Below are 185,426 nucleotides of genomic sequence, written 5' to 3'. Positions count from 1 at the left end.
CCATGGGGGGTGGGGGAGGGGGGGGGGGGGGGGGTGGGTCAGCCGGCCTTGCGGTCGAGGGGGGAGGTCAGGCCGGCGACGGCGGCCACCACTTCCGAGGCGTTGGAGAGGTCGGGCAGCACCACGTCGGCCCCCGCCTCGCGTAGCTCGCCCGCCATCGAGCGGCCCGACGCGACCCCGATCATCGCGGCCCCGCCGATCTTGGCCGCCTGCACGTCCCGCGTGGAGTCCCCGATCACCACGGTGTTGGCCGCCGTGAACGGCGTGCCGAGCCGCTGCTTGGCCCGCGACTGCGCCACCTGCAGCAGCGTCGCCTTCGGGTAGACCTCCTCGCCGTAACCCCCGAGGTCGAAGTCGATGTGCTTGTCGAGCCCGAACGCCTTCAGCTTGTGCACGGCGTTGCTCTTGATCGTCCCGGTCAGCACCGTCTGGACCACGCCGTCGAGCCGGGACACCGACTTCAGCGCGTCCTTGGCCCCGGGCATCATCCGCCCCTCCTTCGCCAGCCGCCCGCGCCGGTCGGCGAAGGCCGTGGCGAGCGCGGCCAGGAACCGGGGCAGGTGGCCGTCCTCGGCCACGATGCCGTTGACGGCGAGCGTCTCGAAGACGATCTCTGAGTCGGGGCGGCCGAGCGGGGGCACGAGTTTGACCAGCGGGCGCCCGGTCACCAGGCGGAACGCCTCGGCGTAGGCGTCTCTGGTCACGATGGCGACGTCGACCAGTGTCAGGTCGACGTTCCACAGCACAAGGCGATTGATGGCGGCCTCCTGAGGGATCCCTGCAAGGGTACGGCCGTCGCCGCGCTCAGGGCTCCTGCCTGACCGATTTAAGCATGATCAGGCATAGTCGAACGCTTCGGCCAGCGTGTCCACCACCGGCAGCCCGGTGCCCTCCAGCTCCGCCCTGGTGGTCATCCCGCCGGTGTAGAGCACCGCCCTGGCGCCCACGTGCTTGGCGGCGAGCCCGTCGTCGATGCTGTCGCCGATCACCAGGATCTCGTCGGCGTCGACCCCGATGGCCTCGATGTGCGCGGTCATGTGCGCGGCCTTCTCGCCACCGGTGGCCCCCGTGAGGCCGTCGATCCGGGTGAAGTGCGGGGTGATGCCGAACGACTCGACCTTGGGCACGAGGTGGGCGTGCGGCGCCATCGAGCAGAGCGACTGGGTGCCCGTCCAGTTGGACAGCAGCAGCTCGGCGTCCGGGGCCAGCCCGCACACGTCGCTCAGCCGGTAGTAGTGCTCGTGGAACCCGTCATCGAGCAGCTCCCACTCGCCCTCGCCGAGCGGGCGGCCGAGCAGGCGCTCGTAGGCGACCCAGATGGGCCGGGTGTAGACCGCGCGGAAGCCGTCGGCGGTCAGCTCGGGCAGCGCGTACGGCCTGAAGATTTCGTTGGTGGCCCCGACCACGGCGTCCACGTCGTGGAAGAGCGTGCCGTTCCAATCCCAGATTATGTGCTTCGTCATGTTGCATCCAGCCTAGATGGCCGGTGTGACATTCCGGTGAACCAGGGGCCGCGCCCGCGCGGCCACGACCCCCTCGATCGCGCTAGCGGCAGGCCTTGCCCGTGGTGCCGGAGCCGTTCTGGCCGCCGTTGCCGCCGCCCCACTGCACCGAGGCGCTGCCCCAGGCGCACATGTTGTTGGCCCAGAGCATGTCGCCCCAGTGCCGGCCGCCGTTGCCGGCCTTGAAGCGGAAGGTGTCGTGGCGGCCGTCGGCGGTGTACACGCTGATGCTGCCGCGCATGGACGTGCCGGTCCTGATCTCGATCCAGTTGGTCTTGCACCTGCCGGACCACATGAGCTTGATCGTCCCCACCTGGCCGTGGGCCCGGCTCTTGATCGTGGCGGACTTCACCGCGCGGGCGGAGTTGCCGCAGCCCGACCTGTAGGGGTCCTGATGGTCGTACGGCTTGAGCGCAGCCTGGGCGTGCGCGGGAGAGCCCGCCAGGAGGGTCATCGCACCTATGGCGATCGCCGCGACTCGACGCTTCACGTGGTACCGACTCCTTCGATCAGACGAATGTGCTGCGTCGGGACCTTAGCGAGGCGCTGCTCCCTTCGGCCGAGGAAGCGCACCCCATGTGATCTCACCGTTATGAACCGAGGAGGTCGGGAATCTCCTGGGTCGCGTACCACATGAGCTCGTGCGCCTCCGCCCCGTCCACGGTGAACCGCGCGTCGTCGTCGCCCTGGTCGGAGGCGGGCAGCGCGGCGATGGCGGCCTCGACGTCGGGGACCGCGAACTCGTCGTCGATGTGCACCGAAGCCACCTTGGCCACCGGGATCGGCTCGGCGAGGCGTACTCTGGCGCGCTCCTCCAGATCGACCCCGGCGGCCACCGAGCGGTCCGGCACCTCGGCAGCGATCACCACGCGCCGGGGCGGCGCCTCGACGCCGTCGGCGCGGTCGGCGGCCAGCATGCGCAGCGAGGCGCGGGCCGCCTCGGTGAGCGCGACGTATTCGAGCTCCTCGGTGTCCCCCGAGGCGTACCACTCGGTCAGCGCGGGGGTCACCGCATAACCGGTCAGCGGGGCCGGGCCCAGCTCTCCGGCCTCGACCGCCGAGGCCAGGGCCGGAAGAGTGCACGGCAGATAGACGCGCATGACGAACCTTTCCAAGCTTGCGAGGGCACTGCTATGGGGAAACCAGCGTCACCAGACCGCCACCCTACTCATAGTGCCTGGTCAAGACCGAAGTGATGGCCTACTTCAGCCTGAGGCGCAGGAGGGTCTCCAGCTCCGCGATCGTGGTGTCCGCGTCGCGGTGGTGGATCCCCGCGATGCCGAGTGCCTGCGCGGCGACGATGTTGGCCTCGATGTCGTCGACGAACACGCACTCCTCGCCGGCCAGGCCGATCTGGCCGAGGGCGTGGTGGAAGATGCGCGGTTCGGGCTTGCGCATGCCGACCTCGCCGGAGATCACGACCGCGTCGAAGAGCTCCTCCCAGTCGTCCCGGGGGTAGGTGTTGGACCAGGAGTTGGACAGCAGGCAGGTCTTGAGACCGCTCTGTCGTACGTCGCGCAGCATGTCGTACATCGCGTCGACCCGCTCGAAGCCCGCGAACATGCGCTCCAGCAGCCCTTCGGCCACCGGCGGCACCCCGTCCAGGGTGAGCAGCCGGGAGGCCAGGTCGCGCTCGAAGGAGGACCCGTCGATCTCGCCCCGTTCGAGGGCGTGGATGAGGCTCTCGCCGTCGCCCCCGCTGTAGGCGTGGTCGATGAGTTCGCGCATCACGGTGTAGTAGCGGTCCCTGTCGATCCGGTCCGCCACGATCCAGCGCGCGATGGAGTCGGAGAGGCTGGTCGTCAGCACCCCGCCCCAGTCGATGAGCACACCCGTAACCATCGTTCTAGGGTAGAGCGTCCCGCAAATGACTTTAACGCGACTCGGCCATTTATCTATGGATTAAACCCATCTAAAAGGATGTCCGTAATATCCAGTTAAGGTGTTCCCCCAGCGTTAGATCGCTACCCAGAAGGGACCGCCGTGCGGACGACGATCCTGATCATCTCCCCGGAAGAGTGGACCGCTCCGGGACTCGAACTCTTCCAATTCGCCCCTATCATCCCAGGTGGACCTGAATGGTTCACCAAACCGGTCCTGATTGTCCTGCTGAGCTCGGTCATCGCCATCGCCCTGTGCTGGGCCGCGTTCGCCAAGCCGAAGATCGTGCCACGGGGCTGGCAGAGCATCGGCGAGTACACCTACGACTTCGTACGCGACCACATCGCCAGACCCAGCCTGGGCAAGGACTCCGACCGCTGGATGGGCCTGCTCCTGACGATCTTCCTCACCGTGCTCATCTGGAACCTGATGGGCGTCGTCCCGTTCATCCAGTACCCTGTCGCCGCCAGCGTCAACTTCCCGGCGGTGCTGGCGCTCAGCGTGTACGGCGTCAAGATCTACCTCGGCGTCAAGCACCACGGCGTACGCGGCTACCTGCGCGGCATCGTGCACCTGCCCGGCCTGCCCGGCTGGGCGTACGGGCTCTACGCCCCGCTGATCCTCGCCGAGGTGTTCATCACCTCGCTGTTCACCCACTTCATCCGGCTGTTCGCGAACATGTTCGCCGGCCACGTCATCGTGGCCTTCTTCAGCTCGGTGGGCTTCTGGTTCCTGTTCGAGCAGCTCACCCCGCTGGGCGCGGGCCTCGGCGTCCTCGGCGTGCTGATGACGATCCTGATGACCGCGTTCGAGATGTTCATCCAGTACGTGCAGGCGTTCCTGTTCGCCATGCTGGCCGCGATGTTCATCGCCAGCGGGCTGCGCGGCGCGCACTAATTCCCGGCTCGGGCGGCCAGCCTGCGGTGCTCGGCCGAGCGCAGCACGCCGGCCGCCTCCTCCGCCGAGGCCACGGGCGCCTCGGTCAGCAGTCCCTTGTTCTGCTTGAGCGTCAGCAACCTGGTGACCGACTGGTCGAGGCGCTGCTCGGAGATCCGGCCCGACTTCACCGCCGCCAGCACCGCCTCGTAGGCCCTGGGCAGGTCGTTGGGCATGAGCAGCAGGTCGGCCCCGGCCAGCACGGCCCGCACCGCGATCTCCCCGTCGTTGTACTTCTTGCGCACCCCGGCCATGTTGAGCGCGTCGGTGGAGATCACGCCCTTGAATCCGAGCTGCTCCCGGAGCAGGCCGGTCAGGATGGGCTTGGACAGCGTCGCCGGGTCGCCGGACGAGTCGAGCTTGGGGAAGACGATGTGGGCGCTCATCACGGCGTCGACGCCCGCGCCGATGGCGGCCTTGAACGGCGGCGCGTCGATCCGCTCCCACTCCGACTTCGTGTGCTTGATCACCGGCAGCCCGGTGTGGCTGTCCACGGAGGTGTCGCCGTGCCCCGGGAAGTGCTTGGCGGTGGCGGCGATCTTCGCCTCGCCGAAGCCCTTGACCGCCGCGGCGACCATCTTGGCCACCCGCTGCGGATCGTCGCCGAAGGCCCGCCTGCCGATGACCGGGTTGCGCGGGTTGACGTTCACGTCGGCGACGGGGGCGAAGTCGAGGTTGACGCCGAGCGCGCGCAGCTCGTCGCCGGTCGCCTTGGCCACCTCTCTCGACAGGCCGGTGTCCCGGGACGCGCCGATCTGGGAGGCGCCGGGGAAGTCCGTCATGAGGGCGGACATCCGGGACACCAGGCCGTTCTCCTGGTCGGTGCCGATCAGCAGCGGCACCTCGTCCGAGGCGCGCTGCAGGCCGTTGGTGAGGCCGACGACCTGGCCGATGCTCTTGACGTTCTGCGGGAAGAGGATCACGCCGCCCAGGTGGTATTTCGCGATCACCTTGGCCGGGGTCCGGGCGGCGTATCGGGCCTGGTTCTCGCCCGAGACCGTGTCGGCGGCGGTGCCGTACAGGACGGGCATGAAGAGCTGGCCGACCTTCTCCTCCACGCTCATTTTCGCCAGGACCCGCTGGACCGGGCTCTGCTGCGGCGCCGCCGTCGTCTGAGCGGGCGTCTGAGTGGGCGTCTGCGCGGGCGGGGCGGCCTTGCCCCCGGTCGGCGCCGAACCAGCCGTGCCGGCCGTGCCGGCCGTGCCCGGGGAGGCCCCGCCACCGCCGCACGCAGTGAGCGCGATCACCAGGAGCCCTGTCGTGCCGATCCGTCGAAGCATGCCTTCAAAGGTATCCATGTGACGACCCGGCCGGGCCCGGCGCTTACCGAAACCGGCCGGAACTACAACCCCAGCCTGCCGAGCCCGGGCAGGTGAACGCGGGCCGCCGCACGCGCGTCGGCCGCCGAAGGTTGCGCCCGCGCCGCCCCGGCCGCCGTCCGGCACTGCTCCAGCGTGTGCGCGGCCAGCCCGGCGCGTACGGCCGCCAGCGCGGACGGCGCCATCGACAGCGAGGTCACCCCGAGGCCGGCCAGCACGCAGGCCAGGGCCGGATCCGCGGCCGCCTCCCCGCAGACCCCGCACGGCTTGCCCGCCCGCCCCGCGGCCTGCGCGGCCATGGCCACCAGGTCGAGCAGCGCCGGCTGCCACGGATCGTGCAACGTGCTCACGGCGCCGAGCTGGCGGTCGGCGCCGAAGGCGTACTGGCTCAGGTCGTTCGTGCCGATCGAGACGAAGTTCACCCTGGCGAGCAGGTCGCGGGCCCGGAGCGCGGCCGCCGGGACCTCGATCATCACGCCGACGTCCGCCAGGCCCTTCTCCCGGCACTCCCGGGCGAACCACGCGGCCTCCTCGGCCGTGGCCACCATCGGCGCCATCACCTGCAGCCCCGCGCCGGCGACCTCCGCCAGCGCGCCCAGCTGCGCGTCCATCACCTCGGGGAACTTCCGGAACGTGCGCAGGCCGCGCTCCCCCAGCGCCGGGTTCGGCTCGGTGGGCGACGGCAGGAACGCCAGCGGCTTGTCCGCGCCGGCGTCCAGCGTCCGCACCACCACCTTGCCGCCCGGGAACGCCGCCAGCGCCGCCCCGTACGCCTGCCGCTGCTCCTCGGCGGAGGGCGGCTCGGCGCGGTCGAGGAAGAGGAACTCGGTCCGGTAGAGCCCGACGCCCTCCGCGCCCGCGGCCACGGCGGCGTCGAGGTCGGCCGGGCCGCCGACGTTGGCCAGCAGCGGCACCCGGTGCCCGTCGGCGGTCGCGCCGGGACCGGTCCACGACGCGAGCGCGGCCTGCCGGGCCGTGGCGGCGCCGACCGCGTCGGCCACGTCGGCCTCGGCGGGCTGCACGCGTACGTCGCCGGAGGTCCCGTCCACCATCACCTGGACGCCCGGCGGGATGCCGGTCGCGCCCGGGCAGGCCACGACGGCGGGCACGCCCATCGCCCTGGCCATGATCGCGGTATGGCTGGTCGGGCCGCCCTCCTCGGTGACGAACGCGACCACGTGCTCCCTGGACAGCAGCGCGGTGTCGGCGGGGGCGAGATCCCTGGCGACCAGCACGTACGGCTCCGCGGGCCGCGACGGCAGCGCCGGAATGGCCTGCCCGTAGAGCAAGGCGATCACGCGATCCCTGATGTCGCCCAGATCGGCGGCCCGCTCGCCCAGATATCCGCCGGACCCGGCCAGCACGTCCCGATATTTCGTGAAAGCTTCGAAGACGGCCCTGGGAGCGGCCAGGCCGCGGTCGATCAGCGACCTCACCTTCACGACCAGCCCCGGGTCCTCGGCCATCAGCGCCTGGGCCTTGAGGATCTCCTCGGCCTCGCCGCCCGCCTGGTTGCCGCGGGCCTCCAGCTCGCCCGCGACCCGCGTGAGCGCGGTCATCGCGCGCTCTTTCTCCTGCTCCGCCTCACCGGTGTAGGTGGCGCCCTCGGGGGGTTCGGGCACGGAGACGGTCAGAACGTAAGAGGGCCCGTGCCCGATCCCCGGGCTGACCCCCACCCCCCGCAGGTTCATGGCGTACTGGCTATCGTGGCCAGCTCGTCGAGCACTTCCTCGGCGCCCTCGCCCTCCGCGGAGATCACCACGGTCTCGCCCTGGCGGACGTCGAGGGCCATGATCGCGAGGATGCTCTTGCCGTTGACCGGGCCACCGCCGTGGGACTTCGCCACCGTGATGTCCATCGGGGCCAGCTTGGCCCGCGAGACGAACGTCGCCGCGGGACGGGCGTGCAGCCCTACCTCCGCCGCCACGGTGACCTTGCGCTCACCCATCGTGCCGCTCCTCCTTCTGTGCCGGTCCAGACCACCCGGACCTGTGGACGTCAGCGCCGGCCGCTCGGGGCAAATCTGGCGCTTCTCTATTGTGCCGGGCCTATTGTGACGGGTCCGGCCCAATACGGAGGCAGCGACCGGCGTCACATCCAAGCCGGCCGGAGCGGCCACTATTCCCATCTGAAGAGCTCGTCTCCCGCGTGCACCGCGCCCTCCCGGACCCCGCTCAGGGCCTCGGAAAACGCGTCCAGCGCGACGACGGGGCAGACCGGCGAGCGGCCGCCCGCCTCGATGACCGCCGGGTCCCACGCGACGACCGGCTGCCCGGCGCTCACCCTGTCGCCCTCGGCCGCCAGCAACTGGAACCCCTTCCCCTTGAGCTGGACAGTGTCGATGCCCAGGTGCACCAGCACGCCCTTGCCGTCGTCCCCCACGATGACGTACGCGTGCGGGTGCAGTTTCATTATTTTTCCCGCTATGGGGGCCAGGGCATTCCCGGGCCCCCGCAGCGGATCGATCGCCGTTCCCGGCCCGACCAGGCCCGCCGCGAACACCGGATCGGGCACGGCGGCCAACCCCACAGCTGCCCCCTCAACCGGGGCGAGAACAGTCGTCATGGTCTCGCCCTTAGCCGATGATGTCCTCGATGTCGCTGGCGATCGTGTCCGCCTCCGGTCCGACGACGACCTGGACCACGTTCCCCGCGGCCATCACGCCATGCGCGCCGGCCGCCTTGAGCGCCGTCTGATCCACCTTGGCCGCGTCGCGCACCTCGGTGCGCAAGCGGGTGATGCAGGGCTCGATGTCGATGATGTTGTCGGCGCCGCCCAGCCCGGCGATGATCGCATTCACATCCGCCGCCATCCGGTCCTCCCTAGGACTAGCACTCTGACCAGGCTAGATCAGTCGGTCTGGGTGACCTTGTTCAGGCCGCGCGGCGCGTCGGGGTCGATGCCGAGCCGGCGGGCCAGCGCCTCGGTGAGCAGCTGCCCCGGCACGATGAGGCCCATGGGGGCCAGCCATTCGGGCAGGTCGGGGCCGTTCAGCGCGGCCGTGCCGGCCCGGGCGAGCGCGGTGCCGCCCCCGATCGTGTACGCCGCCGCCCCCGCCGCCACGACCCGCTCGGCCAGCGCGACCGTCCCCTGCAGCGTCGGGCTGTTCTCGGAGGCCACCAGCAGCGCCGGCGTGTCGGCGTCCACCACGGCGATGGGGCCGTGCAGCAGGTCGGCGTACGACAGGCCCATGGCGTGCAGGTAGCAGGCCTCCTTCAGCTTCAGCGCGGTCTCCAGCGCCGTCGAGAACGCCAGCCCCCGCCCGGACACGACCACGCCCGGCTTGTCGAGCAGCCCCTCGACCACGGCGTCCAGGTCCCCCGGCTCCGCGACCAGCTTCTCCACCGCCTCGGGCACCCGCTGCAGCTCGTCCGCGTCGACGTCCGCGCCCAGCCCGATGGCGAGCACCGCCAGCGCCGCGAGCTGCGTCGTGTACGTCTTCGTGGCCGGGACGGCCTTCTCCTCGCCCGCCACCGTGCACAGGGCGACGTCGGCCGCCTGCGCCAGCGGGCTGTCCGGGCCCCCATTCGTGATGCCGACGGCCTTGGCCCCGCAGTCCTTGGCCCAGGTCAGCGTCTCGACGATCTCCTCGGTCCGCCCCGACTGCGAGATGGCGACCGCCAGCACGCCGTCCAGGTCGAGGCGGCGCTTGTACGTGGTCGCGATCGACGGCGCCGCCAGCGCGGACAGCCGCCCGGCGTGCGATTCGACCAGGTAGCGCCCGTACACTGCTGCGTTGTCGGAGGTGCCACGTGCGATGAACAGCAACTGGCGAGTCTGCTCGCCCATGGCCTTGATCTCATCGACTTTGGGGAGCAGGGAGTCCAGCGTGGCCCGCAGCGCGGTCGGCTGCTCGGCGATCTCGCTGCGCATCTTGGTGGTCATCTCGGGCTCATCCCTCAACTCATTGCGGTTCAGACTTGACCGTCTTTCGCGACATGTGGTCTAGTCCGGACTAGACCAGTACGAACCATAGCCCATTGCCCAGGTAGTGACGAGGGGAGGATCCGTGGCGCACATCGATCCGGACAGCCCGGTGCCCAAGTATTTCCAGCTTCGCGAGATCCTGCTGGACCTCATCGACAGCGACGAGCTCAGCATCGGGGCGGCCATCCCGTCCGAGCGCGAGCTCTGCCAGCGCTTCGGCCTGTCCAGGATGACCGTACGGCAGGCCGTCGACCACCTCGTGTCCGAGGGCCGCCTGCACCGCGTGCCCGGCAAGGGGACGTTCGTCGCCCGGCCGAAGATCGAGCTGGCCCTGCAGCTCACGTCGTTCACCGACGACATGCGGGCGCGGGGCATGATCCCGGGCTCGCGCGACCTCGACCGCCGGATCGTGCGCGCCAGCGCCCATCTGGCCAAGGAGCTGGGCATCCAGCCGGGCGAGGAGGTGCATTTCATCGAGCGCCTGCGTACGGCCGACGGCGAGCCGCTGTCGATCGAACGGGCCCACATCCCGGTCAAGCTCGCCCCGGACCTGGCCGACTACGACTTGTCGGATAAATCACTGTATGAGCTGCTGGAGAGCCGCTACGGGCTCGTCATGGACGCCGGGGAGCTCACCATCGACGGCGGCATCGCCGACCCGAGCGACGCCGACCTGCTGAAACTGCCGCGCGGCGGGGCCGTACTGCTGCTGCAGCGCCGGTCGTTCTCGGGCGGCGCCTGCGCGGAGCTGGGCGTGTCCACGTACCGCGCGGACCGCTACCAGCTGCGCACCCTCCTCGAGATGCCCTCCAGGCGGAGCTGACACCCGGCCGGTCCTTCACCGCCGACACCCCTACCCCCTCGGAGAGTCCCGGAGAAACCCGTTCCCCGCGATACCCGGCTCCCGGAGGATCGAACCCAGAGTCCAGTCCTGGCCCCCACAGGCCCCGGAGGAACGACCGGTGAACGAGACCACCGCCGCCCGGCCTTCGCCGTTCGCTCGCGTGATGACCGTGCTCCAGCGGCTGGGCCGCTCCCTGATGCTGCCCATCGCCGCCCTGCCGGCGGCCGCCCTGCTGCTGCGCTTCGGCCAGCCCGACATGCTCGGCTCCAACGGCGCCGAGCCGGGCGGGCTGGCCGACGTGGCGGGCCTGGCCTGGATGAACCAGGTGGCCGACGTGCTGGCGGCAGCCGGGGCCGCGCTGTTCGAGAACCTGCCGCTGCTGTTCGCCGTGGGCGTGGCCATCGGCTTCGCCCGCAAGTCCGACGGCTCCACGGCCCTCGCCGCCGTGGTCGGCTACCTGGTCTTCGACCGGGTGACGAAGGTGATGTTCTTCGGCTCGGACATCCGGGACACCGTAAGCATCACGGAGGTGCAGGACCAGGGCATCAAGGAGATCATCAACTACGGCATGCAGAACCCCACCAAGGTCCTCGGCGGCATCGTCATGGGCCTGGTCGCGGCGTTGCTCTGGCAGCGCTTCCACCGCATCAAGCTGCCGTCGTGGCTGGCGTTCTTCGGGGGGCGGCGCTTCGTACCGATCATCACCTCGATCGTGGCCCTGCTCATCGGCGTGGTCTTCGGCTGGCTCTGGCCGGTGATCGGCGAGTGGATCCGGCACGGCGGCGAGGCCCTGACCGCCATCGGCCCGATCGGCACCGGCATCTACGGCCTGATCAACCGCCTGCTGATCCCCCTGGGCCTGCACCACTTCGTCAACTCGGTGGTCTGGTACGTGGTGCCGCAGTGCGACGTCGGCGGCCGGGTGCTGGGCGGCGACTGGAACTGCTACTTCGGCGGCGCCCCGCACTCGGGCCAGTTCATGGCCGGCTTCTTCCCCGTCATGATGTTCGCCCTGCCGGCCGCCGCCCTGGCGATGTGGCGCGCGGCGCCCAAGCACCGGCGGGCCACGGTGGGCGGGATCATGTTGTCGGCGGGGCTGGCGTCGTTCGTCACGGGGATCACGGAGCCGATCGAGTTCGCCTTCATCTTCGTGGCCCCCCTGCTGCTGGTGGTCCACGCGGTCCTGACGGGCGTGGCGATGGCCCTGACCACGCTGATCGGCGGCCAGCTCGGCTTCGGCTTCTCCGCCGGGCTGCTGGACATGCTGCTGAACGCCAGCAAGTCGAACACCGAGAACCTGCCCGGCATCCTGCTCCTGGGCGTGATCTACGGCGTGCTCTACTACGTCGTGTTCACGTTCCTGATCCGCAGGCTCAACATCCTGACCCCCGGCCGCGAACCCGAGCCCGACCTCGACTCCGGCGAGACCTAGCGGCGTTTCCCGCGGAACCGCCAGGGGGTAGTAACCCTCCAACCCCCGCGTCACGAACGGACACACCTGCCGCGGGGGGTGACCAGGACCATGCGCGCAGCCTGGTGGTCATCGACCTTCGCCGTGCTGCAACGCATTGGCCGCTCGCTCATGATGCCCATCGCGGTGCTCCCGGCCGCGGGCCTGCTCTACCGCTTCGGCCAGGACGACATGCTCGGCAAGGACGGCCTGGGCGGCACCCTGCCCTGGCTCCTCCCGGTGGCCAGGGTCATGGCCGCGGCCGGCGGGGCCCTCTTCGACAACCTCCCGCTGCTGTTCGCCGTGGGGGTGGCGATCGGCTTCGCCCGCAGGTCCGACGGCTCGACGGCGCTGGCGGCCCTGGTCGGCTACCTGGTCTTCGACCACGTGACCAAGACCCTGTTCTTCGAGGCGGGGCACGGCGCGGTCTACACCAAGGTCGCCGTGACCCTCCAGAACGGCGCCCCCACCCTCAACGTGGGCGCCCCGAACCCCACGGGCGTGCTGGGCGGCATCCTCATCGGCATCACGGCCGCCCTCCTCTGGCAGCGCTTCCACCGCCTGAAGCCGCCCGCCTGGCTGGCCTTCTTCGGCGGCCGCCGCGCCGTGCCCATCATCACCGCCGTCGCCGCCCTGGTCCTCGGCGTCGCCTTCGGCCTCCTCTGGCGCCCGGTGGGCGACTGGCTGGCGGAGGTCGGCGACTGGCTCTCGGCCCACGGCACGGCCGGGACCGGCATCTACGGCGTGGCCAACCGCCTGCTCATCCCCATCGGCCTGCACCACTTCCTCAACACCATCGTGTGGTTCACGCTGCCGGAGTGCCACGCGGGCGTGGACGGCGCGACTCGGAACGCGGCGGGCGACCTGAACTGCTATTTCGCCGGCGAGCAGGGGGCGGGCATCTTCATGACCGGCTTCTTCCCGGTCATGATGTTCGGTCTCCTGGGCGCCGCCCTCGCGATGTGGCGCGCCGCCCCACCGGCCCGCCGCCCCGCTGTGGGGGGCATCCTGCTCTCGGCCGCCCTGACGGCCTTCGTCACGGGCATCACCGAGCCCCTGGAGTTCGCCTTCATCTTCGTCGCCCCCGCGCTCTTCGTCCTCCACGCCCTCCTGACGGGCCTGTCCATGGCCCTGATGGCCGAACTCGGCGCCCGCCTGGGCTTCACGTTCTCGGGAGGCGCCATCGACCTGCTGCTGAACGCCGGCAAGTCCAACACGCACGGCCTGGGGCTGATCATCCTGTTCGGCCTGGCGTACCTGCTTCTCTACTACGCCCTCTTCACCCTCCTGATCCGCGCCCTCGACCTGCCCACCCCCGGCCGCGAGCCCCCTCAGGAAAGGGACGTTACCCAAACCCGGGAACCGACCGACCCAAACGGTTTGGGATAGCCCCAGACCCCACTGATCAGGCCCGCAACACCCTGGCACCTCCCGAAGAGGGAATCCAACTTCCCACAACCTTCCCCCACAAAAACGCGCGAAGTCGGTCACCGACCGCGGAAGTTGGCGTGATTTGTATTCCTGAGCCGGGCCGAAAACTCCTTATATCGATTCTTTCTCCACCCAAGGAATTGGAGGATCGCGTGTCCCCGGCATCCCGCATCGGCCTCACCCCCGCCCCCGAGCCGTCCCGCGACGAGGAACGACCACCGCGGACCCCGGCCACCCAGGGCGCGCTGGCCCTGGACACCCGCCCCCTGGTATGGGGCCCGCCGGGCGCCATGCCCGACGAGCGCAAGCTCCGCCACCTCGGCCAGGCCCTGGCCGAGGTGCTCGCCGGTCGCCGCCCGCCCGAGACCATGGCCGACCGGCTCACCGACCGCGCCTACCGGGAGCTGGTGAGAGCGGGCCGGATGATCCACGCCAGCCGGCCCCCGTTCGCCAGGAGCGTGCACATGAAAGAGCCCCGCGACGGCGCCATAGAAATGTGCGTTCTCGTGCACTGCGGCGACCGCGACCACGTCCTCGCCGTACGCCTGGAAAGACAGGGGCTGCAATGGCTGTGCACCGACTTCGAAACGGCGTAGCGGACGTGCGACCCCAATAAAAAGACCCCCACCTGGAAAGTGGGGGTCTTCGAAGGAATTAGGATCAGGCCGCGTGCTTCGGGTCTCCGTGGCAGCGCTTGTACTTCTTGCCCGACCCACACGGGCAAGGCGCGTTGCGCTCCACGTTCCCGTACGCCGCCCGCTCCTCCTGCGTGGTGCGGACCTTCACGTGCTCGACCTCACCCTGCTCGCCGGGCGCGGAGTATTCGAGCTCGGCGGGCCGCTCCGGCCCCCGCAGCCCGCGCGCGATGATCGAGCGGGTCTCCGCCAGCACCGCGTCCTCTTCCTCGACGATCGGGTTTTCCTGCACCTCCACCTCGAGGTTGAACAGGAAGCCGACGGAGTCCTCCTTGATGCCCTCGAGCATCGCGGCGAACATCTCGTAACCCTCGCGGGCATATTCGATCTTCGGGTCCTTCTGCGCGTAGGCCCGCATGCCGATGCCCTCGCGCAGGTAGTCCATCTCGTAGAGGTGCTCGCGCCACTTGCGGTCGAGGACCGAGAGGATCACGCGGCGCTCGAGGTCACGCATGGTCTCGGCGCCGAACTCCTCCTCGCGCCGGTCGTAGGCGGCCAGCGCGTCGGCCTTGACCTTCTCGCTGATGAGCTCGGCGGTCAGCTCCTCGCGGCCGCCGGCCTCCTCGATGAGGTCCTCGGCCCGGACGGAGACCGGGTAGAGCTCCCCGAACGCCTTCCACAGCTTGTCGAGGTCCCACTCCTCGGCGAAGCCCTCGGCCGTGGCGCCCTGGACGTAGCCCTGGATCACCTCGCCGACGAAGCCGCGCACCTGCTCGTGCAGGTCGGCGCCCTCCAGCACGCGGTGGCGCTCGGCGTAGATGACCTTGCGCTGGCGGTCCATCACCTCGTCGTACTTCAGAACGTCCTTGCGGATCTCGAAGTTCTGCTGCTCGACCTGGTGCTGGGCGGAGGCGATGGCCTTGGAGACGATGCCGGACTCGATCGGCTGGTCGTCGGGGATCTGCAGTCTGGTCATGATCATCTCGACGCGGGCCGAGTTGAACAGGCGCATCAGGTCGTCGCCGAGCGACAGGTAGAAGCGCGACTCGCCGGGGTCGCCCTGACGGCCGGAGCGGCCGCGGAGCTGGTTGTCGATGCGGCGCGACTCGTGCCGCTCGGTGCCCAGGACGTAGAGGCCGCCGAGCGCGGTGACCTCGTCGTGCTCGGCCTGGACCGCCGCCCGCGCCTTCTCCAGCGCCTCGGGGTAGGCCTTCTCGTATTCCTCCGGCGTCTCGACCGGGTCGAGGCCGCGCTGGCGCAGCTCGAGGTCGGCGCGGAACTCGGAGTTGCCGCCGAGCATGATGTCGGTGCCTCGACCGGCCATGTTGGTGGCGACGGTGACGGCGCCCTTGCGGCCCGCCTCGGCGATGATCGACGCCTCACGCGCGTGGTTCTTCGCGTTGAGCACCTCGTGCGGCACGCCGCGCCGCTTGAGCGCCTTCGACAGCCGCTCCGACTTCGCCACCGAGGTCGTGCCGACGAGCACCGGCTGGCCGGCCTCGTAGCGCTCCTTGATGTCCTCGACCACCGCGTCGAACTTGGCGTCCTCCGTCTTGTACACCACGTCGGCCTGGTCCTTGCGGATCATCGGCCGGTTGGTGGGGATGGGGACGACGCCCAGCTTGTACGTCTGGTGGAACTCGTTGGCCTCCGTGGCCGCCGTGCCGGTCATCCCGGCCAGCTTGTCGTAGAGGCGGAAGTAGTTCTGCAGGGTGACCGTGGCGAGAGTCTGGTTCTCGTCCTTGATCTTCACGCTCTCTTTGGCCTCGATGGCCTGGTGCATGCCCTCGTTGTAGCGGCGGCCGTGCAGGATGCGGCCGGTGAACTCGTCGACGATCAGGACCTCGCCGTCGGAGACGATGTAGTCCTTGTCCTTCTTGAACAGCTCTTTGGCCTTGAGCGCGTTGTTCAGGAAGCCGACGAGGTGGGTGTGCTCCGGCTTGTAGAGGTTGTCGATGCCGAGCCAGTCCTCGACCTTCTCGACACCGGCCTCCAGGATGCCGACCGTGCGCTTCTTCTCGTCGACGATGTAGTCGCCGGTGCTCTCCTCGCCCGGGTTCTTCGCCTCGACACCCCTGCGCAGGCGGGGGACGATCTTGGCGAACTCCTGGTACCACTTGCCCGACTGCTCGCCGGGGCCGGAGATGATCAGCGGCGTGCGGGCCTCGTCGATCAGGATCGAGTCGACCTCGTCGACGATCGCGTAGTTGTGGCCCCGCTGCACGCACTCCTCGAGCGACCACGCCATGTTGTCGCGCAGGTAGTCGAAGCCGAACTCGTTGTTGGTGCCGTAGGTGATGTCGGCTTGGTATTGCTTGCGCCGCTCCTCGGGCTGCTGGCCGGAGATGATGCATCCGACCTCGAGGCCGAGGAAGCGGTGAATGCGACCCATGGTCTCCGCGTCACGCTTGGCCAGGTAGTCGTTGACCGTGATGACGTGCACGCCCTTGCCGGAGATGGCGTTGAGATAGGACGGGAGCGTACAGGTCAGGGTCTTGCCCTCACCGGTCTTCATCTCCGAGATGTTGCCCAGATGAAGGTTGGCGCCACCCATGATCTGCACGTCGTACGGTCGCTGGCCGAGCACGCGGCGGGACGCCTCGCGCACGGTCGCGAACGCCTCGGGAAGCAGATCGTCGAGGGTTTCGCCGTCCGCATAGCGCTGCTTGAATTCGTCCGTCAGCGCACGCAACTCCGCGTCGGACAGGCTCGTGAAGTCGTCCTCGATGGAGTTGACCTGGTCTGCGATCCGCTTGAGCTTGCGCAGGATCTTGCCTTCGCCGGCACGTAGGATCTTGTCGAGAATGGCTGCCACTTTATGTAAAGCTCCTCGCAGGTCTACCCCGGCGGCGCCGCCAGGAGGAGAGGCCGAGACAAACTTCCCCGTTGCCATCGTAGGCGGTTCCGCAACCAGACACAGCCACCGTGACGACGAGGGCGCAGAACCTGTCTGGGAGAATGGGTCAAGGCAGAGGGTATGCCGGTTGAGCGCCGGCTCGCACCAATAAGCGGGATATCCGGCAAAGGAAGGATTAGTCATGGTTGAGGGGAAGAAGTCGGAGCAAACGGAGAATCTCGGCAGCCACGGGGGGCGCGCGTCTTCGTGGCTCGCGGTGACCGTGATGCTGGTGGGAACCGTCGTGGCCGGCTTCGGGCTGACTGCCGCCAACTGGACGCTCGTCTGGATCGGCGCCGGCGTGTTCGTCGTCGGCGGTGTCCTCGCCCTCGTCTTCGACATCTTCACCGATGTCGTGATCGACGCGCCCCGCGTGGGCATGCGCGCTGAAGATCACCGCTGAGCAGGCTCCACCGGCGGGCGCCCGATCCAGGGCCGCCCGCCGTTTCCATGCCCGGCCCCGGATCGACACGTGCGGCCCCACCCCCGGCCCCGGATCGACACGTGCGGCCCCACCTCGGCCCCGTCGGCACCTGCCCCGGCGCTGTAGGCGCCGTCCCGCTCCCGTCAGCGCCCGCCCCGCTACTGGAGGCGCGGGTCCGTTCCTGACGGCGCCAGCTGGGCCCTGGCGGCGTTCGTCCCGGTCCTGACGGCACCCGTCGCCGTCCTGGCGGACTCCGGGCGCAGTCCTGACGGCGCCCGTCGCCGTTCTGGCGGATTCCGGGCGCCGCCCTGGTGGCTTTTGGGCGCCGCCCTGGTGGCACCAGCCCGATTTTCTGTCGGTGCCCGCCGCTAGATTGCTCGCATGCATCGCCGTACGTACACGCAGACATGACCGGTGCGATCGACCTGACCCCCGAGGAGGCGCGCCGGGTCGTCCTGCGCTCGCAGGGCTTCGTCGGCGCCGGGGCGCGCAAGGGCGGGGTGCGGGCCATGCTGCGCAGGCTGGGCGCCGTGCAACTCGACACGATCTCGGTCCTGGCCCGCTCCCACGAGCTGGTCGCGTACGCCCGCCTGGGCGCGGTGGGCCGCTCCGACGTCGAGCGCGCCTACTGGCACAATCCCGCCCAGAGCTTCGAATACTGGTGTCACGCCGCCTGCATCCTGCCGATCGAGCACTGGCCGCTCTATTCGTTCCGCCGCCGGGCGTTTCGCGAGCGGCGTTATCGCTGGCACGAGGTCCCCGACGGGGTGGAGAAGCTCCTCGACCAGGTCCGCGAGTCGGGCCCGCTGACCACCTCCGACGTGGGCGGCGCCAAGAACGGCGGCCCGTGGTGGGACTGGTCCGAGTCGAAGATCGGCCTGGAGTGGCTGCTCGACATCGGTGAGCTGGTCTGCACCCGCCGCGTGGGCTGGCGCCGCGTCTACGACCTGGCCGAGCGTGTCGTCCCCGCCGAGCTCCTGGCCGAAGACCTGTCCGACGAGGAGTGCGTCGTACGCCTGGCCGGCATCGCGGGCCGATCGCTGGGCGTGGCCAACCGCACCGACCTCATCGACTTCCTGCGCCTCAAGGGCCGCCACGCGGCGATCCTCGACGAGGTCCTGCTCAGCGGCGCGGCGGGCCTGGTGCCCGTGACGGTGAGCGGCTGGCCGGGCAGGAAGGGCCTGGCCAACGCGTGGGCGGATCCGGTGGCCCTGGAGTCGGAGCCGCGTGGCCGGCACCGCACGACGCTGGTGTCGCCGTTCGACTCGCTCATCTGGCACCGGGGGCGCACCGAGCGAGTGTTCGGCTTCACGTACACGCTGGAGCTCTACGTCCCCAAGCACAAGCGGGTGCACGGCTATTTCACGATGCCGGTGCTGTCCGGGGGCCGCCTGATCGGGCGTGTCGACCCCGCGCGCGAGGGCTCCACGCTGGTGGCCAGGCAACTCAGCCTGGAGCCGGGCCTCTCGGCCGCCAAGTGGGCCGACGCCTTACGGGAGGCCCTGTGGTCGGCGGCCGAGTGGGTGGGCTGCGACGCCGTACGCGTCGAACGCGCCGACCCTCCTGAGCTGCTCCCGATCCTGAACGCCCCTCGCCCGACCTGAGCCGCCCCCGCCCCCGCCGCCCAGCCGATCCCCATCCGGACCACGGTTCATCGGAGCTGGGCCGGGGCTGCCGAGCTGAGCCTCCGGGCGTGGCGGGCCGAATCTTTGGGCGTGGCGGGCCGAATCTTGGGGTTGGCGGTAAGTCTCCGGGCGTGGCGGACCGAGAGCGACCGAGTGCTGAGCCGACCGGGCACCGAGCGAACCGCGGGCGCCGAGCAAGCCGGGCGCTGAGCCGAACCGGCGCTGAGCCGACCGGGCGCTGAGCGAACCGGCGGGGGCCGAGCAAGCCGGGCGCTGAGCCGGACCGGGCAGCCGAGTGGACGCGGACCGCCCGCCCTGCGCGGCCGATCAGGCCCCAACCGTCCCGCCCGAGCCGAGCCGAGGCGGGGGTCAGGTGATCTCGAGCATCCGCTCCCGTACCGCGTAGACCACGGCCTCCATGCGCGAGTGAAGCTGAAGTTTGTCGAGGATGTTGCGCACGTGGTTCTTCACGGTGTTCTCGGAGATGAACAGCTGCTTGGCGATCTCGCGGTTGTTCATGCCCTTGGCCACCAGCCGGAGGACCTCCATCTCCCGGTCGGTCAGCCGGGGGACGGGGAGCTGGGGAGGCCGCTCGGCCTCCTTGCGGCTCATGTTGGCGAACTCGCTGATCAGCTTGGCCGCCATCGCCGGGTTGATTAACGACTGGCCTTCGTGCACGCCGCGCACCGCGGCGGGGACGTCGTTGATCTGGACGTCCTTGAGCAGGTAGCCGGTGGCTCCCGCCTTGATGGCCTCGAAGAGGTCTTCTTCTTCGTCGCTGACCGTCAGCATGATGATGCGGGTGCTCGGGACAGAGGCCTTGATGCCCTTCGTCGCCTCGATCCCGTCCTGCCGGGGCATGCGTACGTCCATGAGAGCGACGTCGGGCATGAGGCGATCGGCCAGTTCGACCGCCTCCTGCCCGTCGCTCGCCTCACCGACCACCTCGATATCGGGCTCAGCGGCCAGCGCCAGCGCCAGGCTCCGCCTGATCAGCTCGTGATCGTCAACGATCATCACGCGGATCGGCTCGCTCGCCGGCGCGCGGACCTCGCCAGACTCGGTCACGAGGCCTCCTCGATCCGCCTCGCGACGGTCCACCTCGCGACGGTCCGCCTCGCGCCTGCCTTTCCCTCGCTTCGCTCGCTCATCTGTACCTGACTGAGCTCGCTCACGTCTCCTCCTCGTCGGGGGGCCAGAGCCGTTGAACCGCCATGATGGCATGTACCGGCGGTTCTCGGGTGGTCGAGAAGATCTTTTAGCGCGCGATCAGGGCTCTACGAGCCGCAACACGCCGTAGTTGTAGCCGCGTCTGTTGTAGACGACGCACGGCTGGCCGCTCTCCTTGTCACGGAACAGGTAGAAATCGTGTCCGACCAGCTCCATCTCCAGCAGGGCCTGGTCGATGGTCATGGGTTCCGCTCGGTGGAACTTCTCCCGCACGATGAGCGGCCCGTCGCCGTCCATCTCGATCGGGACGATGTCGTCGTAGAGCTGGTCACTCTTCTGCTGCAGCTCGTCCTCGTCGGGCTCGACCTGCTTGGGGACGGTGGGCTGCGTGGTGGGCGCGAGGTCGGCGACGTCAGGGAGCGTCGCGGTGATCTGCGCCACCGAGGGCGGGCAATGGTTGCCGTGATGGACCTTGCGCCGGTCGGCCAGCCGCCGGAGGCGGCCTTCCAGCTTGTCGAGGGCCATGTCGAGGGCTGCGAATCGGTCGTCGGCCGAGGCCTCGGCACGAATGGCCGGTCCTCGCGAGTGAATGGTCAGCTCGACGCGCTCCCGCTGACCGGCGAGGCGCGGATTGCGTTCCTTCGACACCTCCACATCGACTCGGATGAGTTTGTTGTCCAGACGTTCGATCCTGGCCAGCTTGGTCGTCACTTGGTCTCGGAACCGATCACTGACTCCTGTGTGCCGGCCCTTGACGATGATGTCCATGCAACAGCCCCCCTTCGTCTAACGACTGAGCAAGAGCGCCCGACGATGTGCGTGTCGGACGGGGTCTTCTGTCTGCCTTTCTGTCACCGTTACCCTCTTCCGACTCGGCGTCACCGGGAACTCGGGCGGCACCCGCCCGGCCGACCTGGTCTTCGACCCCACATCCGCCTGCTGAGGGTTTCGCAGCTCTGATGCCACTACTGCCCTTCTCTTCTGACGGGGGACATCTGGACCCCCGGGAAGGCAGGACTTACCCCTAAGCCGCACCGTGATCGGTCGACAAAGAGTCGCCTTACGTGGACCGTTTTGCCTGCGGCTGGCATCGGCTAGCAGAGCCGGGAACCCCGACCCTGCGCAACCACGGACCCGAACGGGTGCCATGTCAGAACGCTATCCGCATCCAGCACGAATGTCAGCCGGAGCATCGGCCAAAGGATCACTTTCCGTGATTTTCGCGGGGTCGGTAAGCGCCTTCCGATGCCCTATTTAACCGATCGGCATCCCTTATGAGTGCGGGTCTCCCGTCCGCTGAGCAGCCCCACCGCCGCCCCAAGGGAAGACACATGTGACCTCCGGGCTAGTATCACGATTTGGATCTTTCTTTACACACCGTCACCGTAATGAGTTTCAAGATCTTCGGCGTGTCGCGCCCGCCGTCACCGCCAGCGGCACCACGACCCCGTGTGCCCGCAGGGCCCTGGCGGCCTCGGCGAGGGTCGCGCCGGTCGTGACGATGTCGTCCACGAGCAGCGCACGAGCCGCTGGAGGGCCTTTCGCGGCCGGTCGCACCTGAAGTGACCCGGCGAGGTTGGAGCCTCTCTCGGCGGAGCTCAGGCCCGCCTGGTCCGCCACCCGCCTGGTCTGCCCCAGCCCCGCCCACACCACGGCCCCCAGCCCGAGCCCCCGCAGCCGTGCGGCGACCAGCGTCGCGAGCCTGCCCACGGGATCGTGCCCCCGGCCCCGGACGCTCCGCCGCGTGCTGGGCACCGGCACCACGGCGAACCGCCCGCCCGTCCACTCGGCGGCGTGCCCCATGGCCGCCACCACCGTCCGGGTCACCGCCTCCGCCAGCACCCCCGCCAGGGACACGACGCCCCGCTCCTTGTAGGCCACGATCGTCCTGCGCACGACCCCCTCGTAGGGGGCCGCCGCCCAGCAGTCGGGCAGCCCGGGCGGCGCGGGACTCGGGAGCCGCCTGGCCGGGGCGCCGGTCAGGGCGGTGAAGCAGCGCGCGCAGCACGACGCCCCCTTGGCGCCGCACCCCGCGCAGGAGGGCGGAAGGACCAGATCGAGTACGGCGTTCAGCACGCGGCCCAGCATGCCCCCCGCCACCGACGGTTTCCGCCGGCACCTCGACGGATCAGCCCAGGGGGAACAGCGGGGCGCCGGCGCCGGAGTCGATCTTGGGCGTCCAGGTCTGCCGGTCCTGGCCCAGTTCGATGAGCTTGGTGCTGTTGTCCGCCTTCGCCTCCGCCAGCACCCGGTCGCCCAGGGCGGCCAGGGACACGAGCCGGTCCTTCAGCGGCACCCCGGTGGTCTCCCCGTCGCCGACGTTGATCTCGCTGAGGATCTGCCCGGCCTTGCTCTCCACCAGCACCAGCACATGCTCGTCATCCCCCCAGACGACGTCGAGGATCTCGTCGCCCTCCTCGGTCGTGGTCAGCGACTGGAGGTTCCCCAGCGTCACCCCCGTGCCCTCACCGATCAGCGCGCCGATCTGGACGGTGTTCTTCCCGATGGTCACCACCACCCGGACGCCGTCCCTGGCGATCCTCAGCCGGGTGACGTCCAGCCCGTCCAACTGCTCGGGCACGCCGACCTGCCCGGTCCGCCCGCTGCCGGGGTCGTAGCGCAGCAGGGCGGCGTTCTTGCGGTCGTACGTCCACAGGGACCCGTCGCGGTGCCAGGTGGGCGGCGTGAGGTCCGTACCCTGGATGACCTCCTGCCAGCGTCCCTCCTGCGTCAGGGCCGCCACGGAGATGCCGGTCGAGGTCCTGGCGGCGACCAGGCCGTTGCGCTCCTTGGAGAGGGCGAAGCCGGAATAGCCCTCGCGCGGCTCGCCCGCCGCGCCCGCCACTGCGCCCCCCGGACCGTCCTTGCCCAGGTACTGGATCGCGCCCTTGCCGACGAAGTAGGCGGTGTCGCTGCTGTCGTCGAGCCAGCTCTCCTCGGAGTTGGGCCGGTCGATGAAGTACTGCTCGCCGTCCACCTGGACCTCGATGATGCGGCCCTTGGCGATCTCGTTCATGTTGAGGCTGTACCGGATCTGGGCCCTCAGCGCGGCCTCGGCGCTCAGGTCGCTCAGGTCGAGCGGGCCGGACAGGCTGATCACCACGCGCTCCTCGCCCGACCTGATCGACTCGATCTCGGTCCCGGACGGGAAGCTGCTGGTCACCGCGCCCTGCAGGGCCCCGGTCGGCGGCTTGAGCAGGCGTTCGAGCACGGTCTGCGCGAAGGTCTCGGTGGTCTTCAGCCGCAGGCGTACGCGATCGGCGACCAGCCGGTCCTGCAGGCCCCGGTTGAGGTAGTAGAGGTTCGTCGGCCGGTACGCCCGCGCCACGTCGGCGGCGGTGAGCAGGAGCCCGGGGGGCAGGTCGTTGACGCGGTAGCCGCCCTTCGGGTCCTTGACCAGCTCGTACGGCTTCACCCACGGGCCGGCCGTCGGCGCGTACGAGTCGTCCTGGTTGATGATGGCCGCATAGCGACCCTTGAGCGTGACCTTCTGCGTCGTCTCCGTGCCGTCGCGCGGAGGGGGCGGCACGACCTCGTAACCGTCCTCGATCACCGTCACGGGGCCCGAGGCCGAGTCCTTCCACTTGGACAGGGCCGTGGGGGTCAGGTACTGCTCCAGGATCGACGGGTCGTCCGGATAGGCGGCCATCGCGGCCTGCAGACCCCTGATGGTCTCCTCGGTGCCCCAGTCGCGCTGGGGCGGGATGGCGATCATGCGCTGGAACGACTTGCTGAGGGGGTCGCCGCCCCCGGCGTCGTTCACGGTGTACGGGCCGCTCACGGGGATCACGGTGCAGCCCGAGCCCGCGCAGACCACGGCGGCCACGATCGCCACCGCCATGCCGAGCCGCCTAGTCCTCGTCATGCCCGGCCCCGTCTCCCGTCGCCGGCAGCAGCACGGGCGTCATGGCGGTGCGCCACGTACGGCGCATCTCGATCTCGGGCGGCACCAGCGACAGGGGCGAGCCCTTCAGGTCGATCCCGGCCGACCTGGGCAGCGTCAGCCGGAACTGCGAGCCCTCGCCGGGCTGCCCCCACGCCTGCAGCCAGCCGCCGTGCAGCGTGGCGTCCTCGCGGGAGATTGCCAGCCCGAGGCCGGTGCCGCCGATGGTCCTGGCCCGCGACGGGTCGGCCCGCCAGAACCGGTCGAACACCATCGTGTCCTCCCCGCCCTTCAGTCCGATCCCGTGGTCGCGTACGGCGACGGCCACCGCGTCCCTGTCGGCGCCCACGGTGACCACGATGTCCCGGCCCTCGCCGTGCTCGATGGCGTTGAACAGCAGGTTGCGCAGGATCCGCTCGACCCGCCGGTTGTCGACCTCGGCCATGCACGGCTCGTTGGGCAGCCTGAGCTCGAAGCGGGTGGCGTGCCGCTCGGCCAGCGCCTCGGAGTCGCCGATCGCGCGCAGCACCACGTCGCGGATGTCCACGGAGTCGAGGTCGAGCGTGGCCGCGCCCGCGTCGTAGCGGCTGATCTCCAGCAGGTCGGCCAGCATCGACTCGAACCGCTCCAGCTGCGCCTGCATGAGCTCCGCCGAGCGGGCGGCCATCGGGTCGAAGTCCTCGCGGGCGTCGTACAGCAGGTCGGCGGCCATGCGCACGGTCGTCAGCGGCGTGCGCAGCTCGTGGGAGACGTCGGAGACGAACTGCCGCTGGACCTGGGAGAGCTCCTCCAGCTGATGGATCTTCAGCGCCAGGTTGGCGGCCATCTCGTTGAACGAGTTCGCCAGGCGGGCCAGGTCGTCCTCGCCGCGCACCTTGAGCCGCTCGTCCAGCTTGCCGGAGGCCAGCCGCTCGGCGGCCTGGCGCGCCAGGCGTACGGGGGTGACGACCTGCCGGGCGACCAGGTACGCGATGGCGGCCAGCAGCAGCACGAGCCCGAGGCCCACCACGACGATGGCGAGCCTGACGTTGGACAGCAGCTCCTCTTCCTCGTCGAACGGGAAGAAGTGGTAGACCTCGTAGTCCTCGCCGCTGATGGGCAGGTGCACGACGCCGCCGACCACGTACGTCAGCCTGGGCTGGCTCTCACCGGCGAACTTGATCGACTCGGTGTACCCGACGGCCTTGTCGTACTTGTACTCGCGGATGTTGCGCTGCAGGTTCAGCCGGAGCCCCCACGGCACGTTGGCCGGCGCCACGCTGCCCGACGCCCGGGACTCGCCCGGGGTCGTCAGGTTGAGGATCAGCACTTCGTAGCGCTTCTCCGAGCCGCCCTCGCCCGAGCCGGTGATGGTGTCCATGACCTCGTCGAGCGGGATGCCCGAGCCCTGCTTGCCGCTGTCGGCGGCCTTGGCCGGGTCGTCGGCCTCGGGGGCCAGCGCGTCGGCGATCTGCAGCCGGTCGGCGAACGCCTCGCTGCTGGAGGAGCGCTGGCTGCTGTCCACGACCGACTTGTTGATCTGGCCGAACAGGAACGTCCCCAGCACCACCACCACGATGACCGAGATCACCAGCGTGCTGGTGACCACCTGGAGCTGCAGCGAGCGCCGCCACGCGCGGCGCGTCCTGCCTGCCGCGCGACGTACCCGCCGGCGAACTCCCCCGAGGATCTGGCGGAGCGTGCGTCGGCGGGATCTCTTCTTCTTCGTCGGGGGCATGGCAGGGGAGGGCGAGGGTTAGGCGGGGCCGGCTTTGTAGCCGACGCCGCGAACCGTCACGACGATCTCGGGGTGCTCGGGGTCCTTCTCGATCTTGGCCCGGAGCCGCTGCACGTGGACGTTGACCAGCCGCGTGTCGGCGGCGTGCCGGTAGCCCCACACCTGCTCGAGCAGGACCTCGCGGGTGAAGACCTGGCGCGGCTTGCGGGCCAGCGCCACCAGCAGGTCGAACTCCAGCGGCGTGAGGTTGATCGTCTCCTCGCCGCGCTTGACCGAGTGGCCGGCCACGTCGATGGTGATGTCGCCGATCTGGAGGATCTCAGGGGTCGGCTCGTCGGTACGGCGCAGCCGCGCCCGCACCCTGGCCACCAGCTCCTTCGGCTTGAACGGCTTGACGATGTAGTCGTCGGCGCCCGACTCGAGCCCGAGCACGACGTCGATCGTGTCGCTCTTGGCCGTGAGCATGACGATGGGCACCCCCGACTCAGCCCTGATCCTGCGCGCGACGTCGATGCCGTCGGCCCCCGGCAGCATCAGGTCGAGCAGAACCAGATCCGGGCGTGTATCCCGGAACGCGTCGAGGGCCTTGTCGCCGTCGGAGACAAATGACGGCTCGAAGCCTTCCCCCCGCAACACGATCCCCAGCATCTCGGCGAGAGCGGCGTCGTCATCGACGACCAGCACGCGACCTTTCATGGCCCCTCATTCGTTCTACGCATTGTGGGACATACCCGCACGATCGCTGAAGGTTACCCTTGGTCGGCCCATGAGTGTGACCTGAGCCCTACATAAGGCGAATTTTAGGTCCGCCCCCGCGACCGCAATCTCAGTCTGCGGTAACAGAGCGACTTTCGGCCATCCCTGGACGCGAACCTTGCCCGGATTCGCCCGCGAATGTGGGCAAGATGATGCGGCGAATCCTCTCTGTGACACCAAGGCCCCGTCCAGCGTGCCAGGATTGGGATATGTCAGACGGTCACGGTCCCACGCCCGAGACGCCATCAGGCTGGTCGGCCGAACAGCCCCCGCCCTACAGCGCCCCGCCGGCCTCCCCGTGGACCGCGCCCGGCTCGCCGCAGCAGCAGGCGCCCGCCGCGCCGCCGTACGTTCAGCCTCCGCAGCAGCAGGCTCCCTACGGGCCCGGGCCGCAGACACCTTATCCGCCCTACCCGCCCCACGTCCCCGGGCCGCAACCCGGATACGGCTACATGCCGCACGCGCCGGCGCTCCGGCCCGGCATCATCCCGCTGCGCCCGCTCGGCCTCGGCGACATCCTCGACGGCACGATCAAGCTGATCCGGTCCAACCCCAAGGCCGTGCTCGGGCTGTCGGCCGTGGCCGCGCTGCTCGCCGCCGTGCCGCTGGCGGTGGGGCAGGCGTTCCTGCTCAACGCCATGGGCCCCGCGCTCACCGACCCTTCCAGCGCGGCCACCGCCGAGGCCGAGCTCGGCTCCCTCTACGGCGTCCTCGGCCAATACGGCGGCACGCTGGTCTCCTACGCGATCCAGTTCGTCGTGGTCACGCTGCTGACCGGGGTGCTGACCCGCATACTCGGCCGGGCCGTCTTCGGCGGCAACATCAGCGCCGGTGAGGCCTGGCAGCTGGTCAGGAGCCGGGTCCCGGCGCTGTTCGGCGTGGTGGGGCTGATGGCCGTCATCATGCTCGTGCCGGTGCTCGTGTTCGTGCTGGTCATGGTGGCGATCACGCTGAACGCCTCAGCGGACGACCTCGGCTGGATCGTCGGGCTGTCGATCGTGTTCGCCATCGCGTACATCGCCTACTACCTGTTCTTCAGGACCCGCTTCGCGTTCGCCTCGCCGGCCGTGGTGCTGGAGGGCCGGGGCCCGATCGACGCCATGCGGCGCTCGTGGCACCTGGTGAGCGGCGACTTCTGGCGCGTGTTCGGCATCCTGCTGCTCACGTCCCTGCTCGTCGGCCTCGTCGCTGGCATCCTGACGGTGCCGTTCACGTTCGCGGGCACGTTGCTCGGCATGTTCGGCTCCAGCTCGGTGGCCGCGACCGTCATCTCCGCCGTGCTGATCGCGATCGGCGCCACGCTCGGGGCGATGTTCACCTACCCGTTCGAGGCCGGCGTCGCCGGCCTGCTGTACGCCGACCGTCGCATGCGCAGCGAGGCGTTCGACCTCGTGCTCCAGACGGCGGCCATCGAGCAGCAGCGCCAGGGCTGGGTGCACTCCTCGGCCGACGAGCTCTGGCACCCGTCCAACTCCGCCAGGTCGTGAGCCCGATCGACCGGGGGGAGGCCGCGCGCAAGGCCGCGGAGGAGCTCCTCAAGCCCGGCTACGAGCAGGAATCCCTGCTCGACGAGATCTACCGGCGGGTCATGCAGTTCCTCGGCGACCTGGCGGACGCGGCCATCGGCGGCGGCTCGACGGGCGGGATCATCGCGGCCGTGCTGATCACGCTGATCATCCTCGGGGTGATCGCGCTGGTCGCCTGGCAGCTGCGCAGGACCGCCCGCAGGAGGGCGCAGGCGGTGGGCGGGCTGTTCGGGGAGCGGGCGATGACCGCGGCCGAGCACCGGCAGGCGGCCGAGCGGCTGGCCACGGAGGGGCGCTGGACGGAGGCCGTCCAGGAGCGGCTCCGGGCCATCGCCCGCGACCTGGAGGAACGAGCGCTCGTGGACGGCATGCCGGGGCGGACGGCCGACGAGCTGGCGGCCGAGGCGGCGGTCTCGCTGCCCGGGTTCGCCGCTGAGCTGGGGGCGGCCGCGCGGTCGTTCGACGACGTCACCTACGGCGGGGTGCCGGGGACGCGGGAGGCGTACGACGCGATGGCGTCCCTCGACGAGCGCCTGCGCCAGGCCCGCCCGGTCCCGCTCGCCACCGCCCCTGTCGGAGCCGGCGGCCCGGTGCAGTGGACCGGCGGGCGGGGAGCCGGGGCATGAGCGTCGTGACGCGCCCGGCCGCGCCCGGGGAGTCGTACTCCACCTCCCCCACCGCCCGGTCCACCTGGCGCTCCAGCCGCATGATCGTCCTGCTGGGCGCCATCGTGGTGCTCGTCGCCGTCCTGGGCGTCCTGCTCGGCCCCGAGCGCGGTCCGGCCCGCCACCTCGACCCCGACGACACCTCCCTGGTGGGCTCCAAGGCCCTGGCCGAGCTGCTGCGCGACCGGGGTGTCACCGTCGACCGGGTCGACTCCGCCGAGGCCGCCGCCCAGAAGGCCGCCGCAGGCGACCGGGTGCTGCTGATCACCGACACCACCTACCACGACGAATACAGCCTGGCCCGGATCCCGGGCGACCGGCTGATCGTCGGCAACGTCTCCGGCCTGGACGTCCTCGCCCCGGGGGTACGCACCGAGCCGGGCCAGGCCCGCGCCCGCTCCCGCGAGCCGGAGTGCGGGCTTCCCGCCGCGACCGCCGCCGGCAGCGCGTACATGGGCGGTGCCACGCTCCGCGGCCCGTCGGGCGCGACCGGCTGCTACCCGGCGGGCGACGGTCACACGCTGGTCAGCTTCCCGTACGGGGGCGGCGTCACCACGGTGGTCGGCGACGGCGGGTTCATGAGCAACCAGCGCCTGGCCGAGGACGGCAACGCGGCCCTCGCGCTCAACCTGATCGGCACCGGCAGGCCCGTCACCTGGCTCGTCCGCCCCGACAACCCGCCCGTCCTGGACCTCCCCGGCGAGCGCGGCAAGTCGATGTACGAGCTGATGCCCGACAACGTCCGCTGGACCGTCTACATGGCGCTCATCGCCCTGGCCGTCACCGCGCTCTGGCGGGGCCGGCGCCTGGGGCCGGTGGTGACGGAGAAGCTGCCCGTCATCGTCCGGGCCGCCGAGACGGTCGAGGGGCGCGGCCGGCTCTACCGGGCCAGGCGGGCCAGGGAACGCGCGGCCGACTCGCTGCGCGCGGGCACGATCGACCGGCTCACGCCGAGGCTGGGGCTCGGCTCGGGCGCCGGGCAGCACGAGGTCGTGGCGGCGATCGCCGCCCGTACGGGACAGGATCCGCAGCAGGTCGGCGCCGCACTGTACGGCCCGCCGCCCGCGGACGACGCCGGTCTCGTCGGGTTGGCCGGATACTTGGACTCCGTCGAAAGGCAGTTGAGTGAACTCTGACGAGACTTTCCGCGTGACGAACTCGGGCGACTCGGCCCGTGAGGCGCTGGCCGCGCTGCGCGCCGAGGTGTCCAAGGCCGTGGTCGGCCAGGACGCGGTGGTGACGGGGCTGGTCATCGCGCTGCTGTGCAAGGGGCACGTGCTGCTCGAAGGCGTGCCGGGCGTGGCCAAGACGCTGATGGTCCGTACGCTGTCCGCCGCGCTTTCCCTGGACTTCAAGCGGGTGCAGTTCACGCCGGACCTGATGCCGGGCGACGTGACCGGCTCGCTGATCTATGACGCGAAGACGGCGGAGTTCGAGTTCCGCGAAGGGCCGGTGTTCACGAACCTGCTGCTCGCCGACGAGATCAACCGTACGCCGCCGAAGACGCAGGCGGCGCTGCTGGAGGCGATGGAGGAGCGGCAGGTCAGCGTGGAGGGCTCGGCCCGGCAGCTGCCCGACCCGTTCGTGGTGTGCGCGACGCAGAACCCCGTCGAGTACGAGGGCACCTACCAGCTGCCCGAGGCCCAGCTCGACCGGTTCCTGCTCAAGCTGACCGTGCCGCTGCCGCCGCGCGAGCAGGAGATCTCGGTGCTCGACCGGCACGCCCGCGGCTTCGACCCGCGCGACCTGTCGGAGATCAAGCCCGTGGCCTCGGCCGAGGATCTGGCGGCGGGGCGCGAGGAGGCCGCGAAGGTGCACGTGGCGCCCGAGGTGCTCGGCTACATCGTGGACGTGGCCCGCGCCACCAGGAGCTCGCCGTCGCTGCAGCTGGGCGTCTCCCCGCGTGGCGCCACGGCGCTGCTGGCCGCCGCGCGGGCCTGGGCCTGGTTGTCCGGCCGGCCCTACGTCACCCCCGACGACGTCAAGGCGCTGGCCAGGCCCGCGCTGCGGCACCGGGTGCAGCTCAGGCCGGAGGCCGAACTGGAGGGCGCGACCGCAGACGGCCTGCTCGACGGCATTCTCGCCTCGGTCCCGGTCCCGCGCTGATGGCGCTGACGGGACGGGCCGGACTCGTCGCGGCGGTCGGGATCGTGGTGGTGATGTTCGCGCCGCGGCCCGGGGCCGCGCTGGCCGGGGTCTGCCTGCTGCTGGCCGCCGGGATCTGCGTGGACCTGGCCTTCGCCGGGGCGGTGCGGCCCCTGCGGTTCCACCGCTCGGGCGACACCCTGATCCGGCTCGGCCAGAGCGCCACGGTGGAGCTGGTGGTGGAGAACCCGGGCGGCAGGCGCGTACGCGGCCTGCTGAGGGACGCCTGGCCGCCCTCCGCGGGCGCCGCCCCGCGGGTGGCCCGGCTCGACGTGCCCGCCGGCGAGCGCCGCAAGGTGGTCGTGACGCTCACGCCGTCCAGGCGCGGCGACCGGTCCTCCGTGGCGGTCACCGTGCGCTCGCTCGGGCCGCTGGGCCTGGCCGGGCGCCAGGGCAGCCACCAGGCCCCGTGGACGGTACGCGTGCTGCCGCCGTTCCTGTCCCGCAAGCACCTGCCCTCCAGGCTGGCCCGGCTCCGCGAGCTCGACGGCCAGCATCCGGCGCTCGTCCGCGGGCAGGGCACCGAGTTCGACTCGCTGCGCGAGTACGTGGTGGGCGACGACGTGCGCTCCATCGACTGGCGGGCCACCGCGCGCCGCCACGACGTCGTCGTACGCACCTGGCGGCCGGAGCGCGACCGCCGCGTGCTGATCGTGCTCGACACCGGCCGCACGTCGGCAGGACGGGTGGGCGCCGCGCCGATCCCCATGGCGGGGGCCACGTCGGGCGGCGGCGGGCTGCTCGTCCAGCCGGATCCCCGGCCCGCGCCGGGCTGGCCGCGGCTGGACTGGTCGATGGACGCGGCGCTGCTGCTGGCCGCGCTGGCCGCCAGGGCCGGTGACCAGGTGGACTTCCTGGCCTACGACCGGGCCGTGCGCGCCTGGGTGAGCGGAGCCTCGCGGACCGAGCTGCTGTCGTCGCTGGTCAACGTGATGGCGCCGATCGAGGCGGAGCTGGTCGAGGCCGACTCGCAGGGCATGGTGGCCGCCATCCTGTCCCGAGCCAAGCGGCGCTGCCTGGTCGTGCTGCTCACCGACCTGAACTCGGCGGCCCTGGACGAGGGGCTCATGCCGGTGCTGCCGCAGCTGTCCGCGCGGCACCTGGTGCTGGTGGCCGGGGTGTCCGACCCGAGCGTGGCGGGCATGGCGGGCCGCCGGGGGTCGGTCGAGGAGGTGTACGACGCGGCGGCGGCCGAGCAGGCGCAGCTCGGCCGCAGGCGCATCACGGCTCGCCTGCGGCGGCACGGGGTCGAGGTCGTGGACGCGCCCCCGGAGGACATCGCGCCGGCGCTGGCGGACGCGTACCTCGCGCTGAAGGCCGCCGGCCGGCTCTAGCTCTGGCTCAGCGGGGCCTCAGGCGGTCGGGGCGACGTCGGGGGCGCGTTCGATGTCGCCGGTCTCGTTCCGGCGCAGCGCGCGGCGGCCGAAGACGATCACGTACGCCAGGAAGGCCACCTCGGCGAGCACCCCGATGCTCACGCGCGCCCACGTGGGCAGCCCCGACGGGGTCACGAACGCCTCGATCAGCCCCGACACGAACAGCACCACGACCAGCCCCAGCGCCACGCTCATGACCGCGCGCCCCTGCTCGGCCAGCGCCTCCACCCGCCGCCGCGGCCCCGGGTCGATGACCGTCCAGCCCAGGCGCATGCCCACGGCCGCCGCCAGGAAGACGGCGGTCAGCTCCAGCAGCCCGTGCGGCAGGATCAGGCCGAAGAAGATGTCCAGCTTGTCCCGGGAGGCCATCAGGCCGCCGGAGACGGCGACGTTCTCGGCGTTGGCGTAGAGCGCGTACGGGATCGGCAGCCCCAGCAGCACCGCGTACATGATCATCTGTGCCGAGACCCACGCGTTGTTGATCCACACCTGGCTGGCGAAGGAGGCGGCCGGGTGTTCGGAGTAGTAGTCGGCGAATTCCTCGTTGACGAGCCGGCTGATCACCTCGGGGCTGGCGATCGACGCCTGCACCTCGGGATTGGCCGCCACCCACGCGCCCATGATCCACGCGACCACCAGGAACGCCACCGAGCTGGCCAGCCACCACCACCGCGCCCGGTAGGCCACCACGGGGAACGACACGGTGAAGAAGCGCACCAGCTCCCGCCAGGCCGGGGTGTGCGCCCCCGTCACCGCCGACCTGGCCCGGGCCACGATCGCCGACAGCCGCCCGACCAGCATCGGGTCCTTGGAGGAGGAGCGGACGATGGACAGATGCGTGGCCACCCGCTGGTAGAGCTCCACCAGCTCGTCCACCTCGGTGCCCGTCAGCGACGAGCGGTTCTTGACCAGGTGGTCGAGCCGGTCCCACACGGGGCGGTGTGCTGTGACGAACGCATCGATGTCCACCCGAACATTCTGGCCGCTCAATCACTGGGACATAGCCGTTAGGCTCCACATATGTCAGAGGTTGTGACCGGGGACGCCGTCGTCGTCGAGGTGCGGGTGGCGCAGATGCCCTCCCGGGCCTTGGCGATCATCATCGACATGGTCGTGCAGCTCACCGTCCTGATCGCGGCCTACACGATCTTAGGCGCGTTCGCGGCGGTCACGGACTCGGCCATGTTCGGGGCCGTCATGATCGTGATGGTCGTGCTGGCGCTCGTCGGCTACCCGGTGATCTTCGAAACCCTCTCCAGGGGACGCACCCTCGGCAAGCTGGCGCTCGGGCTCCGGGTGGTCGGCGACGACGGGAGCCCGGAGCGCTTCAGGCAGGCACTGTTCCGGGGGCTGGCCGGGGTGGTGGAGTTCTGGATGTTCTCGGGGGCTCCGGCGCTGATCTCGTCGCTGGTCTCGCAGCGCGGCAAGCGGCTCGGCGACATATTCGCGGGCACCATCGTCATCTCCGAGCGGGCGCCGCGCGACTCGGCCCAGGTCATCATGATGCCGCCGCAGCTCGCGAGCTGGGCGGCCACGCTGGAGCTGTCCCAGCTTCCCGACGAGGTGGCGCAGGCGGCCCGGCAGTACCTGTCGCGGTGGCACGACCTGTCGCCGCAGGTCCAGCACGAGATGGGGGTCCGCATCGCGACCCAGACGGCGGCCTTCGTCTCACCCGCGGCTCCGGCTGGGGTGCCGCCGCACGCGTACCTGAGCGCCGTCCTGGCCGAGCGTCGCCGCCGCGAGGAGGTGCGGTTCGCCCAGCGGCTGGGGCAGAGCCTGCCGCAGCAGGTCCCGTCGTACCCGCCGTCGTCGCCGTACGCACCGCAGGCGCCTCAAGCGCCGTACGGACCTGCCGCGTCTCAGCCTCAGCAGTCCTCGTACGCGCCTCCCGCCCCCCGGCCGTATCCGCAGGGTCCCGGTGCACCCGCGCCGGAGCCGCCGAAGGCGACTCCGGGCGGGTTCGCACCGCCTCAGTGAGCGTGGTCAGAGGGCAGGCGAGCCGTCACCTCAGTGGTGACCCCAGCTTCGGTACGACTCCTGCGTCTGCACGTTCAACCGGTCGGTACGAACGCGCGAGGCGCCGTTGGTCAGCGGGTCGTTGATCTTGATGACGTCGAGGCCCTCGTGGAAGTCGGCCGCGTAGATGTAGCCGTTGTAGTAGTAGGCGGACCAGATGCCGCCGCCACCGCCGGCCGAGCGGGGACCGCGCTCGAAGTAGCCGATCTCCCTCGGGTTCGCGGCGTCGGTGAAGTCCCAGATCGACAGCCCGCCCATGTACCAGGCCTGGACCATGATGTCGCGGCCCTTGACCGGGATCAGCGAGCCGTTGTGCGCGACGCAGTTCTCACTGTCGGCCTGGTGCCGCGAGATCTTGAAGTAGCTCTTGAACACGAGCTGCCCGTTGACGATCTCGTAGATCGCGTCCGCACCGCGGTTCGGCCCGGTGGCCTCGTTGCAGGTGGCCGCCCCGCCGCCGCCGAGCTCGTCGGTGAAGACGACCTTCCTGGCGTCGTTCGTGAACGTGGCCGAGTGCCAGAACGCGAAGTTCGGGTCCGTGGTCCTCGCGGTGACCTTCGGGTTCAGCCGGTCCGAGATGTCGAACAGCACGCCGTCACCCATGCACGCGCCGGCCGCGATGTCCTTCTCGGCGAAGGTGGTGATGTCGTGGCAGCCGCTGGTCGGCACGAGGAGCCCGGGCTGGGTCTCGTTCCCGCCGTCGGGGAAGACGACCGGGGTGGAGGCGACCGCGGCGGCGGTCGGGTTCCGCAGCGGAACCTTGATGATCGAGATCTTGTCGTGCGGCGGCTGGCAGTCGGGGAAGTTCGCGGCCGGCAGATACGACGACACGTAGACGTAGACGTTCTTGTACCGGTCGCGGCCCTTGCCCGGCACCAGGGTCAGGGTGTGGGAGCCGCAGTTCGTCTCGACCGACTTGATGTACTTCGGGTTGGCCTTGTCGGAGACGTCGAAGATGCGGACGCCTTCCCATGCCTCCTTGTGGTCCGCGGTCAGACCCGTGCTGTTGCAGGAGTCGTCGCTGCGGGAGGAGTCCACGGCGGCGAACAGCAGGTCGCCGTAGACGCTGACGTCCATCTGGGCGCCGGGGCAGACGACCGAGCTGACCGGCTTGGCCCTCTTGGGATTCCTGATGTCGTAGATCGAGAAGCCGCCGTAGTTGCCGACGTAGGCGTAGTCGCCCTGGAAGGCGATGTCGGTGTTGATGGTGGCGGCGATCGGGGCCGGCTTGGGGATGTTCAGGACGTGGGTCACGTTGGGGCTGGTGACCACGGTGTCGGGCGGCGGGATGTCGGCGGCCAGCGCGGGCATTCCGGCCAGGGCCAGAACGGTGGCCGCCGCAGCCACGACGAGGGAGCGGCGCGAGAGGGACACTCGAGAGCCTCCTTGATCACGTTTGTCCTGTGGGAACACACGGGAAGCAGGACGGCGGGGCCCGAACGGCCCCGCCACCTGCTGGATCAGTGGCCGGGCCCGTGTTCGGGATACGACGCCTGCGTCTGCGCGTTGAGCGAGCGCATCTTGACGCCGTTGGCCTTGTTCGTACGCCAGTCGTTGATCTTCAGCACATCGAGGCCCAGGTTGAAGTCGGAGCCGTAGATGTAGCCGTTGTAGTAGTAGGCGGACCAGAAACCGCCGCTGAGCGCCGGAGCGGTGTTGTCGGGGCCGCGCTCGAAGAACGCGATCTCCTGCGGGTTCGCGGAGTCGGTGAAGTCGACCACCGAGATCCCGCCCTGGTACCACGCCTGCACCATGATGTCGCGGCCCTTGACCGGGATCAGCGAGCCGTTGTGGGCCACGCAGTTCTCCGTGTCGGCCTGGTGCCGCGAGATCTTGAAGTAGCTCTTGAACGCGAGCTGCCCGTTGACGATGTCGTAGTACGCGTTGGCGCCCTTGTCCGGCCCGATGGCCTCGTTGCAGGTCGCCCTGGTGCCGCCACCGAGCTCGTCGGTGAAGATGACCTTCGTGCCTTCGTTGTTGAACGTGGCCGAGTGCCAGAAGGCGAAGTTCACCTCGTCGCGCACGGTCGCGGTGACCTTGGGCTGCTCGGGGTTGCGGATGTCGAGCAGGATGCCCTCACCCATGCAGGCGCCCGCGGCGATGCCCTTCTCCGGGTAGGCAGTGATGTCGTGGCAGCCGGTCGTGGCCGACTTGCCGTTCGGGTACGACCCCGGCACGCCCGGGAACCCGCCATCGGGGAACAGGTTGGGCGTGGCGATGACCGTGGCCGCGCCCGGGTCCCGCAGCGGCACCTTGATGATCGAGATCAGGTCGTGCGGGGTCTTGCAGTCCGGGAACGTGTCACTCGGGCTGTAGGAGGAGACGTAGATGTAGACGTTCTCCCGCCTGCGGTCCGGGACGAGCGTGTGCGTGTGAGAGCCGCAGTTCGTCTCGACCGACTTGATGTAGGTCGGGTTGGCCTTGTTCGAGACATCGAAGATGCGGACGCCCTCCCACGACTCCTTGATCGTGGCGCTCTGACCGGTGCTGCTGCACGAGTCGTTGTTGCGGGAGGAGTCGACGGACCCGAACAGCAGGTTGCCGTAGACCGACACATCCATCTGGCCGCCGGGGCAGACCACGGAGCTGACCAGCGACGTGCGCTTCGGGTTCTTGATGTCGTAGATGGAGAAGCCGTAGTAGTTGCCGACGTACGCGTAGTCACCCTGGAAGGCCATGTCCGTGTGGATGTCGGCCAGGGCCTCGGGCTTGGGCACGTTGGTGACGTGCTTGATGTTGGGGCTCATGACGATCTCGCCGGGAGCCGGGATGTCCGCAGCCTGGGCCGGCACGGTAGTACCGGCTAATGCGACCAGGGCCGCGACCAGGACTAGAGCTCTGCGGGGGGTGAACACTCGGGAACCTCCGATAAAGGGGGCATAAATCTACGTAATCCTCGCCTTTCACCAACCCCGCAGGCCAGCGTCCAACATGTCAATTTTTGTTCCGGTTCGGCCTCTTTCATTCAGGGCCCACATGACCTAGAGTGCGCATTCTGTACCGAGTCAGTCAGGAGGCTGAGTGCGCGCTGCGCTCATCGTCATCGTGGGCCTTGTCGTCGCCCTCGCCGGCTGCAGCTCCAGCACGACGCCACAGGCCCCGCGGGCCGACTCGACGGCGCCCGTGATCGCACCCGGGCGGCCGGGTGAGCAGGCCAAGACGCTGTCACCGTCCGAGGCCGCCACCGCCGTGCCCGCGGACGCCGCCAACGCGGCCGACATCAAATACGTCCAGGACATGGTCGTGCACCACCGGCAGGCCATGGACATGGCGCTGCTCGCCCCGAACCGGGCCGACTCGGCCAAGCTCAAGAGCCTGGCTGACCGGATCCAGGCCGCTCAGGGCCCCGAGATCCAGTACATGTCGACGTGGCTGCGGGAGCAGGAGCAGAAGGTGCCCGACCACCATGCCGCGCACGAGGGCATGCCGGGGATGGCCACGCCGGAGCAGATGGAGGCGCTGAAGGCGGCCAAGGGCAAGGACTTCGACCGGATGTTCCTGCAGCTCATGATCAATCACCACCTGGGCGCACTCAAGATGTCCGAGCAGGTGCTGGCCGGCGGCTCACACATCAAGATCGAGGAGCTGGCCACCGACGTCAACGTGACGCAGTCGGCCGAGATCCGGCGCATGCAGGAAATGCAGGCAGCACTCTAGGAGCCGAGCGCCTTCGGCCGGCTCAGGCCCCCAGCGAGCCGGCCGCCATCGTCCTGTTCAGGACCCCACTCGCCAGGAGTGCAGGTAGTCCTCCTGCTCGGCACTGAGCACGTCGATGCCGATGCCGGTCGCCGCCAGCTTGAGCCTGGCCACCTCGTGGTCGATCTCCTCCGGCACGTCGTAGACGCCAGGCGCGAGGTTCGCGCGCTCCCCGGCGAGCCAGGCCACGGCGAGGGCCTGGGCGGAGAACGACATGTCCATGACGGCCGCGGGGTGCCCCTCGGCGGCCGTGAGGTTGACCAGGCGGCCCTCGGCGAGCAGCAGGAGCCGCCGGCCGTCGGGCATGACGTACTCGTCGGTGTTGGGCCGCACGCCCCGGTGCACCTCGTGGGACAGCTCGTCCAGCGCCCGCACGTCGATCTCCACGTCGAAGTGCCCCGCGTTGGCCAGGATCGCGCCGTCCCGCATCACCGCCAGGTGCTCGGCCCTGATCACGTCGCGGTTGCCGGTCACGGTGATGAACAGGTCGCCGAGCAGCGCGGCCTGCGCCATCGGCCGCACCTCGTAGCCCTGCAGGGTCGCGTCCAGCGCCTTCACCGCGTCGATCTCGGTCACGATCACCCGGGCGCCGAACCCCTTGGCCCGCTCGGCCACGCCGCGCCCGCAGAACCCGAACCCGGCCACGACCACGGTCCGCCCGGCCAGCATGGTGTTGGTGGCCCGCATGATGCCGTCCAGGGTGGACTGGCCGGTGCCGTACCGGTTGTCGAACATGCGCTTGGTCCGGGTGTCGTTCACGGCCACGACCGGGAACCGCAGCGCGTCCTCGGCCGCCATCTGCCGCAGCCTGATGATGCCGGTCGTGGTCTCCTCGCACCCGCCGCTCACCCGCTCCAGCAGGTCGGTCCGCTCGGTGTGCAGGATGTTCACGAGATCGCAGCCGTCGTCGAGCACGAGGTCGGGCCCGAGGTCGAGCGCCTGGTGGATGTGCCGGTAGTAGGCGGCCCGGTCGACGCCGGCCCGGGCGTGCACCCCGATCCCGTACGCCCGCAGCGCCTCGGCCACGTCGTCCTGCGTGGACAGCGGGTTGGAGGCGGCCAGCGCGATCTCGGCGCCCCCGGCCTTCAAGGCGCCCATGAGCACGGCCGTCTCGGCGGTGACGTGCAGGCAGGCCGCGATCTTCAACCCGTCCAGCGGCCGTTCGAGCGCGAACCGCTCACCGATCGCGGTCAGGACCGGCATCGAACGAGCGGCCCAGGAGATCTGCCGCTCACCGCTTTCACTGAGATCCATGGTCGCCTTCAACCGAAGAACGCGGCCAAGAACCCCGCTTCGTCACGGCGCCCCGCCCGTGAGCCTTCACGACCGGCCATGACGGACGGGAGGGGCTACGGCGCGTGCGGGCAACTTGGCCTGCCGTAAAGGATGGTTGTGCGCTCTGGAAGAGCGCACCGATAACAGAAAGCTCTGAGAGGCGGTTGCAACCACCTCTCAGAGCTGCTTCTGATCTAGTAGCGGTAGTGGTCGGACTTGTAGGGGCCCTCGACGTGCACGCCGATGTAGGAGGCCTGCTCCTTCGTCAGCTCGGTGAGCTTGACGCCCAGGGCGTCGAGGTGCAGGCGGGCGACCTTCTCGTCCAGGTGCTTGGGCAGCGTGTAGACCCCGATCTGGTATTCGGAGGTCTTGGTGAACAGCTCGATCTGGGCGATCACCTGGTTGGTGAACGAGTTGGACATGACGAAGCTGGGGTGGCCGGTCGCGCAGCCCAGGTTCATCAGGCGGCCCTCGGCCAGGACGATGATCGAGTGCCCGTCGGCGAACACCCACTCGTCGACCTGCGGCTTGATGTTGTTCCTGACGATGCCCTCGGTGCGGGCCAGCCCGGCCATGTCGATCTCGTTGTCGAAGTGGCCGATGTTGGAGACGATCGCCTGGTGCTTCATCCGCGCCATGTGGTCGGCGGTGATGATGTTGAAGTTGCCGGTGCAGGTGACGAAGATGTCGGCGATGCCGACGACCTCGTCCAGCGTGGTGACCTGGAAGCCGTCCATGGCCGCCTGCAGCGCGCAGATCGGGTCGATCTCGGTGACGATCACGCGGGCGCCCTGGCCGCGCAGCGCGTCGGCGCAGCCCTTGCCGACGTCGCCGTAGCCGCAGACCACGGCCACCTTGCCGCCGATCAGCACGTCGGTGGCGCGGTTGAGGCCGTCGATGACGGAGTGGCGGCAGCCGTACTTGTTGTCGAACTTCGACTTGGTGACCGAGTCGTTGACGTTGATCGCCGGGAAGAGGAGCTGGCCGTTCTTGTGCATCTCGTAGAGACGGTGCACGCCGGTCGTGGTCTCCTCGGTGACGCCCTTGATGCTCTCGGCGATCCGGGTCCACCTCTTGTCGGCGCCGACCGTGCGGGTGAGCAGGTCGATGATGACGTGCCACTCCTCCGGGTCCTCGGCGGTGGCCGCGGGCACCGCGCCGGCCTTCTCGTACTCGGCGCCCTTGTGCACGAGGAGCGTGGCGTCGCCGCCGTCGTCGAGGATCATGTTGGGGGCGTCACCGCCGGGCCAGGTGAGGGCCTGCTCGGTGCACCACCAGTATTCCTCCAGCGTCTCGCCCTTCCAGGCGAACACCGGCACGCCCTGCGGGTCGTCCACGGTGCCGTTCGGGCCGACGACCACGGCGGCGGCGGCGTGGTCCTGCGTGGAGAAGATGTTGCAGCTGACCCAGCGGACCTCGGCACCGAGCGCCACCAGCGTCTCGATGAGGACGGCCGTCTGGATCGTCATGTGCAGGGAGCCCATGATCTTCGCGCCGCGGAGGGGCTGGGAGGCCGCGTATTCCTTGCGGACCGCCATGAGGCCGGGCATCTCGTGCTCGGCGAGCCGGATCTCCTTGCGGCCGAAGTCGGCAAGTGAAAGGTCTGCGACCTTGAAGTCCATCGGGTTTCCCCTCGCGTCACTGATGGTTGTCGCCGACGAGTTTAGGCGCCGTCCGTACGCGGGCGCACGCCGGGAGCGGTGAAACTGACGTAAGAATGTAAGAATGCGCATCACGGAAGCCGCCAAGCGGCTCGGCATGTCCCCGCGAATGCTCCGGTACCGGGAGGCGCTCGGCCTGCTCCCGCCGGTGCGCGAGCAGGGGGCGCACCGGCGGTTCGGGCCCGAGGAGCTGGCCGCCGTGGCTCAGGGGGTGGAGCTGGAGAAGCGGTTCGACGTGTCGCCGGCGGAGCTGGCGTTCGCGCTGCGGGTGCTGAGCGAGCCGTCGGTGGCGGCGGCCGTACGCGACCTGGGGGTACGGATCGGGCGCATCCAGGTGCCCCGCCGGGCCCTCGACTTCGAGAAGGAGAAGGCCCTGCGCCTCCTCCGCCCCCGGTGACCCCAGAGGCGGTGCGCCCCCTCAGACCCGGAGACCGTTCCGGGCCTTCTGCTGCCACCCCGTCACCCGCCGGACCGGCGGGTGCGGGTCAGCCGGAGGCGGGGGCGGAGGTGGAGGCGCTGCGGAGGCGGTCGAGGTCGGGCTCCAGGTAGATCACCCGGGCGATCGGCACCGCCGCCCGGATGCGCCGCTCCGCCTCGTCGATCCCGCGGGCGACCTCGGCCGCCGTCTCGTTGTGCTCCACCGCGATCTTCGCGGCCACCAGCAGCTCCTCCGGCCCCAGGTGCAGCGTGCGCATGTGGATGACGCGGGTCACCTCCGGCGCCTGCTCAAGGGCGGCCCGGATCTGCACCTCCATCTCCGGCGAGGCGCCCTCGCCGACGAGCAGCGACTTGGTCTCGATGGCCAGCACGATCGCGATCACGGCCAGCAGCACACCGATCATCAGGGTGCCGATGCCGTCCCAGACCCCGTCGCCGGTGACGACCGCCATCGTCACGCCGAACAGCGCGAAGATCAGGCCGAGCAGCGCGCCCAGGTCCTCCAGGACGATGACGGGCAGCTCGGGCGACTTGGACCGGCGGATGAAGGAGACCCAGGACTGCTTGCCGCGTACGGCGTTCGATTCCTTGATCGCCGTGCGGAACGAGAACGACTCGGCGATGATCGCGAAGATCAGCACGCCGAACGCCCAGATCGGCGCCTCCACCCCGTGCGGGTCGGAGATCTTGTGCACGCCCTCGTAAATCGAGAACGCCGCGCCGATCGTGAACAGCACCACGGCCACGACGAAGGCGTAGAAGTAGCGCTCACGGCCGTAGCCGAACGGATGCTCCTTCGTGCTGGCCCTGGCCGCCCTCTTACCGCCGACCAGCAGCAACACCTGGTTGCCCGAGTCGGCGACCGAGTGAATTCCCTCTGCCAGCATCGAGGACGACCCGGTGAAAACGGCGGCCACGAACTTGGCTACAGCGATCGCCAGGTTCGCGGTCAATGCCGCGATGATTGCTTTCGTTCCGCCGCTCGCGCTCACCGGTCTTCTCCACTCATAAAGATCACGTACTAAGGCCTGAAAGGGGATCCTATTGCGAAATTCTGGCCTTTACCTCAGTGATCGCTGACACTGGGGTCGGATCGATGGCATACCCCAGGGCAAGGTAGGTGCTGGCGTAGTCGCCGAGCCCGATGAGGGCGGCCATCCGCTCCAGCGGATGCACTCCCTCGGCCGTCAGCTCGGTGACCGGCACGTCGCGCTCGCGCGCCGCCCGCAGCGACGCCTCGCGCCGCCGCGTCACCTGGGGGTGCTCCTCGACGTCGCGCAGGACGACGAGCCGGATCGTCCGCCCGGCGGTGTCGGCGAAGATGTCGCGCTCAGCCATCGGCCCGTCGAAGAGGGCCACCTGATGGTGGCCCACCTCGGGCAGCTCACCGTGGATGGCGGGATATTTCGCGTTCGCGCCGAGCTGGCAGGCCAGCCGGTACGCCGCCACGGCCGCGGCCGGCGACGAGCCCCAGATGATCGGCACGCCCTCGGCCAGGTGCATCGCGAGCGACTTGCCCGGATTGACGAACGACTCGCTGGACGGCCGGCACCGGTGCGCCATGTCCTCCAGCGACCTGGCCACCCGCTCGAACAGATCCGCGTCCGCCTGCACCAGCCGCAGCGCGGCGGCCGCCACGACGAGGGGGACGGCCAGCAGCCACAGGTTCGCCCTGGACTGGCCGCTGACGGGCACCGGCACGTAGACGGCCGACGCCTGGGTGGCGATGGCCTCCAGCGGGGAGTCGGGGGCGCCGACGGCGAGCAGCGTGCAGCCGCGCCGCACGGCTTGGGTGGCGACGGCCAACGTCTCCTCGGTGTCGCCCGAGCCGGAGACGGCGATGACCAGGTCGGTGGCCCCCACCCAGCCGGGGAGCTGGTAGGAGCGCAGGGTCACGATCGGCAGCGGCGCGCCGTTGCCCACGACGGCCGCCAGGATGTCGCCGGCGATGCCCGAGCCGCCCATGCCCGCGACCACGATGGCGCGCGGGCGCCCCTGGCCGGCCAGGCGATCGACGCGGGCCTCGACGGCGTTGCGGTAGCCGGTGCGTACGTGGGCCGCGGAGGCGGCGACCGCCGGGAGCATGCCTCCGGGGTCGCCCTCGCTGAGGTGACGCTGGTCGTCGAGCCGCTCCGGCTCCCAGGTCACGGCTTCCTGGCCTCGTCGACGAGCAGGACGGGAATGTCATCCCTGACCGGGTAGATCAGGCCGCATCCGGTGCAGACCAGCTCTTCTGCCTCGTCCTCCGCCCGCAGGGGGGCCTTGCACGCCGGGCAGGCCAGGATCTCCAGCAGCCAGTCGTCGATCTTCACTCTGACACCTTTCCCACAATGGCGAGGACCTCGTCCCTGATCGCCGTCATCTTGCTCTCGTCGGCCGCCTCGGCGTTCAGCCTGAGCAGCGGCTCGGTGTTGGAGGCCCGCAGGTTGAACCACCAGTCGGGCCCGCTCACGGTCAGCCCGTCGAGCTCGTCGAACTCCCCGCGCCCCGCGAACGCCTCCCGCACCCGCCGCAGTGCCTCCGCCTGGTCGGACACGGCGCTGTTGACCTCTCCGGAGGCGTGGTAGCGCGAGTAGACGGCCACCACCTCCGACAGCGCCCGCTCCTGCTCACCCAGCGCGGCCAGCACGTGCATCGCCGCCAGCATCCCGGAGTCGGCGAACCAGAAGTCCCTGAAGTAGTAGTGGGCCGAGTGCTCGCCGCCGAAGACGGCGCCCGTCCTGGCCATTTCGGCCTTGATGAACGAGTGCCCGACCCGTGTCCGCACCGGCTCGCCGCCGTGCTCCCGCACGATCTCCGGCACGCCGAGCGACGTGATCAGATTGTGAATGATCGTCGCGCCAGGGTATTTGGCCAGCTCGCGCACCGCGACCAGCGCCGTGACCACCGACGGCGAGACCGACTCGCCCCGCTCGTCGATCACCCAGCACCGGTCGGCGTCCCCGTCGAACGCCAGCCCCAGGTCAGCGCCGCTCTCGACGACCGCGCGCTGCAGATCCACCAGGTTCTGCGGCTCCAGCGGGTTGGCGTCGTGGTTGGGGAAATTCCCGTCCAGCTCGAAGTAGAGGGGCACCAGATCGATCGGCAGGCCCTCGAACACCGCCGGGACCGTGTAGCCGCCCATCCCGTTGCCCGCGTCGACGACCACCTTCAGCGGCCTGATCTCCCGCAGGTCGACCAGCGTGCGCAGGTAGTGCGCGTAACCACTCAGCAGGTCCTTCTCGATCAGCGACCCGCTGGGGGTGGCGGTCACCCCGACCAGCTCGACCGCCCGGTCACGGATCTCCGTCAGCCCCGTGTCGCCGCCGATCGGCACCGCGCCGGACCGGCACATCTTCATGCCGTTGTATCGGGCGGGGTTGTGGCTGGCGGTGAACATCACACCGGGCAGCCCCAGGCTGCCGCTGGCGTAGTAGAGCAGGTCGGTCGAGCCCAGCCCGGCGTGCACGACGTCGGCGCGACGCGAACGCGCCCCGCGGATGAACGCCTCGGCCAGCGGCGGCGACGACTCGCGCATGTCATGCGCGACCACCACCGACTGGGCCCCGGTCACCTCGACGAACGCCGCACCCACGGCCTCGGCGGTCGGCTCGTCAAGCTCGTCGGGCACAACCCCGCGAACGTCATACGCTTTGAAGATCTTGGCGAGGTCGCCCACTCTCCAGCTCCGCCCCTAGGTCGTCTCCTCCGTCAGAACGAGCCTACCGGTCGCGCTGTTGCTGGGCCGATCTCAGAACGCGCAGATGCCCGCGACGGCCGACCTCGACACCCTGCCCGACCGGCTCACCGCCACCGGACGACGTGGGGCGCGCGGCCTCCCGGACCGCGTTGGCCAGCGCTTCGAGATCGTCGGAGCTGGGGGAGCCGCCGTCCGTCGGCAGGCGCACCACCTCCCAGCCGCGGGGAGCGGTCAGCCGCTCGGCATGTTCGGCGCACAGGTCATAACAGTGTGGCTCCGCGTACGTCGCCAGGGGGCCGAGAACAGCGGTCGAGTCGGCGTATACGTACGTGAGCGTGAAGACGGCAGGCTGGCTGCAGGCGGTGCGGGAACAGCGGCGGACGGGGCTCACGGAGGGACCGTATCTGGTAAGAGTGCGAGGCGCCACTACCTGAGCGCTCTTAACGAGCGTGTCGCCACAATTCGGACACCTGTCGCAGCCTTTCCACCCACATGCCCCAAAGCCTCCACCCCTCCTCTCACACTTCCCTCCCCGGCTTCCCCACCTCCCCACCTGCCCAATCATCCTCCCGCCTCCCTTTCCCACACACGACCTCCTCTCCCCGGCCACCACCCTTGGGCCGCCTCGTTACGGCCCCACCCTTTCCCGAAACCTCCCCTCACTTCCCGACACCGCCCCTTCACCCCCCGACACCACCCCCCGGCCTCCCGGCACCACCCCTGCCTCCCGGCACCACGGGGCCGCCGCTCCACACGTCGAGCCACCGCCGCTCCAGAAGATCGAAGGGACGGGCCCGTACACTTGCTCACGTGACTCACAAGCGCGGTCCCAGACGGCGCGATCGCCACGGTCGCGGCCTCCGCGGCCCGCTCGCCCCCTCCCACGTCCCCATGGCCAAATCCCGCAGCGAACGCTTCGACGACCTCGTGCTCGACGCGGTCGACCGGCTCAGGCCGCGCTGGGAGAGACAGCTGTCGGCGGTGGAGTTCGCGGTGGAGGAGGTACCCCCGCTGAGCGAGCTGGGGGACGGCCCGGGCCTCGACTCGGACCCGATCCCGTTCGGCCGCGCGGACGCCGCAACCGGAAAGTCACCGGCGGCCGTGGTGGTCTACCGGCGACCGCTGGAGGCCAGAGCCCGGGACAGGGACACGCTGGGCGCGATGGTCCACGACACGGTGGTGGAACAGGTCGCCACCCTGCTGGGCCTGACCCCGGAAACAGTCGACCCGGGCTACGACGACCGCCGCTGACTCGCGAGGATCCAGGCAGGCGCACCGGGGTTCCCGGGCCACCTGCATGGTCCTCCCACCGAGGCGCGCTACGCGCGATGGGGACTCGGGCCGCGCCCAGTGGGGGCAAGCCCCCACACCCCCAGCGAGAGGCCTGCCGGCCCCTCGCGCTCCCCGGCCGCAGCACTGGCTAGCGCATGGACCGTCCGCCCGTCTACTTTGTTACGGAAAGTAACATATCAAACACAACCAGCGTTCGAACACTCTAGCCTGTGGGCGTCGATCATCCCCCACAGGAAGGTCCATATGTGGATCTCGCTGGCCGCTGCCTCCGCGATGGTTGTCAGCCTGGCCGCCGCTCCCGCTGGATGTGCCGCCCCGGGCGGTAGCTCCACCCACCCTGAAGGCGAGCGCGGATGCCGCAACTCCTGGGGTCCGCTCGTGGCCGTGCGATTCGGCTCCGCGGAACCGAGGGTTCGCGCCAGTCTCCGCGTCCGCTGCGATCAGGTGGTCATCACTACCTTCGTGGCGAGAATCGCCATCGACCACAAGGACGGTCTCTTCTCCGACTGGTATGAGATCGACTACGACTACTACGAGAACCTGCCAGGCCTCAAGCAGTCATACACGCTGCTGAGCCGCCCCTGCCGACCAGGTCGCTACCGCGCGAGGGCGTCCATCACCGGCACCTTCGTCAACGGAGAGGCCTTCAAGGTGACAGAGGAGACGCGCAGCGCGTCCTTGGACTGCAACCAGCCGGAGCCGGTCACATGAACGGGGCCATCGGATCCCCGCCATGTGAGCACTTGATGTGGTTCCGCGGATGTGGTGGCACGACTCCGAGCGCCCAGCCCCCAGCGGCGTCCGAGTTCGCTCGGGTGATGTTCCTGGTGGCGTAGGAGGGTGGCGTCGTGGTCGGGTCGGCGTCCCCCGGCCACACACCCCACCCGTCCCCCCACCACGCGACCCGCCACAACTGCTCCTCGACCTCCGAAGACGGGTCGTCTTCAAGGCCCTCGAAGGGTTCGGGCTTCTGCCACCACCATCTACGACCGCTCGGCTTGTAGTAGAAGCTCGGCTCCCCGTTCTTCTGACGCCTACGCCCGTGACGCAACATGCCTTCAGGATCGCAGACGGTAGCCCTTCCGGCTCGTGCTTCTCCCTACCACTCGCCCGGGGCGGAACTGCCACCGTAGTGATCCGTATCCAGGCGCCGGGGGGCCGGACGTCTTCTTCCCGGTGATCGGGGTTGTTCTGCGCGGTAATCAGGGTCGCGTCCGAGGGGTGCGGGGACCGGCAGGTCCCCGCCTGGGGGTGTGGGGGCTTGCCCCCACAGGACGCGGCCCGAGTCCCCGTCGCGCGAAGCGCGCCTCGGTGGGAGGACCATGGTTGGCCAGGGGAACCCCGGGCTTCAGGGCAGGACTACGTGGGAGGTGTCCGTCAACGGTGGGAGCAGGGTCCACATCCGGGCCGGGGCCAGCGGCTGGGCCGTGAGGAGTACGCCCGTCCTCAGCCGTTCCTCCACCACCCGGCCCCCGTACACCTCCCCAGACACCGGCGTGACCACCACCGCGAAGTCGCCCTTCGCCTTCAGCTTCACGTTCCTCGTCCGCCCCGCCGCCACCTCCACGTCGAACGGCTGCTCCGGTGTCCCCTTGCCCGGCACCACCTGCACCCGGACCTTGCCCGGCTGACCTCCGAGGGCTGTGAGCAGGAGTTGGGAGCCCGTGCCGTTGCGGGCCACCGCGCTGCCCAGGGCCAGTGAGGGGGTTCCGGCGGTGAAGGCGACGTCCGAGCGGCCGCCGGTGCCGGTGATCACCACGCCGGCCACGATGGGGGCGGAGGAGGTGAGCACCAGGGCGGCGGGGGAGCCGGCCAGGCCGGTGGTGACGTCCAGGGCGACCACGCTGCCCGCGGGTACGTCCAGGGACTCCCGGCCCTTCATCGCGTACTCGGCGTCCTGGCTCACCGCCTTGACCTGCACCGTGGCGTCCGTCTCGCCCGGGGCCGCCACCAGGAGCCGGCGCAGGCCGCCGCCTCCGGGGATGCCCGGTACGACCACGCGCGTGGCCGGTGGCGCGGCCGACGGGAGCCAGTCCACCCCGCCGGTCTCCAGCGTGGTCCTGGCGGCGACGGCCACGCGGCCGAAGATCGTGGTGACGCTCACGGCCATCACGTCGGCCGACGGCGCCAGGGTCTTGAGGTCGATCTCCTTGTGCTCCCCCGGCGCGATCTCCAGGCCGACGCCCGCGTCGCCCGAGACGGGGCCCTCCGCCGCGTACACCTGTACGTCCGCCAGCGCCGGCGCCTTGTCGGCGTTCATGAGGTGCAGGCGTACGTCGGCGTTCGCCGGGCCCGGGCCCACCAGCCAGGTCGCGGGAGCGGGCTCCGTGCAGCGGACCCCGGCCAGGCCGCGACCGGCGCCCCCGGTGGTGCGGGTGAGGTAGCCGGCCTCCAGCCCGCCGGGGCCGTTGGTCACGTACGGCTTGGTGTCCTCCATGGTCTCGCCGTTCAGCGTGCCGGGCAGGTACACGTTGACCCGCTCGCCCTTCGCCCCCGGGCAGACGGCGGTGACCGACTCCACGGGCACCTTCCTGGGGCCGGCGGGCGGGGGTGGGACGGGGGCGGGTCTGGTGACGTACGCGATGCCGTACATGGCGGCCAGCGACACGATGACCAGCGCCAGCAGCCCGAACCTGTTCTCCACGAACGCCCTCATCACGCACCCGCCAGAGCCACGGCGGGCGCCTCCGCGCCTTCCGGCGCCTGTCTGCTGCCCGGGGCCGCCAGGAGGGCCACCAGCAGCACCAACGCGCCCTGCGTCCACAGCCACGGGGTGTGCAGGACGCTCACCGGCTGGGCGGGTACGCGGACGACCGGTTCGGCCAGCCGCCACAGGCCGCCCGCCTCCGACAGGCTCAGGCGCTGGAGCGACGGCTGCGAGTCCAGCGTCCTGGCCAGCTGGGGCGGGACCGGCGGCGCCACGGCCACCATCGCGATGCCCTGCTGCGCCAGCGTGGCCGCGTCCCCGCCGCGACCGCCGACGAGGCCCTGCACCGCCCCGCTCACCCGGGTACGGGCCTCGGAGGCGACGGGCAGCTCCGCCTCGCCGATCAGCGGCGTACGCCCGTGCAGCACCGTGAACTCGGAACCCTTGATCACCACGGTCCGCTCCCCCTGCGTGGTCCGGGCCGCCGCGAGCGCCGGCAGCACGTCGGGGGCGTCGCCGACGAGCGGCCCGCGTACCCCGCCGGCCATCCAGTGACCGGCGGCCAGCAGCGGCGTGCTGAACGCCACCGCCACCACCGCCGTCGCCCCCAGCCGCCGCAGCCCGCCCCCGGCGCGCAGCTCGGTCAGCCGGTGCGCGGTCAGGCCCACCAGGACCACCAGCCCGGCACCCGCGAACGCCAGCGGGACACCCGGCCAGACGCGTGCCCCCTCGACGGTGATGCGGCTGACCAGGATGCCCGCCAGCACCCCGTAGAGCGCCACGCCCCAGCCGATGGCGACGGTCATCCGCTGGCGACGCATGAGCAGGGCCGCCAGCGCCGCCGCCACCAGGCCCGCACTCACCCAGAACGGCGGCAGGCCGGGCCCTCCCGGGCTGAGCGCCAGCAGCGATTCCGGGGCGAGGGCCGGGTCCACCAGGGCGGGGTCGTGCAGCCCGGCCTCCAGGAGGAGCCTGCCGGGGTCGGTCACCAGCTCGGCCAGCCAGGGGGCCAGGAGCACGAGTGGTACGGCGAGCGCGATGGCCATGGACAGGATCACGCCCTCCTGACCCCCGCGACCCCCGCCAGCCGCGCCGCGCAGGCCACCCCGAGCCCCATCGCCGCGCCGAGCGCCGCGTCCGCCCGGCGTCCCGTCTCCTCCCCGAACCCCGTCGCCGCGCCGGCCACCGCCCCGGCCCGGCCCGCCCCCAGCCGACGCATGCCCCCCAAGCGCGCGCCCACCCGCACGAGCACCGCCACCCCTGTGCCGGGAGCCGCCCCTGCCCGCCCCTAAACCCCCGCCAGAGCCGAGATCCGCACCGCTGCCGGATCCTGCCGCGCTACCGGGGTCTGCGCCAAGGCCTGCGTCGCCGGCGCCGAAATACGCGCCAGGGCCGGGACCAGCGCCGACACCGGAGCTCTCGCCGCTGGAAGCGGGGCTGCCACTGGAGCCGAGGCCGAAACGCGCGCCGGGGCGGCGGCCGAAGATCACGCCGAGGCCGGCGCGGCGGGCGCCGAAGGCGACGGCGCCCAGCACGCCCAGCACCGCGAAGAGCGGATACACCAGGGGGACGAACGCCGTCCCCACGGCCAGCAGCAGCCCCAGCCCCCAGGCCGCACGGCGGGCGCGGCGGGGTTCGGCGGACAGCAGGGTGGTGACGAGCGAGGCGTACACGGGGACCAGCACGAACACCACGGCGGTGCCCAGCCGCCCCGCCGCGATGGCGCCGGTCGCGACGGGCAGCAGCGCGTACGTCCCCGCCGCCCACGCCCGGACCGGCACCGCCGGGACGATGTGCCGCGTGGCCAGGTACGCCGTGGCGCCGGCCAGCGGCACCGAGCCCAGCAGCAGCACCGAGACGGCCACCCACGTCTTGCCGAGCGCGAGCGTGGACAGGGCGGCGAGCACGGCCACGTACGGCGGCGCCCAGGCGGTCGAGCCGAGCCCGACGTCGTGGAACCCCTCGGTGTAGAAGGCCCACAGGTCGCTCGCGCCGCCCGTCACCGGGACGAGCGCGCCGCCGCCGAGCCGTTCGCCGCCCAGGAGGGACCGCTCGGCCACCAGCGAGACCACCGTCAGCGCGAACATGAGGATGACCCCGGGACGGCCGATGAAGCGCTGGAACGCGCCGGTGTCCGGCGGCGGGACGGCGGCCTCCTGGTCCTCCTCCGCCGTGGCGTGGTGGTGCCGCCCGGCCGAGTCGACGGGGGCCTCGCCGGCCAGGAAGCTCTGCACCATGTCGGTGACGCGCCGGTAGGCGGCGCCGCGAGGGGTCATCAACCGCTTTATGCGGATATATCCCTTCTTGCGGCCATGGCGGCGGTCACGCCGCGCCCGCAGCAGCCGGAACGGGTGCGCCAGGATCGAGCCCATGGCCACCAGTTCGTCCAGCGCGTTCGCCGGCTGCTTGCTCACGATGAACAGCACCGTGCGGAAGAGGGAGCCCACCACGTTCCGCAGCAGGGCCCACACCATCGCGCCGAACGGCAGGTTCGCCATGACCACGAAGATCGCGTTGCGCCGGTCGAGGCGGCGCGGATGGTCGCCGCTGACCGTGATGCGCCGCCGCCTGCGGGCCGCCGCCTCGGCGTGCCAGGCCACGGCGGAGGTCACGTTCAGCACCTTGTGGCCGGCGTTGCGCACCCGCCAGCACAGGTCCAGGTCGTCACGGAACAGCGGGAAGAACGGATCGAGGCCGCCGACCTGCTCCCACACGTCGCGCCGGACCAGCATCCCGGCCGTGGACACCGACAGCACGTCCCGTACCCCGTCGTGCTGCCCCTGGTCGAACTCGCGCGGCTCCAGCCCCGTGTCCCTGCGCCCGGTACGGCCCACGGTCACGCCGATCTCCAGCAGCCTCCTGCGGTCGATCCAGTCGCGCAGCTTGGGACCGAGCACGGCCGCCTTGGGATCCTGCTCGGCCGCCGTGAGCAGGTGCTCCAGCGCGCGCCGGTCAGGGGCGCAGTCGTCGTGGAGCAGCCAGATCCACTCGTCGCCCCCGGCGGGCGGCAGCTTGGCGAGCGCCTCGGCGACCGACTCGCCGAAGCCGGTGGAGCGCGGCAGGGAGATCAGGTTGCCGGGGCCGAGCGCCTGGGCGAGCAGGTCGGCCGAGCCGTCCCTGCTGCCGTTGTCGACGCCGGCCACCCGGTCCGGCCTGCGGCTCTGGTTGATCAGCGCGCGCAGCGTCTCCCCCAGCCAGCGCGCGCCGTCATGGGAGACGACGATCGCGGTGACGTAGGGACGTGGCATGGGTGGGTGACTCCTGGGGGGATGATCAGGCGGGCCCACCATACAGCTGGAAGCCGATCAGGAGATGCGAAAAGGGTCACACGGCTGTCCGCGTGACCCCTTCCCCCCATATACCTCTAAACGGCCTGGCGCTTGATCCGTCTGCGCTCCCGTTCGGACAACCCGCCCCAGATGCCGAAGCGCTCATCGTGCTCGAGTGCATATTCCAGACACTCGGCACGGACCTCGCACGATCGGCAGACCTTCTTGGCCTCCCTGGTGGAGCCGCCCTTCTCCGGGAAGAACGCCTCCGGATCCGTCTGCGCGCACAACGCGCGCTCCTGCCAGCCGAGTTCTTCAGCGTCAAGCTGATCCTGTGCGATGACCGGATCGGTCACTGCACACCTCCCTGCCGCCCGCCCGCAATGGAGCCCCCCATGGACGCCTTCCTTATTACCCACCCACTGGAAGGCGTAACAACATGGTTGTAATTACACGCGCGTGCCGTACGTGGCGTCAAGCGGCATGCGGGTATCCGGGGAAAGACCAGATCTCGCCCCGGTGTGCTTGGCATGTGATGTTCGCACCAGCCGGACGCCCCACGAGACATGGCGTCGGCCTGGCTTGTTCAACCCTGTCAGCGGTCGGAACCGTACCAGGGCGGGATAGACGCCCGCCCGTGGCCCACCTTCTCTCTAGCCGTTCATTGCCGGTCCGTTACCTGCGTGGCTCGTTGGGGGTGTATATGGCTGTTGGGTCGATCGGGTCGTCTCCGGGACGGCGCTGGTCGCCGCCGAGAGCGTCTCCTCCACCGAACGATCCTCCGACCGATGCGGGATCGATCCGCATGGTCGACTCGCCCTGGCCCTCCGCCCACCCCGGCTGCGGCGCCGGGATCGACGGGGCCGAGTGGGTGGGCCGGTACTGGCCCTGCTGGGGCTCGTACCCGCCGCCGGGCTGCTGGGGGTGCTGGGGGTGGCCGAACGGGTCGTCGTACGACCGGCCCGCCTGGCTGGAGTAGTCGGGCACCCGGAGCTCCGGCTGCGTCCCGACGTTCGACTGGTACGTCTCCGCCTGCTGGTAGGCGTCCAGGAGCTGCTGCGAGCGCGGGTCCACGGGCGGGTCCGGCTCCTGGTACGCGTTCGGGGTGGCGTACTCGTGACCCGAGTAGCCGGTGAACGGCTGGCCGCCCTGCTGCTGGTCGAACGCGCTCTGCCCGAAGTACGGCTGCTGCTCGGCCGGCGGGTACGGCACGCTCGGGGCGGTGTCGCCCGCCGGGTACGGCTGCTGCTCCACCGGGGGCGCGTACGGGCTGCCGCTCTGGGGCTCGGCGGGCGGTGCGTACGGGTTGGGCTGGTCGTTCGCGGCCGGGGGCGCGTACGGGTTGGCGCTGGGCTGGCCGTAGACGTTCGGCTGGCTGTCCGCGGGGACGTACGGGGCCGGGGTGTACTCGCCGACGAGCGGCGTGTACTCGCCGGCCGGCGGGGTGGTGTACTCCTGGACCGGCGGGACCGAGGGGGCCGTCTCCGCGGGGGTGTAGGGCTGGCCGAAGCTCTGGGGGGTGTAGGGCTCCGGCTGCTCCGGCGGGCGCTGGTCCGAGGGGGCGGCCGGCAGCGCGCCCCTGATCTGCGGGTACGCGTCCGGCTGCGGCGGCGGGGCGTAGGCCGCCTGCGGGTCCGGCTGGCCGTAGGCGGCCTGGGGCTCGGGCTGCTCGGGGTGGCCGCCGAAGCTCGGCGGCTGCTGCCCGTAACCGGGCTGCTGGCCCGAGGGGGACTGCTGGCCGGACGGGGGCTGCTGGCCGTAGCCCGGCTGCTGGCCCGTGGGCGGCTGCTGCCCGTAACCAGGCTGTTGACCCGACGGCGGCTGCTGCCCGTAGCCGGACTGCTGACCGGACAGGGACTGCTGGCCCGGCTGGGGCTGCTGGCCCGACGGCGGCTGCTGGCCGTAACCAGGCTGGCCGGACATGGGCTGCTGCCCGTAACCGGGCTGCTGCCCCGACGGGGGCTGCTGGCCGTAGGCGGCCGGCTGCTGCTGGTCCTGCTGGCCGAAGTATCCGGGCTGGGGCTGGTCCTGGCCATAGCCGGGCTGGGGCTGGTCCTGCTGGCCGAACGGGGCGGGCTGCTGCTGGTCCTGCGGGCCGCCGAAGCCGGGCTGCTGGCCCGAGGGGGGCTGCTGGCCGTACGCGGCGGGCTGCTGGCCGAATCCGGGCTGGCCGTAGCCGGGCTGGGACTGGTCGTAGCCGGGTCCGCCCTGGGGCTGCTGGCCGAAGTACCCGGGCTGGGCGCCGAACTGGCCGTGGTAGACCTGCGCGGCCGGCCGCTCGGGCAGCACCTGCGGGAGCAGGTAGACCAGCGCGATGGCGGTCAGCGCGAGCGTGGGCACGCCGAGGAGCACGTACTCGATCGTGGCTCGGGCCCCGGCGCCGGCGAACAGGCCCGCCAGCAGCGCCAGCATGCCGAACACCGCGGCGAGGAGCAGTCCGGCCGCCGCACCGTACGTGACCGGCTTGGCCTTGGGCGACGGCTCGCCGATCTTGGTGACCAGCAGCACGGCGCCGAGCAGCAGCGCCGTCACGACCGGGCTCGTCACGTTCGAGAGGTTCGACGCCGCTCGTTCCGTGAAGGACGAGCCGGACGAGCCGATCAGGATGTGGCCGATCGCCAGCACCACGTTCATCAATCCGGCGACGAGCATGATCCATGCGCCCGGCTCCTTAAGCCGGGCGACGTCAAGTTTGCTCACAAGTACCCCCATCGGACCCTTTAGCCCGAAGGGAGTTTGCCACATCACCGACTCACCCCGCGGGAGTCCCAGGAACCTCTTCCATATCAAAACGCCCAATACCTGGACGTACACCACCGACAAATAGGGGAAAACCAGTCCCGAGACGGGCTTGTCAGAGCCCGGTGAAAGACTGGGCCGCATGCACATCGTGTCACTCGCCGGCGGCATCGGCGGCGCCCGTTTCCTCCGCGGCCTGCGCGCCACCGCGCCGGACGCCTCGATCACCGTCATCGGCAACACGGGTGACGACATCACCCTCTTCGGCCTGCGGGTCTGCCCCGACCTCGACACCGTGATGTACACCCTGGGCAACGGCATCGACGAGGAGCAGGGCTGGGGCCGGGCCAAGGAGTCCCACGTCGTCAAGGAGGAGCTGGCGGCCTACGGCGTGGAGCCGCAGTGGTTCGGGCTCGGCGACCGCGACTTCGCCACCCACATCGTCCGCTCGCAGATGCTGGAGGCCGGCTACCCGCTCTCCCAGATCACGCAGGCGCTCTGCACGCGCTGGCAGCCGGGCGTGCGGCTGCTGCCGATGACCGACGACCGCTGCGAGACCCACGTCGTGATCGAGGACGAGCGCGGCAAGCGCGCGATCCACTTCCAGGAGTGGTGGGTGCGCCTGCGCGCCTCCGTCCCCGCCCAGTCGTTCGCGCTGGTGGGGGTCGACACCGCCAAGCCGGCCCCGGGCGTGCTGGAGGCCATCGAGCAGGCCGACGTGGTGATCCTGCCGCCGTCCAACCCGGTGGTGAGCATCGGCACGATCCTTCAGGTCCCCGGCATCCGCGACGCCCTGCTGCCCAAGACCGTGGTGGGCGTCTCGCCGATCATCGGTGGCGCGCCGGTCAGGGGCATGGCCGACGCCTGCCTGACCGCGATCGGGGTGGAGACGACCGCGCAGGCCGTGCTGGAGCTCTACGGCTCGGAGCTGATCGACGGCTGGCTGGTGGCCGAGGAGGACGCCGGGGCCGCGCTCGACGGCGTCCGGGTGGTCGCCCGTCCGATCCTCATGCACGACGCCGACGCCGCGGCCGGCATCGCCCGCACCGCCCTCGACCTGGCCCAGGAGCTCGCACGATGACCGTCACCCCCGAGCGGATCGAAGTGATCGCCGTGACCGGCCTCGGCGAGGTGCGGCCCGGCGACGACCTGGCGGCGCTGCTGGCCGGCGCCGACCTGCGCGACGGCGACATCGTGGTGGTCACGTCCAAGATCGTGAGCAAGGCCGAGGGCCGGGTGCGACAGGCGCCCGACCGCACGAAGGCGATCAAGGAGGAGACCGAGCGCGTGGTCGCCAGGCGCGGCGACACCGTCATCTCCCAAACCCGGCACGGCTTCGTGATGGCCGCCGCCGGGGTCGACGCCTCCAACACCGAGCCCGGCACCGTGCTGCTCCTCCCCGAAGACTCCGACGCCTCCGCCAGGCGCATCAGGGCGGGCCTGGGCCGCCGGGTCGGGGTGATCGTGTCCGACACGTTCGGCCGCCCGTGGCGGCACGGCCTCACCGACGTGGCCATCGGCGCGGCCGGCGTGCGGCCCCTCGACGACTTCCGCGGCACCTCCGACTCCTACGGCAACCAGCTCAACGCCACCGTGACGGCGCTGGCCGACGAGATCGCGAGCGCGGCCGAGCTGGTCAAGGGCAAGCTCGACGGGGTTCCGGTGGCGGTCGTGCGCGGGCTGCCCCATCTGGTGACCGACGACGACGGGCCGGGCGTCAGGCCGCTGGTGCGGCCGGCCGACGAGGACCTGTTCCGCTACGGGTCCCGCGACGTGGTGTTCGCCCGCCGTACGATCAGGGAGTTCTCGGAGCGGCCCGTCGATCCCGAGGCCGTGCGCAGGGCGGTGGCGGCGGGCATCGCCGCGCCCGCGCCGCACCACACGACGCCGTGGCGGTTCGTGCTGCTGGAGTCGCCGGAGACCCGCACCAAGCTGCTCGACGCCATGCGCGAGGCGTGGATCGAGGACCTGCGCGGCGACGGGTTCACCGAGCAGTCGATCGCCAAGCGGGTCAGGCGCGGCGACGTGCTGCGCAACGCCCCCTACCTGGTGGTGCCGTGCCTGGTGATGGAGGGCTCGCACACCTACCGGGACGACCGGCGCAACGCCTCCGAGCGGGAGATGTTCGTCGTGGCGACCGGCGCCGGGGTGGAGAACTTCCTGATCCAGCTCGCCGTGGAGGGGCTCGGCTCGGCATGGGTGTCTTCCACGATGTTCTGCCGGCCGGTCGTCCGTGAGGTGCTGGACCTGCCCGATTCGTGGGATCCGATGGGCTGCGTGGCCGTCGGGCACGCCGCCGCGCCACCGCGCGACCGGGCGCCGCGCGATCCGGGGGATTTCATCGTCACGCGCTGACCGGGATTCCGACAGCAGTAAGCCGACCGTTTACCGTTAGGAAAGTTTCCTTTACATTTGGAGCATCCCCCCATGTAAAGGAGCCACTTCATGAGAAGGACTCTCACGTTGGTCGCCGTGGTGGTGATAGCGGTCGCCACCACGGTGTTCAACACCACGCCGGCGTTCGCCCACGGCTACGTGCTCACGCCACCCAGCCGCCAGGCCAACTGCGCCCAGGGCAGGGTCTCCGGCTGCGGCAACATCGTCTACGAGCCGCAGAGCGTGGAAGGGCCCAAGGGGCTGCGCAGCTGCCACGCCAACCTCGGGCAGTTCGCCCAGCTCAGTGACGAGAGCAAGCCCTGGCCGGTCGCGTCGGTGGGCAGCTCGGTGACCTTCACCTGGACGTTCACCGCCCGCCACGCCACCCAGAACTACGAGTACTACATCGGTAACACGCGGGTGGCCGTGTTCAACGGCAACGGCCAGCAGCCGCCGGCGACGATCTCGCACACGGTCAACTTCTCCGGCTTCTCCGGCCGGCAGAAGGTCCTGGCCATCTGGAACATCTCCGACACGACCAACGCCTTCTACTCCTGCATCGACCTGAACATCGGCGGCGGTGGCGGCAACCCGACCCCGACGCCCACCCCGACCGTCACGCCGACGCCGACCCCGACGCCGACCGTGACCCCGACGACGCCCTCGGGCACGTGGCGGGCCGGCACCGCGTACGCCGTCGGCAGCACCGTGACCTACAACGGCGCCTCCTACCGCTGCCTCCAGGCGCACACCGCCCTCGCCGGGTGGGAGCCGCCGAACGTACCGGCGCTCTGGCAGCGCGTGTAACGACCTTCCCGGTGTGAGGGGGCGCCCGGCGGGCGTCCCCTCACGTCGTCGGCTTGCAGGTGGGGTGGCACAGCCTGCGGGCCAGGGCGGCGAGGAAGACGTCGATGATCTCGCCCGGCTCCTGGGCCTCGTGCAGGGAGCCGTTCGTGGCGGCCGTGATCTGCGACAGGCCCTCCCGGTCCACCCCCTTGCCGAACGCGATGATGATGATCTGAACGGGCTTGTCCGGGTTCCACTCGCTGCGCAGCCGGTCGAGGAGCTGCGCGTGGTTCGTGCCCTTGCCGTCGTCCCGGCCTGCCGTGATCACCAGGAGCGTGTTGTTCATCTCCTCGCGGTAATCGCCGGAGACCTTGCGGAAGCCGCTGAGGATCGCGTCGTACAGCGAGCTGTCCAGCTTGGGATGGGCGGTGATCGTGCCGGTCAGCTCGTCCAGCCGGCTCCTGCGGAGCACCTGGCCGGTCTCCGGCTCGTTGATCGGCCCCAGGGCGACCCGCTCCTGGTAACCCTTGATGCGCCCCAGCGTGTTCGCGAACTCCCACATGCCCATGTGCGTGGAGTCGGGGAAGAGCTGCAGGCCGATCTTGGCGGCCTCCAGCGCCACGCTGACCCTGGTACGGCCGTTCAGCGGCTCTGCCATGTGCTTGGAGGTGTCGGCCAGCACCAGGATGTTCGTCGGCGGGGCCAGCCTGCTCCAGGCGCGCAGGGCCTCGTCGATGTCCTGCGGGGAGACCGACGCCCTGGTCCTCGGCGTCTCGGAGGGGATCTGCGGGAGCGGCGAGACCGGGCCCTGGGCGCCGTCGCCCGACCTGAACCCCGCCCGCCGCACGATCTCCTGGACCTGCGGGCCCTCCAGCCACTCGGCGAAGGCGGTGGACGCCTCGGCGACGGCCGGGTCGGCGGCGGTGACGACGTACGGGTAGTCGAGGTTGATCGTGCCCTCGCGCGGGTGCAGGGCCACGACCGGGTCGGAGGAGGGCCGCAGATTGTGCTCCCACACCGACTGCTCGGGGACGATGACGACCGGGCGCTGCCAGAACGAGCGGTCGTCCACGGCGTCCATCATGCTGCGGTAGTCGGGCGTCGAGCCGGCCTGCGCCCACCGTACGAACGCGGTCAGCGCCTTGTCCGCCTCCGGCCCCGTGCCCACGACGTCCCGGGCGGCGGCCACGGTCGCGATGCCCGCTCCGGCCAGCGACGGGTCGGGCACGCGTACGACGTCGGGCTCGTCGGCGTTGGGCGTCAGCCGCCCGCGCACGGTCGAGGGGAAGACCATCCGCCAGTTCATCTCGGTCTTGCCCACGGAGAAGCGCCGGGCCAGCGACGACCGGGTGGCGAACACCAGCGGCGAGGTGGCCACCACGGTCTCCCCCGCCGGCAGCGCGGTCGCGCCCTGCTGGCGGGCCAGCCTGATCCAGGCCGAGGAGTCCGCGACCCACCCGTCGGGCCGCTCGCGCAGCACCCCGGCCAGGTCGCCGATCAGCGTGCGCAGGACCGTGGCGGGCGGCTGCTCGGTCACCTGGACCAGCACGCACCGCCCGCCCACGGACGCCTTCGTCTCGTTGAACCGGCCCGCCGCCTCCATGACCGCCGGAGCCACGTCGACCGCGGCGGCCACATTGACCAGAACAGGCTCTCGTGTGGTGCACAGCACGCCACCGCCGCCGAAGATCGCGACGAGCCCGGCCACGACGATGGCCACGGCGGTCAACCCCGCCAGCATGCCGCGCTGGAATGCCTTCCTGCGCCGCTGCTCGGGGGACATCGCGGCGCGGTGTCGACCAAACCGCACGGTGAACCTCTCTCCAGGGGAGTGATGATTCTCCCAGCGCCACCCATGGCGGGTGCAAGCCTTGTTAGAACATGTTACAACTACGCCATCGGCAGCACCCGTCGCACGCTCTGGCAGACACCGTCGCTGGCCGCCGAGGCGGCCAGCCGCTCGTCGTCGGGGACGCCGTACTCGGTGGTGCGCTGCCGGACCGGCCGGCCGCTGACCTCGACCATCTCGCGCAGCTCGCTGATGGTCTTGTACGAGCCGTTCTCGGACCCGGCCATCCGGCTGATCGTCTCCTCCATCAGCGTGCCGCCGAGGTCGTTCACCCCGCCCTGGAGCACCTGGCGGCACAGGTCGTCCTGGAGCTTGACCCAGGAACACTGGATGTTCCTGATCGCGCCGTGCAGCAGGATCCTGGACAGCGCGTGCACGGCCCGGTTCTCCTGCGCGGTGGGGCCGGGCCGGGCCACGCCGGCCAGGTAGATGGGGGCGCTGGTGTGCACGAACGGCAGCAGCACGAACTCCGAGAAGCCGCCGGTCTCCTCCTGCAGGCGCCGGATGAGCTTGATGTGCCTGACCCAGTGCAGGTGGTTGTCGACGTGCCCGTACATCATGGTGGAGGTGGTGGGGATGCCGACCTTGTGGGCCGTGGTGATGACCTCGATCCACTCTTTGGCCGGCAGCTTGCCCTTGGTCAGCACCCAGCGCACGTCGTCGTCGAGGATCTCGGCCGCCGTCCCCGGCAGCGAGTCCACGCCGGCCTCCTTGGCCGCCTCCAGCCAGTCGCGGATGGACAGGTTCGTCCGGCTGGCGCCGTTGATGACCTCCATCGGGGAGAACGCGTGCACGTGCATGCCGGGGGTCCTGGCCTTCACGGCCTGCGCGATCTCGAAGTACGCGGTGCCGGGCAGGTCGGGGTGGATGCCGCCCTGCATGCACACCTCGGTCGCGCCGGCCGCCCACGCCTCCTCGGCCCGGTCGGCGACCTGGTCGAGGCTGAGGGTGTAGGCGTCGGCGTCGGTCCTGCGCTGGGCGAAGGCGCAGAAGCGGCAGCCGGTGTAGCAGACGTTGGTGAAGTTGATGTTCCGGTTGACGACGTAGGTGACCTCGTCGCCCACCGCCTCCTTCCGCAGCGCGTCGGCGATGGCGGCCAGCTCGTCCAGCGCCTCACCCTCGGCCCCGAGCAGCGCCACGGCCTCGGCGTCGGTCAGCCCGGCCGGGTCGGCCTCGGCGCGCCGCAGCGCCTGCCGCACGTCGCTCGGGGTGGCGGCGGCCACCGTGCCGAGGCGCTCGCGCAGGGCTTCCCAGTCGCCGTAGACGTGGTCGAAGTCGTCCCTGCGGTCGTTCGTGCGGCCCGTGGTGTCCACCTCGACGTGCAGGTCCACCCGTCCCGAGGCGGCGAACCCGCCGTCGGGCTCCTGCCAGGGACGGCCTTCGAGCACCGCGTCCGTACGGGCCAGGCCCGTGGCGGGGTCCGCCAGGGCGGCGACGTGGCCGGCCAGGCGGGGGTCCAGCCAGGGCTCGCCGGCCAGCACATATTCCGGATATATCGTCAAACGTTCCTGGAGCCGGAACCCGGCCTCCTCCGTACGGGCCGCGAGGTCGTCGATCTGCGGCCATGGCCGCTCGGGGTTGACGTGGTCGGGCGTGAGGGGCGACACGCCGCCCCAGTCGTCGATCCCGGCGCGGATCATCAGCTCGTACTCGGCGTCGACCAGGTTGGGCGGGGCCTGGAGGCGTACGCGGGGGCCGAGCACGAGGCGGGCCACCGCGATCGTGGCGGCCAGCTCCTGCAGGTCGGCGTCGGGCAGGCCGCGCATGGCGGTGTCCGGCTTGGCGCGGAAGTTCTGGACGATGACCTCCTGGATGCCGCCGTACTCCCTGGCCACCCGGCGGATCGCGAAGATCGACTCGGCCCGGTCCTCGACGGTCTCGCCGATGCCGATCAGGATCCCCGTGGTGAACGGCACGTTCGTGCGCCCGGCGTCCTCCAGCACGCGCAGCCGCACGGCCGGGTCCTTGTCCGGCGAGCCGTAGTGGGGCTGCCCCTTCTCCTCGAACAACCGCCGCGACGTCGTCTCCAGCATCATTCCCATCGACGGCGCGACCGGCTTGAGCCGCTGGAGGTCCCGCCAGCTCAGCACCCCCGGGTTGAGGTGCGGCAGCAACCCGGTCTCCTCCAGCACCCTGATCGCCATGGCCCGGACGTAGGACAAGGTGTCGTCGTAACCGTGCGCGTCGAGCCACTCCCTGGCCTGGTGCCAGCGGTCCTCCGGCCGGTCCCCCAGCGTGAACAGCGCCTCCTTGCACCCCATCGCCGCCCCCTGCCGGGCGATCTCCAGCACCTCGTCCGGGCTCAGGAACGGCGCGGGCAGCTTGTGCGGCGCGGTGGCAAAAGTGCAATAACCACAACGGTCCCGGCACAGCCGGGTCAACGGGATGAACACCTTCCTGCTGTAGGTGATGATTCCCTCGCGGCCGGCGGCCCGCAGCCCGGCGTCACGCACGCGGGCGGCGTGTCCGAGAAGCGTGTCGAGGTGCTCGTCGCGGGCGTGCAGGAGGACGGTCGCCTCGGTCACGTCCAGGGTCTTGCCGTCCCGGGCTCGGGCGAGGGCGCGGCGGAGCGCGGAGTCAGAACTCATAGAGGCACAGTACGTCGGGCTGAGTTCGTCGCACGCACCCAGGGCCGGGTCAGAACGACCGGTAGTCGCGCGCCGCCATCCGGGGCCCCCGCGCGGGCGGGCGCAGGCCGGTGAGCCAGACCAGGACCGTGGCGCGGTGCCGATGCCCCGCGTACGGCTCCAGCAGCCGCATCATCCCCGGATCGTCGGTCTTCTCCCCGGTCAGGGCATAGCCGACGAGCTTGGCCAGGTGGAAGTCGCCCACGCTGACGGCGTCGGGATCGCCGAAGGCGCGCTGGCGCACCTCGGCCGACGTCCACACCCCGATCCCGGGCAGCGCGCGCAGCAGCCGGTCGAGCTCCTCCGTGGTGGCGGCCGCCTCCAGCTTGTCGGCGTGCCAGGCGGCGTTGGCGATCGTTCTGGCGCGTACCGCCTCGGCGCCGGCCCGGTGCCAGTGCCAGCTCGGGATCTGCCGCCACACCGCGGGCTCGGGCACGACCCGCATCCCCTCGGGGGCCGGCCCCGGGGCGGGCTCGCCGTAGCGGGTGAGCAGCCACCGCCAGACCCGCCACGCCTCCCGCCCGACGACCTTCTGCTCCAGCACGGCAGGTACGAGGGCCTCCATGACGCGCCCCGTCCGCCCGAGCCGCAGGCCCGGATATTTCCTGACGACCTCCGCCAGCACCTCATGCTTGACGCTAAATCCGGAGATATCGTCTTCCGCCCCCACGAGCGCCGGCAGCGCCTCCAGCACCCACCCCGCCCCGGGCCCCCACGCCTGCCCGTGCACGCACCCGGCCCTGACGCTCACCCTGAGCGTGCAGGGCCCGTCGGGAGTCCTGGAGGTGCGCCACACGGAGCCGTCACCGCTCTGGCGCCAGGTGGGATCGCCGCTGCCGCGCTTGTGGGGCTGCAGCGCCAGCCCCACGTCCAGCGGCCCCTCGGGCACCCACCTGCGCTCCATCACCCGTCCAGTCTGCCGCGCTCCCTCCGCTGCTCGCACCGGCCGGCACCCGTCACCGAGGCGTGCCGTCCCTCGGGGCCACCTGCCAGGAAGCCCCGGGAGCACCTGAGCCTCAGCGCCCGGGAAGCCGCCGGCGGCGGGAGGTCGCCGGAGAGCCGAGTGCTGTCGCTCGCGGGTGTGCTGCCGGTCGGCGGAGCCAGGCCGGGGGTCAGACGTCGCTGGAGTAGCGCATCGCCCGTTCGGGCAGCTCGATGCCCGGCCAGATGCGTACGCCGTTCTGCAGCTCGTTGCCCGCCCCCACGACGGCGGCGTCGCCGATGACCGCGTCGCGCACGACGGTGCCCGCGCAGATCCGCGCTCCCCGCCCCACCACGGAGTCGGTCACGGAGGCCCCGGCCTCGACCACGCAGTCGTCGCTCAGCACGGACCCGGCCACCGAGGCCCCGGCCTCGACCACGGCCCGCGCGCCGACCACCGTGCCGCCCAGCACCTTCGCCTCGGGCGAGATGCGGGCCCCCTCGAGCATCAGGTATTCGCCCGTCGGCCCGGGCAACGCGGGCGAGGCCAGCCGGCCCAGCACCAGGTCGCGCGAGCCCTGCACGTATGCGCTGGGCGTGCCGACGTCGAGCCAGTAGGTGCGGTCGGCGTACCCCAGCACGAGCCGGCCCGACTCGATCAGCCCCGGGAACGTCTCGCGCTCGACCGACACGACCTCGTCGCGCGGGATCGAGTCGATCACCGACCGGGTGAAGACGTAGCAGCCGGCGTTGATCCGGTTGGTCACGGGATTGGGCGTCTTCTCCAGGAAGGCCGTCACGCGCCCCGCCTCGTCGGTCGGCACGCAACCGAACCGGGTGGGATCGTCCACCTCTGTCAGATGGAGCGTTACGGCGGCCTGGCGCGCACGATGGAGGCGCACCTGCTCGCCGATGTCGTGCCCGGACAGGATGTCCCCGTTCAGGATGAGCACGGGGTCGTCGGGGCCGGCCGCGAGCGCCTCGGCGGCGTTGCGGATCGCGCCGCCGGTGCCCAGCGGCGTCTCTTCCGTCATGTATTCGAGCGAGAGCCCGAGCGCCGCCCCGTCACCGAAGGCCGGCTCGAACATCGACGCCTTGTACGAGGTCGCGAACACGATGCGGCGCACGCCGAAGGATCGGGCGCGGGCCAGCTGATGTGCCAGGAACGGCACCCCGGCGGTCGGCAGCAGCGGCTTGGGCGTGCCCAGTGTCAGCGGACGCAGGCGCGTGCCCTGCCCCCCGACCAGGAGGATCGCCTCGAGGTCTGGCAAAGAGCTCTCCATCACTCCGTGAGGTTACCGAACTATTCGATTGCGCGTTGATAGGAGCTGAGATGCGCCTCCGCGGAGGCTTCCCACGTGAATTCGCGAGCTCGGGCCAGCCCGGCCTCCTGCAGCTGCTTCCTCCGCTCGGAGGAGGCCAGCAGCTGGCCGAGCGCCGTGGCGATGCTGTCGGCGTCCGGCTCGGTGTAGGCCACGGCATCGCCGCCGACCTCGGGCAACGAGGTGCGATGCGTCGTCAGGACCGGGGCGCCGCAGGCCATGGCCTCCAGCACCGGCAGCCCGAACCCCTCGCCGCGCGAGGGGAAGGCCACCACGAGCGCCCCGCCCAGGAACCCGGGCAGGTCGGGGGCGCGGAGATAGCCGGGCCTGATCACTCTGACCGTGGCCTCGACCTCCCGGCAGGCGGCGTCCACGTCGTCCTCGTGCACGCCACCGCCGATCACCAGCGCCGGCGGCCGCTCCAGCCGCTTCACGGCGGTGGCGAAGCCGCGGATGAGGTTGGGGACGTTCTTGCGCGGATCGAGCGCGCCCAGGAACGCCACATAAGGCTGTCCGTGCAGCCCGCATCTCATGGCGGACCGGCGGATCTCCTCCTCGCTCGGCGGGTAGAACTGGGCCAGGTCGACGCCGTGGTAGGCGACGTCGATGCGGGTGGGGTCGGCGGACAGCACGCGTACGAGCTCGTCCCTGGTCGCCTTGGACGGCACGATCACCCGGCGGGCGTGGCGTACGGCGGTGCGGGTGGCCGAGCGGATGAACGAGGCGCGCGGGCCGAGCTGGTCGGGCTCGGTGAACCAGGTCGCGTCGTGCACCGTCACGACGATCGGCAGGCCCGAGCTGAGCGGGATGGAGTAATAGGGCGCGTGGATCAGGTCCGCTCCCGCCTGGCGCGCGAGCAGGGGCAGTCCGGTCTGCTCCCAGGCCAGCCTGGTGGCTCTGTTGGTGATCGCGACGGGCCCGGCGATGACCTGGGCCGAGGGCGCGAGGCTCCGGTATCGTTCAGCTTCGGCTCGCTGGCAGACCACGGCCAGGTCCGCACCCGCCCGATCGAGCGCGGCCACGAGCCCGTCCACATACCTGATCAACGCGCCGCGGTCCGCGGGGACCGCCGCCGCATCGACGAGCACTCGAGGCATACGCAGATCTTCTCCCCTCAAGATCAACGTGGGACTGGGCGTCCCCCTCTAAAGTTCAGCTTATGACCAGCCTCCCCTAAATCGTGGGCCAAATCACACCGAGTCGCGACGCGCCGCAATTCCCGCCAAGCCTGCGCAGATCAGATCGCCCACGATGATGACAATGCGGGACGAAAGCGCCACCGCAATTGCGGAGCCCCGATCCAGATGAGGCGCCAGCACGGCAACCATGGCAATCTCCCGCACGCCCGCGCCCGCCGGGACGACGAACGTCAGGATCCCCAGGCACCACGACAGCGCGAAGGCTCCCACGGCGAACAGCGGGCCGCCCTGGGGGGCGATGAAGTAGAGGTGGACGCCGTAGGCGATCCAGCCGGTCAGCGCCCAGCCGAGGGCGGTCAGCATGCCGCGCCTGGTGAGGGGGCGTTCGAGGGGCTCGCGCTTGAGCCGGCGCAGGGCGTAGCCGATGACGCCGTTGACGACCTTGGGCTCCAGCAGGACGAGGAGCAGCGGGATGAGCAGCAGCAGCCAGCCGTAGCGGTCCCAGCCCAGCGTGACGAGCGTGACCAGCAGGCCGGTGGCGAGCTGGATGGGCATCATCAGGAAGAACGCCGCCGCGCTGCGCGTCCGCGGCACGCCGAGGTCGCGGCCCATCTCCATCTGGGCGAGCACGGGCCAGACCGTGCCGGGGATGTATTTCCCGAGCTGGCCGACGAAGAACACCTTGGCCGCGGGCCGCGCGGGCAGCGGCGAGCCGAGGTCGGCCAGCAGCGTACGCCAGGTGAGCATGGCGCCGAGCAGCGCGGCGACCACGGCCACCAGCGACCCGGCCAGCGCGGGCCAGGACAGCCTGGCGAACCCGGCCACCACGGCGTCCCACTCCCGGGCCACCGCGTACCCGCCGAAGCCGAGCGCGACGGCCAGGAACGCGTATCTGACCAACCGGCGCTTCGCGGGACGCCGCGGCACGGCCTCCACGGGTGCCTCCGCCGGGGCCTCCACGGGGGACTCATCGGCGCTCACAGCGGGCGGACCCGCTCCGGCGGCTGCGGCAGCGCCGCGCCGACCGGCCGCCGCGGCGTCTTGGTGGCCACCCACAGGTACGTCGGCACCACCGGCAGCAGCAGCCTGAGCACCTCGCGCGGCGCCCGCGACAGCACGGTCCTGACCACCTTCCCCAGCACGCCGGGGAACAGCTCGCCCCCGGCGAACCGGGTCGGCGTGGCGAGCACGGGGAAGGTGTAGTCCCACACGTGGAAGGCGCTGAGCATCCTGCGCAGCCCGCGCCGCGTCCTGAACCGCTCGTAGTAGTGGTCGGCCCGCCCGAACGCCCGCACGTAGCGGTCGGCCAGCGCGGGCGGCAGGTAGGACAGGAACGGCAGCTTGTAGTGCGGCTCGATGACGCCGAGCCGGTTGCCGAGCCCGAGATAGAGCACCCCGTCGTCGGACAGCACCCGCCGCATCTCCGCCACCACCGCGTCGGGGTCGACGACGTGCTCGTAGATGTGGTTGAACACCAGCACGTCGATCGAGCCGTCGGGGAACGGCAGCGCGGTGCCGTCGCCGCAGACGAAGGCCACCCGCTCGCCGAACCGGTCGGCGGCCTTGCGCAGCCCCGGCACGTCGATGTCGATGCCCAGCGTGTGCTTGGCCCCGGCGTGCGCCAGCTCGTCGGCGATGAACCCGGCCGAGCAGCCCACGTCGCCCACGGTCTTCCCGCCGAGCGGCCCGTGGAAGTGCTCGAGCACCGCGATGATCTTCGCCGCCTTCCGCCTGCGCTTCTCCTCGTCGAGCATGGCGGACTGGAACTCTGAGTATTCGAGCTGCGCGACCCGTTGCTTCACCACGGTTCCCCACCGTACCGACCTCTGTGCCCATCCGACGTCAAACCCCTTCGGTACGGCGGCCGACCCGGTGTCGTCTGGCTATACCAGGTGAACCGCGCGTAACCTGAGCCAATGCTCCGCCGCCTGCTGCGCATCTTCCTCGCCCTGGTCGCGCTCGGTTTCCTGGGCTACGGCCTGGCCGCGAACTGGCACGAGACCACGACCGCCGTGGCCGCGATGTCGCCGTGGGCGGTGCTCGGGGCGTTCGCCGCGGTGCTGCTCGGCCAGTTCTTCATGCTGCTGGCCTGGCGGGAGATCCTGGCCGGGCTCGGCACTCGGGTGCCCGTGCGGATCGCCGGGCGGATCATGTTCGTGGGGCAGCTCGGGAAATACATCCCGGGCGCGGTGTGGGCGTACGCGGCGATGATGGATCTCGGCCGCGACCACGGGAGCCCGCCGCGGCGCACGTTCGCGACGATCTCGCTGGGGCTGGTGATCAACATCGGGGTGGCGATCTCGATCGCCGCGGTCACGCTGAGCGGGCTGGAGGCCGTGCGGGAGGCGTGGTACCTCGTGCTGCTGGTGCCGGTGATCATCGTGTGCCTGCATCCGAAGGTGCTCACCTGGGGGCTCAACCTGGCGCTGCGCATCGCGCGCAAGGAGCCGCTGGAGAGCGTGCTGCCGGGCCGTACGGTGGTCGTCGCGGTGGCGTGGACGGCGCTCGGCTGGTTCGTGTACGGCCTGCACATTTGGCTGGTCGCCGGCCGCGCCGACCTCTACGTCATCGCGACCGGGGCCTACGCGTTCGCCTGGGCGACCGGGATCCTCACCGTGGTGGTCCCGGCCGGGGTCGGGGTCAGGGAGGGCGCGCTGGTGCTGGTGCTCGGGCCGATCATCGGCACGCCCGCCGCGCTCGCGGTGGCGATCGTGTCGCGGCTGGCGTTCACGCTGGCCGACGCGGCGGCCGCGGGCATCTCGTTCCTGCTGGGCCGTCAGGCGCCGAGCAGCGCCCCCGCGTACGCCGACCAGAACGGCTCCGGATCGACCGCCTTGACGCCCGACCGCAACCTCTCGGGCTCGCCGGAGGCGTAGAACCGCTCGATCGCCCGGCGCAGCGCGCCGGCGTCGCCCGGCTCGACCAGCAGCCCGTCCACGCCGTCGGTGATGTGCTCGGCCAGCGCGCCCACCCGGGTCGCGATCACCGGCACTCCGTGCTCGTGCCCGAGCCAGACGTTCTGGCTGGCCGTCGCGTTGCGGTAGGGCAGCACGAGCGCGTCGGCCGCGGCGAACAGCTTCGGCACGTCCGCGGCGGCGACGTATCCCGGCCGCAGCTCCACCCGGTCACCGAGGCCCAGCTCGGCGATCAGCGCCTTCGTCTCGTCGAGCCCGCCCCAGAACTCGCCCGCGACCGTCAGCCCGATCCCCTCGGGCAACGCCCGCAGCAACAGGTCGAGCCCCTTGTACGGGCGCACGATGCCGAAGAACAGCAACCGGCGGTGCACCTCGGCCGACCGCTCGCCGGTGGTCGAGGGCAAATGGGGCGGCAGCCCGGCCACGCTGACCGGTTTGCCGGTGAGCCCCCTGGCCAGGTCAGCCTGCTGCTCGGAGTGGGCCAGCACGCCGTCGACCCGCTTGAGCAGCGCCTTCATCAGCGGCTCGTCGTAGGGCTTCCGCTCGTGCGGCAGCACGTTGTGGCAGAGGGCGATCGTCCTGACTTTACGCCCGATCCCGTACAGGATTCCGAGATAGGCGGGCACCTGCACCGGGCTCAGCACCGCCAGCACCACCAGGTCGGCCGACCGCAACCGCCGCCCGGCCGCCATCCACCCGTCGGGCCGCCGCCAGTCGAGCCGGCGCACGGTCTTGGGATAGGGCGTGCCCTCGGGCGCGGAGATCGTCTGCTGCCCCGGATAGAGGAACGACGGGTATTGCGCCCGCCACGACTCGATCACCACGTCGTGGCCGAGGGCCGCCAGGCGGTGCGCCAGCTCGGTGGTGTGCTGCGCCCCGCCCCCTTTGTACGGATAGGTCGGGCCGACGATCGCGATCCGCAACGTCACTCTCCCCGCGAGCGCACGATCAGGTCGGCGAGCAGCGCCACCGATCCGATCAGCATCCCGGACAGGAAGATCATGACGGTGTTGGCCGGGAAGTAGAACGGGTGCTGGATCATGTCCCAGACGCCCTTCACGAACCCGATGGCCACCAGCCAGAGCGCGGGCGGCATGAGCACCTTGAGCGGGTTGAAGTACATGATCATCCGCAGCACCTGGAGGATGTAGCGGTAGGCGTCGGAGACGAAGCTGAACTTCGACTTGCCGGCCCGCTTGGCGTAATCGGTCGGCAGGTAGTAGATGTCGTGCTGGTTCATGAGGAACGACAGCGTGATCGTCGTGACGCACGAGAACCCGGGGGGCAGCAGCCGCAGGTAGGGCCGGGCCACCGACTTGCGGAAGGCCCGCAGGCCCGAGTTGAGGTCGGGGATCTTCTGCCCGGCCAGCATCTCGGCCACCTTGCGGATCACCCACTTGGCGGGCACGCGCAGCAGCTTGTGCGAGCCCTCCTCGCTGGTGCGCGCCCCGACCACCTGGTCGATGGTGGCGTCCTTCTCCAGGATCTGCACCAGCTCGGGGATGCGCTCGTTGGCGTAGGACATGTCGGCGTCGGTCCAGACGACGATCTCGCCCTTGGCCTCCTGCGAGCCGATCCGCCGCACGGTGCCGGAGCCGCCGTTGCGGTGGAAGGCGCGGATGCGCAGGTGGGGATAGTGGGGCGCGGCCTCCTGCAGCTTGGCCAGGGTCGCGTCGGTCGAGCAGTCGTCGACGGCGACGAGCTCGTAGGTGTAGCCGCTCGAGTCCATCGCCTTGGTGATGCGCTCCACCTCGTCGATGACATGATCCTGCTCGTTGTAGCAGGGCAGGACGATCGTGACGTACGGCGCTTCTTCCACGGCAGTTCCACTCTTGGGGGTCTCAAGCGTGCTCACGGGGGTCGAGGTTACTCTGCCCAGCCGGAGGCCGGGTCCACATCCCACCAGTGGGAGCTCCCGATTCGAGCACTCCCACCCACCAGTCTGACCCATCCGGTCACGCTGATCGGCCGAACCGGTCAGGCGACCGCCATCCACACCTCCATCTCCAGGGTCCACGTGCCGTTGGGGGCGTCGAGGAGGGAACGCTCGTCCTGCCGGGTGACCAGTGCCAGGATCCGCGACGGCGGCCCGTAGAGCGCGACCTGCGCCTCCTCGGCGCCCAGCACGACGGGTACGCGGCCGGCCGCGCGCACGCGCTCGATCTGGCGGCGGATCTCGGCGTCGGGCGCCAGGTCCGAGTCCGTACGGGCCACCCGGGCCGCCGGCCGGCCGCACATGCCGCGTACGACCTGGGTGAACCGCTCGCCGATGACCCGCTCCACGAGCAGCACCGAGGCGTCGGCCGGGATCCTGGCGCACATCGCCTCGACCGCAGCCGCCTCGCCCCGCTCGACCGGCGTGAACGCCGTCCCGATCGAGGTCACGGCCGGCGGCACGAGCACCAGCACGACGGCCAGGGCCGTCCCCCACCGGTGCACGCGCGGCCCGTGCCGCTCGAAGAGGTTCCGCAGCCGGGACAGGGCGTACGCGGCGAGCAGGATCATCCCGGGGATCACGATGGGGACCAGGCGGCGGGCGGCCCACGGGTGGTCGGGGGTGATCTCGGGGCGCAGCAGCGTCGTGACGGTCGTCCAGCCCACGACCGCGAGGGGCAGCAGCCACACGAAGGGCGTGCCGTCGCGCAGCAGCCTGCGGACGAGCAGGGCGGCGGCGAGCGTGGCCAGCACGACGGTGGGGGCGCCGACGTACCAGACCACCCAGTGCAGGGAGTCCTCGAAGTAGAGCCGGTGGCCGTCGACGGGCATGCCGTTGGCGCGCTGGATCTGCACGATCATCTCGTATGTGCGCCGGTCGTCCGGGTTGGCGGGCACGCGGGTGACGGTCTGCAGCCACGGGCGGGCGTACAGGGCCGCCATCAGCAGCACGACCAGGCCCGCCCCCGCCGCCGGGGCCCATCCCGGCAGCCGGAACCGGGCCAGGGCGGGGGCGGCGGCCGTACCGGCGAGGATGAGCACGAGGACGGCGGCGCAGATGAGCAGCAGCGGCCGGACCGACCCGGACAGATAGGTCAGGTACGGCCGGGCCAGCAGGTACGCGGCCAGCATCCCGATCCCGCCCCCGGCCACCAGCCCGGCCAGCATCGGCAGCCCCAGCACCCCCTGCGGCCTGCCGAACCGCCGCATCGCGAGCAGCAGCCCCGCGAACGCCAGCACCGGCAGCACGTCACGCAGCCCGTCCACCCTGACCAGCACCGCCAGCCCGGCGACCAGCCCCGCCAGCAGCCCCCGCCCCCACGCCGGCCGGGCGAGCGCGTCGCATGCCAGCGCCAGCCCGCCGAACAGCAGGATCAGCGACGGGATCTCGCTGAACGTGGTGCGCGAGGTGTAGAGGACGGGCAGGCTCACGGCGAAGGCCACCGCCGCCACCACCGCCCACCGCGTCCCGGCCAGCCGTGCCACCACCCCGGCCAGCGTGAGCACGGCCAGCGCCCCCAGCACGGCGGGCATCACGAACGGCGCGCCCAGCCAGTTGCCGATCGCGAACAACATCGGCGGCCCCGGCATGAACTGCGGCACCACGGCCCCGTCCACGGCGTAGAACCCGACGCTCTCGAACATCAGCTTCGGATCGGCCCCGCCGAACGCCTCGGCCTGGGCGGGGATGGGCAGGGAGCCGTGGCCCGCGATCCAGGCGGCGTACTGGGCGTAGGTCGCCGGGTCGCGCCGGACGGCGACCTGCTCGCTGTGCATGACCGCGTTGAACACCCCAGACGCCACGGCCACCACCACGACCCCGGCCACCGGCCACGCCCAGGCCAGCACCCCCCAGAAGCTCCGCAGCTCGCCCCGGCCCATCACGGGGCTGACCACGGTCTCCGTGGCGTTCTCCACGCCCTTCTGCGTGGTGCCCCCGGCCGTCGCGGCGCCCAACCCTCTCGTCCCGGCCCAGCACAGCAGGGCGGCGGCGGGCACCCCCAGCAGCGCGGCGAGCACCGGCTCGAACCGGCCGAGCAGCAGCAGCGGCAGGCCCGCGAGCAACCAGCCCGCCACGGCCAGGGCGGGCAACACGGACAGCGCGGCGAGCACCCGGCCGGGTCGATCGAGTTCCATCGGTCAGCGAGCGTATCCAACGTCGCGCCCGCCCCGTCCCGGCCGGGGCCGGGCACGCGTGTCCCCAGCCGCGGGAAGCCGGGCGGCTCCGGCGGTGGAGGCACGGGGTGCGGGCGATCGCGGGTAGCGTACGCGAGGTGCCGGAGAAGCGGGAGGACGTGCGGGTGATGTCGGAGGCTCGCGCCGGGGAGTCCGGCAGGCCCGGCCGTGGCCGGCGCCGCCTGCCGCGCGACCCGAAGCGGTGGGCCCGGCGGATGGCGGGCGAGCTCAGGAGCCGCACCCTGCGAGCGGCGCAAGGGTCGAAGCCGTGGGCGCGGCGGCACAGGTGGTTCCTCGCCGTCCTGGCCCTGGGCACGGTCCTGCGGGCCCTGGCCATGCTGGGCTACCGGCCCGCCCTCTGGTTCCCCGACTCCTACACCTACATCGTCACCGTCTTCAGGCCCCGCCCCGACCTCGTGCGGCCGGCCGGCTACTCGATGTTCCTCAAGCTGCTGGAGCCCCTGCACGCGTTCGGCGCGGTCACGGCGGCGCAGCACCTGCTGGGGCTGGCCACCGGCGTGCTGGTCTACCGGGCCGCGCGGAGGGCTCCCCGGTGGGTGGCGACGCTGGCCACGGTGCCGGTGCTGCTGGACGCCTACCAGGTCGAGCTGGAGCACCTGCTCGTCTCCGACACGCTGTTCATGTTCCTGGTCGTGGCGGCCGTGGTGCTGTGCCAGGCGCGGCGGCCCGCCACGGTCGTGGCCATCGGACTGCTGCTGGCGGCGGCCACGCTCACCAGGACCGTCGGCCAGCCGCTGATCGTCGTGCTGGCGGGCTGGTTCGTGCTGCGCGGGCGGATCAGGCCGGCCGGCGTGCTGCTGGCCGCCGCGCTGGTGCCGATCGTCGCGTACGGCGCCTGGTTCTACGCCACCTACCAGCGCGTCGGCATCGTCGGCGCGAACGGCGTCTTCCTGTACGCGCGCACGATGTCCTTCGCCGACTGCGCCGAGATGGACCCACCGCCCGACCTGAAGATCCTGTGCGACCCGCGCCCGCCCGAGCGGCGCCCGCCCTCGCAGGAGTACATCTGGGCCAAGGACTCCCCCCTGGTGCTGCGGCCGGGCATCACGTTCTCGAAGGAGAACGACGACCTGGCGGCCCGGTTCGCGACGCTGGCGATCACCAGCCAGCCGCTCGACTACGCCGCCTCGGTGCTGACGGAGCTGGGGCGCACGTTCACCTGGGGCCGTCCCGTCTATCCCGATCCCGAGGTCTACGCCTACTACCAGTTCCCGGTGACGGAGCCCGGACCACCTGGGCGCTATCCCGCGCAGGTCGGCGCCGAATATGCCAAGCTCTACGAGCAGGGTGCGATCGGCACGGAGATCGTCGAGCCTCAGGCCGGATGGCTGCGGGCCTACCAGGGCATGGCGCGGCTGCCCGGCCCGGTGCTCCTGGGGATCTTGCTCGTGCCACCGGTGGCGGCGTTCGCCCGCCGGCGCGGCGGAAGGCGCCTCGCGGCGGGTCCGGAGTGGCTGGTGCCCTGGTCAGCGGCCGTTGTGCTGCTGATCACACCGGCCGCGGCGGCCGAGTTCGACTACCGGTACGTGTTGCCGGCCGTACCCCTGGCCTGTTTGGCGGCGGCCCTGAGCATCAGGCCTGACGTGCGGGAACAGTCCGGAGGCAGGAAAGAGTTTGGCGATGATATTCCACCCAATGTCCGGCTCTGAGTATGCTGTGCCGCGGAAACATCACGCCCAAGTCACGGCCGTTCCCCACGATCGTGGCTCGAGGCACGCCGTACGTGACCTAGTCTCGTGGCGCGGAGCGACCAAGCCGGCGGCGCAAGGAGTGAGGCTAGGGGGCGTATGAGTGACTACAGGAGCGTGCCGGTAGTCGATTCTTTGCAGGACCGCCGAGCGGCCCCCACGCAGCCGGGCAGCAGGATGGCGCGCAGAGCGGCCGCCGCGGCCGCGCCGCCACCGCCGCCCGACGACCGGCCCCCGCGCGGTCACCGCTCGGGCGGCCAGGGCGGCGGCCAGGCCAAGATGCGCGTGCTGGCCTGGGTCAGCATCGGCGTCACCACGGTGATGGTGGCGGGCGCGCTGACCGGTTACACGATCTACCGCGACACCTTCGGCAACATCAACGAGAAGAGTGTCAAGGAAGACATCATCAACCCGCGTCCCCCGGACACGGGCGCGCTCAACGTGCTGCTCGTCGGCTCCGACACGCGTGCCGGCCAGGGCAACGCCAGATACGGCCAGCAGCTCGCCCGGCAGGCCGACGCGGGCGGCAAGCGCACCGACACCATCATCCTCATGCACATCTCCCCCAACCGGGACAAGGCCCGCCTGATCAGCTTCCCGCGGGACTCCATGGTGCAGATCCCCAGGTGCAAGAACGAGGCCACCAAGCAGGAGATGGCCCCGCGCCGGGACATGATCAACTCGGCGTACAACTCCGGCGGCATCGCCTGCACGATCTCCACGATCGAGACCCTCACCGGCATCCGCGTCAACCACTTCGTCGAGGTGGACTTCAGCGGCTTCAAGAACATCGTGGACGCGCTCGGCGGCATCGAGATCTGCCTGAAGTCGGGCGTCAACGACAAGGCCTCCAAGCTGGTGCTGCCGCCCGGCAAGAGCCTGCTCAACGGCGAGAAGGCGCTGGGCTACGTACGCCTGCGCAAATACGGCGACGGCAGCGACATCCAGCGCATCAAGCGCCAGCAGATCTTCCTGAGCAAGGTCGTCTCCAAGGCCACCAGCAGCGAGCTGCTCACCGACGTGGGCCGGCTCAGAGACTTCATCGCGGCCGCGGCCAGCTCGGTCACCATGGACCCCGAGCTGGCCAACGACACCGAGCAGCTCATCCAGATCGCCACGAGCGCCAAGGAGATGACCGCCAACGGCGTCAAGTTCACCACGGTGCCGTGGGGCCCCGATCCGGCCGACCCCAACCGGGTGGTCTGGAAGGAGCCCGACGCCACCGAGTTGTTCACCTCGATCAAGACCGACACCGAGGTCACGACGCCGGAGCCGAGCGCCAGCGCCAAGCCCAAGGTCACCATCAAGCCGGAGCAGGTACGGGTCCAGGTGCTCAACGGCACCAAGACCATCGGCAAGGCCCGCGAGGTGGCCGACGAGCTGGCCAAGCAGGGCTTCAACATCGTGGGGCTGGGCAACTACGAGGCGCCCGGCGGCGCGAGCCTGGCGAAGAGCGAGATCCACTACGCCAAGACGATCGAGGCGGCCGCGGACCACGCCATCACGCTGGGGGGTTCGGTCCTGCCCAAGCCGCAGGCGGCGTCGGGCAAGGTGCCGGCGACGAACGCGCAGCCGTACACGACGACCGCCACCACGGCGGGAGCCGCGCCGAAGGGCACGCCGATCATCCAGCTCGTGGTCGGCGAGGACTTCGACTCGGTCAAGGTCACCAAGCTGCCCGACAGCGTCAACAACAGCACGATCACCGCGTCCGAGCAGAAGAACGTCTGCACCTAGAGGCTCCAAGTTCCCTGTGTAACCGGGCATTCTGGGCCTCTCCGAGAGACAGGACCGCGAGGGCGGGATAGTCTGTTGCGGGTCGGCGACGCGGCGCGACACGGAGCCGAAAGGTTTCGGATCGTGCTGTCGTCCGTGTTCCCGGGCCCCGAGCGAAGCTGAGCGACTTCCCCCTGTGTCTGACACCAGATCCTCCCGACCGGCCACGACCCCGCGAAGCCCGGACGAGGACGGGCCCGCCAATACGGGAGCCCGATGGCCGCTGCCGGAGGAGACCTTCTGGAGTGAGGCCACCGATCCGCACGGGGCGGCCCCCGGCGAGGAGGCCCGGCCCCAGACGGCGGTGGCCCAGGCCCCGGCGTCCGGAGAGCGGCGCGAGGAGCGGCCCGAGCCGCAGCGGCAGCCGGAGCAGCCCAGGCGCAAGCGCGACCCGTACCTCGACAACGTCAAGTTCGTCCTGATCGCGCTCGTGGTGGTCGGCCACTCGCTGGTGCCCACGCTGTCGGCCGACTCCTCCAGGGCCCTCTACATCTTCGTCTACACCTTCCACATGCCGCTGTTCGTGCTGATCAGCGGCTACCTGTCCAGGAATTTCTGGAACTCCAACGCCAAGACCAACAAGCTGGTCGACACGTTCCTGGTGCCCTACGTCATCGTCGAGGTCGGCTACGCCGCGCTCCGCTTCGGGCTGGGCCAGAAGTGGAGCCTGACGATCATCGATCCGGCGTGGCTCAACTGGTACCTGCTGGCACTGCTGTTCTGGCGGTTGTCCACACCGGTGTGGAAGCGGATGAAATATCCGGTCCCGGTGGCCATCGCGATCTACCTGTTCGCCGGGTTCTCCCAGATCGAGGGCGACTTCAGCATGGACCGCTTCTTCGGTCTCATGCCGTTCTTCGTGATCGGCCTGGTGATGCAGCCCGAGCACTTCGAGATGCTCAACCGGCGCTGGATCAAGATCGTCTCGGTGATCACGGTCCTCGGCGCGGCGGCCGTGGCCATCTACATCGCGCCCAGGGCGCCGCTGGGCCCGTTCTACTACAAGAACAGCTTCCAGGACCTCGACATGTCCTGGTGGATGGGGCTGGGGGTGCGCGCCGGGCTGCTGGTGTGCGCGCTGGCGATGTGCTTCGCCGTGCTGGCCCTGATCCCCAGGGGCGAGACCTGGTATTCGGATCTGGGCACCCGCACGCTCTACTGCTACCTGCTGCACGGCATCCCGGTCCTGATCGCCAAGGACCAGGGCTGGCTGGAGCTCCCGTGGCTGCACGGGCCGCTCGGCGTGCTGGCGATCAGTTCGAGCTGCTTCGCGCTGGCCATCGTGCTGTGCCTGCCCGAAACCCGGACGGTCTTCAAGTGGGTGCTCGAGCCTCGCCTGGTCTGGCTCTATCGCCGGCCCTCCCGAAGTTAAGCAGCCGTTCCACCCGCATTAACGCCTTTGACCTGGTAAGCGCGGAGCATCGACACATGCGCGCATGTGTCGCCACCACCGTCCATCATCCCGAGGACGCCCGGATCATGCACAGGCAGATCCGGGCGCTGCTCGACGCGGGCCACGAGGTGACCTACGTCGCGCCGTTCACCTATTTCAACGTGACCCCCGCCATGGGGCTCGCCGCCGTGGACGTGGCCCGCAACGCCACCCACGGCAGGGCCCGCGCGGCGCTCAGACGCGGTCTGCGGGGCGCCGACCTGTTGATCGTGCACGACCACAGATTGCTGCGCGCGCTGCCCTACCGGCGCCCTCCGGTCGTCTGGGACGTACGCGAAGAGGTCACCCCCAGGCAGCTCGCCCGGGCCGAGCGGCGTCACCAGCTGGTCACGCCCGCCGTGGTCCCGGAAGCGACCCTGGTGTCGTCCAGCCCGCCTCCTCCCGGCGACACCAGGGTCGTGCACATCGGCCGCCTGTCCGCCGAGCGCGGCGTGACGGAGCTGATCGGGCTGGCCGAGCGCCTGGTCCCGCACGGCATCAGGCTGGACCTGATCGGCGCCGCGGCCCGCGACGTGCGCCCGCTGCTGCGGGACGCGCAGCGGGTGGGCCTGCTCGACTGGTTCGGCTACGTGCCCAACCGGCACGCCCTGCGCATGGCCGAGGGCGCGCTGGCCGGCCTGTCGCTGGCCGATGACACGGTGCGGACGGTGCCCACGAAGATCATGGACTACATGGGCCGCGGGCTGCCGGTGATCACGACTCCCCAGGGCGCCTCGCTGGTCGAGGGGGCGGGGTGCGGGCTCGTGGTGCCCCTCGACGTGGACGCGGTGCTGAACGCCGTACTGGACCTGAAGGAGGACCCGGTGCGGCGGCTGAAGCTGGGCGGGCTCGGGCACGCGGAGGCGCGTCTGCGCCACCACTGGCCGGACCACGCCGCGGCCTTCGTGCGCCGCGCCGAGTCGTGGGCGGGCCTGGCCACGCACGCGCTGGCCGTCTAGGGACGGTCGAGGTCGAAGGTGGCGTCGGCCAGCCGGATCGTGCGCACGCGCGGGTCCTCGATGAGCTCGCGCAGTTCCTCGACCGAGGCGAGCTGGTCCACGTAGGCGTAGGCGAGGCCGTCGCCGGCCGCCTTGCGCAGCCGGGCCAGGGTCAGATCGAAGCGGCGCAAATTCGCGTCGTCGTGCTCGCGCAGCAGGCCGGCCCAGGAGCGGAAGTTGTCCAGGCCGACCCCGCACCCCTGCTTCCCCTCGGCGGACTCGCCGCGATCCCAGGTGATCTCACCCCAGGTGATGGGCAGCGAGCCCGTCCTGCGCTCGTAGACGACCCGGTCGGCGCACGACTTGTTCCGGTCGAGGAACGCCTTCAGCTCGTTCTCCTTGAGCGGCGCCGCGAACTCCACCACCGCCAGCGCGTTGAGCCCGTCCGGCAGCCTGGCCAGCACCTTGCGGACCTCCTCCTTGGCGGCCAGGTCGCCGCCGACGTCGTACAGGGCGAAGGAGAGCCTGGTGTTGGCGGTGCTGCCCAGCGGCAGGTGGCCCACGCGGCCGAAGAAGTCCTGGCTGATCGTGTACGTGTCGCCCCCGGCGGGCCAGAATCCACCCACGGCCCGCAGCGGGGACGCGGTCACCTCGAACGACATCGACACCGGCGTGGTCTCGCAGCAGGCGCCCACGGTCACCTCGTACGCCGGGTTGTAGAGCTTGAAGGCGGTGCCGAGCACGTCCGTCATGCGCCGCTCCCGGTCGCCGCGCTCCTGGACGAGGGTCGAGCCGACCGTGGCCACCAGCGCGAGCGCCAGCAGGACCGCCAGGACGTTGGTGGTCGTCCTGAGCAGGCCCCGGCGGACCGCCCGCCTGGTCAGCTTGGGATCAAAGTCCGGCATTTCCGGAAAGTCATCAGGCATGGGGAGCTCCGTAGATGTCGGCGAAGGCGTTCCTGGCCCGCCAGAGGGCGGTCTTGATCGAGGCGTGCTTCCTGCCGGTCATCGCGGCCACCTCCACCAGCGAGAAACCCTCGAAGTAGACCAGCCTGAGCAGCCTGCGGTGCTGCTCGGGGAGCCGGTCGAGGGCATCGCGCACGTCGAGTGCGGCCACGTGGAGCGGCGGCACGCCCAGCTCGCCGGCGTCGGGCAGGGGCAGCTCGCGGCGCATCCGGCGGACGTGGTCGACGAGGACGTTGCGCGCGATCGTGAGCAGCCACGCGGCCGGGTTCTCGCCACGCCAGCCGAGCAGGGCCCTGGTCGCCTTGACGAACGTCTCCTGGGCCAGGTCCTCCGCGAGATGGGGGTCACGGGTCCTGCGCAGGAGGAACCCGCACACGAGCGGCCAGTGCTCGCGATACAGCTCCTCGATGATGACGCCCCCCGAGTTCTTCCGAAAGTCACATCACACCTAGACGCAACCGGGGCGGGAATGGTCACACGGCTTGCCGGTTGATGTACTTGTCCCATGGCATCGCATCAGATCCAGGGCCGGACGGTGGGCATGCCCGTGCGGGTGCGGGACGCCGAGGTGTGCAGCGCCCTCTACCCCGTGCGCGCCGACGCCGCGCGGGCGGTGATCGCCTACTCCGGTCTCGACGTGGCCGAAATCCTGCCCGGCAAGGCCGTCTGCGTGCTGCTGTTCGTGGACTACCGCGACGGCGACCTCGACACCTACCACGAGTTCGGCATGGCCTTCCTGGTGCGCCCTCCGGGCTCGTCCGGCTCCACGCGGGCGGCGGACCTCCGGCAGGCCGGGGTGTTCGTGCACTGGCTGCCGGTCGACCAGCGGTTCACGCTGGAGGCGGGGCGGACGTTGTGGGGGTTCCCCAAGGAGCTGGCCGACATCGAGCTGCGGCTGGCGTCACCGTACAAGAGGTGTGTCCTGCGCAAGGACGGCCGGCTCGTGCTCGACATGCTGATCAAGCCGGGCGTGCCGGTGCCGGGCGCCACCGCGGTGGCGCCCCTCGACGCCTACACGCACCGCGACGGGGTCACCCGGCGGGTCCCCTGGTCCGTACGCGCGCGCGGCGCCAGGATCCGCCCCAGCGGCGCGCTGATCCGCCTGGGCAACCACCCCATCGCCAAGGAGCTGAGCGAGCTGGGGCTGCCCAAGCGGGCCATGTTCAGCACGACGATCGCGCACGCGGCGATGACCTTCGGCGAGGCGGCCCGGCTCTGACCCAGGGGCGGCGGTCTCAGACGATCGGCGGGCGCGGCGGTCTCAGACGATCGGCGGGCGGCCGAGCTTGACCATCCGCCAGGCCGTGCGCCACGCCATGGGGCGACGCTCGCCCGCCGGGCTGCGCAGGCCCTCGAGGAAGCCGGAGAACCACGCCTTGAGCGCGCCCGACGAGCCGCGCTCGCGCAGCAGGGTGAGCACGACCCAGTTGGTGAGGTAGAGGGCCGCCAGCGGCCACGGCAGGTTGCGCCGGGCCAGCCAGACCCGGTTGCGGGCGTTGAGCCGGTAGAACTCGGCGTGGCGGGTCGGCGGCACCTGCGGGTGGTACATCACCGTCTCGGCGTCGTATTCGATCCGGTAGCCCTCGCCCAGCAGCCGCCAGGCCAGGTCGGTCTCCTCGTGGGCGTAGAAGAACTTCTCCGGAAGCCCGCCCACCTGGAGGAACGCCGAGCGCCTGATCGCCGAGGCGCCGCCCAGGAACGTGGTGACCGGGGAGGAGCGCTGCGGGTCGCCGGCGCGCAGGCGGGGCACGTGGCGCCGCTGGCCGATGCCCCCGTCGGGGTCCATGACCCGGAAGGAGATCACCGCGAGGTCGGGCTCGGTGGCGAAGCGGTCGCGTACGTGCGCGACGACCTTCTGGCTGGCATACCAGCCGTCGTCGTCGAGAAAGAGCACGACGTCTCCCGAGCACTCCTCGACGCCGCGATTGCGGCCGGCGGGGATGCCCGTGTTCTGGTCGAGCCGGATCGCTTTCACGACCGCGGCCGACCCTTCGGGTGGCGTCGCCGACACCTCGGGCACGTCGGCGCCGTTGCCTACGATCACCACCTCGACGTCGCCGTCGACCTGGTTGAGCGCTGACTCGACCGCCCGGTTCAGCTCCGCGACCCGGTTGCCCATGGTGAGGATGACGCACGAGATCTTCAACGAATCATCGTCCTGACGCGTTGAGAACACGGGCGGAGCATTCTTTCATGATCACCGAGTCTGCTGGTCTGCATGGTCTGGATGGTGAAGCTAAGCGTATCGGAACCGACAGTGAACCCCCACCGAACGGCGGACGTCCGATCAATACGACGGACGACGCCCACCTTCGGTTCCGACCTGAGGTCAAGCAAGTCGCCTCGATGCCATGATGCTGATCAGGTGCAGCACGGTCTGCACGGCGGCGGCGAGCAAACAGGCCACGACGAGCACCCTGGTGGCCGTCATGTTCCCGGCCACCGCGTCGATCACCGCGGTGCCCAGCGCGAGCAGCGAGAGCTCGATCGGCTGCACGATCCGGTGGAACTTCGTCGCCGCCAGCACCCGCCGGCCCAGGCCCAGCAGCCCGGACCTGAACTGCACGGCCGACGCCTCGGTCGCGGCCCCCAGACCGCCCTTCGCCCGGGCCACCTCGACCAGGTCGCTCTCCGCCTTGATGAGGATGGCGCCGAGCGCGGCGGCGAACCCGAACACGGTGTACCAGTCGGGCAGCACCTCCGAGGCGCGCCAGCCCAGCCCGGCCAGCACGGCGGCCTCGGCGAAGTAGGCGCCCACCCGGTCGAGGTAGACGCCGGCCAGCGACGTCTTGCCGGTCCAGCGGGCCAGCTCGCCGTCGGAGCAGTCGAGCAGCAGGTAGACCTGGATGAGCAGGGCGGCCAGCACCGCCGCCCAGAGCCCCGGCAGGGCCAGCACGAACCCGGCCGCGACGCCCACCACCGTCATCACCCAGGTGAGCTGGTTGGGCGTGACGGGCGTCTTGGTCATCAACCAGGTGACGTAGATGGACAGGCGGCGCATGTAGAGCACGCCCGCCCAGTGCTCGCCGTTCCTGCGCTCCAGGTGGCCCGGCGGCTGGGCCACCTGCCGCAGCTCAGCTACCGAAGGCGCGGACATAGTCCCCCACCCGATCGCGGATCTCGGAATCCTGCATGCGCAGGTGCTCCAGGATCGTGTAACGGCCGGGACGGGTGGCCGGGGCCAGCGCGACGACCTCGGCGAACTGCTCGGGGCTCAGCCCGATGTCGGCGGGGACGACGGGCAGCTCGTGCCTGCGCAGGCAGTTGACGACCTGTTTGACGCGGGCGTCGTCCTCCCTGAGGAAGAAGCAGAAGGCGGCGCCGATGCCGGCAAGCTCGCCGTGGTTGGAGGTGCCGGGGAAGAGCTGATCCACGGCATGAAGGATCTCATGGTCTCCACCGCTGGCGGGCCGGGACGAGCCGGCGACGACCATCGACATGCCGGACAGGATCAGCGACTCGGCCAGCACGGTCAGGAACGCGTCGGACTCGATGGAGTCGGTGCGCCCGATGAGCGCCTCGGCGGCGGTGCGGGACATCGAGCAGGCCAGCCCGTCGATGGGCTCGCCGCGCTCGACGTTGCCGAGCTGCCAGTCCTCGATGGCCGACAGGTTGCTGACCACGTCGCCCACGCCCGCCCGGACCAGCGACTCCGGCGCGTTGTGCACGAAGTCGAGGTCGACCAGGATGGCCAGCGGCATCGGCACCCCGAACGAGCCCTTGCCGCCCTCGTAGACCAGGGAGGCCGTGGGCGAGCAGATGCCGTCGTGGGAGAGGTTGGTGGCCACCGCGACCATCGGGATGCCGGCCAGCGAGGCGGCGTATTTGGTCACGTCGATCGTCTTGCCGCCGCCGACGCCCACGACCACCTCATAGGCCGCCTTGCGCAGGTCGGCGCCGAGGGAGACGGCCGCGTCGACCGTCCCGTCGGCCACCCTGAACACCTCGGCCTCGCCCAGCGTGGGCGCGATGAGGCTCTCGATGTGGTCGCCCTGGCCGGGGCCGACGGCCACCGCGACCCTGCCGGAGGTCGCCACGCGGCTGTCGGCCAGCAGGGCGCCGAGCTGGGCCACCGCGCCACGCCTGACGTCCATGGTCAGCGGCGCCGGCAACATCCTCGCTAGAAGCGGCATCCGCGCCCCCTCAGTAGTGAACGGCTATGGCGCGGGCCTTGGCCAGGTCGTCGTGGTTGTCCACCTCGACCCAGTCGACCTCTCCGATGGGCGCGGCGTGGATCAGCTCGCCGCGGTCGACCATCTCCTGGTAACCGTCCTCGTAGTAGAGCTGCGGGTCGCGTTCGAACGTCGTCCGCAGCGCGTCGGCCAGCCCCTCGGCCGCGCCCGGCCGGATGAGGGTGGCCCCGATGTACTCGCCGTACGCCTCCGCCGGGTCCATGAGCTTGGTGATGCGGCGCAGCGACCCCTCGGGCGAGAGCGTGACCTTCATCTCCTCGTCGGCCAGCTGCTTCACGTTGTCGACGGCCAGCAGGATGTCGCTCGTCTCCGGGGCGGCCAGCAACGTCTTCTCGACCGAGACCGGGTGCACGGTGTCGCCGTTGACCAGCAGCACGCCCTGGGAGAAGTAGTCGCGGGCGCACCACAGGGAGTAGGCGTTGTTCCACTCCTCGGCCTTGTCGTTGTGCACGAGGGTGAGCTTGACGCCGTGACGCCTCTCGAGGTCGTCCTTGCGATCGTGTACGGCCTGCGCCGCGTAACCGACGACGACCACGACCTCCCGCAGGTCCACCTCGGCGAGGTTACGCAGCGAGATGTCCATGATCGTGGTTTCGCCGTCGACCGGCACGAGCGCCTTGGGCAGCGTGTCGGTATACGGCCGCAGGCGTCGTCCGGCCCCAGCGGCCAGAACCATTCCCAGCAACGTGCACTCCTCAGTCGAGCATGACTCCGTTGGCCCAAAGAGTATTCGTCTTTGGACCCCGTGCGGGTAATCCGGCGTTAGTCTTGCGTTCCCATATCGGTCGCTTCCACCCCGGATCGGGGCGCGGCCAGCCAGCAGGTCAGACTCTCCCAGCCGAACAGCCCCCACAGGTAGGCGGCGAGCACGACGTAGCCGCCGGTCAGCCATCCCGACAGTGCGGCCAGCGAGACCACCATCATCCGGCCGTCCCAGCCGAGCCCCGCCGTGGCCAGCCACGGCGGCGGGTAGACGCGCTGGCGCAACCGGTAGACCAGATCGTAATGGTGGAAGCCTAGCGCGCCGAGGAGCAAGAAGATCAACACGGGGTGCACCTGATGGGCGAACCCCACCGCCGCGATGAAGGTGTACTCGATGAGCCGCAGGATCGGCGGCACGAGCCAGTCGAACCGGCCGTCGTGCGGATGGGTGCTGCCCGGCCCGGCCAGCAGCAGCGTCACGGCGGGCGCGAACACGGCCAGGCCGTCGGACCCGGCCACCCCGATCATCAGCAGCACGCCCGTCACGAACGTGCCGGCGATCACCGGGGGCAGCGGCGGGAGCTGCCCGGCCACGAGCAGGCCCATGGCCCGCGAGAGCGGCCCGTCGTCGCGGTAGGCCACGACCGTGCTGTTGGGGACGGGTGTCATGTGGACCGAAATCACCTTGCCGACCTCGCGATCCGTCCGGCGAGCTGGTAGAGGGCCGCCACGCCGCCCCAGCAGAGCAGGGCGAGGAACGTGACCCGGGCGTTCCAGCCGGCGGCGGTGACCGCGATCAGGGCCGTGCGCTCGCCGATGGGCAGCACGACGATCTTCTTCAGCCAGCGCGCGATCGTGTCGCGTTCGAGCCGCTGGGCGAACCGGAGCACGCCGCCATGGTCGCGGCGGGCGTCCCTGGACTCCAGCAGGGAGCGCGCGGGCCGGCCCCACATGGCCCCGACGCGGGCGGCGTCGGCCTGGGCCCCCGCGTACGTGTAGTCGATGGCGTGCCTGACGACCTGGAGGATCATCGCGGCCACGGCGAGGTACCAGATGTCGGTGCCGCCGAAGCCGAAGGCCAGGCCGATGTAGACGGCGTATTCCTTGAGCCGGTCGGACATGCCGTCGGCCCAGGCGCCCAGCGGCGAGAACGCGCGCGTGTAGCGGGCCAGCTGCCCGTCGAGGCAGTCGAGCGCGAACGACAGGTAGAGCAGCACGGCCCCGGCCAGCCGCCCGCCCTGGGTGCCGGCCGAGAACCAGACCGCCGCCAGCAGCGCCAGCCCGGCCGAGACGCCGGTGACGGTGTTGGGCGCGATCTTGAGCCGCACGGCGGGCTTGATCAGGTGGCGGGTCCAGGTGGAGACGAAGAAGGTGGTGAAGAAGCCGTCGTCCGCCTTGACCGAGGTGTCGAGCCGGACCCTGGCCTCGTCGACCTCGGCCAGCCGGGTGACGGCGGCGTCGGCGGCGTTCTGGCCGGTCACCCGGTCGGCGTGCAGCGGCCCGATCGCGGCCGCCCGCACGGTCACGCCCGACCTGACGAGCCCGACCAGCAGCAGGTCCACCGCCTCGACCGGCGTGACGGGGCCGAGCTTGCCCGTGTCGGCCAGCTCGGCCAGCTCCTCCGCGATGTCGGCCAGCGAGGCCAGGTCGGCCTCCCCCGTCTGCAGCACGCCCCTGAACGTGGCGTTCGCCTCGGGGACGAGGTGGAAGGAGCTGCCCGCCGCGACGATCCGGCCGCCCTCGACGCGTACGGGCGGACGCATGGGCGTGGCGGCGGCGTCGTGGGCGATCAGCGCGGCGGTGTCGCGCGCGGGATGCTCCAGCAGCAGCGCGAGCGCCTCCGTGTGGGCCACCAGGTCGGCGGGCAGCACGGCCACGGCGCCCGTCGTCGTACGCGCGATCTTGGCGACGCCGCGCAGGTCGGCCCCGAGGCCGCCGCCGGCGTTCAGCACCAGCACCTCACGGACGGGCAGCGAGGTGATCTGGTCGTGGAGCCGGTCGAGCAGCGTGCCGTCGCCGCTGTGGAGCCGGCAGGCCGGTGTGGTGGCGAGCAGCACGACCGACGTGGTCGTGCTTTCGCGGGTCAGTGAGTCGGGCAAAGCGCCGGTCTCCTCCCGGTCGGGGTGGAGCACGTGGACTTGGGGGGTACGTAGACACAGCGTAGCGACAGGTCAACGCGATATCACGGAGCAGCACCGTTACGCTGCCGGCAAGTCTGCCCGGTGTGCCCGGACCGCCCCGATCGCCGGACTCCGCGCAGGGCCCGGGCTCCGTGAGCCCGGGAGCATCCGGTTGAGCAGGGGCTTTCCATTACGCTGCCGGTATGGACGCACGGCTGCGGTCGGTTGGGGTGCTCCTCGCGGGTGGCGTGGGGCAGCGGGTCGGGCTTGGCACGCCCAAGCAGCTCATCGAGGTGGCGGGGCGGACGATCATCGAGCATTCGCTGGCCGTGTTCGAGGGCGCGCCGGAGATCGACGAGATCGTGGTGCTGATGACGCCCGGATACGCCGACCGGGTGCGCGAGATCGTGGCCAGGGGCGGATATCGCAAGGTCAGCCAGGTCGTGGACGGCGGCGCGAGCCGTACGGAGAGCACGTGGCGGGCGCTGGGCGCGCTCGGGCCCGAGGAGTGCAACGTGCTGTTGCACGATGCCGTACGCCCCCTCCTGGAGCCCCGGATCATCACGGAGTGTGTCAGGGCCCTGGAGATCCACGAGGCCGTCAACGTGGCGATCCCGAGCTCCGACACGGTCCTGGTGGCGGCCCCGGAAGCGGGCGGCGAGGTGATCGGCGAGGTGCTGGACCGGTCGCGGCTGCGGCGCAGCCAGACCCCGCAGTGCTTCCGTCTCTCGGTGATCCGCCAGGCGTACGAGCGGGCCATGGCCGACCCCGGCTTCGCCGGACTCCCGGCCACCGACGACTGCGGGGTGGTGCTGCGCTACCTGCCCGAGGTGCCGATCCACCTGGTCCAGGGCAGCGAGCACAACATCAAGGTCACCCATCCGGGCGACCTGCACATCGCGGAGCTGCTCCTCCGGCTCCCCGTCCCCGTGCCGCCCGGCGACGCGAGCACGCTGGCCGGGCAGGTCGTCGTGGTGCTCGGCGACTCGGAGATCGCCGGGGTCGCGGCCGGTCACGGCGCCAGGGTGCACGTCCTGACCAGGGCCGACGGCGTGCGGGTGGAGGACTTCGACTCGGTGGCCAAGGCGCTGGACGACGTGGGCGGGGCCGACCACGTGGTGGTCGCGGCGGGCGCGGGCCACACGGCCGGCCTGGCGGAGGCGAGCGGCGAGACGGTCGCCGACGTGGTCGGCGCCGGCCACCTCGGCGCGCTCAACGTGGCCCGCGCCGCCCGCCCGCACCTGCGCGGGAGCCTGCTGCTGCAGGTCCCGCCCGGCTCGGGCGCCCTGCACGCCTCCGGCGCGGCGGCGGTGGCCGCGCTGGCCCGGGCGCTGGCCGTCGAATGGGCCGCCGACGGCATCCGGGTCAACTGCATCAATACCGGCGCGTCTCCGCTCCGGGTCGCGCAGACCTCGCTGGACATCCTCATCTCCGACCTATCAGGGCAAGTCATAGACGTGCGCGTTGACGGCGCTTGACCTGGGGGTTGTTACCGTGCGATCGCATGAGGAGACTCATCGTGATCGCGGCACTGCTCGGCTGCTACCCGTTGCTGCTGGTGGCGGCGCTCTGGCCGGCGCCGTTGCTGTTCGGGGTGGCCGCCGTGGCCTCGTACGCCATCGAGTGCGTGGCCCCGCACGCCGCCCGGCCGCTCCCCGAGCTGCTCGGCAAGGTGCATCTGGGCACCACGCTGCGCTTCGCGGCCCGGGAGACCATGGCGCTGCTGCTGGTGGCGCGCACGGCGGGGGCCGACTCGCCGTGGTTCGTGGCGCTGGCGGCCGGGGTGCTCGCGATCCACGCGGTGCGGGCCCTGCACACCGGGCTGGCCATGCGGCTGCGGCAGATGCTCAGCATGATGCCGGTGACGACCCGCAACCTCGACGTCTCCGCGCTGCGCATCCCCAAGATGCCGCCCCCGCCGCTGCGTGACGCCCGCAGCCTGCCCTTCCTCTTCGTGGACGTGCTGCCGGTGCTCGGCGCGGTCCTCGGCCCCGTCGCGGCCACGCTCGGCGCGGGCCTGGCGCTCGTGGCGGGCCTGGCGGGGGCGCTCGCGCTCATCCCGTACGTACGGCGCGCCGCCCCGCTCACTCACCGACACGGCCAGGGTCCTGGAGGTCGTGGGCGAGCAGGTCGAGAGGTACAAGCCCGAGGTCATCCTGTACTTCTCCGGCGCCACCGCGGCCGCCTACCAGGCCAGGATGTGGCTGCCCACGCTGGAGCGCATCAACCGCCGCGCGATCGTCGTCCTGCGCGAGCGCGGCATGGCCAGGCACCTGGAGTCCACCAGGCTGCCGATGTTGTGCATCCCGTCGTCGGCCGACCTGATGAGCTTCCGCGCGCTGGCCAACGCCCGGCTCTGCCTGTACGTCTCCAACGTCGGCAGGAACGTCCACATGCTGCGCATCCCGACCCTGCGCAGCGCGTTCCTCAACCACGGCGACAGCGACAAGGAGGCGTCGTTCAACCCGTTCTCCCGGGTCTACGACGAGGTGTGGGTGGCCGGGCCGGCGGGGCGCGACCGGTACCGCCGGGCCAAGGTGGGGGTGCGGGACGAGAACATCCACGAGGTCGGGCGGCCGCAACTGGAGGGCATCTCGACGGAGGGGCCGGGGCTGCCGTACCGGACCGTGCTGTACGCCCCCACCTGGGAGGGCTGGAACGACGACCTGTTCCACACCTCGCTGATCACCATGGGCCCGCGCCTCGTGCGGGCGCTGCTGGACCACCGGCCGCCGCTGCGGGTGATCTACAAGCCGCACCCGCTCACCGGCCACCGCGCCAAGAGCGCCCTCCGGGCGCACCGGAAGATCGTGGCCATGATCGAGGCGGCGGAGCTGGCCAAGTCGAAGGCCCGCCACCCGTCGCGCGCGGAGGGGACGGAGCCGCGGATCAGGCACCTGATCGTGACCGGGCCGGAGCCGCACCTCTACGACTGCTTCAACGAGTGCGACCTGCTGATCAGCGACATCTCCAGCGTGGTGGCCGACTTCCTGGCCAGCGAGAAGCCGTACGCGGTGACGAACGTCTCGGGCCTGCCCGAGCGGGCCTTCTACGAGCGTTACCCGAGCACCGAGGCGGGGGTGTTGCTCGGCGAGGACCTGTCGGGCCTCGCCGAGTTCTTGGACGGGGAGGACACCCTGGCCAGGGCCAGGGTCAAGCTGCGGAGCTATCTGTTCGGGCCGGAGTATCCGGACGCGCTGACCCGCTTCGACGCCGCCGTCGAGCGGGTCTTCTCGGGCTCCTAACCGGGTGGCCTGGCCAGCTTCTTCGGGCTGGTGAGGAAGCCCCAGCCCCAGGAGCAGTGCATCGTCGCGTACACGAGCGGCAGCCGCAGCTTCGCGCTCATGGGCAGCCCGCCGCCGGTCAGCGCCGAGCCCGCCACGATGGCCAGCGCGTAGCCGCCGGGCACGATCAGGCCGAGCGGGAAGAACGGCGAGACGACCAGCCCGAGCAGCATCGCCAGCACGGCGGCGGGCGGCGCGAGGTAGCGCAGGTTGATCGTGCCCTCGTGGGTGCGCGAGACCACGCGGCGCCAGCGGCCGTAGTGGAAGTACTGCTTGGCCAGCGCCTTCACGTTGGGCCGGGGCCGGTAGGAGACCCGCATGCGCGGCTGGAACCACACCAGGCCGCCGCTCTGGCGGATGCGGTGGTTCATCTCCCAGTCCTGGGCCCGCTGGAAGTGCTCGTCGTAGCCGCCGACCCGGTCGAGCGCCGAGCGGCGGAAGACGCCGAGGTAGACGGTGTCGGCGGGACCGGCGGTGCCGCCCACGTGGAAGGCGGCGGCGCCCACACCGATCTTGGACGTCATGGCGCAGGCGACCGCCTGCTCGAAGGGCGTGATCCCTTCGGCCGCCATGATGCCGCCCACGTTGTCGGCACCGGTCTCCGCCAGCGTCTCGACCGCGACGCGCAGGTAGTCGGAGGGCAGCATGGCGTGCCCGTCCACCCTGGCGATGATGCCGTTGCGCGAGGCGGCGATCGCCGCGTTGAGGGCGTTGGGGGTGCGGCCTGTCGGGTTGGGCACGACCGTCACCCGGCGGTCGGCCGCCGCGATGGCGTCGGCGACCTCCTGGGTGCGGTCCTGGGACGGACCCACGGCGAGAACGACCTCGATCTCACCGGGGTAGCTCTGGGCGAGGACCTGGTCGACGGCCTCGCGGAGGTGCCGCTCCTCGTTGAGGACCGGCATGACGACGGAGATGGGGGGCCAGCCGCGCGTCTCCGCGGGCGCGTGCGGCGAGTCGGGGAACTGCTTCATGGCGGGGCTCACGCTACTGTACGACCAGGGGAGGAGGGCAATCGAAAGCTTGATCCTCCGGGGTGACAAAAGGGGGACGGGATGCGCGACCCGGCCGAGGAGGACGGCGGTGTGCTCGTGGGCGGCGACGCCTACGGTGGCGTCAAGCTCGCACCCGCCCGCACCCGCAAGCCGCGCAGGAGCGCCAGGGCCCGCCGCCGCAACGTGCTGGTGGCCGGCTTCCTGTCCACCGGGGTGCTGGTCACGACGGGCGTGGTGTGGGCGACCCCGCGCCAGATCGGCACCGTCGACGCCGGCGTGACCGCCTCGTCCAAGGGCGCCGAGAACATCCTGCTGGTCGGCGTCGACAAGCGCGACGACCTCACCCGCCAGCAGCAGAACCGGCTCAAGCTGGGCCGCGAGTCCGGCCAGCGCACCGACACGATGATGGTCATCCACCTGTCGGAGGACCACAAGAAGGTCACCGTGGTGAGCCTGCCGCGCGACACCTGGACGACGATCCCGGGCAAGGGCGACCACAAGATCAACTCCGCGTATCAGTTCGGCGGGCCCAAGCTCGCCAAGCAGACCGTGGAGGCGGCCACCGGGCTGCAGATCAACCGCTACATCGAGGTCAACATCCTGGGCTTCATCGACGTCGTCGACTCCCTCGGCGGGGTCACCGTCTGCACGCCCGTGCCGATCAACGACACCAAGATCGCGCTCAACCTGCCCGCCGGCACCCACCAGCTCGACGGCGTGCGCGCGCTCGGCTACGCCCGCACGCGCGCCACCGGCCGCGCCGACCTCGACCGCATCGACCGGCAGCAGCAGGTGATCTCGGCCCTGCTCAACCGGGCGCTCAGCGCCGACACGCTGGCCAACCCGGGCAAGCTGGCCTCGTTCGTCAACTCGACGCTCAGCACGGTCAAGGTCGACCCCGACGACGGGCTGATCGGGCTGGCCACACAGTTGCGGGACGTCTCGCTCGGCGACGTGAAGTTCGCCGAGGTGCCGCTGTCCGACGTGGACTTCAAGACGCCCACCGGCGAGTCGGCGGTCCTGTGGGACAAGCAGGCGGCGCGCGACCTGTTCGCGAAGATCAACGCGGACCAGGACCCGGCCAAGCCCACCCCGACCGCCTCCGCCACGCCGTCGAACAAGCCGTCCCCGATCGCGCCCGGCCAGATCTCGCTCAAGGTGAAGAACGGCACCCTGATCACCGGCCTGGCCGCGCGGGCCAAGACGGCGCTGGTCGAATCAGGGTTCAAGGTGCCCGGCGAGCCGGGGAACACCAGCAAGAAGGACTACAGGAAGACCATCATCCGCTACGGCGACGGCCTGGAGGCTTCGGCGAAGGTCGTCGCCACCGCCATTCCCGGGGCGGAGCTTCGAAAGGTGGACATCAAGGGCATCGAGGTGATCCTCGGCAGCGACCAGCCGAAAATCGGGAAACAATCGGCGACAACCACCCCATCCGCCAAGCCCAGCGTTACACCAACGACCAAAACGGCAATGCAGAACATATGTAAGAAATAGGTATAACTATCTGGGTATCGGGCAGGTGAGGCCCATGGTGGTCAGGTGTTGGCGGGAGGACCCCTGTACAGTGCTGCACGTCGTGGGCGATCTCGACGTTGCCGGCGCTCCGAGACTGCGGGCGGAGTTGGAACAGGCTCTGGCCGCCGCCGACCCGCTCAACGTGGTGGTGGACCTGACCGAGGTGCCGTTCTGCGATTCCGTCGGGCTCGGGGTGCTCGTGGCCACGCTGAACCACGTCCAGCACATGAACGGCCGCATGATCCTGGTGCTCGCGCCCGGCATGATCCGCCATCTGCTGACGATCACGAACCTCGACCGGCATTTCGAGACGAGCGGTTCCCTGAACGAGGCGCGCGCGGCCCTCGGCGACGCCGCCGCCTGAGTCGGGAAGGGCCCGCCCGAATCCCGGCTGAATGCCGTCCGAGTACGGCCTGAGTGCCGTCCGAGTGCCGTCATGGTGGCTGCCGGAATGCCGCTTGAGTACCGTCTGAATGCCGTCTGAATCGAGCGGCGCAAAAGGCCGGAGGTGTGCGAGAACATGGTCATGTCATCGCGGGCACACCTCCCCACGACCCTCTGAAAGTCGCGGGAGAGCCCCCTCACGTGTGGAGGCTTTCACGTTGTTCGAGCAGTTCCCCGAGCCCGCGCGCTCTCAGCTCAGGTCCGCCTTCGACGAGGGCAGGAGCCGGCCTGAGTGGTGTTTCGCGGAAGGGCCGGCCCGGCTCGCGTACTGGGCGCCCTTCGCCGGCTCGGAGCCAGTGATCGTCTGGCAGTTCGACCCGGGCCCCGACCCCGTCGCCGCCGCCGGACTGCTGCGCCGCAGCCTGGACGAGATGGGGCTGACCAAGATAATCCACGACATCTCGCTCCCGCCCGGGCTCGCCCCTGTCGTCGACCGCGCCGTCGAGCACGAGGCCCTCATCGGGGCCGGGTTCACGATGGAGGTGGAGCGGCTGCTGCTCGAATGGGTGGCCGGCAGCGACATCCCCGACGATCCGGGCAGGCTGACCTACCGGCCCGCACGCCGCATGGACCCCTCCGAGGTGATCGACATCCTCGTACGCATCTCCGAGGGCTCCCTCGACCACGACACCCGGGTCGAGGTGGCGACGACGGGCGCCGAGAAGGAGGCCCGGTGGATGTACGACGACCTGATGAACCGCAAGGCCAAGCCCGACTGGTTCGTCATCGGCCATCTCGATGACTCCCCCGTGGGCCTGGTGGCCCCCGACGACCACTCCATCGCCTACATCGGCGTCATGCCCGAGCACCGCGGCCGCGGCTACGTCAACGACCTCCTGGCCCGGGGCACCCGCACGCTCGCCGAGGCCGGCGTGCAGCGCATCGTGGCCGCCACCGACCTCGCCAACGTCCCGACCGCCGACGCGTTCCGGCGTGCTGGATACTCGGAGACCGGCCGGCTGTTCCGCTATTACTGGAGGGCATCGTGAGACTGGGAGTCATGTTCGACCGGGGGCTGCCGCCCGAGCAGCTCGTCCCGTTCGCGAAGGCGCTCGACGAGACGACCGTCGGGGACCTGTGGGTCGTGGAGGATCTGGGCTGGACCGGTGGCATCTCGGCGGCGGCCCTGGCGCTGGCCGCCACCTCGCGGCTGCGCGTCGGCATCGGCATCACGCCGGCGCCCCTGCGCAACCCGATGTTGCTGGCGATGGAGCTGGCGAACCTGGAGCGCGTGCATCCCGGGCGGCTGGCGGCCGGGATCGGGCACGGCGTGCAGGAGTGGATGCGCCAGGTGGGCGCCGCCGTGCCGTCGCCGCTCGCCCTCCTGGAGGAGACGATCACGTCCGTACGCGCCCTGCTGCGCGGCGAGACGGTCACCCTGCACGGCCGGGCGGTCCACCTGGACGGCGTGTCGCTGGTGCACCCGCCGGCGGTGGCGCCGCCGGTGCTGGCCGGGGTGAAGAGCCCGCGGTCGCTGGCGCTGTCGGGCCGCGTGGCCCAGGGCACGATCGTGCCCGAGGGCGTCGGGCCCGCCGACCTGCCCGGGATCATCGAGCGGATCGGCGGGGGCGAGGACCACGAGCTGGTGGTCTTCACCTACCTGCACACCGGGCCGGACACCGGCGAGGTCACCCGGTCGATGGTGGAGGGGCAGGCGGGCTTCCTGGGGGTCGCGCCGGAGGACGTGGTCATGGCGACCGGGACTCCGGAGGAGGCGGCGGCGCAGGTCAAGAGCCTGTGGGCGGCGGGGGCCGACACCGTGGCGGTGCGGCCGCTCGGCACCGACCCGCTCCGGCACGTGGAGGCGCTGCTCTCGGCCCTGTGACCCGGGGCGCCGGGGAATCCCGGGAGGATCCGGCCGAACGGCCGATGGCGGGTCGGCCGGATGACCGATGGCCGCCGGGCCGCGCTCGGCCACGATCGTGGACATGAGGCAATTCGCGGCATCAGCGGCATGCGCGGCGCTCCTGGCAGTGGCGACCGGCGGTTGCGGCGTGGACCTGACGGCCGAAGAGGTCCACGCCGCCCAGTCGTTCCCCTTCACCGGGACAGCCCTGACGATCAGCTCCTCGCTCGGCGGCGTACGCGTCGTGCCCGGCACCGGCGGCACCGTACAGGTGGAACGCTGGCTGAAGGGCAAGGCCGTCACCGACGATCCGGCCTGGTCGCTGCGCGACGGCACCCTGAGGCTCAGCGCGGACTGCAACATGGTCCTCGGTGACTGCGGCGCCCGCTACCACGTCAAGGTCCCGCCAGGAGTGCGGCTGTCGGTCGACGCGGCGGACGGCGTCATCCTGAACGGCCTGACCCAGGACGTGGACGTCTCCAGCCGGGACCGCATCCAGGTGACGGGCGCGTCGGGCCGGCTGCGACTGCGCAGCGAAGGCCCGATCACGGGCGAGGGCCTGAAGTCCGCCTACGTCAGGTGCCGCACCTCGGACGGCGCGATCGACGTGTCGTTCGCCGGCCGGCCCACCACTCTCGACCTGCAGTCCCGCGACGGGAGGGTGACAGCGCGGGTGCCCTCCGGCACGTACGCGGTGACGGCGAGCAGCAAGGAGGGCAGCGAGCGCACCGAGGTCCGGCACGACGCCGGAAGCGCCGGCACGATCACCGCCCGCAGCACGTCGGGCGACGTGCGGATCCTGCGGAGATGACGGAGATGACGGAGATGACGGAGGGTGCGGGGCCGGTCAGCGGCCCGCCGCACCCACCCGCCCGCCCTACTGCCAGATCGCGGTGTACTTACCGTTCTCCGCGTTGACCTGCACCGGCCGGAGCCCCTTGGCCTTGAGGTCGTCGAACCTCTTCTGGTAGCCGGAGGAGCTCATGTCCACGTAGTGGGCCCAGGACTTGAGCCCGTCCTTGCGCCACACCGCCGTGTACGTGCCGTCGGGTGCCACGGCCACCCTGACCGGCCGGTAGCCCTTGTCCTTGCGGGCGTAGAACTCCGCCTCGTGCTGCTGCCTGCTCTTGCCGTAGGTGTAGTACCAGGCGCCGCCGGTGTTGGCGCTCCACACGCCGACGTACCGGATGTCGCCCGGGGTGCCGTACGCGTCCACGGAGGTCAGCGCGAGCCCCTTGGCGGTGGCCTCCTTGTTGACGGCGGCGAAGCGGTCGGGCGTGAGGCCCGACCTGGCGAGGAAGGCGCCGCTCCTCTTCTCGAAGACGGCGGTGAACACCGGCGAGTCGGCCGGGCCGGTGGCGGAGACCGAGATCGGCTGGGCCCCTTCCTTCACCCCGGCGTCGAACCGCTTCTGGAAGCCGCCGGCCGACATGCCCTGCCAGATGCCCCACTCGGTGGACGAGCCGTCCTTGACCCACACGGCCGCGTACCGCTCGCCGTCGGAAACGTTTACCGTGATCGGCCGGAAACCCTGGTCCTTCAGCCGGCGCACCCGCTCGACGCTCTGCTCGGCGCTCACCCCGTGGTAGGCGACCCAAGCCGGCGCCGCCTGCGCACCGGCCGCCGGCGCCACCCCCGCCACCGGGGCGGCTACCCCGGCTAGCACGGACGTGATGATCGCGATCTTCCTTGAGGTCCGCATGACCCTCCGATGCAGGCTTCTTTACTCGTTCCAGGTAAGGGACGACCCTAACAGCCATTACTGGCCAGCCGCTGGCGGCCGGATTCAGCCGACGCGCTCGAAGGGGGTCGGCGACTGGCCGGTCCAGCGGTAGAGCTGCGCGTGCCCGGTGTGCTTGGAGACGCCGTCCTCGGTGACCTTGCCGGCCTTGGCCACGTAGTAGCGGCCCTCGCCCAGCGAGATCAGGCCGTACTCGCCCGTGAACTGCCACCCCCGCACGCCCGTGGCGTCGTCCTGGAGGCCGCCCGGCGCCAGCGTGAGGAGCTTGCCGCGCTCGGCCTGGGGCTGGCCGGCGATCTCGCCCGTCCTGGGCCGCGCGCCGCCGTCCACCATGAAGAAGGTGTAGTTGGGGAACTGCGGCTTGGCGCCCTTGTACACGGCCATCATCCAGTTGCCGGTGTGCTCGTCGTACTCGAGGTTCTGCACGCCGTACGTGGTGTTGCCGGTGTAGGCGAAGTACTTGCCGTCCACCCGCTCGGGGCCGCTCTTGTGCGGGGCGCTCTCGGTGAGCGGCTGCTCGTACTTCTTCCACTGCTGGATGTCGTACTGGAGGAGGACCTGGTGGTCGTTGTCCTGGCGGCCCACGTTCGAGTAGACGCCGTAGGCCACCGTGAGCCTCTGCCTGCCGTGCTTGCTGCCGAACTCGGGGCCGAAGGAGACGCCGTCGATGCCGCTGCAGCCGTAGCGGTGGTCGGGGGTGTCGGCGACGTTGCCGTCGAACTTGCCGTCCCCGTTCATGTCCGCGGCGTAGTCGGCCACGACCTCCTTGAGGTAGACCGTCCTCATCACGTCGGCAGGGTTCATGTCCGGGGCGGTGATGCGGTCCACGTCGAAGATCGCGATGTAGAACGACTCCTGCTCCTTGTACTCCAGCGACCCGTACACGCGGCCGTCCTGGGGGTTGAGGTCCAGGTCGCCGAGGTGACCCGTGAAACCGGCCACCGAGCCGACGAGCCTGCCCCGCAGGTCGGTCTTGACGAGGAGGTTGGTGAAGGAGAAGTACATGAACCCCTTGCGCCGGTCGATGGCCATGCCCTGGACGTGGCCGGCCGTCCAGGCGCCGCCGTAGATCTCCGCCGGGAGCCCTCCTGGACGGTCGGCGGCCGTGGCCGGGGCGGTCAGGAGGGCGAGGGTGGAGGTGGCGGCCAGGGTGAGCGTCAGGACCTTGCGCATGTAACCGTCCTTCGATAGTCAGTGATCACACCGAAACGAGACGGTATCCCGGCTTTGCGGAGATGTCTGACAATTTCCTGAACTGTCGGTTAAGCGGCGCCGAACTACTCCTCCGCCGTCCTGACCCGCAGGGCCTGGTGTGCGGCCTCGGGGAAGCCGCTCGCGCGGACGCCCCGCAGCAGCTCCCGCCACGGCGCCGCCCACCCCGACCGGGGCCCGCAGGTCGCCGCCAGTGCCGTGGCGAGCAGCGCTCCCACCTGCCCCTCGGCGGCCAGCCACGCGGCGTGCGGCAGCACCAGCTCGGCCGGTACGTGCTCGGCCGACTCCCCGAGCGCCTCGCCGGTCTCGACGGCCGCCAGCACTCCCGGGACCGTCCGCACCAGCCGCTCCAGCACGTCGCGGGGAGCGTCGTCCCAGTCGACGGTCGCGGCCAGGAGCTCGGCCACCAGGTCCGGCGGGAGCTCGCCCGCCACCTCCCGCACGACCGCCCCCATCGGCTCACGCTCCACCCGGCGCCACAGGCGCAGGTACGCCACGACGGCCGCGAGCCGCTGGTAGGCCGGGCGGTCGCGGTCGGGACCGGCGTCGGGCTCGCCGGGCGCGGCGGCGAGCGTGCGCACGGCCTCCCGCAGCTCCCCCAGCCCGACCCCGGAACACGCCCCGCTCACCAGCCCGCTCGTCGCCTGCCGCCAGTCCGCGGTCTCGCCGAGGTCGCAGACGATCTCGGCCAGCCGCTCCACGGCGCCCGGCGCGTAGGCGATCCAGCGGGGCAGCGTCTGGACCGCGGGCAGCCGGGTACGCAGGTCGGGCGAGCGGGAGGCGGTGACGACCAGCTCCCCGTACGCTTCCCGCCACCGCTCCGGCACCGCCAGGGGCTGCGTGCCGAGCACGGGACCCACCAGCTCCGCCGCCTCCGTCCCCCGGTCGGCCGCCACCGCGGCGCGGAGCACCTCCCAGGCCCCCGGTTCGGCGAGCAGGCCCAGCACCGCCGACACGATCGCCACCCGGACGTCCTTGTGCTCCCCGTCGGCGTCCCAGAGCTCCCGCAGCACCCGCATCGCGTCGGGCGCGCGGTGCCGGGCGAGCAGCCGGACCGCCTCCTTGCGGGCGGTGACCTTGCCGCCGGCCAGCACCGGTGCCAGGGCCGCGGCCAGCTCGGCGGGCCGCACGAAACGCGCCGCCCGCGTCGCCGCGTACACCGCCACGTGCGCGTCGCCCCCGCCCGCGTGCGCGAGCAGGTCGGCCAGCACCTCCTGCGGGCGCGCCGTCCACGGCAGCGCGGTCAGCGCCGCCCGCCGCAGCGGTGCCTCCCCCGAGTCCAGGTACGGCCGCAGCCGCGCGGCCTCGATCGCGGGCACCTCGCCCAACCGCCGCACGGCCTGCTCACGCTCGTGCATGGGCACCCGGCCGTCGTTCGCCACCCGCTCCATCAGCCGCCGGTACGCCTCGCGCTGCCGCGCCGTCCACCGCTGGACGGCCTGGCGCGGGGCGGACCGCACCTGCCGCACACCGCTGCCGGCGAACCGCCCCACCGGGTTCCGCCGCCCCAGCGCGGCCTCCAGCAGGTCGGTACGCTGCCACACCAGCACGTCGAACACCGGCCCGAGCACCACCACGGACGGATCCGCGGCCAGCAGCGCCGCCACCCGCTCGCCCCTGGTGCGCGGCGGCTCCAGCCACAGGCCGATCGCCCGGGCCGCGACCGTCTGGCTGGTGGCGTGCACCGCGCGTTCGAGCGCCCGCTGCAGCTCCGGCAGGTCATGCCCGCGCCGGCCGAGCGCCGCGGCGAGCAGGAAGGCCAGCTCGTGCCGGTCGCGGTCGGCCCCCGCCGCCAGGAACGGAGCCAGCCTGCGCACCAGCACGGCCTCCTGGCCGCGCCTGAGCACCCGCGTCAGCTCTCCGAGCGAGACCGTTCCCACGTGACCGGCCAGCCGCTCGGAGACGCGCAGGGCGTAGTCCAGCAGGGCCGCGTCGTCCTGCCGCGCGCCCTGCTCGAAGACCTGGGCGGCCAGGCGGGCCAGGGCCAGCCGCGTCGGGTGGGAGCAGTCGCGGGCGGCGAGCGCGTCCTCGACCAGCCGGTCCAGGAACGGCACGTGGGCGGCCAGGAAGAGCTGGGACGGGAGCCGCCCCAGCGCCTGGGCGGCGGCGAGGCGGACCGGGTCCTGCTCGTTGCGCAGCCGGCCCAGCGCGTCGGCCAGGCGGGTGACGATCTCGGGGTCGCGGCCGCGCCCGGCGCAGGCGACCAGGTGGACGTAGCCGTTGGCCCGGTCGAACCCCTCGGATCGGCGGGTCGCCGCCCGCAGGACGGGCTCCGCCTCGTCGTACGGGAGGAAGGCGGTGAGCTCCAGGCTGCGGTACGGATCCTCGGCGATGACCCGCAGCCCCAGCATGCGGCGGGCCTCCGCGACCCGGCGGCGCAGCGGCAGGACGTTCAGCAGGTCCTCGGAGAGCAGCGCCTGGGAGAGGTCGACGCCTTCCATCGTCGCGGTGAACACGGTGTCCCGGCGGCTGGGCGGCACCGACCGCAGGAGGTCGATCAGCGCGTCCTCGTCGTCGCGCACCGCCCGGCCCAGCTCGGCCAGCCGGGCGTCCGGGAGCGCGGCCAGCCGGTCGCGTACCGGCCGCCGCCTGAGCAGCCCGGCGAGCTCCGGCCGCCGCCCCGGGGCCAGGTAGAGAGCCAGCGTACGCACCGGATCCGCGTCCAGCAGCCGCCCGGCGCACCGCCAGCTCCGGCCGGCCCAGTGGTGCTCCAGCAGCTCGATCACCCGCTCGGGCGCGTGCTCGGCGGCGGCCTCGATCCCCGGGCCGAGCGCGAACCACCACGCCCGCCGCAGCTGGCGCGGCAGCTCGGGCAGCACCGACGCGGCGTGGTCGAGCACGGTGAGCGGATGCCGCTTGGCCAGGGCGCGCCAGTTCGGCACCGCGTGCGCGAGGCCGGCCAGCCGGGCCGCGACCACCTCCGCCGGGCACATCACCAGCAGGCCGGCGGCCTCGCGGTCGCCCCACCGCCCGCGTACCTCGTCGATCAGCAGCTCGGCCAGGTCGCTGCGGCCGTTGCGCCTGATGGCCTGGTAGACGGCCACGCGGTGGGTGGCGGGGGCGGTGCGGGCGATCTCCAGGACGGCGTCGTCGGGGGCGCCGAGCCTGACGGCGTGGCTGATCGCGTACCGGGATATGTCCATGTCCGGGTCGGTCATCGCACGAGTGACGTGCGCGACCTCCCGCGCCATCGCGGCCAGCCGCACGCCGAGGAAGCGCTCGTACGGGCCGTGCCCGGCCAGCCCGTCCAGGAGCGCGCGCAGGGCTTCCGGCCGGCCGGAAAGATCCCGCGCGTACTCGGCCAGGCGGCGGCACCGCTGCCCGTGGGACAGCGGCTCCACCTCGTTGAGCAGTTCATCTGCGGAAATGTCAGGCATGGCCGCCTCGCCTCCGTTCGTCATCGTGCGCCATCGTGCGTCATCGTGCGTCGCTCATCGTCGGGTGCCGGCGAGGAAGGCGCGCATGTCCCCGCGCAGCTCCTCGTCCGGCTCCACCTCGTACGCCGCGCGCACCCACGCGACGGCCTCCCCCGGCACGTCCGGCCACGCCGCCAGCACCCGCACCGCGCTCCGCCGGAGCCTGACCACCCTGTTGCGCAGCGCCACCCGGAGCAGGGACAGCCCCGTGCCCGGACTCGACCCCAGCTTCTCGACCACCGGCTCCAGCGCGCGCTCGTGACCGTCCCCGAAGATCCGGTCCCCGGGCCCGTTGGCCAGGCTGTCCATCGGCAGCAGCTCCTCGGCCAGCTCGACCAGCACGGTCGGCTCGGCCAGGCGGGTCGCCTCGTACCAGGCGAAACTGTCGCGGGGGTCGACCCGCAGCCGGGCCATGACCTGCGGGAGCACCGGCAGTCCGAGCCTGGTCGCGCAGTGCAGCGCGGAGCCGAAGTCCTCCGCCGCCGGGTCCGCCACACCGGCCAGCGCCAGCTCGGACCAGCGCCGCTGCCCGACGGCCTCCTCGTAACGCCGGCGCAGCGCGGCCAGGTCGCCGTCGCGCCAGCCGTACCCGTCCGAGGGCGGCCGGCGCAGGCCTTCCAGGATGGTCAGCAGGCCGCCGAGACGGCGCAGCGTGGCGGCCCGGGTCTCGGCGAGGCCGGCGTAGCGGTCCAGGGCGGGCACGGCGTCGTCGTAGGCGCTGATCCCGGAGACGGGGCCGCCCTCGCCCGTGACGAGCGCGGCCAGGATGCCGCCCGCGCCGTCCACCAGCGCCTCGTCCGGCTCGGGGTCGAGGAGCGCGGAGTAGAGGTCGCCGGTGGTGGCGGCGAGCGGGGCCAGGTAGGCGTTCATGATGTCGTTGCGGAAGCCCTCCCGCAGCAGCCAGGCCCTGACCTCCGGGTCGTCGCAGCCTTCGAGCCGCTCGACGGCGTGGATGCGGCCCCAGCCCGTCACGCGCCTGGCCAGCTCGTACACGGCTCGCTGCCGGTCCGGCTGGGTGCGCAGGAGGGCGACGGCGGCGTACAGGGTGAACTCCTCCAGCGTTCCGAGCAGGAGCAGCAGCTCCCGGTCCGGCTCGCCGCCGCAGGCGCCGACGAGCACGATGCCGATCTTGGTGGCCTCGCGGTGGGTGCCGTGCTCGGCCAGCCACCGGCCTGCCTCGTAGGCCCTGCTCACGGGCACCTTCCGGCTTGCCAGCTCGCGTATGAGGTCGTCGCAGATCGCCAGCGCCGAGCCCTGCGACAGCCGCTCGTGCAACGCGGCGAACGGCGCACCGGACTGCAGCAGGCCGGCGACCTCGGTGACGGCGCCCGCCGGCTCCGACTGGGCGGAGAGGTGGTGGGTCCTGATGCCGTCCATGACGGTGGTGGAGATGTACGGCCTGCCGTCGTCCGGGCGAGGGGGCTCGTCCGGCAACTCCTGGGCATGCTGCGGCCAGGGGCCGGGGCCGTACAGGGAGGACATGGAGATCGCGTGTGCCAGGAAGGTGAGCCGGTCGTCGTCGCTCAGCTTCCTCGTGCCGGGGTTCACCGGCTGGGGCGGTGGCCGCCCTTCCCATAGATCATGGGCGCCATGATGCCGCAGTCGTCCGGGTTCGCGCCAGCGGTTTCCGGGGCGGCCCAGGTCATCGCGCCGCAACCAGTTCCACCTCGAACCCGTCCGCGTCCTCCAGGTAGGCGGCATAGTGCCGCTCCCCGCCCGCGTAGGGGTGCCGTTCGGGGAACATCAACGTCCACCCGTACGCCGCCGCGCGCTCGGCGAGGGCGTCGACCCGCTCCCGGCTCTCCACGTGAAAGGCCAGGTGGTTCAGCCCCGGCCGGAGGCGATCGTGCCGGTCGGCGCTGAGCGCGGGCGACTGCTCGAACACCAGGTACGTTGCCCCCAACCGCCAGCTACGGCCACCCTCCCAGTCCTGGTGAAGGGTGTAACCGAGCGCTTCGAGCAACCACTGCCACCCGACCAGGGCCCGCCGCAGGTCGGGGACCCAGATCTCGACATGGTGCAACGAACCGGAGGCGGGCTCATCCGTCATGGTGGGACTCTACGGCCGGCCGCTGACGTGCGGTCGCTCAGCCCACCAGGACGATCTTCCCGCGGGCGTGGCGGGTTTGGCTCAGCTCGTGCGCGGCCGCGGCCTCGGCGAGCGGGAACGCCGCCGCGACCGGCACCCGCAGCCGCCCCTCGCCGGCCAGCCTGACCGCGATCTCCAGGCCGTGGAAGGCCAGCGGATCGGCGTGGGCGCCCACGGCCGCGCCCGTCTCGTCGGCCGGCGCGCCGTGCGACATGTGCACGCCGTGGGCCGCCGCGGTGAAGTCGGGCGCGATCGTCACCACGCGCGCCGGGTCCCCGGCGATGGCCACCAGATCGGCCACCGCCCCTCCGGCGCAGTCGAACACGGCGTCCACCCCGCCCGGCGCGAGTGCTCGGACCCGTTCGACGAGCCCGGCCCCGTACGTCGTCGGCTCGGCGCCGAGGGAGCGCAGGAAGTCGTGGTTGTGCGCGCTCGCCGTACCGATGACGGTGGCACCACGGGCGACGGCCATCTGGACGGCGACGGCACCCACCCCACCGGCCGCCCCCTGGACGAGCACGGTGTGCCCGGGGCCGACCTCGAGCCGGTCGAGGACCCGGGTGGCCGTCTCGACGCTGCCCGCGGCGCCGCCCGCCTCCTCCCAGCTCCACACCTCCGGCTTGGGCGCCCAGGCGGCCAGGACCGCGAAGTCGGCGTTGGCGCCGCGCGCGGCCATGGTGGTCATGCCGAACACCTCGTCGCCGATGCCCACGCCCGTGACGCCGTCGCCGACCTCGTCCACCACACCCGCGGCGTCGAACCCGGTCCGGTACGGGAACGTCGTGGGCACCACGTCACGCAGCGCCCCGGACCGGATCGCCACCTCCCCGGGCGAGAGCCCGGAGGCCCGTACGGCGATGCGGATCTCACCCGGTCCGGCGTGCGGCTCCGCCACCTCGGCGACGTGCACGACGCCGGGCGGGCCGTACTCGGTGATCTGAACTGCTCTCATGCGGCCGACCGTAACGGGACACCCCGTCCGTTTGGCTAAAGTGAGAGCGGTGACGGCCGAAGTGATAACGGGTCTCCGCTCGGACGCCCGCGACAACCGCGCGCGCATCCTCGCGGTCGCTCGCGCGGCCTTCGCCGCCGAGGGCCTCGACGTGCCGATCCGGGAGATCGCCCGGCGCGCCGACGTCGGCGTCGCGACCGTCTACAGGCACTTCCAGACCAAGGAGGCCCTGCTGACCGAGGCCTTCTCCGAGCAGCTGGCCTTCTGCTCGGAGGTCGTGGCGGAGGGCCTGGCGGCGGACGACCCGTGGCGCGGGTTCTGCCTGGTGATCGAGAAGCTCATGGAGATGCACGCCCTCGACCGGGGCTTCGCCCGCGCGTTCACCTCCCGCCTCCCCAAGGCGGTCGACTTCACCGCCGAACGCGACCGCGCGCTGCGCCTGCTGCTCGAACTGGTGCGGCGCGCGAAGGAGGCGGGCTCCTTGCGGCAGGATTTCGTGCTGGAGGACGTCAGCCTGGCGCTGATGGCGAACGAAGGCATCCGCGCCGAGTCACCCCGGATGAGGGTGGCGGCGTCGCGCCGCTTCGCGGCCCTGATGATCCAGTCGTTCCGGGCCGACCCCGTCCCGGCGCCGCTCCCGCCGCCCGTCCGGCTGCCTCTTCAGTTGGACCAGGTGTAACCGTTGGTGGAAACCTGGCCTCCGGTGGGCGGCTCGTCCACGGCGTGAGCCGGGCTCGCGAGCGCGACACCCGCGGCGACGACTGCCGCGGTGATGAGTATTTTCGCGGCCCAGTTCCTTGACACCACGGTTTACCTCCGATTTTGAAATCCCAGATACGGAAGTGATCGTACATATGCCATTGAACCCCGACAAGGGCGCAATTTAGGCATATCCCATTACGCGAATTACGGCTTTAGTGAATGCCGGTGGACGGCGGGTGGGGCAGACTCGCTTCGGGCTCGGGGAGCCAGGCGTCGCGGGGGGCGGCGAGCCAGTCGTGGGCGGCGGACAGCTCGTCCACGGCCGCGTGCAGGGCGCGCAGGCCCGGGTGGTCGCCGTCGGCGCGCCAGACCATCATCCAGGGGAAAACCGCGACCGGGTCCACGAGCGGCCGCAGGACCGCGCCGGCGATGGCGGGTTGCGTGGTCATGGCGAGAATGGGCGCGTCGCGGTCGCGGATGTGCTGCGCGAGCTCGTCACCGCCGCGCACGTGCGGGTGGGCCATGGCGGGGTCGACACCGAAAGGGGCCAGCAACTGCAGCACCGCGTGCTCCCACCCGGGCGTCGCATGGTCGCCGGCACGGATGCACGGGCTCGTGCCGCGCAGCGACTCCAGGGGCACGGCCCGCAGCCGGGCGAGCGGGTGACGCTCGGGCACCAGCACGGCGATGCGCTCATGGCGTACGGCCCGCTGCCGTACGCCGTCGAGGACGCCCGGGCTGCGGCCGAAGGTGACGTCCAGCCGCCCGTCCAGGAGCAGGGGCGACGCCGCCTCGGTGCCGCTGTGGAAGCGGGCGAAGAACTCCACTCCCGGTGCGCGCTCGCGGGCCGCGGCCAGCACCAGCGCAGGGGTGAGGCCGGAGCCGACGACGTCGACGGTCAGCGACCGGGGCTCACCGCGTAACTCCAGCATGGTCGCGTCGTACAGCCCGAGGATCTCCCGCGCCCGCGCCAGCAGCAGCTGTCCCTCCGGCGTGAGCGTGACCCTGCGGGTCGTGCGCTCCAGCAACCGGCGGCCCACCCGGTCCTCCAGCCTCCGGACGTCGCGGCTGAGCGCCTGCTGCGCCACGAACAGGCGCTGGGCGGCCCGGCTGAAGTGCAACTCCTCGGCGACGGCGACGTAGTGGCGCAGCAGGCGGATCTCCACGTCGTCAGGCATCCCTCCTTCCTACCCGATTAACGCATCTGGCGAGTGAATCGCCTTCGAACAGGTGTTGGACCCGGGAAGGTCGCCACCGCCACGATCGAGGCATGGCCGGACGAGGAGCGATCACGCTGTGCTACGGGCTGACGGGCGTCATGAACGCGCTGTGGGGCGCCACGCTCCCGGCCACCGACGCGCGCCTGGAGCTCGGGCCCGGCCGGCTCGGCGGGCTGCTGATGGCACTGGCCGCCGGCGCCCTCGTGGCCATGCCGGTGGCCGGACGGCTGGCCGACCGGTGGACCGGACGGCGCCTGCTGCGGGCCTGCGCCCCGGCGGCGGCGCTCGCGCTGACCGGCCCGGCCCTGGCGACCCGCGTCGAGACGCTGATGATCTCAGCTGTCGTGCTCGGGATGCTGTTCGGGCTGCTCAACGTGGCCCTGAGCGTGCAGGCGGTGGCCGTCGAGCGTACGCTCGGCCGCCCGATCATGGCCACGGTGCACGGCACGTGGACGCTCGGCGCGGTCGCGGGCGGCGCGATCATCACCACGGCCCTGCGCGCCGACGCCGACGTGCGGGCGCTGATGGCCGCGGGCGCGATCACCCTGGCCACCGCCCTGGCCACCGCCCTGGCCACCGTCAAGGGCCCTCCGGACGCACCCGCCCGCCCTGCCGGGGGCGCTCGGGACGCACCCGCCCGCTCCGACCGGGGGGCTCCGGACGCACGCGCCCGCTCCGACCGGGCCGCGCGGCGGGCGGCTCCGCTCCGACCGGGACTCTTGGCCCTGCTGGGCGTGATCGGCGCGGCCGCCTTCGTCACCGAGGGCGCCGCCACCGACTGGGCCGGCGTGCACGCGACCCGTGTCCTGGGCGCGGACCCCGCCACCGGGTCGCTCGTGTACACCGTCTTCTTCGTCGCGATGACGCTCGTCCGCTTCGTCGGCGACGCCCTGCGCACGCGGCTCGGCGTCGTCCGCACGACCCGGCTGGCCGGCGCGACCGCCACGGCCGGCTACGGCCTGGTCCTGCTCGCGGGCGTCCTGCCCGCGAGCGCGCGAGTGGGCTGCGCCATGGCCGGCTGGGCGCTGGCCGGCGCCGGCATGGCCGTGGTCTGGCCGATCGTGGCCAGCCTGCTCGGCAGCGCCGACGGTGCCGCCCGCCGGCTGTCCGCGGTCACCACCATCAGCTACGGCGGGGGCCTGATCGGCCCCGCCCTCATCGGGTACGTCGCGACGACGGCGACGCTGCCCCTCGCCCTGGTGATCCCGGCGGCCCTGGCGCTGCTCGTGGCCACCGCCGCACCACCGCTGCTGCACACGGTCGTCAGGACCGTGGCCGCAGCCGACCACCCCATCGCAGCATCCAGGAGAACCCCATGAACAAGACCGTCTCCACGCTCGCCGTCCCGGGCGCCCGCCTGTACTTCGAGGTACGCGGCCAGGGCCCGCTCGTCGCGCTCGTCGGCGCCCCGATGGACGCCGATTCCTTCGCCGCGCTGGCCGGCCTGCTCGCCACCGACCACACGGTGCTCACCACCGACCCGCGCGGCGTCGGGCGCAGCCCGCTCGACGATCCCGCCCAGGACTCCACGCCGGAGCTGCGCGCCGACGACCTGTCCCGCCTGCTGACCCACGTGGACGCCGGACCCGCCACGGTGTTCGGCTCCAGCGGCGGCGCCGTCACCGCCCTCGCCCACGCCCAGAGCCACCCCGAGCAACTGCGCGCCGTCATCGCCCACGAACCCCCGCTGCTCGATCTCCTGGAGGACCGCGACAAGCAGCACGCCAAGACCGACGACCTCATCGCCACCTACCTCGGCGGCGACGCCATCGGCGCCTGGGCGAAGTTCATGGCCCAGGCCGGCATCGCGCTGCCCGAGGGGGCGCTGGAGATGATGTTCGGCGGTGAACGCGACCCGCGGCACGTCGCCGACGAGCGCCACTGGTTCGCCCACGAGCTGCAGGGCACCACCCGCTGGCGGCCCGACCTGGACCGGCTGCGCTCGGCGCCCGGCCTCGTGATCGGCATCGGCGAGGAGTCGGCCGGGCAGCTGTGTGACCGCACCTCCCGAGCGCTGGGGCTCGCCCTCGGCCTCGACCCCGTCCCGTTCCCCGGCGACCACACGGGCTTCGCCGACGACCCTGACAGGTTCGCCCCCGGCCTGCGCGCCCTCCTGACCCGGACCTGACCCGACCGGGCATCTCGCATCCCGGGCCCGGAGGGCGGCGGCATCGCGGACCTCCCTCGACGCACTCAGATCCGGAGTCGCGAAGGATAGTCGGCATCCGCGGGTTATCCGATCGAAACACGATCGCCACCTCGCGGCTGCGTCAATGCGCCTTCGTACACCGGCGAATCGGCGATAAGATCGCGGCGGGTCGCAAGGGTGACATTGGTCGAACGTGAATGCCCTCTATTCATTCAGAAATAGCCGATGAACGGATTTTCGTGCCGTGGTGCTCGAATCTCCTTAGGGGTTGGTGGGCGTGAGTGCGGATTTCGAAGAGGCCACGCCGCGCCTCGAATGGCCCATGGATCTGGACATCAACGCCCTGCTGGAGGGCGGCTGGCGCCCCACACCCTTCCAGCAGTTCGTCCTCAAGATTCACAGCAGATGCAATCTCGCCTGCACCTACTGCTACATGTACGAGATGGCCGACCAGGGCTGGCGCCGCCAGCCCCGGCGGATGTCGCAGTCGACGATCGACTCCGTCGCGGCACGCATCGCCGAGCACGCGCGGCTGAACCGCCTGTCCGAAGTGGACGTGATCCTCCACGGCGGCGAGCCCCTGCTCGCCGGCGCCGACCACATCCGCTACGCGGTGAACGCCGTACGCACCGCGGTCGACCCCGGCGTGACGGTGAACGTCCAGGTGCAGACCAACGGGGTGCTCCTCGACCCCGTCTTCCTCGACCTGTTCGACGAACTCGGCGTCCTGGTCGCGGTCAGCCTCGACGGCGACCGCGAGGCCAACGACCGCCACCGCCGCGGACCGGCGGGGCAGGGCAGCTACGACCGGGTCCACGCCGGGCTGACCAACCTCACCTCCCCCGCCTTCCGGCACCTGTTCAACGGGGTGCTGTGCACGATCGACCTGCGGAACGACCCCGTCGGCACGTACGAGGCGCTCCTGGCGTACGGTCCGCCGACGATGGACTTCCTGCTGCCGCACGGCACCTGGGAAACCCCTCCACCGGGCCTCCGGCCGGACGGTACGGACGCCCCATACGGCGACTGGCTCATCGCCGTCTTCGACCGCTGGTACCACGCGCCGGAGCGCGAGACCCGGCTCCGCCTGTTCGACGAGATCATTCGTCTCGTGCTCGGACGCCCCTCGCGCAGCGAGGCCGTCGGGCTCTCCGCGGTCGCCGTCGTCGTCGTCGAGACCGACGGCGGCATCGAACAGGTGGACAGCCTCAAATCGGCCTACGACGGAGCAACCCGTACGCCGCTGCACGTCGGCGCCCACGCTTTCGACGAGGCCCTCATGCTGCCCTCGATCGCCGCCCGGCAGATCGGCGAGCGCGCGCTGTCACCGGAATGCCAGGCGTGCGAAATACGGCGTGTCTGCGGCGCGGGGCTCTATCCCCATCGCTATCGCCCGGGCACCGGATTCGCCAATCCCAGCGTTTACTGCCGCGACCTCTTCCGGCTCATCAAACACGTCCAGCACGCGGTGAACGACGACATCGCCGCCGTGCGCGACCGCAGCCGGCGTCGTCGCGCTTCCGCACAGACCACCGATCCGCAGAGAGGCAACCTCACGCCCATGCCGTTGACACCGCATTCCCTGCCGAAAGAGGTGTTCCTCGAACTCGCCGCGGGCGGCGGCGGCCGCGACGCCGTCGAGCGCCTGTGGACGGCGCAGGACAGCAAACGCCTGCTGCTCCTGCGCGGCGTCCGCGACCTCGCCGAGGACGATGCCCCGCGGGTCCGGCACGCCTACGAGCTGCTCGCCGACATCCAGGAGGCCGCACCCGAGGTGACCAGGGCGGTGCTCCGCTATCCGACCGTCGGCTCCTGGGGGCTGCGGACGCTCCACGCGCTCAGCGGCGGGACACCGCCGGCTCCTTGGGAGACTCCGAGCGCCATGGCGTCGCTGGCGGCGGTCGCGGCGATCCGGTCCGGGCGCAGCGAGACGATCGAGGTGCCCGTGATGGACGGCGCGGTCGTGCTCCCGTCGCTGGGCCGGGCGATCGTCCCCGGCGCAGGCCGGTTCGCCGTCGTGCGTACCGGGGACGGCGAGGCGGAGATCAGCGCCGGCGCGGTCACCGTACGCGTCGGGGCGGATCCCTCATGGGAAGGCCTGCGGCGCATCCGTGCCTCGCATCGCGGCGTGGCGGTCGAGTTCGTCGTCGACGACCTCGACCCGAACCGGATGCCGGGCGCGCGGCGGACCGAGGGCCGGCTGAGCGAGGCGGAGCTGCACGGGTGGGAGTCGACGCTCCAGCCGGCCTGGGAGACCCTCATCGACCGGCACCGCCAGGTCGCCGAGGAGACCACTGCCGTGGTCACGGTGCTGACGCCGCTGATCGGGCCGGAGAACGGCACCTCCAGCGCCACCTCCAAACTGGCCTTCGGCAACATCGGGCTCTCCACGCCGCCCGATCCGCACTCGTTCGCGGTGACCCTGGCGCACGAGTCCCAGCACGCGAAGCTGAGCGGCCTGCTGGATCTCATCCCCCTGACGCAGCCGGACGACGGCAGCCGCTACTACGCGCCGTGGCGTGACGACCCGCGCCCGCTGGGCGGCCTGCTCCAGGGCGCGTACGCGCACATGGGCATCGCGGCGTTCTGGAGGGTGGAACGCCAGGAGCCGCATCCGGCGGACCTGCTGCTCCGCGCGCACACGGAGTTCGCCCAGTGGCGCGACGGCACCGAGGCGGCGATCCGGGCGCTGCGGACAAGTGGCCGGCTCACCGCCGAAGGCGATCTGTTCACCGCCGAGATGGCCGGCACGATGGCCGAGATGTGTGCCGAGGACGTACCGGCCGAGGCCACCCGCCGCGCCCGCGTCTCGATCGGCCGGCACCTGGCCGGCTGGCGCCAACGCAACGGCGAACCACCGGCCGGCCAGTTGCCCTCACTCGCCTGAGGCACGGAGACCTCGGTCGTCAGATCGGCGGCGGGTCGAAGTCGAGGTCCAGGTGCCGTTCCTCCATGAAGGCGATGGCGTCGGGATGCTCCAGGTTGAGCCTCTGCGCGTACCGGTCGCGGGTGGCCTCGCGGAGAGCCGCCGCCTCCTCGACGGCCTCGGGCGTGCCGAGGCGCTTGAGGTCGGCCGAAAGGTTGGCGGCGCAGGCGAGGCTCATCGGATGGTTCTGGCTGACGAGCTCCGTCAGCCGGCCATAGGTGTCGCGGCCGCGCTCCACGGCCAGGTCGTACAACCCCAGCGCCGCCAGGTCGCTCGCCAGGTTGGTCGCCACGGTCAGGTAGTAGTGGTGGTTGCGCCCGAGACGCCGCTCGAGCTTCTCCAGCGTCTCCTCGTTCAGCGCGCGGGCCTTCTCCGGGTCCTGGCAGGTGCGGTGCAGCAGCGCCAGGTTGCCCGTGCAGGCCAGACAGTACGGATGGTCGGCGCCGTAGACGTGCGGATAGCGCTTCACGGTGTCGGCCGCCAGTTCCAGTCCTTCCTGCTCCTGACCGTTGTTGCGCTGCACGTTGGCCAGGGACATGGCCGCGGCCAGCGTGTCGGGGTGGTCGAGGCCGTACCTTCGGACATAGCGGCCGTGCACGTCGGTGCACATCTCCAGTGCCCTGTCGAGCTCGCCGAGCCTCCGCCAGGCGATGGAGAGGTCCTTGGCGGTCCAGAGGTAGGTGGGGTGATCGCCGCCCAGATACTCCAGACCGTAGGCGAGAGCCTCTTCGCCCAGGTCGCTGGCCTCGGCGTAGTCACCGGACAGGCGGACCGCACGTGCGAGCGCGTTCCAGTGGACCAGCACGGTCGCCGCGCCCGCCTGCGCGTCCTGCAGCCCGATGTAGGCGATCTCGTGCAGTTCCCGAGCCCGATGGAAACGACTGGTGAGGCTGTAGTCCAGGGCCAGGTTGTTCTTCGCGCGCAGGGTTCGCTGATCCTCGGGGCCGAAGGCCGCCTCGTGCCGGCGTACCGAGTCCTCGTCATGGCTCAGGGCCGCGGCGAAGTCGCCTCGCGCCCGCAGGTCGGCGCCGATGCCGCTGACCAGGAGCAGCAGCTCGTCATCGGGCGTGCCCACCCGGCGCATCTTGCCGAGCGTCCGCTGGTTGAGCTCGTAGACCTCGTTGTACTTGCCCAGCTGGCGCAGGATGTTGCCCTGCTCGCGATAGGCCTTGAGCACGTGGGGATCGTCGGGGCCGGAGTCCTTCTCCCACTGGTCGATGAAGAGGTTGACGAACTCCTGCGCGAACCCGTCGCCGGACATGTACAGATAACGCGCCAGGTTCAGCGCGAAGTCGCGCACTTTCAGGTCTCGGCTTTCCTGGACCCGGGCGGGCACGACATGCCCCAGGATGCCGCCGTAACGGCCCCAGTTGACTGACTCTTCGGGATTGCCCAGTTGCAGGCCGGTCAGCAGACGGTGGACGTCCGCGAGATGCCCGGCCTTCTCCTCGGGGTCGAGCTCGTCGCGTACGAGTGCCTGGATCAGCCGGTGCACCTGGATGGTCCGGCTGCTCGGGTCGATGCGCGCCAGGGCGAAGCGGCCCAGCTCGCCCACCGACCGGCTCAGCTTGATCGGATTGGCGAGCAGCTCGTTCAGCTGAGGGCTCAGGCCGGTGACGCGCTGGCTGAACACATCGCGCGGGATCGGCTCCGGGCCGAAGAAGGCACAGCAGCGCAGCAGGTCGATGGCCTCCGGGCGCCGCTCGCTCAGCCGGCTGACCGAGAGGTTCCAGGCCGCCGTCATCGAGATCGGGTATTCGGTCGGCTTGCCCTCGTCGAGGAGCTGGCTGGCGTGCTCGTTCAGCAGCTCGATGTACTCGTCGACGGGCATGCCCGTCTCGGCCTGGAGCGCACCGGCCTGCTCCAGCGCCAGGGGAAGGTCTCCCAGCTGGTCGGCGAGCCGGTCGGCGTCCTCGGGAGCGATCGCCCTGCGGACCCGCTTGCTCAGGAACGCGATGCTCTCCGCCCGGGTGAAGACGTCGACCGGGACGGCCTCGACGACGTCCTCCCACCGGTGGTTGCGTGAAGTGATCAGGACATGGCCCGGCCCGTCGGGGATCACGTCCCGGATCTCCTCCGGCTCGTCCGCGTTGTCGAAGATGAGCAGCCAGCGGTTGTACGGCTTGCCGCGCCGCAGCGCGTCCAGCGCGGCGTTGGCCGCGTCCTCGACGCCGATCGCCGCCGCCGACGGGAGGTCCAGATAAGGAGCCAGCGACGCCAGCGACGAGCGGATGAGCACCCGCTGGTCGGCGGAGATCCACCAGACGAGGTCGTACTCGTTGCCGTACCTGTAGGCGTACTCGACCGCCATCTGCGTCTTCCCGACACCGCCCAGACCGTGCAGGGCATGCGGAAGAACCCGCGGGAGGACCACCGTGACCTGACCGCTGGTCCCGGCGGTCATCCCCGAGCGCAGTTTCTCGAGGAGCACTTCTCTACCGGTGAAGTTCTTGTTCCTGGGCGGAATCTTGCCCCAAACCTCGGGCGCCGCTGACCGTCTTACTTCGCTCGGCTGTGTACCGGTCACAGGGCCACCTCCGAATCGTAGACTCCAGTCTCAACGTTGAACAACGCTTCGATACGGTCAATGGCACGCCGGAAACCGGCCATGTCACACCCAAGCGCCAACGCAAGAATAAAGAACTCGAGCAAGGCACCTCAGAGTAAACGGATTGATCGGCCAATCATGTATCGTGTCGATAACCTTTCCAAGTATCTTCGCGGCGCCGTCCCCGTACCAGAGGTGTCACCCAGCTTGTATGCTGTCCCGGACACTGGACCGTGATGCATCAGGCTGGGAGTTGGTCATGGAGCAACAGGAGAACGAACTGGCAGGTCAGCTGCCTAACTGTTCCGATCTGTCCCTCCGCGACCTCGACGAACTCGACGGCTCGGCCTTCGCCTACGCGATGAGGAGCCTGATGGCGCCCGATCGGCGCGACACCGAAGCCATCGCCGGGTTCAGTAACTCCGTTGGCCATTTCGACCGCGATTAAGACACAACGCCACAATCGGGCAGAAGTCAGCCCCTTTAGCGTTTCCCGTACGTTACTGCCTTCGCATGATTTTCTCGGCCTGCGTTCGATGATGGCGTGACAGGCGTGGATTCGTCGCCCGGAGGGCCTCGGTGGCGAGTTCCGCGGCAAGGTCCCGATATCCATGCCTGCGCATCGACCGGGCGAGGTACAGCAGGACCAGGCCATGTGTCCGCCCCTCCTCGCGAAGCTCCTCCACCTCCCTCCGCGAGACGGGAGCATTACGGCTCGCCGCCAGGATGTACGCCGCGCGGGCCGACAGCGGGGCCGCGATGGCGACACTGCCCAGGTCGTCCAGGGCTTCCTGCCACTTGTCCCAGTCCGCGTAGATCTCTCCGCGAATGCGGCGGGCCTCGGCATGCTCTGGATCCCGCTCCAGCACGGCGTTCAACTCCTTGACCGCCGTCTGGTAACGGCTCGTGTGCCAGAGAGCCTGCCCGAGCTCCAGCAAGGTGATCGTCTCACCCGCCGTGATGAGCCGAGCGGCCCGCGCGCTGCCGAGCGCGTTCTCCGTATCCCCCTGGAGGAGGTGGACGCGCGCTATCGCGGCGAACAGGTACGCGACGGCGGGGGACCTGGAGTCCGTCATCGCCTCGATCGCCAGCGCCTGGTCGTAGGCGTGCCGTGCGGCGTCGTGGTCCGCCCGCGCGAAGGCGATGTCGCCCAGGATGATCCAGGCGGAGATATGGATCTGGCCGTGCTCCCTTTCGGTCTTGGCCAGCACCGCTCGCGCGTACTTCTCGGCGAGCTTCGGATTGCCCACGGACATCGCCTGCTCCGCCTCACGAAGGAGGTCGCCCGCGGTGGGCTCCGGCCACGTCGCCGGTGCCTCTCGGAGCCGCTGGAGCGCGCTCGCCAGTCGCGGATGCTGGAGCTGGAAGCCGTCCCCGCCGGCCAGCCGGCAGAACTTGAGCAGATGCCGGTCCTCCACGGCGCGGACAACGGTGTCCGTGATCTCTTTCGGACGGTCGCCCTGGGGCGCGGGTGCCGCCTCGTGAGGCGAGGTCCCCTCAGATGACCTGGTGAAGGTCCGGCGCATCCAGCCGCCGATCTCGCAGGTGGGCAGGCCGTGGTCGCTGGTCAGCGTGAACAGCGTGCGGGAGCAGAAGTCGGCCAGCGTTCCGTCCACGTCGTTGAGCACCTTCTCGACGACGACGGACAACGTCCCGCCGCCGCGCACGCCTTCCAAGAGTTCGGCGCACAGCATCTGCAGCAGGACCGGCTCCACGAGCGCGGCACCCGACGTGCCGTGCTCGACCGTCAGCGTGTCCACGAGTCGCGCCGGCATGCCGTGGTCGAACTGCAGCTGGGTGCCCCGCAGCGGCCCCGTCAACGCTTCGATCGCGGACTGCCGGTCCAGCGGCGGCAGCTCGTACTCCGCCGGGGTCTCGCCCAGCGCCCCGCAGAGGCTGCGCGCCTCCTCGACGCAGTCCGGCCGGATCGACAGCAGCAGGTGGACGTCCGGAAAGGCCCGCAGGGCGGCTTCCAGCTCCTCGCGGAAGAGGCGGTGTTCCGGCTTCGCCGCGACAGAACTGCGGATCACCCTCTCGGCGCCGTCGATCGCCACCAGAATCGACGTGCCAGGTGGTGCCTGCCGCCGGAGGAACGCCGAGATCGTCAGGCCGACGCAGCGGGCGGGGTCCTCCGTGGGCTGCCACGACGACAGGAGCGCGAAGAGGGTGCGACCTCGGGCCGTGATCACCGGAGCCGGCAGGGTCCTGCGGTAGCTCGGGTCACCGACGGGCACCACGTGCGCTCCGCTGTTGGCCAGGTACGGAGCCACCCCGGCGTGGAGCAGGGACGTCTTTCCGACACCCGAGTCCCCGATCAGCAGGGTCAGCCGGTTTCGCTGCCAGAGCTCGGCCACCTCGCGGGTCTCGATGTTGCGGCCGAAGAACCTGGCCTCGTCATCCCTGCCGAACGGCCGGAGGCCGACCCACGGGTCGGCATCGTACGCGGTCACGAAGAGGCTCCTGCCGACACCGCAACCTGTCGCATCATGATCTCCCGTACCCATTGCCGCGGACAAGAACGGATGCCTGGTCGCGCACACATTCTGCCTGCCGCATACGCATGACCGTCCATGCCGGGGCTCCCAAATGATGGCGACCTGGCTTGATATCCGGCGTAAGTAATGCCGCAATCATCCAAGAAAGTCTTCTATCATGCTATGTCTAGCGTCAAAAGCCCCTCCCGGATAAAATTCCTGGACGCAAGAAACTGCTTTTTCCTCCTGACCCACAGCTGCATTTTTGGTGACCTAAATCGGTGTCACAGATCGCGCCGGCGGGGGTGGTGATGCGCGGCATGGCCGATCGCCTGCGCCCTGCGGAGTTGGCGCAGATCGCACGCGAGCTGCTGGAGAACGAGCCCGAACTGAAGTGCGAAGCCGAGCTTCACGCGGAAATAGTCGACGACATCCGGCAGCGGGCCGATGAGCTCTCCAATCTGCTGGGTGAGGACATCGCGGCGGTCGGCAAGGCTCGCCGTGCATGGCGCCGGCCCTGGGCCATCGCCACCCTGGCACTTCTCGTGGCGTCCCTCCTCGTCCTCGGGGCCACGCTCTTGAGCACCGGGATCCCCTTCCGTTCAAGAGCGGCCAACGCCGCGTTCTCGATCGGCCTGGTGGCGCTGGGGATGCTCGCCGTGGTGAAGCTGTGGAAAACGATCCGGCAGCAGAGTGTGCTCGCTTCCCGAGAGCTCCGGAAAGCCCTGTTGCCGCCGCTGCGCGCTCTGATCCGCCTCGCCATCAGCGAGTTGCAGGGCGAGGAGGTGCGCTGGTCCGGCACGCTGCGCACCTCCCAGGCTCCCGCGCTGGTGGAGCTCAACCTTCAGGACACCATTCCGTCCCGCACGTACGAGCGGCTCCGAGCCTTCATCGGCGAGCACGAGTCCTCGGCGACCGGGCTGGCCGGCGCCCGCGGCTCGGGCAAGACCACCCTGATGCGGCGACTTCGGCAGGACGAGGCCTTCGACTGCCATGTCGCCCTGGTCAGCGCGCCGGTGCAGTACTCCGCCGTGGAGTTCACCCGCCTCATCCACGGCGAGCTGGCACAGGTCTGCCTCAATCCCGGCGAGGCGAACCTCATCCGCGACCGCATGGCGGCGCCGGCCCTGCGAGTGGTGCTGCGGACGCTCCTGGCGGCGGTGGCGGTGTCCCTCCTGATCACCTTGTGGATCTACGACAAGAACCGTCCCGTGCCGAATCCGGTCAACCTCGGGTGGACGGGCATCACGGCCGTCGTGCTGGGCGGCCTGGTCATCGGGTTCGTGGTCAACCGGTGGTGGGCCCTCTTCCAGGGCCAGACGAAACTGATGGTCTCGCCGCAGACGACACGTGAGCTCTGCCTGCAACAGCTGGAGTTCCTGCGCTGGTCCACGACGGTCGAGCGGAGCGCGACCACCGCGGCGAAGGTCGGCGGATCCGGCTTCGAAGGCGGCAGCAAGCTGTCCCGCACCGAGCGCGAGGTCACCCACGCCGAGTCGGTCCAGGCGCTCCGGCAGTTCATCGACCAGCTGCTCGCGCTCAGCAACAAACCCGTCGTCATCTGCGTGGACGAGCTGGACAAGCTGGCGGATCCGGCCGAGGCCGTCGACGCGATCAACGGCCTCAAGGACCTGTTCCACGTCGCCAAGGCACACTTCGTCCTCTCCGTGTCCACCGACGCCATGCACAGCTTCGCCGCGCGGGGAGTGCCGGTGCGGGACGTGTTCGACTCGGCGTTCGACACCATCATCCCGGTCGGTCCGCTGTCGTTGGAGGAGTCACAGACGCTCATCTCGCGGCGGGCGCGCGACTTCTCCAAGGTGTTCGTGCTGTTCTGCTACGCGTGGTCCGGCGGCCACGCGCGCGACCTCATCCGTACCGCACGGTCGTGCGTGGACCTCAAGCACGAGCTCAAGGACGGCGAGGAGGCCACCATCGCCCTGCTGTCCCGGCGCGTGCTGCGGAACGACCTGCGCGAGGTCGTGGACGCGGCCGTCGAGAAGCTGCGCGGCGAGAGCGACGACCTCGCGCAGGCGATGCTGGACCGGGTCCTGGCGTTCCAGGAGTCGCTCGAGGACGAGCCCGCGAACCTGTACGACCTGGTCGAGGCGACCGAGTTCCCCCCGGTCACGGGGACGGTGGCCGCGGAGGCCCAGCTGGCGGCCACCCTGGCCCCGTACGCCCGGCTCGCCGCACTCTGCGAGCGCCTGTTCTCGGGCACGCCCCAGCCGGCGCCATGGCGGACCGAGGCGATGAGCAAGGCGGTCACCGCGCTGGCGGAGGCCCGCTCCTGCCTCGGACGGCACCCGCGAGAGATCGAGCGGAGGCTGAAACGCGCCGTCGACGCCTGCGCGGCGGTGGCGGTGCGAACCGGCCCCTGACCGGTGCGCTGATCAGGAGGTACGCCTACGGCGTGGGTCGGATCCGACCGAGCGTGGGAACGGAAGCCGTACCGAGCGCGAGCCGTGTGCCTGCGGCGGGGTCCCGATCGCCGTGCACGGACCGGACATACCACCGCTATACCGCCGTCTCCTAGCTTTTGTGCGTTGGAGCACAGGACCCAGGAAGGGCGAGGCACCCAAGTCATGCGGAGACGGCTCAGCAAGGCACACCGGCGCGCCCTCGTGGTGGGAATGAGCGCCGTGCTGGTGGCGGCGATCGCGAACGTCCACGCACCCATGGTGGCGACCGCGAACGCCCAGGGATCCGCGGCGGCCCAGCCGGGAGGGCTGAGCGCGTACGACAAGCTGGTGCTGTCGCACCGGCCGGCCTCCTACTGGCGGCTGTCACACCCGTCCTACGGTACGGAGACCGACCGGACCGGCAATGGGTACAAGGGCACCTTCCACAATGTCACCAGCTCGGTCCAGCTTCCCAACCGGGACGGCGCCTCGGTCTTCAACGGATCATCCGGATACTTCGAGGTGCCCAACGCCGACAGGTTCCACATCTCCACGACCGGCAAGTTCACCGTGGAGGCCTGGATCAGGCCGCACACCCTGCAGTTCCCCGACGAGGAGCAGAGCGGCTACGTCTACTTCCTGGGGAAGGGCACGAAGTCGGGCAGCGGCGGCGACCAGGAGTGGGCGGGCCGGATGTACTCGAAGGTGAACGACGAGGACCGCCCCAACCGGATCTCCGGATACGCCTGGAACCTCGACGGCGGCTTCGGCGCCGGGGCGGGCATCCAGCAGACCGTGCGGGTCAACGAGTGGATCCACATCGCGTTCACCTTCGACACCTCGGAAGGTGAGTACGGCAAGGTGCGGAGCTACCGCAACGGCGTGCTCGTGAGCTCGTCGAACCTGGTCTTCCGCCCCGGCCAGCCGGACGAGGTCATCGTGCGGCCCAAGCCCGGACCGGCCCCCGTCCGGGTCGGGACCCGCAGCAAGGCGTCCTGGTTCAAGGGTGCCATCGGGAAGTTCGCGATCTACAACCACGCGCTCACGAACAAGGAGCTCGCGACGCACTATGCCGCCATGACCGCGGCGAACACGCCGGACTTCAACGCTGACGGCGTGGGCGACCTCTTCTCGGCCAAGACCGGATCGCTGAACCTCTGGACCGGCAGGGGTGCCAACGACTTCTGGGGCAGAACCCGCGTCGGAGACGGCTGGGACGCCTTCACCCGACCGATCGCGGGCGACTTCGACGACGACGGGCGCACCGACCTGGTCGCCGCCGAAAAGAGCACCGGCTTGCTGCACGTCTGGAACGGCCGGGGCGGCAACGAGTTCAGCACCCCGGAGAAGCTCGGTTCCGGCTGGACACCGTACGCGGACACGCTGACGTCCGTGGGAGACATCAACCAGGACGGCCACAACGACATCGCGGCCACCCTCAACGGCACCCTCTACGCCTGGAACGGCCAGGGCGGCAACAAGTTCTCCGGCAGGACCACCATCGGCGCCGGCTGGAACAACTACACCCGGCCGATCGGCGGCGACTTCAACGGTGACGCCATCGGCGATCTGGCCGCGGTGGAGAAGGCCACCGGCGACCTCTACATCTGGAACGGCGAAGGCGGCAACGAGTTCACCACCAGGACGAGGACCGGGCCAGGCTGGACACCGTACGCGAACACGCTGATGTCCCTCGGCGACGTCGACCGGGACGGCCACACCGACATCGCGGCCGTCCACAACGACACGCTGTACCTCTGGAACGGCCGGGGCGGCAACCAGTTCGCAAGCGCGAAGACCGTCGGTCCCGGCTGGGCACCGTACTTCTGACCCGTTCCCGGCTCCGCGCCGCCGGGCCCTCCCGTCCCGATCACGAGACAGCGAACCCCGCCTCTGCCGATCGGCAGGCGGGGTTTCCGCATGCCAGAGCTACCTGAGGAGTTGGCGGGCCATCGTAGGCCTAGGTGATCTCCGACATCCCATTAGGCGACCTGAGAATATGCGTCGATCGCGAGGCTGAGCAGGGACGGCGCTGACTGCTTCATGAAGATCCCCAAGAAAGGCACGTCCTAGACCCCTTCGGCATGACGCCGGGGCGCGGCTTCTCCGGCCTGAACTCATGAGCCGTCCTACCCCGTACCGCCAGTTGACTCATCCCCGGTATGAGGAGGACCACGATGTGGCAACGACGGTTACGATCGGCCGGCCTACGAGTCTGCTTAGGAATCACCCTGGTCGGCCTACTCACCGCGGCCGCGCCCGGGCCGCCATCGGCACTTCCCGGTCAGCGGGACGCCAGTCCCGCACAGGCCATCGAGTCCAACGTAAGGGCCGCCAGCACGTACGTCGCCGGTGGCGGCGTGCGCCAAGGCGCCCAACTCGTCCTCTTCGTCCCCCTGCTGGCGATCAGCGGAGCGGAACTGATGACCGCTCTGGTGTTCAGCGTCGGCACGGTGGTGACCGTCACGACGACCCAGCAGGCGATCACTTACTGTAAAAGGCACGGCTGCAGCGTCAACCTGGCCAAGGCCAGGACCGCGGTCCAGCGCCCGAATCCCAATTCCAACAAGGCCAAGAACGATCGCAACCTGTACATCGGCTACGAGATCTTCTACGGTCGGAAGACCTACAAGTATGGGATCAGCCTCGCCTCCCGGGGGGTGGACCGTCCACAGGAACAGTTGAGGGCGTGTAATTTCTCCTTCGGAGTTATGGGAGGATGCGCCTTTCGGGTGCTCACGCGCAAGGTAGGATATCTCAAAGCGCGCTGGTGGGAGCACGGCAGAATAACTGCATATTTCATCGTGCACGGGCACTGTCCTCCCGGGCAGCTTAGAAGCTGTAAATGACAGGCCGCTCAGGCCGAAGCGTTCCGGCAAGAGCGTGAGATGCTGTCGCGGGCGTCTCACACTCTTGCTCTGCACCTGCATTGGAGGCCCCCCAATGACCGAAGAAACCTTCTGGGCCATAATCGACGAGCTTGACGGCGCGATCGACGACGACAGTATCGATTCCCTCAGCGAGCGGCTGTCGTCACTCGCCCCCGAAGACGTGGAGGGCTTCTGTGCCCACCTCGCTGCCAAGGTGGGCACGCTCTCCGGGCTGCCGCTCGCCGGACTCGCCGTGCCCGATGTGACCGACACCGGCCACGCCGCCCTCCCCTTGGCAGGGGATGCCCACGAGAACCTGCTTTACGCGATCGTCTCCTCGGGCAGAGCCCGATACGAGAGGGTGACATCCGACCCCTCGGCAGTGGAGGAAGAGGAGTGGGACGCGGGAGAAGCGGAGCTCCTCATCGAGGCGGCGGCCAGGTCCCTGTGGGAGATCGCCGGCGTGGACTGGTCTGACGAAGTCGACCCCTTGAGAGCACACCTTCGCCACGATCAGGGCTGGTACGAGACCTACCGAGGGTCCGCCTGGAAAAACATCCCCGGCCGCTACCTCACCGCCGCGCACGAACTCGACCAAAAGCTCAACCAATCCGAAGAATGGCTCGCATGGTGGCGACAGACGTCACTGCGCAAAATAAAGGTGGGAATAACCGTCAACTCCGATAAAACCCAACACAAGATCGAACGCGGCAAGAACATCGCCAAAGCAAATTTCCAAATGGACCGATCATATCTCATCGATCGCGACCACAACGCGTTGCAAGGGCTCGTCATCCAGGAGGCCACTTACATCACCGGCATCATAGCAACGGAATTGCGCATGACACCTCCCCCTGAACTTGCATGATCTGAATCGTCGGCCCGCGACAAGAGCGGCGAGCAGGACGGCAATGTCCCAGAAACCTCGGCGAGCAACTTCATGTCTTGCGCTGGTGCCGTCGGCCACTCCGACATCGAGGACGCTGCCCGCGTCGGGGCCTTTGTTACTCAACGGTCCATGCCACCAGCAGCCGCTCCGCTGTCTCCTCCACGGTCAACTCCGCAGTGTCCAGCCACAGATCAACCCCGGCCATCGATTCCTGCTCCTGATGGAGCATCGGGCTGCGGCAGGGTGAGCTCTTCGGCCCTCGAAGACATCCACTTCGAGGAGCGTGCTCTCCGCGTGCGGCCGCAGATCAAGAAGCTTGGAGCCGACCACGTCTTCGCACTACCGAAGAGCGATCGTGAGCGAGTCGTACCGCTGCCTGACTGGGCGGCCGAGGCCATCAGGCGGCACGTCGCGGCCTGTCCCCCGTTGCCCTGGTCTCTGCCTTGACAGAGGGTGGATGGCAAGCTCCGTACGCACAACCTGCTGTTCCGCTCGACGGACGACGGCTTCATCAAGGCCAGAAGCTACAGCGAGACCGCCTGTAAGCCCGCTCTCGTGGTCGCGGACGTGATTCCGGCACCGGACGAGGACGCCCGCCGGCGGAGCCGCTACGTCACCTCCCGCAAAGAGGGGCTGCACCAGCTCCGCCACTACTACGCGAGCGTCATGCTGGCCGGCGGTGTTTCGGTCAAGGAACTCGCCGAGTATCTAGGCCACGCCGATCCGGGCTTCACCCTGCGTGTCTACGCCCACATGATGCCGGGCTCCCATGAGCGTGCCAGGCAAGCGATCGACAACCGGCTGTTCCAGCCTCGGGCCACCAAGATCGCGACCAAGAATCTCGCGTAGCGCGCGACGAATCCCATACCAAGCGGACCTCGCCGACGGTGGGGTTCGCTTCGTTCTGCCAGGGCCGTCAGGTTAGGCCGTAGTGCCGGGCAAGCCGTGGAAGGCGACGCACGAACTCCCCCTCGTCGCCGAGATCCCATTCCTCCCCGTCGGGCTCCGCGTGGTAGGTCAGGAAGGGAAACTTGCTGTGGACGCCTCGTGCGCGTACGGCCTCCCCCAAGCTGTCCGTTTCGAGGCCGGTCGCCCGCTTGTAGGGCTCGAAGGTGACATAGGCGAATGACTCGAACTCGGGGTCGTCCTCACGCGACCACACCTCCCGGCGGGTGTAAGTGACCCGCTTCAGTCGGAACTTGCCGTCGCGGGACCACGTCGTTCGACGATGAGAGAAGTTCTTCATCAACTCCATGATCCGCTGCACTTCCGGCAGCTCAAGGATCCGATCAGGACAGTCGGCGACTTTCTCGAAGGCCTCACGGCCAAGGCTGATCAGCCAGTTCACGAAGTATTCGAACCCATCGGACGACCCGAATCCGGTGATGGTCCAGAACACCGCGTACATGTCCCAGGAGCAGGCTCGGTTGGCGCACAGCGTGAACCAAGCCTCGTAGTCCACGATCTCCTCGGCGGTCAGGCCGGAGAGCCGATCCTCCAGCCACGCCACTCGTGCTCGCCGGTTGTCGGTCTCGCGGGCCGAGCGTTCCACCAGTTCCCAGAAGCCGTCAAGGTCCACAAGCCGCGATCATGGCACCTCGCGGACCTGTTGCCCAGTGATCACGGAACAGCGACGGAACAACGCTCTTTCGTGCCGCTCGCCTGGTACACCAAAACCCGGGGCCGTACGCGCTCGACCCCGGGTTTCCGCAGGTCATAGACCTATTTCAGGAGCTGCCGGGCCATCACCATACGCTGGATCTGGTTGGTGCCCTCGTAGATCTGGGTGATCTTGGCGTCGCGCATCATGCGCTCCACCGGGAAGTCCTTCGTGTAGCCGTACCCGCCCAGCAGCTGCACCGCGTCCGTCGTGATCTCCATGGCCGCGTCCGAGGCCGCGCACTTCGCCGCGCTCGACAGGAACGTGAGGTCCTTCTGGGGGTCGCCGTGCATCGCCCGCTCCGACTTCGCCGCCGCGTGGTACGTGAGCTGACGCGCCGCCTCGAGCTTCATGGCCATGTCGGCGAGCATGAACTGCACGCCCTGGAAGTCGGCCACCGGCCGGCCGAACTGCTTGCGTTCCTTGACGTAGCCGATCGCGAAGTCCAGCGCTCCCTGGGCGATGCCGAGGGCCTGGGCGGCGATGGTGATGCGGGTGTGGTCCAGGGTGGCCAGGGCCGTCTTGAAGCCGGTGCCGGGCGCGCCGATCATGCGGTCCGCCGGGATGCGGACGTTGTCCAGGATGACCTGGCGGGTGGGCGAGCCCTTGATGCCGAGCTTCTTCTCCTTGGGGCCGAATGAGACGCCCTCGTCCGACTTCTCCACGACGAAGGCGGAGATGCCGCGCGGGCCGGCCGAGGGGTCGGTGACCGCCATCAGCGTGTAGTACTCGGAGACACCGGCGTTGGTGATCCACATCTTGGTGCCGTTGAGCACGTACGAGTCCCCGTCCGCCACCGCCCGCGTCTTCATGGCCGCCGCGTCCGAGCCCGCCTCCGGCTCCGACAGCGCGTACGAGAACATCCCCTCCCCCCGGGCCACCGGCGCCAGGTAGCGGGTCTTGAGCTCCTCCGACGCCGAGAGCAGCAGCGGCACCGTGCCGAGCTTGTTGACGGCGGGGATCAGGGAGGACGACGCGCAGGCGCGGGCCACCTCCTCGATGACGATCACGGTGGCCAGAGCGTCGGCCCCCGCGCCCCCGTACTGCTCAGGGACGTGCACGGCGTGCAGGTCCGATGCCACGAGCGCCTTGTAGACGTCCCAGGAGAACTCCTCGGTCTCGTCGATCTCGGCGGCGTGCGGCGCGATCTTCTCGTCGGCCAGGGCCCTTACCGTCTCCCTGAGCATGTCGTGCTCTTCGGCGGGTGCGTATAGCGGGAAGCTCATGCATCGAATACTAGGACGTCCGACCATCTTGTTACCAGCCGGTACGGTTTGCGAAGAGGTGCAGGTGGCACGTAGGAGGTAGCGAGGGCCGGTAGCATGCCTGCGCGATCGAAAGGAGCTCACTCGTGCCATATCGCCTCACGGTGATCGGGACCGGATACCTGGGGATCACGCATGCAGCCTGCATGGCCGATCTCGGATTCGACGTCCTGGGCCTCGACATCGACGCTGACAAGATCCGTCGACTGAACGCGGGCGAGCTCCCGATCCACGAACCCGGCCTCGAACCGGTCCTCCGCCGCGGTCTCGACTCCGGCCGGCTCCGCTTCACCACCTCGTACGAGGAGATCGCCGCCTTCGGCGACGTGCACTTCATCTGCGTGGGCACTCCGCAGAAACGCGGCGAGTACGCCGCGGACGTTACTTACATGGACAACGCCCTCGAATCCCTCGCCCCGCTCCTCGATCGCGAGTGCCTGGTCGTCGGCAAGTCCACCGTGCCCGTGGGCACCGCGGGGCGGCTGGCCGAGAAGCTGGCCCGGCTCGCTCCCGCCGGCGGGCAGACCGAGCTGGCGTGGAACCCCGAGTTCCTGCGCGAGGGGTTCGCCGTCCAGGACACCCTGAACCCCGATCGCATCGTCCTGGGCGTGCGCAGCGAACGTGCGGAGAAGATGCTGCGCGAGGTGTACGAGCCGCTGGGCGAGATTCCCGTCGTGGTGACCGATTTCGCCACCGCTGAGCTGGTCAAGACGGCCGCCAACGCCTTCCTGGCCACCAAGATCTCCTTCATCAACGCCATGGCCGAGGTCTGCGAGGCCGCGCACGCCGACGTCGAGCTGCTGTCCGAGGCGCTGTCGTACGACGACCGCATCGGCGGCCGCTACCTCAACGCCGGGCTCGGGTTCGGCGGCGGCTGCCTGCCCAAGGACATCAGGGCCTTCATGGCGCGGGCCGGCGAGCTGGGGGCGGACCAGGCGCTGACGTTCCTGCGCGAGGTGGACGCCATCAACATGCGGCGCCGCGCCCGCATGGTGGACCTGGCCAGAGAGTTGGCCGGCGGCTCCTTCCACGGGTGCACCGTGGGCGTGCTGGGAGCCGCGTTCAAGCCGAACTCCGACGACATCCGCGACTCCCCCGCGCTCGACGTCGCCGTGACGATCGGGCACCAGGGCGGACAGGTCACCGTGTACGACCCGATCGCGCTCGACAACGCCCGTAAGGCACATCCCGAGCTCAACTACGGCGAGTCGGCCGTCGAGGCGGTTCGCGGGGCGCATGTGGTGTTGCTTCTCACCGAGTGGCAGGAGTTCCTGCAGCTCGACCCGGTGGAGCTGGGTGCGGTGGTCGCCACCCGGCGCATCGTGGACGGCCGCAACGCCCTCAACTCCGAGATGTGGCGGTCGGCCGGCTGGCACTACCGCGCCCTGGGCCGCCCCTAGCCCACCAGCGCCGGGTCCCCATCGCCCCCAAGCCCCCCTTGGCCCCCGGGTCATCCGTGAGGAGCCGTATGGACAGGACGGCCAGGCTCTTGTCCGGTGCCGCCATCCTGGTGTGCCTGTTGTCGCTGCGGCCGGAGGCCCGGCCCGCCGTGGCCGCCCAGGCCGAGGGCGAGCTGCTGGCGATCGCGCGGACCTACCTCGACGACCGGGCGGCGCGGCTGACGACCGACGCGCCGGAGGGGGAGCTCACCCGCGCCCCGGTCACCGATGCCCTCCGGCGGCGCCTGGCCGCCGATGCCCTGGCGATCGACCGCCGCCGGGAGCTGCTCCGCTCCGTGAACGGCGGCCACGACCGGGCCGAGGTGACCGTCCAGGACGCGCGCTTCGACCACGACCACAGCCACGAGGGCGAGGGCGGAGCCCCGGCCCTCTACCTCACCGAACGCACCAAGCTCTTCCCCGCAGGCACCCTCCCGGACGCACCCCAGGCCGAGCAATACCAGCTCAGGCACCGTTTCACGTTCGAGAAGACGGCCGACGGGCGGTGGCGGCTGGCCTCGGCGGTTCCCGAGCTGGCCGAGGGCGGCCTCCCGCCGGACACGCACCCTTAGACCAGGTGCCGGACCCACTGGGTGACCAGCGGACGATAGCCGCGGCGGGCCCAGAACGGGGTGGACACCGGGTTCGGCAGCGCGTGGTGCAGCACCATGGACGAGACCCCGCCGGCCGCCGCGTGGTCGTGGGCCGCCTCGGTGAGCGCCGCGCCCACGCCCCGCCCCCGCGCCGACGGCTCGACGTACATGACCCCCAGGTACGCCACCGGCGAGTCGTTCACCGACCGCGCGATCCATCCCGACCGTCCGGGCGGCTGGACGATGACGCAGCCCACCGGCTCACCGCCCATCTCCGCCAGCCAGCACCACTCCAGCGGCAGCACCTCGGTCACCACCGACTCCCTGATGCGCTCCCTGGTGGACGCGCGCACGGTCACCCAGCCGAACTGCGCGTCGTAGGCCACCAGCCGCTCGTACATCCGCGCCACCGCCTCCAGGTCGCCGAGGCCGGCCCGGCGGACGGCGGCCACGGCATGCGCGGCGCGCGGGCGGATGCGGCAGACGGCGGCCGCGGCGATGGGGGCGAACCCGCGTACGGCCAGGGCCCTGGCGGGGACGGTGTCGCGACTCGGCCACGACACGGTCAGCGCCTGCCCGGGCTCGGCCCGGCGGGGCGCGGCCAGCCACCGGTCGAGCAGCGCGCCGAACGCGGCCTCCGGGTCGGGGCCGGCGACCCTGGCCTGGAGGCGGTGTACGACCAGGGGGGACCAGGAGGCCCGGAGCTCACCTGGATCGATCCGGTCCACCGACACCACGCCGACGGCGTCGGATGTTTCGAGCAGCTCGTCGCGCTGGCGTAAGGGCAGCTCGTCCTCGCCGGCGAGGAGCGGGTCCGCGGCGCGCACACGAGCCGCGTGACCTTTGATCAGATCGTCCATCCCGGCACCCTAGCCGCCGGAAAGCCCAGGATAAAAGGGCTATCAGAGCTCGGCCGCCTCCGCGCGCAGCTTCTCGCCCTTGGCGTACGCCTGCTCCTTCAACCGCTCCTGGAACTCCTCCATCCGCTTCCGCAGCCCCTCGTCGGAGGCGGCCAGGATGCGTACGGCCAGCAGCCCCGCGTTGCGGGCCCCGCCCACCGCCACCGTGGCGACCGGCACCCCGGCCGGCATCTGGACGATCGACAGCAGGGAGTCCATCCCGTCGAGATATTTCAGCGGCACCGGCACCCCGATCACCGGCAGCGGCGTGACGGAGGCCAGCATGCCGGGCAGGTGGGCGGCCCCGCCGGCGCCGGCGATGATCACCCGGAGGCCGCGGGAGGCCGCCTGGCGGCCGTAGTCGATCATCTCGACCGGCATGCGGTGCGCCGACACGACGTCGGCCTCGAACGGCACCCCGAACTCGGCGACCGCCTCCGCGGCGGCCTTCATGACCGGCCAGTCGGAGTCGCTCCCCATGACAATGCCGATCTTCACTGCGCCTCCTTCGTCAGCACCGGGAAATCGGGAGTTCGCTCGCTGCTCTCTCTCACGTGTACTCCCCGGTCATGAGGTAGACGGCGGCGTGGCGGGCGCGGGCGCGCACCTCGCCGAGGTTGGAGCCGAGGGCCGTCACGTGGCCGATCTTGCGGCCCGGACGCACCTCCTTGCCGTAGAAGTGCAGCTTGATGCCGGGGTCGTGGGCCAGCACGTGCTCGTAGCGCTTGAACAGGTCGGGGTCGTCGCCGCCGAGCAGGTTGGCCATGACGACGACCTGGGCGGTCATCTTGGGCGTGCCCAGCGGCAGGTCCAGGACGGCCCGCAGGTGCTGCTCGAACTGCGACGTCGTCGAGCCCTCGATCGTCCAGTGGCCGCTGTTGTGCGGGCGCATGGCCAGCTCGTTGACCACCAGGCCACGGGCGGTCTGGAACAGCTCCACCGCCAGCAGCCCGGTCACCCCGAGCTCGTCGGCGATCTTCAGGCCGATGCGCTGGGCCTGCGCTGCCTGCTCCGGGTCGAGCCCGGGAGCGGGGGCGAGCACCTCGACGCAGATGCCGTCCTGCTGCACGGTCTCCACGACCGGATAGCTCACGCCCTGCCCGTGCGGCGAGCGGGCGACCAGCACCGCGAGCTCCCGCTCGAACGGTACGAACGCCTCGGCCATGAGCTCGACCCCGGTCGCGAACGCCTCCGTCACCTCCACCGCGCTGCGGCACACCCACACGCCGCGCCCGTCGTAGCCGCCGCGCACCGCCTTCAGCACCACCGGCCAGCCGTGCTCCTCGCCGAAGCGAATGGCGTCCTCGGCGGACGGCACCCGCGCCCAGGCCGGGCAGGGCACGCCGATCTCGGACAGCCGCTCGCGCATGACGGCCTTGTCCTGGGCGTGCACGAGGGCGTCGGCGCCCGGGTGCACGACGTAGCCGTTGGCGGCCAGGGCCCGGATGTGCTCGGTGGGCACGTGCTCGTGGTCGAACGTGATCGCGTCGCAGCCCTTGGCGAAGTCGCGGAGATCGCCAAGATCGCGGTAGTCTCCGATGCGCGTGTCGACGATGACCCGGGCCGCGCTCTCCTCAGGACTGTTGGCCAGCACCCGCAGCTCGACGCCCAGCGCGATGGCGGGCGGCTGCGACATCCTGGCCAGCTGGCCCGCGCCGACGATGCCGACGACCGGTCCGATGGGGCTGTATGAACTCACGCCAGGTGAGCTTACCGGGACGCAACGACTTTCCCTGACCCAACCCGGCACCGCCTGTCGCAGTCAGGGGCTGGGCGGCCGTTCCGGGTTGCCCTGTGGGCACGGCCGCCCAGCGCTCGCGTGCCCTCGATCTGTCATCGCAGCGTAATGCCCATGTAAGGGGTATGCCGGTCATAGGACGATATTTCTAAAGACGTTCTTTGCGCGGTATGTTGCTGGGTCTGACATCCCGCCCTACATCACGGCCGGTACGCTGGGGATGTCAGCTCTGACTAGGAAGGGACCGAGCAGAGACGTGGACTTCACCAAACGCCTCTACCAGCGGTTCTCCTCCCTCCTGCACGAGCTGGCCAAGTTCGGCAGCATCGGCGCCATCGCCTTCCTCATCGACCTGGGGCTGCTCAACCTGTGCAGCGTGGTGTTCGACCTGGGGCCGCTGACGTCCAAGGTCGTGGCGACGTCGATCTCCACGACGTTCGCGTACGCGGGCAACCGGCTGTGGACCTTCCGGCACCGCGAGCAGAACGGGCTGGGGCGCGAATATTTCCTGTTCTTCCTGCTCAACGGCATCGCACTGCTGTTCGGCATGCTGACGATCGGCTTCACCACCTACACCCTCAACCTGCACGACACGCTCAGCCTCAACATCGCCAACATCGTCGGCGTGGGGCTCGGCACCCTGTTCCGCTACTGGTCGTACAAGAAGTGGGTGTTCCTGGAGGCCACCGAGCCGATCCCGGTGGAGCTGCCCGAGGGCGGCGTCAGGCAGGACCGCTGACCACCCGGTTCCGGCCGTCGTCCTCGGCGGGGCGCAGGAAGATGGCGAACGTCGCCGGGCGCCGGCGCACCAGCTCCAGCCGGCCGCCGTCGGCCGCCGCCAGCGCGCGGGCCAGCGTCAGGCCGAGCCCGGTGCCTCCGCCGCCGCTGACGTTCCGGTCGAAGATCTTGGGGGCGATCTCGTCGGCGATGCCGGGGCCCTCGTCCGCGACCTCGATCACCACGTAGTTGTCGCCGCAGGTGGTGGTGACGGTGACGGCGCCGCCGCCGTGACGCAGGGAGTTCTCCAGCAGCGAGGCGATCACCTGGCCGAACCCGCCCGTCGTGGCCATCGCCTTCAGGCCGCGGGAGCCGTCGAGCTGCAGCGCACGGTGCGCGTCCCGGAAGACCGGCTCCCATTCGGTGATCTGCTGGACGAGCACCTCGTCGATCGCGACCGGCTCGGCCTGGGCGTGGCGCTGGCGGCGGGCCGCGGCCAGCAACTCGTCGATCACGGCGGTGAGCCGCTCGGCCTGGACGATCGCCGCCTCGCCCTCCTCGCGCACGACGTCCGGCTCGTCGGAGGCGGCCACGATCTCCTCCAGGCGCATGGTGAGCCCGGTCAAGGGGGTGCGGAGCTGGTGGGAGGCGTCGGTGGCGAACTCGCGCTCGCGGGTGAGCAGGTCGGAGATGCGGGTGGCGCTGCGGTCGAGCACCTGGGCGACCCGGTCGAGCTCGGGGATGCCGTATCGGTGCTTGCTCGGCCGCGCGTCCCCGGAACCCAGCCGGTCGGCGATCTTCGCCAGGTCCTGCAGGGGCAGCGTCAGCCGGCGGGACTGCACGACGGCCAGGCTCACGGCCACCGCCAGGGCGGCGACGGCCAGGGCCACGATGAGCAGCAGGCGGGCCCGTACGTCCTGCTCGACCTGATCGCGGTCGCGGCTGATGCGTACGTAGACACCGGTGTTGGTCTGGGCGTCCTCAGTCATCAGGTGACCGGACGGCGGGGGCTCGCCGACGACGGTCACCCTGAGGGGGGTTCCACGTTCCCAGATCTGGATGAACCTACCCGGGTACTTTTGCTCCAGTTGCTGGGGGTCGAGCGGCGTCTCCTGGACACGGGCGTACTCCACCTCTCCCACGAGACGCTTGGCTTCCGCCCCAAGCTCCTGAGCCGCCTCATCGACGATCAGGCGGCTGACGACGACGCCCAGGGGGACCCCCAGCAGCAGGACCGCGATTACCGCGACGACCAGGGTGGAGGAGAGCAGTCGGCGGCGCATCTCCTACTCGCGCTCGAACCGGAAGCCGACTCCCCTGACGGTCGTGATGTAACGCGGCTTGGCCGCGTCGTCACCGAGCTTGCGGCGCAGCCAGGAGATGTGCATGTCGAGCGTCTTGGTGGAGCCCCACCAGTTGGTGTCCCACACCTCGCGCATGATCTGCTCGCGGGTGACGACCTTGCCCGCGTCGCGGACCAGGACGCGCAGCAGGTCGAACTCCTTGGTGGTCAGGTGCAGCTCCTTCTCCCCCATCCAGGCGCGGCGCGAGTCGGCGTCGATGCGCACCCCCTGGACGACCGGGGTCTCGGAGGTGCCGCGGCGCAGCAGTGCGCGCACTCTGGCGAGCAGCTCCGCCAGCCTGAACGGTTTCGTCACGTAGTCGTCGGCGCCGGCGTCGAGGCCGACAACGGTGTCCACCTCGTCGACGCGGGCGGTGAGTATCAGAACCGGAGTGCCGTGGCCTTCGGCCCGGATCCGGCGGGCGACCTCGAGACCGTCCATTTCTGGCAGGCCAAGGTCAAGAACGATGAGATCGATGCCGCCCGACAGGGCCCTCTCCAGGGCCTGCGGGCCGTCGGGACTCACCTCAACCTGATAGCCCTCGCGGCGCAGCGCACGCGCGAGTGGCTCGGATATCGAGGTGTCATCCTCGGCGAGAAGTACGCAGGTCATGAAGCGATCGTAGGACCTTAGGCGATCGTTTCCCGGGCACAGCGCGCGGTTTGACTCGTCGTTGACCTATCCATTGACCTGGGCAAACACAGCTAAAATACGGTACGTCGTGATTAAAGCACCGCCGTTTTCCGCCCGAGAATCATCGGACGATCATGCCCGGTCGAGAGAGGATCAACCCCGCCACGCCAAGGGCAGGCCCTGAACATTCGACTGCGATCATGGGGAAATGTCGTTGAATGCCGTGAATCGCGCTCGCGAAATGTGGGCCCGGCTCGCCCGGGTCCCCGTCACGTTCCCGGGCCGGGGAGGCGTGAGCGTGGCGGTCTCGCCGGAGTCCTGGATGTGCCCGCCCGGATGGTCCGGCATCGTGACGCTGGACGGGGCGATCCTGGCCGTCGTGCCCCGGCCGGGCCTGGTGGAGCCGGTGCGGGAGCGGCTGCTCGCCCACCTCGGGTCGGGCGCCGGGCTGGCGGCGCTCACCGATCTCGCGGGGCCCTCGGCCGGCGACGTCCTGGGGCCGGCGGCGCTCGCCTATCTCGACAAGGCGGACTTCGTGCCCGCCCCCGCGCAGGCGGAGAGCCTGCCGCCGGGGCACGGCGACGTGCTGGCGCTGGTGGCCTCGGTGCCGGAGGAGGACGCGCAGGAGAGCGGTCTCGACGAGACCACGTCGGCGGCGTACGTGGTCCGCGACGGGCGGGAGGTCGTCGCGGCGGCGGCGTACCGGCCGTGGCTCGACACGGCGGCGCACGTCTCCGTGCTGACCGCCACCACGCACCGGGGGCGCGGGCTGGCCCGCGCGGTCGCCTCGGCCGCCGTCGCGGACGCGCTGGCGAACGGGCTGCTGCCGCAGTGGCGGGCCCGGGTCGAGGCGTCGCGCCGAGTGGCCCGGGCACTCGGGTTCCGGGAGCACGGCGAGCAGATCAGCCTCCGCCCCGGCGGCTGAAGGCGCCGCTGATCGCGTTGCCGGCCGTGGCGGCGGCACCCCCGGTGACCTGACGCAGGCGTTGCCCGTCGGGGGCGGGCTGCGGGGGACGTGGCGGTGGGAGTCTCGTGGCGTGACGGCCTGGTGGCGCAGGTCACGCCGCACGCGGGCGTACCGGTGAGCTCACGGTACGGCCGGCTGGCGAGGCGGGTCGTGGCCGCCGAGGCCGGGCGGTCGTACACGATGGCCGCCCCGGCCTGCGCGCTGCCCGGCGGTCAGTCGTCCGACGAGTGCGGCTTGGCGTAACGGGCCAGGTAGAGCTGCTCCCCGAGGCTGCGGATCAGGCCCAGCTCCGTCTCCAGGTAGTCGATGTGCTCTTCCTCGTCCTCGAGGATCTCCTCGAAGATGCGGGCAGAGGTGACGTCGCCTTTCTCGCGCATGAGCTGGATCGCCGGGCGCAGCCGCTGCACCACCGACATCTCCACCTCAAGGTCGGCCTTGAGCTGCTCCTCGACGGTCTGGCCGATGTGCAGCGTGCCCAGGCGCTGGTAGTTGGGCAGGCCCTCCAGGAAGAGGATGCGGTCGGTGAGGCGCTCGGCGTGGCGCATCTCGTCGATCGACTCTTCGCGGGTGTGCTCGGCGAGCTTCGTGTATCCCCAGTTCTCCTGCATCTTGGCGTGCAGGAAATACTGGTTGATCGCGGTGAGCTCCGCGGTCAGCTGTTCGTTGAGCAACTCGATGATCTGCTTGTCGCCCTGCATGAAACGGGCTCCTCGTCGCTATCCGGCTATGCGGTCGTGAGTTCTTCAGACCGTTTCAGGATCGCACAGATCTTCCGTACACAACGGGCACAGTCCCCACCAGCACCGGTGGTGTCGCGGATCTGCTTCGCGCTCGTCGCCCCGGAGGCGATGCAGTCGTGGACCTCGTTCTCGGTCACGGCACGACAAATGCACACGTACATCCAGGGACTAGCCTCTCGTGAAGGAACGGGCGCCTTTAGGTTAGGCACACCTAAGGTAACCCACTTTGGTAAGGCTTGCCTACGTTGGGTGGGTCACAGTCGCCTATCCCCGCCTGTCAGTGCCCCCTGGCGATCCACTCCTCCAGGTGCGGGGCCTCCCCGCCGATCGCGGTGGAGTCGCCGTGCCCCGTGTGCACGACGGTCTCGGGCGGCAGGGTGAGAAGCCGGTCGCGGATCGAGTCGATGATCGTCTCGAACGAGCTGTGGGAACGGCCGGTCGCCCCCGGGCCGCCCTTGAACAGGGTGTCGCCGCTGAACAGCGCCCCCAGGTCGGGCGCGTGGGCGCAGACGGCTCCGGGCGAGTGGCCGGGGGTGTGCAAAATCTGCAGGGCGACCCCGCCGACCACGAGCTTCTCGCCGTCGGCCAGCGGTTCGTACGTCACCTCCGGCCCGTACACCTGCTCCCACAGCACCTGGTCGGCCGGATGCAGCCGGATCGGCGCACCGGTCAGCCCGGCGAGCTCCTTCGCCGCGTTGATGTGGTCGTTGTGCGCGTGGGTGCAGACGATGGCCCTGACCGTACGCCCGCCCACCCGCTCGGCGATCGCCGCGGCGTCGTGGGCGGCGTCGATGACCACGACCTCGCGGGCGTCCCCGACCAGCCAGACGTTGTTGTCGACGTCCCACGTGCCGCCGTCGAGCGAGAACGTGCCCGAGGTGATGACCCGGTCGATCATGAGAAGACCACCACCGAGCGCAGCACCTCGCCGCGGTGCATCTTCGCGAACGCCTCCTCGACCCCGTCCACGGAGATGGTCTCCGACACGAACTTGTCCAGGGGCAGGCGGTTCTGCAGGAACAGGTCGATCAGCATGGGGAAGTCGCGGCTGGGCAGGCAGTCGCCGTACCAGGAGGACTTCAGCGCGCCGCCGCGGCCGAACACGTCGAGGAGGGGCAGGTCGATGCGCATCTCCGGGGTCGGCACGCCGACCAGCACGACCGTGCCGGCCAGGTCGCGGGCGTAGAACGCCTGCTCGTACGTCTCCGGCCGGCCCACCGCCTCGACCACCACGTCCGCGCCGTTGCCGCCCGTCAGGTCGCGGATCGCCTCGACCGGGTCGTTCTCCCGCGAGTTGACCGTGTGGGTGGCGCCGAACCCGCGGGCCCACTCCAGCTTGCGGTCGTCCACGTCCACCGCGATGATCTTCGAGGCGCCGGCCAGCGAGGAGCCCAGGATCGCCGCGTCCCCGACCCCGCCGCAGCCGATCACCGCCACGCTGTCGCCGCGCGTCACCCCGCCGGTGTTGATCGCCGCGCCGATCCCGGCCATCACGCCGCAGCCCAGCAGGCCGGCGACCTGCGCCGGAGCCTCGGCGGAGACCTTCGTGCACTGCCCGGCCGCCACGAGCGTCTTGTCGAGGAACGCCCCGATGCCGAGCGCGGGCGACAGCTCGGTGCCGTCCTTGAGCGTCATCTTCTGCCTGGCGTTGTGGGTGGCGAAGCAGTACCAGGGCCGGCCGCGCAGGCAGGCGCGGCACTGGCCGCACACCGCGCGCCAGTTGAGGATCACGAAATCGCCGGGCTCCACCTCGGTGACCCCGGGGCCGACCGCCTCGACCACGCCCGCCGCCTCATGGCCCAGCAGGAACGGATAGTCGTCGCTGATCCCGCCCTCGCGGTAATGCAGGTCGGTGTGGCAGACCCCGCAGGCCTGCACCTCCACCACCACCTCGCCCGGACCCGGATCCGGGACGATCACCGTCTCGAGCGAAACTTCCTGGCCCTTGCCCCGGGCGATGACGCCCTGCACTTCGTACGGCATGCCAGCCATCTTGTGTCAGGAGGATGATCTCCGCAAGACATACGGCTGGACCACGCCGAGTCCTCTCGCGGGACGCCGCCTGATCTTGTGCAGTTCGTAGCCGTCCAGCCCTTCGGCCAGCTCCGCGTCGACCAGGATGGTGCCGGGGCGGGCGATGGCGGTGAGCCGGGCGGCCAGGTTGACGGTGGTGCCGAAGACGTCGCCCATCGAGGACACGACCGGGCCGAACGCCATGCCGATGCGCAGCTCGTCGGCCCCGACCAGGTCGAGCGCGACGGCCGCGGCCCCCTCCCGGGTCGGGGCGGTGAACAGCACCTCGTCCCCCAGCGTCTTGACCAGCCGGGCGCCGTGGGAGGCCACCACGTCGGAGGCCCGCGACTCGAACCCCTCGACCAGCCGGGCCAGCTCCTTCTCGTCGAGCTCGCGGCTACGCCTGGTGAACGACACCAGATCCGCGAACCCCACCGCCATCGGCACCCGCGTCGGCACCAGCTCGTCGTTGACGTCGGCGATGGCCAGCAGCCGGGTGCCGGCGGCGGCGAGCTGGGCCCGCCAGACGTGGGTCAGGACGTGCTCGAAGTCGGGCATCAGGCCCTGCGCCGTGTCGAGCACCGTGGCCAGGTCGTCCGCGGAGGGCTCGTCCGGCAGCAGGGTGCCGATCATGATCTCGGCCTGCCACTGCGCCAGCCTGGCCGTGGTCTGGCCGAGCGCGCGGGCCATGCGGATGACCGTCTGCTCGTCGAGCAGGCCGCTGTCGAGCATGCTCCGGACCCGGCGCAGCGCGTCGACGTCGGCCTCGGTGAACGCCACGGCGTCGTCGGCCCGCTGCGCGAAGCCGAGCGCGCGCCAGATGCGCTCAGCCAGTTCCTGCGGCACGCCGCTCTTGGCGGCGACCTCCGACCGCGTGAAGCGCGGCGGCAGGCCGATGAGCAACCGCTCGATCTCCTCGGCGGTCGGGCGGCCCGGGCGGGATTCGCTCACGCGATGGAGGCTACGTCAGCGGCCGTCGAGCTCGCCGTCCGACGCGTCCTCGACGAGCCTGAACAGGTCGGTGCGGACGTCCTGGATCTTCGGGATGTCCTTCAGCACGATCTCGCCCCGGTCGCCGGCGGACTCCACCGTCAGCGTGCCGCAGCCGAACAGGCGCTCCGCGAACGTCTGGTCGGAGCTCACCGTGTTGACCTTGGTGATCGGGATCTCGTCGGTCGACTTGTTGAGCACGCCGGTGCTGATCGTGAAGCGGTGCGTGGTGAGCACGTAGCCGGTGTTCTTCCACCGCAGGTACGGCACGAACGACCAGATCGTCAGCAGGATGAGACCGATGACGACGACCGCGATCCTGGCGTAGGAGGCGTAGGCGAAGTCACCCGGGATGAAGTACAGCGCCGCACCCGAGGCCGCGGCGATGAGAAGAAGCGCGATGAAGGGGACGACCAGCCGCTTCCAGTGAGGGTGGAAGGATCGGACGCGCCGCTCACCCTGCGTCAGATGATGGTCGGGAAGGGTCATGGGCAAATGGTGCCACCATCCCCGCCCGGCTGCCACGCCGACGACGGAACGCGGCCACTAGTCCGCGGGGCGGACGTGCACGACGTCGCCGGCGCTCAGGGTGTATTTCTCGCCCGCCGCCTCCACCTGTAGGTGCCCGAAGTGGTCCACCCCGGTCGCCTGCCCCGTCAGCGACTGCTGCCCCGGCAGCTCCACCCTGACCCGCCGCCCGACGGTGGCGCTGGTGGCGAGGTAGGCCGAGCGCAGCCCGGACGCCTCCACATCGCCCTTGGCCTCCGTCCACTCGCGGTAGTGGACCTCGATCTCCCTGAGCACGGCGCGCAGCAGCGGGTCGCGGTCGACGCAGGCCGCCTCCTCGATGGCCAGCGACGTGGCGGTCTCGACCGGGAGCTCCTCCGGCCTGAGCGTCACGTTCAGGCCCATGCCGATGACGACGGCGTCGTCCACCCGCTCGGCCAGCACCCCGGCCAGCTTGCGCTCACCGATCAGCAGGTCGTTGGGCCACTTGAGGCGTACGTCGACCTCGGCCAGGCGGCGCACGGCCGAGGCGGCGGCGACGCCGTACAGGAGCGACAGCCAGCCCTGCCCCGCGAGCGGCACGGTCGGCCTGAGCAGGATCGAGAACGTCAGCCCCGAGCGCGGCGGCGCCGACCAGGCGCGGCCCAGCCGGCCGCGGCCGGCCTCCTGCGCCTCCGCCACCAGCACCGTCCCCTCCGGCGCCCCTTCCTGGGCGGCCCGCGCCAGGTCGGCGTTGGTGGAGCCGGTGCTGTCGACCACCTTGACGCCGGTCCACAGCGAGCCGGGGCGGACCAGGGCACGGTTGAGCGCCGCCTCGGAGAGGGGAGGCCGGTCGAGGTCGGAGTAGCGCGAGTCGGGCATCCTTCTATCTTGGCAGGGGGATGATGAAGGGGTGAGCACGCGTCCGCAGCCCGCGCGCCGGGCTTGTTCGCGGTCGCGGGCGCTGTGAAGGCGCGCCCGGGGCCGAGCACCCGCATCCGGATCAGGGAGCTGTCCGGCTCCACGGCCAGGGATCGCCGCGACGACCTGGCCACGGAGGAGCCGCTGGAGATCCGCCTGACGGCGGCCGACGGCACGCGCAGGACGGTGGCGATCACCATGCGCACGCCGGGGCACGACTTCGAGCTGGCCGCCGGGTTCCTGCGGGGCGAGGGGCTGGTGGGCGCCGGGGACATCGCCGCGATCGCGTACTGCACCGACGAGGACCTCCCGCCGGAGGCCCGCTACAACACGGTGACCGTGCACCTGCACGGCCCCGTCCCCGATCTGCCCGCCCTCGACCGGCACTTCCTCACCTCCAGCGCGTGCGGCGTCTGCGGCTCGGCCGGGCTCGAAGCGCTGCGCGACCGGTGCGAGCCGGTCCCCCGCGGCCTGCTGGAGCTGTCCCCCGAGCTCCTGTACACGCTGCCTGACGCGCTGCGGGCGGCTCAGGGGGTGTTCGGCAAGACGGGCGGGTTGCACGCCGCAGGGCTGTTCACGGCCGCGGGGAGGCTGGTGGCGGTGCGCGAGGACGTGGGCCGGCACAACGCGGTGGACAAGCTGGTCGGGTGGGCGGCGCTGAGCGAGCGGCTGCCGCTGTCCGAGCACGTGCTCATGGTGAGCGGGCGGACCAGCTACGAGATCATGCAGAAGGCGCTGGCGGCCGGCCTGCCGGTGGTGTGCGCGGTGTCGGCGCCGTCGTCGCTGGCGGTGGAGCTGGCCAGGGACTTCGGCCTGACGCTGGTGGGCTTCCTGCGGGGCGAGCGCTGCAACGTGTACGCGGGCGCGGAGCGCATCTCCGCCTGAAAACAGGTGTGGAATAAAGCATTCCGTTCTGCTATTCTGAGAACAGAACAAAGCGATCCGTTCCATTCCTGGAGGACCCCCATGAACCCCTTCCGCATCGACATCCCGCAGGCCGACCTCGACGACCTCCAGGCCCGCCTCGCCCTGACCCGCTTCGCCGACGAGATCCCCGGAGCCGACCAGGGCGTCGGCGTCGACCGGGTCAAGCGCCTGATCGGCCACTGGCGCGACGGGTTCGACTGGCGGGCGCAGGAGGCCAGGCTCAACGCGTACCCGCAGTTCACCACGGAGATCGACGGGCAGAACATCCACTTCGTCCACGTACGCTCCGACAATCCCGACGCGCTCGCCCTGATCCTCACCCACGGCTGGCCCGGCTCCATCGCCGAATACCTCAACGCCATCGAGCCCCTGTCCCGCCACTTCCACCTGGTCATCCCCTCCCTGCCGGGCTACGGCTTCTCCGGGCCGACGCGGGAACTGGGCTGGAACAACCAGCGCATCGCCCGGGCGTGGGCCGAGCTGATGGCCCGGCTCGGCTACGAGCGCTACGGCGCGGTCGGCAACGACGGCGGCTCGATGATCTCCCCGGAGGTCGGCCGGATCGACCCGGAGCACGTCGTGGGGGTGCACGTCACGCAGCTGTTCTCGTTCCCGTCGGGCGACCCGGCCGAGTTCGCCGACCTGAGCGAGGAGGAGCAGGCGGGGCTGGCCGTGCTCGACTGGTTCTGGAAGGAGAAGGGCGCCTTCAACGTGCTGCAGTCACAGCAGCCGCAGACGCTGGCGCACGCCATCGTCGACTCCCCCGCCGGGCTCGTCGGCTGGCTGGCCCAGCTCTTCGACGAGGACCTGGACGACGACTTCGTGCTGACGAACGCGGCCATCCACTGGTTCACCGGGACGGCGGGCTCGGCGCTGCGCCTCTACTGGGAGAACGCCCGGGCCGAGCAGCCGAAGGGACCGACGACGGTGCCGACGGCGCTGGCCATGGCGGAGGGCGACTTCGCGTCCATCCGCCGCTTCGCCGCGCGCGACCACGCGAACATCGTCTCCTGGAAGACCCTCCCGGCCCCGGCCCACGGCCACTACACGGCCCACTCCGCCACGGAAGCGCTCACCTCGGACGTCATCGCCTTCTTCGAGAGCCTGCGCTGACCCGGGCCGGGGCAAGGGGGACGCGGGTGACGTCCCCCTTGCGCGGGGCGGGGTCAGCCGGTGTTCTGCAGGCCGGCGGCCACCCCGTTGACCGACAGGAGCAGGAGGGTGGACAGGCGGTCGCGCTCCTGCTCCGACAGGCTCTCCGTGCGGAGCGCGCGCAGGGCCCTGAGCTGGAGGTGCGACAGGGCGTCCACGTACGGGTCGCGGAGCTGGACGGCGCGCGAGAGCACCTTGCGGTTCTCCAGCAGCCTGGTGTGGCCCGTGACGCGCAGGACCAGGTCGCGGGTCCGGTCGTACTCCTCCATGACCTGCCGGGCGAAGTCCTCCCGGCCGCCCAGCGCCAGGTAGCGCTTGGCGATCGAGCGGTCGGTCTTGGCCAGGGACATCTCCGCGTTGTCCAGCATCACGTTGAACAGCGGCCACTCCGCGTACGCCGCCCGCAGCTCGTCCAGGGAGCCGACCGCGGCCAGGCCGGTGCCCAGGCCGTACCAGCCGGGGAGGTTGACCCGGGTCTGGGCCCAGGCGAACACCCACGGGATCGCGCGCAGGTCGTCGAGGGAGCGCGGGGCGCCCAGGCCGCGGCGGGCCGGGCGGGAGCCCAGGCGCAGCGTGCCGATCTCCTCCAGCGGGCTGACCAGGCCGAACCACTCGGGGAAGCCCGGCGCCTCGGTCAGCGCGCGGTACGCCTGCTCCGAGGCCGTGGCCACCTGCTCGGCCAGGCCGCGGAAGCGCTCGGCGGCGGCCGCGGTGCGGGCCCCGACGGTGGGCGAGGAGGCCAGCAGCACGGCGTTGGCCACCTGCTCCAGGTGGCGGCGGGCGATGGCGATGTGGCCGTAGCGGGCGAAGATGACCTCGCCCTGCTCGGTCACCTTGAAGCGGCCCGCGACCGAGCCGGGGGCCTGGGCCAGCACCGCGCGGTTGGCCGGGCCGCCGCCGCGCCCGAGGGCGCCGCCGCGGCCGTGGAACATGCGCAGGTTCACGTCGTGCTCGGCGGCCCAGGCGGTCAGCTCCTCCTGGGCCTCGTAGAGCCGGAGCGTGGCGGCCGCGGGGCCGAGCTCCTTGGCCGAGTCGGAGTAGCCGAGCATGATCTCCATGCGCCGGCCGGTGTCCGCCAGGCGCCGCTGGATCTGCGGGATCTCCAGCATGCCGGTCAGCACGCGCGGCGAGTTGGCCAGGTCCTGGCCCGACTCGAACAGCGGCACCACGTCGAGCACCGGCGCGCGGTCGCCGAGCGCGTGCGAGGCCAGCTCGTAGACGGCCGCGATGTCCTCGGCGGTGCGGGTGAAGGAGACCACGTAGCGGGAGCAGGCCGTGACGCCGAAGCGCTCCTGGATCCAGCCGATCACCCGGATCGTGGCCAGGACCTCCTCGGTGCGCTCCGACAGCTCGCCGCCGGCGCGCAGCTCCTCCAGGGCCGCCGCGTGCACCTGGGAGTGCTGGCGCACCTCCAGCTCGGCCAGGTGGAAGCCGAACGTCTCCACCTGCCAGATGAGGTGCTGCAACTCGCCGTACGCCTGCCGCGGCGCGGAGGCGGCCAGCGACTCCTGGGCCAGCCGCAGGTCGGCCAGCAGCTCGGACGGCGAGCGGTAGGCCAGATCGAGGTCGCGGCGGCGGGTGGCGGCGATGCGGCCCGCCACGAACAGCAGCCACTGCCGGTGCGGCTCGCGCGGCGAGCGGGTGGCCAGCTCGGAGACCACGTCGGGGTGGGCGTCCACGGCCGCCGCCAGCGCCGACTTCAGCGCGGGCGAGCAGGGCGCGAACTGCGCCGAGGCGGTGAGCGTGCGGGCGATGCGGGTGCAGGCGGTCTCCAGGGCCGTCAGCACGTGCTCGGACTGGATCTGGATGGCCTCGCGGGTGACCTTGGCGGTGACGTTCGGGTTGCCGTCGCGGTCGCCGCCGATCCAGCTCCCGTAGCGGATGAAGGGCCTGGCCTGCGGTGGCAGGGTGCCGGTGCCCTCGTCGAGTGCCGCGTCCAGCGCGCGGTAGACCTGCGGCACCGTGCGGAACAGGGTCTCGTCGAAGGCGGCCATGGCCGTGCGCACCTCGTCGAGCGGGTCGAGCTTGGTCGAGCGGAGCTGGGCCGTACGCCACAGCAGGTCGATCTCCTCCAGCATGCGCCGCTTGCTCTCGGCGCGCTCGGAGGCCCCGCGGCCGGGCGTGTTGTACTCGGTGAGCTGGCCGCTGACCCGCTGGATGGCGGTGACGACGGCGCGCCTGCGCGCCTCGGTGGGGTGCGCGGTGAGCACCGGGTGCAGCTCCAGGCCCGCCAGCAGCTCGGTGACGCGCTCGTGGCCCAGCTCGTGTACGGCCTGTGCCAGCGACTCGCGCTGCACCCTGCCCTCGGCGTCCCGCTCGCGCAGCGTGCGGATGCGGTAATGCTCCTCGGCCAGATTGGCGAGGTGGAAGTAACAGGTGAACGCGCGGGCGACGGCCACGGCCCGCTCGATCTCCCATCCGGCGACCATTTCGGTGATCACGTCGGCCGAGATCTCGCCCCTGCGCGCCGCGATGACGGCCTTGCGCAACCGTTCGACATCGGCCAGCAGGTCCTCGCCGCCCTGCTCGGCCAGCACCTGGCCGAGCAGTTTGCCGAGCAGACGCACATCGTGACGTAGCTCGTCCGGCATCTCGGTTACGGCGACACTGCGACGCTCGAGCCCCTGGTCAATCATGTTTCGAAGGGTATCGAGTCGTCTCGGGACACCGTAGACCGGTCTCAGCAATTGGACTAGACCACTGCTCAGGTGGGCTTTGACACCGCCAGGAGCAGTTCGGGGGTGCGGGCGAAGCCGATCCTGGCGGCCAGCCGGCGGCCGAGCACCTCTGCCAGCAGGCCGTAGAACGGCGCCAGGACGCACACCCACAAGAGCCCGAACACGAGCGGCAGCACGAACGGCAGCGCGAGCAGCGCGATCCCCACCGTGGCCCCCATCGCGGAGGCGAACGCCAGCCCGCCCTGGCCGGGGGCGGCGCCGCTGAAAGCGTTCATGCGCTCGGGCACGGTGTACGGCAGCACCACGCTCGTCACGGAACCGACGCCGAGCCCCACCCCGAGCGCGCCCCAGCCGGCCAGCATGCCGGGCAGGATCGCGGCCGGCTGGCCGGCGAGCAGGCCGGTCGCGACGGCGATCACGGCGATCAGCGGCACGGCGATCAGGGCGTTGGCCAGGTGCCGCCCGGCCAGGTCGGTGGCCAGGCCGCGCTCGGAGCCGAAGGTGACGGCGTTCATCCAGAGCGAGCGGCCGTCGATGCCGAAAGCGTTGATCGACTGCAACGCGATCATCAGGGCGCCCGCGCAGGCCAGGGTGACCGGCATGCCGGCGGCGGCCTCGGCCGTCCTGGTCAGGGAGAACGACAGCACGACCGTCACCAGGACCGAGCTGAACCAGCCCACGCGGTAGCGGGGGTCGCGCCTGATGTACTTCAGCTCCTTCGTCACCACCGCCGCCAGCGGCCCGTCCGGCAGGAAGCGGTCGATCAGCCCGCTCTCCCTGCGTACGGAGGCCGCCTGCGTTGAGACGTCGGGCGTGACCAGCGCCCGGCTCAGCGCCTTGATCCAGAGCCAGGCCAGCATCACCACGAGCAGCGCCCCGAGCACCACCTCGGCCAGCCCCACCAGGCCGCCGTCGATGACGGCGTGGGCCATCATGCCGGGCGGGGTCCACCTCAGCACGGCGGCCATCTGGTGCAGCATGGCCGTCGGGTCGCCGAAGCCGGAGTTCATCACCAGGTTGGGCAGCTGCGCCAGCAGCACCACGAGCAGCGCCGCCACGGCCAGCACGTCACGGCCGCGCCGGGTGCGCAGCGCGCTGGACAGCGAGGTGGTGATCAGCCGGGACGTCACCACGCAGAGCGCGAACTGCACCAGCACGGCGAGCACCTCGAGCAGCCACCCGCCGGCGCTGGACGCCAGCCCGACCAGGGCGCCGAACGTGACGACCAGCATCGCCGCCGGCCAGACGCCGGTCACGGACGCGGTGAACAGGCCGATCGCGAGCCGGCGCGTGCGCAGCGGGAACAGCGACAGCTTGGCCGGGTCGAGCGTGTCGTCCAGGCCGAACGCGAGCAGCGGCACGACCATCCAGCCGACGAGGAAGGCGGAGAACGCCACGGTCACGAGGGACGCGGCGATGTCGGCGGGGACCAGCCGCAGCAGGCTCATGAGGAAGAAGCCGAGCGCGGCCAGGCCGGCGGCGGCCACGAGGGTGAAGATGAAGCCGAGCTTGCGCTGCAGGTCACCGCGCAGGTTGCCGGCCAGCAGCCGGAGCTTGAGCTGCGCGAACAGCGCGACCGTGCTCACGGGTTCGTCCGGTGTCCGGTGCCCTGCTCGGCTTGGGAGCCGGCGGGTCCGGCGGGTCGGGCGGGTGCGGCAGGTTCGGCGGGTTCGGCGGGTGCGGCGGGTGCGACCCCATCGGGCTTGGTGCCCTCGGGTCTGGCGCCGAGCCAGCTCAGGCCGGTCTCGCCGCCGCCCGGGCTGCCGCCGACCAGTTCGAGGAACGCCTGGTTGAGGGGGCGGCCGCCGCGTACGTCCGCTAACGGGCCCTGCGCCACGATGTGACCCGCACTCATCACCGACACCCAGTCGCACAGGCGCTCGACCAGGTCCATCACGTGACTGGAGAAGATGACGGTCGAGCCGGAGGCGGTGAAGCGGCGCAGCACCTCGGTCAGCGTGTTCGCGCTGACCGGGTCGACGCCCTCGAACGGCTCGTCGAGGAAGAGCACCGACGGGTTGTGCAGCAGCGCGGCGGCCAGGCCGATCTTCTTGCGCATGCCGGTGGAGTAGTCGACGACGAGCTTGTCGGCGGCGTCGGCCAGGTCCATCACGGACAGCAGCTCGCCCGCGCGCTGCTCGACGTCGGCCTTGGGGATGCCGCGCAGGCGACCGTTGTAGAGCAGCAGCTCGCGGCCCGACAGCCGCTCGAACAGCCGCAGCCCCTCGGGCAGCACGCCGATGCGCGCCTTGACCTCGACGGGATCGCGCCACACGTGGAACCCGTCCACCTCGGCCGCGCCACCGTCGGGTCGGAGCAGCCCGGTGATCATGCTCAGCGTGGTCGTCTTGCCCGCGCCGTTGGGGCCGACCAGCCCGGCGAAGCTCCCGGCGGGGACGACGAGATCCACCCCCGCGACGGCGATTTGCTGCCCGTATCGCTTGAACAGGCCATGGGTGCGAACCGCATCCGTCATGGATCCACTCTAGGAGGAGCGACTAGCCTTGCGCGCATGAGCGCTGCCGCGGAATCGATACCGGAAAAGCCCGATATCCACACCACCGCCGGGAAAATCGCCGATCTGGAACGGCGGCTGGACGAGGCCGTGCACGCCGGGTCGGCCGCGGCCGTGGAGAAGCAGCGCGCCAGGGGCAAGATGACCGCTCGCGAGCGGGTGCTGGCGCTGCTGGACGAGGGCTCGTTCGTGGAGTTCGACGAGTTCGCCAGGCACCGGTCCACGATGTTCGGGCTGGAGAAGCGCAGGCCGTACGGCGACGGCGTCATCACCGGCCACGGCACGGTCGACGGCCGGCAGGTGTGCGTGTTCTCGCAGGACGTGACGGTGTTCGGCGGCTCGCTCGGCGAGGTGTACGGCGAGAAGATCGTCAAAGTCCTGGACCTGGCGATCAAGACCGGCTGCCCGATCATCGGCATCAACGAGGGCGGCGGCGCGCGCATCCAGGAGGGCGTGGTCGCGCTCGGCCTGTACGCGGAGATCTTCAAGCGCAACGTGCACGCCTCCGGGGTGATCCCGCAGATCTCGCTCATCATGGGCGCCGCGGCCGGCGGACACGTCTACTCCCCCGCGCTGACCGACTTCGTGGTGATGGTGGACCAGACGTCGCAGATGTTCATCACCGGGCCCGACGTGATCAAGACGGTGACCGGCGAGGAGGTCACGTTCGAGGAGCTCGGCGGGGCCCACACGCACAACACGAAGTCGGGCGTGGCGCACTACCAGGCCGCCGACGAGGAGGACGCGCTCGACTACGTCAAGGCGCTGCTGTCGTACCTGCCGTCGAACAACCTGGACGAGGCGCCGGTCTTCGAGGCCGCCGCGGACCTGGAGCCGGATCCCGACCTCGACGCGCTGATCCCCGACTCGGCCAACCAGCCGTACGACATGCACCAGGTGATCGAGCACGTGCTGGACGACGGGGAGTTCCTGGAGGTCCACGCGCTGTTCGCGCCGAACATCGTGGTCGGGTACGGCCGCCTGGACGGCCAGCCGGTGGGGATCGTGGCCAACCAGCCCATGCATTTCGCCGGATGTCTGGATATCAACGCATCCGAGAAGGCCGCCAGATTTATTCGAACATGTGATGCGTTTAATATTCCTATCCTGACTTTTGTAGATGTGCCGGGTTTCCTTCCCGGCACCGATCAGGAATGGAACGGAATCATCCGCCGGGGCGCCAAGCTCCTGTACGCCTACGCCGAGGCGACCGTCCCGCTGATCACGGTGATCACCCGCAAGGCGTACGGCGGCGCGTACGACGTCATGGGCTCCAAGCACCTCGGCGCGGACGTCAACCTGGCCTGGCCCACAGCCCAGATCGCGGTCATGGGCGCACAGGGCGCGGTCAACATCCTCTACCGGCGCGAGCTGGCCGCCTCCGACGACCCGGAGGGCGAGCGGGCCAGGCTCGTCACCGAGTACGAGGACACACTGGCCAACCCGTACATCGCGGCGGAGCGCGGCTACGTGGACGCCGTGATCCGGCCGTCCGAAACGCGGCCCCAGGTCGTCCGGGCGCTGCGGGCCCTGCGGAACAAGCGGGCGACGCTCCCCCCGAAGAAGCATGGGAACATCCCGCTATGACGGCAGACCTGCGTATTGTCCGGGGCGACGCCACGCCCGAGGAGATCGCCGCGTTGGTGGCCGTGTTCGCGATCCGCCGGAGCCCGCCGGCCGAACCGGAGACCCCTCGCACCCCCCGACGGCAAACATGGCGAAACCCGGCTAGAGGTATGCGTAAGCCTGTCTCCCCAGGGAAGTCGGCATGGCGGATGAGCGCACTACCCTAGATAGATCCTGCGAATCGGGTGTCAAGTTCCCCGGGAGTTGGGACTATCTAGAGAAAGTAGGCGTATATAGTCGGCCGATCAACTAACACCGCGGCCTGGAGGACGACATGGCCATCCCAGACCTCATGCCGCATCCTGTGGCAGCCAAGTACGCCGTCCTAGTGGATGTCGGTTATCTGTACGCTGCGGCAGGTGAAGTGCTGCTCGGCGCGAAGGAGCGCAAGGAATATCGGGTGGCCGCCGATGAGCTCATCCAGAGTCTACAGAAACATGCAGAGGAACGTATTTCCGGCGAACTTCTGCGGATCTATTGGTATGACGCAGCCCGTGACCGCGTGCCGACCGTCGACCAGCGTGTGATCGCCCAGCTTCCGTGGGTCAAGGTGCGACTTGGCAACCTGAACGCCCGTGGCCAGCAGAAGGGCGTGGACGCGCAGATCCGGAGCGATCTGGAGGCCCTGGCCAGGCATCATGCGGTCACTGACACGATCCTGCTGGCGGGCGACGAGGACATGGTCCCGGCGGTCGAGGCGGCGCAGGCGTACGGCGTCCGCATCCACCTTTGGGGCGTCGAGCCTCCTTACGGCACCAACCAGGCCGAACGCCTGGTGTGGGAGTCCGACACCGTCGAAGTGATCTCCGCTGATTTCCTAAGGCCCTTTTTCAGCCGCGCACCCCAGCCCGTCCCGGTCACTCCACCAGCCGCCGCCCCCTCGCCCGCCCAGGTCTTCGCCGGGCGCGCACCCGTCAAACCGCACGCCAAGCCCGGACAGGTCGCCAAACTCGGGCCGAGCCGGCCGCGCGTGGAGGATGTGGGCGAGCACGTGGCGCAGAAGTGGATACTCACCCGTGGCCGCGACAACATCCGCGACCTGCTGCCGGGGCCGATCCTGCCCACCGTGATCGACACCGAGCTGCTGATCGAGGCGGAGAAGGAGCTCGGGCACTCGCTGCGGCCCTACCCGGAGGCGCGGGTCTGGCTGCGTGACGGGTTCTGGGCGCGGGTCTACCGGGAGTTCGACCTGGGGGTCGGGGTCTCGTCGAAATAGCGGCCGCCGTACGGGGTCCACCGGGGTCCGTACGGCGTCACGTTGACGTCCGATTTCCGCCAGTCGTCCTCCTTGGGGAGCGCATACTGTCGGAGGCATGTCACCACTAGAGCTGGACTTCGACTCCTGCTACCGGGCCGTCTCCGCCAGGGACTCCCGGTTCGACGGTCGTTTCTACACCGCGGTGACGACGACCCGTATCTACTGCCGTCCGATCTGCCCGGCCCGTACGCCCGCGTCCCGCAACGTGCGCTTCTACCGGCACGCGGCGTCGGCCGAGGCGGCCGGGTTCCGGCCGTGCAAGCGCTGCCGCCCCGAGCTGTCGCCCGGCGATCCCGGCTGGGACGTGCGGGGCGACCTCGTCGGGCGGGCGCTGCGGCTCATCGACGACGGGGCGGCCGACGAGCGGGGCGTCGCCGGGCTGGCCACGCGGCTGCACATCACCGAGCGCCACCTGCACCGGCTGTTCGTGGCCGAGCTGGGCGTCGGGCCGCTGGCGGTGGCCCGGACGAAGCGGCTGCTGCTGGCCAAGCAGCTCCTGACCGAGACGGGGCTGCCGGTGACGGAGGTGGCGTTCGCGGCGGGGTTCGGGAGCGTGCGGCAGTTCAACGCGACGATGCGGGAGACGTACGGCTTCACGCCCAGCGAGCTGCGCGCCACGGCGGGGCCGCGAACGCGCCAGGCCCCCGAGGTGACGGCCGGGCCCGCGACGCTGCGGTTGCGGCTGCACCGGCGCGAGCCGTACGACGTGGACGGGGTGTTCGCGTTCCTCGCCTCTCGCGCGATTCCCGGGCTGGAGGTGGCGGACCGGGCATCGTACGCCAGAGCCGTACCGGGCGGGACGATCACGCTCACACCGCAACGGGACCACATAGCCCTGGACGTGGCGGTCGAAGACACCCGGCAGCTCGCCCGCGTCGTGGCCCGCTGCCGCCGCCTCCTCGACCTCGACGCCGACCCGGAGGCCATCTCCGAGATCCTCGGCCAGACCTCGCTCGGCCCGCTGATCGCGGCGCGGCCCGGGCTGCGGGTGCCGGGGACGTTCGACGGGTTCGAGCTGGCCGTGCGCGCGGTCGTGGGCCAGCAGATCTCGGTGGCCGGGGCCCGTACGCTGCTCGGCCGCATCGTCGCCAGGGCCGCCGCGCCCGGCGGCCTCTTCCCCACCGCCGCCCACCTCGCGGAGACCGACCTGACCGGGCTCGGCCTGACCAACCGCAGGATCGACACGCTCAAGGACCTGGCCGTCCGCCTGGCCGAGGGCCGGCTCGACCTGGACGGCGGGCAGGACCCGGCGGAGGCGGTGGCCGAACTGCTGGAGGTGCCCGGCATCGGGCCGTGGACGGCCAGCTACATCGCGCTGCGCGCGCTGCGCGACCCCGACGCCTGGCCCACGGGCGACCTCGTGCTCAACAAGCGCATGGCCGCCCTGGGCATCCCCCAAGACCACATCGAGCGGTGGCGCCCGTGGCGGGCGTACGCCGCCCTGCACCTCTGGAGCTCCTCATGATCGCTGCCCAGCTCGTACCGACGCCGGTGGGCCCGCTCGCCCTGCTGACCCGCGAAGGGGTGCTGGTCGCCGCCGGTTTCACCGCCGATCCCACGGAGATGTTCGTCCGGCTCACCCCGGCCCTGCAGTCGGAGGGCCTGGAGGTCGTGACCGACCCCGGGCCGGTCACGGAGGCCGTACGCGCCTACCTCGACGGCGACCTCGACGCCCTGGACGCCATCCCGGTCTCGCAGCCCGGCACCCCTACCCGCAAGCGGCTCCACGCGGCGTTGCGGGAGGTCAAGCCCGGTACGACGGTGTCGTACGCGGAGCTGGCCGAGCGGGCGGGCCTTCCCAAGACGGCGGCGCGGGCGGCGGGGTCGGCCTGCGCCCAGAACCTGATCGCACCGTTCGTGCCGTGCCATCGGGTGCTGCCCAGCTCTGGGGGGTATGGCGGATATTACTACGGCGTACCGGTGAAAGAGTGGCTCCTTGCCCACGAATCCGGAGCTATCGTCAACCCCAGGTAATGACTCGACTGCTTTCGGTAATTCGTTCGGCATGCCGACGCGGCAACACGAGTACCTCATCGAGAGATGGACATCAGCGTGCCGAGCTTCGACCGTAGGCGTCGAGGACCTCATGCACCTCCCGTTCGGGGGCAAGGCGGAAGTCGAGGCGAAGGCCATCGTCATGGTTCTCAACGCGCGGGGCGTGCCCGTCCCGCAGGAGGCCCGGGAACGCACCCTCGCCTGCACCGACCACGAGACCCTCGAGACCTGGATCACCAAGGCCACCACCGCCACCAGCATCGACGAGCTGTTCGGCTGAGCCGCGGGGCCGGCGCGGCATCCCGCCGGGCCGGCCCTGGTGGTGGTCAGGCGGGGAGCGGCGGGCCTGGAGGCCGGCCGCTCCCGCGACCCCCAGCCCCACCAGCCCCAGGAGGGCGGCGGTCCAGCCGGGGGCCGTGCAGCCCAAGCCGGCGTCGATGGTCAGGCCGGATCCCGGCCCTGCGGAACGTGGCCGGACCCCGCAACAGGCCGCCCCCGTCGGGGCGAGGCCGGAGGGTACGAGGGCACGGCCTGAGCGTGAGCGGATACACCGTGCTCGACGTGCTGGCCCGGCAGGTCGGAGCTGGCCCCGCTCGCCGCGGTCATCGCCTAGCTGGGCTTGACGTTGCTCTGGATCTCGCCGACCGGCACGTCCCGCGTGGTCTCCAGCTGGACGGGCGCGAACTGGAACGGCACCACGTCACCCGCCACCTCGACCGGCCACACGGTCGTGACGGTCAGCGTGTACGTCTCGCGCGGCTGGTCGATCGAGGACCGCAGGTAACGCACCCCGCACGCGAACGCACCGCCCTTGACGTACGGCTTGCCCGACGTCCCGCAGCCCTCCTCGTGCACCTCGGCCCGGTCCTTGGACGTGCCCGGGTCGATCTTGATCTCCTCCAGCGTGGCCACCACGGTCGCGCTCATGACGCCGGGGATCGTCGCGGTCACCGACCTGCGCGGCTGGCCGATGCCGTCGAGCCAGACCCAGGTCGGCAGGTTCACGTAGCTCTTGGCGTCGGGGTTCAGCTTGACGGTCGGCTCGGGCACGGTCAGCGCGGCCCGGGCGATCTCGGCCAGCTCCTGGATCGTGATCCCGGACGGCGGCGTGGTGCCGGGCGGGACGAAGACGAAGGGGTCGAGGCTGGAGAAGCAGGCCTCGCCCTTGGGATCGGAGGCGTTGTACGCCGGCCCCCACCAGCGCCCATCCTTGCCGATCTTGTCCTGGAACTGCTTGAGGAACGCCTTGAACTTCTCCTCGGTGGGGTTCGGGGTGAACCTGAACCAGTACGCCCGCAGCGACTCCTGCGACTTGAGCATCTCGCTCGCGTCCAGGCCGGGCTCGTACCAGCAGGGACGCTTGAGCACGTAGCCGTCGGCCTTGCCGCCCCGCGCGCCGTCGCCGGAGATGACGATCTTGGAGTTGAAGAGCTCGACGCCTTTCGTCCTGCCCTCGTCGATGGGGGCGCCGCTCGGCGGTTCCGGTGCGGCGCCGGCCAGCAACGTGCCCGCGACGACCATCGATATCAGGCCCTTCATCAGGTGCACCCCTTCAAGTCGTAGCGAAATCCCCTGATCCGCCAGACACCGTCGTCACCGCGGTGCGCGAGCAGGACCTGGAGGTACGGAGCGCGCACCCACAAGGGCTGGGGCGCGACCGCCTTGCCGGTACGTGTGGAGACCACGCGCGCGCCTGTCTCGTCCACACATGCGTTGACCTGCGCGCCCTTGTCCATCACCGCGGCTACCCGCAGGTCGTAGAGCCGGGTCGCGCCTTTCACCGTCTTCTCCTTCTCGGTGTAGCCGTGCACCCAGTCGTACGCTTCGCGGACGCCGGTCAGTTCGAGATCCAGACCTTTCAGGTATCGATCGCTTCCCGAGACGAGCGCCTTCCTGGAGGCCACGTAGTAGTCCGCCATGAGATCGATGAGCGGGTCCCGGCCGGCGGGCCAGTCGATGTCCACCCGGAGCTTGCCGCCGCCGATCGAGATCGTCTCGGGGCCCGGCGTGCGGGCCGGCTCGTTCCCGGTCTCGCTCCCGGTCTCAGTCCGGGGCGCGCTCGTGGTCCCGGACGGGGAGGGGGCCGTGGTGACGCCCTCCTGCGGCCGGTACGGCCGTTCGGGCGGCGCGCAACCCGTCATGAGCAGCCCCGTCATGGGGAGCAGGGTCAGCGCCACCATCGCCGCACGTCTCATGCCGACGACTCCCTCACCACATGGATGCGCCACGTAGGCAGCAGTTCCTCGATCAACGCCTCGGTCTCGGGGGCCATCCCGCCCCCGTACGGGTGCGAGGCCGCCCGGCGGGTCAGCCCCTCGACGACGGCACGCAGGCGCACGATGTCCTCGGTGGCGTGCGTGGCCCGTAGCAGGTCGCGCCAGAGTCCCTCGTCGTCGGGCGCCAGCAGCAGCGCCGCGCGCACGGCGGCCACGGCGGCGTCCGGCTGGCCGTTCGCGAGCCGGAGCTCGCAGAGCTGGTGCGCGGCGTCGGCCACGGCGGCGGTGACGTCGTACTCCAGGTCGTCGGCCGCCAGCCAGGCGTACCGGCCGGGGCGGCGGGCGGCCAGCAGCGGGCCGCGTACGAGGCCGAGTGCCTTCTCCAGCAGGACGGCCCTGGCCGTGGGGTCGCCGTGGGAGCGGCGGACGAGCTCGCGGAACAGCGCCCAGTCCGTACGCACGTCGGGCCCCAGCCGCAGCCGGCCGGCCTCGTCGGTGAGCAGGTGCTCGGGCCCCAGCCACTCGGCGACCCTGGCGATGGTGGCGTCCCTGACCATGTCCTGCACGCCGCGCGGCCACAGCACGCCCCCGAGCACCACGGGATGGACGCCGCCCACGTGCGTGGACAGGTAGACCAGCAGCTCGGTGGCCAGCTCCATCCGCCCCTCCTCCAGGGCGGGCAGGCCGACGATCTCGACCGGGCCGAGGATCCTGATCTCCACGGCGGGCGGGTGCAGCCCGGCCAGCGGCTCGGCCTCCGGGATGACCTCGCCTTCGAGGCGGTCGGCCGTGCGGAAGAGGTCGATCAGCGCGCGGTAGTGGCGGCGCGGCAGGAGCTGGGCCTCCACCTCGAAGCCCAGCTCGGCGAGCCTGGCCTTGCCGTCCTCGCTGATCTCCAGGGTCCAGGTGGCGTGCGGGACCTCGCCCGCCAGCACGTATCCGGCGGTGTCGTGGCGGGCCAGCAGCGCCAGGCGGCGGGCCTCCTCGTGCGTGGGCGCGACCGAGGACAGCAGGTAGTGGGCGCCGCGCGGGCTGCCGGTGATGCGGCCGGTCAGCACCTCCCGGCGCGGCGCGGCGCTCGCCTCCAGCTCGGGCAGCACCTCGGCGAGGCTGCCGACCGCCCTGATCCGGCCGGGCGCGATCGCGGTCAGCTCCTCGCCGAAGCCGACGAGCGTGATGCGCATGCGGTCGGACCAGCGGTTCGTGGCCAGCTCGACGGCGAGGGCGGCCAGCGCGGCGGTGGTCTGCGGGCCGCGCACGTTGATCAGGCCCTGCGCCGCCTCCAGGTCGATCAGCACGCGCCCGCCGGCGTCGGTGCCGATGGAGACCAGCCCCGGGTACGGTGCCCCGCCCTGCTGTCCGTGGTCCGGGAGCAGGCGGCCCTCGTGGGCGGGCAGCCGCCAGATCTGGCCGCCGTCCGCCGCCGTCCAGGGGGCCGGCGGGTCCGCGTCCGGCGGGTGGATCCACAGGTCGAGGGTGCGCGCGGACAGATGTGCCCCGTACACGGTGGGCGGCGTGCGGCGCTGGGCGGCGAGCTCGGCGCCGAGCACGCGCAGCCCGACGTCCAGCACGCGGGCCCCGGGCGCGTCGCCGCCCAGCCGGAGCGCGACCTCGGCCTGGGCGGCGTCGTCGCGGGGGCGGACGATCCGGCGGCCGAACATCCGCCGCCAGAGCTGCTCGCGGCGCCGCCTGGCCAGCACGAGCAGCAACCCCGCGGCGGCCAGGGAGGCGGCGGCGAGGTAGCCGGTCAGGTCGCCGTCCTGGCTCTCGCGGATGACGGTCTCCTGGTCGCGCGAGTCCTGGCGCTCCTGGCGCTCCTGGCGGTCGGCCCGGGTGTCACCCTGCTGGTCCGGCTGGCGGTGCTTGCCCTCGCCTCTCTCGGGAGTCTGCCGCTTCTCGGTGTCGGCCTTGGAGTCGCGGTCCACGTGTGCCCGGCCCGGGTGCTCGCGCAGGGTCTGCTGGCGGGGCTGGTCGGCGGGGACGATGTGCACGTTCCTGGCGTCGTCCGGCATGTCGAGCACCCAGCCGGGCCTGATCAGGTCGGCCATCCTGAGCCGGCTGCCGTCCGGCTGTTCCTTCGCCTGATTGAGCCGGTAGATCTCGGGATATCGGCGGCCGTCTCCCAGGCACTTCTCGGCGATCTCCCACAGGCTCTCGTGGTGGCGCCCGTGCGGCGGCTGCACCACGTACACCTTCTTGGTCTTCTGCGTCTCCAGCGTCTGCTCGACGAGCGGCGCCGAGTACGCGACCGCCGTCACCGGGGGGGCGGCCGGCGTGGGCGCCAGCCTCGCGATCGGCGCCACCATCGCCCCGGCCGTGAACAGCAGCAGCGCGGCCGAGACGAGCTTGTTGGCCAGGAACTGCATGCCGCCGGACATCGGCACGCGGGCGGGCATGCCCACCCGGCGGACCCCGGCGTACACCTCGACCAGCACGCACACGAAGAGCTGGAACCAGGCGATCCACACCAGCAGCACGAGCACGGCGATCATCGTGCTCGGGCCGACGTTGCTGGTCAGCACGTCGAGGTCGAGCAGCTCGGGCGCGAGCGGCGGCCCGACGAAGGTGAGCAGCGCGTACGGCACGCCGCCCACGAGCGCCACCAGCACGACCAGCGCCCCGATCCCGGCCAGCACGTCGCCGGCGCTGCGCCTGGCCGGCACGCGCACGGGAACGTGACGTCCGTGTGGACGCGCGGGCTCTCGCGTCGGCATCGCCTCTCCCTTCCCCGGTCCAGCGTCGTGGCTCGTGTGTCCCGCATCCATCGAGTGGCGGGATTCGGTCTATCTCGGTTCGGCCATCCCGGTTCGGCTATCTCGCTTCGGGGACGGCGCTGGCCTCGCCGGTCATCTCGGACCCGGGGAAACCGATCGCGCTCAGGAAGAACGCCTCCCACCGCACCGACACGGTGACCGTCACCTGCGCCTGGCCCTGGCCGACCGAGCACTCGCCGGGCGACACGTCGTCGCCGCCCTGGGCCGCGACGATCTCGTCGGCCCTGGCGCACACCTGCTCCTCGCCGAGCAGCCGCGTCTGCCCCGTCTGGCGGAGGTGGTCGACGTCGAGCTGGTCGGCGCCGGCCCGGGCGGCCTGCTCGGCCACGTCGGCGGCGCGCAGCCGGGCGTTGATCGCCGACCCGCCGTCCACCAGCAGCCCGGCCAGCAGGAACACGACCACGGAGAACAGCACGGTGAACACCGACATGGACCCCCGCTCGCCGGTCCTCATTCGATCCTCCTGAACTGCTCCAGCGGCACCACGGCCGTCCCCGTGAGCTGCTTGGTGCCGCCGAATCCGAGGAAGGACAGGTCCAGCTCGCACGTCACCTCGGCCTGGACCTGGCCGCCCTGCTCCCATTCGGACCCGTCCAGGGAGACGGAGGAGGACCGGCAGGGCTCCTTGAGCACGCCCGTGGCGATCGCCTCGGCGGCGGCCTCGGCCTCGTCGAGCGAGCGCTGCACGGACGCGGCCCGGGCGGCGTCGCGCGCCGCCCCGTTGACCCGTCCCTGCGACTCCACCAGCACCCCGGCCCCGGCCAGGAACATGAGGAACAGCAGGAAGACAGGGGCCAGCATGACCGTCTCCACCGCCATCGAGCCCCGCTCGTTCATACGCAGTCCTCGCCGCCGTTGTCGGGGCGGAAGCACTCGACGGGGCCGCCCGCGGTGGCGGTGATCGTGAAGGCCAGGTCGGGCAGCAGCGGGATGACCTGTACGGCGCTGCCGGTCACCGTGACGAAACGCTCGCCGGGCTCCTTCTCGGACGTCGTGGCGGTGGCCTCCCGCAGCAGCCGGGGGCCGATGGTACGGACGATCTCGGTGGCCTTCCCGGCGGCCGCGCCCTCCCAGTCGCCCGAGTCGAACGGGGCGGCCCTGGCCACGCGGGCGCCCTCCCTGGCCGCCGCCTCCGCGACCTGCCGGGCGTGGAACCAGAGGGCGACCTGCACGATGAGCAGCACGGTCGCGAGGATGACCGGCATGAGCAGGGCCAGCTCGATCACCGTCACGCCGCGCTCGTCCCGTCGCGGCCGGACTCTCACGGAGTGCCACCACCGCCGTCGCCGCCACCGCCACCCCCGAAGGTGTCCTGGAGGTTGCTCTGCTGCTGTTCGACCAGGGTTTTGATCAAGGTGGCCAGGCCCAGGGCGACACCGGCGATGATGGCGGTGATGATCACCCATTCGACGGCGGAGGCGCCCCGGGTGGGTGCCGTGCGGGCACGGTGCACGCGGTCGCCCAGGTACGCGGTGAGGTAAACGATCCAGGGATGGTTCATCAGACCCCCAACATCTTCATAGCGGCGGGAAAACTGAGAAAAATCACGAAACCGGCGCAGAGCAGGAGCTGGGCCACCAGCATCGACTGGGAACGCTCGCCCGCCCGGCCCTCGATCTCGGCCAGCTCGCGGCGGCGCAGCGTGGCGGCCCTGGCGGTGAGCGAGGCGCGTACTTTCGCGCCGTCATCCGCCACCAGGCCGAGCGCGGCGGACAGGTCGCGCAGCTCGTCGACGTTGATCTCCTCGCCGAGCTGGCCGAGCGCCTGCCACGGCGTGATGCCGACGATCCGGGCGCCTCTCAGGGCGTCGCGGATGCGGCCCATCGCCCAGTTGGGCTGCTCGCCGCTGACCGAGACGGCCATCATCAGGGCCTCGGGCACGCCCCGGCCGCCGGCCAGGTTCATGGAGACCAGGTCGAGGAAGGCGCCGACGACGTGGCGGAAGTCGCGCCGCTTGGCCGCGGCGTCCTTCTTCACCTGCAGGTCCGGCAGGAAGAAGAAGACGATGGCCACGAGCACGGCGGCCCAGAACGGGATGGCCAGGGAGGTGCCCCACTCCATGAGCACCAGCCAGGCGAGCAGCAGCGGGAAGGCGAGCAGGCCGCTGGCCGCCAGCAGCACCTTGGTGGCCAGGAACGCCTCGAACGAGCGGCCGACCAGGGCCAGGTCCGCCTTGACCGACCTGGCCTCCCAGCCGCGGGCGCCGTACAGGCGGGCCAGCCGGGCGCCGAGACCGCGGCGGAACGCGCTGACCTCCTCGTCGGGCAGCACGAGCTGGATGCGGGGGGCGCCCGCGTCCTCGCGTACGGCGTCGAGCGCGAGCAGCCGCGCCACCAGCCCGGGGCGCGCCGGGAAGAGCGCCCGCAGCAGTACGAACAGGCCGAGCCCGAGCACGGCGCCGGCCAGCGCGCCCTCAACCATCGCCGCGTCCTCTCGCCGGGACCGGCACGACCTCAGCCATTGCCGCCGCCTCCTCCCATGAGCAGCCGCGTGGGCTTGTCGAACCTGGCCAGCCGCCGCATCCAGGCGAACCCGGCCCCGAACAGCCCCGCCACGACCACCAGCACGGCCTGGCCGAGGAAGCCCTCGTACTCGGCGACGTAGGAGGGGTTGAACAGCACGAGGATCCCGGCGAAGACGAGCGCGGTGATCACCACGATCTGCACGCTGCGCCTGGTGGAGCGGCGCTCGGCCTCGACGCGGCGGCGCATGTCGAGCTCCTCGCGGGCCGAGACGGCCAGCGCGCCCAGCACGTCGCGCAGGCCGGGGCCGCGCAGCTTGGAGTTGAGGATGAGCGCGGCCACCACGAGGTCGGCCGAGGGGTCGTCGAGCTCGTCGGCGAAGCGGGCGAGCGCCTCCGGCAGTGCCATCCTGGTGTGCAGCCGGTCGATCATGGCCCGCAGGTGCGGCCTGAGCGTGGGCGCGGCGGCCCTGATCGACGACGGGATGGCCTGTTCGAGCCCGGCGGCGCCGGCGATCGTGTCGCGCAGCGACTCCGTCCAGGCGGCCAGCCCTTCCAGGCGGTGCATGGCGGCGCGCTCCTCGGCGGCGCCGCCCGCCAGGCCGCGCCAGGCGAACACGAGCAGCACCGTGCCGACCGCCACGACCGGCCAGCCGGTGATGATCAGGACCATGGTGGCGGCCACGGCGGCCACCGCGGCGCGGGTGGTCAGCATCTTGATCAGGTGGCGTCTGGGCCGGGTCGGGCGGGGGCGCAGGCCGTACAGGGAGAGGACGAGCAGGAACAGGCCGCCCCCCGCCACCGCGCCGGACAGCAGCGCCAGCGGGTCGAACGTGAACGGCATCGCTACCAGCCCCCCGGGGTGTAGCCGTGGGCGGCGAGCTCCTCCAGGCAGGAGACCGGCGCGTGCGGGAGGGCGGTGCCGTCGGGACCGGGCACGAACACCTCGCTGGACAGGACGCGGCCGTCGCAGCCGTTGACCTCGCGGATGCTGGAGACGTAGCGGCGCAGGGTGCCGCCGACGTGATAGTCGTTGCGCTTCTCGATGAAGACCACGAAGTCGATGGCGCCCGCGATGAGCATGTGGGTGGCGTCGATGGGCAGGCGCTCGCTGGCCTGCAGGGCGTAGGTGGCGATGCGGTTGAAGACCTCCATGCTGGAGTTGGCGTGGATGGTCGACAGGGAGCCGTCGTTGCCCTGCGTCATCGCGTTGAGCATGGTGACGATCTCGTCGCCGAGGACCTCGCCGACGATGACGCGGCTGGGGTTCATCCGGAGCGAGCGCCTGACGAGCTCGGCCATGGAGATCTCGCCCTGGCCCTCGGAGTTGGGCAGCCGCTGCTCGAAGGCGACCACGTTGGGGTGGAGCTCGGGGAACTGGTCGAGGCCGAGCTCCAGCGCGCGCTCGACGGTGATGAGGCGCTCGTTGGGCGGGATCTCGTTGGCCAGGGCGCGCAGCAGGGTGGTCTTCCCGGCGTTGGTGGAGCCGGCGATCATGATGTTCTTGCGGGCGGCGACGGCGGCGGCCAGGAAGCGCCCGACGTCCGGACTTATCGTGCCGTTGCCTACGAGATCGGACATGAACACCTTGCCCAGGCGGGCGCGGCGGATCGAGACGGCCGGCCGGACCGTGACGTCCATGACCGCGCTCAGCCGGGAGCCGTCCGGCAGGCGCAGGTCGAGCTGGGGGTTGGCGGTGTCGAACGGCCTGCTCGACAACCCCGAGTACGCGGCCAGGATCTGGATCAGCTCGATCAGCTCGTCGTCGGAGTCGGCGACCGGGTCCTGCATGAGCTCCTGGCCGTCGGCGTAGCTGACGAACACCTTGTCGCAGCCGTTGATGTCGATGTTCTCGACCTGGGCGTCGTCGAGCAGCGGCTGCAGCCGGCCCACCCCGAACAGCGCCGCGTGGATGCCCGCCGCGAGCGCCTCCTCCTCCTCCACGGTGGGCGGGGTGCGGCCGAGGCCGATCTCGCTGCGGGCGTGCTCCTCCAGCACCTGGGAGATCAGCGCCCTGGCGAACTGGCGCTCGTCCTCCCCGCTCATCGGGGGCAGGCCGTTGGCCTGGTCGAGCCGGCGCTGGTGGGCCAGGCGGTCGCCGACCTCCTGGCGGAAGCGCTTGACGAGAGAGTGGTCGATCATCGGTGGCTCACCAGCCTCGCCGCCAGGTCCCTGGCCGTACGGATGAGGAGCGATCGGTCGAGGCGGCCGCCCCACTGGCCGCGCAGGAGCTCGGCGCCCTTGGGGTCGTACGCCAGGCCGTGCACGAACTGGACGCTAGGGCCGACGATCCTGCGTACGTCCTCGATCGAGCCCCGGTAGTTGCGCGGGTCGGCGATCACGACCACGCCGTGTGCCTTGGTGATCTGCAGGCGCTCGCGCAGGTGGGCCACGTGGTCGAGGGTGGCCCTGGTGAGCAGCACGACCTGCTCGGCCTCGGCGATCAGGTCACCGATCTGCGGGTGTGCGCCCAGGCGGCCGCAGTCGGCGATCACGTCGGCGTTCGGGATGGCGGCCAGCACCCTGCCCAGCGGGCCCCACATCCAGGTGAGCCCGGCCGCCTGCTCGCCGTGCGTGAGCCCGGCCAGCACGTCGAGGCCGCCGATGATCTTCTGCGTGTGCTGGTGGATCTGCGCCGGTTCGAGCCCGCGGCGCGCGGTGGCGCCCAGCGTGAGCAGGCCGCGGCCGGGGTTCAGCACCCCGCCGCCGGCCGCGGGCAGCCGGTAGGCGAGGTCGCCGCCCGCCGGGTCGCATTCGGCCAGCAGCACCGGACGCGGCCAGACCGCCGCCAGGGCCGTGGCGGCGGTGGTCACCCCCGGCGCGCCCTTGTCGGCGGCCAGGACGATCAGCGCCACGTCAGCGTTCCCCCGGCAGCTCGGCCACCGCGATCTCCCCGCTGGAAGCGGAGGCCACTATTTCCGGCGCCGCCGCCGAATCGACGACCACGGTGATCTGGCCGGAATTTCCCGTTCTCGACCTGTCACCCACGGCGAAGACCAGCGCTTTCGCGGCGAGTACGCGGCTTTCTCCCTGACTCGACCGGCTCGGTACGAATATCACCTGCACCCGGTCGCCCTCCTGCACGCCCGCCGGCATTTGCCCCGGCTTGAGCGCGAGCCCGACCGTGGCCTTTCCCGGCCCCAGCTCGCTGCTGGCCCGCACGCCCATCTGGTTGGTCAGGAGGGTGCCGGGGAGGAGGGTGACGGTTGCGAAGCTTTCGAGCACCTGCGCCCGCTGCGACCAGGAGACGAACTCGACGCCCGTGTCGGCGATCTTCACTTCCTCGATCGCCTGCTGGGTGAACTTCTGACCTGCGCCGATCTGCTGGGTGACGCGGATCGCGGAGATGCGGTCGCCGCTGCGCAGGACGAGCAGGGTCGTGGCCAGCGCGCCGCCGAGGATGAGCAGCACGGCCAGCGCGGCCAGCGCGGGCTTGCGTTCCCTGGGTGGCACGGGGAGCTTGCGCGAGGCCGGGCCGGACAACCCCGCCGCCGCGTTGGCGGCAGGCTTTTCACTGGTCCTCATGGGTGGGGGGCTCCCGAAGTGAATTGCGGAATTCACGCCATTATGTGGCGCTCGGTCCGAGCCTGTAGGCGGAATTCGGGGACCCATGCTTGTTTCGCAGGTGACATGATGTCAAGCCGAAATAATCGATGCCTATTGTTTCTATCAAGTTGACGAGTGATGATTTTTCGGGCTAGTCGCCACTTCAATAACTTCAGGCACTCCAATCACATTCTTTGGGGAATCTGCCCCCTTCATCCCGTCGGCCATGCCATTGCCGTCAACCGGCGCGCCAGGCCACGTTCCGGACGCTACCTTTGCGCCCGAAGTCGACCGAGGAGACGGCACCATGCGGATCATGCTCACCGTGATCGGCGGGCAGGGCGATCGTGACGTCGTGATCGACGGCGACGACGGCGCCACGGTGGCGAGGCTGAGCGAGGCGCTCAGCGATCAGGGGCCACTGGCGGAGGTGGTCCGGCTGCCCAAGGCCCGGGCGCCCTACGGCATGACGGCGTCCGGCGGCGTCGGCGCGCACGTCCCCAGGCCACGCCGGCCGGAGCGCTCCGACATGGGGCCGCCGGTCCTGTGGCGGGACGGCCGGCCGCTCGACCCGCGCACCCCGGCCGCCGCCGTGCTGCGCGACGGCGACAAGGTCACGCTCGACCCCCACCTCGCCCGCGCCACCGTCGTCGAGGAGCCCGGCGGGGTCGCCGAGGTGCGCGTGGTGGGCGGGCCGGCGGCCGGGGCGGTGCACCGGCTGGGGCTGGGCGTGCACGTCATCGGCTCCGACCCGATGTGCGCGATGGCGGCCGACGACCCGGCGCTGGCTCCGGAGGCGGTGACCGTACGCGTGACGCCGGAGGCGATCACGGTGGAGCGGGCGTGGCGCCCGCGCGGCGAGGCGCCCAGGATCAAGCTCAAGGGGCGCTGGGCCGAGGAGGTGGCCGAGCTCACCGCGCGTACGGCCGAGCGCGAGGCCGCCGAGCACGCGGCCGGCCACGACGAGGTGCCCGAGCTCGACGGGCGACCGCTCACCGAGCCGGTGGAATGGCCCGACCAGGCCGTGCTGACCTGCGGGTCCTCGGTGTTCGTGCTGACCTCCATCGAGCCGAGGGACGCGCACCTGGCACCGCGGACCGAGGGCGGCGTCGCCTACAACCGCCCGCCCAGGCTGCTGCGGCCCGAGCCCCAGCGCAAGTTCGTCAAGCCCAAGGAGCCGGGCCGGAACGAGGGGTTGCGCCTGCAACTGCTGGCCGCCTGCCTGCCGGCCGTGCTCGGGCTGACCCTGGCGATCGCCCTCAAGCAGTGGTACTACCTGCTCGTCGCCCTCATGACGCCGGTCATCATGATCGGCCAGTGGTGGAGCGACCGGCGGCACGGCAAGAAGCAGCACAAGAAGGCGCTCAAGGAGTACGAGGAGCAGGTCAGGGCGTACGACGAGGCCGTGGAGCGGGCCCGGGCCGCCGACGAGGCCGCCCGCAGGTCCGACGCGCCCGACCCGGCGCAGGTGCTGCTGACGGCCACGGGGCCGCGCAGGCGGCTGTGGGAGCGCCGGATCCACGACTCCGACGCGCTCAGGCTGCGCGTCGGGCTCGCCGACCTGCCCGCCGATCTGGACCTGTCGGAGGAGCAGGGCGGGCCCATCGACCCGCCGATCTGCCGCTCGGTGCCGGTGGCGCTGCCCATGCGGCGGCTGGGGGTGGCCGGCGTGACGGGGCCGCGCTCATCCGCGACCAGCCTGGCCGGCTGGCTGGTCGCCCAGGCCGCCACCCTGCACAGCCCGCGTGACCTGGCCATCGTGGTGGTGTCCGCGCACGCCGACGCCGAGCGGCGCTGGGGCTGGCTGCGCTGGTTGCCGCACTGCGCGCCCCGGGCCGGCGAGGAGTGCGTGGCGCTGGTGGGCACCGACCCCGACTCGGCCACCCGCCGGGTCGCGGAGCTGGCCGCCCTCATCGACGAGCGCCAGAACACCGCCATCCCCGAGCTGGGCAAGATCCCCACCGGCTGGGACGACCTCGGCGGGCCGGAGAAGCCCACGTTCTCCTCCTACGACGTGCGCCCCTACGACGTGCTGGTGATCCTCGACGGCGCCCAGGTCCTGCGCGGCCTGCCCAACATGCCTCAGGTGCTGCGCCAGGGCCCGCGCTCCGGCGTGTACACGCTGGCCATCGACGACGACCAGCGCCTGCTGCCCGAGGAGTGCCAGACCGTGGCCGCGTGCGGCACCGACGGCCTCGTCCGCCTGCGCGGCGGCGGCCTCGACGTCATCGGCCCGGTCCTGGCCGACCTCGTGTCCGCCCCCTGGTGCGACCGCCTGGCCCGGGCGCTGTCCCCGATCCGCGACGTGAGCAGGGACGACCCCGGCGGCAACCTCCCCGACGCGGTACGCCTCCTCGACCTGATGGGCATGCCCGTCCCCTCCGGCAAGGAGCTGGCCGCCCAGTGGGGCGACCAGGGCAGCACCAAGGCGCTCATCGGCGTCGGCCCGGACGGCCCGTTCTCGGTGGACCTCAGGCTCGACGGCCCCCACGGGCTCGTCGCCGGCACCACCGGCGCGGGCAAGTCGGAGCTGCTGCAGACGCTGATCTGCTCGCTGGCGGTGGCCAACCGGCCCGACCAGCTCACGTTCGTGCTGATCGACTACAAGGGCGGCGCCGCGTTCAAGGAGTGCGTACGCCTGCCGCACACGGTCGGCATGGTCAGCGACCTGGACGGCCACCTGACGCAGCGGGCCCTCGACTCGCTGGCGGCCGAGATCCGGCGGCGGGAGCGGCTGCTGGCGGCGGCCGGGGCCAAGGACATCGAGGACTACGCGGGGCCGGGGCTGCCGCGCCTGGTGCTGATCATCGACGAGTTCGCCGCCCTGGTGGCCGAGCTGCCGGACTTCGTGACCGGGCTGGTGGACATCGCGCGCAGGGGCCGGTCGCTGGGGATCCATCTGATCCTGGCGACGCAGCGGCCCGCGGGCGTGGTGACGGCCGACATCCAGGCCAACACCTCGCTGCGGATCGCGCTGCGGGTGACCGAGCCCGCCGAGTCGGCCGACGTCATCGACCTGCCGGACGCCGCGCACATCTCCAAGTCCACGCCCGGCCGCTGTTACGTGCGCTCGGGGGTGGGGGCCGCGGTGGCCGTCCAGACGGCCAGGGTCGGCGGCCGCAGCCCCGCCGCGTCCGGTGTCGCCTCCGTGCCGGGCGGTGAGGTACGGGTGCTGGACGTGGACTGGCGCGCCCTCGGGAAGGCGCTGCCACCGCCCCCGCGGCCCGAGGAGGAGGACTCCACGACCACGGACCTCACCCTCGCCGCCGACGCCCTGATCGAGGCCGCCCGCCTGGCCGGGGTGCCCGTCCAGCCCAGCCCGTGGCTGGACCCCCTGCCCACCCGCCTCGTCCTGGACCTCCCCGACGGGGGGAACGGGCCCTCGGACAGCCGCGGGGCCGCAGGTGTGCTCGCCGCACCCCACTCACTCAACGGCGCGGACGCGGGCGGCGGGGCGGAGGCGTTCGCCGAGGTGCCACCGCTGCAGTTCGGGATCACCGACCGGCCGTGGGCGCAGGACCGGCACCCGCTGGCGCTCGACGTGGCCCACGGCGGGCACCTGCTGATCGCCGGGGCCGCGCGCAGCGGCAGGTCGACGGCGCTGCGCACGATCGCGGGCGCCATCGCCGCGTACGCCTCCCCCGATGACGTGCACCTGCACGCGGTCGACTGCGGCTCGGGCGCGCTGCTGCCGCTGGTGGCCATGCCGCACTGCGGCGCCGTGGTCACCCGCGACCAGCTCGACCGGGTGGAGCGGCTGCTGACGCGGCTGCGCGCCGAGGTGGGCCGCCGCCAGCAGCTCCTGGCCGAGGCCGGGCACGCGTCGCTGGCCGAATACCGGCAGGCGGGCCATCGGCTGCCCTGGATGGTGTTCATGCTCGACCGCTGGGAGGGCTTCGTGGCCGCGTTCGAGGGCTACGACTACGGGCGGCTGATCGAGGCGCTGCTCCAGCTGCTGCGGGAGGGCGCGGCGGTCGGGTTCAGGGCCGTGGTCACCGGCGACCGGTCCGGGCTGCTCGGCCAGGTCTCGACGGTCTTCGACGACCGCCTGCTCCTGCGCCTGTCCGACTCCTCCGACTACGGCCTGGCGGGCTTCCCGCTCAAGGGCCTGCCCTCCGTCATGCCGCCCGGCCGGGCCCTGTCGATGGGCGAGCACGGCATCGTGGAGCACCACATCGCGCTGCTGGCCGACGACCCGGCCGGCCCGGCGCAGGTGGCGGCGCTCCAGGCCCTGGCCCGCGCCGCCACGGCACCCGCGTCCGAACCCGCTCGCGGCTCCCGTGCCGGAGGCGGGGCGGGTGGGCGGTCCGCCCCCGCGCACGCCGCGGGGGCGGGAAACGGCGGCCGGCGCCGGGTGGGGGCGCCGCCGCTGCGGGTGGACGCGCTGCCCATGCGCATCACCACCTCCCAGACGCTGGCCCTCGACCCGGACTTCAGCCCGCCGTCGCCGCTGTGGGCGCTGGTCGGCGCGGGCGGCGACGCGCTCGCCCCGCTCGGGCTCGACCTGCAGGCCCACGGTCCGGGCGCGGTGATCGCCGGGCCGTCCCGCTCCGGCCGCTCGTCGGTGCTGATGACGGCCGCCCAGTCGCTGATCACCCGGGGTACGCCGGTCATCGCCGTCACCCCCCGGCGCAGCCCGCTGCGGGATCTCGGCGGGGTGCTGGCCGTGCTGGACGCCGACGCCGCGAACCTGCCGGAGCTGGTGGCGGACCTGCACCACTACGTCGTGCTGGTGGACGACGCCGAGCTGGTCAACCCCGACGGGCCGCTGGGGACCGCGCTGGAGGAGGTGCTCCGGTCGGGCCGCGACGGCGACCACGGGCTGCTCGTCGCGGGCGCGACGGGAGACCTGGCCGTGGCCTACCGCGGGTTCGTGGCGGAGGCGCGCAAGGCCCGTACCGGGCTGCTGCTCGCGGTGCAGGGGCAGACGGACGGCGACCTCTTCACGATCCGGCTCCCGCGCGGGACCGTGGGCGGGCCGGCCGGGCGCGGCTTCCTCGTGACGACCGGCACCATCACGCCCGTCCAGGCCGCCCTGCCCGACAGCGGCTGAGGAGCCCGGCACACGGCCAGGAACCTCAGGACGGTTCCTGGCCGTGGTCGAGCAACACGCGAACGGACGGCACGGCGTGTCAGCCGATCCGGTCGTTCACCACCGAGTCCGAGTCGCCGCCCCACACGTCGTCGTCCTCGTGGAGCCAGGTGCTCGATTCCCGGTCCTGGGATTCCTGGCCCGCTCCGGCGCCGCCCATCCCGCCCATCGGCAGGAAGGGCATGCCCGTGCCGCCGGCGCGCGTGGCGCCGACGCCCGGCGCGCCTCCGGCCGGCATCACTCCGCCCCCGCCGCCGTACACGCCCCCGGACGTGCCGGGCCCGTACGACGAGGTGGGGCTGCCGTAGCTGTTCGTGGTGGGGACGGTCCCGGTGGGAACCGTGGATGCCGTCGTGGGCCGGTAGTCCTGCAAGTTGGTGTTCGTTCCCGAGCCGGGATTCTGGCCGTTCGGGTACTGACCGTTCGGGTACTGACCGCCGGGATTCTGGCCGTTCGGGTCCCGGCCGTTCGGGTTCTGCCCATCCGGGTTCTGGCCGTTCGGGTCCTGGCCGTTCGGGTCAGGCCCGGTCGGGGAGTCGGTCGGGGGGTAGCCGGGCGGATTCGTCCCGGGATAGCCGGGAGTGTTCGGTGTCGAGGGATCGGTCGACGGATCCAGGGCGCCGAAGGTGGGTCCTCCGGTGCCCGGACCTCCGGTCGGCATTCCGGACATATCGGTGTTTCCGTACGAGGCGGGGGTCAGGCCGCCCGTGTCACGGTTGCCGAACTGGGAGTAGTCGATCGGGTCGGGGTCTTCTTGCGGCATCTGCGGGGGGCGGATGTCCCGGAGCACCTTCTCCACCGTGTCCGGGATCATGATGTGGACGTGCGAGAGGTCGTCGCCGAACGTCTTCAGGTGGAGCCCCGCCAGCTCGTCCTGGGACCCCCAGTCCCCGGTGGCGCTGTCGCCCCCGTAGACGCCGGTGTAGACGCTGTAGAGGTCCGCGATGCTGTCATTCCAGCTGCCGCCGGTCAGTCCACCCTGGTTGGCCCAGGTGGGCATGATCCCCTTCCAGCCGTCATTGACGAACGACTTGTGCTTGCTCACCACCGTCGCGAGGGCCGAGATGGGTTCGGCCATCTTCTTCAGCTTGTCGGCCAGCTCGCCCAGCGTCACATAGAGGATCCCGAGCGCTTGCTGGGCCTCGACCGAGGCAGGGCCCTCCCAGACCTCGGCGAGCTTGCGGGCCTGCGCCTCCAGCCCGTTCTTGGCGGTGGTGACCGCCGTGTGGGCGTCGTTGTAGGCGGTGGCCGCCTGCTCGATGCGCGTCTCGTCGAAGCCGTTGATGAAGGTGACGACCTCCTCGACGCTCCGGCCGCTCGTCTCGACGGTCCAGGGCATGCAGGCGGGCTTCAGCAGGTGGATCTCGCGCTTGTTCTCTCCCACGCCGATCAGACCTCGCCCTCGTTGGCGGCGTTGGTCACCTGATAGGTGCCGGCCCCGGCTTCCACCAGGGTGATCGCGGTGGCGAAGTTCTCCAGGACGTCCTCGTAGACGGTGATGAACTCCTGGTAGCTCTGTACCAGCGTGGCGGCGAAGGCGGCGCCACCCTGCCAGTTGTCGATGCTCAGCAGGTGGCGACGCACGTCGGAGAGGTCGCCGTAAACGCTGAGGTCGTTGATCGAGCCCTGGCGCTGGGTACGGCCCTCACCGCTGATGGGCTTCATCACCTCGCGCAGCTCTCCGGCGATGTTCGAGATCTTCTGGGCGTCGTACGTCACGCCGTCGCGTTCGGGTTCAAGCCCTGGCCAGTCGCCGGGCGGTTGTGTCTCTCCCACGAGCCTCCCCCTTGGCACTCGATCAAGCAGCTTACTCGGATGTTTCTTTGCCGTACAGAAAACACATAGTCAACATGCGTAACATTAGGCAATATGCAGACCCAGAAGGACCTTTATCAGGCACAGCGCTTGATGGCGCAGCGCCTGGGGATGGCTCTGGTGCAGGGGGAGCCGGATGTGCCGGAATCCCCCATGCGACGGCAGAACGTGGCGACGTTCGCGGGCCTGCTGATCGCGATCCTGATCGTCGCCGGGTTCGGGATCTGGGGGCTGCTCAGCCCGGGGAACGCCACCAAGCTGACCGCGGCCGGTCAACTGCTCATCGAGGAGGAGACCGGGGCCTCGTACGTCTACAACCAGCAGACCGGCCAGCTCCAGCCGGTGGCGAACTACGTTTCCGCACGCCTGATGCTCGACAGCGCCGACATCCAGGTCAGAACGGTGTCCGCGGAGTCGCTGGCCGGCTTCGCCCGTGGCCGGAAGGTGGGCATCCAGGGGGCGCCGGACTCGTTGCCCAAGCGGGATCGGCTGGTCAAGGCCCCGTGGTCGGCGTGCGTGACCGAGGGGGCCGATGCCTCCGGCCTGCCCAAGCCGTTCGTGACCCTCGTGGCCGGGACCGAGATCGGCGGGACGCCCGTGGGCGGCGAGGCGCTGCTCGTCAGCGACGGGCAGCAGAGCTGGGTGCTCTGGGCCAACCAGCGCCTCCGGGCGGCGAACGTGAGCCGGCTCAGCGACCAGACGCCACGTCGCGTGCCCACCTCGTGGATCAACGCCATCCCCGCGGGCGTCGACTTCGCGGCTCCCAAGGTCCCGCAGCACGGCAGGAAGGCGGCCGGCCCCGGCGGGAAGGCGGCCAGGGTCGGGCACGTGTACAAGGTGGCGTCCGTGGCGGGCTCGAACGAGCGCTGGTACGTCCTGCTGGCCGACGGCCTGGCGCCGATCAGCCACACCCAGGCGATGCTCCTGCTCCAGGACCCGGCCAGCAAGGCCGCCTACGGCAGGAGCCCGGTCCGCGAGACGCCGATCGACGCGGCGAGCGCCAACGCGATGAAGGCGTCCGCGCGCACCATGCTGAACAACGGCCTGCCGGCCACCATGCCGCGTTTCCGCGCGCCCGGTGTGTCGGCCCCGCTCTGCGCGGTGTACGCGAACACCGGGAAGGGCTCGACCAGGGCCGTGCTGACCACCGGCAGCAAGATCCGCATCCCGGCGCCGACGGTCCGCGCCGGCGCGGACAAGGTCGACCAGGTGCTGCTCCCGCCGGGCAGCGCGGTGCTGGCCGGCACCCTGCCGGGCGACGGGCAACTGTCGGCGGTGCAGCAGTTCTCGCTCATCACGGACCAGGGCAGGAGGTTCCGGCTGACCTCGGCGGACGCGATAGGCAAGCTGGGGTACGAGGCGACGGACGTCGCACCGGTGCCCGCCCACCTGCTGCGGCTGATCCCTGACGGCCCCGCTCTGGACCCGGCGGCCGCGAGGACACCCGTGCAGGAGGTCCAGGCGATCCAGCCGGCGCAGTGACGCCGCCTAGATCTGGAAGCCGCCGCCCTGCGTCATGGTTTCGTCGATCTGCGGGGTGAGGGTGGCCATGTCCTCGTCGTAGGTCATGCCGTCGTTGGTGAACGGGGTCGAGCCGCCGTTCTGCATGGTGGACATCTGGGTCGGCATCGCCTCGAGCGTGGGGAAGATCTTGCCGGTCATCTTGGACTGCTGCACGACGACGGCCAGGACCGCGGCCATGCCGCCGGCCACCATGAGGTGCCTCTTGGCCACAGTTCTGATCGTGGAGGTGGCGGCATTGCCCACGGCGGCGTCCGTGGTCTCCGCGGCGACAGCGGTGGCCGGGTTGAACCTCATGGCCATCTTCGCGATCCCCCACCCCAGCATGGCGAGGGCGACGGCCGAGCAGACGATGGCGCCGACACGGTAGAAGCCGGCCGCCGAGTCGACCGCCTGGCCGGTGTCGTCCCTGGCCGCATTGAGATCGTCGATCGAGTTCTTGAAGCTCGTATGGACGCTCTCGAAGGCGTCGAACGCGCTTCCTTCCCACGTCCCCTGATCCTTGAGCTGGGTCTTCAGCGCGTCGAGCTGCGCGCCCAGCGTCACGAGCTCTTCCGTCCGCCAGCCCGCAGCCGATTCCGTCATGCCCTCGGGATCGGAGATCATGGTGCCGATGGTGGCGGCGACGTAGAAGCCCCACGGTCTCCAGATCATGCCGGCCGCGACCAAGGCCGTGCTCGCGGCCGCCATGTAGGTTTCCTTGTAGATGCTCACAGGTCCTCCTGTCCGATCACCTGGGGTGCGATGTCCTCATCGCCGCCCCAGACGCCCTCGTCCTCGGAGAGCCCGACGGTCTTGTCCCGGTCGCGTTCCTGGTCGCCCGCTCCGCCCGCACCGCCCATCGGCATCATCGGCATCATCGGCACGCCCGGCGTGCCCGCCCCGCGCAGCCCCGCGCCGACGCCCGGGATGCCGGCGTTCGGGCCGATCCCCGCTCCCAGCCCGGCGCCGGTTCCCCCGATGGAGCCAGGTCCCGTACGGGTGCCCAGGCCGGAGGGGTCCGCGGACGGCAGGTTGCCCGGCAGCTGCGGCGTCGTGGGCTGGTAGGACGACAGGTCGGTCTTGGCCGGGTTGAGCGCCGAGTCGATGCTGGGGACTCTCATGTCCGCTGGATCGGTGGTCGGCAGGTTCTGCTGGGGCAGGTCGGTGCCGGGCAGGTTCCCCGCCCCCGGGAGTTCGCCGCCGGGCAGCGTGCCGTCCGGCAGCGTCCCGTCGGGAAGGGTGCCGTCGGGGAGCGTGCCGTCAGGCAGCGTGCCGTCGGGGGGCCCGGGCAGGTCGGTGTCCGGCATGTCGGGCATGTCGCCCGCGCCGGTGGGCAGGTCCGGCTTCAGGCCGCCGAGATCCCCGGCACCGCCGAGGTTCCCCATGCCGCCGAGATCGCCCGCGCCACCGAGATCGCCTGCGCCACCGAGGTCGCCCAGCCCGTCACCGCTGTCGTCGTCGGCCTGCTGGTAGTTGCGATCGGCCGCCGTGAGGGCCGGCATCCAGGTCTCCAGCGCCCGGCGAGCCCTGGCCAGCGCCTCTTTCTGCTGGTTGATCGCGTCCCCGTGGACGCTCTGGATCCCCATGCCGATCACGCCGAAGTGCGGCCAGGGCACGCCCAGGCCGCCGGTCTGCCTCTCCAGAGCATCGACGCGGTCGACCTCCGGGCTGATCTTGCCGGCGCCGGCATCAAGCTCCTCCTTGGTGAAGGAGATGCCCGACGACATCTGGAATCCCTGGCTGCCGAAGTCCGGCACGTAGGGATTCGACCCGTTGTTCGTCATCCGATCACGGGGTCCGTCGTCTCGCAGCCGACTGTCCAGGCGCTCTTGTCTTCCGGCATGTACGTGCTCCGTTCCAGGTCACCGTGCTCGCCTCCGGCCCCGCCACCCATGAACGGCAGGAAGGGCGCGCCGGCCGACGTCCCGCCGGCACCGCGGGAGCCGGACGAGGTCAGTGCGGTTTGGCCGGTGCCGATACCCGGCGAGCCGATCACCGCGGGGGTGCCCGGCGAACCGCCCACGGGCGCGGGAGCGTAACCGTACGACGGGCTGATCGTGGTGGTGGGAGGCGTGGCCGGAGAGGCGATCGTGGCGGTGGTCGGCTGGTAGCTCGCCATGTCCGTCTGGCGGGGATTCGTGCCGTTCGGGCCATCGATGGTTGTCTTGTCGTCAGTGCCGATGACCGGCGGCACGGTGTCGTCGTCGCCGGTTCCCGTGACAGGGTTCTGCGCCTGCCCGGGATCCTCGGTCGTGGGCGCGTCCGGCGCCGGATCGACCGGGGCATCCGGGTTCTGCGGGTTCTCCGGGTTGTTCGAGCCGGGAGTGTCGGGGTCGGAGCCGCCCGGGTGGGTACCACCCGGGTTGGAGCCACCGGGATCGGATCCCCCAGGGTTGGAGCCGCCGGGAAGCGAACCGGTGCTGCCGCCGCCGGTGTTCGTCGTGCCGAATCCTCCCGAGCCACCGCCGTTGGAGCCGCCGCTGATCTCGCTCAGGGGCGTGCGGAAGGTGGGGCCCTGCGTCCCGGAGCCCGTGGGGTACTTCGGGTCCTGCGTGTCCACCGGGGCGGCGGGCAGGCTGACCGCGGGGAGCTCGTAGGAGACGCTGTGCGGCACCTCGATGTCGTAGATGCTGACGATCTTCTGGTTGAGCTCGTAGAGCGCGCGCTGGGCCTTGGTGTTCTCCAGGCCCTCCCTGACGAGCTCCTCCTCGGAGGAGGTCATGGACCCGGCGGCCGGGACCGTCACCTCTTCGTCGACCTTGCCCTGCGTCTCCCTGAGGTGGGCCGCGTACGTCTGCAGCGCCCCGCCCATCATGGACAGCTTGGTGGACAGCTCGTTGCCGGAGGCGTGCAGCATCTCGAGCGCGTGGCGGGCCCGGGAGGCGTCCGGACCCTGCCAGACCTCGGCGATCTTGGGCGCGTGCTCCTCCAGAGCGGTGACGGCCTGCTCGATCTTGGTCGCCGCGTTCTGGTAGGTCTGCCCGGTGCCCTCGATGTAGAAGGGGTCGGTGTTCTGGAGCAGCGCCTTGATCTCGCTCTTGGTCTTCGTGACCCAGGTGCCCTCCGGCAGGTTGCCGAAGGACAGGATGGTGACGACCTCCCGCTCACCCATCAGACATCACCCTCGTTGGCCCGGCGAGCCCGGTCGTGGTTGTCCGCGCTGGCCTCCACGGCCTCGACCACGCTCTGGTAAGCCTCGATGAACTTCTGGTAGACCTCGGCGAACTTCCTGCCCGCGTTGCTCGATCCGACGGTCGAGGCAAGGGCCTGCGCGTCGTCCCACTGGCCGATCTGGGCGGCCGAGAGCTCGCCGTCCGTCGAGATCTGATTGACGTTCCCGTTGGGCCGCTCGCCGCCGCCGAGCATGGCGTCGAGGTTGATCCTCAATTCCTGTGCGATGGCCCGTATGCCGACCGGTGAGTTCTCGCGGCCGTCACCGAACAGGTTCGGATCGACAGACAGCGGATCGGTGCCCCCGTCCGTCGCATCCCTGCTTGTCATACCTCACCTCTAGCAGCAGAACTCTCGGCCACCGCGTCCGGCGATGACCGAGAGGGGATCAACGAGCCCGTGTCAGTCCGTCCAGATGCTGATGTTGCGCCGTTCGGCGCTCTCGTAGTTGCCCTTGGCGACGTTGACCGCCGACGCGGCCTGGAACAGCTGCTGGCCCATCGCCTTCTCGTGCTCGTTCCACCGGCGGCGCTTGTCCTCGAAGAAGGTCTCGGCCTCGCCCTCCCAGCTCGCGCCGAGCTCCTTCTTGATGTCGGCGTAGAGGTCGTCGGTGGCCCGGTCGAGCTCGGTGACGATCTTCTGGAGCTGCTCGTAGGCCTGCTCCATCGAGCCGAACCGGACGTAGGTGTAGTCGTCGGGCATCGTCATGGCGTTCTCCGTCCTGCTCAGCGGTTGGCGTTGATGAGGGAGTCGATACGACCGGCCTCGCCGGCCCCGACGAAGCCGCCGGCGATGTCCATGTTCTGGTCGGCGGCGTTCCGGTAGACGCCGGCGCCCATGTTCAGCCGGTCGTAGATGTCCTCGAGGATCTGGATGACTCCCCTGAACTCGCCGTCCCACTGCGTGAGGGCCGTGGCGAACTTCTGGGACGCGCCGCCCTTCCAGCCCTGAGTGGTGAGGTCGGCCTTGATCTGCTCGACCCGCTGCCGCATGCCCTCGATGTACTGGGCGGTCTCCTGGCAGTAGCCTGCCGCGTTCGTCAACTGAGTAGGGCTGGCCCCGTACAGTGCCACCTGGACCTCCAAGTCGGTATGGCGTTGCTGCTCCGGCGGGCGGTCACCCCTGAGTGGAACCGACTACCCCCGCGATCAACCTCAAATTGCATGTTAGCCACCAATAGCCCCGTAATTCCCAGTAATCACAGATTACGGATCAGTCGCGCCCCGGCGACTTTTGGATGAACGCCCTGCTGGACGGCCTACCATGCCCTGACAGGTGGCGAACCGCGGCGGTGGACGGACCACGTCAGAGGTCCATCCGGCGGCGGATCTGATTGAGCTGGCCCATGACGTCCGTGAACGCCTGCTCGTGGAGCGACTCCGCCTCCTTGAGCTTGCTGAGCGCGGCGTCGGGGTCGTTGACGTACTTCATCGGATCCTCGTCGTCGCCGAACAGCTCCCGCATGCCGGCGCTGAACTGCTTCTGGAAGTCCGCCGAGGCGTCCGCGATGGCCGTCTTGATCAGGTCGGCCAACTCGCCCGAGGCCAGGCGCATCGCCTTGGGATGCAGCTCCAGCTCCCGTACGCCCTGGTGGTCGTACTCCACGGTGACCATGCCGTTCTCGTCCTGGGCGTGGCCGACGTACGAGCCCACGTCCCGCTGGAACCGCTCCAAGAGCCCGATCTGCTCGTCGGCGCCCTTCAGCAACTTGTCGATGTCGATGTTCGCGAAGTCGCCGAACTCCTGCATCCCACTACCTCTCTGAACAGATCAACCGGACAGCCCGCGCACCCACGTGTAGACCTCGAGCACGCCCAGCGCGAGCGGGAAAAGCTGCACGATCAGCACGACGTCCAGGATGTCGGCCGCGCGGCCCCAGAACGGCGAGGGTTTCCCCGTCGCCAGCCAGAGCCCGATGCCCACGCTCGTCAGCGCCAGCCACAGCACCCCGATGGCCACGGCCAGCGACCCGACGAGCTCACCGGAGCCGACCAGGGACAGCGCGAGCATGGCGAAGCCCGCCAGGCCCGAGCCGATGAGCCAGATCCGCTGGCCGAGCCCGCGGAAGACCCGGGCCCGCATGATGAGCGTGAGCGACAGCGACACCATCATGACGACCGGGACCCAGCCGTCGGCGAACACCAGCAGCAGCTGCGCGACCAGCGCGGACAGGCCGATCGCCGCGATCATGCCGGTGGCGTAGCGCTGTGCGCCCCTGGTGCGCTCCTGGATGGCCGCGGCGTCCAGGCGCTGGTTGTCGCTGCGGAGCTCCTCCGCGGTCGTCGGCATGGCCGGCAGCGGCACCTTGGCGAGCTTGAACGCCAAGGTGGGTATCAGCGGGCTGAACGCCAGCAACACCGCGATGGCCACCGCCGCCACGCCGGCGGGCGGCAACGGCCACACCATCACGACCGCGGAGCAGATCCCCGCGACCGTGGCGGCGACGGCCGTGCCGAGGAAGCCGGCGACGCCGTCGGAGATCAGCGCCCCGGCGACGGCCGCCACCAGCGCCGTGCAGGCCAGCGCCGCCAGCAGGTGCGGCACGCCGAACCCGAGCGGGGTCCCGCCAGGGGCGAACAGGCCTGCGACGAACCCGTACGGCAGTGCCGCGTGCCCGATCAGGGCCCCGGCCATCGAGTCGCCGACCGCCCTGGACAGCAGCGTGCCGGTGACGACCAGCAGCAGTGCCAGCAGCCCGGCCACGATCGTGACGATCAGACCTGACATGCCGGACATGGCCAGGCCGAACCCGCCCAGGACGAGCAGGCCGACCGCGCCGCCGGCGCCCACGATCCTGGTGTGCTTGGCCGACCAGACGCCGCCCTCGCGCACCCCGCCGGCGACCACGTCCGCCACGTCGTCATAGTGCGCGGGCGGCATGATCGCCTCGCGGGGCCTGAGGTAGAGGATCTCGCCGTCGAGCACGCCCAGCGCGCCGAGGCTCTGCCCCAGATCGAGCGGCGCCCCGCCCAGCCGCTGCAACGCCCACCCGGGAGCGGCCGCCGCCTCGCCGCCCACCTCTCCCAGAGCGCGCAGCAGGCCGGGAAGCACGTTCGGCAGCGGGACGTCGGCGGGCAGCGCCAGGTCGGCCCTGCGCCGCGGTCCGACGATCGTCACGTGGCACTGGGTCGGCAGCGGCATGGGAACCTGCGCCAGGGCACCCTGCTGGAACGGCCCTTGAGGCGGCGGACCAGGGGGTCCGGGATACCCGGGCGGCGGGCCCTGCCTCATCGGCGGACCCGGCGGACCGAGTGGAGGCCCCTGAACGATTTGTCCCATCTCAACTCTCCGGTCCCACCAGTGGTCACGGACAACAGAGAACATATCTGGTCTTTTCTGATAAGAACGTCTCGATGAGCATCGTCGTCGTACGTCGCCCAGAACGCCGCCCCGGCCCCAAGCCCCCGCGTGGCGAAATTCTGATCGAGTCGCCTCCCGAAATCCCCGAAGTCCAGGGCCAGGGCTTCGCGCTGGTCCTCACCTACCTCCCCATGGGAGCGGGGGCGGCCGCGATGGCCTTGATGTTCACCTCCTTCGGCAACGCCAACCCGATCATGTACGTGGCCAGCGGCCTTTTCGCGCTGTCCATGATCGGCATGACGCTGGGCCAGATGGGCCGCCAGTCGGGCGAGCGGAAATACCGGCTCAACGGCGCCCGCCGCGACTACTTCCGGTACCTGAGCCAGATCCGCAAGCGGACCAGGCGCGCGGCCCGCCAGCAGCGCGAGGCCCTGGAGTGGAGTGGTCCCGAGCCCGACGCCCTGTGGTGGATCGCCATGAGCCCCCGGCTGTGGGAACGGCGCCCCCGCGACGAGGACTTCGCGACCGTACGCCTGGGCACCGGCGTCCAGAAGCTGGCCGTCCAGCTCATCCCGCCGGACTCCAAGCCCGTCGAGGACCTGGACGCGCTGTCGGCCGGCGCGCTGCGCAGGTTCATCCGGGCCCATTCGACGGTCGCCGAGCTGCCCGTCGCCGTGGCGCTCGGCTCGTTCGCCCGGATCCGGGTGAACGGCGACCCGGTCGCCGTGCGCGACCTGCTACGCGCGATGATCGCCCAGCTGACCGTGTTCCACTCCCCCGACGACATGCGCATCATGGTGTGCGCCGGGGCGGAGTGGATGCCCCACTGGGAATGGGTCAAGTGGCTGCCGCACGCGCTGCATCCCGAGGAGGTGGACGCGGCCGGGCAGGTGCGGCTGATGGCGGAGAATCTGGCCGAGCTGGACCGGCTGGTCGGGGGCGAGCTCAAGGAACGCGCCCGGTTCCGGCCGGGAGCGGCGGCGGACACGTTGCCGTACCACGTGCTCATCGTGGACGGCGGGCACGTGCCGCACGACTCCCAGCTCGGCGGCGACGCCATCCAGGGCGTGACGGTGATCGACCTGTCCGGCTCGACCTCCGACGTGGCGGAGCAGTTCACGTTGCGCCTGGACGTCCACCCGGACGGGTTCCACATGGTGAAGATCGACCATGCGGGCAAGGAGCACCGGACCCGGTTCGGCGACCCCGACAGCCTCGACTACATGCGGGCGGAGGGCCTGGCCAGACAGCTCGCGCCGCTGCGGGCCTCGGCGGCCTCCGGCGGCGAGGCCGAAGACGTGCTGGCGGTCAACACCACGCTGACCGAGCTCCTGGGCGTCGGCGACCCGGCCCTCCTGGACCCGGCGGTCACCTGGCGCCCGCGAGCCGGCCGCAACAGACTGCGCGTGCCGCTCGGGCTCGGGGCCGACGGCCGGGTGGTGGAGCTGGACATCAAGGAGTCGGCGCAGGGCGGCATGGGCCCGCACGGGCTGGTGATCGGGGCCACCGGCTCCGGCAAGAGCGAGCTGCTGCGCACGCTGGTGCTGGGGCTGGCCGTCACGCACTCCCCGGAGATCCTCAACTTCGTCCTGGTCGACTTCAAGGGCGGCGCGACCTTCCTGGGCCTGGACTCGCTCGCCCACGTCTCCGCGGTCATCACCAACCTGGAGGACGAGCTGCCGCTGGTCGACCGCATGCACGACGCGCTGCACGGCGAGATGGTGCGCAGGCAGGAGCTGCTGCGCGCGGCGGGCAACTTCGCCTCGTTGCGCGACTACGAGCGGGCCAGGGAGCAGGGGGCGGAGCTGGCGCCGCTGCCGACGCTGTTCGTGGTGCTCGACGAGTTCAGCGAGCTGCTGACGGCCAAGCCGGAGTTCATCGACCTGTTCGTGATGATCGGCCGCCTGGGCCGCTCGCTCGGCGTGCACCTGCTGCTGGCCTCGCAACGGCTGGAGGAGGGGCGGCTGCGCGGCCTGGACACGCACCTGTCGTACCGGATCGGCCTGCGCACGTTCTCCGCGATGGAGAGCCGGGTCGTGCTGGGCGTGGCCGACGCGTACGAGCTGCCCTCGGCGCCCGGCAACGCCTACCTCAAGTACGACACCTCGGGCATGACCAGGTTCAAGGCCGCCTACGTCTCGGGCCCCTACCAGGGCGACGGCCGCCGCGGCGGCGCCGACGACGGCCACACCATCCTGCGCCAGGTCGTCGAGTACGGCTCGGCCTACATGCCGCTGCCCGTCGTGCCGCAGCCGCCTAAAGAGACCCCGTCCGTGGAGATGGACGAGCGCGGCCAGCAGGACAGCCTGCTCGACATCGTCGTCCAGCGGCTGGCCGGACACGGCCCGGCGGCCCATCGCATCTGGCTGCCCCCGCTCGACCAGTCGCCCACGCTCACCCACCTGCTGCCGCCGCTGTCGGTCACGCCGGAGCTCGGCCTGTCCACGCCCGGCTGGGACGGCAGGGGCAAGCTGCACGCCGTCATCGGGATCATCGACCGGCCGTTCGAGCAGCGGCGGGATCCGTACTGGCTGGATCTGTCCGGGGCGGCCGGGCACATCGGCGTGGCCGGCGGGCCGCAGAGCGGCAAGACCAACGTGCTGCGCACGCTGATCGCCGGCATGGCGCTCACCCACACACCGCGCGAGGTGCAGTTCTACTGCCTGGACTTCGGCGGCGGCGGCCTGGCGGCGCTGGAGGGGCTGCCGCACGTGGGCGGCGTCACCAGCAGGCTGGACGCCGACCGGGTACGCAGGACCGTCGCCGAGGTCTCCGGGATCCTGCGGCAGCGGGAGCGGGGCTTCGCCGAGGCCGGCATCGAGTCCATGGCCACCTACCGGCGGATGGTCGCCGACGGCAGCATCCAGAGCGACGGCTGGGGCGACGTGTTCCTGGTCATCGACGGGTGGCTGACGATCAGGCAGGACTTCGAGAGCCTGGAGGCCGTGATCACCGATCTGGCGGCGCGCGGGCTCGGCTACGGCATCCACGTCGTCACCACGACGAACAAGTGGTCGGAGTTCCGGCCGGCCATCAGGGACCTGTTCGGCACCAGGATCGAGTTCAAGCTGGGCGACGCGTACGAGTCGGAGATCAGCAGGAAGGCGTCGCTCGCGGTGCCGGAAGGGGCGCCAGGGCGCGGCTTGACCAGGGACGGCATGCATTTCCTCACGACGCTGCCGCGGATCGACGGCCAGCGCACCTCCGAGGACGTCTCCGAGGGGCTGCGGTCGCTGGTGGAGATCGTACGAGAGTCCTGGCAGGGACCCTCGGCGCCGCCGGTGCGCCTGCTGCCCGCGCTGCTGCCCGCGGCATCCCTGCCGGGACAGGACCAGACGGGCCCGCAGCGCATCGCGATCGGCATCGACGAGGACTCCCTCTCACCCGTCATGATCGACTTCGACGCCGACCCGCACTTCATCGTGTTCGGCGACAACGAGTGCGGCAAGTCCAACGTGCTCAAGCTCATCATGGAGGGGGTGGTCCGGAGGAAGACGCCGCGCGAGGCCATGATGATCGTGATCGACTACCGGCGCTCGCTGCTGGACACGGCGGTGACCGAGCACCGCATCGGCTACGCCGCCTCCAGCACCGCGGCCGCCGAGCTCATCCAGGACGCCCGCTCGGCCCTGCTCAAGCGCCTGCCCCCGGCCGACCTCACGCCGGAGCAGCTGCGCAGCCGGAGCTGGTGGCAGGGCTCGGACCTGTACATCGTCGTGGACGACTACGACCTCGTGGCCACCTCGAACAACCCGCTGGCGCCGCTGACCGAGCTGCTGCCGCAGGCCCGCGACATCGGCCTGCACCTCGTGCTGGCCAGGCAGAGCGGTGGCGCCAGCCGCGCCATGTACGACCAGGCCGTCCAGCGCATGAAGGAGATGGCCGGCCCGGCGCTGATCATGTCGGGCAACAGGGACGAGGGTCAGCTCTTCGGCAACATACGCCCGCAGCAGCTGCCCGTGGGGCGCGGCTTCTACGTCGACAGGAAGTACGGCGCGCGTCTGATCCAGACCGCTTACCTGGAACAGCCGTAGCATCCGTGAAGGTGTCCATCATGATCGCGTTTCGCGTTCTCACAGACGGTCGGGGAGCCCCATGAGCTACGTGGACGTGCACGTCCAAGCACTCGAAGAATGCGGGCGGCAGGCCCACAGGGTGAAGAACATGCTCGACTTCGACGACGCGTTCGTGAACACCGACGTCACCCCGCCACGGGGCGACACCGGGACCGCCATCTTCGGGGAGCTCGAAGGCGCCACCGAACTGGCCGCCAAGATCGACGCGGTCTGGGAATCGGTCAGGGCCGAGCTCGGTGAGGGGCGCAACCGCATGGCGAACGTCGAGCGCGCGCTCGGCCAGGTCGCCGCCAACTTCCGCGGCGCCGAAACGGGATCCGGCGCATGAGCGTCGTCGAGAGCCTGGCGGCGCTGAAGACCCAGGTCGACGGCGACCCGGCGGCGATCAGGAACATCGCCGCCGGCCTGCGGTCGATCGGCGGGCACGTCTCCACCTCCACGAACCAGCTCGCCAGGAGCGTCACCGAGGTGGGCAAGGCCTGGCAGGGCGACTCGGCCGTCGCCTTCGCCGACCACATGGCGGCCTACCCCCGGGCCGGCCAGGACCTGAACGGGGCCCTCTCCTCCTGCGCCACCGCGCTCGACACCGCCGCCACCAAGCTGGAATCGGCCTACACCACGGTCAGCGGGCTGCATGACGCCGCGGTCTCGGCGCAGAACGAGTACAAGCGCGACCACCGCGACGCCACGCAGGCCGAGATCGACGACTACGTCAAGGACAAGCTCGGCGACCCGGTCACCACCGCCGGCCAGGCCGTCACCGAAGCCGGGAACGCCCTGTCCACCGCCACGACGGCGCTCAGCGGTCAGCTCGGCGAGGAAGGGTTCGGCTTCTTCAGGGGCATCCGGCAGCCCGGCGGCGCCGACTTCCTGCCGGGGGACCACAAGGTGGACTGGCAGAAGATCACCGGCTATTCCCCCACCAGGCTCGCCTCGGCGGACGGCCCCGGCGGCCTCCACCCCGACCTTGCGGGAGGCGGAGGCGGCGGCGGAGGTGGGGGCGGCGGCGGTGGCGGGGGTGCCGGCGCGCCGTCGTCGTACGGCAACGCCCCGGCGCCCAAGGGCCAGGTGGTCGACTGGATCAAGCAGGCTCTCACGATCATCAAGTCGCCCGAGATGGCCGCGATCATGAGGCGGCGGGGCCTGGACGTGAGCGACCTGGACCCGAACGACCCCAAGGACATCCAGCGCATCTGGACGGTCATCTACCACGAGTCCGGCGGCAACCCCAACGCGATCAACAACTGGGACATCAACGCCAAGAACGGCGTGCCGTCCCAGGGGCTGATGCAGACCATCCCGCCCACCTTCAACGCGCACGCCCTGCCCGGTTACGGCCAGATCCGGGAGCCGGTGGACAACATCATCGCCGGCGTCCTGTACACCTACAGCCGCTACGGCGATCTCGGCGGCCATCCGGGCATCTCATCCCTGGAAAGGGGAGGCGGCTACCGGCCCTACTGAAGCCAGGAAAGATCAGGTTACGCATGCATTAATTCTGATCTTATATTGCGTACTACCTGGTTAAAGGCCCATTTGGTGGGATTGTGCCGGTGTACAAAGATCGAGTGTCGACTCCATATTCGCCGAGCGCCTCGACGACACCCGAACCGACTCCGTCGGCGTCACCGTCCCCATCGGGAACCCCCACCCCGACGGTAACCACCACCCCGTCGCCATCGGGGACCCCCACCCCGTCGCCATCGGTGACCCCCACCACGAGCCCGTCCGGAACACCCACGCCGAGCCCGTCGCTGGTCAGCCCGTGCCCCCACTCTCCGAAGTGCCCGCCGCCCGTGTGCCTGCCGCCCTCGTTGCGGCCCACCACGGCGCCCACGAACGCCAACGAGCCCGCCAACGCCTCCAGAGAGCGTGAGAACCCCGGCGGCTCGTCGGACCTTCCCGGGTACGAGACCCAGGCCGGCTACCTCGACGCGTTCGCCGGGGCCATGAGCGCCACGGCTCAGGGCGTCGGCCTCGTCAGGGACCGGACCCCCCGCTTCGAGGGCTGGAACCTGGCCCCCCTCGCCGGTGTCCCCATCGTCGGCCTGGCGTTCGTCGGCCGGTTCAACCGCATCTCCGACACCTGGGGGGACAGCGCGGGGATCCTGCACGGCGTCCTCGCCGCCGACAGCGGCAAGATCACCAGGTCGGCACAGAACTACCGGAACGCGGAAAACCCCGGCGGAGACAACTGAGAAGGACGCATGTCGACTCCATCGAACCAGCCGCCGAGGCTGATCATCCCCGGTCAGGGCACCGCCCCGCAGGCCACGCAGCAGCTCCACATAGCCAACTCCAACGGCACCGTCGCGAGGACCGTCCAGGTGCCGCCCGCCGCCGCGCGTACCGACCCGGGCTTCTACAAACGCCTGGTCACCCAGCTGAACCCGCTCCGGCAGAGCACCCGGGGGGCCATGCTGATGTCCGGGTTGGGCGTGGCGGCGCTCGGCCTGGACGTCGCGGCCACGCTCAATCTCGGCAACCCGTTCCTGTTCTACGACAGGCGGGAGACCTGGAAGGAGATGTCCGGCTCGCTGGAGGGCAACAGGTCGAACCTGTGGCGCGGCTACTTCGACAACGTCTCGCCGCACTGGAAGGGCCATGCGTCCGAGATGCTCCAGCAGTACATCAGGTTCAACGTCAACGGCCTGTTCGGCCAGCTCGGCAAGGTCAGCGACGACATGAGCAGCACCATGCACAGCCAGTTCAAGGAGGTGCTCGAGTACGACCTGTCGGTCTTCGGCCTGTACGCCGCCTCGGCACCGGTCCTCAGAACCCTGACCTCCTTGAGCGCGCACCCCGTGGGACGGGCCGCCCTCATGACCCAGGTCGGCGTCTTCATGGGTGCGCTCGGCAACCTGGTCAAGCAGTTCGGCGACATCTACCTCGCCAACGAAGGCAGCCTCAACAGCCTGGAGCTGCGGCTCAACGACCTGAGGGGCGCCTTCTACCAGTCCGGCAACCCGGACCTGGGGCCGCGCGACCTCAACCTCGCCTCCACCATCGACGACCCGGACAGGGTGCAGGACCTCTGGGTCCCGGCCACGGAGAACGAATGAAAGAGATCAACGCCTTCGCCGAAGGCAGGGAAGGCGACCTCGCGGGCCTGCTGCGGGAGATCAACGACTGGACCGGCACGCTCGCGAGCAGGATGGACGACCTGGCCCGGGAGCATCTGGAGGGCGCCGACGCCGGCGGGGTCGTACGCGCCCGGGTCTCCGGCGCCGGCCGCCTGCTCGGGCTGAGCATCGACGGGCGCGGCCTGCGCGACCTCGACCACGTCCAGCTCGCCGAGGCCGTCAAGGAGGCGATCGGCGCGGCCCACGCCGCCATGGGCGAGCGTCTGACGGAGCTGACGGCCGAGCTCTCCGGCCTGGAGGCGTCCGGGCGAGCGGCACAGGACCCGCTGGCGCCGCACGTCCAGCGAGTGATGCGGGAGGGATGAGCCGTGCGGGAGATGCTGGAGGCGATGGCACGCCTGGACAAGCTGGCCGCGGCCGCCAGGCGGGCCGAGGAACTGGCGGCCGAGTGGGGCACGCGCCGGTTCGTCGGCCGCGCCGACGAGGGCCGGATCGTGGCCACGACCGACGCTCTCGGCGCCCTGGTCGAGCTGGAGATCCATCCCCTGAGCAGGAAACGGCTGGACGCCCGCCGCCTCGGCGACGAGATCCTGGCCGCCGTCGTCCGGGCGGAGGCGGCCGCGGCGGCCGCCAAGGACGAGCTGATGGACGACCTGCGTCCCTGACCGTGAGGCACTGAACGAGAACCCCCTCCGGAAGCATCCGGAGGGGGTTCTCGCGCGGTGCCGTGGTGCGGTCAGCCGCAGTTGGACCAGTTCGCGTCGGTGCCGGAGGACCCGACGCTGCCCGAGAAGCGCACGCACTTGCCCTTGGCGGGCAGCTTGACGGGGCCGGCGTAGAAGTCGTAGTTGCCGCTCTGGGTGCTGCCGGGACCGCCCTGAACCTCGAGCGTGGCGCTCACCCGGGTCGGCTTGCCGACGTCCGTGGTCTTCATCGTGACCACGCAGTTCTCACCGGTGCCGGAGTTGTAGAGCTGGAACGTCTCGCCGCCGGGGAAGGCCTTGCTGCGCTGCACGAAGAAGCCCGCCCCGCAGACCTGCACCGGCGAGTACGGGTTGCGCATCGGCGGCGGTGGGCTGGCCGTGGTGGGCTTCGGCCCGATCGTGGTGGGCCTGGGCCCGGCCGTGCTCCTCGTCGGCGCGGGCGTCGAAGTCGGCGGCCTGGTCGTCGGCTTGACGGTGGTCGTCGGCTTCGCGGTGGTCGTGGGCTTGGCGGTGGTCGTGGGCTTGGCGGTGGTCGTCACCGTCGGCGTCGGCGTCACGGTGACCGTGACGGTCGGCGCGGGAGTCTGAGCCGAGGACGGCGTCGGGGTCGGGGTGGCGGTCGTCTCCGGATCGGTGATGAGCGCGTTCGACGGCGTCGGACTCTGGGTCGGCGACGGCGTCGGGGTCTGCGTCACGGTCACCGTGGGCGCGGCCGACGTGGGCGCGGAGGTGGTCGGAGCGGCCGACGTGGG

Annotated in this window: 168 protein-coding genes; 66 read left to right on the top strand and 102 right to left on the bottom strand. The window is 70.9% G+C overall.

The window, feature by feature from the left end; translation table 11 throughout:
* Positions 1-38: 38 nt before the first annotated feature.
* From ACTWPW_RS17540 to ACTWPW_RS17520, 5 genes are all read right to left on the bottom strand, one after another.
* Positions 39-746 (bottom strand): HAD family hydrolase, encoded by a 708-nt coding sequence (locus tag ACTWPW_RS17540; protein WP_364119385.1) that lies wholly within the window; start codon positions 744-746, stop codon positions 39-41.
* A 90-nt stretch (positions 747-836) separates the two neighbouring features.
* The gene (locus ACTWPW_RS17535) at positions 837-1,463 is read right to left on the bottom strand and encodes an HAD family hydrolase (RefSeq protein ID WP_375116402.1); all 627 of its coding nucleotides are present in this window, start codon (positions 1,461-1,463) and stop codon (positions 837-839) included.
* A gap of 82 nt (positions 1,464-1,545) precedes the next feature.
* Positions 1,546-1,992 (bottom strand): DUF2690 domain-containing protein, encoded by a 447-nt coding sequence (locus ACTWPW_RS17530; protein ID WP_443169269.1) that lies wholly within the window; start codon positions 1,990-1,992, stop codon positions 1,546-1,548.
* Positions 1,993-2,092: 100 nt separating this feature from the next.
* The gene (locus tag ACTWPW_RS17525) at positions 2,093-2,602 is read right to left on the bottom strand and encodes a DUF6912 family protein (protein WP_375116400.1); all 510 of its coding nucleotides are present in this window, start codon (positions 2,600-2,602) and stop codon (positions 2,093-2,095) included.
* Positions 2,603-2,702: 100 nt separating this feature from the next.
* A complete protein-coding gene (locus tag ACTWPW_RS17520; RefSeq protein ID WP_375116399.1) occupies positions 2,703-3,344 on the bottom strand; it encodes an HAD family hydrolase in 642 nt (213 codons plus the stop codon).
* Positions 3,345-3,485: 141 nt separating this feature from the next.
* Here ACTWPW_RS17520 and ACTWPW_RS17515 point away from each other — a divergent pair, with 141 nt between their 5' ends.
* Positions 3,486-4,280 (top strand): F0F1 ATP synthase subunit A, encoded by a 795-nt coding sequence (locus ACTWPW_RS17515; protein ID WP_443169268.1) that lies wholly within the window; start codon positions 3,486-3,488, stop codon positions 4,278-4,280.
* Here ACTWPW_RS17515 and nagZ read toward each other — a convergent pair.
* The 6 genes from nagZ to ACTWPW_RS17485 form a co-directional block, all read right to left on the bottom strand.
* Entirely contained in the window at positions 4,277-5,599 is a 1,323-nt protein-coding gene (nagZ, locus tag ACTWPW_RS17510) for a beta-N-acetylhexosaminidase (protein WP_443169267.1), read from the bottom strand. The genes ACTWPW_RS17515 and nagZ overlap by 4 nt on opposite strands.
* 62 nt (positions 5,600-5,661) lie before the next feature.
* The gene (ptsP, locus tag ACTWPW_RS17505; RefSeq protein ID WP_375116396.1) at positions 5,662-7,329 is read right to left on the bottom strand and encodes a phosphoenolpyruvate--protein phosphotransferase; all 1,668 of its coding nucleotides are present in this window, start codon (positions 7,327-7,329) and stop codon (positions 5,662-5,664) included.
* Complete coding sequence (locus ACTWPW_RS17500) at positions 7,326-7,586, bottom strand: HPr family phosphocarrier protein (protein WP_364119408.1); 261 nt, start codon at positions 7,584-7,586, stop codon at positions 7,326-7,328. Before ACTWPW_RS17500 ends, ptsP begins: the two co-directional genes overlap by 4 nt.
* 170 nt (positions 7,587-7,756) lie before the next feature.
* Complete coding sequence (locus ACTWPW_RS17495; RefSeq protein WP_364119411.1) at positions 7,757-8,203, bottom strand: PTS sugar transporter subunit IIA; 447 nt, start codon at positions 8,201-8,203, stop codon at positions 7,757-7,759.
* Positions 8,204-8,213: 10 nt separating this feature from the next.
* Positions 8,214-8,450, bottom strand: coding sequence for a PTS glucose/sucrose transporter subunit IIB (locus tag ACTWPW_RS17490; RefSeq protein WP_364119414.1), 237 nt, complete (start codon positions 8,448-8,450; stop codon positions 8,214-8,216).
* Positions 8,451-8,488: 38 nt separating this feature from the next.
* A complete protein-coding gene (locus ACTWPW_RS17485; protein WP_375116395.1) occupies positions 8,489-9,523 on the bottom strand; it encodes an SIS domain-containing protein in 1,035 nt (344 codons plus the stop codon).
* A gap of 124 nt (positions 9,524-9,647) precedes the next feature.
* Here ACTWPW_RS17485 and ACTWPW_RS17480 point away from each other — a divergent pair, with 124 nt between their 5' ends.
* From ACTWPW_RS17480 to ACTWPW_RS17465, 4 genes are all read left to right on the top strand, one after another.
* The gene (locus ACTWPW_RS17480; protein WP_364119420.1) at positions 9,648-10,388 is read left to right on the top strand and encodes a GntR family transcriptional regulator; all 741 of its coding nucleotides are present in this window, start codon (positions 9,648-9,650) and stop codon (positions 10,386-10,388) included.
* 139 nt (positions 10,389-10,527) lie between these two features.
* Positions 10,528-11,841, top strand: a complete 1,314-nt coding sequence (locus ACTWPW_RS17475; RefSeq protein ID WP_443169266.1) for a PTS transporter subunit EIIC — start codon at positions 10,528-10,530, stop codon at positions 11,839-11,841.
* 90 nt (positions 11,842-11,931) lie between these two features.
* Positions 11,932-13,248 carry a PTS transporter subunit EIIC gene (locus tag ACTWPW_RS17470; protein WP_443169265.1) on the top strand — a complete coding sequence of 439 codons (1,317 nt, stop codon included), beginning with the start codon at positions 11,932-11,934 and terminating at the stop codon, positions 13,246-13,248.
* Positions 13,249-13,442: 194 nt separating this feature from the next.
* Complete coding sequence (locus tag ACTWPW_RS17465; RefSeq protein ID WP_375116392.1) at positions 13,443-13,886, top strand: Rv3235 family protein; 444 nt, start codon at positions 13,443-13,445, stop codon at positions 13,884-13,886.
* A gap of 64 nt (positions 13,887-13,950) precedes the next feature.
* Here the strand turns inward: ACTWPW_RS17465 and secA are convergent, their stop codons facing one another.
* Positions 13,951-16,740: a preprotein translocase subunit SecA gene (gene secA, locus ACTWPW_RS17460; protein WP_375116391.1), complete on the bottom strand. Its 2,790-nt coding sequence runs from the start codon at positions 16,738-16,740 to the stop codon at positions 13,951-13,953.
* A 223-nt stretch (positions 16,741-16,963) separates the two neighbouring features.
* Between secA and ACTWPW_RS17455 the strand changes: the two genes are divergently transcribed.
* Both ACTWPW_RS17455 and ACTWPW_RS17450 read left to right on the top strand, forming a co-directional pair.
* Positions 16,964-17,224 (top strand): HGxxPAAW family protein, encoded by a 261-nt coding sequence (locus ACTWPW_RS17455; protein ID WP_364119434.1) that lies wholly within the window; start codon positions 16,964-16,966, stop codon positions 17,222-17,224.
* A 428-nt stretch (positions 17,225-17,652) separates the two neighbouring features.
* Complete coding sequence (locus ACTWPW_RS17450; RefSeq protein ID WP_443169264.1) at positions 17,653-18,849, top strand: winged helix-turn-helix domain-containing protein; 1,197 nt, start codon at positions 17,653-17,655, stop codon at positions 18,847-18,849.
* Between the two features lie 390 nt (positions 18,850-19,239).
* Here the strand turns inward: ACTWPW_RS17450 and ACTWPW_RS17445 are convergent, their stop codons facing one another.
* From ACTWPW_RS17445 to mtrA, 6 genes are all read right to left on the bottom strand, one after another.
* Complete coding sequence (locus ACTWPW_RS17445; RefSeq protein ID WP_206067986.1) at positions 19,240-19,887, bottom strand: response regulator; 648 nt, start codon at positions 19,885-19,887, stop codon at positions 19,240-19,242.
* Between the two features lie 252 nt (positions 19,888-20,139).
* On the bottom strand, positions 20,140-20,808 hold the full coding sequence (gene hpf / locus ACTWPW_RS17440) for a ribosome hibernation-promoting factor, HPF/YfiA family (protein WP_375116389.1): 669 nt from the start codon (positions 20,806-20,808) through the stop codon (positions 20,140-20,142).
* A 627-nt stretch (positions 20,809-21,435) separates the two neighbouring features.
* On the bottom strand, positions 21,436-22,116 hold the full coding sequence (locus ACTWPW_RS17435) for a ComF family protein (protein WP_375116388.1): 681 nt from the start codon (positions 22,114-22,116) through the stop codon (positions 21,436-21,438).
* A 52-nt stretch (positions 22,117-22,168) separates the two neighbouring features.
* A complete protein-coding gene (locus ACTWPW_RS17430) occupies positions 22,169-23,905 on the bottom strand; it encodes an LpqB family beta-propeller domain-containing protein (protein WP_443169263.1) in 1,737 nt (578 codons plus the stop codon).
* Positions 23,892-25,640 (bottom strand): MtrAB system histidine kinase MtrB, encoded by a 1,749-nt coding sequence (mtrB, locus tag ACTWPW_RS17425; protein ID WP_375116386.1) that lies wholly within the window; start codon positions 25,638-25,640, stop codon positions 23,892-23,894. The genes ACTWPW_RS17430 and mtrB overlap by 14 nt, the downstream gene beginning before the upstream one ends.
* Before the next feature lie 18 nt (positions 25,641-25,658).
* Positions 25,659-26,336: an MtrAB system response regulator MtrA gene (mtrA, locus tag ACTWPW_RS17420; protein WP_043620615.1), complete on the bottom strand. Its 678-nt coding sequence runs from the start codon at positions 26,334-26,336 to the stop codon at positions 25,659-25,661.
* 269 nt (positions 26,337-26,605) lie between these two features.
* Here mtrA and ACTWPW_RS17415 point away from each other — a divergent pair, with 269 nt between their 5' ends.
* The 5 genes from ACTWPW_RS17415 to ACTWPW_RS17395 are packed head-to-tail and all read left to right on the top strand — an operon-like array spanning position 26,606 to position 32,066.
* Complete coding sequence (locus ACTWPW_RS17415) at positions 26,606-27,883, top strand: glycerophosphoryl diester phosphodiesterase membrane domain-containing protein (protein ID WP_443169262.1); 1,278 nt, start codon at positions 26,606-26,608, stop codon at positions 27,881-27,883.
* Positions 27,880-28,548 (top strand): DUF4129 domain-containing protein, encoded by a 669-nt coding sequence (locus ACTWPW_RS17410; RefSeq protein WP_375116384.1) that lies wholly within the window; start codon positions 27,880-27,882, stop codon positions 28,546-28,548. The genes ACTWPW_RS17415 and ACTWPW_RS17410 overlap by 4 nt, the downstream gene beginning before the upstream one ends.
* Positions 28,545-29,723 (top strand): DUF4350 domain-containing protein, encoded by a 1,179-nt coding sequence (locus ACTWPW_RS17405; protein ID WP_375116383.1) that lies wholly within the window; start codon positions 28,545-28,547, stop codon positions 29,721-29,723. The genes ACTWPW_RS17410 and ACTWPW_RS17405 overlap by 4 nt, the downstream gene beginning before the upstream one ends.
* A gap of 13 nt (positions 29,724-29,736) precedes the next feature.
* Entirely contained in the window at positions 29,737-30,693 is a 957-nt protein-coding gene (locus ACTWPW_RS17400) for an AAA family ATPase (RefSeq protein ID WP_375116382.1), read from the top strand.
* Complete coding sequence (locus ACTWPW_RS17395; protein ID WP_375116381.1) at positions 30,693-32,066, top strand: DUF58 domain-containing protein; 1,374 nt, start codon at positions 30,693-30,695, stop codon at positions 32,064-32,066. Before ACTWPW_RS17400 ends, ACTWPW_RS17395 begins: the two co-directional genes overlap by 1 nt.
* Before the next feature lie 18 nt (positions 32,067-32,084).
* Here ACTWPW_RS17395 and ACTWPW_RS17390 read toward each other — a convergent pair whose 3' ends face one another.
* Positions 32,085-33,077: a stage II sporulation protein M gene (locus ACTWPW_RS17390; protein ID WP_443169261.1), complete on the bottom strand. Its 993-nt coding sequence runs from the start codon at positions 33,075-33,077 to the stop codon at positions 32,085-32,087.
* A 51-nt stretch (positions 33,078-33,128) separates the two neighbouring features.
* Here ACTWPW_RS17390 and ACTWPW_RS17385 point away from each other — a divergent pair, with 51 nt between their 5' ends.
* Entirely contained in the window at positions 33,129-34,085 is a 957-nt protein-coding gene (locus ACTWPW_RS17385) for an RDD family protein (protein WP_443169260.1), read from the top strand.
* Positions 34,086-34,115: 30 nt separating this feature from the next.
* Here ACTWPW_RS17385 and ACTWPW_RS17380 read toward each other — a convergent pair whose 3' ends face one another.
* Complete coding sequence (locus ACTWPW_RS17380; protein ID WP_375116378.1) at positions 34,116-35,498, bottom strand: LVIVD repeat-containing protein; 1,383 nt, start codon at positions 35,496-35,498, stop codon at positions 34,116-34,118.
* Positions 35,499-35,584: 86 nt separating this feature from the next.
* Entirely contained in the window at positions 35,585-36,979 is a 1,395-nt protein-coding gene (locus ACTWPW_RS17375) for an LVIVD repeat-containing protein (RefSeq protein ID WP_375116377.1), read from the bottom strand.
* 166 nt (positions 36,980-37,145) lie between these two features.
* Between ACTWPW_RS17375 and ACTWPW_RS17370 the strand changes: the two genes are divergently transcribed.
* Entirely contained in the window at positions 37,146-37,781 is a 636-nt protein-coding gene (locus ACTWPW_RS17370) for a DUF305 domain-containing protein (RefSeq protein ID WP_375116376.1), read from the top strand.
* Between the two features lie 57 nt (positions 37,782-37,838).
* On the opposite strand, the gene ACTWPW_RS17365 is transcribed toward ACTWPW_RS17370, so the two are convergent.
* Both ACTWPW_RS17365 and ahcY read right to left on the bottom strand, forming a co-directional pair.
* Entirely contained in the window at positions 37,839-39,074 is a 1,236-nt protein-coding gene (locus ACTWPW_RS17365) for an adenosylhomocysteinase (protein WP_364119479.1), read from the bottom strand.
* Between the two features lie 215 nt (positions 39,075-39,289).
* Positions 39,290-40,717 carry an adenosylhomocysteinase gene (gene ahcY / locus ACTWPW_RS17360; protein WP_364119482.1) on the bottom strand — a complete coding sequence of 476 codons (1,428 nt, stop codon included), beginning with the start codon at positions 40,715-40,717 and terminating at the stop codon, positions 39,290-39,292.
* Positions 40,718-40,820: 103 nt separating this feature from the next.
* On the opposite strand from ahcY, the gene ACTWPW_RS17355 reads away from it, so the two are divergent.
* Positions 40,821-41,153 (top strand): MerR family transcriptional regulator, encoded by a 333-nt coding sequence (locus tag ACTWPW_RS17355; RefSeq protein ID WP_364119486.1) that lies wholly within the window; start codon positions 40,821-40,823, stop codon positions 41,151-41,153.
* A gap of 88 nt (positions 41,154-41,241) precedes the next feature.
* On the opposite strand, the gene ACTWPW_RS17350 is transcribed toward ACTWPW_RS17355, so the two are convergent.
* Genes ACTWPW_RS17350 through ACTWPW_RS17330 form a run of 5 tightly spaced genes read right to left on the bottom strand, consistent with a single transcriptional unit; the run spans position 41,242 to position 45,264 of the window.
* Positions 41,242-42,186, bottom strand: a complete 945-nt coding sequence (locus ACTWPW_RS17350) for a cation diffusion facilitator family transporter (protein ID WP_375116375.1) — start codon at positions 42,184-42,186, stop codon at positions 41,242-41,244.
* A gap of 49 nt (positions 42,187-42,235) precedes the next feature.
* On the bottom strand, positions 42,236-43,342 hold the full coding sequence (locus ACTWPW_RS17345; RefSeq protein WP_375116374.1) for an SIS domain-containing protein: 1,107 nt from the start codon (positions 43,340-43,342) through the stop codon (positions 42,236-42,238).
* Entirely contained in the window at positions 43,339-43,506 is a 168-nt protein-coding gene (locus ACTWPW_RS17340) for a Trm112 family protein (RefSeq protein WP_360661988.1), read from the bottom strand. Before ACTWPW_RS17340 ends, ACTWPW_RS17345 begins: the two co-directional genes overlap by 4 nt.
* Positions 43,503-44,852, bottom strand: a complete 1,350-nt coding sequence (locus tag ACTWPW_RS17335) for a phosphomannomutase/phosphoglucomutase (RefSeq protein WP_375116373.1) — start codon at positions 44,850-44,852, stop codon at positions 43,503-43,505. The genes ACTWPW_RS17340 and ACTWPW_RS17335 overlap by 4 nt, the downstream gene beginning before the upstream one ends.
* Before the next feature lie 43 nt (positions 44,853-44,895).
* The gene (locus ACTWPW_RS17330; RefSeq protein ID WP_364119498.1) at positions 44,896-45,264 is read right to left on the bottom strand and encodes a DUF3499 domain-containing protein; all 369 of its coding nucleotides are present in this window, start codon (positions 45,262-45,264) and stop codon (positions 44,896-44,898) included.
* A gap of 500 nt (positions 45,265-45,764) precedes the next feature.
* Here ACTWPW_RS17330 and ACTWPW_RS17325 point away from each other — a divergent pair, with 500 nt between their 5' ends.
* Together ACTWPW_RS17325 and ACTWPW_RS17320 are read left to right on the top strand one after the other, a co-directional pair.
* A complete protein-coding gene (locus ACTWPW_RS17325) occupies positions 45,765-46,124 on the top strand; it encodes a metallopeptidase family protein (RefSeq protein ID WP_443169259.1) in 360 nt (119 codons plus the stop codon).
* A 285-nt stretch (positions 46,125-46,409) separates the two neighbouring features.
* A complete protein-coding gene (locus tag ACTWPW_RS17320; RefSeq protein WP_443169258.1) occupies positions 46,410-46,877 on the top strand; it encodes a hypothetical protein in 468 nt (155 codons plus the stop codon).
* On the opposite strand, the gene ACTWPW_RS17315 is transcribed toward ACTWPW_RS17320, so the two are convergent.
* From ACTWPW_RS17315 to ACTWPW_RS17295, 5 genes are all read right to left on the bottom strand, one after another.
* Positions 46,870-47,220: a hypothetical protein gene (locus tag ACTWPW_RS17315; RefSeq protein WP_375116370.1), complete on the bottom strand. Its 351-nt coding sequence runs from the start codon at positions 47,218-47,220 to the stop codon at positions 46,870-46,872. The genes ACTWPW_RS17320 and ACTWPW_RS17315 overlap by 8 nt on opposite strands.
* A 294-nt stretch (positions 47,221-47,514) precedes the next feature.
* Entirely contained in the window at positions 47,515-48,810 is a 1,296-nt protein-coding gene (locus ACTWPW_RS17310; protein WP_443169257.1) for a DUF5719 family protein, read from the bottom strand.
* 11 nt (positions 48,811-48,821) lie between these two features.
* A complete protein-coding gene (locus ACTWPW_RS17305) occupies positions 48,822-52,061 on the bottom strand; it encodes a glycosyltransferase family 2 protein (protein WP_443169256.1) in 3,240 nt (1,079 codons plus the stop codon).
* Positions 52,062-52,177: 116 nt separating this feature from the next.
* A complete protein-coding gene (locus tag ACTWPW_RS17300; protein WP_020546325.1) occupies positions 52,178-52,438 on the bottom strand; it encodes a WhiB family transcriptional regulator in 261 nt (86 codons plus the stop codon).
* Between the two features lie 319 nt (positions 52,439-52,757).
* Positions 52,758-54,782, bottom strand: coding sequence for a hypothetical protein (locus ACTWPW_RS17295; RefSeq protein ID WP_443169255.1), 2,025 nt, complete (start codon positions 54,780-54,782; stop codon positions 52,758-52,760).
* A gap of 181 nt (positions 54,783-54,963) precedes the next feature.
* On the opposite strand from ACTWPW_RS17295, the gene cofD reads away from it, so the two are divergent.
* The 3 genes from cofD to ACTWPW_RS17280 all read left to right on the top strand — a co-directional run bounded on the left by cofD (position 54,964) and on the right by ACTWPW_RS17280 (position 58,004).
* Positions 54,964-55,902: a 2-phospho-L-lactate transferase gene (cofD, locus tag ACTWPW_RS17290; RefSeq protein WP_443169254.1), complete on the top strand. Its 939-nt coding sequence runs from the start codon at positions 54,964-54,966 to the stop codon at positions 55,900-55,902.
* Positions 55,899-57,176, top strand: coding sequence for a coenzyme F420-0:L-glutamate ligase (locus ACTWPW_RS17285; protein WP_443169253.1), 1,278 nt, complete (start codon positions 55,899-55,901; stop codon positions 57,174-57,176). Before cofD ends, ACTWPW_RS17285 begins: the two co-directional genes overlap by 4 nt.
* A gap of 90 nt (positions 57,177-57,266) precedes the next feature.
* Positions 57,267-58,004, top strand: coding sequence for a lytic polysaccharide monooxygenase (locus tag ACTWPW_RS17280; RefSeq protein WP_375116364.1), 738 nt, complete (start codon positions 57,267-57,269; stop codon positions 58,002-58,004).
* Between the two features lie 40 nt (positions 58,005-58,044).
* Here ACTWPW_RS17280 and ACTWPW_RS17275 read toward each other — a convergent pair whose 3' ends face one another.
* The 7 genes from ACTWPW_RS17275 to ACTWPW_RS17245 all read right to left on the bottom strand — a co-directional run bounded on the left by ACTWPW_RS17275 (position 58,045) and on the right by ACTWPW_RS17245 (position 67,646).
* The gene (locus ACTWPW_RS17275) at positions 58,045-59,793 is read right to left on the bottom strand and encodes a substrate-binding and VWA domain-containing protein (protein ID WP_443169252.1); all 1,749 of its coding nucleotides are present in this window, start codon (positions 59,791-59,793) and stop codon (positions 58,045-58,047) included.
* A gap of 80 nt (positions 59,794-59,873) precedes the next feature.
* Positions 59,874-62,420 carry a bifunctional FO biosynthesis protein CofGH gene (locus ACTWPW_RS17270; RefSeq protein ID WP_443169251.1) on the bottom strand — a complete coding sequence of 849 codons (2,547 nt, stop codon included), beginning with the start codon at positions 62,418-62,420 and terminating at the stop codon, positions 59,874-59,876.
* A gap of 49 nt (positions 62,421-62,469) precedes the next feature.
* Positions 62,470-63,363 carry a DNA-3-methyladenine glycosylase family protein gene (locus ACTWPW_RS17265; protein ID WP_443169271.1) on the bottom strand — a complete coding sequence of 298 codons (894 nt, stop codon included), beginning with the start codon at positions 63,361-63,363 and terminating at the stop codon, positions 62,470-62,472.
* Between the two features lie 208 nt (positions 63,364-63,571).
* Positions 63,572-64,651: a sugar phosphate nucleotidyltransferase gene (locus tag ACTWPW_RS17260; RefSeq protein ID WP_443169250.1), complete on the bottom strand. Its 1,080-nt coding sequence runs from the start codon at positions 64,649-64,651 to the stop codon at positions 63,572-63,574.
* A gap of 32 nt (positions 64,652-64,683) precedes the next feature.
* Entirely contained in the window at positions 64,684-65,799 is a 1,116-nt protein-coding gene (locus ACTWPW_RS17255) for a glycosyltransferase family 4 protein (RefSeq protein WP_375116360.1), read from the bottom strand.
* 93 nt (positions 65,800-65,892) lie between these two features.
* Positions 65,893-66,801: a lysylphosphatidylglycerol synthase domain-containing protein gene (locus ACTWPW_RS17250; protein ID WP_375116359.1), complete on the bottom strand. Its 909-nt coding sequence runs from the start codon at positions 66,799-66,801 to the stop codon at positions 65,893-65,895.
* 17 nt (positions 66,802-66,818) lie between these two features.
* Complete coding sequence (locus ACTWPW_RS17245; protein WP_364127697.1) at positions 66,819-67,646, bottom strand: class I SAM-dependent methyltransferase; 828 nt, start codon at positions 67,644-67,646, stop codon at positions 66,819-66,821.
* Positions 67,647-67,757: 111 nt separating this feature from the next.
* Between ACTWPW_RS17245 and ACTWPW_RS17240 the strand changes: the two genes are divergently transcribed.
* Positions 67,758-68,717 (top strand): lysylphosphatidylglycerol synthase transmembrane domain-containing protein, encoded by a 960-nt coding sequence (locus ACTWPW_RS17240; protein ID WP_375116358.1) that lies wholly within the window; start codon positions 67,758-67,760, stop codon positions 68,715-68,717.
* On the opposite strand, the gene ACTWPW_RS17235 is transcribed toward ACTWPW_RS17240, so the two are convergent.
* From ACTWPW_RS17235 to ACTWPW_RS17225, 3 genes are all read right to left on the bottom strand, one after another.
* Positions 68,618-69,679, bottom strand: coding sequence for a glycosyltransferase family 4 protein (locus ACTWPW_RS17235; protein ID WP_443169249.1), 1,062 nt, complete (start codon positions 69,677-69,679; stop codon positions 68,618-68,620). The two genes, ACTWPW_RS17240 and ACTWPW_RS17235, sit on opposite strands and share 100 nt — an antisense overlap.
* Positions 69,680-69,681: 2 nt before the next feature.
* Positions 69,682-70,611, bottom strand: coding sequence for a glycosyltransferase family 2 protein (locus tag ACTWPW_RS17230; protein ID WP_375116356.1), 930 nt, complete (start codon positions 70,609-70,611; stop codon positions 69,682-69,684).
* 122 nt (positions 70,612-70,733) lie between these two features.
* The gene (locus tag ACTWPW_RS17225; RefSeq protein WP_443169248.1) at positions 70,734-72,827 is read right to left on the bottom strand and encodes a hypothetical protein; all 2,094 of its coding nucleotides are present in this window, start codon (positions 72,825-72,827) and stop codon (positions 70,734-70,736) included.
* A 107-nt stretch (positions 72,828-72,934) separates the two neighbouring features.
* On the opposite strand from ACTWPW_RS17225, the gene ACTWPW_RS17220 reads away from it, so the two are divergent.
* The 4 genes from ACTWPW_RS17220 to ACTWPW_RS17205 all read left to right on the top strand — a co-directional run bounded on the left by ACTWPW_RS17220 (position 72,935) and on the right by ACTWPW_RS17205 (position 78,742).
* Positions 72,935-74,536: an ArnT family glycosyltransferase gene (locus tag ACTWPW_RS17220; protein WP_443169247.1), complete on the top strand. Its 1,602-nt coding sequence runs from the start codon at positions 72,935-72,937 to the stop codon at positions 74,534-74,536.
* 216 nt (positions 74,537-74,752) lie between these two features.
* Positions 74,753-76,312, top strand: a complete 1,560-nt coding sequence (locus ACTWPW_RS17215; RefSeq protein ID WP_375116353.1) for an LCP family protein — start codon at positions 74,753-74,755, stop codon at positions 76,310-76,312.
* A 175-nt stretch (positions 76,313-76,487) separates the two neighbouring features.
* Positions 76,488-77,723 (top strand): acyltransferase family protein, encoded by a 1,236-nt coding sequence (locus tag ACTWPW_RS17210; protein WP_443169246.1) that lies wholly within the window; start codon positions 76,488-76,490, stop codon positions 77,721-77,723.
* 56 nt (positions 77,724-77,779) lie between these two features.
* On the top strand, positions 77,780-78,742 hold the full coding sequence (locus ACTWPW_RS17205) for a glycosyltransferase (protein WP_443169245.1): 963 nt from the start codon (positions 77,780-77,782) through the stop codon (positions 78,740-78,742).
* On the opposite strand, the gene ACTWPW_RS17200 is transcribed toward ACTWPW_RS17205, so the two are convergent.
* Both ACTWPW_RS17200 and ACTWPW_RS17195 read right to left on the bottom strand, forming a co-directional pair.
* Complete coding sequence (locus ACTWPW_RS17200; RefSeq protein WP_443169244.1) at positions 78,739-79,626, bottom strand: hypothetical protein; 888 nt, start codon at positions 79,624-79,626, stop codon at positions 78,739-78,741. The two genes, ACTWPW_RS17205 and ACTWPW_RS17200, sit on opposite strands and share 4 nt — an antisense overlap.
* Positions 79,627-79,639: 13 nt before the next feature.
* Positions 79,640-80,086 carry an RNA polymerase sigma factor gene (locus ACTWPW_RS17195; protein ID WP_443169270.1) on the bottom strand — a complete coding sequence of 149 codons (447 nt, stop codon included), beginning with the start codon at positions 80,084-80,086 and terminating at the stop codon, positions 79,640-79,642.
* A 105-nt stretch (positions 80,087-80,191) separates the two neighbouring features.
* Here ACTWPW_RS17195 and ACTWPW_RS17190 point away from each other — a divergent pair, with 105 nt between their 5' ends.
* A complete protein-coding gene (locus tag ACTWPW_RS17190; RefSeq protein WP_443169243.1) occupies positions 80,192-80,905 on the top strand; it encodes an acetoacetate decarboxylase family protein in 714 nt (237 codons plus the stop codon).
* A gap of 42 nt (positions 80,906-80,947) precedes the next feature.
* On the opposite strand, the gene ACTWPW_RS17185 is transcribed toward ACTWPW_RS17190, so the two are convergent.
* From ACTWPW_RS17185 to ACTWPW_RS17160, 6 genes are all read right to left on the bottom strand, one after another.
* Positions 80,948-81,832: a glycosyltransferase family 2 protein gene (locus tag ACTWPW_RS17185; protein ID WP_364127730.1), complete on the bottom strand. Its 885-nt coding sequence runs from the start codon at positions 81,830-81,832 to the stop codon at positions 80,948-80,950.
* A 183-nt stretch (positions 81,833-82,015) separates the two neighbouring features.
* On the bottom strand, positions 82,016-82,783 hold the full coding sequence (locus tag ACTWPW_RS17180; protein ID WP_375116348.1) for a CDP-alcohol phosphatidyltransferase family protein: 768 nt from the start codon (positions 82,781-82,783) through the stop codon (positions 82,016-82,018).
* Positions 82,761-83,801, bottom strand: a complete 1,041-nt coding sequence (locus ACTWPW_RS17175) for an iron-containing alcohol dehydrogenase family protein (RefSeq protein WP_364127913.1) — start codon at positions 83,799-83,801, stop codon at positions 82,761-82,763. Before ACTWPW_RS17175 ends, ACTWPW_RS17180 begins: the two co-directional genes overlap by 23 nt.
* Before the next feature lie 28 nt (positions 83,802-83,829).
* A complete protein-coding gene (locus ACTWPW_RS17170) occupies positions 83,830-84,564 on the bottom strand; it encodes a phosphocholine cytidylyltransferase family protein (protein ID WP_375116347.1) in 735 nt (244 codons plus the stop codon).
* Positions 84,565-84,641: 77 nt separating this feature from the next.
* Positions 84,642-85,250 (bottom strand): DUF5941 domain-containing protein, encoded by a 609-nt coding sequence (locus ACTWPW_RS17165; protein ID WP_375116346.1) that lies wholly within the window; start codon positions 85,248-85,250, stop codon positions 84,642-84,644.
* Between the two features lie 11 nt (positions 85,251-85,261).
* Positions 85,262-86,680 carry a CDP-alcohol phosphatidyltransferase family protein gene (locus ACTWPW_RS17160; RefSeq protein WP_375116345.1) on the bottom strand — a complete coding sequence of 473 codons (1,419 nt, stop codon included), beginning with the start codon at positions 86,678-86,680 and terminating at the stop codon, positions 85,262-85,264.
* Positions 86,681-86,904: 224 nt separating this feature from the next.
* Here ACTWPW_RS17160 and ACTWPW_RS17155 point away from each other — a divergent pair, with 224 nt between their 5' ends.
* Positions 86,905-88,179 (top strand): SDR family oxidoreductase, encoded by a 1,275-nt coding sequence (locus ACTWPW_RS17155; protein WP_443169242.1) that lies wholly within the window; start codon positions 86,905-86,907, stop codon positions 88,177-88,179.
* Between the two features lie 64 nt (positions 88,180-88,243).
* Here ACTWPW_RS17155 and ACTWPW_RS17150 read toward each other — a convergent pair whose 3' ends face one another.
* A complete protein-coding gene (locus ACTWPW_RS17150; RefSeq protein ID WP_443169241.1) occupies positions 88,244-88,789 on the bottom strand; it encodes a hypothetical protein in 546 nt (181 codons plus the stop codon).
* Positions 88,790-88,818: 29 nt separating this feature from the next.
* Here ACTWPW_RS17150 and ACTWPW_RS17145 point away from each other — a divergent pair, with 29 nt between their 5' ends.
* On the top strand, positions 88,819-89,946 hold the full coding sequence (locus tag ACTWPW_RS17145) for a CDP-glycerol glycerophosphotransferase family protein (protein ID WP_443169240.1): 1,128 nt from the start codon (positions 88,819-88,821) through the stop codon (positions 89,944-89,946).
* On the opposite strand, the gene ACTWPW_RS17140 is transcribed toward ACTWPW_RS17145, so the two are convergent.
* Positions 89,943-90,959, bottom strand: coding sequence for a glycosyltransferase family 2 protein (locus ACTWPW_RS17140; protein ID WP_364127751.1), 1,017 nt, complete (start codon positions 90,957-90,959; stop codon positions 89,943-89,945). The two genes, ACTWPW_RS17145 and ACTWPW_RS17140, sit on opposite strands and share 4 nt — an antisense overlap.
* An 81-nt stretch (positions 90,960-91,040) precedes the next feature.
* Between ACTWPW_RS17140 and ACTWPW_RS17135 the strand changes: the two genes are divergently transcribed.
* From ACTWPW_RS17135 to ACTWPW_RS17115, 5 genes are all read left to right on the top strand, one after another.
* The gene (locus ACTWPW_RS17135; RefSeq protein WP_443169239.1) at positions 91,041-92,477 is read left to right on the top strand and encodes an LCP family protein; all 1,437 of its coding nucleotides are present in this window, start codon (positions 91,041-91,043) and stop codon (positions 92,475-92,477) included.
* Positions 92,478-92,511: 34 nt separating this feature from the next.
* Positions 92,512-92,862 carry an STAS domain-containing protein gene (locus tag ACTWPW_RS17130; RefSeq protein WP_375116341.1) on the top strand — a complete coding sequence of 117 codons (351 nt, stop codon included), beginning with the start codon at positions 92,512-92,514 and terminating at the stop codon, positions 92,860-92,862.
* A 223-nt stretch (positions 92,863-93,085) separates the two neighbouring features.
* The gene (locus tag ACTWPW_RS17125; RefSeq protein ID WP_375116340.1) at positions 93,086-93,931 is read left to right on the top strand and encodes a GNAT family N-acetyltransferase; all 846 of its coding nucleotides are present in this window, start codon (positions 93,086-93,088) and stop codon (positions 93,929-93,931) included.
* Positions 93,928-94,767: an LLM class flavin-dependent oxidoreductase gene (locus ACTWPW_RS17120; RefSeq protein WP_375116339.1), complete on the top strand. Its 840-nt coding sequence runs from the start codon at positions 93,928-93,930 to the stop codon at positions 94,765-94,767. Before ACTWPW_RS17125 ends, ACTWPW_RS17120 begins: the two co-directional genes overlap by 4 nt.
* A 103-nt stretch (positions 94,768-94,870) precedes the next feature.
* Entirely contained in the window at positions 94,871-95,599 is a 729-nt protein-coding gene (locus tag ACTWPW_RS17115; protein WP_443169238.1) for a hypothetical protein, read from the top strand.
* Between the two features lie 66 nt (positions 95,600-95,665).
* On the opposite strand, the gene ACTWPW_RS17110 is transcribed toward ACTWPW_RS17115, so the two are convergent.
* From ACTWPW_RS17110 to ACTWPW_RS17085, 6 genes are all read right to left on the bottom strand, one after another.
* Entirely contained in the window at positions 95,666-96,454 is a 789-nt protein-coding gene (locus ACTWPW_RS17110; protein WP_375116337.1) for a hypothetical protein, read from the bottom strand.
* Between the two features lie 120 nt (positions 96,455-96,574).
* Positions 96,575-97,702 carry a hypothetical protein gene (locus tag ACTWPW_RS17105; protein ID WP_443169237.1) on the bottom strand — a complete coding sequence of 376 codons (1,128 nt, stop codon included), beginning with the start codon at positions 97,700-97,702 and terminating at the stop codon, positions 96,575-96,577.
* A 104-nt stretch (positions 97,703-97,806) separates the two neighbouring features.
* The gene (locus ACTWPW_RS17100) at positions 97,807-101,118 is read right to left on the bottom strand and encodes a hypothetical protein (RefSeq protein WP_443169236.1); all 3,312 of its coding nucleotides are present in this window, start codon (positions 101,116-101,118) and stop codon (positions 97,807-97,809) included.
* A 54-nt stretch (positions 101,119-101,172) separates the two neighbouring features.
* Positions 101,173-102,705, bottom strand: coding sequence for a hypothetical protein (locus ACTWPW_RS17095; protein ID WP_443169235.1), 1,533 nt, complete (start codon positions 102,703-102,705; stop codon positions 101,173-101,175).
* 94 nt (positions 102,706-102,799) lie between these two features.
* Entirely contained in the window at positions 102,800-103,207 is a 408-nt protein-coding gene (locus tag ACTWPW_RS17090; RefSeq protein ID WP_364127776.1) for a VOC family protein, read from the bottom strand.
* Between the two features lie 37 nt (positions 103,208-103,244).
* The gene (locus ACTWPW_RS17085; protein WP_443169234.1) at positions 103,245-104,198 is read right to left on the bottom strand and encodes an NADP-dependent oxidoreductase; all 954 of its coding nucleotides are present in this window, start codon (positions 104,196-104,198) and stop codon (positions 103,245-103,247) included.
* A gap of 49 nt (positions 104,199-104,247) precedes the next feature.
* Between ACTWPW_RS17085 and ACTWPW_RS17080 the strand changes: the two genes are divergently transcribed.
* A complete protein-coding gene (locus ACTWPW_RS17080) occupies positions 104,248-104,877 on the top strand; it encodes a TetR/AcrR family transcriptional regulator (RefSeq protein WP_443169233.1) in 630 nt (209 codons plus the stop codon).
* A gap of 235 nt (positions 104,878-105,112) precedes the next feature.
* On the opposite strand, the gene ACTWPW_RS17075 is transcribed toward ACTWPW_RS17080, so the two are convergent.
* Positions 105,113-106,078 carry a LysR family transcriptional regulator gene (locus ACTWPW_RS17075; RefSeq protein WP_375116330.1) on the bottom strand — a complete coding sequence of 322 codons (966 nt, stop codon included), beginning with the start codon at positions 106,076-106,078 and terminating at the stop codon, positions 105,113-105,115.
* A 92-nt stretch (positions 106,079-106,170) separates the two neighbouring features.
* Here ACTWPW_RS17075 and ACTWPW_RS17070 point away from each other — a divergent pair, with 92 nt between their 5' ends.
* From ACTWPW_RS17070 to ACTWPW_RS17060, 3 genes are all read left to right on the top strand, one after another.
* Positions 106,171-107,439 carry an MFS transporter gene (locus ACTWPW_RS17070; protein ID WP_443169232.1) on the top strand — a complete coding sequence of 423 codons (1,269 nt, stop codon included), beginning with the start codon at positions 106,171-106,173 and terminating at the stop codon, positions 107,437-107,439.
* Positions 107,436-108,248 carry an alpha/beta fold hydrolase gene (locus tag ACTWPW_RS17065; protein WP_443169231.1) on the top strand — a complete coding sequence of 271 codons (813 nt, stop codon included), beginning with the start codon at positions 107,436-107,438 and terminating at the stop codon, positions 108,246-108,248. The genes ACTWPW_RS17070 and ACTWPW_RS17065 overlap by 4 nt, the downstream gene beginning before the upstream one ends.
* 298 nt (positions 108,249-108,546) lie before the next feature.
* On the top strand, positions 108,547-111,156 hold the full coding sequence (locus ACTWPW_RS17060; protein WP_443169230.1) for an FxsB family cyclophane-forming radical SAM/SPASM peptide maturase: 2,610 nt from the start codon (positions 108,547-108,549) through the stop codon (positions 111,154-111,156).
* Positions 111,157-111,175: 19 nt separating this feature from the next.
* Here the strand turns inward: ACTWPW_RS17060 and fxsT are convergent, their stop codons facing one another.
* Positions 111,176-113,722, bottom strand: a complete 2,547-nt coding sequence (gene fxsT, locus ACTWPW_RS17055) for an FxSxx-COOH system tetratricopeptide repeat protein (protein WP_443169229.1) — start codon at positions 113,720-113,722, stop codon at positions 111,176-111,178.
* A 280-nt stretch (positions 113,723-114,002) separates the two neighbouring features.
* On the opposite strand from fxsT, the gene ACTWPW_RS17050 reads away from it, so the two are divergent.
* Positions 114,003-114,191, top strand: a complete 189-nt coding sequence (locus ACTWPW_RS17050; RefSeq protein ID WP_375116325.1) for an FXSXX-COOH protein — start codon at positions 114,003-114,005, stop codon at positions 114,189-114,191.
* Positions 114,192-114,243: 52 nt separating this feature from the next.
* Here ACTWPW_RS17050 and ACTWPW_RS17045 read toward each other — a convergent pair whose 3' ends face one another.
* Positions 114,244-116,193, bottom strand: a complete 1,950-nt coding sequence (locus tag ACTWPW_RS17045; RefSeq protein WP_443169228.1) for an nSTAND1 domain-containing NTPase — start codon at positions 116,191-116,193, stop codon at positions 114,244-114,246.
* Between the two features lie 305 nt (positions 116,194-116,498).
* On the opposite strand from ACTWPW_RS17045, the gene ACTWPW_RS17040 reads away from it, so the two are divergent.
* The 5 genes from ACTWPW_RS17040 to ACTWPW_RS17020 all read left to right on the top strand — a co-directional run bounded on the left by ACTWPW_RS17040 (position 116,499) and on the right by ACTWPW_RS17020 (position 123,227).
* Positions 116,499-118,598 (top strand): P-loop NTPase fold protein, encoded by a 2,100-nt coding sequence (locus tag ACTWPW_RS17040; protein WP_443169227.1) that lies wholly within the window; start codon positions 116,499-116,501, stop codon positions 118,596-118,598.
* A 204-nt stretch (positions 118,599-118,802) separates the two neighbouring features.
* A complete protein-coding gene (locus ACTWPW_RS17035; protein ID WP_443169226.1) occupies positions 118,803-120,449 on the top strand; it encodes an FG-GAP-like repeat-containing protein in 1,647 nt (548 codons plus the stop codon).
* A gap of 347 nt (positions 120,450-120,796) precedes the next feature.
* A complete protein-coding gene (locus tag ACTWPW_RS17030; RefSeq protein WP_443169225.1) occupies positions 120,797-121,468 on the top strand; it encodes a hypothetical protein in 672 nt (223 codons plus the stop codon).
* Between the two features lie 94 nt (positions 121,469-121,562).
* Positions 121,563-122,357 carry a DUF4240 domain-containing protein gene (locus ACTWPW_RS17025; protein WP_443169224.1) on the top strand — a complete coding sequence of 265 codons (795 nt, stop codon included), beginning with the start codon at positions 121,563-121,565 and terminating at the stop codon, positions 122,355-122,357.
* 474 nt (positions 122,358-122,831) lie between these two features.
* Complete coding sequence (locus tag ACTWPW_RS17020; protein WP_443169223.1) at positions 122,832-123,227, top strand: tyrosine-type recombinase/integrase; 396 nt, start codon at positions 122,832-122,834, stop codon at positions 123,225-123,227.
* A 67-nt stretch (positions 123,228-123,294) separates the two neighbouring features.
* On the opposite strand, the gene ACTWPW_RS17015 is transcribed toward ACTWPW_RS17020, so the two are convergent.
* Positions 123,295-123,957: a DUF4240 domain-containing protein gene (locus ACTWPW_RS17015; RefSeq protein ID WP_443169222.1), complete on the bottom strand. Its 663-nt coding sequence runs from the start codon at positions 123,955-123,957 to the stop codon at positions 123,295-123,297.
* 143 nt (positions 123,958-124,100) lie between these two features.
* Positions 124,101-125,264, bottom strand: coding sequence for an acyl-CoA dehydrogenase family protein (locus ACTWPW_RS17010; protein WP_443169221.1), 1,164 nt, complete (start codon positions 125,262-125,264; stop codon positions 124,101-124,103).
* Positions 125,265-125,389: 125 nt separating this feature from the next.
* On the opposite strand from ACTWPW_RS17010, the gene ACTWPW_RS17005 reads away from it, so the two are divergent.
* Both ACTWPW_RS17005 and ACTWPW_RS17000 read left to right on the top strand, forming a co-directional pair.
* Positions 125,390-126,703, top strand: coding sequence for a UDP-glucose dehydrogenase family protein (locus ACTWPW_RS17005; RefSeq protein WP_364127809.1), 1,314 nt, complete (start codon positions 125,390-125,392; stop codon positions 126,701-126,703).
* A 68-nt stretch (positions 126,704-126,771) separates the two neighbouring features.
* Positions 126,772-127,314 carry a hypothetical protein gene (locus tag ACTWPW_RS17000; protein WP_375116320.1) on the top strand — a complete coding sequence of 181 codons (543 nt, stop codon included), beginning with the start codon at positions 126,772-126,774 and terminating at the stop codon, positions 127,312-127,314.
* Here the strand turns inward: ACTWPW_RS17000 and ACTWPW_RS16995 are convergent.
* Genes ACTWPW_RS16995 through ACTWPW_RS16985 form a run of 3 tightly spaced genes read right to left on the bottom strand, consistent with a single transcriptional unit; the run spans position 127,311 to position 129,933 of the window.
* Positions 127,311-128,195 (bottom strand): GNAT family N-acetyltransferase, encoded by an 885-nt coding sequence (locus ACTWPW_RS16995; RefSeq protein WP_375116319.1) that lies wholly within the window; start codon positions 128,193-128,195, stop codon positions 127,311-127,313. The two genes, ACTWPW_RS17000 and ACTWPW_RS16995, sit on opposite strands and share 4 nt — an antisense overlap.
* A gap of 42 nt (positions 128,196-128,237) precedes the next feature.
* Complete coding sequence (gene purE / locus ACTWPW_RS16990; protein ID WP_375116318.1) at positions 128,238-128,732, bottom strand: 5-(carboxyamino)imidazole ribonucleotide mutase; 495 nt, start codon at positions 128,730-128,732, stop codon at positions 128,238-128,240.
* 52 nt (positions 128,733-128,784) lie between these two features.
* On the bottom strand, positions 128,785-129,933 hold the full coding sequence (locus ACTWPW_RS16985) for a 5-(carboxyamino)imidazole ribonucleotide synthase (protein ID WP_443169220.1): 1,149 nt from the start codon (positions 129,931-129,933) through the stop codon (positions 128,785-128,787).
* Between the two features lie 295 nt (positions 129,934-130,228).
* Between ACTWPW_RS16985 and ACTWPW_RS16980 the strand changes: the two genes are divergently transcribed.
* A complete protein-coding gene (locus tag ACTWPW_RS16980) occupies positions 130,229-130,711 on the top strand; it encodes a GtrA family protein (protein WP_375116316.1) in 483 nt (160 codons plus the stop codon).
* On the opposite strand, the gene ACTWPW_RS16975 is transcribed toward ACTWPW_RS16980, so the two are convergent.
* Together ACTWPW_RS16975 and ACTWPW_RS16970 are read right to left on the bottom strand one after the other, a co-directional pair.
* Positions 130,695-131,972 (bottom strand): ATP-binding protein, encoded by a 1,278-nt coding sequence (locus ACTWPW_RS16975; protein WP_364127824.1) that lies wholly within the window; start codon positions 131,970-131,972, stop codon positions 130,695-130,697. The genes ACTWPW_RS16980 and ACTWPW_RS16975 overlap by 17 nt on opposite strands.
* A 3-nt stretch (positions 131,973-131,975) precedes the next feature.
* Positions 131,976-132,644, bottom strand: a complete 669-nt coding sequence (locus ACTWPW_RS16970; protein WP_043620820.1) for a response regulator transcription factor — start codon at positions 132,642-132,644, stop codon at positions 131,976-131,978.
* A 313-nt stretch (positions 132,645-132,957) separates the two neighbouring features.
* On the opposite strand from ACTWPW_RS16970, the gene ACTWPW_RS16965 reads away from it, so the two are divergent.
* Both ACTWPW_RS16965 and ACTWPW_RS16960 read left to right on the top strand, forming a co-directional pair.
* Positions 132,958-133,590: a GNAT family N-acetyltransferase gene (locus ACTWPW_RS16965; protein ID WP_443169219.1), complete on the top strand. Its 633-nt coding sequence runs from the start codon at positions 132,958-132,960 to the stop codon at positions 133,588-133,590.
* Between the two features lie 96 nt (positions 133,591-133,686).
* Positions 133,687-133,875 (top strand): hypothetical protein, encoded by a 189-nt coding sequence (locus ACTWPW_RS16960; protein ID WP_443169218.1) that lies wholly within the window; start codon positions 133,687-133,689, stop codon positions 133,873-133,875.
* Here the strand turns inward: ACTWPW_RS16960 and bfr are convergent.
* The 7 genes from bfr to ACTWPW_RS16925 all read right to left on the bottom strand — a co-directional run bounded on the left by bfr (position 133,845) and on the right by ACTWPW_RS16925 (position 138,743).
* Complete coding sequence (gene bfr, locus ACTWPW_RS16955) at positions 133,845-134,330, bottom strand: bacterioferritin (RefSeq protein ID WP_375116313.1); 486 nt, start codon at positions 134,328-134,330, stop codon at positions 133,845-133,847. The two genes, ACTWPW_RS16960 and bfr, sit on opposite strands and share 31 nt — an antisense overlap.
* Positions 134,331-134,356: 26 nt before the next feature.
* Positions 134,357-134,533, bottom strand: a complete 177-nt coding sequence (locus ACTWPW_RS16950; RefSeq protein WP_127939836.1) for a (2Fe-2S)-binding protein — start codon at positions 134,531-134,533, stop codon at positions 134,357-134,359.
* A 116-nt stretch (positions 134,534-134,649) separates the two neighbouring features.
* The gene (locus ACTWPW_RS16945; protein ID WP_375116312.1) at positions 134,650-135,270 is read right to left on the bottom strand and encodes an MBL fold metallo-hydrolase; all 621 of its coding nucleotides are present in this window, start codon (positions 135,268-135,270) and stop codon (positions 134,650-134,652) included.
* A complete protein-coding gene (locus ACTWPW_RS16940) occupies positions 135,267-136,355 on the bottom strand; it encodes an S-(hydroxymethyl)mycothiol dehydrogenase (RefSeq protein ID WP_443169217.1) in 1,089 nt (362 codons plus the stop codon). The genes ACTWPW_RS16945 and ACTWPW_RS16940 overlap by 4 nt, the downstream gene beginning before the upstream one ends.
* 15 nt (positions 136,356-136,370) lie before the next feature.
* Positions 136,371-137,336: an adenylate/guanylate cyclase domain-containing protein gene (locus ACTWPW_RS16935; RefSeq protein ID WP_443169216.1), complete on the bottom strand. Its 966-nt coding sequence runs from the start codon at positions 137,334-137,336 to the stop codon at positions 136,371-136,373.
* A 15-nt stretch (positions 137,337-137,351) separates the two neighbouring features.
* Positions 137,352-137,864 (bottom strand): PH domain-containing protein, encoded by a 513-nt coding sequence (locus ACTWPW_RS16930; protein ID WP_375116309.1) that lies wholly within the window; start codon positions 137,862-137,864, stop codon positions 137,352-137,354.
* A gap of 57 nt (positions 137,865-137,921) precedes the next feature.
* On the bottom strand, positions 137,922-138,743 hold the full coding sequence (locus ACTWPW_RS16925; protein ID WP_443169215.1) for a biotin--[acetyl-CoA-carboxylase] ligase: 822 nt from the start codon (positions 138,741-138,743) through the stop codon (positions 137,922-137,924).
* 84 nt (positions 138,744-138,827) lie between these two features.
* Here ACTWPW_RS16925 and fdhD point away from each other — a divergent pair, with 84 nt between their 5' ends.
* Positions 138,828-139,667, top strand: a complete 840-nt coding sequence (gene fdhD / locus ACTWPW_RS16920) for a formate dehydrogenase accessory sulfurtransferase FdhD (protein ID WP_375116307.1) — start codon at positions 138,828-138,830, stop codon at positions 139,665-139,667.
* Positions 139,668-139,748: 81 nt separating this feature from the next.
* Entirely contained in the window at positions 139,749-140,822 is a 1,074-nt protein-coding gene (locus ACTWPW_RS16915; RefSeq protein ID WP_443169214.1) for an epoxide hydrolase family protein, read from the top strand.
* 53 nt (positions 140,823-140,875) lie between these two features.
* Here ACTWPW_RS16915 and ACTWPW_RS16910 read toward each other — a convergent pair whose 3' ends face one another.
* The 3 genes from ACTWPW_RS16910 to ACTWPW_RS16900 all read right to left on the bottom strand — a co-directional run bounded on the left by ACTWPW_RS16910 (position 140,876) and on the right by ACTWPW_RS16900 (position 146,015).
* On the bottom strand, positions 140,876-143,497 hold the full coding sequence (locus ACTWPW_RS16910) for a phosphoenolpyruvate carboxylase (RefSeq protein WP_443169213.1): 2,622 nt from the start codon (positions 143,495-143,497) through the stop codon (positions 140,876-140,878).
* A 68-nt stretch (positions 143,498-143,565) separates the two neighbouring features.
* A complete protein-coding gene (locus tag ACTWPW_RS16905; RefSeq protein ID WP_443169212.1) occupies positions 143,566-145,125 on the bottom strand; it encodes a hypothetical protein in 1,560 nt (519 codons plus the stop codon).
* The gene (locus tag ACTWPW_RS16900; RefSeq protein ID WP_443169211.1) at positions 145,122-146,015 is read right to left on the bottom strand and encodes an ABC transporter ATP-binding protein; all 894 of its coding nucleotides are present in this window, start codon (positions 146,013-146,015) and stop codon (positions 145,122-145,124) included. The genes ACTWPW_RS16905 and ACTWPW_RS16900 overlap by 4 nt, the downstream gene beginning before the upstream one ends.
* A 36-nt stretch (positions 146,016-146,051) precedes the next feature.
* Between ACTWPW_RS16900 and ACTWPW_RS16895 the strand changes: the two genes are divergently transcribed.
* From ACTWPW_RS16895 to ACTWPW_RS16870, 6 genes are all read left to right on the top strand, one after another.
* Positions 146,052-147,641, top strand: a complete 1,590-nt coding sequence (locus ACTWPW_RS16895) for an acyl-CoA carboxylase subunit beta (protein WP_375116302.1) — start codon at positions 146,052-146,054, stop codon at positions 147,639-147,641.
* Entirely contained in the window at positions 147,638-147,847 is a 210-nt protein-coding gene (locus ACTWPW_RS16890; RefSeq protein WP_443169210.1) for an acyl-CoA carboxylase subunit epsilon, read from the top strand. Before ACTWPW_RS16895 ends, ACTWPW_RS16890 begins: the two co-directional genes overlap by 4 nt.
* 107 nt (positions 147,848-147,954) lie before the next feature.
* Complete coding sequence (locus ACTWPW_RS16885) at positions 147,955-148,896, top strand: NYN domain-containing protein (protein ID WP_125632505.1); 942 nt, start codon at positions 147,955-147,957, stop codon at positions 148,894-148,896.
* A gap of 97 nt (positions 148,897-148,993) precedes the next feature.
* Positions 148,994-150,403 carry an AlkA N-terminal domain-containing protein gene (locus ACTWPW_RS16880; RefSeq protein WP_443169209.1) on the top strand — a complete coding sequence of 470 codons (1,410 nt, stop codon included), beginning with the start codon at positions 148,994-148,996 and terminating at the stop codon, positions 150,401-150,403.
* Complete coding sequence (locus ACTWPW_RS16875) at positions 150,400-150,912, top strand: methylated-DNA--[protein]-cysteine S-methyltransferase (protein WP_375116299.1); 513 nt, start codon at positions 150,400-150,402, stop codon at positions 150,910-150,912. The genes ACTWPW_RS16880 and ACTWPW_RS16875 overlap by 4 nt, the downstream gene beginning before the upstream one ends.
* A gap of 112 nt (positions 150,913-151,024) precedes the next feature.
* Positions 151,025-151,213 (top strand): hypothetical protein, encoded by a 189-nt coding sequence (locus ACTWPW_RS16870; RefSeq protein ID WP_443169208.1) that lies wholly within the window; start codon positions 151,025-151,027, stop codon positions 151,211-151,213.
* 329 nt (positions 151,214-151,542) lie between these two features.
* On the opposite strand, the gene ACTWPW_RS16865 is transcribed toward ACTWPW_RS16870, so the two are convergent.
* The 12 genes from ACTWPW_RS16865 to ACTWPW_RS16810 all read right to left on the bottom strand — a co-directional run bounded on the left by ACTWPW_RS16865 (position 151,543) and on the right by ACTWPW_RS16810 (position 161,909).
* A complete protein-coding gene (locus tag ACTWPW_RS16865) occupies positions 151,543-152,472 on the bottom strand; it encodes a hypothetical protein (RefSeq protein WP_375116298.1) in 930 nt (309 codons plus the stop codon).
* Positions 152,472-153,128, bottom strand: coding sequence for a hypothetical protein (locus ACTWPW_RS16860; protein WP_443169207.1), 657 nt, complete (start codon positions 153,126-153,128; stop codon positions 152,472-152,474). Before ACTWPW_RS16860 ends, ACTWPW_RS16865 begins: the two co-directional genes overlap by 1 nt.
* Complete coding sequence (locus ACTWPW_RS16855; protein ID WP_443169206.1) at positions 153,125-155,863, bottom strand: BTAD domain-containing putative transcriptional regulator; 2,739 nt, start codon at positions 155,861-155,863, stop codon at positions 153,125-153,127. The genes ACTWPW_RS16860 and ACTWPW_RS16855 overlap by 4 nt, the downstream gene beginning before the upstream one ends.
* A 97-nt stretch (positions 155,864-155,960) precedes the next feature.
* Complete coding sequence (locus ACTWPW_RS16850) at positions 155,961-156,377, bottom strand: flp pilus-assembly TadE/G-like family protein (RefSeq protein WP_375116295.1); 417 nt, start codon at positions 156,375-156,377, stop codon at positions 155,961-155,963.
* Positions 156,374-156,760, bottom strand: a complete 387-nt coding sequence (locus tag ACTWPW_RS16845) for a TadE/TadG family type IV pilus assembly protein (RefSeq protein ID WP_364127884.1) — start codon at positions 156,758-156,760, stop codon at positions 156,374-156,376. Before ACTWPW_RS16845 ends, ACTWPW_RS16850 begins: the two co-directional genes overlap by 4 nt.
* Positions 156,757-157,188, bottom strand: a complete 432-nt coding sequence (locus tag ACTWPW_RS16840) for a TadE/TadG family type IV pilus assembly protein (RefSeq protein WP_443169205.1) — start codon at positions 157,186-157,188, stop codon at positions 156,757-156,759. The genes ACTWPW_RS16845 and ACTWPW_RS16840 overlap by 4 nt, the downstream gene beginning before the upstream one ends.
* Positions 157,185-157,424, bottom strand: coding sequence for a hypothetical protein (locus tag ACTWPW_RS16835; protein ID WP_364127889.1), 240 nt, complete (start codon positions 157,422-157,424; stop codon positions 157,185-157,187). Before ACTWPW_RS16835 ends, ACTWPW_RS16840 begins: the two co-directional genes overlap by 4 nt.
* The gene (locus ACTWPW_RS16830) at positions 157,424-158,344 is read right to left on the bottom strand and encodes a type II secretion system F family protein (protein ID WP_375116291.1); all 921 of its coding nucleotides are present in this window, start codon (positions 158,342-158,344) and stop codon (positions 157,424-157,426) included. The genes ACTWPW_RS16835 and ACTWPW_RS16830 overlap by 1 nt, the downstream gene beginning before the upstream one ends.
* 32 nt (positions 158,345-158,376) lie before the next feature.
* On the bottom strand, positions 158,377-159,228 hold the full coding sequence (locus tag ACTWPW_RS16825; RefSeq protein ID WP_375116290.1) for a type II secretion system F family protein: 852 nt from the start codon (positions 159,226-159,228) through the stop codon (positions 158,377-158,379).
* A gap of 2 nt (positions 159,229-159,230) precedes the next feature.
* Positions 159,231-160,526, bottom strand: a complete 1,296-nt coding sequence (locus ACTWPW_RS16820; RefSeq protein WP_375116289.1) for a CpaF family protein — start codon at positions 160,524-160,526, stop codon at positions 159,231-159,233.
* Positions 160,523-161,239 (bottom strand): hypothetical protein, encoded by a 717-nt coding sequence (locus ACTWPW_RS16815; protein ID WP_364127899.1) that lies wholly within the window; start codon positions 161,237-161,239, stop codon positions 160,523-160,525. The genes ACTWPW_RS16820 and ACTWPW_RS16815 overlap by 4 nt, the downstream gene beginning before the upstream one ends.
* 1 nt (position 161,240) lies before the next feature.
* Positions 161,241-161,909 (bottom strand): hypothetical protein, encoded by a 669-nt coding sequence (locus tag ACTWPW_RS16810; RefSeq protein WP_375116288.1) that lies wholly within the window; start codon positions 161,907-161,909, stop codon positions 161,241-161,243.
* Between the two features lie 328 nt (positions 161,910-162,237).
* Between ACTWPW_RS16810 and ACTWPW_RS16805 the strand changes: the two genes are divergently transcribed.
* Positions 162,238-166,983: an FtsK/SpoIIIE domain-containing protein gene (locus ACTWPW_RS16805; protein ID WP_443169204.1), complete on the top strand. Its 4,746-nt coding sequence runs from the start codon at positions 162,238-162,240 to the stop codon at positions 166,981-166,983.
* 79 nt (positions 166,984-167,062) lie between these two features.
* Here the strand turns inward: ACTWPW_RS16805 and ACTWPW_RS16800 are convergent, their stop codons facing one another.
* Together ACTWPW_RS16800 and ACTWPW_RS16795 are read right to left on the bottom strand one after the other, a co-directional pair.
* Positions 167,063-168,406 (bottom strand): WXG100 family type VII secretion target, encoded by a 1,344-nt coding sequence (locus ACTWPW_RS16800; protein ID WP_443169203.1) that lies wholly within the window; start codon positions 168,404-168,406, stop codon positions 167,063-167,065.
* A gap of 5 nt (positions 168,407-168,411) precedes the next feature.
* Positions 168,412-168,798 (bottom strand): hypothetical protein, encoded by a 387-nt coding sequence (locus ACTWPW_RS16795; RefSeq protein WP_375116285.1) that lies wholly within the window; start codon positions 168,796-168,798, stop codon positions 168,412-168,414.
* 93 nt (positions 168,799-168,891) lie between these two features.
* On the opposite strand from ACTWPW_RS16795, the gene eccB reads away from it, so the two are divergent.
* The gene (eccB, locus tag ACTWPW_RS16790; protein WP_375116284.1) at positions 168,892-170,319 is read left to right on the top strand and encodes a type VII secretion protein EccB; all 1,428 of its coding nucleotides are present in this window, start codon (positions 168,892-168,894) and stop codon (positions 170,317-170,319) included.
* Between the two features lie 6 nt (positions 170,320-170,325).
* Here eccB and ACTWPW_RS16785 read toward each other — a convergent pair whose 3' ends face one another.
* From ACTWPW_RS16785 to eccD, 8 genes are all read right to left on the bottom strand, one after another.
* Complete coding sequence (locus tag ACTWPW_RS16785; RefSeq protein WP_375116283.1) at positions 170,326-171,072, bottom strand: WXG100 family type VII secretion target; 747 nt, start codon at positions 171,070-171,072, stop codon at positions 170,326-170,328.
* Positions 171,069-172,124: a hypothetical protein gene (locus ACTWPW_RS16780; RefSeq protein ID WP_443169202.1), complete on the bottom strand. Its 1,056-nt coding sequence runs from the start codon at positions 172,122-172,124 to the stop codon at positions 171,069-171,071. The genes ACTWPW_RS16785 and ACTWPW_RS16780 overlap by 4 nt, the downstream gene beginning before the upstream one ends.
* On the bottom strand, positions 172,121-173,452 hold the full coding sequence (locus tag ACTWPW_RS16775) for a hypothetical protein (protein ID WP_443169201.1): 1,332 nt from the start codon (positions 173,450-173,452) through the stop codon (positions 172,121-172,123). The genes ACTWPW_RS16780 and ACTWPW_RS16775 overlap by 4 nt, the downstream gene beginning before the upstream one ends.
* Entirely contained in the window at positions 173,452-173,841 is a 390-nt protein-coding gene (locus ACTWPW_RS16770; protein ID WP_375116280.1) for a hypothetical protein, read from the bottom strand. Before ACTWPW_RS16770 ends, ACTWPW_RS16775 begins: the two co-directional genes overlap by 1 nt.
* 72 nt (positions 173,842-173,913) lie before the next feature.
* The gene (locus ACTWPW_RS16765) at positions 173,914-174,219 is read right to left on the bottom strand and encodes a WXG100 family type VII secretion target (RefSeq protein WP_375116279.1); all 306 of its coding nucleotides are present in this window, start codon (positions 174,217-174,219) and stop codon (positions 173,914-173,916) included.
* Positions 174,220-174,236: 17 nt separating this feature from the next.
* Positions 174,237-174,554: a WXG100 family type VII secretion target gene (locus ACTWPW_RS16760; protein WP_375116278.1), complete on the bottom strand. Its 318-nt coding sequence runs from the start codon at positions 174,552-174,554 to the stop codon at positions 174,237-174,239.
* Positions 174,555-174,816: 262 nt separating this feature from the next.
* Complete coding sequence (locus ACTWPW_RS16755; protein ID WP_375116277.1) at positions 174,817-175,260, bottom strand: YbaB/EbfC family nucleoid-associated protein; 444 nt, start codon at positions 175,258-175,260, stop codon at positions 174,817-174,819.
* Between the two features lie 21 nt (positions 175,261-175,281).
* Positions 175,282-176,628 carry a type VII secretion integral membrane protein EccD gene (gene eccD / locus ACTWPW_RS16750; protein ID WP_443169200.1) on the bottom strand — a complete coding sequence of 449 codons (1,347 nt, stop codon included), beginning with the start codon at positions 176,626-176,628 and terminating at the stop codon, positions 175,282-175,284.
* A 236-nt stretch (positions 176,629-176,864) separates the two neighbouring features.
* On the opposite strand from eccD, the gene eccCa reads away from it, so the two are divergent.
* The 7 genes from eccCa to ACTWPW_RS16715 all read left to right on the top strand — a co-directional run bounded on the left by eccCa (position 176,865) and on the right by ACTWPW_RS16715 (position 184,635).
* Positions 176,865-180,845, top strand: coding sequence for a type VII secretion protein EccCa (gene eccCa, locus ACTWPW_RS16745; protein ID WP_443169199.1), 3,981 nt, complete (start codon positions 176,865-176,867; stop codon positions 180,843-180,845).
* A gap of 61 nt (positions 180,846-180,906) precedes the next feature.
* On the top strand, positions 180,907-181,215 hold the full coding sequence (locus ACTWPW_RS16740; RefSeq protein ID WP_375116274.1) for a hypothetical protein: 309 nt from the start codon (positions 180,907-180,909) through the stop codon (positions 181,213-181,215).
* Positions 181,212-182,351 carry a WXG100 family type VII secretion target gene (locus ACTWPW_RS16735; RefSeq protein WP_375116273.1) on the top strand — a complete coding sequence of 380 codons (1,140 nt, stop codon included), beginning with the start codon at positions 181,212-181,214 and terminating at the stop codon, positions 182,349-182,351. Before ACTWPW_RS16740 ends, ACTWPW_RS16735 begins: the two co-directional genes overlap by 4 nt.
* A gap of 242 nt (positions 182,352-182,593) precedes the next feature.
* Positions 182,594-183,085 (top strand): hypothetical protein, encoded by a 492-nt coding sequence (locus ACTWPW_RS16730; protein ID WP_443169198.1) that lies wholly within the window; start codon positions 182,594-182,596, stop codon positions 183,083-183,085.
* Positions 183,086-183,094: 9 nt separating this feature from the next.
* On the top strand, positions 183,095-183,949 hold the full coding sequence (locus ACTWPW_RS16725) for a hypothetical protein (RefSeq protein WP_375116271.1): 855 nt from the start codon (positions 183,095-183,097) through the stop codon (positions 183,947-183,949).
* Positions 183,946-184,335 carry a YbaB/EbfC family nucleoid-associated protein gene (locus tag ACTWPW_RS16720; RefSeq protein WP_375116270.1) on the top strand — a complete coding sequence of 130 codons (390 nt, stop codon included), beginning with the start codon at positions 183,946-183,948 and terminating at the stop codon, positions 184,333-184,335. The genes ACTWPW_RS16725 and ACTWPW_RS16720 overlap by 4 nt, the downstream gene beginning before the upstream one ends.
* A 12-nt stretch (positions 184,336-184,347) precedes the next feature.
* Positions 184,348-184,635 (top strand): YbaB/EbfC family nucleoid-associated protein, encoded by a 288-nt coding sequence (locus ACTWPW_RS16715; RefSeq protein ID WP_375116405.1) that lies wholly within the window; start codon positions 184,348-184,350, stop codon positions 184,633-184,635.
* Positions 184,636-184,706: 71 nt separating this feature from the next.
* On the opposite strand, the gene ACTWPW_RS16710 is transcribed toward ACTWPW_RS16715, so the two are convergent.
* Positions 184,707-184,985 carry a hypothetical protein gene (locus ACTWPW_RS16710; protein WP_443169197.1) on the bottom strand — a complete coding sequence of 93 codons (279 nt, stop codon included), beginning with the start codon at positions 184,983-184,985 and terminating at the stop codon, positions 184,707-184,709.
* On the opposite strand from ACTWPW_RS16710, the gene ACTWPW_RS16705 reads away from it, so the two are divergent.
* Positions 184,972-185,262 (top strand): hypothetical protein, encoded by a 291-nt coding sequence (locus tag ACTWPW_RS16705; RefSeq protein WP_443169196.1) that lies wholly within the window; start codon positions 184,972-184,974, stop codon positions 185,260-185,262. The two genes, ACTWPW_RS16710 and ACTWPW_RS16705, sit on opposite strands and share 14 nt — an antisense overlap.
* The last annotated feature ends 164 nt before the right edge of the window (positions 185,263-185,426 follow it).

This window comes from Nonomuraea sp. KM90 (genome assembly GCF_052246675.1).
GTDB lineage: Bacteria > Actinomycetota > Actinomycetes > Streptosporangiales > Streptosporangiaceae > Nonomuraea.
The sequence above is the reverse complement of the archived record's forward strand: the minus strand, read 5'-3'. Positions and strand labels throughout refer to the sequence as shown.

Coding starts and splice junctions, on each gene's coding strand:
- ACTWPW_RS17535 (WP_375116402.1), bottom strand. CDS start 1,463: ATGACGAAGCACATAATCTGGGATTGGAACGGCACGCTCTTCCACGAC.
- ACTWPW_RS17525 (WP_375116400.1), bottom strand. CDS start 2,602: ATGCGCGTCTATCTGCCGTGCACTCTTCCGGCCCTGGCCTCGGCGGTC.
- ACTWPW_RS17520 (WP_375116399.1), bottom strand. CDS start 3,344: ATGGTTACGGGTGTGCTCATCGACTGGGGCGGGGTGCTGACGACCAGC.
- nagZ (WP_443169267.1), bottom strand. CDS start 5,599: ATGCTTCGACGGATCGGCACGACAGGGCTCCTGGTGATCGCGCTCACT.
- ptsP (WP_375116396.1), bottom strand. CDS start 7,329: ATGAACCTGCGGGGGGTGGGGGTCAGCCCGGGGATCGGGCACGGGCCC.
- ACTWPW_RS17500 (WP_364119408.1), bottom strand. CDS start 7,586: ATGGGTGAGCGCAAGGTCACCGTGGCGGCGGAGGTAGGGCTGCACGCC.
- ACTWPW_RS17495 (WP_364119411.1), bottom strand. CDS start 8,203: ATGACGACTGTTCTCGCCCCGGTTGAGGGGGCAGCTGTGGGGTTGGCC.
- ACTWPW_RS17490 (WP_364119414.1), bottom strand. CDS start 8,450: ATGGCGGCGGATGTGAATGCGATCATCGCCGGGCTGGGCGGCGCCGAC.
- ACTWPW_RS17485 (WP_375116395.1), bottom strand. CDS start 9,523: ATGACCACCAAGATGCGCAGCGAGATCGCCGAGCAGCCGACCGCGCTG.
- ACTWPW_RS17470 (WP_443169265.1), top strand. CDS start 11,932: ATGCGCGCAGCCTGGTGGTCATCGACCTTCGCCGTGCTGCAACGCATT.
- ACTWPW_RS17455 (WP_364119434.1), top strand. CDS start 16,964: ATGGTTGAGGGGAAGAAGTCGGAGCAAACGGAGAATCTCGGCAGCCAC.
- ACTWPW_RS17450 (WP_443169264.1), top strand. CDS start 17,653: ATGACCGGTGCGATCGACCTGACCCCCGAGGAGGCGCGCCGGGTCGTC.
- ACTWPW_RS17445 (WP_206067986.1), bottom strand. CDS start 19,887: ATGATCGTTGACGATCACGAGCTGATCAGGCGGAGCCTGGCGCTGGCG.
- hpf (WP_375116389.1), bottom strand. CDS start 20,808: ATGGACATCATCGTCAAGGGCCGGCACACAGGAGTCAGTGATCGGTTC.
- ACTWPW_RS17430 (WP_443169263.1), bottom strand. CDS start 23,905: ATGACGAGGACTAGGCGGCTCGGCATGGCGGTGGCGATCGTGGCCGCC.
- mtrB (WP_375116386.1), bottom strand. CDS start 25,640: ATGCCCCCGACGAAGAAGAAGAGATCCCGCCGACGCACGCTCCGCCAG.
- mtrA (WP_043620615.1), bottom strand. CDS start 26,336: ATGAAAGGTCGCGTGCTGGTCGTCGATGACGACGCCGCTCTCGCCGAG.
- ACTWPW_RS17415 (WP_443169262.1), top strand. CDS start 26,606: ATGTCAGACGGTCACGGTCCCACGCCCGAGACGCCATCAGGCTGGTCG.
- ACTWPW_RS17405 (WP_375116383.1), top strand. CDS start 28,545: ATGAGCGTCGTGACGCGCCCGGCCGCGCCCGGGGAGTCGTACTCCACC.
- ACTWPW_RS17395 (WP_375116381.1), top strand. CDS start 30,693: ATGGCGCTGACGGGACGGGCCGGACTCGTCGCGGCGGTCGGGATCGTG.
- ACTWPW_RS17385 (WP_443169260.1), top strand. CDS start 33,129: ATGTCAGAGGTTGTGACCGGGGACGCCGTCGTCGTCGAGGTGCGGGTG.
- ACTWPW_RS17365 (WP_364119479.1), bottom strand. CDS start 39,074: ATGGATCTCAGTGAAAGCGGTGAGCGGCAGATCTCCTGGGCCGCTCGT.
- ahcY (WP_364119482.1), bottom strand. CDS start 40,717: ATGGACTTCAAGGTCGCAGACCTTTCACTTGCCGACTTCGGCCGCAAG.
- ACTWPW_RS17355 (WP_364119486.1), top strand. CDS start 40,821: ATGCGCATCACGGAAGCCGCCAAGCGGCTCGGCATGTCCCCGCGAATG.
- ACTWPW_RS17325 (WP_443169259.1), top strand. CDS start 45,765: ATGGCCAAATCCCGCAGCGAACGCTTCGACGACCTCGTGCTCGACGCG.
- ACTWPW_RS17320 (WP_443169258.1), top strand. CDS start 46,410: ATGTGGATCTCGCTGGCCGCTGCCTCCGCGATGGTTGTCAGCCTGGCC.
- ACTWPW_RS17315 (WP_375116370.1), bottom strand. CDS start 47,220: ATGTTGCGTCACGGGCGTAGGCGTCAGAAGAACGGGGAGCCGAGCTTC.
- ACTWPW_RS17305 (WP_443169256.1), bottom strand. CDS start 52,061: ATGCCACGTCCCTACGTCACCGCGATCGTCGTCTCCCATGACGGCGCG.
- cofD (WP_443169254.1), top strand. CDS start 54,964: ATGCACATCGTGTCACTCGCCGGCGGCATCGGCGGCGCCCGTTTCCTC.
- ACTWPW_RS17285 (WP_443169253.1), top strand. CDS start 55,899: ATGACCGTCACCCCCGAGCGGATCGAAGTGATCGCCGTGACCGGCCTC.
- ACTWPW_RS17280 (WP_375116364.1), top strand. CDS start 57,267: ATGAGAAGGACTCTCACGTTGGTCGCCGTGGTGGTGATAGCGGTCGCC.
- ACTWPW_RS17270 (WP_443169251.1), bottom strand. CDS start 62,420: ATGAGTTCTGACTCCGCGCTCCGCCGCGCCCTCGCCCGAGCCCGGGAC.
- ACTWPW_RS17265 (WP_443169271.1), bottom strand. CDS start 63,363: ATGGAGCGCAGGTGGGTGCCCGAGGGGCCGCTGGACGTGGGGCTGGCG.
- ACTWPW_RS17255 (WP_375116360.1), bottom strand. CDS start 65,799: ATGCCTCGAGTGCTCGTCGATGCGGCGGCGGTCCCCGCGGACCGCGGC.
- ACTWPW_RS17240 (WP_375116358.1), top strand. CDS start 67,758: ATGCTCCGCCGCCTGCTGCGCATCTTCCTCGCCCTGGTCGCGCTCGGT.
- ACTWPW_RS17225 (WP_443169248.1), bottom strand. CDS start 72,827: ATGGAACTCGATCGACCCGGCCGGGTGCTCGCCGCGCTGTCCGTGTTG.
- ACTWPW_RS17215 (WP_375116353.1), top strand. CDS start 74,753: ATGGCGCGCAGAGCGGCCGCCGCGGCCGCGCCGCCACCGCCGCCCGAC.
- ACTWPW_RS17205 (WP_443169245.1), top strand. CDS start 77,780: ATGCGCGCATGTGTCGCCACCACCGTCCATCATCCCGAGGACGCCCGG.
- ACTWPW_RS17200 (WP_443169244.1), bottom strand. CDS start 79,626: ATGCCGGACTTTGATCCCAAGCTGACCAGGCGGGCGGTCCGCCGGGGC.
- ACTWPW_RS17190 (WP_443169243.1), top strand. CDS start 80,192: ATGGCATCGCATCAGATCCAGGGCCGGACGGTGGGCATGCCCGTGCGG.
- ACTWPW_RS17180 (WP_375116348.1), bottom strand. CDS start 82,783: ATGTCCGCGCCTTCGGTAGCTGAGCTGCGGCAGGTGGCCCAGCCGCCG.
- ACTWPW_RS17175 (WP_364127913.1), bottom strand. CDS start 83,801: ATGTTGCCGGCGCCGCTGACCATGGACGTCAGGCGTGGCGCGGTGGCC.
- ACTWPW_RS17165 (WP_375116346.1), bottom strand. CDS start 85,250: ATGACACCCGTCCCCAACAGCACGGTCGTGGCCTACCGCGACGACGGG.
- ACTWPW_RS17155 (WP_443169242.1), top strand. CDS start 86,905: ATGGACGCACGGCTGCGGTCGGTTGGGGTGCTCCTCGCGGGTGGCGTG.
- ACTWPW_RS17140 (WP_364127751.1), bottom strand. CDS start 90,959: ATGAAGCAGTTCCCCGACTCGCCGCACGCGCCCGCGGAGACGCGCGGC.
- ACTWPW_RS17135 (WP_443169239.1), top strand. CDS start 91,041: ATGCGCGACCCGGCCGAGGAGGACGGCGGTGTGCTCGTGGGCGGCGAC.
- ACTWPW_RS17130 (WP_375116341.1), top strand. CDS start 92,512: ATGGTGGTCAGGTGTTGGCGGGAGGACCCCTGTACAGTGCTGCACGTC.
- ACTWPW_RS17115 (WP_443169238.1), top strand. CDS start 94,871: ATGAGGCAATTCGCGGCATCAGCGGCATGCGCGGCGCTCCTGGCAGTG.
- ACTWPW_RS17105 (WP_443169237.1), bottom strand. CDS start 97,702: ATGCGCAAGGTCCTGACGCTCACCCTGGCCGCCACCTCCACCCTCGCC.
- ACTWPW_RS17100 (WP_443169236.1), bottom strand. CDS start 101,118: ATGCCTGACATTTCCGCAGATGAACTGCTCAACGAGGTGGAGCCGCTG.
- ACTWPW_RS17090 (WP_364127776.1), bottom strand. CDS start 103,207: ATGACGGATGAGCCCGCCTCCGGTTCGTTGCACCATGTCGAGATCTGG.
- ACTWPW_RS17085 (WP_443169234.1), bottom strand. CDS start 104,198: ATGAGAGCAGTTCAGATCACCGAGTACGGCCCGCCCGGCGTCGTGCAC.
- ACTWPW_RS17075 (WP_375116330.1), bottom strand. CDS start 106,078: ATGCCTGACGACGTGGAGATCCGCCTGCTGCGCCACTACGTCGCCGTC.
- ACTWPW_RS17070 (WP_443169232.1), top strand. CDS start 106,171: ATGGCCGGACGAGGAGCGATCACGCTGTGCTACGGGCTGACGGGCGTC.
- ACTWPW_RS17065 (WP_443169231.1), top strand. CDS start 107,436: ATGAACAAGACCGTCTCCACGCTCGCCGTCCCGGGCGCCCGCCTGTAC.
- ACTWPW_RS17050 (WP_375116325.1), top strand. CDS start 114,003: ATGGAGCAACAGGAGAACGAACTGGCAGGTCAGCTGCCTAACTGTTCC.
- ACTWPW_RS17035 (WP_443169226.1), top strand. CDS start 118,803: ATGCGGAGACGGCTCAGCAAGGCACACCGGCGCGCCCTCGTGGTGGGA.
- ACTWPW_RS17030 (WP_443169225.1), top strand. CDS start 120,797: ATGTGGCAACGACGGTTACGATCGGCCGGCCTACGAGTCTGCTTAGGA.
- ACTWPW_RS17025 (WP_443169224.1), top strand. CDS start 121,563: ATGACCGAAGAAACCTTCTGGGCCATAATCGACGAGCTTGACGGCGCG.
- ACTWPW_RS17010 (WP_443169221.1), bottom strand. CDS start 125,264: ATGAGCTTCCCGCTATACGCACCCGCCGAAGAGCACGACATGCTCAGG.
- ACTWPW_RS17000 (WP_375116320.1), top strand. CDS start 126,772: ATGGACAGGACGGCCAGGCTCTTGTCCGGTGCCGCCATCCTGGTGTGC.
- ACTWPW_RS16995 (WP_375116319.1), bottom strand. CDS start 128,195: ATGGACGATCTGATCAAAGGTCACGCGGCTCGTGTGCGCGCCGCGGAC.
- ACTWPW_RS16975 (WP_364127824.1), bottom strand. CDS start 131,972: ATGCGCCGCCGACTGCTCTCCTCCACCCTGGTCGTCGCGGTAATCGCG.
- ACTWPW_RS16970 (WP_043620820.1), bottom strand. CDS start 132,644: ATGACCTGCGTACTTCTCGCCGAGGATGACACCTCGATATCCGAGCCA.
- bfr (WP_375116313.1), bottom strand. CDS start 134,330: ATGCAGGGCGACAAGCAGATCATCGAGTTGCTCAACGAACAGCTGACC.
- ACTWPW_RS16950 (WP_127939836.1), bottom strand. CDS start 134,533: ATGTACGTGTGCATTTGTCGTGCCGTGACCGAGAACGAGGTCCACGAC.
- ACTWPW_RS16945 (WP_375116312.1), bottom strand. CDS start 135,270: ATGATCGACCGGGTCATCACCTCGGGCACGTTCTCGCTCGACGGCGGC.
- ACTWPW_RS16940 (WP_443169217.1), bottom strand. CDS start 136,355: ATGCCGTACGAAGTGCAGGGCGTCATCGCCCGGGGCAAGGGCCAGGAA.
- ACTWPW_RS16930 (WP_375116309.1), bottom strand. CDS start 137,864: ATGACCCTTCCCGACCATCATCTGACGCAGGGTGAGCGGCGCGTCCGA.
- ACTWPW_RS16925 (WP_443169215.1), bottom strand. CDS start 138,743: ATGCCCGACTCGCGCTACTCCGACCTCGACCGGCCTCCCCTCTCCGAG.
- ACTWPW_RS16915 (WP_443169214.1), top strand. CDS start 139,749: ATGAACCCCTTCCGCATCGACATCCCGCAGGCCGACCTCGACGACCTC.
- ACTWPW_RS16910 (WP_443169213.1), bottom strand. CDS start 143,497: ATGATTGACCAGGGGCTCGAGCGTCGCAGTGTCGCCGTAACCGAGATG.
- ACTWPW_RS16900 (WP_443169211.1), bottom strand. CDS start 146,015: ATGACGGATGCGGTTCGCACCCATGGCCTGTTCAAGCGATACGGGCAG.
- ACTWPW_RS16895 (WP_375116302.1), top strand. CDS start 146,052: ATGAGCGCTGCCGCGGAATCGATACCGGAAAAGCCCGATATCCACACC.
- ACTWPW_RS16890 (WP_443169210.1), top strand. CDS start 147,638: ATGACGGCAGACCTGCGTATTGTCCGGGGCGACGCCACGCCCGAGGAG.
- ACTWPW_RS16885 (WP_125632505.1), top strand. CDS start 147,955: ATGGCCATCCCAGACCTCATGCCGCATCCTGTGGCAGCCAAGTACGCC.
- ACTWPW_RS16880 (WP_443169209.1), top strand. CDS start 148,994: ATGTCACCACTAGAGCTGGACTTCGACTCCTGCTACCGGGCCGTCTCC.
- ACTWPW_RS16875 (WP_375116299.1), top strand. CDS start 150,400: ATGATCGCTGCCCAGCTCGTACCGACGCCGGTGGGCCCGCTCGCCCTG.
- ACTWPW_RS16870 (WP_443169208.1), top strand. CDS start 151,025: ATGCACCTCCCGTTCGGGGGCAAGGCGGAAGTCGAGGCGAAGGCCATC.
- ACTWPW_RS16865 (WP_375116298.1), bottom strand. CDS start 152,472: ATGAAGGGCCTGATATCGATGGTCGTCGCGGGCACGTTGCTGGCCGGC.
- ACTWPW_RS16860 (WP_443169207.1), bottom strand. CDS start 153,128: ATGAGACGTGCGGCGATGGTGGCGCTGACCCTGCTCCCCATGACGGGG.
- ACTWPW_RS16855 (WP_443169206.1), bottom strand. CDS start 155,863: ATGCCGACGCGAGAGCCCGCGCGTCCACACGGACGTCACGTTCCCGTG.
- ACTWPW_RS16850 (WP_375116295.1), bottom strand. CDS start 156,377: ATGAGGACCGGCGAGCGGGGGTCCATGTCGGTGTTCACCGTGCTGTTC.
- ACTWPW_RS16845 (WP_364127884.1), bottom strand. CDS start 156,760: ATGAACGAGCGGGGCTCGATGGCGGTGGAGACGGTCATGCTGGCCCCT.
- ACTWPW_RS16835 (WP_364127889.1), bottom strand. CDS start 157,424: ATGAACCATCCCTGGATCGTTTACCTCACCGCGTACCTGGGCGACCGC.
- ACTWPW_RS16830 (WP_375116291.1), bottom strand. CDS start 158,344: ATGGTTGAGGGCGCGCTGGCCGGCGCCGTGCTCGGGCTCGGCCTGTTC.
- ACTWPW_RS16825 (WP_375116290.1), bottom strand. CDS start 159,228: ATGCCGTTCACGTTCGACCCGCTGGCGCTGCTGTCCGGCGCGGTGGCG.
- ACTWPW_RS16820 (WP_375116289.1), bottom strand. CDS start 160,526: ATGATCGACCACTCTCTCGTCAAGCGCTTCCGCCAGGAGGTCGGCGAC.
- ACTWPW_RS16810 (WP_375116288.1), bottom strand. CDS start 161,909: ATGAGGACCAGTGAAAAGCCTGCCGCCAACGCGGCGGCGGGGTTGTCC.
- ACTWPW_RS16805 (WP_443169204.1), top strand. CDS start 162,238: ATGCGGATCATGCTCACCGTGATCGGCGGGCAGGGCGATCGTGACGTC.
- eccB (WP_375116284.1), top strand. CDS start 168,892: ATGCAGACCCAGAAGGACCTTTATCAGGCACAGCGCTTGATGGCGCAG.
- ACTWPW_RS16780 (WP_443169202.1), bottom strand. CDS start 172,124: ATGACGAACAACGGGTCGAATCCCTACGTGCCGGACTTCGGCAGCCAG.
- ACTWPW_RS16775 (WP_443169201.1), bottom strand. CDS start 173,452: ATGGGTGAGCGGGAGGTCGTCACCATCCTGTCCTTCGGCAACCTGCCG.
- ACTWPW_RS16770 (WP_375116280.1), bottom strand. CDS start 173,841: ATGACAAGCAGGGATGCGACGGACGGGGGCACCGATCCGCTGTCTGTC.
- ACTWPW_RS16765 (WP_375116279.1), bottom strand. CDS start 174,219: ATGACGATGCCCGACGACTACACCTACGTCCGGTTCGGCTCGATGGAG.
- ACTWPW_RS16755 (WP_375116277.1), bottom strand. CDS start 175,260: ATGCAGGAGTTCGGCGACTTCGCGAACATCGACATCGACAAGTTGCTG.
- eccCa (WP_443169199.1), top strand. CDS start 176,865: ATGAGCATCGTCGTCGTACGTCGCCCAGAACGCCGCCCCGGCCCCAAG.
- ACTWPW_RS16740 (WP_375116274.1), top strand. CDS start 180,907: ATGAGCTACGTGGACGTGCACGTCCAAGCACTCGAAGAATGCGGGCGG.
- ACTWPW_RS16735 (WP_375116273.1), top strand. CDS start 181,212: ATGAGCGTCGTCGAGAGCCTGGCGGCGCTGAAGACCCAGGTCGACGGC.
- ACTWPW_RS16725 (WP_375116271.1), top strand. CDS start 183,095: ATGTCGACTCCATCGAACCAGCCGCCGAGGCTGATCATCCCCGGTCAG.
- ACTWPW_RS16720 (WP_375116270.1), top strand. CDS start 183,946: ATGAAAGAGATCAACGCCTTCGCCGAAGGCAGGGAAGGCGACCTCGCG.
- ACTWPW_RS16715 (WP_375116405.1), top strand. CDS start 184,348: ATGCTGGAGGCGATGGCACGCCTGGACAAGCTGGCCGCGGCCGCCAGG.